The organism is Pseudomonas sp. 21LCFQ02 (assembly GCF_024129895.2).
In the GTDB taxonomy this organism is placed as follows: Bacteria; Pseudomonadota; Gammaproteobacteria; order Pseudomonadales; family Pseudomonadaceae; genus Aquipseudomonas.
Map to the genome: position 1 here is coordinate 456738 of NZ_CM178749.1, position 230686 is coordinate 687423.

Here is a 230686-nt window from a genome sequence, read left to right on the forward strand (position 1 = left end):
CTGCACGCGGCAGGTACAAAAAGCCTGGTGATCGTCGGCCTGAAGACTCAGTACTGCGTGGACAGCACCTGCCGCGCCGCTCGCGACCTGGGCTTCGATGCGGTGCTTATCGAAGACGGCCATAGCTGCTCTGACACGCCAGCTCTCAAGGCCGAACATATTGTTGCCCATCATAATGCGACCCTCGCCGGGCCGTTTTGCCGGGTGGTGCATTCACAGGACTGGCAGTTCGCCTGAGCTGCCATTGTCTCCTTCAGGGTGACAGCAAAACGCTTTTCAGCCGATTTATCCCACCCCAGTAAATCCTTAATCTGTGTCCAAGTTGAACACAACGCCACTTACCCCACAACTTCTCAGATAAAGGATCTACCCCATGGCCAACTTCACCTACAACCGCCTGAACAAAGACGACGCCGCTGTACTGCTGATCGACCACCAGACCGGCCTCATTTCGCTGGTGCAGGACTTCTCGCCCAACGAGTTCAAGAACAACGTGCTGGCGCTGGGTGACCTAGCCAAATTTTTCGAACTGCCAACCATCCTCACCACCAGCTTCGAGCAAGGCCCCAACGGCCCGCTGGTGCCGGAGCTCAAAGAGCAGTTCCCGGATGCGCCGTACATCGCCCGCCCTGGCCAGATCAACGCCTGGGACAACGAAGACTTCGTCAAGGCGATCAAGGCCACCGGCCGCAAGCAACTGATCATCGCCGGTGTCGTCACCGACGTGTGCGTGACCTTCCCGGTGCTGTCGGCCCTTGAAGAAGGTTTTGAAGTGTTCGTGGTGACCGATGCTTCCGGCACCTTCAATGAAACCGTGCAACAGGCCGCGTGGAACCGCATGAGCCAGGCCGGCGCCCAACTGATGAACTGGTTCTCGGTAGCCTGTGAGCTGCATCGCGACTGGCGCAACGATATTGAAGGCTTGGGCAACCTGCTGAGCCAGCGTATTCCCAACTACCGCAACCTGATGAACAGCTATGCAGCGCTGGCTTCGCACTGATTGATGCAATACCCGGTAGGAGCGGCTTCAGCCGCGAACGCTTCAGCAGCGAAGCTTTAACCACGAAAGATTCGCGGCTGAAGCCGCTCCTACCAGGTTCCGTGCTTAGCGCAGAATACGACCGGTTATTCGTTGAGCAGCTTTTTCACGCTCTCGACCATGGCTTCGATTTCGAACGGTTTTTCGAAGACCTTGGTGAACAGCTCAGGCCTGGCCGAGCCCAGGTGTGCCTGGGCGCCGCTCATCAAGACAATGGGAATGGTGGCAAACTGCGGGTTTTCCCGCACGGCAGTGGCGAACTCCATGCCGTTCATGCCCGGCATCATGTAGTCGGTGATGATCAGGCCCGGTCTTTCCCGGTCCAGGATCGTCAGCGCCTTTTGCGCAGTGCCCGCGGTGACAGTCAGAAAGCCCTCATCCTCCAGCGCAAAGCTCAGGATCTCAGCGATCAGGTACTCATCATCGACAATCAGAATCGTGGTCATAGCGCGCCCACCCTGCTCAATGAGTCATGGGCGAGATGACGGTTGTGAATCTGCACCGTTGTCGTCGTTGAATACATGAGAAAAAGCCTTGCGAACGTCTATGCCCTGATTACCTATCACCAGCTCGAGAAGCGCAGGATCATAAGCACTGTCCCTAACTTTAAGGATGGACAGGTGCCGTTTAAGTTCAGCGTCTGATTCTGCGAATCTGACCAGCAGCAGGTTATCGACAATTCCGGACAGATCCGAAGCCGGGGCATCGACCACTTCACCCAGGATACTGCGCACCTCCCAGGAAGCGATCACGGTGACATTGCGGCTGCGCAGCTCTCCCATCAATGCCGTGTACAGATCGAGAATCCGCGATCGGTCTGCTGCCGTTCTGGCCATGCCACCAAGGCTGTCGATGAACACCCGGCGGATGGATTTCTGCTCGACCATGCGCAGCAGTTCGAGAGCCAGCTTGTCGATCTTTTCCGTGGTGACCGAACGCCAGAGCAGTGTCAGTGCACCCTCAGCCTCCAGCGACGCGAAATCACGTCCCAGCGCTTTGGCTTTCAGCCGCAGGCGCTGGGGAGACTCGTAGAAACCGAAGTGCAGCCCCGGCTCTGCTACCGTGGACTCGGCCAGGAAATTGATGCCTATAGAGGTCTTGCCCGAGCCGGAAGGCCCCATGATCAGCGAGACCGAGGAGGACACCAGGCCACCGCCGATGAGCGGGTCAAGCGAAGCCAGGCCACTGGGCACCAGCCCCAGCGTGGCGCTATCACGCATGGCTGAATGGGTCACGGTGCTCTCAAGGCGCGGATAGACCACCAGGCCGTCATCGGTGATCTCGCACTCATGATCGCCGGCCAATGCCGCACTGCCGCGAGTCTTGCGCATCTTGATGCGGCGTACCAGCCGCGAGCCGAGCTGTTCTTCACCCAGTTCGAGCACGCCATCGACCATGGTGTGCTCCGGGCTGCCATCGTCGAGTTGCGAGCTGGTCAGGAAGAATACCGTGCAGCCGGCAAAGGCGGCATGGCCCTGCAATTCGGAAATGAAACGCTTGGTATTGAGTGGCGAGTCGGCCTTGGAGCGGGCGTTGAGCAGGCCGTCGAGAATCATCACCGTCGATTTTTGCCGCGAGATTTCCCGCCGCAGCAGCTTCACGACTTCATCCAGACCTTCGTTTTCCATGGTGTCGAAGGCGCTGATGAACTGAATCTCTTCGCCGATCCGGTCTTTGTCGAAAAAGCTCAGGGTCGAAAGGAACTGGAACAAACGCTCGTGAGGTTCGGCCAGCAGGGTCGCGAACAACACGCGCCCGCCGTCGCGCACGTGGTTGAAGCCAATCTGATTGGCCAGGATCGTCTTGCCCGATCCCGGGCGCCCCTGGATGATGTAGGAGGATCCTGAAACGAAGCCTCCCTTCAGCAGCTCATCAAGCCCTTCAATTCCGCTCTGAAGGCGTTTTAGCTGGTTCAAGATCTCTTTCTCCCGGTATTCGGCAACGCCGGCATGCTCGTTCAGAACACGCTCAAGTGACGCATTCTGGCTCTGTTATAAAAGCTTCTCAACCCTGAGCTCTTGTGATCTTTCAAGTCCGTGGTCGGGAACGACCTTTGATCTGGACAACAAACCGATTGAAACGATCTTGAACGGTTACAGAAAATCCATGTCGGGCCGCAACTCAGGGTGACAGGGCACTTTAACGACCACTGATCGATGGCCGGCGGCCTGAGCCGTCTTCACACGGTGAAATAGCTCAATGCCATCAAGCAATTATTGGAGGCTGTCATGCACGGGCGGTAGGATAAGCCCTGGCAGCCATTAGTCAGCCGGTCATTTTTGACCGCAGGTCTTCAAGGAAAGGGGGCACTGCCATTTTTCAACCGGTTTTCAGGTGTCCCCATGCTAAACCCCACATTGACCCGCTGGGTGGCTACACAGCACAGCCGTCAGTTGATCCTGCGCCTGCTCCCGGCGATTGCGGCGCTGGCGCTGTTAATCGGCCTGGGTGCTTATTTGCTGATCAAAAACGCCCTGAGCCAGGATGCCGATGTCCAGCAGCGCTCGCGGATATTCATTGCCCGCACCCTCGATCAGGTGCGCAATGAAGTGGGCCGCAACATCATCAACTACAGCAAGTGGGGCGAGGCCTATAAGAACCTGCACCTGAAAGTGGACAAGGTCTGGGCCGATGACCAGCGTAATGTCGGCGACATTCCGTTCGACCTGTATGGCTACAACGCGGTGCTGGTGGTCAACCCGCAGGACCAGACCGTCTATTCAGTGATTGATGGCAAGGCGTCCAACGTACAGGCCAGCCAGTGGCTGCAAGGCGACCTGGCCGCGCTGCTGGCCGATGCGCGGGCCGCTGACAAGGAAGAAGGCAGTATCGTGCGGGCCATGCAGGTGGGCGATACCCCGGCGCTGGTGGCGGCAGCCACTATCACGCCGGGCTGGGACCCGGCGATCCAGGCCACTGCCGGGCCGCCGTCAGTGATGATTTTCGCGACCCTGCTTGATCGCGACGAGCTGGCACATCTGAGCGAAACCTATGGTTTGCCCGCCATGACTCTGGCAGCCAGTGCGCAGCCCGGTCAGGAATCGATGCGCCTGCCGGACTCAACGCTGCTGTTGCACTGGACACCACCCCATCCGGGTATGGACCTGCTGCGCCAGACCCTGCCGCTGTTCATCGCGGCGGTGCTGGCCCTGATCGGTGTGCTGACGGTGCTGTTACGCCATGCCCTGGCTTCGGCACGGCAGATTGATGCACAGTTCGAGGCACTGCTGCGCAGTCAGGCCGAAGCCCGGCACCTGTCCCAACATGATTTTCTGACCGGCCTGCCCAATCGTTATCAACTGACCCGCCACCTTGGTGATCTGCTGGAGCAGACGCCTGCTCGCCCGCTGGCCTTGCTGTATCTGGATCTGGACCGTTTCAAGCCGGTCAACGACGCGCTGGGCCATGCTGCTGGCGATCAGGTGCTGCAGGAAGTCGCGCATCGTTTGCAAGCGCAACTGGGCGAGCAAGCCATGGCAGCGCGACTGGGTGGGGACGAGTTCGTGGTTGTGCTGCAGGGCAATCCGGCAGCTGCCAGCCTCGATCAACTGTGCGCACGCCTGATAGGCACACTCAGCCAGCCGATCAGGGTACAGGAGCGCGACGTGCTGATCGGCGCCAGCATCGGCATCGCTTTGGCCCCGCAACAGGCGCATACCGTCAGCGAACTGCTGCGCCTGGGCGACCAGGCGCTGTACCAGGCCAAAACCGCCGGGCGCAACACCTGGCGGGTCTACACCCCATAGCCTATGGCCTGTCGTTCAAAGCCGGAACTTGCCCACCAGGCCATTGAACGACACGGCCAGGCGCGACAGTTCCTGACTTGAAGCGCTGGTCTGATTGGCACCTGCGGCGGTCTGGGTCGACAGGTCCTGGATATTGACCAGGTTACGGTCCACCTCACGAGCCACATGGGCCTGCTGTTCGGATGCCGTCGCAATCAACAGATTGCGATCGTTGATTTGCGCGATGCTCTGCGCGATGCGCTCCAGTGACTGACCGGTGGCCTGGGCCAGGGTCTGGGTCTCGCTGGCCAGGCTGCGACTGTTGCCCATGGCCCGCACGGCCTGGTCAGCGCTGCTCTGCACCGAGCCGATCATGGCTTCGATTTCACCAGTGGACGCCTGGGTACGCGCGGCCAGGGCGCGGACTTCGTCGGCGACCACCGCAAAACCGCGCCCCTGCTCGCCGGCACGGGCCGCTTCAATGGCCGCGTTGAGGGCCAGCAGGTTGGTCTGTTCGGCGATGCCGCGAATCACGTCCAGCACCTTGCCGATCTCGCGCACCTGACCGGCCAGCTCTTCGACCTGGGTGGTGGAGCTGGAAATCTCGGCACTGACCGTATCGATGGCCTTGACCGCGTTGCGGGCCTGGTCGCGGCCACTGGCTGCTTCGTCACTGGTGAGCTTGGAGGCATCGGAGGTCGACATGGCATTGCGGGCCACCTCTTCGACGGCGGCGGTCATTTCGGTCACCGCGGTTGCCGCCAGCTGAATTTCATCGTTCTGGCGGGTCAGGCCGCGGCTGCTTTCTTCTGTGACGGCATTGAGTTCTTCAGCGGCGGAAGCCAGTTGGTCGGCTGCGCTGGCAATCTGCTGGATGGTGCCTTTCAGACCGTTTTGCATATCGCCCAGGGCCGCGAGCAGCTGACCGGCTTCGTCACGCCGGGTGCTGACAATGGGCTGGGTCAGGTCGCCACTGGCGACCCGTTGGGCACTGATCACAGCGCTGGAAATCGGTGCGCTGATGATCCGGCTGATGAATAGACCAAGAGCGAACGCGGCGATAAAGGCGATGGCGATACCGATATACAGGGTCAGCTTGGCCGAAGCCTCTTGCTGGGTGGCATCAGCCGCACCTTCACCGATCTGGCGGTTGTTCGATTCGACCATGATGGTCAATTCGTCGATGACTTTGACATAAGCACGGTGTACATCGGCATCGATGAACGCGCGGGCGGCTGCCAGGTCACCCGAACCGAGCAGGGTCACAGCGCGATCAACCAACGCCTGATAGGCCGGCCAGTCCTGCTCCATCTTGTCCCCGGCTGCGCGCTCGTCGTCGGCCAGCGGCGTGGTGCGATACTGGGCAAAGGCTTTTTCAGCTGCACTACGGCTTTCACGCATCTTGCTGATGATTTCATCGCGAGCGCTTTGCGGCGCATCGGATGCATAGGCGGATACCAGGCGATACAAGTCGCGGCTCTGGGTGACAGCGCTGGTCTTGGTTTCGGCGGTCTTGGCCACCGAGATGAGGTTATTGGTGAACACCAGGCGCAGACTGTCGGACAGTTCGCCGATACCCCGGCTGCCTATCAGGCCCACCACAAGAGTAATCACGGCGCACAGCGCAAAGGACAGCAGCAGCTTGGTCGAGAGTTTCGCATCGTAGAACCAATTCATACGCAGAGCCTTCCAGAGATCATCAGGGTTGAACCAGGCACGGTTTGCCAAACGTGTGTTCATGACGCTATCGGCCACATTCGATCAGCGTTGAGGGATGGACGAAGGTTTTTCTGCCGTACGGTCATCGGCGCAGAGGCTGGCGGTCGAGGAAATTTTCACACTGGCCGGGTTACCATGGCCGCCCATTCTGTAGAGAGCCATAAACCCGGATGTGCGCTGCAATCAATGCAACCTCTGCGTTACCCAGTGTTCTTGCAGGCCCGATCCTGCGTCGTCAGGAGAGCAATCGGCTGGTGTTGTGGCTGGTCGGTTCACGGCCGCTTGCACCAACCCTGCGGCTGATATTCAACGATGCTCAGGGCCAGCGGCAGCAGCACGACTATGCGCTGAACGACAAGCAGTGCCAGGTGATCGCCATTGGTCGCCATGCTTTCGTGCACCTGATTGACCTGCAACTCGACAACCCGCTGCCGTGCGACGTGCAGATCGACTATGACCTGCTGCTCGACGAAGCACAGGCCTCGATAGCGAACTGGGCGCCGCATTTGCTGTATGCCGGTGCCGCGCTGCCGAACTTCGTGATTCGCAGCAGGATCGATCACATGCTGCATGGCTCGTGCCGCAAACCGCATCATCCGGCCGCCGAAGGGCTGCTGTGTGCCGACCGTTTGCTGGCCGCCGGGCCCAGGCCGCAGGAGCGCCCGGCACTGCTGATGATGAGCGGCGATCAGGTCTACGCCGACGACGTCGCAGGTCCCATGCTGCGTGCCATTCATGCCCTGATCCGGCGCCTGGAGTTGTTCGACGAACAGCTTGAGGGCGCGGTGGTTGACGACAGTATCAAGCTCTACGACCACCCGGCCAGCTATTACCGCCGCGCCGAGCTGCTACCGGCCCTCAAGAGCAACGAAACCCTGCGCGAACGCTTTTTTGGCGGGGTCAACAAGCCGGTGTTCACCAGCAGCAATGCCGATAACCATCTGGTGACCCTGGCCGAGATCATGGCCATGTACCTGCTGGTCTGGTCGCCGGTGCCCTGGACACTGATCGACATCAGCGCGCCGCAACTCGATGAGCAGCGCCGCGAGCGTTATCGATATGAACAGGAACTGGTCGAGAGTTTCAGGCAAGGCCTGCAAGGTAGCGCACGGGTCATGGCTCATTTGCAGTGCCTGATGATCTTCGATGACCACGATGTCACTGACGACTGGAACCTGTCGGCCAGTTGGGAGGAAACTGCCTATGGCCACCCGTTTTCACGGCGCATCATCGGCAATGCGCTGGTCGGCTATCTGTTGTGTCAGGGTTGGGGCAATAACCCGGACGTCTTTACCGAGGCCACCGAACAGTTCCATGCCCTGAGCTGCCGCGCCATGAATAACGACGGCATGCTCGATAACCAGACGCTGGACGCGCTGATCGACAGTTTGCTGCGCTTTGAGCAATGGCATTACGTGTTGCCCACCGAGCCGGCGCTGGTGGTGCTCGACACCCGCACCCGGCGCTGGCGCAGCGAGTCGAATCTGGCTCAGCCTTCCGGGCTGCTCGATTGGGAGGCGCTGTGCGAGCTGCAGCAGGAGTTGATCGACCACAAGAGCGCGATCATCGTGTCACCGGCTCCGGTGTTCGGGGTCAAGCTGATCGAGGCCATCCAGCGAATTTTCAGCTGGTGCGGTTACCCGTTGCTGGTCGATGCGGAAAACTGGATGGCCCACCGCGGCGCAGCCCAGGTGATCCTGAATATCTTTCGGCATTCACGCACGCCGGGCAATTACGTGATTCTGTCCGGCGACGTGCACTACTCGTTTGTCTACGAAATCCTGATCCGTCATCGCAAGGGCGCGCCGCATATCTGGCAGATCACCAGCAGCGGGATCAAAAATGAATTCCCGCAGCGTCTGCTGGCTATATTCGACCGGCTCAACCGCTGGCTATACTCACCGCGTTCCCCACTGAACTGGTTCACCAAGCGGCGCTTGATGAAGGTCATTCCGCGCACGCCGGAACACAGCAAGGCCGGCGAACGGTTGTGGAACTCGGCAGGCCTCGGCCAGGTGTTCTTCAATGAGCAAGGGCAACCTACCCTGATCAACCAGCTCAATGCCGACGGCACCCCGCCGACCCGCTTCATGGAGCCGGATCAGGACCAGAAAGGTCTGGACCGTAGTTGGTTCAATGAACCCGGGCAAAGTCAGCGCTGAACCTTATGGCGCTTGGCCCGGTCGATAGCTCACTGGCCAGGGACTCCCTGGCATGGCTTCCTGGAGAACAGCAAGTGATATCCAACCCACGTATCGCCAGGCTCAATGCCTGGGGCGCCCACGGTTTCACTGCCACCGGCGTGGTTCTGGCGTTTCTGGCCACCATTGCACTGTTCGAGAATCAGCCCAAGGCCTGCCTGTTATGGCTGGGCGTGGCGCTGATCGTGGACGGCGTGGACGGCTCGCTGGCGCGCAAGCTCAATACCAGTTCGGTGCTGCCGCATTTCGACGGCTCTACCCTGGATCTGGTGATCGACTACCTGACCTACGTGTTTATCCCGGCGCTGTTCATCTACTGGTATATCCCGCTGCCCGATTACACCAAACTGCTGAGCACCTCGATCATCCTGGTGTCATCGCTGTTCTGCTTTTGCAATGTCGACATGAAAAGCAAGGACAACTACTTCCAGGGCTTTCCAGCCGCCTGGAACGTGGTCGCGCTGTGCCTGTTCATCCTGCCGATATCACCTTGGGCAACCTTCCTGACCATCGTCGCGCTGGCACTGCTGACTGTGACCCGGGTGAAGTTCCTGCACCCGTTCCGGGTGCGTCGCTTCATGCCGGTCAATATTGCCGTGACCACGGTATGGCTGGTGTGCAGCGGCTGGCTGATCATGACCCATCCCCATGAAAGCGCAGTGGTGATGGGGATATGGCTGCTGATGTCGGCTTATTTCCTGGGCGTGTGTATCTGGCGCACCTCGCTGGAATGGCTGGGGCGGCTCAAGGGCTAGCCTGCGGGTCCGGTTGCCTGGCGAAGCGGTAAGTGGCCGTACAACACAGCAACAACCCGACGCCAGCCAGTAGCCCGCCGACGATGCCAACATTGGCCACGCCCAACTGGCTGCTGACCACACTGCCCAGCAGCGCCCCACCACCGATGCCGATATTGAAGATGCCGGAAAACAGCGACATCGCCACATCGGTGGCATCCGGCGCCAGGTTCAGCACCCGAGCCTGCTGGAGCAGGCCGAAACACATCATCGCCACGCCCCACACCACGCCCAGTGCCGTAATCGCCGCGGTACTGCCCGATACCGGCAGCAAGAGCAGCAGGCACAGCGCAAGAACACTGATGGTGCCGATCAGCAGGCCATTGGGAAAGCGGCTGCTGAACAGGCTGAAGATGACCGAACCGATGACTCCGGCCCCACCGAACACCAAGAGCAACAACGTAGTCATTGCACCTGACAGGTGGGCGACGGTCTGGGTAAAAGGTTCGATGTAGGTGTAGGCAGTAAAATGCGCCGTGACCACCATTGCGGTCAGCACATACAGCACGACCAGACGTGGACGCTTGAACAGCATCGGCAAGCTGCGCAACGAGCCGGAGTTCTGGCTGGGCAACAATGGCAAGGCGCGCCAGATCAGCAATAGCGTCAGACCCGACACGCCTGCAATGACCAGAAATGTGGTGCGCCAGCCTAGCGCCTCGCCGAGCATGCGCCCCAACGGAATCCCCAGCACCATGGCCAGCGAAGTACCGGTGGCCAGCAAGCCCAGCGCCTGCACTTGCTTGCCTGGCGGCGCAACGCGGACTGCCAGCGATGCGGTGATCGACCAGAACACCGCATGGGCAAAGGCGATCCCGACCCGGCTGACCAGCAACATGCCAAAGCTGCTGGCAACGGCCGATACCAAGTGACTGAAGACAAATAACCCGAAGAGCGCAATCAATAGCTTGCGCCGCTCGATATTTCGGGTAAGCAGCATCATCGGCAGCGACATCAGCGACACCACCCAGGCGTAGATGGTCACCATCAGGCCGACTTGGGCAGGCGTCATAGCGAAGCTGTCGCCGATATTGCTCAACAGGCCGATGGGCACAAACTCAGTGGTGTTGAAGATAAAAGCTGCCAGCGCCAGCGCGATTACGCCAAGCCAGCTACCGCCATGAGCAGTCGTGATTGTATTCATCAGGGATAGGCAACGCTCGATCAAAACGGCCAGGCACTGCGCCCGACACCATTACGTACAGTCCATACCCCTACAACCAGGCAAGAAAAAACGCCACGCAGCACACCGCGCTCATGGCCTGCGCCAGAACGAAGCATGGAGGGGCGGATTCTTGTGGGTATGGAACAACAGCGGACAGCGCAAAGTCTACGTGCGCACAGGCATCATCACAACCGGCTCATCAATTGCGTTCGCCACAATGCATAGTTGCAGGTGACGGCATTTACCGACCGTGCGCCAGGCGGTCAGACTGCCCGCAGTCGAACGCTGGGAGTCTGCATGTTCACCACCATTCTGGTTGCCCTCGATGGCAGCGCGCAAAGCCTCAAGGTTCTTGAACTGGCCAGTTCGCTGACCGGTCCCGACACCACGCTGCATCTGGTGTGTGTAGTCGACCCGGCCTATGCGCTGGACAATCCTGACGATGCCTTTGAGCAGCAACAGTACCCCGCCGCTGCCGCTGAGCAGCATCACGCGCAAGACTTGATCGAGCAGGCCCGGCAACGGCTGGGCCTGGCCTGTGTGCGCACCACGTTGAGTGGCGAACCGGCCGAGGCCATTTGCGCCGAGGCACGACGCATCGGCAGCGACCTGATTGTCATCGGCCACCGCCACCTGTCATTTCTCGCACGGTTGCTTGACCCGTCGGTGGGCAGCAAGGTGCTCGACGCCGCGCCCTGCCCGGTGCTGGTCGAGGTTCGTTAGGCCTTTTTGACGAACTCGGACTTGAGCTTCATCGCGCCGATACCGTCGATCTTGCAGTCGATGTCGTGGTCACCCTCGACCAGGCGGATATTCTTGACCTTGGTGCCGACCTTGACCACCAGCGACGAGCCCTTGACCTTGAGGTCTTTGATCACCGTAACGGTGTCGCCGTCCTGCAGCACATTGCCGGTGGCGTCCTTGATGACTTTGACATCGTCAGCATCACCCGCATCACCCTCGGCAGACCATTCATGGGCGCACTCCGGGCAGATCAGCAGGCTGCCATCTTCGTAGGTGTATTCGGAGTTGCATTTCGGGCAGGACGGTAAGCTCACAGCAGTTCTCGCATCAAAGGGTGGAAAAACCATGAAGTATAAAGGGTTTTTACCGCCTTCGGGAAAAGCACGGCCTTTTGCCGCACCGGTCTTGCACTGCACCACGGCCTGGCGGCAAGCTAGAGCGCGGATCCGATCGCAGGAGCGCCGTGATGCCTGACCATCTTTTCGAGCCTTTCCAGGACCTGGCCAGCCTGTTACTGCCGCATACCCGTGCAGGCCGCAGCGACGCGGCCCATGATCTCTCACATCTGTTGCGGGTCTGGCGCAACGTCTGCGCGATTCGCAATCATGAAGGCGGCGACCCGCACATTCTGGTGGCAGCCACCTTGCTGCACGATTGTGTCGAGGTGGAGAAAAACTCGCCGTTTCGCAGCAGCGCCTCGCGTCTGGCGGCGGCCAGAGCCAGTGAACTGTTGACCGAAAAAGGCTGGGACGAGCAGCGTGTCGCGGCCGTCGCCCATGTGATCGAAGCCCACAGCTTTTCTGCCGGCATTGCGCCACAGACCCTGGAAGCGCAGATACTGCAAGACGCCGACCGCCTCGATGCGCTGGGCATGGTCGGCGTGGCGCGGATGTTTCACGTCTCAGGCCGGCTGGGCAGCCGCCTCTACGATCCCTTCGACCCGCAGGCCGGGCAGCGGCCCCTGGACGATCAGCAGTTCGCCATTGATCACTTTCAAACCAAGCTGCTGCATTTGGCCAAAGGCTTCCAGACCGCCACCGGGGCCCGAATGGCCAATGTTCGTCATGCCCGGATGCAGCGCTTCCTTGAGGAACTGCTCGAAGAGATCGGCGCACAACCGCCCGTCGCAAAATCAGATTTTTGACGTCAAACAAAGACTTAGTGCTATCGATGTCACAAAGACATCATCAAACAGCCTTATAAACGGACAGCTCTACAAATCCGCTGATAGGGGTCTGCACTGTGAAAAAATTCCTGGCTCGTGTATTTCGTCGCTCCTCGAAGACGACGTTGCTGCGCCGTTTCAGGATTACCCCCAGGCTGGTGCTGTGCCTGGGTTTTTCGTCGGTGCTGACCGTCGCCCTCGGCGCGTTTTGCCTGCTGCAGATGCAGGCCATCCGTAATCAGGGCGAAGCGGTGCAAAGCGGCTCTCTGCCCAGTATTGCCATGGCCGACGCGCTGGCCATTGCACTGGTCAAACTGCGCGCCGAATCGGCACGGCTGGTGGCCAATGCCGACGATCCCGGTGCGGTGATCAACAGCAAGATCAATGTCGAGCAGCTCAGGAACGAGGTCGAAAAGGGCTTCGAAGAGTATCTGGCACATGCCACGGCAGTGGCCGAACGGGACTCGATCAAGGCCCTGCAAGACGCTTACAAGGCGTTCATGCCCGCCCTGCACGACCAGATGGCGCTGATTGAGCAACGTAACCTGCCCCAGGCGCGAATGCTGGCCGACACGACCCTGGCGATCCAGGGCGACCTGATGGACATGCAGGTGCAACTGCTGCGGGAGCTCAACCGCCAGAGCGCGGCGGTGGCGGTGCAGATTGCCGATGAAAGCTACGCCCAGACGCGCATCATCGCCCTAGTGGCGATTGCCGGCGTGCTGCTTTTGACCTTGCTGCTGGCCTGGCGCCTGAGCGTCAGTATCATCCAGCCCATGCGTGATGCGTTGCATATCGCTAATACCATTGCCGAGGGCGACCTGACCGAACACGATATCGCCCCCGGCACCGACGAGCCGGCGCAACTGCTCCATACGCTGGAACGCATGCGCAGTAACCTGCACAGCACCATTGACCAGATTTACGCCGCAGCCGGTCAGTTGTCCGAGGCGGTACAGGAAATGGGCAGCATTGCCGAAGCCAGCGCCAGCAACCTCAAGCTGCAGAACACCGAGATCGAACAGGCTGCGGTGGCAATCAACCAAATGAGCCAGGCGGCGGTCGAGGTGGCCGATAACGCCAGCACTACCGTGAACGAGTCGCAAGCCTCCAGCCAGGCGGCGGCTCAGGGGCAGGAACGGTTGTCGGCGACCATCGTGTCGATCAAGGACCTGACCGACAACGTGCTGGACTCCTCACATCAGGCAGAAGGTCTGGCCGAACAGACCCAGAGCATCAGCAGTATTCTGGATGTGATCCGTGCGATCGCCAACCAGACCAACCTGCTGGCCCTCAACGCCGCCATTGAAGCGGCGCGGGCCGGCGAGGCCGGGCGCGGATTTGCCGTAGTGGCCGATGAAGTGCGCTCACTGGCGCAACGTACCAGCGCATCGACCACCGAGATCGAAGACCTGATCAGCGGTGTACAGAAAAGCACTCAGGACACCGCCAACTCACTGCGCCATACCGCTACCCAGGCCAACCAGACCCTGGAACAGGCGGCCGCCACCGGTGAGGCACTGACAGTAATCATCAGTTCGACCACCACCATCAACGGTCGCAACCTGCAGATTGCCAGCGCAGCCGAACAGCAGGCCCAGGTGGCCAATGAAGTGGACCGCAACCTCAACAGCATCCGCGACCTGTCGACCCAGACCGCTTCAGGGGCCAGACAGACAACCGTGGCCAGCAACGAGTTGTCGATGCTGGCCAATGATCTGAATAGCATGGTGCAGCGGTTCGTGTTGTAACGGTACGGGTCAGGCGCCAGCGATGTGTTGTCTGGCCTGGCCCCCTCACAACCAAGACGGAGCGCTGTTCGGTCGCTCCCACCTCAATCCTGACTTGAAATACGGTGGGAATGAGCTCGCTCGTGAAGGCTTTGGGAGCCGCTTTAGCCGCAAACGGTCAAAGCGGGCGCAGGCGGTACTGTGGCGGCAACTGGTCCATGCCGCTGACCGTCGCATTGAGGCTCTTCCAGCGGCCGTCCTTGATCCCGTAGATGCAGCCATGCACCGACAGGCTCTGGCCGCGGTGCCAGGCATTCTGCACGATGGTCGTGTGGCTGACGTTGGCCACCTGCTGGATCACATTGAGCTCACACAGACGGTCGACGCGCTCTTCTTCGGTCGCCAGCTTGCTCAGCGCTTCGCGGTTCTCGTAGTACAGGTCACGGATCGAGCGCAGCCAGCCGTCGATAAGCCCGTACTGCTGGTCCTGCATCGAGGCGCGTACGCCGCCGCAGCCGTAGTGACCGGTGACCAGAATGTGTTTGACCTTCAGGACATCCACTGCGTACTGGATGACCGACAGGCAGTTCAGGTCGGTGTGCAGGACCACGTTGGCCACGTTGCGGTGCACGAATAGATCGCCCGGCAGCATGCCGACGATCTCGTTGGCCGGCACCCGGGCATCGGAGCAGCCGATCCACAGGTATTCGGGAGTCTGCTGGCGAGCCAGCTTGGCAAAGAAGTCAGGGTCTTCCTGCTTGATTGCCTCGGCCCAGCGTTCGTTGTTGTCGATCAATTCTTGTAGTGCGTAGGTCACGGCTCGATACCTCAGAGATGATGCTCAAGGTTTGACTGGCGCAATCGACGCCGGGTCACGGCACCGGTCGATTGGAAGGAATCTTCTACCCGCGGGCCGGTCCACCCTGCATACCCCGCATCAAGAGGATTGTGCCATGAGCGAGCAACGCCGACCGTTTCACGCCGAACAACCGGAGCCCATCGACGACATTCAGGACCGCATGGGCTCATTGGAAACCCTCGACTTCGATGACGACGACACGGCACGTATTGGCGACGAACTGCCCGGGGCAGAGCGGCAGCAGGCGCTTCCCGAGCGCCGGGTACGTGAAGCGGGCCTGACCGGGGCCTCGACCACTGATCATCACCCGACCGACGATGACCTGGCGCCAGAGGTGTTGATCCGCGAAGATGGCGCCCGGTCGCCAGCGGAGCCCGGTGCAGACCGCCCCGCCGACTTTGAACTGAGCGTAGCTGACCAGGCCGACATCGGCGCCGGCCACGGGCTGGATGAAGAGGAGCTGGCAAATCTGGACCCGCTCGACGGCAAGCGCGAGTGATCAGTCCAGCAAGGTGCAGGCCATGACCACCGCGTCTTCACGCCCGTCAGCAGACGGGTAGTAGTCGCGACGACGACCGACCTCGTTGAACCCGTATTGCTCATAGAGCCGGTAAGCGGGTCGGTTGCTGTCGCGCAACTCCAGAAAGCACTCTCTGCCGTTGAGCTGGTAAGCGCGCTTCATCAGATGATCGAGCAGCCGGTAGCCCAGGCCACGACCCTGGTTTTCCGGCTTGACCGTGATGTTGAGCAGATGCGCTTCATCAATGATGACCTGAATGACGCCATGGCCAACCTGTTGTGCACCGTCGAACATCAGCCAGACTTCATAGGACTTGAGGGCATCGAGGAAGATGCCACGGGTCCAGGGATGACTGAACGCTGCGTATTCGATCTTCAATACCGCATCCAGGTCCGCCTCGGTCATGCGGCGAAAGGTAATTGCATCACTCATTGATCGTATTCCAGCGCGTCATCAGACGCCGCATTGCCTGCCAGACGTCAGCCTTGCGCTGCGGCTCGTCCATCAACAATTCAAGGCTTGGCAGCGCCCAGGCCGAGCCCAGGCCTTCGACCTGAAGCTCACGATAAAACGCCTCGCCATCGGCCTCACCGGCAAAACGCACCGCTGGCAAGCCAATCAGCCACAGACAGGTGCAAGGCTGGTCTTCCAGCCGTGCGGCGACGAACCCCTGAACGAAATCCCGCGCCGCTTCCGGGCCCTGGTCCATTTGCCCCCGTACCAGCAACGGCCAGCGTACCGGCTCGCCAATGATTTGCGGGCTGTCGGGCAAGCCGGCCGCACGCAGCATGTCCTTGAGCAGCAGATAGGATGGGTCGCGGCTCTGGAACGGCTGGCCGGTGGATAACTCGACCAATAGCAGGCAATGCCCGGCGCGCAATAATTGCAGGGCAAAACGCGGTGGTGGAACCACTGGAGCCCTGGGCGCTGGGGCAGACTCGACGTCATCCTTGCTGGCCAGCGGTTTGGGCGAGGCTTTAGGAGCTGACGATGAGGGTCGCGGGACTTCAATCTTCGGCCGCTCGGACGGCTGGCGGGCCTGGGGCGCTGTTACGGGTACAGCGTTGTCCGATACTGCAGCATTTGGCGCCCTTACCGGTGCCGCAGCCGGCTCTGGCTCAGGCTGCCACCCCAGCAGCTGCGGCCGCGAAGGCGCGGCGAAAGGCAGTTCGGTGCGCGGCAGCCAGCTCACCACTTGCATGGCGCTCAGATAGTCGCGACGACGAGACTCGTTCAGCAAAAGATCGGCCACTTGTGGATAAGTCAGGCGCGCAAGTTTAGGGACTCTGGAAGTTTACTGCCAGTGCTGTTCCACCCACCGTTCATCCGCTTGGCCGCAGATTGCCGTGTTCCGGCGCAAGGTTGATCTGCCGGGGTGAAACCTTGCAGTGTTGATGCAGTACAATCGGCGCCTTTCATTTGCCAACGGTCGAGCTTTTCATGATCGAACCCAAGCGAGTCCTGCGCGCCCTGGCCGAACACTGGTCGCTGCTCGAGCCTCTTTGCGAGCATTTCGACCAGGGCACCATGAGCCTGAGCGAGTTGCGCCAGCAACTGGCAGGCCAGCAGCAGGAAAGCACCCCGCAAGATATTACCCACCTGCTGGACGTCTGGATTCGCCTGGACATCCTGGTGCCGGTCGCCAAAAGCCCGAACCGCTTCGAACTCAACGCACAGATTCATGACTTCATGTCTTACCTGCGCCGCGAGCACCGGTTGGGCCTGTGCCTGGAGATCGAAGCCTACTTGCGCCACCTGGAACGCCTGGCCGGACACATCCAGGATGCTTTCGACATCCGCGATGCCAACGACCTGGCTCGCCAGTTGCGGCTGCTCGACATGCGCGTGCGCGACGTGCTGAAAAAGCTCGGTAACGACGAGCAGGCACTGGTGGCCGTGGCCGAGCGGGCCAAGACCAGCGACCGGCAGATTCCGCTGCGTCAGCGCTATGCCGAGGTACTGGCGACCTGGGACGAATACGTCGAGCCGATGATCCAGCTGGTCGCGGCCGATGGCGCGTTCGAACAGGGCGTGCGCAAGGTCGAGAAGGTGCTGTTGCGCCTGCTCACCGAACAGCAACGCCTCGGCCATCTGGTGGACGACGACATGCTGCTGCGCACCCATGCGCGCATTCTGGAGATGCAGACCAACGCGCAACTGACTCTGCGCCATGCCCGCGAACTGCTACTGCCGCTGCGCGAAGAAGCGCGTCGGCACAATGCGGTGACCCGTGGCGCCGCGCTGGCCCTGGCGGCCATCCGGCGTAAAGGTATCGATGCCGTACCGCAGGCGGCCATGCCGATGTTTACCCGGCCGCAGAGCACCTTTCTCGGCAGTGCCAGCCAGGTTGAAGCCTATGTTTATGCCTTGGCACGCTTCGAACCCAAACCTGCGAAGTTTCCCAAGGCCAGCAGCACCCGCAAGGGTGAACCACCTCGGGCACCGCGAACGGTCAAGGAAATGCTGGAGCGCTGTGAAAGCGCCCTGCCGTTGCCGGACCTGATGAACTGGCTGCTGGAACAGGAGCCCGATGGCGCAACCGACGAACTGCTGTACTGGTTCTCCCGCCTGTCGCGCGACAAACGCTTTGCACGCCAGCGCCTGGAGCGCCGCGAGTATTTCACCCAGGAGCATCGCGTCAGCCTGCGCTCCTTCGCCCTGCTGTCTGCCAACGGCGAGCAGCCAGAGAATTCCGAGAGCGTCACTCATGCATCTTGATCTGTCTGAAATGTCCCAACTGGCTCCGATCTTTCGCGAGCTGTTCAAGGGTTACCACATCAGCCGCCGCGACCCGGAGCTGTATGCCCAGTTGTCCAATGCTCAGGACCAGTACCGCACGCTGTTCAAGGCGCTGGGCTTCGAGCTGGTCTGCGACACTCGCGGCTTCTATTACTTCGTGCCTGAACAGGCTGCCGCGCAGGTCAACAAGACCGCCCAGCGTCTGGCGCTGTTCACCTTCATTCTGGTCGAGCATCTGGCCGACCAGGGCCGCGACCCGATGAACGTGCTCGATGGCGGCAGCCTGGGCCGTGATGAACTGCCTTCGTTGCTGGACAAGTACCGCGACCTGTTTCTGCAGGCCGAAGTACAGACCCAGGAAGAACTTGAAGAAAAGATCATGCGGCGCATGACGCAACTGGGTTTTGCCAACGAAGAACTGGGCATCTATCGCTTCCTGCCGCCGATGCACCGCTTCCTCGATGTGTGCCTGTCGGTGCAGCAAGACCGCGACCTGGCCGCCACGCTGCATAGCGACCTGCCGCTGCCGACGCCGATCCTGGTCGACGATGACAGTGACGAGAAGCTGCTGCACACCGACGACCCACTGGACCTTGCTCCGTTTGATGAGCAGGAAACCGAGGAGCAGGCGCTGGCCCGCGCCATTGCCGAAGAACAACAGGAGATCAATGCATGAGCCAGGAACGCTACGGCATCCGCCGCTTTGCCCTGCTCAATACGGCAGGCTACAGCCTGGGGCTGTTCCCGCTGGAACATCCGCTGTCGGTCTATGGCGCCAATAACCTGGGCAAAAGTGCGTCGATCAACGCGTTGCAGTTCCCGATTCTGGCGCGCATGTCAGACATGAGTTTCGGCCGCTACAACCTGGAACAATCGCGGCGCTTCTACTTTGCCTCGGACACCAGTTACATTTTGGTCGAAGTATCACTGCCCCATGGACCGCATGTGATCGGCGTGGTCGGTCGCGGCCCGGGCGGCGGCTTCGGTCACCAGTTCTTCGCCTATGCCGGCAGCCTCGACCTGGCCCATTACCAGAAAAACGACACCTGCCTGCGTCAGAAAGAGCTGTTCAACAACCTTGAAAGCCATGGGCTGAAAGCCTACGAACTCAAGCCTGACGAGCTGCGCCGGCTATTGGTCGGCGGTCATACGTCGATTCCGCTGGACCTGACCCTGATTCCGCTGCGCTCGACCAGCGAACAGAGCCTGAAGACCTTCCGCGCCCTGTTCATCAACCTGCTGCACATGCGCGAGATCACTGCGGCGAAACTCAAGCAGTTGTTCCTCGATGCGTTCGAGCACAGCCTGCGCTCCGGCAACGTGGACTATATCGCCGCCTGTGAAGAAGCCTTCCGCGATGTACGACGCATGGAGCAGGACTATAACTCGCTGGTCCAGGCCGGCCCGCTGGTCGAGGCCCTGGCCAATGGCGTGCGTCAGCGTGATGCACTGCGCGGCAAGCTGCATCGCCTGTCGCCGCTGCTCGACTCGCTGCTCGGCACCTGGTCGGATTATTCCGGGGCACGCAAGGAAGAACTGGTCATCCAGGCAGAGCACTACCGTGCCCAGCAAGACATCATGCAGAACGACCAGCGCAACAGCACTCAGGAACTGATGCGGCTGGAACGTGAGATCAGCAGCATCCAGCGCTGGCTGGGTGAGTTGTCAGTTCTCAAGAACCGCTTCGCACTGGTCGAGGACGCCAAGGTGCTGGAGCAGCAGTTGCTCGCAGCCAAGGATGCCCACGACGAACTGGCCGGCGCCCTGGCGCAGTCGCGACAGTTCAGCGCCGAGGATCTGGAAGAGCGACTGAGGGATCTGGAAAAACGCCTCAAGTCGGTCAGGCAGCAACTTGACCATGCTGACAACAACAGTTATGCGCGTCTGCGTGAAGAGTTCTCGCAACCGGATGTCGAACGCTTGATGCGTCTTTTCAATGGCGCGCTGTTCAGCCTGCCGCTCGGCGAGCAAGGCATCGCCATAGACGACGGTGATGTATGGGTCAAATCGCTGGAAGCCTTGCTTGATGGCTTCAAGGGCGAGCAATTCGAAGTACCGGGCCTGTCGATCAACTTGTCGAGCATCGAGCCACCGGCCTTGCAAGCGCTGGCCGACCGCGCTGCATTGCGTGATCAGAAAGACCGCCTGGAAAAAGAACTCAAGCAACTCAAGACCCAGCAATCCGTGGCAGCCGACCGCACCGCCAGCAAGAGTCAGACCGAAGCCCTATATCAGCAGGTCCTTGATGCACAAAAGGCTCTGGAAGATTTCCGCCGCAGCCAGACCCTGAGCGCTGAAGAACCGGGCAAGCTCGAAGAACTGGCGCAGATGGAAGCCGCTCAGGACGAGCTTAAGCGCTCCAGCGACGCCTTTACCGAACGTGTCCAGCAGTTGTCGGCCAAGCTGCAACTGGTGGCACGCCAGATCGGCGATCTGGAGGCCAAGCAACGCACACTCGATGACGCGCTGCGTCGCCGGCAGTTGCTACCAGCCGACTTGCCGCTGGGCACCCCGTTCATGGAAGCGGTCGACGACTCCATGGACAACCTGTTGCCACTGCTCAACGACTATCAAGACAGCTGGCAGGCACTGCTGCGCTGTGACGGTCAGATCGATGCGCTGTATGCCCAGGTGCGCCTGAAGGGCGTGGCCAAGTTCGACAGTGAAGAAGACGTCGAACGTCGTCTGCAGTTGTTGATCAATGCTTATGCCCACCGTAGCGACGAAGCCCTGACGCTGGGCAAGGCGCGCCGGGCGGCTGTTACCGATATTGCCCGGACCCTGCGCAATATCCGTAGCGACTACGAGAGCCTGGAACACCAGTTGGCACTGTTCAACCGCGAGATCAACCGCCGACAGGTTTCCAACCTGGCAAGCTTCCGGATCGTGCTGGCACCGAACAAGGAGGCGCTCAAGCACATCGACCAGATTATCCACAGCGCCGGCCAGTACGAAGAAGGCGAGACCCTGTCGGTATTCGACCTGAGTCAGAGTGCCGAGCAGGATCACAAGAACGAAGAGGCCAAGGAGTATCTGGCGCGGCTAGTGGCAGCGAACCATAACCAGCTGGGCCTGAAGGACCTGTTTGAACTGGCGTTCGAGATCACCAAGGTCAACGGCCAGCCGGTAATCCACACCGACATCGACGGTGCGGCCTCGAACGGCACGACCATGACCATCAAGGCACTGACCAACATGTACTTGTTGCTGCACTTGATGGACCGCGACCTGGCTGGCCGGGTGCGGCTGCCTTACTACCTGGATGAAGCAGCAGATATCGACGAGAAGAACCAGTCGGCACTGCTGGAAACCAGCCAGCAACTGGGCTTTGTACCGATTCTGGCGAGTGTGAAGCCTCAGGTATCAGCGCATGTGGCCATTGACCTGGAAGGCGGTAGCGGACCGCATGGTATCTACATCGATGAGGCAGACTGGAAGTACATTCAACGCCGTGAAGAGCCTGTGAAGGCTGAAGCGGTGGTGGAAGCAGAAGAAGCGCTCTGAGTTCAGAGTGTTGCCGGGACCGCCCTTCGGGGCGGTCTTTTTTTGCCTGTAGGAGCCGCCGGGCGACGATCCGTTCCAGCCACAAACAGCTTCGCGAGCAAGCTCGCTCTCCCATGCATACGGCATGTTTTCCGCGCGCAAAAGCAAAACCCCCGATCGCAGAGCGATCAGGGGTTCTGTGTTTGAATCTTGACGATGACCTACTCTCACATGGGGAAGCCCCACACTACCATCGGCGATGTATCGTTTCACTACTGAGTTCGGGATGGGATCAGGTGGTTCCAACACTCTATGGTCGTCAAGAAATTCGGTAGCCAGTGCGTTTTCACACGCTGGCAAATTCGGTTATGTGAACATTTTTCGGCGTTTGTTGATCAGCTTTCGGCTGTATCGTCTTCACACACCGCCACTGCTGTGCAGATGGCTTGGGTGTTATATGGTCAAGCCTCACGGGCAATTAGTATGGGTTAGCTCAACGCCTCACAGCGCTTACACACCCCACCTATCAACGTCGTAGTCTTCGACGGCCCTTTAGGGGATTCAAGATCCCAGTGAGATCTCATCTTGAGGCAAGTTTCCCGCTTAGATGCTTTCAGCGGTTATCTTTTCCGAACATAGCTACCCGGCAATGCCACTGGCGTGACAACCGGAACACCAGAGGTTCGTCCACTCCGGTCCTCTCGTACTAGGAGCAGCCCCTCTCAAATCTCAAACGTCCACGGCAGATAGGGACCGAACTGTCTCACGACGTTCTAAACCCAGCTCGCGTACCACTTTAAATGGCGAACAGCCATACCCTTGGGACCGGCTTCAGCCCCAGGATGTGATGAGCCGACATCGAGGTGCCAAACACCGCCGTCGATATGAACTCTTGGGCGGTATCAGCCTGTTATCCCCGGAGTACCTTTTATCCGTTGAGCGATGGCCCTTCCATACAGAACCACCGGATCACTAAGACCTACTTTCGTACCTGCTCGACGTGTGGGTCTCGCAGTCAAGCGCGCTTTTGCCTTTATACTCTACGACCGATTTCCGACCGGTCTGAGCGCACCTTCGTACTCCTCCGTTACTCTTTGGGAGGAGACCGCCCCAGTCAAACTACCCACCATACACTGTCCTCGATCCGGATAACGGACCTGAGTTAGAACCTCAAAGTTGCCAGGGTGGTATTTCAAGGATGGCTCCACGCAGACTGGCGTCCACGCTTCATAGCCTCCCACCTATCCTACACAAGCAAATTCAAAGTCCAGTGCAAAGCTATAGTAAAGGTTCACGGGGTCTTTCCGTCTAGCCGCGGATACACTGCATCTTCACAGCGATTTCAATTTCACTGAGTCTCGGGTGGAGACAGCGCCGCCATCGTTACGCCATTCGTGCAGGTCGGAACTTACCCGACAAGGAATTTCGCTACCTTAGGACCGTTATAGTTACGGCCGCCGTTTACCGGGGCTTCGATCAAGAGCTTCGCTTGCGCTAACCCCATCAATTAACCTTCCGGCACCGGGCAGGCGTCACACCCTATACGTCCACTTTCGTGTTTGCAGAGTGCTGTGTTTTTAATAAACAGTCGCAGCGGCCTGGTATCTTCGACCGGCATGGGCTTACGGAGCAAGTCCTTCACCCTCACCGGCGCACCTTCTCCCGAAGTTACGGTGCCATTTTGCCTAGTTCCTTCACCCGAGTTCTCTCAAGCGCCTTGGTATTCTCTACCTAACCACCTGTGTCGGTTTGGGGTACGGTTCCCGATTATCTGAAGCTTAGGAGCTTTTCCTGGAAGCATGGCATCAACCACTTCATGTTCTAAAAGAACACTCGTCATCAGCTCTCGGCCTTGGGATCCCGGATTTGCCTAAGATCCCAGCCTACCACCTTAAACCTGGACAACCAACGCCAGGCTGGCCTAGCCTTCTCCGTCCCTCCATCGCAATAACCGGAAGTACAGGAATATTAACCTGTTTTCCATCGACTACGCTTTTCAGCCTCGCCTTAGGGACCGACTAACCCTGCGTCGATTAACGTTGCGCAGGAAACCTTGGTCTTTCGGCGTGGGAGTTTTTCACTCCCATTGTCGTTACTCATGTCAGCATTCGCACTTCTGATACCTCCAGCAAGCTTCTCAACTCACCTTCACAGGCTTACAGAACGCTCCTCTACCGCATCACCAAAAGGTGATACCCGTAGCTTCGGTGCATGGTTTGAGCCCCGTTACATCTTCCGCGCAGGCCGACTCGACTAGTGAGCTATTACGCTTTCTTTAAAGGGTGGCTGCTTCTAAGCCAACCTCCTAGCTGTCTAAGCCTTCCCACATCGTTTCCCACTTAACCATGACTTTGGGACCTTAGCTGACGGTCTGGGTTGTTTCCCTTTTCACGACGGACGTTAGCACCCGCCGTGTGTCTCCCATGCTCGGCACTTGTAGGTATTCGGAGTTTGCATCGGTTTGGTAAGTCGGGATGACCCCCTAGCCGAAACAGTGCTCTACCCCCTACAGTGATACATGAGGCGCTACCTAAATAGCTTTCGAGGAGAACCAGCTATCTCCGAGCTTGATTAGCCTTTCACTCCGATCCACAGGTCATCCGCTAACTTTTCAACGGTAGTCGGTTCGGTCCTCCAGTCAGTGTTACCTAACCTTCAACCTGCCCATGGATAGATCGCCCGGTTTCGGGTCTATACCCAGCGACTAAACGCCCTATTAAGACTCGCTTTCGCTACGCCTCCCCTATACGGTTAAGCTTGCCACTGAATATAAGTCGCTGACCCATTATACAAAAGGTACGCAGTCACCTAACAAGTAGGCTCCCACTGCTTGTACGCATACGGTTTCAGGTTCTATTTCACTCCGCTCTCCGCGGTTCTTTTCGCCTTTCCCTCACGGTACTGGTTCACTATCGGTCAGTCAGTAGTATTTAGCCTTGGAGGATGGTCCCCCCATATTCAGACAAGGTTTCTCGTGCCCCGTCCTACTCGATTTCATGACAAGGAGATTTTCGCGTACAGGGCTATCACCCACTATGGCCGCACTTTCCAGAGCGTTCCGCTAATCTCCAAGCCACTTAAGGGCTGGTCCCCGTTCGCTCGCCACTACTAAGGGAATCTCGGTTGATTTCTATTCCTCAGGGTACTTAGATGTTTCAGTTCCCCTGGTTCGCCTCTTGCACCTATGTATTCAGTGCAAGATACTCAGCTTGTGCTGAGTGGGTTCCCCCATTCAGAGATCTCCGGATCAAAGTCTGTTTGCCGACTCCCCGAAGCTTATCGCAGGCTACCACGTCTTTCATCGCCTCTGACTGCCAAGGCATCCACCGTATGCGCTTCTTCACTTGACCATATAACCCCAAGCTATCTGGTTATACTGTGAAGACGACATTCGCCGAAAGCTTGATTCAACAAACTTTCTTTGCCTTAGCCTGCACGCCACCAGTGAAAGTGGTGCACAGTCTAAAATGTTTCACATATCCGAATTTTTAAAGAACGATCTGACAAAGGTCAGAAATCAGCATTCACCATGGCAACCATGGAATGCTCATTTCTAAGCTTTAGCAGCAACAATAACAGCCGGGTAAATGGTGGAGCCAAGCGGGATCGAACCGCTGACCTCCTGCGTGCAAGGCAGGCGCTCTCCCAGCTGAGCTATGGCCCCCAGTCAAACTACGGTCAAACTGGTAGGTCTGGGCAGATTTGAACTGCCGACCTCACCCTTATCAGGGGTGCGCTCTAACCAACTGAGCTACAGACCTATATAACAGGCTGCTATCGTCTTCTTCAATGAATCAAGCAATTCGTGTGGGAACTTACGACGCAGCTGGGTCGTCGATTAAGGAGGTGATCCAGCCGCAGGTTCCCCTACGGCTACCTTGTTACGACTTCACCCCAGTCATGAATCACACCGTGGTAACCGTCCTCCCGAAGGTTAGACTAGCTACTTCTGGTGCAACCCACTCCCATGGTGTGACGGGCGGTGTGTACAAGGCCCGGGAACGTATTCACCGCGACATTCTGATTCGCGATTACTAGCGATTCCGACTTCACGCAGTCGAGTTGCAGACTGCGATCCGGACTACGATCGGTTTTGTGAGATTAGCTCCACCTCGCGGCTTGGCAACCCTCTGTACCGACCATTGTAGCACGTGTGTAGCCCAGGCCGTAAGGGCCATGATGACTTGACGTCATCCCCACCTTCCTCCGGTTTGTCACCGGCAGTCTCCTTAGAGTGCCCACCATAACGTGCTGGTAACTAAGGACAAGGGTTGCGCTCGTTACGGGACTTAACCCAACATCTCACGACACGAGCTGACGACAGCCATGCAGCACCTGTCTCAATGTTCCCGAAGGCACCAATCCATCTCTGGAAAGTTCATTGGATGTCAAGGCCTGGTAAGGTTCTTCGCGTTGCTTCGAATTAAACCACATGCTCCACCGCTTGTGCGGGCCCCCGTCAATTCATTTGAGTTTTAACCTTGCGGCCGTACTCCCCAGGCGGTCAACTTAATGCGTTAGCTGCGCCACTAAAATCTCAAGGATTCCAACGGCTAGTTGACATCGTTTACGGCGTGGACTACCAGGGTATCTAATCCTGTTTGCTCCCCACGCTTTCGCACCTCAGTGTCAGTATGAGCCCAGGCGGTCGCCTTCGCCACTGGTGTTCCTTCCTATATCTACGCATTTCACCGCTACACAGGAAATTCCACCACCCTCTGCCCTACTCTAGCTTGCCAGTTTTGGATGCAGTTCCCAGGTTGAGCCCGGGGATTTCACATCCAACTTAACAAACCACCTACGCGCGCTTTACGCCCAGTAATTCCGATTAACGCTTGCACCCTCTGTATTACCGCGGCTGCTGGCACAGAGTTAGCCGGTGCTTATTCTGTCGGTAACGTCAAAATCGCCACGTATTAGGTAACGACCCTTCCTCCCAACTTAAAGTGCTTTACAATCCGAAGACCTTCTTCACACACGCGGCATGGCTGGATCAGGCTTTCGCCCATTGTCCAATATTCCCCACTGCTGCCTCCCGTAGGAGTCTGGACCGTGTCTCAGTTCCAGTGTGACTGATCATCCTCTCAGACCAGTTACGGATCGTCGCCTTGGTGAGCCTTTACCCCACCAACTAGCTAATCCGACCTAGGCTCATCTGATAGCGTGAGGTCCGAGGAGCCCCCACTTTCTCCCGTAGGACGTATGCGGTATTAGCGTCCGTTTCCGGACGTTATCCCCCACTATCAGGCAGATTCCTAGGCATTACTCACCCGTCCGCCGCTCTCAAGAGAAGCAAGCTTCTCTCTACCGCTCGACTTGCATGTGTTAGGCCTGCCGCCAGCGTTCAATCTGAGCCATGATCAAACTCTTCAGTTCAATACTGCTTGGGTTTTGAGAAAACCCTAAACTTGGCTCAGCAATCTCAAATGACTATGTGATTTCTCGCATGGTCACTTACGTTGCTGATAATCTGTTGACTCTCAGTCTGACAGCGCAAGCACCCACACGAATTGCTTGATTCAATTGTTAAAGAGCGGTTGGTTGAGCCTTTCGCTTCAACCGAGGCGCGCATTCTACGCTAACCTCTTGTTCTGTCAAGCGTTTATTTTCAGAAGTTTCAAACTCATTCAAAACTTCGAAACACTAGAACCGAACAGCGTGCCGAGCATCTTTCGACTAACTCGTCAGCGGGAGGCAAATCTTACAGCATCCTAAGTTGCTGTCAACTGCCTTTTTTTCACCGCCGGAGCCAGGAGGCTCGCACCGCCTCCAACCCTTTCTGAACTGCTAACTCGTTGATTACCAAGGAGTTTCTCGTTCATTCCGCGTTGGAAGTGGTGCGCATTATAAGGACATCTGAAACCCCGTCAACCGTTAATTTCAAATATCTCGAAATTAGCGCCTGACCGGTAATAATCGCGGGATTTTCCGGGCCAATGCCGGGATTCGTATTATAAGCAGCACTGCGCCGACAGCTGCATATATGAGCCACTCCTGCAGGTCCGACCGCACAATCCAGAGCATATGCAACAAGCCAAGCAGCAAGACGGCATAGACAAGCTTATGCAGCGACTTCCAGCGCCGCCCAAGCCGGCGCTGACTATACCGATTGGAAGTCACTGCCAGAGCCAGCAACCCCAGCCAGGCAAGACTGCCAACAATAATGTAGGGCCGCTTCACCAGCTCGACACCCAATTGCCCCCAGTCCAGGCCAAGAATAAACAAGGCATACAAGGTCACGTGCAGAACCGCGTATGCAAAGCACCATAACCCCAGTTGCCGGCGCACAGCCATCCACCCACCCCACCCCGTAAGGCGGGCCAGCGGCGTCATGCATAACGTGATCAACAAAAGAATCAGCGTGCCAAGCCCCAACCTGTCTACCAGCACCTTGCCCGGGTCCGGCCCCAGCGCAAAGATCCATGCCTCATACAACCACCAGACCGGCCACACCAGCACCAGCATAAAGACCATCAACCGCCATACGCCGTAACGCATCAGTAATCCTTGCGCAGATCCATACCGGAATACAGGGACGCCACCTCTTCCCCATAACCATTGAACATCTCGGTCTGCCGCACATTGGGGCTGAACAAGCCGCTGGGCAACCGCCTTTCTCGTGCCTGGGTCCAGCGCGGATGATCGACCGTCGGGTTCACATTGGCGTAGAAGCCATACTCACTGGGCGCCAGGCTTTGCCAGGTGGTGCGTGGCTGATCATTGACCAGGCTTATCCGCACAATCGACTTTACCCCTTTAAAGCCATACTTCCAGGGCACTACCAAACGCAACGGCGCACCATTCTGGTTGGGCAGCTCACGCCCATACATCCCCACCGCCAGAATGGTCAGCGGATGCATCGCCTCATCAAGTCGCAACCCTTCTACATAAGGCCAGTCAATCAGAGCAAACCCCGAACGCTGGCCGGGCATTGACTGCGGATCCTTGAGGGTCTCGAAACGGATGTAGCGCGCCTTCGAAGTCGGCTCAACCTGTTTGAGCAGTTCAGCCAGCGGAAAACCTATCCAGGGAATGACCATCGACCAGGCTTCGACGCAGCGCATCCGGTAGATCCGCTCCTGTAGCTGGAAGGGCTTGATGAAATCCTCAAGCGCATAGCGGCCCGGCTTAGCCACCTCTCCGTCAATGACCACGCTCCAGGGCTCGACCTTGAGAGACCCGGCATTCTGCGCCGGATCACCTTTGTCAGGGCCGAACTCATAGAAGTTGTTGTAGTGAGTGGCATCCTTGTAAGGCGTGACAGCTTCGTCTTTGACGGTCACGGCCTGCCACTGCAACGAACCGAGCTTGTCGTTGAACCAGCCAGGCGCCCTGCCCGGCTCGACATCAGCATAGCGAGAGGGCTCACCGGCATTGGCCCAGTGCGGCAAGCCGGCCATGGCCAACCCCGCCATGGAACTGCCCAGCAGAGTACGGCGGGAGAGATAGATGGATTCGGGCGTGACATCCGACTCGCGAGAGTCGGATGCAGAAGGAAGCTTGATAAGCATGATGACTCCATAGCTTGAGTGGCAGACACCACCTATAGACTACGGAGTATGCAGAAGATCAGATCACTTGCGCCGCTGTAGACGTAACAGATATTGAGCGGGGCCTGACAGCGCATAACCCAGGAAAATCAACAGCAGGATACGCGGCGGGTCACTGAACACCACGGCAAACACCAACACCACCACAAGAATTGCAACAAAAGGCACCCGCCCCTTGAGATCCAGTTCTTTGAAGCTGTTGTACTTGATATTGCTGACCATCAGCATGCCCGCCGCAGCCACCAGCAGCGCGACCAGAAACGACAGCTTCGAGCCCTGAATGCCGTAGTCACTGAACGCCCACACCGTACCGGCGACCACACCTGCTGCTGCCGGACTGGCCAGACCGATGAAGTAACGCTTGTCGGCTTTGCCAACCTGGGTATTGAAGCGCGCCAGGCGCAGCGCGGCGCCTGCTACATAGATGAAGGCGACCATCCAGCCGACCTTGCCCATATCACCCAGCGCCCAGCCGAATGCCAGCAGGGCAGGCGCAACCCCAAACGCCACCATGTCGGACAGCGAGTCGTATTCAGCGCCAAAGGCACTTTGGGTATTGGTCATGCGGGCCACTCGACCATCCAGGCCGTCGAGCACCATGGCGACGAAGATCGCGATGGCTGCAAACGCGAAATACTTGCTGGCACTGGCAGAATCGCCGGCGCTCATGGCACTCATCGAACTGATAATCGAATAGAAGCCGGCAAACAGATTGGCGGTGGTGAACAGATTGGGCAGCAGATAGATACCACGGTGCCGAACCTGACGCCCTTCGGCATCACGCACCTCTTCTACATGCTCATCAATGGGTAGCAGGCTTTCGGCGTCAGAACCCTTGCGGGATTCTTCAGGACGTTCGCTCATGAAGATTACCTTGCAGCGGTTTGAAAATATGACAGGTGTCTGCCCCGAGGGTTCGGACGCAAACGATGCAGCTTTATACCAGAACTGGCGGCGCTTGAAGCCCAAACACATGTATCGAGGCTGAACAGTAGCCATTTCCTACACGCCAAAATGAAAAAACGCGGCCAAGTGGCCGCGTTTTTTCACATCACCGAGAACTTAGTTCTTGGCTTTGTCGACGATTTTGTTCGCCGCGATCCAAGGCATCATCGAGCGCAGCTGCTCGCCAATGACTTCGATACCGTGAGCGGCGTTGTTACGACGCTTGGCGGTCATCGATGGATAGTTGGTAGCGCCTTCGCTGATGAACATCTTCGCGTACTCGCCGTCCTGGATGCGCTTGAGAGCATTGCGCATGGCCTTGCGGGATTCTTCGTTGATGACTTCTGGACCGGTCACGTACTCGCCGTACTCGGCGTTGTTGGAGATCGAGTAGTTCATGTTGGCGATACCGCCTTCGTACATGAGGTCAACGATCAGTTTCAGTTCGTGCAGGCATTCGAAGTAGGCCATTTCTGGCGCGTAGCCAGCTTCAACCAGGGTTTCGAAACCGGCTTTGACCAGCTCAACGGTACCGCCACACAGAACAGCCTGCTCGCCGAACAGGTCGGTTTCAGTCTCGTCCTTGAAGGTGGTTTCGATGATACCGGTACGGCCGCCGCCTACGCCCGAAGCGTAAGACAGTGCAACGTTTTTGGCGTTGCCCGAAGCGTCCTGGTAGATAGCGATCAGGTCAGGAATACCGCCGCCTTTGACGAACTCGGTACGTACGGTGTGACCTGGCGCTTTTGGCGCGATCATGATCACGTCCAGGTCAGCGCGTGGCACGACCTGGTTGTAGTGGATGGCGAAACCGTGGGAGAACGCCAGGGTAGCGCCCTGCTTCAGGTTTGGCTCGATTTCCTGCTTGTACAGCTGGCCCTGGAATTCGTCCGGAGTCAGGATCATGACCAGGTCGGCAGCAGCAACGGCAGAAGCGACGTCAGTCACTTTCAGGCCATGAGCTTCAGCCTTGGCGACAGTAGCCGAACCTTTACGCAGGCCGATAGTGACGTCAACGCCGGAGTCTTTCAGGTTGCACGCTTGAGCGTGGCCCTGGGAGCCGTAGCCGATGATCGCGACTTTCTTGCCCTGGATGATCGAAAGGTCACAGTCTTTGTCGTAGAAAACTTTCATGGAAATCCCCTGTTATCTCGGCCGTTCAGGCCATATTGCAAATTGATTTAGATGCTCAGCACTTTGTCGCCACGGGCAATGCCCGTCACGCCACTGCGAACTGTTTCCAGGATAGCGGCGGTGCCGATGGCCTGAATGAAGCTGTCCAGCTTGTCGCTGGTGCCGCTCAACTGCACGGTATAAACGCTGGCCGTGACGTCGACGATCTGCCCGCGGAAGATATCCGTGGTGCGCTTGATCTCGGCACGCTGCGCGCCAGTGGCCTTGACCTTGACCAGCATGAGTTCACGCTCGATATGCGCGCTCTCGGAGAGGTCGACCAGCTTGACCACTTCAACCAGTTTGTTGAGATTCTTGGTGATCTGCTCGATCACCTCATCGTGCCCCACAGTGGTCAGCGTCAGACGCGACAGGGTCGGGTCTTCAGTCGGTGCCACGGTCAGGCTTTCGATGTTGTAGTTACGCTGGGAGAACAGACCCACGACGCGCGACAGTGCACCCGGTTCGTTTTCCAGCAGTAGGGAAATGATGTGCCGCATGATTATGTCCGCTCCGTCTTGCTCAACCACATATCGCGCATCGAGCCGTCCTTGATCTGCATCGGATAGACGTGCTCGCTCACATCGACCTGGATGTCGACGAAGACCAGGCGATCCTTCATGGCGAAGGCTTCTTCCAGTTTCGGCTTCAGGTCTTTCAGGTCGGTGATGCGGATGCCGACATGGCCATAGGATTCGACCAGCTTGACGAAATCAGGCAGCGACTCGACGTACGAGTGCGAGTGACGTCCGCCATAGCTCATGTCCTGCCACTGACGGACCATGCCAAGCACGCCGTTGTTGAGCAGGATGATCTTCACCGGCAGGTCGTACTGCAGGCAGGTGGACAGTTCCTGGATGTTCATCTGGATACTGCCCTCGCCGGTCACACAGGCGACGTCGGCGTCCGGGAAGTTCAGCTTGATGCCCATGGCTGCCGGGAAACCGAAGCCCATGGTGCCCAGGCCACCGGAGTTGATCCAGCGATTGGGCTTGTCGAAGCGGTAGTACTGAGCAGCAAACATCTGGTGCTGACCCACGTCGGAGGTGACGTAGGCATCGCCTTTGGTCACTTCGTGCAGGGTCTCGATGACCTTTTGCGGCTTGATGATGCTGCCATCGCCACGGTCATACGGGAACAGGTCGCCACCCGCGCGCCATTCGTCAATCTGCTTCCACCAACTGCCAACCGCTTGCTGGTCAGGGGTCTGGCCGATTTCCTTGAAGGTCGCGACCATATCGGTCAGCACGCTCTCGACAGGCCCCACGATCGGCACGTCGGCCTTGATGGTCTTGGAGATCGAAGCCGGGTCGATATCGATGTGGATGATCTTGGCGTTCGGGCAGAACTTGGCGGCACCGTTGATGACGCGGTCGTCAAAACGGGCGCCAACGGCCAGGATCACGTCGGTATTGTGCATGACCATGTTGGCGGTGTAGCTGCCATGCATGCCGAGCATGCCGACGAACTGACGGTCAGTGCCAGGATAGCCGCCCAGACCCATCAGGGTATTGGTGACCGGAGCGTCGAGCAGACGGGCCAGTTCGGTCAGTGGCGAAGCGCCGTTGCCCATCACCACGCCACCACCGGAGTAGATGACCGGGCGCTTGGCGGCCAGCAGCATTTCGACCGCCTTGCGGATCTGCCCGGAGTGACCACGAACGGCCGGGCTGTAGGAGCGCAGCTTGACCTTTTTCGGGTAAACGTATTCGAACTTCTCGGCCGGGTTGGTCATGTCTTTTGGCAGATCGACCACGACCGGGCCTGGACGGCCGGACTGCGCCAGGTAAAAGGCCTTTTTCAGGACATCCGGGATTTCCGACGGGTGCTTGATCATGAAGCTGTGCTTCACGATCGGGCGCGAGATACCGATCATGTCGGTTTCCTGGAAGGCATCGGTGCCCACCAGGGTGCTCGGCACCTGACCGGAGATCACCACCATCGGAATCGAGTCCATATAGGCAGTGGCAATACCGGTAATGGCGTTAGTCGCGCCAGGGCCGGACGTTACCAGCACCACGCCGGCCTTGCCGGTCGCACGGGCATAACCATCAGCCATATGGGTCGCGGCCTGCTCGTGGCGGACCAGGATATGGCTGACTTCAGGTTCCTTGAACAGCGCATCATAGACGTGCAGCAAAGCGCCGCCCGGGTAGCCATAGATGTGCTTAACGCCTTCGTCACGCAGGAAGCGGACGACCATTTCAGCGCCAGATAAAAGCTCCACGTTGTTCACCTCTAAAACGCCAGAATACCGTCCATACGTGGACGGGTCTTAATAGGTTTACTGCCAAGCAGAGCATGAGCGACGGTGGTCGCCGACTACGTCAGCACTGACTGAGCAAGTATTGGGATGTCCCTGAGTGTTGCGGAACGGTCCCACCCAGCGCGAGGTAACGCGTTGCGGGTGTTACAGGTCGACGCGGATGTGCGCCTCATGATCTACCGAGACGGTCTGCTTCTGGCAGTCCCCCTACAGCGAACTTTGGATTGTTGTGATTCGCCCCCTGCAAGTCAAGTGATCCGTAAGCTTTCTTGACGATTGCCGGGTAAATCAGCCGTATTCGGACGGACAGAGGGGCAATATGATAGCTTTCGCCACAACTGACACTTCAAGGATGCATGATGCGCTGGATGACTCTTGCAGCGGTCCTGGCCATGGCCATGACGGCAACCGCTCAGGCCGCTCAGATCTATAAATGGGTCGATGCACAAGGCGTAACGCACTACGACGCCACGCCGCCGGCCGGGCAGCAGGTCGAGTCGGTGGACATCCAGAAGCCGGCCATGTCAGGTTCCGTGGCAACACCTGCCACACCTGTAGACCCGCAGCGCGCGATTGACGCCAGGGTCAGAAAGCAGGCGCAGGCAGCCGAAGCCAAGCGCACCGCCAACTGCGAAATCATTCGCACCAACCTGGCCAAACTCAAGGCTTATGCCCGTATACGCGAACCGACCGAAGACGGCTCCAAACGCCTGACTGAGGAGGAACGTCAGGCGCGTATTGGTGAGACCGAGAAGATGATTGCCGAGTACTGCAACTGACTCAGCCGGCCTGAGCGATCAAGCGATCAAAGCGGCTCAGCGCTTCGAGCAGAGCGCGGGCCTGCTCGGCGCGGTCGACAAATACCATCTCGGCCATTTCACGGATACCCGAGGCATTGGGCAATGCCAGGTTCTGCTCGATGATGACTTTCATGCGCGGCAGGAAGATCCATTGCAGCCACTGCTCGAATGCCAGGGTATCGACCGCAAAGGGCTGCTGGCTGGCCAGCGCCTGGGCATCGGGCGGTGAGGCATCCCACCAGCCCTGCTCGCGCAACGCCTGCTCGATCGACAGCAACTGATCTGCCAGCTCTGACACACGCTTGTCCATCAGAGGTTGACCCGGGCTTTCTGACGAGCCTGAGCAGCCCCGGCAGCATCACCCTGCTTTTCACGCGACTGGGCAATCAGCTCCCAGAGGCTGGCCTGCAGGCTGGGGCGACCGTTGGAATAGGTCAGGGCGCGGCGCGACAGTTGCTCGGCCTGGGCGGCATCACCTTGAGCCAGACGCACCTGGGCCAGCTTGTACAGCACTTGCGGCTCGCGCGGGGCAACCCGCTGGGCACGCTCCAGGCTGGACGAAGCGCCATTGAGGTCGCCGCCGCTCTGTTGTTGCTGGGCAGTGGTCAACAGCGCCAGTACCGGACCGTCCAGTTGCTCATCGGCCGACAGCCCGCCGGCATTGTTCGATGGAATACCGGTCGGCACCGATGGCAAATCATAGCTGCCGGTGCTGGCCGGTGCTGAACTGATCGGTGCCTGGTAAGCCCCCGAGGTATCGATCGGCGCCGAATTGACGCTGATCGGTGCCTGACCGACGGGCGCCGAGTAGGTCTGGATGCCGCTGCCACCGGCCGGGATCATCACCGTCACGCCCGAGTCTTCGGGAATCGCCTGGGCCTGAGGCCGGGCCGCCTGGGCGGTATTGGTGCGGTAGCCGGTATTGTTGCGCGACGCCGTTACGCGCTCGCTGTTGGATACCTTGGAGCCCGAATCCACCACCGGAATCGAGCCTTGCTGAACACTGGCACAGCCGCTGAGTACTGTCAGGGCAGTTACGGCCGGGAGCCACCATTTATTCACGTCAAACCCTCTTTGCTTAGTTCAGCCAGCCCTTGACCCAGTCCATGACGGCCTCGGCCGGGGCCGGACCGCTGCCACAGGCTGCGCCTGGCACCGGTTCGCTGCCGCGAATATACGGCATCTGCACCGCGTTCGGGCAACTGGCGTCGGAACCCTGCCCTGTCGCGGCATCCACCCAGGCCTGCACCACGTTGTCCGGCATTGCCATGTCCAGCGGCAAAGGCTCGGCCTTGCGCATGAAACTGGTCCAGACCTGCAACGCACCGGTCGCACCGGTGAACGGGGTCTTGCCATTGTCGTCACGGCCCATCCACACCACGGCCAGGGTGTCCTGGCTGAAGCCGGCAAACCAGCTGTCGCGCGAATCATTACTGGTGCCGGTCTTGCCAGCCAGATTCAACGACCCCGGCAACACGTTGTAGACCGACTTGCCAGTACCTTCCCGCATGACCCGCTGCATGGCGTTCTGCACCAGATAGATCGCGCCCGGATCGAAGCGCTGCTGGATCTGGAACGGGTAACGCTTGAGCGGCTCGCCCTCGGCGGTCAATACACTGCGAATGCCGCGCATCGGCGTGTTGAAGCCGCCACTGGCGATGGTCTGGTACATGGTTGCCACTTCCATCGGCGTCAGGCCGCCAGCGCCCAGGAGCATTGACGGATAGGCCGGCCATTCACGCGTCACGCCCAGCTTGTTAAGGGTCTTGAACACGTTCGGCACACCCAGCTCCAGACCCAGTTTGGCCGTGGACAGGTTGTAGGAATGCGCCAGCCCCTGATACAGGAAGATGTTGCCGTGGGATTTGCGGTCGTAGTTCTGCGGCTTCCAGACCTGGCCATCGGCGCCTTTGACCTGGAATGGCTCATCGGCCACCCAACTGGTCAGGGTGTATTTACTCGGCTGCTCCAGCGCCGTCAGGTAGATCGCCGGCTTGACCAGCGAGCCGATCGGCCGCACCGCATCAATGGCCCGGTTGAACCCGGCATAACCGGCCTGACGGCTGCCAAGCAAAGCCTGAACCTCACCGGTTTCCGGGTTGGTCACCACCATCGCCGACTCGACCTCATCGGCGCCCTTGCGCCCGGCCAGACGTTTGAAGGTCTCATCCATCGCGGCTTGAGACTTCATTTGCAGGATCGGATCGAAACTGGTGAAGATCCGCAGACCTTCTTCGGTCAAGTCCTCGTCGCGATAGTCTTCGCGCAATTGACGCTTGACCAGGTCAAGGAAAGCCGGGAACGAACTGTCCGCCAGGCTGCCAGTGCGGGTTACACCCAGTGGCATTTTCTTCGCAGCCGCCACCGCTTCCGGTGTGGCGACCCCCTGTTGCTCCAGCAGGTCGAGCACCAGGTTACGTCGCTCCAGAGCACGCTCAGGGTTGCGCCGCGGGTTGTAATACGACGGCCCCTTGACCAGACCCACCAGCAACGCCACCTGATGCAGTTTGAGTTCCGAGAGCGGCTGGCTGAAGAAATACTGACTGGCCAGACCAAAGCCATGCACGGCGCGCGGGCCGTCTTGGCCGACGAACACCTCGTTGAGATAAGCCTCGAGAATTTCCTGCTTGCTGTAGTGCACCTCAAGCAGCACCGACATCATCGCTTCATTGAGTTTGCGTGACAGGCTGCGCTCGTTGGTGAGGTAGAAGTTTTTTACCAACTGCTGGGTCAGGGTACTGCCGCCCTGGCGCATCTGCCCGGCCGAGGTGTTGACCCAGATCGCCCGGGCAATGGATTTGGGCGATACGCCAAAGTGGCTATAGAAGTCGCGGTCTTCGACCGCTACCAACGCGTCGAGCAGGTAGGGCGGCGCCTGATCAAGCTTGATCAGGATCCGGTCTTCGAGATTTTTCGGATACAGGCCGCCGATCAACAGCGGCTCCATACGCGCCACCGCCAGCTTGGCACCATTGGCAGCGCTCAGGTCGGCGACAAAGTCACCGGAGAAACGCACGCGAATCTGCTGCGCAGGGTCGGCACCTTCATAGAATTGAAAACCGCGAGTGTTCAGATCCACGGTATTGCCATTGACCGCTGCGGCCCCGGGACCATTGGCCACGCTTTCACGACGGTAGCCCAGCGCGTCGAGCTCAATGAGAAAATCGTCGCGGCTAAGCTTCTGGCCGACGAATAGCTCCAGCGGCCGGGCATAAACCTTGGCCGGAATCATCCAGCGTTTGCCAGAAAATTTCTCCTGGACCACGGCATCGAGATACACCGCGAAACCGGCCAGGATAACCAGGCCGACAATGCTGAGTTTCAGCCCCCAGCCAAGCCAGGTACGCAGCCTGCTGGTGGGTGGGCGTTTCTTGGAGGTACGGGAAGAACGGGATCGAGTCATGGGCGCGGATTATACGCACTTTAAAAAGGTTCGACAGACGCCTCGGCCAGCGGTTTGCAGTGCTGGGCCAAGCAGCCATAATGGCCGGCTTGAGGCATTAAAATTCCAAACATTTTGAAGGATCACCTGTGAGCCAGTCACTCATTGCAGCCCTGCAGAACCCTGCCCTGTTTCCCCATCCGGTGGAAAACTTCCAGGTCATCGAAACGCACATCTCATGGGTGCTGCTCACAGGCCCTTACGTTTACAAAATCAAGAAACCGATGAACTTTGGCTTCCTGGACTTCACCAGCCTGGAGTCACGCAAGCACTTTTGCCATGAAGAGCTGCGTCTGAACCAACGCCTCACCGAAGGCCTGTACCTTGAAGTGCTGCCACTGACCGGCTCAGCCGAAGCGCCGCAACTGGGCGGCGAAGGCCCGGCCATCGAATACGCCCTCAAGATGCGCCAGTTCCCGCAAAGCGGCCTGCTCAACGTCATGCAGGCCAACGGCGAACTGACTCAGGCACACATCAGCGAACTGGCCAGCCAGATCGCCCGCTTCCACCTGTCAGCGCCGAAGGTCGGCGACGAAACCGAGCTTGGCTCGCCAGACAGCGTCATGGCCCCGGTGACCCAGAATTTCGAACAGATCCGGCCAATGATCAGCGAAAAAGCCGACTTGCAGCAGCTTGAAGCACTGCAGGCCTGGGCCGAGTCGAGCTTTGAGCGGCTCAGGCCCCTGTTGGTTCAACGCAAGGCCGAAGGTTTTATCCGCGAGTGCCATGGGGATATCCACCTGGGCAACGCCGCGCTGATCGACGGTAAGGTCGTGCTGTTCGACTGCATCGAATTCAACGAGCCGTTCCGCAAGACCGACGTCTACGCCGACATCGGCTTCCTGGCCATGGACCTGGAAGACCGCGGCCTCAAACCACTGGCCAACCGCCTGATCAGCGAATACCTGGAACTGACCGGCGACTACCAGGGGCTGGAGCTGCTGAACTTCTACAAGGCCTACCGCGCTTTGGTTCGCGCCAAGGTCGCGCTGTTTGGCCTGGGGCCGGATGCGGACGCCGAACGCCGCGCCGCCGTGCTCGCTCAATACCGCAACTATGCCAACCTCGCAGAAAGCTACAGCGCCATCACTTCGCGCTTTCTGGCCATCACCCACGGTGTCTCGGCAGTCGGCAAAAGCCAGGTGGCGCTGCGCCTGACCCAATCGCTGGGGGCCATTCGCCTGCGTTCGGACGTTGAGCGCCAGCGCCTGTTCAGCAGCGAGAGCGGCGAGCGCTACGGCAGCGATGCCAGTGCAGCCACCTACAGCCGCCTGAACGAACTGGCCAGCCAGGTTCTGCACGCCGGTTTTTCGGTGGTTCTGGACGCCACCTTCCTCAAGCAGGCGCAGCGTCAGACTGCTGCACATGTCGCAGAGGAAAACGGCGTGCCGTTCCTGATCCTCGACTGTGAAGCGCCCCAGGCCGTTATCGAGCAGTGGTTGCAGCAGCGCCAGACCGAAGGCGGCGACCCCTCCGAAGCGACTCTGGAAGTGGTACAGGCCCAACAGGCTGCCCGCGAGCCGCTGAGCGCCGAAGAAGTCCTGCTCAGCCAGCGCATCCAGACCCATGTCGGCAGCGACCTGGACAATCTCGCCGATGAACTGCGCCAGCGCCTGCCAGGCCTGTAAATAGCTGAAGAGCCGTTGAGCAGATGCTGCTTCACGGCCCCCAGATAGTGGCGATATAATGGCGCCATAAATCCAACGAACCCGAGTTAATGCTATGAGCCAGCCCAAACAGATCGACTCACCGCTGTATCTGTTACTGCGCAAGGATGATGTGGACGGCTTCAACAGGGAAAAACCCAGGGACGGCGTGATCGACCTGCGTGGTGGTGATTTCCGTGGCCTGGACCTGCGTGATCTGGACACTACCGGTATCGACTTTACCGATGCCTACTTCCGCTCTGCCGACTTACGCGGCCTGGATTTGCGCAACATCCCGATGGAAGGCGCCAGCATTGCTCACGCGCAGATTTCCGGAGCCTACTTCCCACCGGAACTGACCGCCGATGAGATTCTTATGTCGGTGAATTTCGGTACCCGCCTGCGCTACCGCACCCGCTGAGCGGTTCTGGTTGTAACCCGCCTGCGCAACGCAGGCGGGTCGATGCACGTTTGCCTCCCCCCGTTTCCCGCTTGTTTGTCCCGACGGCTCGACAAGACTGAGTTGACGGCTGGATTCGTCGCGCAGCGCCATTGCAAAAAATTAATAAAACAACTGTTGACTTCGAAATGAGAATCGTTATGATTATCACAACTGGTCGCGAGACTGGTCGGTAACCTGAAAGACCTTGGTTCGGACTCTCAGATTATCTCCTCATCAGGCTAATCACGGTTTTTGACCCGGCACTTTGCCGGGTCTTTTTTTGTCTGCTCAATACCTGCCCGCCTCCAGTACACCCAAACTCACCAACAAGTCATCGAGCAGCACAGAGCCGCCGATCCGGACCCGCTGCGGCGAACACCAGGCGCTGCTGAAGCGGCTGCTGGCCAGACTCATGAGCGGTCTGGCGTCATTGAGGGTACGGACCCCGCCAACGATCTTGCAGCCCACCAGCCCTCCCGTTTCCGCTATCGACTCCAGCATGATCCGCACGATTTGTGGGCTGACCGGTGCCACCAGGCGGTCGGTGCAGCTCTTGATAAAATCCGCGCCGGCGGCTATGGCGTCACGGCAGGCGCTGCGAATCAACTGCGGGTCGCGCAACTCGCCGGCTTCCAAGGTCACAGTAAAACTGGCGCGGCTGCCGCACTCGGCCTTGCACGCAGCAAGCAACTCCGTTACCAGCGGGGCGTTACCGGCAAGCAGGGTGCGAAACGGATACACCACGTCGATTTCATCAGCACCAGAAACCAGCGCCGCACGTGCTTCCCGGACCACCATGTCGACGCTGTCGTTGGCCCATGGGAAATTGACCTGTGCCACCACCCGCACTTGCCGCGCTCGCAAACGGTCCAGAGCAGTCCGGGCCAGGCAAACAAAACGTGGCGCCACACAGACCGCCGCCACCGCGCCGACCGGCGTCAGGGCACGCTTGCAGAGGTTAATGATCCGCTCTTCGCTATCGTCGTGGTTGAGGGCCAGCAGTTCCAGCATCTCCAGGGCCCGGAGCGCCAGTTGCTCGGCATCGTCGCTCATTGCGTGCATCTCCCATCAGGAAAAGGATGGGCAGGACAATAACCGAGGCGCCAAGGTAAGAATCTGGCATACCAGATTCAGGGAAGAGAGCTACATGAATGCAGGAAATGTCTGACTCAGCATCAGCGGGCAATCACCAGTGGATGCCCCAACTCCGGATGCGCCTGCACCAGGACGTCCAGACCAAACACCTGCTTGAGCGCTGCCGGCTGCAAGACTTCAGACGCCGTCCCCGCAAGATGCACGCTGCCCTCATTGATCAGCAGCAAGCGATCGCAGTAACGCGCTGCCAGATTCAGGTCGTGGAGCACGATCAACACCGCCACCGAGCGCTCGGCGAAGCGTCGCACCGCTTGCAGGACGGTGTGCTGATGCAGCGGGTCAAGCATTGAGGTGGGCTCGTCGAGCAGCAACACACAATCACCGTCACCCGGCCAGAGCTGTGCAAGCACCCGTGCCAGATGCACCCGCTGGCGCTCGCCACCCGACAGCGCCATATAGCCACGTTCGGCCAGATGCAGGGCATCGGCGGCCTGCAAGGCCACCTGTACGATCCGCGCATCTTGTTCGGCGCCGGTGGCATGGGGTAGCCGGCCCATGCCCACCACTTCATCGACCCGAAAGGCAAAGCTCAGCGTCGAGCTTTGCGGCAGCACGGCCAGACGCCGGGCGCGCTCCTGCGCAGCCCATTGCTGCAGCGGTTTGTCGGCCAGCCACACCCGGCCCTGAGCCGGCTTGAGGTCACCGCTCAGCGCAGCAAGCAGGCTGCTCTTGCCTGCGCCGTTAGGCCCCAGCACGCCGAGCACCTGACCGGCTTGCAACTGCAAATCGACCCCGCTGAGCACGCTGCGCTCGCCACGCACAATGTGCAGATTCTCGGCCCGCAACATCAACGCGCTCCCCGTACCAGCAGATAAAGAAAAAACGGCCCGCCCAGCAGCGCGGTGACAATCCCGATTGGCAGCTCAGCCGGGGCCAAGACCTGGCGTGCGAACAAGTCAGCGAACAGCAGCAGGCTGGCACCGGCCAATGCCGAGGCGGGTAACAAGACCCGGTGATCCGGACCGCAGAGCAGACGCACCAGGTGCGGGACGATCAGGCCAATAAAGCCGATTAGCCCGGCAGCCGCCACCGCTGCGCCGACCCCCAGCGCCGTGCAGAACACCAGCTCACGCTTGAGCACCTGAACATCAACCCCCAGGTGGCGCGCCTCTGACTCGCCCAACAGCAACGCATTGAGTGCCTTGGCGCGGCGCGGCAGCCAGAGAATGATCAGCAGGCAGACCGGCAACAACGGCCACAACCTCACATAACTGGCGCCATTGAGGCTACCCAGGTTCCAGAAGGTCAAAGTGCGCAGGGTCGCATCGTCGGCCAGATAGGTGAGCAAACCGATCACCGAGGTCGCCAAGGCAGTCAACGCGATGCCGGCCAGTAACATGGTCGCGACGCTGGTCTGGCCGTCGCGGCGGCCCAGGCGATAAACGATCCCGGTCACCAGCAAACCACCGGCGACCGCGCTGAGCGACACCAGATAAGGCTGCAGCACCGTGGGCAGGCTGGCCCACCAGATACCGCCGACGATGGCCAGTGCTGCACCAAGCGCAGCGCCACTGGACACGCCAACCAGCACCGGGTCGGCCAAGGGGTTGCGAAACAGGCCTTGCATGGCCACCCCGGACATCGCCAATACCGCGCCCACCGCCAGCCCCAGCAAGGTGCGTGGCAAGCGGATCTGGCCGATGATCAGCTCAGCCTGGCCGGCCTCCCCCGCCAACGGCCAGCCCGCCAGCCGCACAATGGCCGCCAGGGTGTCGTTGATCGGCAGCCTGACCGGCCCCATGGCCAGCGATAACAGGGTCGCCAGCAGACACAGGCCAATCAGCAGCGTAAACAGCAGCCGCGCCGATAACGCGCGCTTCATGGCTGCGGATAAAAGACTTTGGACACGCCCAACAGCGCCTCGGGCAGGCGCGGCCCCAGCCCGCCCACCAGCAACGTCGGATCCAGATCGATCACTCGCTTGTCATGCACCGCCGGCATGGCTGTCAACAACGGATTCTCTTTGAGCAGCGCCTGGCGGGCCGCCTCTCCGGTCAGGGTGCGGTCAGCGACGATCAGCACCTGGGCGGCAAGTCCAGCCATGGCTTCGCTGGAAACCACTTTGTAGCCGTGGTGGCTCGCAAGATTGCGGCCACCGGCCTGCCTGATCAGCCAGTCGCCCACCGTACCGGTACCGGCCACCATCGGTTTGCCACCGCCGTGGCCGACCAGCAGCAGGACACCGGGAACCGCCTGGCGGCGGCGTGCCTCGGTCAGCCATCGTTGTTGGGTATCAAGCTGGCTGGTAAAGTTCTCGCTCAACTCGGCGGCCCGCTCCGGCACACCGAGCAAATGACCCAGGCGCTGCAGGTTGTCCTTGAGAATGTGGAGTTCAGGCTGCGCCGGTAACACCTCGATTCTCACCCCGGCTGCGCGCAACTGCTCAAGCACCGCCGGCGGCCCCATTTCGTCGGTGCCCGCCATGGCGTCCGGACGCAGACTGAGAATCCCTTCGGCGGACAACTGACGCTGGTAACCGATACGCGGCAAGGGCTTGAGCGACTCGGGGTTCTGACTGGTCGTGTCGACCCCCACCAGGCTGGGCTGAGCGCCCAGTTTGACGATCCATTCGGTCACTGCGCCGCCGGCACTGACCAGCCGCGCAGGTGGCTCGGCTGCCGTGGCCATTGGCACCGTCAGCACGCTGACACACAGGGCGACCAGCAAGGCGCGCAGAGACATGCAAGAATTCCTTTTATTGAATACGGGCGCAGCGACTCATGGAGCCGTTGCGAATCGACGACATTTGATAATTGTTTGCATTTAACGGTCAAGCACAATGAAGTTACTTTGCCTTTCCAGCCAACTCGCCGAAGGCAGCAGCCAGGCATTGAGCCTGGACGATCTACAGTTGCTGGCGGTGCGCAGGCATGGGCAGGTGTACCTGTATCGCAATCGCTGTCCGCACCGGAACATACCGCTGCATTGGCAAACAGATCATTGCCTGGATGACTCCGCCAGCCTGATCCGGTGCGCCAGCCACGGCGCACTGTTTCTGATTGAGAGTGGTGAATGCGTGGTCGGCCCCTGCGAAGGCCAGTTTCTCAGTGCCGTACCCTGCCGGGAAGACAGCCAGGGCATCTGGATACTGCCCGACTGATCAGCCGCTCAGAGCGACCGTACCTGCAGGCGCCGGACCAGACGGACCTCCTCGGCGCTGATGTCCACACCGTAGGCCAGCACCTCGACTCCGGCGGCCACGGCCTCACGCAAGGCCGCAGCGTAGACGGGGTCGATCTCCGCAGCCGGGCGCACCGCTTCGATGCCGGCCAGATTCACGCAGTACAGCAAGGCGGCGCGAACGCCCTCGCGCGCCAACGCCGCCAGTTCACGCAAGTGCCGGGCACCACGCTGGGTTACCGCATCGGGAAATGCCGCTACCGGCGAATCATCAAACCCCAGGGTGACGCTCTTGACCTCCAGGTACAGGTCGCCCTGTGGGTATTGCAGGCGAAAATCCACCCGGCTTTTTTCCTGGCCATAAGGCACTTCGCGCTTTAGGGCGGTAAAGCCATTGAGTTCGCTGATGACACCGGCGCGCAGGGCTTCTTCGACCAGCGTATTGGCCCGTCCGGTATTGATACACGCCAGCCGCCCCTGCGGCGTTTCACTGATCTCCCAGGTGCCTGGCAGCTTGCGCTTGGGATCATTGGAGCGACTGAACCACACCCGGCCACCGGGCTGCATGCAGTTAAGCATCGAGCCGGTGTTGGGGCAGTGAATGGTCAGGCGTTCGCCGCTGTCGGTTTCGATATCAGCCAGAAAACGCTTGTAGCGCTGCACCAGGCGGCCTTGTTCAAGTGCAGGATCAAAGCGCATCAGGCGCTCCAGCTGCGCAGGCCACGGGCAATGCGCTCGACCGCCTGCTCCAGGCGTTCGAGGCTTTGGGTGTAGGCAAAGCGCACGTGATGGCCGGCTTTATGGCGACCGAAATCCAGCCCCGGAGTAAAAGCCACATGTTCGGTCTCCAGGAAATGCTGACAAAACGCGAAGGCATCGCCGCCGAACGCGCTGATATCGGCATACAGATAGAACGCACCTTCAGGTTCCACGGCAATCCCGAAGCCCAGCTCGCGCAGCGCCGGTAGCAAGTAATCGCGGCGCCGGCCGAACTCGGCACGGCGCTGTTCAAGAATCTCCAGAGTCGGCGTTTCGAAACAGGCCAGCGCAGCATACTGCGCCACACTCGGCGCGCTGATATAGAGGTTTTGCGCCAGCTTTTCCAGTTCACCGACTGCCGCTGGCGGCGCCACCAGCCAGCCCAGCCGCCAGCCGGTCATGCCAAAGTATTTGGAAAAACTGTTAAGCACGAAGGCATCATCGTCCACTTCCAGGACACTGCTGGCCTCGGTGCCGTAAGTCAGGCCGTGGTAGATCTCGTCGACCACCATATGGCCGCGATGCGCCTTGAGGGTCGTAGACAATGCCTTGAGTTCATCGCGCTGCAGCAAGGTGCCGGTCGGGTTAGCCGGTGATGCCAGCAATGCCCCCACACTGTCCTGATTCCAGAAACGCTCGACCAGCCCCGGCGTCAACTGATAACGCTCATCGGGGCCGACCGGGACCAGTTGCGCGCCGCCTTCAACCAGGCGCAGAAAATGCCGGTTGCACGGGTAGCCCGGATCAGCCAACAGCCAGTGCTTACCCGGATCGACCAGCAGGCTGCTGGCCAGCAGCAGCGCACCCGAGCCACCCGGAGTGATCAGAATACGCTGCGGATCAATATTCAGGCTGTAGCGCCGGGCATAGAACCCGGCGATCGCCTCGCGCAGCTCCGGTAGACCGCGGGCTGCGGTGTAGCGGGTCTTGCCCTCGGCCAGGGCAGCCTGGCCCGCCGCAACGATCGGCTGGGCGGTGGTAAAGTCGGGCTCGCCGATTTCCAGGTGGATCACATCGTGCCCGGCCGCCTGCAGTTCATTGGCGCGCGACAACAAGGCCATGACATGAAAGGGTTCGATGGCGCGGCTGCGCGCACTGTAGTGCTGGACCATGGGCGTTCCTTTGAAATTGGACATTCGGGCACCTCTGAAAACTGCCTGCTGGCTGGGCGCCTGCGGAGTTACACGCAGCTTGCGCTGGCTGCCTCGCCGATGTTTTCAGAGGTGCCCGTTGATTTGCCTTGTGCAACGGGCAGGCAGACACGATTCTACCCATGAGCTGGCCGCCGCAGGGTGATCAAAGTGCCGCAAAAAGGTGCATTAACAAAAATAAAAAAGAAACTCTGGTGCGCTTTAATGTTCTAGGTTTGATTGTCGGCAACCAGACTTTAACGGCTCGTTCACAACCCGGTGCCATGCACGACAACCGGGAGTAGCGGACGGCGAATTGATCTGGTAAGTTCGCCGGCTTGCACCTGCAGGGCCGACGGGTGTCGGTGATGGAACATCCTGCGCAACAGATTAGAAGAGTGAGAGGCGGTCCCTACATGCCCACGCAAGAAAAGCAACAGAATCTAATCAGCGGTTTCGAGCCTTATGTAGAAACCAAGGGCGAAGAGTACATGGGCGAGCCTATGCGCGCGCACTTCACCAAAATCCTCAACAAGTGGAAAAGTGACTTGATGCAGGAGGTCGACCGCACGGTAGACCATATGAAGGATGATGCGGCAAACTTCCCCGACCCGGCCGACCGCGCCAGTCAGGAAGAAGAGTTCAGCCTTGAACTGCGTGCCCGTGACCGCGAGCGCAAACTGATCAAGAAGATCGACAAGACCCTGCAACTGATCCTCGACGAAGAGTACGGCTGGTGCGAGTCCTGCGGCGTTGAAATTGGCATTCGCCGTCTCGAAGCCCGCCCGACTGCCGACCTGTGCATCGACTGCAAGACCCTGGCAGAAATCAAGGAAAAGCAGGTCGGCAAGTAAGCCCGCCGCCCCTGCAATAAAAAGACGCTTCGGCGTCTTTTTTGTTGAGCCGTTATTATCACCGCATGAACAGATCTTCTTACGTCGGGCGCTTCGCACCCACCCCCAGCGGTTATCTGCATTTCGGCTCACTGGTCGCTGCCCTGGCATCTTATCTGGACGCACGCGCAGCCAACGGCGTGTGGCTGATGCGCATGGAAGATCTGGACCCGCCACGGGAAGTGGCCGGCGCCCAGACAGCCATTTTGCAAACCCTGGAAGCCTACGGTTTTGAATGGGACGGTGACTGCGTGCGCCAGAGCGAACGCCATGACGCCTATGCCCAGGTTCTTGAGCGCTGGTTCAGCCAAGGGCTGGCCTACACCTGCACCTGCTCGCGTAAACAGCTGCAAGCCTATGACGGTGTGTATCCCGGCTTGTGCCGCAACCTCGGCCACGCCCCGAGTGACGGTGCTATCCGGCTGCGCGTACCGGAGCTGGAATACCGCTTTACCGACCGGGTGCAGGGCGAGTATCGCCAGCATCTGGGCCGCGAGGCCGGTGATTTTGTGATTCGCCGCCGCGACGGGTTTTACGCCTATCAACTGGCGGTGGTCATCGACGACGCCTGGCAAGGTATCAACAATATTGTGCGCGGCGCCGACCTGCTCGACTCCACGCCTCGGCAACTGTACCTGCAAGAGCTGCTCGGCATTGCCCAACCGCGCTACCTGCATGTGCCACTGATTACCCAGCCCGACGGCCACAAACTCGGCAAGTCCTACCGCTCGCCCCCGCTGCCCGCCGACCAGGCCACCCCGTTGCTGCTGCGAGCCTTGCGCGCACTTGGGCAACCCACTGACGAACAACTGCTCTATGGTACGCCGCAGGAAGTACTCAGGTGGGCGGTGCAGCACTGGGATGCCGGGCAAATCCCCAGGCTTTCAGTCATTGCGGAGTCTGGAATAGACTGATCCAGAGCGGTTGCCGAATTCTGCTGAAATCGGCGCTTGCAGGTTGTACCGCATTGGTTAACATGCCGCTCCTCACCCACCCAAGACACCTGGTTCAAGGAGGCGCCATGTACATCTACCGACTGGTCCTGCTGCTGGTGGTGGGCATCTATCTGTTTTCGCCAGCCATCATGGACTGGTGGATCGACGCAACAGGCGCCTGGTACCGGCCATACATGCTCTGGCTGATTCTCATCGTGGTGACGTTCATTCTGCAAAGCCAGCGAGACGCCGATGAGCTTTAGCCTGACCCAAATGCTGCTGGTCAGCACGGCCTACCTGCTGGTGCTGTTCGGCGTTGCCTGGATCAGCGAGCGCGGCCTGATCCCACGCTGGATCATTCGCCACCCGCTGACCTACACCCTGTCGCTTGGGGTTTACGCCAGCTCCTGGGCGTTCTACGGCACGGTGGGCCTGGCCTATCAGTATGGCTATGGTTTTCTGGCGACCTATCTGGGTGTTTCCGGGGCGTTTCTGCTGGCACCGGTGCTGCTTTACCCGATTCTGAAAATCACCCGCACCTATCAGCTTTCGTCGCTGGCCGACTTATTCGCGTTTCGCTTTCGCAGTACCTGGGCAGGCGCCCTGACCACGATATTCATGCTGATCGGCGTCTTGCCGCTGCTGGCCCTGCAGATCCAGGCGGTGGCCGACTCGATCGGCATTCTGACCGGTGAGCCGGTGCGCAATCGGGTCGCCGTAGCCTTCTGCGCCCTGATCAGCCTGTTCACGATCTTCTTTGGCTCACGGCATATCGCAACCCGGGAAAAGCACCAGGGCCTGGTGTTCGCGATTGCCTTTGAATCGATCATCAAACTGGTCGCGCTGGGCGCTCTGGGTATCTACGCCCTGTACACGGTGTTCGGCGGCCCGCAACAACTGGAACTCTGGCTGTTGCAGAACCAGACCGCCTTGGCCTCGCTGCACACCCCATTGCAGGAAGGCCCGTGGCGCACCCTGCTGCTGGTGTTCTTTGCCTCGGCCATCGTCATGCCGCACATGTATCACATGACCTTTACCGAAAACCTCAACCCGCGCGCGCTGGTCAGCGCCAGTTGGGGGCTGCCGTTCTACCTGCTGCTGATCAGCCTCGCCGTGCCGCTGATTCTCTGGGCCGGTCTGAAACTCGGCGCACCGACCAGCCCGGAATACTTCACCCTGGGCCTGGGCATGGCCGCGCACAGCAAATCACTGGCGTTGCTGGCTTATGTAGGCGGCCTGTCGGCAGCCAGCGGGCTGATTATCGTCACCACCCTGGCGTTGTCGGGCATGGCGCTCAACCATCTGGTGCTGCCGTTGTACCAGCCGCCGGCCGAGGGCAATATCTATCGCTGGCTGAAATGGACCCGCCGCGCGCTGATCATCGCCATCATCGCTGCCGGCTACTGCTTCTACCTGATGCTCGGCGCCCAGCAAGACCTGGCCAATATGGGCATCGTCGCCTTCGTCGCCACCTTGCAGTTCCTGCCCGGCGTCCTGTCGGTGCTGTACTGGCCGACCGCCAACCGACGCGGCTTTATCGCCGGAATCCTGGCCGGCATCACGGTCTGGGTGTTCAGCATGCTGTTGCCGCTGCTGGGCAATCTCGAAGGCTTCTACATTCCGATGCTGAACATGATCTATGTGCTGGATGACACCAGCTGGCACATGGCGGCGATCGCCTCACTGGCGGCCAACGTGGTGATGTTCACCCTGGTGTCGCTGTTCACCAACGCCAGCGCCGAAGAGGCCAGTGCCGCCGAAGCCTGCGCTGTGGATAACGTGCGCCGCCCACAACGCCGTGAGTTGTTCGTCGCCTCGCCTCAGGAATTCGCCACCCAACTGGCCAAGCCGCTGGGCGGCAAGGCCGCACAAAAAGAGGTTGAGCAGGCACTGCGTGACCTGTACCTGCCCTTCGACGAACGCCGCCCGTATGCCTTGCGCCGCTTGCGCGACCGGATCGAAGCCAACCTGTCCGGCCTGATGGGCCCAAGCGTCGCCCAGGACATGGTCGAAACGTTCCTGCCGTATAAGTCCGGCGGCGAGAAGTACGTGACCGAAGACATCCACTTCATCGAAAGCCGGCTCGAGGACTACCACTCGCGCCTCACCGGCCTGGCCGCGGAACTCGACGCCTTGCGCCGCTACCACCGCCAGACCCTGCAAGAACTGCCCATGGGGGTCTGCTCGCTGGCCAAGGATCAGGAAATCCTGATGTGGAACCGGGCCATGGAAGAACTGACCGGCGTTCCTGCCCAGCATGTGGTGGGCTCACGGCTGGAGACCATTGCCGAGCCCTGGAAAGGCCTGCTGAGCAGCTTCATCAGCGTGCCTGACGAACACTTGCACAAACAGCGGCTGTCGCTGGAGGGCCAGATTCGCTGGCTGAACCTGCACAAGGCGGCCATTGACGAACCGCTGGCGCCCGGCAACAGTGGCCTGGTGCTGCTGGTCGAAGACCTTACCGAAACCCAGATGCTCGAAGACAAGCTGGTGCATTCCGAGCGCCTGGCCAGCATTGGCCGACTGGCCGCCGGGGTGGCCCACGAAATCGGCAACCCGATCACCGGTATCGCCTGCCTGGCGCAGAACCTGCGCGAAGAACGCGAAGACGAACCGGAATTGGCGGAAATCAGTAGCCAGATCATCGAACAGACCAAGCGCGTATCACGCATCGTCCAGTCGCTGATGAGCTTCGCCCACGCCGGCGCACACCAGAACAGCGACGAACCGGTGTGCCTGGCCGAGGTCGCGCAGGATGCCATTGGTCTGCTGGCACTCAACCGGCGCAACTTTGAAATACAGTTCTACAACCTCTGTGACCCCGACCACTGGGCCGATGGCGACCCGCAGCGGCTGGCTCAGGTGCTGATCAACCTGCTGTCCAACGCACGCGACGCATCCCCGGCCGGCAGTGCCGTGCGGGTCATGAGCGAAGCCTCTGAACATACCGTGGACCTGATCGTCGAAGATGAAGGCAGTGGTATTGCGAAAGCAATCATGGACCGATTGTTCGAACCGTTCTTCACCACCAAAGATCCTGGCGAAGGCACTGGGCTGGGGCTTGCTCTGGTCTATTCCATCGTTGAAGAGCATTATGGACAAATCACCATCGACAGTCCGGCCGATCCTGTACGGCAACGAGGCACCCGTATCCGGGTGACGCTACCGCGACATGTCGAAGCGACGTCCACCGTGAACTGAGACCGTCGAGAGAACCGAATCAATGCCGCATATTCTGATCGTCGAAGACGAAACCATCATCCGCTCGGCGCTGCGTCGCTTACTGGAGCGCAATCAGTATCAGGTCAGCGAAGCCGGCTCGGTGCAGGAAGCTCAGGAACGCTTCAGCATTCCATCGTTTGACCTGATCATCAGTGACCTGCGCCTGCCTGGCGCTCCGGGCACCGAACTGATCAAGCTTGGCGAAGGCAAGCCGGTGCTGATCATGACCAGCTATGCCAGCCTGCGCTCGGCCGTCGACTCGATGAAAATGGGCGCGGTCGATTACATCGCCAAGCCTTTTGACCACGACGAGATGCTTCAGGCGGTGGCGCGAATCCTGCGCGATCGCCAATCGGCGCAACCCCAGTCACAACCCCAGGCCGCCGAGCGCAGTAACGGCAAGGCTGCCAGCGCAGCGGATAAACCGACCGCCGCCAACGCCAATGGCGAAATCGGCATTATCGGTTCCTGCCCGCCGATGCAGGACCTGTACGGCAAGATTCGCAAGGTTGCGCCCACTGACTCCAACGTGCTGGTCCAGGGCGAGTCCGGCACCGGTAAAGAGCTGGTCGCGCGCGCCCTGCATAACCTTTCGCGCCGCGCCAAGGCGCCGATGATCTCGGTCAACTGCGCGGCGATTCCCGAATCGCTGATTGAATCGGAACTGTTCGGCCATGAAAAAGGCGCCTTTACCGGGGCCAGTGCCGGCCGTGCAGGCCTGGTCGAGGCGGCCGATGGCGGTACGCTGTTTCTCGACGAAATTGGCGAGCTGCCGCTGGAGGCCCAGGCACGGCTGCTGCGCGTCTTGCAGGAAGGCGAAATTCGCCGGGTCGGCTCGGTGCAATCGCAAAAGGTCGATGTGCGCCTGATTGCTGCGACCCACCGCGACCTCAAGACCCTGGCCAAAAACGGCGAATTTCGCGAAGACCTTTATTACCGCCTGCATGTGATTGCCTTGAAGCTGCCGGCGCTGCGCGAGCGTGGTAACGACGTGCTGGAGATCGCCCGCGCGTTTCTGGCCCGGCAGAGCGCCAAGGCCGGACGCCCTGAACTACGCTTCGGTGCCGATGCCGAGCAGGCCATCCATCACTACAGCTGGCCCGGTAACGTGCGCGAGCTGGAAAACGCCGTCGAACGCTCGGTGATTCTCAGTGAGTCGGCGGAAATATCTGCCGACCTGCTAGGCATCGACATTGAGCTGAGTGATCTGGACGAGGTGGATTTCGTCGGCCTGGCGCCGCTGCCCAATGGCGCAAGCGGGGCCAATCAGGATCCCAGTGAAGACCTGTCGCTGGAAGACTACTTCCAGCATTTTGTCCTTGAACACCAGGATCACATGACCGAAACCGAACTGGCGCGCAAACTGGGCGTGAGCCGCAAGTGCCTCTGGGAGCGCCGCCAGCGCCTGGGCATACCACGGCGCAAGGGTGTCACCAACGAAACCTGATCGCGTGACCAGGTAACAGTTCCCGCCCAGCGAGCAAAACTGTTACCGATCCTTATCCAGACGTAACAAAAGCCGGGGTTTACGGTAACGAAATCCCGGCTTTTTTTCGCCCCCTTGCAATCACGGCACGGCCAAACCCTTGATTTACAAGGACTTCAAAAAGTTGGCACGTGTTCTGCTATATGCTTAGTACAAGAAAAATAAAAACCTGTACCACCCACATAATAAAAACAAGACGAATCGACTCACGCATAACAAGAACAACACGGCGGAGGCGCAGCTAACTGATTCTTTTGGAGAGGTGTTGTATTTGGGGCTTGCCCCACGACCAGGCTGAGAACAACAAAAACCACCCCAAGGTAGCACCTGAACTGGTTGGATCGATTGATCATTGCAAGACAGCGACCAAAGCAATCCGTTTGCTCTTTACTCTCGGTTTGAGAGGTTTCACAGGCACAAAGCCTTGTGAATGGGCACTCAACAAAAACAAGAAGCCCGACTCAATAATAAAAATAAAGAGCACGCACTTTGGGGGAGCTTCGGCTCCCCCAGTAGCTTCCGGACTTCTGTCACCCTGCCTACAAGGCCCGCAGCACGCGGCCTACCTCCCGCTTAGACGGCTTCCTACACCATTGCTCGATCAAATGCTAGAATCCCCGCCCATCATGCGGTCATTCTCCATTTTTGGCCGAATATTCCTTCAAACAGTGCATCCCATGCTGAAGAAGCTGTTCCAGTCATTTCGTTCTCCACTGCGCACGCCGCAGCAACACACGCGTTCAACGCCGATCGTGCTCAATAGTAATCAGCATTCGCTGCAACGCGCTCAGTTCAGCCGCCATGCGGTGAACATCGTCGAGCGCCTGCAAAGCGCGGGCTACCAGGCTTATCTGGTCGGCGGCTGCGTTCGCGACCTGCTGCTGCAGATCAACCCCAAGGACTTCGACGTTGCCACCAGTGCCACGCCCGAGCAGATCCGCGCCGAGTTTCGTAATGCGCGCATCATTGGCCGACGCTTCAAGCTGGTGCATATCCACTTCGGCCGGGAAATCATCGAGGTTGCGACCTTTCGCGCCAATCATCCCGACGAAGATGAAGAAGAAAACACCCACCAGTCATCGCGCAACTCCAGTGGCCGGATCCTGCGTGACAACGTCTACGGCACCCTGGAAGACGATGCACAGCGCCGCGACTTCACTATTAACGCGCTGTACTACGACCCGGTGACCGAGCGCATCCTCGATTACGCCAACGGTGTACACGATATTCGCAATCGGCTGATTCGCCTGATCGGCGACCCGGAGCAACGCTACAAGGAAGACCCGGTGCGCATGCTGCGTGCGGTGCGCTTTGCGGCCAAGCTGAACTTCGGCATCGAAAAACACAGCATGCTGCCGATCCGGCCGCTGGCACCGATGCTGCGCGATATCCCGGCGGCACGGCTGTTCGAGGAGTCGCTCAAGCTGTTCCTGTCCGGGCATGGCGAGATCACTTTCGAAATGCTCGTCGACCTTGAGCTGTTCGACCCGCTGTTCCCGGCCACCGCCAAGGCGCTGGAATACAACCCGACCTACACCCATACGCTGATCAGCAAGGCGCTGGCCAACACCGACCTGCGGGTGCGTCAGGAAAAGCCAGTCACCCCGGCCTTCATGTTCGCAGCGCTGCTCTGGCCAGCCTTGCCGGCCCGGGTGCTGCGCCTGCAAGAGCGCGGCACGCCGCCGATCACCGCGATGCAGGACGCCGCTCACGAACTGATCGTCGAACAGTGCCGCAGCATTGCCATCCCCAAGCGTTTCACCCTGCCGATTCGCGAGATCTGGGACATGCAGGAACGCTTGCCGCGCCGTTATGGCAAACGCGCCGACCAGTTGCTCGACCATCCGCGCTTTCGCGCCGGTTACGACTTCCTGTTGCTACGTGAAACCGCTGGCGAACAGACCGATGGTCTGGGCCAATGGTGGACCGATTATCAGGACGCCAACGACAGCGAACGGCGGCACATGATCAGCGACCTGAGCAGCAAGTCCGACGAAACCGGCAACGGCCCGCGCAAGCGCCGCCGCAGCGGTTCGAAACGCAAGCGCGGCAGCGACGATGCAGACCTGTTCAATGACTGAACGCGCCTATATCGGCATGGGCAGCAACCTGGCCGATCCGGCGGCGCAGTTGCGCAACGCCCTTGAAGCCATGGCCCGGCTGCCCGGCACTCGGTTGGCTGGGGTATCGTCGTTCTACGTCAGCGACTCATTGCTGCCCGGCCAACCGCGCTACACCAATGCGGTGGCGGCACTGGATACTGATCTGGCGCCCTTGCAATTGCTCGACGCCCTGCAGGCCATAGAACTCGATCAAGGCCGCGAGCGCCTGGAGCGCTGGGGGCCACGTACGCTGGACCTGGATATCCTGTTGTTCGGCGAGCAGATGATCGATGTGCCGCGCCTGCAGGTGCCGCATTACCACATGCAGGCCCGGGCATTCGTGCTCTATCCGCTGGCCGAGCTGGACGCCGACCTGCAACTGCCAGACGGCCGCCGCCTCGACCAGATGCTGGCCGCCTGCCCCTTCGAAGGCCTTGAGCGCCTGCCAGCCTTGCAGTAGCAATCCTTTAATGCCCAGAGGGCGCTTATAAAAGAAGTTTTTAGAAGCGTCCTCGTAACGGGTAACACCTCCAATTGACTTCACACTCCCGCCTCACGAAGATAGGCCTCCCGCGCCGGCTTGCTGGCGAATGGGCACAAGACAGGCCTTTGCAAAACACCGCGACACGACGGTGTGCCTGCTTTCCAGGATAAATCCCGAGGATTTACAACGCCTGGTGATGGAGGAACTTTACATGCCGGTTACAACCGTTACGTCGTTGCAGTCGCTCAAGCAAAAGGGTGAAAAGATCACCATGCTGACGTGCTATGACGCGACTTTCGCCCATGTCGCCAGTGGTGCGGGCGTCGAAGTCCTGCTGGTCGGTGACTCGCTGGGTATGGTCCTGCAGGGCCATGACAGCACCCTGCCTGTTACTGTGGCCGACATGGCGTATCACGTCGCCAGTGTCAGCCGTGGCAATCAAGGCGCGCTGGTGCTCGCTGACCTGCCCTTCATGGCCAACGCCAGCATTGAGCAAACCCTGCTCAACAGCGCCACGCTGATGCGGGCCGGCGCGCACATGGTCAAGGTCGAAGGTGCTGCATGGCTGGCCGACTCGGTACGCCAGCTCACCGACCGCGGTATTCCGGTGTGCGTACATTTGGGCCTGACCCCGCAAACCGTCAATGTGATGGGCGGCTATAAAGTTCAGGGCCGGCTCGAAGCCCAGGCCCGACAGATGCGGGCCGACGCCATTGCCCTTGAACAGGCCGGCGCAGCGATGATTCTGCTCGAATGCGTGCCCACCGAGCTGGCCCAGGAAATTACCCAGGCCGTCCAGGTGCCGGTCATCGGGATCGGTGCCGGCAGCGGCACCGACGGCCAGGTGCTGGTGCTGCACGACATGCTCGGCCTGTCGATCAGCGGCCGGGTCGCCCGCTTCGTGCGCAACTTCATGGTCGGCCAGCCGGATATCCCGTCGGCCATCAGCGCCTATGTAGCCGCAGTCAAAGACCTCAGCTTCCCTGCCCTTGAACACGGATTCCAGGCATGAACACAGTCAACAGCGTTCAGGCACTGCGTGCAGCCATTGCCCAGGCACGTAAAGACGGCAAACGCATTGCGCTGGTGCCGACCATGGGCAATCTGCACAGCGGCCATACCACTCTGGTGGCCCGCGCCGCTGAACACGCTGACTTCGTGGTGGCGAGCATCTTCGTCAACCCGCTGCAGTTCGGCGCCAATGAAGACCTGGCCAGTTACCCGCGCACCCTCACCGCCGACCAGCAAAAGCTCCAGCAGTCTGGCTGCCACCTGTTGTTCAGCCCCGGTGTGGACGAGATGTACCCCAACGGCATGGGCGAGCAGACCCGGGTCAGCGTACCGCTGGTTTCCGAAGGTCTGTGCGGTGCCAGCCGGCCCGGGCATTTTGAAGGCGTGGCCACGGTGGTCAGCAAGCTGTTCAACATGGTTCAGCCGGATGTCGCGGTATTTGGCGAGAAGGACTTCCAGCAGCTGGCGGTGATCCGCGCGATGGTCCGCGACCTGAACATGCCAATCCAGATCATTGGCGAACCCACCGTGCGCGCCGCTGACGGCCTGGCGCTGTCGTCGCGCAATGGTTACCTGAGTGATGAGCAGCGCGCCCAGGCGCCGGCTCTGTACCGGGTACTGCGCTCGATAGCCGATGCCCTGCAAGCCGGTGACACCCGGTTCACAGCCTTGCTCGACAGTGGCCGCGACGAGCTTGCGGCAGCTGGCTTTCGCGTCGATTATCTGGAGATTCGCGAGGCCACCAGCCTGCGCCCGGCCACCGAGGCTGATCGCGATGTGGTGGTGATTGGCGCAGCGTTGCTGGGCAAAACCCGACTGATCGACAACCTGCACCTGAGCCGCTGAGGCGTCATTGGCTACTGCAACGGCGCCCTGCGATGAACTAAGCTGGGACAGCAGTGCCATAGCCCTACAGATTGGCGTGGTAATCGATGGCACCCTGGCGTGAAATGCCCGTACATTGAGCGGCGCCCCCAATGTCGAGCCTGCGCTACACAACGGCCGCCGCAGCTGCGGCCCTGACATGTCCACTGGCAGTTCAAGTTAAAGGAAACCCCAAGCGATGGCGTACTACCGCAATCCTTCCGATGTGACCGCTCTGCCCGCCTGGCAGGCATTGAGCCAACACCGCCAGGCAATGCAAGACTTCAGCATGCGCGATGCATTCGCCGCTGACCCGCAGCGTTTCAGCCAGTTCACCCTGAGCAGCAATGGCCTGTTTCTCGACTACTCGAAAAACCTGATCACCACCGAAACCCGCGAGTTGCTGGTCAATCTGGCCAAGGAAGCGGGCCTCAAGGAAGCCATCAAGGCGCAGTACGACGGCGAGCTGGTCAACGCCTCCGAAGGCCGCCCGGCGCTGCACACCGCGCTGCGACGCCCGGTGGGTGACAAGCTGCTGGTCAACGGCACCAACATCATGCCCGAAGTGCACCGGGTGCTGAGCCAGATGACCGAACTGGTCGGCCGGATCCATGACGGCCTGTGGCGCGGCTACACCGAAAAGCCGATCACCGACGTGGTCAACATCGGCATCGGTGGCTCCTACCTGGGTCCGGAGCTGGTCTCCGAATCGCTGCTGGCCTACACCCACAAGGGCGTACGTTGCCATTACCTGGCCAATATCGACGGCAGTGAATTCCACGAGCTGTCGATGAACATCCGTGCCGAAACCACACTGTTCATCGTCTCGTCGAAATCCTTCAGCACCCTGGAAACCCTCAAGAACGCCCAGGCGGCAAGGGCCTGGTATCTGGCTCAGGGCGGCTCGGAAGCCGAACTGCATCGTCACTTCATTGCCGTGTCGAGCAACAACGCGGCGGCGGTGGCATTCGGTATTCGTGAAGAAAACATCTTCCCGATGTGGGACTGGGTCGGTGGCCGCTATTCGCTGTGGTCGGCCATCGGTCTGCCGATTGCGCTGGCCATCGGCATGTCCAACTTCAAGGAGCTGTTGTCGGGCGCCTACACCATGGACCAGCACTTCCAGAGCGCGCCGTTCGAGCAGAACATGCCGGTGCTGCTGGGCCTGCTCGGGGTGTGGTATGGCAATTTCTGGGGCGCACAGAGCCACGCGATCCTGCCGTACGACCATTACCTGCGCAACATCACCAAGCACCTGCAACAGCTGGACATGGAGTCCAACGGCAAGAGCGTGCGTCAGGACGGCAGCCCGGTATCGACCGACACTGGCCCGGTGATCTGGGGCGGTGTGGGCTGTAACGGCCAGCACGCCTACCATCAGTTGCTGCACCAGGGCACCCAGCTGATTCCGGCCGACTTCATCGTGCCGATCGTCAGCTTCAACCCGGTTGCCGACCATCATCAGTGGCTGTACGCCAACTGCCTGTCGCAGAGCCAGGCGCTGATGCTGGGCAAGACCCGCACCGAGGCCGAAGCCGAACTGCGTGAAAAAGGCGTGCCCGAAGAGCAGATTCAGAAGCTGGCGCCGCACAAGGTGATCCCCGGCAACCGGCCGAGCAACACCTTGGTGGTCGAGCGCATCAGCCCGCGCCGGCTGGGTGCACTGGTCGCCATGTACGAGCACAAAGTGTTCGTGCAAAGCGTGATCTGGGGCATCAACGCCTTCGACCAATGGGGTGTGGAGCTGGGCAAAGAGCTGGGCAAAGGCGTCTACCAGCGCCTGACCGGCGGTATCGAAGAGCCTGCCGAAGATGCCTCTACCCAGGGTCTGATCAACTACTTCCGCGGCCGTCATCGCGGTTGATCCCCTTGTAGGGACGACCCATGCGGGAACGACCTTGGTCGTGAAAGCGGCGTGATATTCACAGCAGATAGTGTGAATGTAACGCCCCCTTCACGAGCGAGCTCGTTCCCACTGAGGTAGCAACTCAGATCTGTGAGAACACCCTCTGTGGGAACGAGCTCAGATCGGTAACACCCGCGCTATGCCTACCGGGATTGAACCCTCCTCCCCCTTGCCGCTCCTATTCTTGTAGACACCCAAGAACAAGGAGCATGGCATGTTGCAGCCCAGCGATTTCCCTCAAGCCGATGCCGTACGCCGCGCAGCGCGCCTGAGCCCGGATGACTATCAGCGCCTGTATCGGCAGTCTATCGAGCAGCCGGAACAGTTCTGGGCCGAACAGGCCAAAGCGTTTCTCGACTGGGATGCACCCTGGACCCAGGTCTGCCAGGCCGACCTGCACACCGGCCAGGCGCAGTGGTTCAAGGGCGGCAAACTGAACGTCAGCTACAACTGCATCGACCGCCACCTGGCCAGCCGCGGCGATCAGCCGGCCATAATCTGGGAAGGCGACAACCCCGGCGAGTCCGCCGAAATCACCTACAAGAAGCTCCATCACCATGTGGCACGGCTGGCCAACGTGCTCAAGCAACGTGGCGTGAAAAAAGGCGACCGGGTGTGCATCTACATGCCAATGATCCCCGAAGCCGCCTACGCCATGCTCGCCTGCACGCGCATCGGCGCGGTGCATTCAGTGGTGTTTGGCGGCTTCTCTCCAGAAGCGCTGCGCGACCGGATACTCGATGCCGACTGCCATACCGTGATCACTGCCGATGAGGGCGTGCGCGGCGGCAAGTACATCCCGCTCAAGGCCAACGTCGACAAAGCGCTGCAAAGCTGCCCGGCGGTCACTACCGTACTGGTGGTAGAGCGTACCCAAGGCGAGATCGACTGGGTCGAAGGCCGGGATATCTGGTATCACCTGGCGCTCAAAGGGGTCGATGACCATTGCCCGCCCGAGGCGATGGACGCCGAGGACCCGCTGTTTATCCTCTACACCTCCGGCAGCACCGGTAAACCCAAGGGCGTGTTGCACACCACCGGCGGCTACCTGTTGCACGCGGCGCTGACTCACAAGCTGGTGTTCGACTACCAGGATGGCGAAGTCTACTGGTGCACGGCGGATGTCGGCTGGGTCACCGGCCACAGCTACATCGTCTACGGCCCATTGGCCAACGGCGCGACCACCCTGATCTTTGAAGGCGTGCCTAACTACCCGGACAGTTCGCGCTTCTGGCAGGTGATCGACAAGCATCAGGTGAATATCTTCTATACCGCACCAACCGCACTGCGCGCCCTGATGCGCGAGGGTTCCGGTCCCTTGCAGAGCACTTCGCGCAGCAGCCTGCGGGTGCTGGGCAGTGTCGGCGAGCCGATCAACCCCGAAGCCTGGGACTGGTACTTCCGCCAGGTCGGCCAGGCGCGCTGCCCCATCGTCGATACCTGGTGGCAGACCGAGACCGGCGGCATCATGCTCAGCCCACTGGTGGGTGAGGCGCGGATCAAACCCGGTTGTGCCAGCCGGCCGTTGTTTGGCGTGCAGCCGGTGTTACTCGATGACAAAGGCCAGCCAATCGAAGGCGCGGGCAGTGGCTTGCTGGCGATCAAGGCCAGTTGGCCAGGGCAGATCCGCAGTGTGTACGGTGACCCGCAGCGGATGCTCGACACCTATTTCAAGCCTTACCCCGGCTATTACTTCACGGGTGATGGTGCGCGCCGCGACGAGGACGGTGATTACTGGATTACCGGGCGGGTCGATGATGTGATCAATGTGTCCGGGCACCGGATCGGCACGGCGGAGGTCGAGAGCGCGATTGTGCTGCATGACAGCATTGCCGAGGCGGCCGTGGTCGGTTATCCGCATGAGGTCAAAGGCATGGCGATCTATGCCTTTGTGACCCCGGTCAAGGGCGTGGAACCCTCTGATACGCTGAAGCAGGAGTTGCTGACGCGGGTCAGTGGCGAGATCGGCAGCTTTGCCAAGCCTGAGCTGATCCAGTGGACGCCAGCGTTGCCCAAGACCCGTTCGGGCAAGATCATGCGGCGGATCCTGCGCAAGATTGCCTGTAACGAGCTCGACAGCCTGGGGGACACCTCGACCCTGGCCGATCCGGCGGTGGTGGATGAGCTGATCGACAAGCGGATGAACCGTTGAGAGGGTTTATCCGTTAAATGCGACCCGGCGCTTGAGCATCAAGGCGCTTAGCCTTCATTATTCGCGAGCAAGTTCGCTCGGGGTTATGCTCCGGCCCGTGGATCAGCCTTAGGCGTTATATGGAATTCATTCGCCGTCGTATCGAAACGCAGGTTCTGAGCCTGACCGGCCTGGCGCTCGGTCAGCTGGACCTGGAAAATCCCAAGGGTGACCCTGGTCTGTTCGGCCCGCAGGCGGTGTGCTGGCGGGTCAATGGGGACTTCACCAGTATGCTGATCGGCGGTATCAGTGCGCTGATGCTGCAGACCCTGCATCCGCTGGCATTGTCCGGGGTCTGGGATCATTCGAGCTTTCGTCAGGACATGCTCGGTCGCCTGCGCCGCACCGGGCAGTTCATCTCAGGGACCACCTATGGCTCGACGCAGGATGCCCAGTGGCTGATCGACAAGGTACGGCGTATTCACCTGCAGATCACCGGCACTGCACCGGATGGCCGGATTTATGCGGCCAGCGATCCGGCCTTGCTGACCTGGGTGCATGTCGCGGAGGTCAGTTGCTTCATGGCCGCGCACCTGCGTTACCTCAACCCGCAGCTGTCGCCAGCCGAGCAGGACGCCTATTTTGCCGAAACCGCCCTGGTCGCGGAGCAACTGGGTGCCCGCAACGTCCCGCGCTCACGCCAGGCGATTGCCGAGTATCTGGACAATATCCGCAGCGAACTGGTCTGCGACCAGCGCAGTCATGAAGTGATCCGCCTGCTGCTGGCGGAGCCGGCGCCCAATCGGCTGGTCAAACCGTTCGGCGCGCTGATGATGCAGGCCGGTATCGAGCTGTTGCCCAACTGGGCCAGCACCATGCTCAGCCGCCAGCAGAGCGCGCCCAAGCGCGCCCTGATCCGCACCGCCGTGCGCAGCGTAGCGCCGGTGTTGCGCTGGGCAGTGCGCAACGGCTCGGTGCACCGGGCGAGGCGGCGCATGGGGGTGCAATAACCTGATCGCGCTGCACAAATCTTCTAGATAGCCAGCGGCCCGGGAGGACGATAATGGCGGCGCGAATGAACCTGCGGGCACCCTTGACCGATCATGCCGACCACTAGCTGGATCACCCTCAAACTGGATGCCGAAACCGGGATCGAGACCATTCGTGCGCACTTTACCGGCCATGCCTACGACCCGCACTGGCACGACTGTTACCTGGTGGGCATTACCGAGCAGGGCGTGCAGCAATTCAACTGCCGGCGCCAGTTGCACAGCAGTACGCCGGGCCAGGCATTTTTGCTGGAGCCCGGTGAAGTTCATGACGGCAATGCGCCGCTGAGCGGTGGCTTCACCTACTCGACCCTGTACCTGCAACCGCGTTGGCTTGAAACCCAGATGCAGGCATTGTTCGGCGACGCCCCGGCCAACAGCCTGCCCGGCTTTCGTCAGACCCTGGCCCACGAGCCGACGCTGGTGCAGCGCATCGCCCAGGCCTTTGTCGCGCTGCATCACCAGGATCTGCGGATTGTCCGCCACGCGGCGCTGGATGCTTTGCTGGAAACCCTGAGCGCCACCCTGCACTGGCGTCAGGCCGAACCGGGCAGCGCGCGGCTACCACAGATGGCTATCCGCGCACGCGAATACCTGCACGCCCACGTCGAGCAGGATATCGGCCTGGATGAGCTGGCGCGGGCCAGCGGCGTCGACCGCTTTCGCCTGTCACGAGCGTTCAAGGCGGCTTATGGGCTGGCGCCACATGCCTATCTGGTGCAACTGCGCCTGAGCCTGGCACGCAGGCTGCTGCATCAGGGTTCGACGCCTGCCGATGTCGCCGCCGCGCTGGGCTTTGCCGACCAGAGCCATCTGGGCCGCTGGTTCCGCCGTGCCTACGGGCTGAGCCCGGCCGCCTACCGCAAGCACTGCACAAACCTTCCAGACCGCTGAGCGACAGGTACGGACAATCGGCAGCTCCAAGGAGCTACCCATGACCCACTATCTGCCCTTCATCTTGTTCGCTTTTGTCGCCTCGATCACACCCGGCCCGACCAATATTCTGGTGCTGAGCAACAGCGCCCTGCACGGCCTGGGCGTCGCGCTGCGCATTGCGTTGGGCGCCAGTGCCGGTGCGGCGCTGATTGTGTTGCTCACCGGGCTGGGCCTGGGCGAGTTTCTCCAGCGCCTGCCCTGGCTGCAACAGCTGATGGGCTGGCTGGGCGTGGCCTGGATCAGCCTGCTGGCCTGGCAACTGTGGCGTGCGCCCGCCAGCGTGCTGACAGCCGACAGCCGGAGCAAAGCCATGGGCGCCTGGGCCGGCGCCGGCCTGCAACTGATCAACCCCAAAACCTGGCTGATGGCCCTGGCGGTGGTCAGCGTGTTTACCGGCGCACAGGCAAGCGCAGTCGATTACGGGCTGTATGCCGCGATCTTCTTTGTGATCGCCACTCCCTGCCTGCTGGTCTGGGCGTTGCTGGGGCGCGGGGCGGCTGGTCTGCTGGCAACGGCGCAAGCCATGCAGCGCTTCAATCGCGGCATGGCTTTGCTGTTGTTGGGGTCAGCCTGGGGCGGGATGCTGCTTTAAGCTTTTTCCTGAGCCTCAACACCCTGCCCGGCAGCGTCGTGCTTACCGGCAACGAAGATGCCGATCAGCGAGATGGCCAATGCCAGGCAGATGGTCGAGGTGATTTCCGCGCGGTGATCCGGGGTGATCATCATCACCACCAGCGCGGCCGAGATAAACAGGATCACCGCATAGGTCAGCCACGGGAACAGCCACATCGGCAAGGCAATCTCGACTTTCTGCCGGGTCAGCTTGCGGCGCATGCGCAGTTGCGAGATAGCGATCACCAGGTACACCAGCAACGCGATGGCGCCGGAGCTGGCCAGCAGGAATTCAAACAGCCCGGACGGCGCGAAGTAACTGACGACGGTGATAATGGCACCGAGCACGACACTGGCGTACACCGCCATGCGCGGCACACCGACCTTTGATGTCTTGCGTACTGCAGCCGGTGCTTCGCCGCGCTTGCCCAACGAGTAGAGCATGCGCGAGGAGATATAGATCGACGAGTTCATGCAGCTACCCACCGCGACCAGCACCACCACATCGACCATGAACTTGGCGAACGGGATGTCCATGATCTCCAGCGCCCGCTGGTAAGAGCCCACCACGGTCAGTTGCGGGTCGTTCCATGGCACCACGGAAATGATCACGAACACCGACAGGATGTAGAACACCCCAATGCGCCAGATCACCGAGCGGGTGGCCCTGGCGATGTTGCGTGCGGGGCTGGCGGACTCAGCAGCAGCGATGGTCACCGCTTCAGTACCGATAAAGCTGAACATCACCGTGATGAAGGCCCCGACCACTGCCGACCAGCCGTTGGGGGCAAAGCCGCCATGATTGGCCATCAGGGTGGTCAGGCCGCTGGCCTCGCGGCCCGGCACCCAACCGAACAACACCGCAAAACCGAGGCTGATGAAACCGATGATTGCGGCAACCTTGAACAGCGCGAACCAGAACTCGAACTCGCCGTACTTGGCCACGCTGAACAGGTTGGTCGCGGCCAGCAGCACGATCGACAGCAAGGCGAACAACCAGGCATCGACCTGCGGGAACCACTGATGCAGCACATGGCCGGCGGCCAGCGCTTCGATGGGGATGACCAGCACCCAGAACCACCAGTACAGCCAGCCGATGGTGAAACCGGCCCATTGCCCGATGGCCTGGTCGGCGTAGGTGGAAAACGAACCGGTGTCCGGGTTGGCCACAGCCATTTCGCCGAGCATGCGCATCACCAGCACGACCAGCAAACCGGAACACAGGTAGGAGAGGATGGTGGCCGGGCCGGCGGCGGCGATGGCGTGACCGGAGCCAACGAACAGGCCGGCGCCGATAATGCCGGCAATCGATAACATCGTGACATGACGCGGCTTGAAACCTTGCGCCAGTTGACCACTGGAGTCGGGGCTGATCATGGTGCTTGTTCTTCTCTTTTTTGTGTCGACGGGTACAGGCTGGCTACCCTGGAAACGGCGCACCTTACACGCTGAGGCACATCTGGAGTAACTACAACGCACGCCAATGAAAATGCCCCGCCACCTTACCCTTGGGCTGCATGGGGTCTATTACCCGATTGCGCCCCGACCAAAGCCAATCACGACATGGGTGTCGCAACCACGACAGCGCTGCGCCGGGCGGTCGCAGGCACGCCGTCAGGGGCGTTTTTTGATCAAACGGCAGGCGAAAAAAATGGCCGCGGCACAGGCTGCGACCATCAAAAGAGGAGGTTAAAGCGATAAAGCAGAATCAGGCGAACACGAAATACTTGCGCACGGTTTCAACCACTTCCCAGGTGCCCTTCATGCCAACTTCAACGATGAACTTGTCACCGGCTTTCAGATGAATCGGCTCCTGGCCATCGGGGGTGATGATGCAATAGCCTTCCTGGAAGTCGCAGTATTCCCACTTCACATACTCCACGCGCCACTTGCCCGGCGTGCAGATCCAGGTGCCCATGATCTTCGAGCCGTCCTCGGAGGTGTAGGCATTGAGGTTGACGGTGTGCGGTTCGCCTTCGATGCGCTCCCATTTGCAGGCATCGACAACGGGCAAGGGAGTGGTGTCGCGCAGGACGGTGATCGGTTTCTGGCTCATCGGAGGACGCCTGGGTGGTTGAGAAAGACACCGCAGGGTACGGGCCGTATGAATCAAGAAAATGTCTGGACTCGACATTTGCTTGCTCGTTAGCGCCTAGTAGGACAACTACATTCTCTATAACTAAATCTCTACCAGTAGAAAAACCACGCTTTGTACTCAGCCAGACGCGCTCAGGCAAAGAGCCGAATCGAAAGATGAAGAGCCATAAAGAAAATTTTTTTCGACCTCGAGTTTCAGAAAATTTATTTACCTAATGAGTAAATATCCAATAGTTAGTCCGATGCAGAAACGCACCGGACTAATTGAAATACCTTCAACTACAAACAGATTTTTATTGCGTTGCTGGCGCAGTGAAGGTGCAGGTGCTAGATGCAGCAGCTGCGATAGAAACTCGACAGGTCCAAGTAATAGCACCCGTTGCAGCAAGGTTAGGTGTCAAGGTTGCGGTGGTAGCAGAAGAACCACTACCAACCGATGGACTTACCAACACGCCCGTAGTGGCGTTGCAAGTACCATTTGTAGGCATAGTAACGTTGGTGCAAAGTGCTGTACTTAGGCCTTCTTGCGCATTCAGCGCGACCTGAGTTTTTGCAGCATCAAGCGTCGCAACAGCGCTAGCGCCGTTTGCGCGTGCGACGTAGTTCTGATATTGAGGGATTGCTACCGCAGCCAAAATGCCGACAATCGCCACAACAATCATCAGCTCGATCAGGGTAAAACCTTTTTGTGCATTCATCTGCGCATCTCCAGGCGTCAAGGAAAAGGTGCCTGACTGGGTCAAAGCACAGGGCATGCCAAAGTGACAGCGATCACAATTTCGGCGCAAAAACGCCAGCTGAGCGCAGCAAAGCCTCCAACAATCCGCACAAACTGACATTTTTTGTCACTCGGCACATCCTCATTTGGCAGCATCGTCTGACTGCGATATAACCGTCACACTGTCCGTGTCTGGTGGTGTTATGTCTGATGTTGTCCTCAGCGGTCTGGCCAAGCAACTGGTCGCTTCCGAGCTGTTAACCGAAAAAGCCGCCCAGCAGGCCGCCCAGCAGGCGCGCCGCGACAAGGTTTCGCTGATTACCTATCTGGTCCAGCACAAGCTGGTGAAAAGCCTGACACTGGCCGAGATGGCTTCCGAGCAATTCGGTGTGCCATTCATGGACCTGCACAGCCTCGACAAGGACGGCCAGCCCAAAGGGCTGGTCAGTGAAAAACTGGTGCGCCAGCACCATGCCCTGCCGCTCTGGCGGCGCGGCAACAAGCTGTTCATTGGCGTGTCGGACCCGACCAACCATCAAGCTGTTACCGATATCCAGTTCAGCACCGGCCTGAACACCGAAGCCATTCTGGTTGAAGACGATAAGCTCAGCGATGCCATCGAGCGCCTGTTCGATACCGGTGGGGGCCTTGCAGAAATTGGCGACATTGATCTAAACGTCGATCTGGAGCCTACCGATAATCTCAAAGAAACATCGCTCAGCGCCCAAAGCGATGCCGACGACGCGCCGGTGGTGCGCTTCGTCAACAAGATGCTGCTCGATGCCATTCGCCTGGGCTCTTCGGACCTGCACTTCGAGCCCTATGAAAAGAGCTACCGGGTACGCTTTCGCACCGATGGCATCCTGCATGAAGCCGCCAAACCGCCGATTCAGTTGGCCGGGCGGATTGCCGCACGCCTGAAGGTGATGGCCAGCCTGGATATTTCCGAGCGGCGCAAGCCGCAGGACGGGCGGGTCAAGTTGCGCATTTCCAATAACAAGGCCATCGATTTCCGGATGAACACCCTGCCCACCCTGTGGGGCGAGAAGATCGTGATGCGGATTCTCGACTCTGCCAGTGCGAAGATGGGTATCGACGCCCTGGGCTACGAACCGGATCAGAAAGCCCTGTACCTGGAAGCCCTCAAGCAACCGCAAGGCATGATTCTGGTCACCGGCCCGACCGGCTCGGGCAAAACCGTGTCGCTGTACACCGGCCTGAATATCCTCAACACCGTGGGCATCAATATTTCCACCGCCGAAGACCCGGTGGAGATCAACCTCGAAGGCATCAACCAGGTCAACGTCAACCCGCGCCAGGGCATGGACTTCGCCCAGGCGTTGCGGGCGTTTTTGCGTCAGGACCCGGACGTGATCATGGTCGGCGAGATCCGCGACCTGGAAACCGCCGAGATTGCCATCAAGGCCTCGCAGACCGGCCATATGGTGCTCTCGACCCTGCACACCAACAGCGCGGCAGAAACCCTTACGCGCCTGCACCACATGGGCGTGGCTTCGTTCAACATTGCCACCGCGATCAACCTGATCATTGCCCAGCGGCTGGCCCGCAAGCTGTGCAAGCATTGCCGCAAAGAGATCGAAGTGCCGCACGACACCCTGCTTAAAGAAGGCTTCAGCGAGGCGCAGATCGGCACCTTTACCCTGTACGCGCCGGTCGGTTGCGAGCAGTGCAATGGCGGCTATAAGGGCCGGGTGGGGATCTACGAGGTGGTGAAGAAGACCCCGGAACTGGAACGGATCATCATGGAAGAAGGCAATGCCCTGCAAATCGCTGCGCAGATGCGCAAGGACGGCTTCAATGACCTGCGCACCTCTGGTCTGGTGAAAGTGATGCAGGGCGTTACCAGCCTGGAAGAAGTCAACCGGGTGACCAAGGACTAAGCATGGCCAAGAAGGCAGTCAAACTCAGTACCTTCAATTGGGAAGGCCTGGACCGCAAAGGCGCCAAGGTGCGTGGCGAGATGGACGGTCACAACCCGGCACTGATCAAGGCCCAGCTGCGCAAGCAGGGCATCAACCCGACCAAGGTGCGCAAAAAATCCACCTCGATCTTTGGCAGCCGGGGCAAAAAGATCAAACCGCTGGATATCGCCTTCTTCTCACGGCAGATGGCGACCATGATGAAAGCCGGCGTGCCGCTGCTGCAGTCGTTCGACATCATTGCCGAAGGCTCGGAAAAACCGGCCATGCGCGTGCTGGTCGAGTCGCTGAAGCAGGACGTGGCAGCCGGTAACAGCTTTGCCACCGCACTGCGCCAGAAGCCGCAGTATTTCGACGAGCTGTATTGCAACCTGGTGGACGCCGGCGAACAGGCCGGTGCCCTTGAAGCGTTGCTGGACCGGGTCGCCACCTACAAGGAAAAAACCGAAGCGCTCAAGGCCAAGATCAAGAAAGCCATGACCTATCCGGCAGCGGTGATGATAGTGGCGGCCATCGTCTCGTCGATTCTGTTGATCAAGGTCGTGCCGCAATTCAAGTCGGTGTTCGAAGGCTTCGGTGCCGAGCTACCGGCCTTTACCCTGATGGTGATTGGCCTTTCCGAAGTATTTGAACAATGGTGGTACATCATCCTCGGCGGGCTGATCGGCGGGATTTTTCTGTTCCTGCGCAGCTACAACAACTCGCAGAAATTCCGCGATACGGTTGACCGTTTTCTGCTCAAGCTACCGCTGGTAGGCCCGCTGATCTACAAGTCCTCCGTGGCGCGCTATGCCCGTACTCTGGCCACGACCTTTGCCGCCGGCGTGCCGCTGGTCGAAGCGCTGGACTCGGTGGCCGGTGCGACCGGCAACGTGGTGTTCAAGAATGCGGTATACAAGGTCAAGCAGGACGTGGCGACCGGTATGCAACTGAACTTCTCGATGCGCTCGACCAATGTATTTCCCAGCCTGGCGATCCAGATGACCGCCATCGGCGAAGAATCCGGCGCACTGGACAGCATGCTCGACAAGGTCGCGACCTACTACGAAGACGAAGTGGACAATATGGTCAATAACCTGACCACCCTGATGGAGCCGATGATCATGGCGGTACTGGGGGTGATTGTCGGCGGCCTGGTGATCGCCATGTACCTGCCGATCTTCAAACTGGGGGCGGCGGTCTGACATGTCACTGGCCGAATTTCTGGCCGCCTCCCCGGCGGCCTTTATCGTCTGCACCCTGATTCTTGGCCTGCTGGTCGGCAGCTTCCTGAATGTGGTGATCCACCGCCTGCCGAAGATGATGCTGCGCGACTGGCAGACTCAGGCCCGTGAAGTGCTGGAGCTGCCCGCAGAACCGGCCCCGGCGCGCTACAACCTGATCCTGCCGCATTCCGCTTGCCCGCATTGTGAACACCGTATCCGCCCCTGGGAAAACGTGCCGGTCATCAGTTGGTTGCTGCTCAAGGGCCGCTGTTCCAGTTGCCGGGCGCCGATCAGTAAACGCTACCCGTTGGTCGAGCTGGCGTGCGGGGCATTATCGGCCGGCGTCGCCTGGCACTTCGGCTTCGGCTGGCAATGCGCAGCAATGCTGGTGCTGGGCTGGGGTCTGTTGGCCATGAGCCTGATCGACGCCGATCACCAGTTGCTCCCCGACAGCCTGGTGCTGCCGCTGTTGTGGCTGGGCCTGATCGTCAACAGCTTCGGCCTGTTCACGACCCTCGGCGATGCGCTGTGGGGGGCGGTGGCCGGTTACCTGTCGTTGTGGACGGTGTTCTGGCTATTCAAGCTGCTGACCGGCAAGGAAGGCATGGGTTATGGCGACTTCAAGCTATTGGCCATGCTCGGCGCCTGGGGCGGCTGGCAGATCCTGCCGCTGACCATTTTGCTGTCGTCACTGGTCGGCGCGCTGCTGGGCATGATTTTGCTGCGTCTGCGCCGCCATCAGGCGGGCACGCCAATGCCTTTTGGTCCTTATCTGGCCATCGCGGGGTGGATCGCTTTGCTATGGGGTGGTCAAATAACCGACTCCTATCTGCAATTTGCCGGTTTTAAATGACCCAACCCGTTAACACTCCCTGGATTCTTGGCCTGACCGGCGGTATCGGCAGCGGCAAGAGCGCTGCGGCGCAGTGCTTTATCGACCTGGGTATCCATACCGTCGACGCTGACCACGCCGCCCGCTGGGTGGTCGAACCCGGCCGCCCGGCGCTGGCAAAAATCGTCGAACACTTCGGCCCGCAGGTGCTGCAAGCCAGTGGCGAGCTGGACCGGACTGCATTGCGCCGTTTGATATTCAGCGACCCCGAACAACGCCGTTGGCTCGAAGCATTGCTGCACCCGTTGGTGCGCGAAGAGATCGCCAGCTACCTGAGCCGCGCCGAATCGCCCTACGCCATTCTGGTGTCGCCGCTGCTGATCGAGTCCGGGCAATACCAGACCACCCAGCGCGTGCTGGTGATCGATGCGCCCGTCGAGCTGCAGATCGCCCGCACCATGCAGCGTGATGCCAGCAGCGCCGAACAGGTGCAGGCCATTGTCAAGGTTCAGGCCCAGCGCGAGGAGCGCTTGCGCCACGCTGACGATGTACTGGTCAACGACCGCGACCCGGCCTGGCTGAAAAGCGAGGTCGAGCGCCTGCATCACTTTTATCTGACCCTGACAGGAGGCCACTGATGAGCCAACCCATGACCGTACAGTGCCCCACCTGCGGCGCCCCCGTTGAATGGAGCGCCGCCAGCCCGACCCGGCCATTTTGTTCGGAGCGCTGCAAGCTGATCGATCTGGGCGCCTGGGCGGCTGAAGAGCACGCCATCCCGGTGGCACCGGATGCCGAAGACGAACTGTTCTCTGCCGACCTGGAAAGGCCGTTTCGCGAACATTGATGGTCAGGAGCCTGTAGGCTCTGGCACAACACTATCGCGCTGCACACCCCGTAGGAGCGGCTTCAGCCGCGAAGCTTTAGCGGCGAAGCCTTCGCCGCTAAAGCGGCTCCTACAGGCATCAATGTATGGGCTGTTCCAGTGCCTTGCGCAGCGCCTGGGCATCACTGAACTGCTGCTGGCTGAGCAGCTTGCCGTCACGCAATTGCAGCCACAGGACTTTATCCTCGTCACCGGCATAGCGCGGCGCGATCTGTGATTCACGGTCCAGCATCACCCGGTACGAATAGTCGCGCATCTTCGGAATGGCGAACATTTTGGCGATGATGGCCGGCATTTTATGAATGTCAGCGACAAACACCGTGTTACGCGCCTCCAGATAGCCCTTGGGCTTGCCCTCCAGCGCCGCATTGACCAGTTTGGCGGCGTCCATGCTGCGCGCTACCAGCAGGGTCTGGGCCTGGTCGGTCAAGGTGTAGGGCTGATCGTACTGGTCAAGCAGTGTCCAGGGTTGCAGACGCTCGCCAACTTCGACGGCCTGAGCGGCCATAGGCAGCAGGGCCAGCAGCAGGATGGGCAGAATTTTCAAGGCGTTGTCCTCAAGGCAATGGATGACGGCGATTGTGCGCCTGTCTGGCGCATGGCAGGCTACAGGCATATTCACTTTCAGTCACCGCGACGCGACGGCTATGGATGATTCAGATTACCTGCGCCTGCTGACCAGCCAGGCCGAACAAGCCAATGCGTTTCTGTCCAACGCACGCAAATGGGAGCGTGAGCGCTGGGTCTGCCAGCGCCTGCTGCAAGGCCTGAATATCCCCTATCGCCACGAAGACTTTCTGCCGGCCGAACAGGAGCCGCCGGATGTGCTGTTCTTCGATGCGCGCTTTGAGGTGTTTTTCGTGCTCGACGAAGGCCGGCGTCTGAACGATGAATGGCGCGAAGAACTGCAACGTCGCCGCAGTGCTTTCTCGCTCAGCCAGCTGGTGCGCCGCGAGACCAAGCCCAAACGGGTGCCGGCCCCTGCCCTGCTGCGCCGGCTGGCCCCGACCCTGCTCAAAAAGGCCAGCAACTACCAGGAACGCGGTCTGGACCTGGGCGCGCTGGACATCATTGCCTTTGCCAGCCTCAAGCGCGAAGCGCTGGACCTCAATAGCCACTTTCCGCCGCCCACCGAATACCTGCGCCAGGGCTGGCGTTCGCTGTCGCTGGTCGGCCCCAATTTTGCCAGGGTGCTGTTCGCGCACCCTGGCGCACCGGACTTTCTGCGTACCAACCTGGGCCGCACGGTGGTTTTCGACGTAGGAATCAGCCTGTGATCAGCCCATTGCAGCAATTATTGGCCGAGGTGCCGCAAACCGGCCAGGTCCGCTGGATCGGGGTACGCCCGCAGGCCCGTGGTGCCATGCTGGAACTGGACGCTGTCGAAGCACGTCGTGAGGCTGGCCTGACCGGCGATCACGCGCGCCCCGGCCCGCGCAATGCCCGCCAGGTGACGCTGATTCAGTGGGAACATCTGGCCGTCATCAGCGCCCTGCTGGGACGCCCTGCGGACCGACCGATCCTGCCCCAGGACCTGCGCCGCAACCTGGTGATCAGCGGCATCAACCTGTTCAGCCTCAAAGGCCGTCGCTTTCGGGTGGGCCAGGCGATTCTGGAAACCACCGGCTGGTGCCAGCCATGCGCACGGCTGGAGCAGAATCTGGGCGTTGGCACCTTTCAGGCAGTGCGCGGGCATGGCGGAATCACTGCGCGAGTGATACAAAGCGGAATCATTCGCTTATGCGACGATCTGCAGGTTGAGCCATTGAGCTGATCCGCCCTGTGGCCTATCGAGCCGAGGCGTCGTCCATGAACCACTTGTTATCCGAGCAGTCTCAATTGTCCAGTGTGTCAGCACAGCCTCCGTATCCGGTTGAGCGCCAGCCTCGCAAGGCTTCGGCAGCTCTCGTGCGGCCATCTGTGGCTTGCCGCCTGACTGCTCTGGATATTCGATCCGCCGCTCTGAGCCGCGCTGCGCTCGCGAAGATCGTTATCACCGATTTCCTTAACCTTCCGAGTAATCCCTATGACTCATCGTATTGTTATCGTCGGCGGCGGCGCCGGCGGTCTCGAACTGGCTACCCGCCTGGGTAAAACCCTGGGCAAAAAAGGCACCGCCAGCGTGACCCTGGTAGACGCCAACCTGACCCACATCTGGAAACCGCTGCTGCATGAAGTGGCGGCCGGCTCGTTGAACTCCTACGAAGACGAGCTGAACTACGTGGCTCAGGCCAAGTGGAGCCACTTTCAGTTCCAGCTCGGGCGCATGAGCGGCCTGGACCGCGCCAACCGCAAAATCCACCTGGCGGCCACGCAGGATGAGCACGGTGAGGTGCTGGTGCCCGCACGCAGCCTGGACTACGACACTCTGGTGTTGGCGGTGGGCAGCACCACCAATGATTTCGGCACCCTGGGGGCAGCCGAGCATTGCCTGTTCCTCGACACCCGCAAGCAGGCCGAGCGCTTTCACCAGCAATTGCTCAACCTCTATTTGCGCGCCCACGCCGGCCAGGCAGACAGCGCCCAGGAGATTAGCGTGGCCATCGTCGGCGCTGGCGCCACGGGGGTAGAGCTGGCTGCCGAGCTGCATAACGCCGCCCATGAACTGGCTGCCTACGGCCTGGGCCAGATCAAACCGGAAAACCTGCGCATTACTGTGATCGAGGCAGGCCCACGCGTACTGCCGGCCCTGCCCGAACGTATCGGCGGCCCGGTACACCAGACCCTGGAAAAACTCGGGGTTACCGTGCTGACCAACTCGGCGGTCAGTGAAGTGACTGCCGATAGCCTGGTGACCAGTAGCGGCCAGGTGATTCCGGCAACGCTCAAGGTCTGGGCGGCGGGCATTCGCGCACCGGGCTTTTTGCAGGACATCGACGGCCTGGAAACCAACCGCATCAATCAACTGCAAGTGCTGGCGACCCTGCAGACCACCCGCGACGAAAATATCTTCGCCTTCGGCGACTGCGCAGCCTGCCCGCAAAAAGGCACTGACCGCAACGTCCCGCCACGCGCCCAGGCCGCCCATCAGCAAGCCTCACTGCTGGTCAAATCGCTGCGCCTGCGCATTGAGGGTAAGGCGTTGCCGGAGTACAGCTACAAGGACTACGGCTCGCTGATCTCGCTGTCGCGCTTCTCGGCAGTAGGCAACCTGATGGGCAACCTGACCGGCAGCGTCATGCTTGAAGGCTGGCTGGCGCGGATGTTCTACATCTCGCTGTACCGCATGCACCAGATGGCCCTGTATGGCACCTTCCGCACCTTGATGCTGATGCTCGGCAGCCGGATCGGCAAAGGCACCGAGCCACGAATGAAACTGCATTGATGCCTTCGCAACCCTAGCCACCGGGAACAACTGTAGGACCAGCCGGGCGGCGACCGGCTTTAGCCGGGAAGCCTTAGCAGCGCCGCCCGGCCGCTGCTACCGGCTGGGCAACAGCCCAGCCGCAATTTTCTTGAATCAACGCCTTGAGCCATCTGTCACATCTGTTGAAGCCCGGATAACCGGTATGTTCATCAAGTGAGGTGTTGCATGGATTTGGCTATCAAGGGGCGGGTCGCACTGATCAGCGGCGCCAGCGGTGGGATCGGGCTGGCCACGGCCCGGTTGTTGAGCGAGGAAGGCGTTCATCTGGTGCTCACCGACAAAGACACGGACGAGTTGCACAAAGCCTGTGCCGGCCTGCCAGGTGAACCGTTGCTGTGGGCCGCCGATATGACCAACCAGAAGCAGGTCGATCAGCTGGTGCAACACGCCGTCGACCGGTTTGGCCAGGTGGATATCGTGGTCCATACCGCAGGAGTTACCGGCGCTAAAGGCGATCCGCTGGAGCTGTCTGATGACGATTACCTGGAAGCCTGGGAAACCGATTTTTTCTCGGCGGTGCGGGTCGCCCGCGCCACCATCCCGGCCATGCGCAGCCGCAACTGGGGGCGTTTTGTCTGCATCACGTCCGAGAACGCCGTGCAGCCCTATTGGGAAGAGGCGGTCTATAACACGGCCAAGGCGGCACTGGCAGCGTTCATGAAGAATCTGTCGTACCAGGAAGCCAAGGATGGGGTGCTGTGCAACACCGTAGCGCCGGCCTTTATCGAAACCGGCATGACCGACGGCATGATGGAAAAACGCGCTGAAGAACTCGGCGTGTCGTTTGAAGAAGCAGTCGAGAGCTTTCTGGAAGAGGAACGGCCAGGCATCGTACAGAAACGCCGGGGCCAGCCTCAGGAAGTGGCTGCAGCCATCGCCTGGCTGGTGTCGGACCGGGCCAGCTTTGTGAACGGCAGCAATCTGCGGGTCGATGGCGGATCAGTACAAGCGGTGCAGAATTGACCGAAGATTTTTAACCTGAAATAAAAAAGGCGTCCTTTGCAGGACGCCTTTTTCAAATATGGTCGGGGTGAGGGGATTCGAACTCCTGACATCCTGCTCCCAAAGCAGGCGCGCTACCGGGCTGCGCTACACCCCGAGGTGACACAGAAAAACGCCCGTTAGGACGTTTTTCGAGGATGATGCAACTGGCATCATCTCCCTAAGATTTGACCCAGTGTAGCAAGGTCAAAAATGGTGGGTCGTGTAGGATTCGAACCTACGACCAATTGGTTAAAAGCCAACTGCTCTACCAACTGAGCTAACGACCCAAATATGGTCGGGGTAAGGGGATTCGAACTCCTGACATCCTGCTCCCAAAGCAGGCGCGCTACCGGACTGCGCTATACCCCGACATGTACAACTTGTATTTGAATCTGGCTCCACGACCTGGACTCGAACCAGGGACCCAGTGATTAACAGTCACTTGCTCTACCAACTGAGCTATCGCGGATCGTATTCAGATTCATCTACGGCGTTGATTCTAAACAAGTTTTTGTTTCGAATCAACCTCTTTGATTTGATTGTTTCGCGTTTTGCGCTACGTTCGCGTCTCTGAGGCGCGCCATTCTACAAGAATAAAAGACCCTGTCAACACCCTAAATTGCTTTTACTACAATGATTTGCAGTTTTTTTGCGAAGTTGTTGTTCGGGCTCGAAAAAACACTGGTTTGCCGCCAAAAAAGCAGGGCTCCGTTAATGGAGCCCTGCTTTACAACCCCATAGCGACATCAGGCAAAAACGATTTCGTCGCCTTCCAGCGTGGCATTGATCACCTCGCCCGGCACGAAACGCCCGGACAGAATCAATTGCGCCAACGGGTTTTCGATCCAGCGCTGAATCGCCCGCTTGAGCGGCCGTGCGCCGTACACCGGGTCGTACCCTACCGCAATCAGCTTGTCCAATGCCTCGGGGCTGAGGGTCAGGCTCAGCTCGCGTTCAGCCAGGCGGCTGAGCAGGCGGCTCAATTGAATCTGGGTAATGCCTGCGATCTGCTCACGACCCAGCGGCTCGAAGATCACCACTTCGTCGATCCGGTTGATGAACTCGGGCCGGAAATGGGCGCCCACCGCATCCATCACTGCTGCACGCTGCGCCTCGCGATCACCGGACAACTCCTGGATCTGCGCCGAGCCCAGGTTGGAGGTCATGACGATCACCGTATTACGGAAATCCACGGTACGCCCGTGGCTATCGGTCAGGCGGCCATCTTCCAGCACCTGCAACAGAATGTTGAATACATCGGTGTGGGCCTTCTCTACCTCATCAAGCAGGATCACCGAGTACGGTTTGCGCCGCACGGCCTCGGTCAGGTAGCCGCCCTCTTCGTAACCGACGTAGCCTGGCGGCGCGCCGATCAGGCGAGCCACGGAGTGTTTCTCCATGAACTCGGACATATCGATCCGCACCATGGCCTCATCGGTGTCGAACAGGAACTCGGCCAGCGCCTTGCACAGCTCGGTTTTGCCGACCCCGGTCGGGCCGAGGAACATGAACGAGCCGCTGGGGCGGTTCGGGTCGGACAAGCCGGCCCGCGAGCGCCGCACCGCGTTGGCGACCGCCACCACGGCTTCGTTCTGGCCAATCACCCGCTCGTGCAGCAGGCTTTCCATCTTCAGCAGTTTTTCACGTTCGCCTTCGAGCATCTTGGCCACCGGAATACCGGTCCACTTGGACACCACTTCGGCAATTTCTTCTTCGGTCACCCGGCTGCGCAGCAACTGGTTCTCGGGTTTGCCATGCTGGTCGACCATCTGCAGGCTGCGCTCCAGGTCCGGGATGATCCCATACTGCAATTCAGCCATGCGATTGAGGTCACCACGGCGCCGCGCCGCTTCCAGCTCCTGGCGCGACTGTTCGATCTTTTGCTGGATTTGCGCAGAGCCTGTGACTTCAGCTTTTTCCGACGTCCAGACTTCTTCCAGGTCGGAATACTCCCGCTCCAGCCGCTCAATCTCGATCTGCAGTTTTTCCAGACGCTTGAGGGTCGCTTCGTCGTTCTCTTTCTTCAACGCCTGCGCTTCAACCTTGAGCTGAATCAGGCGACGTTCCAGCCGGTCGAGCACTTCGGGCTTGGAGTCGATTTCCATGCGAATCCGGCTGGCCGCTTCGTCGATCAGGTCGATGGCTTTGTCGGGCAACTGCCGGTCAGTGATGTAACGATGGCTCAACTTGGCGGCAGCGATGATCGCACCGTCGGTGATTGCCACCTTATGGTGAACCTCATAGCGCTCTTTCAAGCCACGCAGGATGGCGATGGTGTCTTCTTCACTCGGCTCGTCCACCAGCACTTTCTGGAAGCGCCGCTCAAGCGCCGCGTCCTTCTCTATATATTGCCGGTACTCATTGAGCGTCGTGGCACCCACGCAATGCAGCTCGCCGCGCGCCAGGGCCGGCTTGAGCATATTGCCAGCGTCCATTGCGCCCTCGCCTTTGCCGGCGCCGACCATGGTGTGCAGCTCATCGATAAACAGGATGATCTGGCCTTCCTGCTTGGCCAGCTCGTTGAGCAACGACTTGAGGCGTTCCTCGAACTCGCCACGGAACTTGGCACCGGCAATCAACGCGCCCATGTCCAGCGACAACAGCCGCTTGCTCTTCAGGCCATCGGGCACTTCACCGTTGATGATGCGCTGGGCCAGGCCCTCGGCAATCGCGGTCTTGCCCACTCCGGGCTCGCCGATCAGCACCGGGTTGTTCTTGGTCCGGCGTTGCAGCACCTGGATGGTCCGGCGAATCTCGTCGTCACGGCCAATCACCGGGTCGAGCTTGCCCTCTTCGGCACGCTTGGTCAGGTCGATGGTGTACTTGTCCAGTGCCTGACGCGACTCCTCGACGTTAGGGTCATTGATCGCGTTGCCGCCGCGCAGGTTGTTCACTGCGTTTTCCAGGGCTTTCTTGCTGACGCCCTGGCCAAGCAGCAGCTTGCCGATCTTGGTGTTTTCATCCAGCGCCGCAAGCAGCACCAGCTCGCTGGAAATGAACTGATCACCCTTCTGCTGGGCCAGCCGGTCGGCCTGATTGAGCAGGCGCGCCAGATCCTGAGACAGGTTCACGTCGCCGGTGGGATTCTGGATTTTCGGCAAGGTGTCGAGCTCTTTGCCCAATTCCTTGCGCAGGCTGTTGATATCAAAACCGACCTGCATCAGCAGTGGTTTGATCGAGCCGCCTTGCTGTTCCAGCAGAGCATGCAGCAGATGCACAGGCTCGATGGCCGGATGATCGAAACCGACCGCCAACGACTGGGCATCGGATAACGCTAACTGAAGCTTGCTGGTCAATCTGTCGATACGCATTAGTCACCTTCCTTCTGAGCAGGCCGGAGTAATGGACACACCTGTAAAGAAAACCTGCCGGATTACCCGTTAGATGCGGACGATTCTGCAGGTTTCAAGGTAGTACAGATTGATGCGGGTCAGTCTTGGGACAGCCAGACCAGAGAGGCAAAACGACCGGTGCGGGCGCCACGGCGGTAGGAGAAGAAACGCTCATCGGTAAAGGTGTCGAGCCCACCGCCATACACCTGGGTGATTCCCTGAGCCGCCAGACGCAAACGCGCCAGGGCATAGATATCGGCCATGAAGCGGCCATCGTTGACGCTGGGTATGAAGGCAGCAGCGGTTTGCCGATGGCTGGCGACAAATGCCTCACGCACCTCGCCGCCCACCTCAAACGACGGCTGACCGATGGCCGGGCCCAGCCAGACCAGAATCTCGTCAGGTGCCGTCTGCAAGCTGTCGGCAGTGGCTTCCAGGACACCGGCCGCCAGCCCGCGCCAGCCGGCATGGGCTGCCGCTACGCGGGTGCCGGCACGGTTGCAGAACAACGCGGGCAGGCAATCGGCAGTCATGATGGTACAGGCCACACCGGGTGTGGCCGTCCAGCTGGCGTCTGCCTCATCGACCCGCAACGGGTCAGCATGGGCGACGGCAACGCCGTGAACCTGTTGCAGCCAGGCGGGCTCGACGCCCAACGCTGTGGTCAGGCGCAGACGATTGGTGGCCACTGCCTGTGGCTCGTCTTGCACATGATCACCGAGGTTGAAGCTGTCGAATGGCGCCTGACTGACGCCGCCGGCCCGTGTGGTCACACAGGCTCGCACATTGGCGGGCGCGGGCCAGTCAGGCAGCAGCCAGTCGTTGCTCACCCGATGAACGCCTCGCGGTCCTGCTTGAGCAGCGACAGCATCCACACCAGGTCTTCGGGCAACGGCGACTCCCAACGCATGCGTACGCCGGTGGTCGGGTGATCCAGCTCCAGGAACCGCGCATGCAGCGCCTGGCGCGGGAAAGTCTTGAGCGACTCGACCAGGGTTACGCTGGCCGCTGGCGGAATACGGAAACGACCGCCGTAGACCGGGTCACCGATCAGCGGGAAGCCGACGTGAGCCATGTGCACGCGGATCTGGTGGGTACGGCCGGTTTCCAGCTTGACCCGCACATGGGTGTGCGAGCGGAAGCGCTCCAGCACCCGGTAATGGCTGACCGCAGGCTTGCCGTTGTCCATCACCGCCATCCGCTGGCGCTGCTGGCCGTGACGACCGATGGCGGCGTCGATCTTGCCGCCTGCGGTCACCACACCCAGCACGATGCATTCATAGATACGGCTGACCGTGCGGCTCTGCAACTGGTTGACCAGTTGGGTCTGGGCCTGCAGGGTCTTGGCCACCACCATCAGACCGGTGGTGTCCTTGTCGAGGCGATGGACAATACCGGCGCGCGGCACGTTGACGATGTCCGGCACATGGTGCAACAGGGCGTTGAGCAAGGTGCCGTCGGCGTGCCCGGCGGCCGGATGAACCACCAGCCCGGCAGGCTTGTTGATGACCAGGATCTGGTCGTCTTCGTAGACGATATCCAGTTCGATATCCTGGGCCACCCACTCGCCCTGGGCTTCCTGCTCGGCAGTAAGGTGCAAAACGGAGCCGCCGTGGACGATGTCGCGCGGACGCAAGACGGCACCATCCACCGTCAGGCGGCCGTCCTTGATCCAGGTGACAAGGCGTGAACGCGAGTATTCGGCGAACAATTGGGCGGCGACCTGATCGAGGCGTTGACCGCCGGATTCTGACGGTACCTCTGCGCTGAGTTCTATATTTTCGGACATGGCCAGACTGGAAGGCGGCTAGCCTTTGGTTTCGGCTGCGCGCTTGTGGTTAAATACGGCGTCTTTTGTCCCGCATGTTAGCGGGGCGCTCATCATAACAGGACGGCCCCGCCCAAGACAGCAGGCCGTTATAGGGACGCAAGCCGCCATGCAAGTGAAACACCTGCTGCTGATCGCCATCCTCGCAACGACCGCGGCCTGCTCGTCGAAAGAAGTCATCGACGAGAACCTGAGCGAAGTCGAGCTGTACCAGCAGGCGCAGAACGACCTGAGCAATAACAGCTACAACAGTGCCACCGAAAAACTCAAGGCACTGGAGTCGCGTTACCCGTTCGGCCGTTATGCCGACCAGGCCCAGCTCGAACTGATCTACGCGAACTACAAAAATGGTGAGCCGGAAGCGGCAAAATCGGCTGCCGAGCGGTTCATTCGCCTGCATCCGCAGCACCCTAATGTCGACTATGCGTACTATATGCGCGGCCTGACCTCGTTCGACCAGGACGTCGGCCTGCTGGCGCGCTTCCTGCCGCTGGACCAGACCAAGCGTGACCCTGGCGCTGCGCGCGACTCGTTCAACGAATTCGCCCAGCTGACCAGCCGCTACCCCAACAGCCGCTACGCCCCCGACGCCAAGCAGCGCATGATCTACCTGCGCAACCTGCTGGCCTCCTATGAAATCCACGTGGCCGACTACTACCTGACCCGTCAGGCGTATGTAGCCGCCGCCAACCGTGGCCGCTATGTCGTGGAAAACTTCCAGGAAACCCCGGCAGTCGGCGACGGCCTGGCGGTCATGGTCGAGTCGTACCAGCGCCTGCACCTGGACGACCTGGCAGCCACCAGCCTGGAAGTACTCAAAGCCAACTACCCGGACCACCCGCAACTGGCCGGTGGCGAGTTCACCCCGCGTCAGGCCGAGGCTGATAACCGTCCATGGCTGTCCAAGGCCACGCTTGGCCTGATCGGTAATAGCGCGCCGCTGCCACCGGGCGAGACCCGTGCCAACCAGGACATCCAGCGCCAATATCAGGAAGCCAAAGACGGCATTCCGAAAGAACTGTTGCCGGAGAATCAGGCCGAGCTCGACAAGCAGGCGGCCGAAGAGGCAGCAGCCAAGGGCGAGAAAAAACGCTCCTGGTTCAGCTACGCAACTTTCGGTCTGTTCGATTAAGACCGGTAGTTGAGCAAAGAGGCCTGCGGGCCTCTTTTTTATTGCCTGCGCCATGGGCCGCACCTAAAAACTACCTGCGTAGCCACCGCCGCTTGGCTACACTGCGCCATTAACACACCTTCAATCGGTCCATCATGATTCGCATTCTTTTGTGGGCAGCGCTGATCTTCGCCGCTGTCTGGTTCATCAAGCGCTTGCTCAACCCGCCGGCCCGCAAGCCTGCCCAGGACAAAAAGGCAGAAGATGCTGCCGCGCCGATGGTGCGTTGCGCTCACTGCGGCGTCCATCTGCCGCAAGATCGCGCCCTCAACCAGCAACAACAATGGTACTGCAGCGAGGATCACAGGCTGCTGGGCCCCGCCTCACGTGATCGCTGAGCCGCTGGCCCTCGGCAGCGCCCTGGCGCAGCGGATCCTGCGCCTGTACCACCTCTATCGGCTGATCATCGGTGTCATGCTGGTGCTGCTGGTCTCCAGCGACCTGGATGCCGAATTGCTGGAAATGGCCAACCCGAGCCTGTTCCGCGCTGGCTGCTGGATCTATCTGGTTTTCAACATCCTGATCGTCGTGCTGCTGGAGCGGCCGCGCTACAAAGCGCTGATGTTCAGCCTGGCACTGAGCGACACGCTGTTGTTGTCGAGCCTGTTCTATGCCGGCGGCGGCCCGGCCAGCGGCATCGGCAACCTGCTGATTGCCTCGGTGGCCATCAGCAACATCCTGCTGCGTGGACGCATCGGCTTGCTGATCGCTGCGGTGTCGGCCATCGGCATCATTTACCTGACCTTCTACCTGAGCATCGCCAACCCGAAGACCTCCAGCGACTATGTCCAGGCTGGCGGCCTTGGCGCCTTGTGCTTTGCCGTGGCCTTGCTGATGCAGGCGCTGACCGCCCGTTTGCGCTTCAGCGAGGTGCTGGCCGAGCAACGCGCCGTGGACGTCGATAACCTTGAAGAGCTCAACGGTCTGATCCTGCAGCGCATGCACACCGGCATACTGGTGCTCGATGCCGGCCGACGGGTGTTGCTGATCAACCAGAGCGCGCTGAACCTGTTGGGCCATGAAGCCTTGCTGGGGCGGGTTATCGATGATTACTGCCCGCACCTGGTCGAACGCCTGCGCCATTGGCGCATGAACCCGATAAGAACCGCCGACAGCTTCAAGAACTCGCCCGCAGGCCCGGCCCTGCAAGCCAGCTTCGCCACCCTCAACCGTCACGAGCAACGTCAGACCCTGGTATTTATCGAGGATCTGTCGCAAGTCGCCCTGCAAGCCCAGCAACTCAAGCTGGCCGCACTCGGGCGCCTGACCGCCGGCATCGCACACGAAGTCCGCAACCCGCTGGGCGCGATCAGCCACGCCGTACAGTTGCTTGAAGAGTCCGAAGAGCTGCCCCCCCCTGACCGGCGGCTGGCGCAGATCATTCACGAGCAGTCCCGCCGCATCAATGTGGTCATCGAGAACGTTCTGCAACTTTCACGACGTCGTGAGGCCGAGCCGGAGCTGCTGAACCTTGCCGTGTGGCTTGAAGAGTTCGTCAGCCAGTGGCGCTACAGCGCAGCGCCCCGGCATCAGTTGCATTGCGAGACCGGCAGCGGAGTGCTCAGTACCCGGTTCGATCCGGACCAGTTGACCCAGGTCCTTGCCAATCTGGTGCAGAACGGCCTTCGCCACAGCGGCCAGGCGCACGACCAGGCGCAGGTCTGGCTACGGTTGTATCACCATCCCCAGAGCAACCTGCCGACCCTCGACGTGCTGGACGACGGCGCCGGAGTGTCCGAGCAACATCTGGGCAAGATGTTCGAGCCCTTTTTCACCACGCAAACCAAAGGCACGGGACTCGGGCTTTACCTGTCCCGTGAGCTGTGTGCAAGCAACCAGGCCCACCTGGAATATTCCAGGCGGCCTGAAGGTGGCAGTTGCCTGCGCATTACCTTCGCCCACCCGTTCAAATTGAGTTGAGCATGACTTCAAGGCAGAAGATCCTGATCGTTGACGATGAGCCGGATATCCGTGAACTCCTGGAAATCACCCTGGGACGGATGAAACTCGACACCCGCGCCGCGCGCAATGTTGCCGAGGCCTATGACTGGCTCAGGCGCGAAGCCTTCGATCTGTGCCTGACTGACATGCGTCTGCCCGACGGTAACGGCATGGAGCTGGTGCAGCACATTCAGCAGCAGTACCCGCAGACACCGGTGGCGATGATTACTGCCCACGGCAACCTCGATCTGGCGATCGGCGCCCTCAAGGCCGGAGCTTTTGACTTTTTGACCAAGCCGGTGGACCTGCCGCGCCTGCGCGAGCTGGTCGGCAGCGCCCTGCGCCTGCGCAACGGCAGCGAGCAGGACCAGAGCATCGACAGCCGCCTGCTGGGCGATGCGCCGCCGATGCGCACCTTGCGCAAACAGATCAGCAAGCTGGCCCGCAGCCAGGCGCCGATCTACATCAGTGGCGAATCGGGCAGCGGTAAAGAACTGGTTGCCCGGCTGATCCACGAACAAGGTCCACGGGCCGATAAAGCCTTCGTGCCGGTCAACTGCGGCGCGATCGCCTCTGAGCTGATGGAGAGTGAGTTCTTCGGTCATCGCAAAGGCAGTTTTACCGGCGCCCACGAAGACAAACCGGGGCTGTTCCAGGTCGCCGATGGCGGCACCCTGTTTCTTGATGAAGTCGCCGACCTGCCGCTGGCCATGCAGGTGAAACTGCTGCGCGCTATTCAGGAGAAGGCTGTGCGCTGCATTGGCGGGCAACAGGAACAGGTCGTGGACGTGCGCATCCTGTGCGCAACCCACAAGGATCTGGCCCAAGAAGTCAGTGCCGGGCGGTTCCGCCAGGACCTGTATTACCGGCTCAATGTCATTGAGTTGCGCGTACCGCCATTGCGCGAGCGTCGCGAAGATATCGAGCTGCTGGCCGAAAGCATGTTGCAGCGCCTGGCGGTCAGTTACGCCCAACCGCTGGCCCGGCTCCATCCGCAGGCGCTGGAAATCCTCAAGAACTACCGTTTTCCCGGCAACGTCCGGGAGCTTGAGAATATGCTGGAGCGCGCCTACACCCTGTGCGAGAACGATCAGGTACTCGCCTCGGACCTGCGCCTGAACGACAGCGCGCCCACTCAGGACAGTAATGCCCCGAGCCTGGCCAATATCGAAAACCTTGAGGATTATCTGGAGAGCATCGAGCGCCAGCTGATTCTTCAGGCGCTGGAAGAGACCCGCTGGAACCGCACAGCGGCAGCGCAGCGCCTGAACCTGTCGTTCCGCTCGATGCGCTACCGGCTGAAAAAGCTGGGGCTCGATTAAGCCAGGCGGCCTGCCGGCGCATAAGGCGCAGGATCGATCACCGGTTGCTGGTCCAATAACAGGTCGGCCAGCAACTGGCAGGAAGCCGGGGCCAGCACCAGCCCGTTGCGAAAGTGCCCGCAGTTAAGCCACAACCCGGCAAAGCCAGGCAGTTCACCGATAAACGGAATGCCTTGCGGCGAGCCGGGCCGCAAACCGGCCCAGTGGCCGACCACCTCGGCATCGGCCAAAGCAGGCAGCAACTCGATGGCCGACGCCTTGAGACTGTCCAGCGCCGAGCCGGTCGGGGTTTTGTCGAACCCTTCATATTCCAGGGTACTGCCGACCAGAATATGCCCGTCACGTCGGGGTATCGCATAACGCCCCTTGGCCAGCACCATGCTCGGCAAAAAATCCGCCGCGCACTTGAACAGAATCATCTGGCCCTTGACCGGCTCCACTGGCAGCTCGACACCCAGCGGCTTGAGCAACTCGCCGCTCCAGGCACCGGCGGTCAGCACGACACGATCACTGTGGATAACGCCGTCGGCAGTCGCGACGCCGCTGATTCGGCCCTGCTCATGCAGCAACCCGCTCACTTGGCAGTGCTCGCGAATTTGCACCTGAGGCATCGCCTGCAAGGCCGCCCTGAGGGATTTGACCAGCCGGGGATTGCGCACGTTGGCCACGCCACTCATATATATGGCGCGGCGATAACCCGGCCCGAGCACCGGCACGGCATCGTAGACCGCCGACCTGTCGGCGCGGCTCAGCGGCCGTTGCTCACGTTGCGCCCAGTCCAGCGCCTGCTGCTCATCGTCCAGGTCCAGCCAGTACAGGCCGGTCTCGTGAACCTCAGGGTCCAGGCCGGTCTGTTCGAACAAACGGGCGGCCAGTTGTGGATAAAAGTCCTGCGACCAGTGCGCCAGCGCGGTGACCGCCTGGCTATAGCGCCAGGGATAGAGCGGCGAAACAATACCGCCCCCGGCCCAGGAGGACTCGCGGCCCACCTCGGCACGCTCAAGCAGCAGTACCGACTGTCCGGCCTGCGCCAGATTGAAGGCCGTCAACAGGCCTATGACACCACCACCGACCACCACCACTTGCTGGGACATGTTGTTCTCTGATTATTGTGAACGGAGCCGTCAGCGGCTCCAGCATTCCTTGGGTGTTGCCCCGCCGGTTGCGCCGGGATTGGTCCGCGCCCCGGTGTTGGTCAAGGTAAAGACCCCGCACTTGTCGTTGGCCATCATGCCTTTGCCAGTGGCAGCCAGGGTGAAATCCTGAGCGTTGAGAGCGGCGGCAATGGTGTAGTAATCATTGCCCGCCGACACGCTGGGCGGTGAACCGGCCACTGTGTAGGCACCGTTTCTCGAGTAATACCGTTCAAGCGCCTGGGCCTGCTCCGACAACAGCGTGGCAATCGCCGAGCGCTGGGTACGCTTCACGTACTCGGTGTAACTGGGGTAAGCAATGGCCGCCAGAATACCGACAATCGCCACGACAATCATGAGTTCAATCAAGGTAAAGCCGTTATCTCTTGAGCGCATGAGTCACCTTCTCTACTGAATCTGTCGCCACATGATGCGTTGGAATACGTTGGCCGGGCCACCGCCAAGCGCGTCATTGCGGACCATGCCGCTGCTGTCAGTGGTTACCATAGCGTCGTTACCACCTGCTGTGCTCGATAGCAACGCATTGACAATCGGGATCCCGCTGCCGACCGCCAGACCACCCACCATGGCATCGGCGCTGGTAATCATCCCGTCACCTGTGGTGTCGAGCACCGGATAGTTGAACATGCCGCCGCTGGCGGCATCGAGCACGAACACCCGGCCGGTACCGGTACTTTCACAAGGATCGGTTGAGTTCACGGCTGCCGTGCTGAAGATGATCCTGCTGCGGCTGCTCTGCGCAGGAAAGATGACCCGTTCCCCCAGATAAGGGGCAGCCGTGGCCAGCGGCAGATACCAGCCTTTGCGGGTCGACCAGTCGACGTTATTTCTGCTGACACTGAAATAGGTCGCGTTGCTGCCAGTCACCGTGCCGGTGATGTTCTGCACCTGCAGGTTGGCCTGGACAAAATTGCCGGTGCCACCGCTGGCATCCCAGATGGCATAGAACGCCTGTTGCGCGGTGGTTTGCTTGTCAGTGGTCTCGCTGAATTTGCCGGTGCCGAAATAGATCAGCTTGCCGTTCTGCGGATGATCAAGAATCAGCGGCTGCACGGTAATAGGCTGGGCAGCCCCTAACGGCGCAGTGAACAGCGGCTGACCGCCAAAAGCCAGGCTCCAGCTGGAGGGGTTGGCAGCGCTCAGGTCGAACTTCCACATACGGCCTTTGAGGTCGCCAGCATAAGCAGCCTGCACCACATTCTGGGCGTTGACCACCAGCTTGACCGACGACAGGCCGTTATCGGTCTCGTTATTCAACTGCGGGGTCTGGATTTCAGCGATGAACGCACCGGTATTGGCGTTGATCACATACAGCGAGGCGCGCTCGGTGAAGCTGCCGTAGCCATTGCCGACCACCATGATGCCCGTGCCATCGGCCATCCGTGCCACCTCAGGCCGGGAATAGGCGTAGCCCAGGTTGTTGAAGCGGTTGCTGGGTGTGGAGGTGTCAGGGGCCTTGACCTCCCAGAGTGCGCTGATGGCGTTGCTGATGCCCTCGAACAGCTTGACTGCAAAATAACCTTTGCCACCGGCCCCGGTACCACCGTAGGCCACGGTGCGCCAGGAACCACCGGCCTGGGTATCGAATACCGCCACCTGACCGTCAACCGTGAACTTGTGCACGCCCGAACCATAGGACGTCGAGGCGATGGTCGACAGTGAAGGCAGCACCGTCGAAGGCATGAACGCATAACGGCGCTGGCCCGAACCGGCATCGAGCACGTTGAAAAAACCGTCGTTGGCATTGACCAGCACGCTGCTGCTCATGTTGGCTGACTTGAGTTGCAGGTAGGCCGTATACGAGGTATCGCCGAGCAGGTCACTGGCGGTCTTGTCACCGGGCAACGCCACCGCCAGCGTGGAGTTGACGATATCGCCCAACAGCAGGCTGCGACTGCGCAACGACGCATTGGCCGTACCCTTGGCCCAGTTGATCAGGTTGGCGCCCGTCACGCCGCTGGGCAGGTTGGCGTTGAGCACCGCCTGTTGCGCCGGCGAGAAGTTGGCGTAATCCAGGCTGATCCGCGCCGGCGTTGTACCGGTACTCCATGACTCAAAGGTCGTCGCGGCGGTGCTGCCGGTCATGGTGGTGTCGGTGGTCCAGATCTGCGAGCCCCGCGCACCGGTGGTGGCATTGAGGTTGTAGGCACGCACGGTGCCGTGCCAGTCGGTCGGGTCATAGAATGTCTGGTAGAAGCGGGTGCCGGCCTGCAGTACCGCTGAGTTGGCCGAGGCGCCGCCGCCCGAGCCGACCTTGGCATAGATATCGCCCAGCGCCAGACTCAGGGCGCTGTTCAGGCCAGCGCTGTCATTGGCCTGGAAGTATTTGCCGCGCCCGTGGTTCTCGTCAGCGGCATCGATCAGCATCTGGTTATCCAGGGTAAAGCCAATCGTATAGGTGCTCATGTTCTGCACCGGGAAGCCGCCGGTGTCCCAGCTCTTGCCGGTCAGGTCGCCACCGGGGGTGCGCGAGTCGCGGCGCATGTCGATGTCATAGGCAAACTTGGCGATGTCATCGAGGTACAGGGTATCGCCCTCGTCATCCCCGGTCAGGTTCGGCCCGTCGTTGCTGATCCGGTCCCAGTTGGGCAGCCAGCCGCTGGGGTCATCAGGATCGTTGCCCGGAAAGGTCCGGTCGTAGGTGGGCAAGCCATCAGTGATGACCACGCCATAGTTTTTCTGGCAGCGGTACTGGATGGGGCTGGTGAAGGTCGTTGGCGCCCCACTGTAAGACGGCGAAGGCGACAGGCCGCGCATGTAGCGGGTGACCTGATAATAGGTTTCGGCCAATGGGGTGTTGGCCTCGGCGCGCAGGGCGCCGATCGCATTGCGCAGGTTGTTGTAGTTGGTGTCGGCAGTCTGTTGGCTCACCGCGCTCTGGTAGGCCGTGGCCGGCACCGCTGACAAGTCGGCCACCGATTGCTTGATACTGCCGCCAGGGCCGGGGTCGCCGCTGATGGGCGGGTTGTAACCGGCCAGGCCGATGCGCAGGGCACGGTTGTTCTGCACCAGCCCCTGGGCCACGGAAATCGCGCTATTGAGGCGGCTCTGGGTCGGGATGCCGGAAACGCTGCGGCCGGCGTTGAGTTCCGACACCAGATACGACAAGTAGGTGATCGGATAACGGGTATTGCCCGACCCTGCCGGGTCAGCCAGGGTGATGCAATGGATGGAGTTGGCATTACGGTAGAACGCGTAGGCCCCACCGCTGCAACCGGTTCTGCTCAGGTTGCCGACAAACACGTAATCGGCAGTGCCGTTACTGATCGGGTTGCCCTGGCTGTAGCCGCAGAAAATCAGAAAGCAGCTGTACACCGGTGTGTAGACCGGCCCCCATGTTGCCGAGGGGTTGTAGCCGGACGCCGTGATGATGGTGTCCATACTGCCCGAATTGTCGACCTGAAGCATGACGTTCGGGGTGACCGCTGGCGCACTGAGCAGCGGTACCTGAGCCGGGTTGAATGCATAGGCCGGGGCAGCAACGTATAACCCCAACAGCAGGCCCGCCAGGTACTTACCGGCGCGCGACACCGCCTCAACAATTGGCATAGATACTCTCCAGCACGGTTCGCGAAGCGCCCTGAATGACCACCGCAGTGACCCGGTACATGGTTACCGAACTGCCAGCCTGGCAGGTCGGCGGGCGACTGATCGGTGTGGTGGTAGTACCCAGGTTCTGAATACCGTAGAAGCCACCACCGGCCGCCACCCACAGCACCCCCGATGCGCCCGTGCCGGCAGTGGTGAGGCTGGTTGACTCGGCTGGCGGCAGACAATTGGCGGGCGAGTTGCACTTGGCCATGCTGAAGTTGCTGGCCATGATCGCCGTCTCCCCCAAGCGCAGCACTGCCTCGGCGGTCTGGAACGAAGTATTGCGCAGGGTGACACTGCCAGCCATCTTCTCCTGCAGGGTGGCGCTTTGCATGGAGGCAATGCCCAGCATCGTCAGCAATAGCAAAAAGATCAGACTGACCAGCAAGGCCATGCCGTGCTGACGCTGGATAAACCGGGGCATGCGCTGCAAGCGGTTGGTGTTCATCGCATCCCCTCTCAGAACCGGTTACGCAAGTAGGCGACAGCGCTGTAAGTCTGGTCTTCGACCCGCGCCTCAGAATCTCTAAGGGTCAGTTTCAAGCGCACGCTGCGAATGTTGGCGGAACTGCCCGCGCTGATGGTGTTGGTGTAGGTCATGGGGCTGCCGGTCATGCCGAACGATACCTCGAAAGCCACAATATTCTGCAGCAAGGGCTGGGCAGGCTGGGTAGAGGCAGTACCGGCCTTGATGCTCAGGGTGCCGTTATTGGCACTGTAGCTGTAGACCAGTTGCCGCAGCGGGAATGCTGTCTGGCCGGCAGCCGGCGCCCTGGAACCGGCGTAAAGCTGAGACGAGGTTTGGCAATCGGAAAGGATGGTCCAGTTCGGCGCGACCCCGGCCGTACCGATGTCGGCGGTGACAATGGTCAGGGTGTTGGTGGTGTTGTCCCAGAGGATCGGGGTGTTAAGCGCCGTCGGCCACTCAATCGCTGGCGGTACCGGGATGTAACTGCCAAAGCTCAGGCAGCCGTACATGCCGGTCATGCGCAGTTCCTGGATCATCTTGCTCAGCACGAAGCGTGCGTCTTCCTGCAGGCGCGCTGCCGAGTTCTGACTGGAAAAGGTCGTGCGCGCGGCAATGAAAATCTGCACCACCCCGAAACTGACCACCAGCCCGAGCGCCAGCGCCACCATGATTTCGATGAGACCGAACCCTTGTGAACGGCGCTTCATGGCGTCACCCCGACCCCGATGCGTGAGGTAAGTACGAAGCTGCGTGCAGCCGCCGCAGCAGGCGTCGCTCCGCTGGCCAGGTCTTCAGGCTGCTGGGCACGGCGGTCATTCCAGTAAATGGTGATGGTGACCTCCTGGCCGTTAATGACAATCTTGCTTTGCGCGCCATCGGTGCCGGCAAAGTCGGTGATATTGTTCTTGAAGTCAGCGAGGTCCACAGAGCGCACATCGTTTCCGGGCGCTGGCGCCGCCGACAGGCTCGACAACCCATAGCTGGCGAGCACATTGGCGGAGCCATTGGAGGTGGCGTTGCCGATCACGTTGGCCCGGATGCGATCCATCATGTCATAGGCAATGAAGCTGGCCTGGCTGGTCATCGCGGCACTGTCGGTGTACTTGAGCGCATTGAGCTGAATAGCAGCGGCGCCCAGCAGGCCGATGGCCAGAATCAGCACCGAGATCAGCACCTCGATCAGGGTCATGCCCGCCTGGGCAGCGCGACAGGTCTTGGTCATCCGCAGCTTCCATTCAAAACGATTCTTCCGGTCAGGCAGACATACAACGCCTTGCTGATCGTGCCGCGAGTGTAGGTCATGGTCACCTGGCTGGCCGGTGTCGCCACCCCGCCGAGGTTGTTGAATTCGATGGCTGCCACATTGCCGGTGGCCAGCGCCGCACCGGCACTCATGCCGCTCAGGGTCCTGAGGGTGGTCGGGTTGGTTTTTGTGTCAGTGATTCGCAGGTCGGCGGTCCAGTCGGCGCCGCTGACCGGCGCGATGCGGATCGTCATGCCACGGTTGATCGCCTCCAGCCGCGCATAATTGAGCGCCCGCTGCAGGTCGCTGACTTCAGTCTCGGCGCGGTTGTTCTGGATCATGCTGCTGAACCCCGGGATGGCAACGGCCGCCAGAATTCCCACCAGAGACACAGTGACTAACAATTCGATCAGGCTGAATCCCTTGGCGGAACGAGGCATTAAGTGTCTCCTTGACGATACGACTATAAAGCGGCTGCAACACCGAACAACCGTTACAAGGATATACGGTCATTTACGACTGACGAGTGTCAGCTTTTCTTCCAAGGAGGGAAGATCGATGAAACAGAGCGGTTTCACGCTATTGGAGCTACTGATTGCCCTGATTGTTCTGAGCATTCTGAGCGGGCTGGCAGCGCCGGGCCTGAGCGACCTGTGGCAAGCGCAACAACGGCTGGTGGCGGCCCGCGAGCTGGCCGGCGGTATACGCGCCGCAAGGGTCGCGGCAATCACCCGCCATCAGCAGGTCAGTATTCAGGCAGTTGGCGAGGACTGGAGCCAGGGCTGGCAGATCATCGCCGAGCACAATCAACAACGGCCGGATGGGCCGGTGCTGCTGGAGCGGGTGCTCAATGGCAAGCTGCGGATCGTGGGCAATAGCAAGGTCGCACAGAAGCTCACATTCAGCGAGCTGGGCGGTTTGCGCGGCGGCGGCAACGGCACCATCCACGTGTGCCTCAGAGACCAGCCGGTCAGCCACTACCGGGTGGTGGTGGCGATTACCGGGAATGTGAGGGTGGTGGAGCGGCAAACCGATCAGCCGCTATGCGGCTGAGCTGTACTTTGAGGGCAGACCTTGAGGGCGTATCAGGTCACCGACTTGACCCGCAGCTCTTTAGGCATCGAGAAGGTGATGTTTTCCGGGCGGCCATCGAGTTCCTGAGCGCTGCTGGCGCCCCACTCCTGCAACTGCTGGATCACACCGCGCACCAGCACTTCCGGCGCCGACGCGCCAGCAGTAATACCGATGTTGTGCACCCCGTCGAACCAGCTGCGCTGCATGTCTTCGGCGCCATCGATCAGGTAGGCCGGGGTCGCCATGCGTTCGGCCAGCTCGCGCAGACGGTTGGAGTTGGAACTGTTGGGGCTGCCTACAACCAGCACCACATCGCATTCGTCAGCCAGTTGCTTGACCGCATCCTGGCGGTTCTGGGTGGCGTAGCAGATGTCATCCTTGCGCGGCCCGCCGATAGCCGGGAAGCGCGCCCGCAGGGCGTCGATCACCCGGCTGGTGTCATCCATCGACAGCGTGGTCTGGGTCACAAATGCCAGGCGCTCGGGATTGCTGACCTCAAGCCTGGCGACATCCTGCTCATCTTCCACCAGGTAGATGGCCCCGCCATTGCTGGCATCGTACTGGCCCATGGTGCCTTCGACTTCCGGATGGCCGGCGTGGCCGATCAGGATGCACTCACGGCCATCGCGGCTGTACTTGGCCACCTCGATGTGCACCTTGGTGACCAGCGGGCAGGTGGCATCAAAGACCTTCAGGCCGCGGTTGGCCGCCTCGCTACGCACAGCCTGGGATACACCGTGGGCACTGAAGATGACGATGACGTTATCCGGAACCTGGTCCAGTTCCTCGACGAAAATGGCCCCACGCGAGCGCAGATCCTCGACGACGAACTTGTTGTGGACCACTTCGTGGCGCACATAGATCGGCGGCCCGAACACTTCCAGGGCCCGGTTGACGATTTCGATCGCACGGTCCACACCGGCACAAAAGCCGCGGGGGTTGGCGAGTCTGATTTGCATGTTGGCCTCGGCAGCCTTTGGCTGTATAGGGTGCGCAGCTTTTGCCGCTCCCGCAGGAGCGGCTTCAGCCGCGAAAAACGTTACGAATCCAGCGCCACGACTTCGAAGATCTGCACTTCGAAATCAAGGGTCTTGCCGGCCAGCGGATGGTTGAAATCGATGGTCACCTGCTGCTCATCGAAGTCCTTCACCACACCCGGCAACTCGGTATTGGCGGCATCGTTGAAAATCACCAGCAGCCCTTCGGACAGCTCCATGCCCTCGAACTGCGAGCGTGGCATGATTTGCACGTTTTGCGGGTTGTGCTGACCAAAGGCACCTTCGGGCGGGATGCGCACGCTTTTGTGATCACCGGCCTTGAAGCCGAAGATCGCCGCTTCAAAGCCTGGCAGCAAGTTGCCGTCGCCGACCTTGAAGGTCGCTGGCGACTTGTCGAAGGTGCTGTCCACGGTGTCGCCGTTTTCCAGGCGCAAGGCAAAGTGCAGCGTCACCTGGGTGTTCTGGCCGATACGGATATCGCCCGCTGATGATTGTTCAGTCATGAACAGCCTCTTCACTTTTCTTGCTCTTGAACATATCCAGCGCCAGCATCACCGCGCCGACGCTGATCGCGCTGTCGGCCACGTTGAACGCCGGGAAGTACCAGCGGTTCTGCCAGTGCACCAGAATGAAGTCGATCACATGGCCCAGCACGACGCGGTCGTAGAGATTGCCGATGGCGCCGCCCAGCACCAGTGCCAGGGCGACCGCCAGCCAGGTCTCATCGCGCCCCAGGCGCTTGAGCCAGACCACCAGCACCGCACTGACCACCAGCGCAATCACGGCGAACAACCAGCGCTGCCAGCCGGCGCCGTCCGCCAGGAAGCTGAACGCTGCGCCGGTGTTATATGCCAGGGTCCAGCTGAAGTAATCCGGAATCACGATGATCTGTTGGTACAGGTTCAACGAGTTCTCGAAGTAGTACTTGCTGACCTGGTCAACGATCAGGACCAGCAGGCTCAGCCATAACCAGGACAGCCGGCCGAACCGGCCGGTGCCCTTATCCAGCCCCGAGTCAGGCATAGTGACGCACCTCGCCGGCACCGCTGATGTTGTCTACGCAGCGGTTGCAGATTTCCGGATGCTCGGCGTGGCTGCCCACGTCTTCGCGGTGATGCCAGCAGCGGGCGCATTTGGCGTGCCCGGACTTGACCACTTTGAGCTTGAGCCCTTCGACTTCGGTCACTACTGCATCGGCCGGCGCCGAAACGAACGGCGCGACGGTGGCAGTAGAGGTGATCAGGACGAACCGCAGCTCGTTGCCGAGTTTGGCCAGATCGGCACTCAGCGCCTCTTCGGCGTACAGGGTCACTTCGGCCTGCAGGTTGCCGCCGATGGCTTTGGCAGCGCGCAGGTTTTCCATTTCCTTGTTGACCGCAACCTTCACCGCCATGACCCGCTCCCAGTAGGCGCGGTCCAGCTCGAAGCCGGCAGGCAGTTCGCTCAGGCCCTGATACCAGGTGTTGAGCATCACCGACTCGTTGCGCTCGCCCGGCAGGAACTGCCACAGCTCGTCGGCCGTGAACGACAGGATCGGCGCGATCCAGCGCACCAGCGCTTCAGAGATGTGGAACAGAGCGGTCTGGCAGGAACGCCGCGCGACGCTGTTGGCGCCCGTGGTGTACTGACGGTCCTTGATGATGTCGAGGTAGAAACCGCCCAGCTCCTGCACGCAGAAGTTGTGGATCTTCGAGTAGACGTTCCAGAAGCGGTATTCGCCGTAGTGCTCTTCGAGCTCGCGCTGCAGCAGCAGGGTGCGATCCACCGCCCAACGGTCCAGCGCCAGCATGTCTTCAGCCGGCAGCAGGTCGGTGGCCGGGTTGAAGCCGGACAGGTTCGACAGCAGGAAGCGCGCGGTATTGCGGATCCGCCGGTAGGCGTCGGCACTGCGCTGCAGGATCTGCTCGGAAACGGCCATTTCGCCGGAGTAGTCGGTGGCCGAAACCCACAGGCGCAGGATATCGGCGCCCAGCGTGTCGGTGACCTTCTGCGGCTCGATGGTATTGCCCAGCGACTTGGACATCTTGCGGCCGTTCTCGTCGACCGTGAAGCCGTGGGTCAGCAGCTCGCGGTACGGCGCATGACCGTCGATGGCGCAACCGGTCAGCAACGAGGAGTGGAACCAGCCGCGGTGCTGGTCGGAGCCTTCCAGGTACAGGTCGGCGCGCGGGCCGCTGTCGTGGCCGATATTGTGCGAGCCACGCAGTACATGCCAGTGCGTGGTGCCGGAGTCGAACCACACGTCGAGGGTGTCGTTGATCTTGTCGTAGCTGGCCGCCTCGTCACCGAGCAGCTCGGCAGCGTCAAGCTTGAACCAGGCCTCGATGCCTTGCTGCTCGACGCGCTGGGCGACCTGCTCCATCAGCTCGACAGTGCGCGGATGCAGTTCGCCGGTTTGCTTGTGCAGGAAGAACGGAATCGGCACGCCCCAGTTGCGCTGGCGCGAGATGCACCAGTCAGGCCGGTTGGCGATCATCGAATGCAGACGCGCCTGGCCCCAGGCCGGGACGAATTTGGTCTGGTCGATGGCCTTGAGCGAACGCTCGCGCAGGCTGGCACCGGCAGCCGGCTGCTTGTCCATGCCGACGAACCACTGTGCCGTAGCACGGTAGATCAGCGGGGTCTTGTGCCGCCAGCAATGCATGTAGCTATGGCTGATGGTCTCGGTGTGCATCAGGTTGCCGACTTCAGCCAGCTTGTCGACGATGTTCTGGTTGGCCTTGAAGATGAACTGGCCACCGAAGAACTCCAGCGACTCGACATACACGCCGTTGCTCTGCACGGGGCTGAGGATGTCATCGTTGCTCATGCCGTAGTGCTTGCACGAATTGAAGTCGTCTACGCCGTAGGCCGGGGCACTGTGTACCACACCGGTGCCGGCACCCAGCTCGACGTACTCGGCCAGGTACAGCGGCGACAGACGGTCGTAGAACGGATGGCGGAAATTGATCAGCTCAAGCGCTTTACCGGTGGCGGTGGCGATCACCGAACCTTCGAGCTTGTAGCGCGCCAGGCACGCCTCGACCAGCTCTTCAGCCAGCACCAGCAGGCGCTCACCGGTATCGACCAACGCATAGTTGAATTCAGGGTGAACGTTCAGCGCCTGGTTGGCCGGGATGGTCCACGGGGTGGTGGTCCAGATCACGATGGCCGCAGGCTTGGGCAGCGCCGAAAGACCGAAAGCGGCAGCCAGTTTCGCGTCGTCGGCAATCGGGAAGGCGACGTCGATGGTCGGCGACTTCTTGTCCTGATACTCGACTTCCGCTTCAGCCAGGGCCGAGCCGCAGTCGAAACACCAGTTGACCGGCTTGAGGCCCTTGAATACGAAGCCGCCCTTGACCATTTCGGCCAGTGCACGGATTTCTCCGGCTTCGTTGGCGAAGTTCATGGTCAGGTAGGGATTGTCCCACTCGCCCAGCACACCCAGGCGGATGAACTCGGCCTTCTGGCCCTCGACCTGCTCGGCCGCATAGGCACGGCACAGCTCACGGGTCTTGTCGGCCGACAGGTTCTTGCCGTGGGTGACCTCGACCTTGTGCTCGATCGGCAGGCCGTGGCAGTCCCAGCCGGGCACGTAAGGCGCGTCAAAACCGGCCAGGGTCTTGGAACGCACGATCATGTCCTTGAGGATCTTGTTCAGTGCATGACCGATGTGAATCTTGCCGTTGGCATAGGGCGGACCGTCGTGCAGGACGAACTTGGGACGGTCCTTGCCAATTTCGCGCAGCTTCTGGTACAGGCCAATGCTGTCCCAGCGCTGCAGGGTTTGCGGTTCGCGCTGGGGCAGGCCGGCCTTCATCGGGAAGGCGGTGTCCGGAAGATTTAGCGTGGCTTTGTAGTCGGTCATTTCAGGCTCTTGGTTAGCGGTTGGCCATGCCAATGGGCACGGGCGGCGGCGACATCCGCATTGATCGCCGTCTTGAGCGCCTCCAGTGAGGCAAAGCGCTGCTCATCACGCAGCTTTTGGTGGAAAACCACCGTCAAACGCCGGCCATAGAGATCACCGGCAAAATCCAGAAGATGCACCTCGAGGTGGGCACTGCCATCGCCGGCCACGGTCGGACGCACGCCGATATTGGCAACCCCCGGCCAGACCTGACCGTCAATCAGGGTGCTGGTCAGATAGACCCCGCTCAGCGGCACGCGGCGGCGCTTGAGCTGCACATTGGCGGTCGGCGTACCGAGCTGGCGGGCCAGCTTCTGGCCATGCAGGACGCGCCCGGAAATCGCGAACGGGCGGCCCAGCAGTTGTTCGGCAAGGTCGAAGTCGGCGCTGGCCAGCGCCTTGCGTACCTTGGTGCTACTGACCCGCAGGCCGTCGATCTCGACGGTTTGCGCCGCTTCGACACTGAACCCATGGGCGGTGCCGGCACGTTGCAGAAAATCGAAATCACCTGAACGGTCATGGCCAAAACGAAAATCGTCGCCCACTTCAAGGTGCTTCACACCGAGGCCATCGACAAGAATGGTCTCGACGAACTCGGTAGCGCTGAGCTTGCTCAAGCGCTGATTGAATGACAGGCACAGCACCTGATCAACGCCTTCGCAGCGCAACAGCTCGACTTTGTCACGCAACCGCGCCAGACGCGGCGGCGCGGTGTCGGGGGCAAAAAACTCGCGCGGCTGTGGCTCGAAGATCACCACGCAGCTGGGCAGGTCCAGTTCGGCGGCGCGCTCACGCAGGCGCGCCAGGATAGCCTGGTGGCCGCGGTGTACACCGTCGAAGTTGCCAATCGTGGCGACGCAACCCCGGTGCTGGGGGCGCAGGTTGTGAAGGCCTCTAACCAGCTGCATAACGCACATCTTGCTCATAAAGTGGCCGATTATACCTACAGAGGGACAAGGACGACAGGCACGTTACGTGTTGATCGCCTTGCGGGCAAAATCCTTCAGGCGAAAGCCCAGCAACAGCAGCATGGCAAAGTAGGCCACGACCCCGGCCGCAACCAGAATCCCCAGACGAACGAAGCGCTCGAGCATACCGCCCTCTGCCCAGGCCGGCATCAACTGCATCACCCCCAGCAGCACGCCGGCCATGACAGCGACCGCCACGCACAGTTTGAGCAGGAACAGCGGCCAGCCCGGTTGCGGCTGGAACAACTGCTGACGACGCAGTTGCCAGAACAGTAACAAGGCATTGATCGTCGCGCCGACACTGATCGCCAGCGCCAGGCCGGCATGCTGCAAGGGCCCGATAAACGCGAGGTTGAGCAATTGAGTGACGATCAACGTGAAAATCGCGATTTTCACCGGCGTGCGGATATTCTGTTGCGCGTAGAACCCCGGCGCCAGCACCTTGATCAGGATGATCCCCAGCAAGCCAACCGAATAGGCAATCAGCGCATGCTGGGTCATCAGCGCGTCGTGATCATCGAACTTGCCGTACTGGAACAACGCAACCGTCAGCGGCTCGGAAATCAGCCCCAGCGCCAGGGTGCAGGGCAATACCAGCACAAAGCACAGGCGCAGCCCCCAGTCGAGAATCCGCGAATACTCATGACGGTCACGGTCGGCGTAGGTCTTGGCCAGGATCGGCAACAGGATGGTGCCCAGCGCCACACCCAACACGCCGGACGGCAGCTCCATCAGGCGGTCGGCGTAATACATCCATGACACCGAGCCTGCCACCAGAAAAGAGGCGAATATGGTGTTGATGATCAGCGAAATCTGACTGACCGACACGCCGAGAATCGCCGGCAGCATCTGCTTCATCACCCGCCAGACACCCGCATCACGCAGGTTCAGGCGCGGCAGCACCAACATCCCGATGCGTTTGAGGTGCGGCAACTGATAAAGCAGCTGCAGCAGGCCACCGACCAGGACCGCCCAACCGAGCGCCATGATCGGCGGATCGAAGTACGGCACCAGCAACAGTGCAAACACGATCATGCTGACATTGAGCAGGGTCGGCACAAAGGCCGGCACGGCAAAGCGATTCCAGGTATTGAGAATCGCCCCCGCCAGCGAAGACAGCGAAATCAGCAATATATAAGGAAAGGTCACCCGCAGCAGGTCGGAGGTCAGGGCGAACTTTTCCGGCGTGTCGGCAAAGCCCGGCGCTGTCGCCCAGATGATCCAGGGCGCAAACAGCACACCGAGCAGGGTCACCACCGCCAGGGCCAGGGTCAGTAGCCCCGAGACATAAGCGATGAAGGTGCGGGTCGCCTCCTCGCCCTGCTGGTTCTTGTACTCGGCCAGGATCGGCACGAATGCTTGCGAAAACGCCCCCTCGGCAAAGATTCGCCGCAGCAGGTTGGGCAGCTTGAAAGCGATGAAAAACGCATCGGTGGCCATCCCGGCACCGAACGCCCGGGCGATGATGGTATCGCGCACGAACCCCAGAACCCGGGACAACATGGTGATGGAGCTGACCGCAGCCAGTGACTTGAGCAGATTCATTAGCGCAACAATTCGCCTCGAGCAAAGGACGCTGTTTGCTGTCGTCCATTTATGCGATACTCCGCGGCCCAAAAAAGCCCGAAGCCAAAGTCCGCGAGTGTACAGCCCCGGCGCCGGAAATGAATCACCGGCAAGGCGCAAGACCACTCGGCGTAAACTTGTATCCGCCCTTGACATTCATTGGGCACATCGGCATGATTCGCGGCCTTATTTGTTAGCTATTTCATAACAGTCTTTCGAGGAGCTTGACGGTGGCCAACTCACCTTCCGCCAAAAAACGTGCAAAACAGGCTGAGAAGCGTCGCAGCCACAACGCCAGCCTGCGTTCCATGGTTCGTACCTACATCAAGAATGTAGTTAAAGCCATTGACGCAAAAGACGCAGAAAAAGCACAAGTTGCTTACACTCTGGCTGTGCCTGTCATCGACCGTATGGCCGACAAAGGCATCATCCACAAGAACAAGGCTGCTCGTCATAAGAGCCGCCTGAACGGTCACATCAAGGCCCTGAAAGAAGCCGCCTGATTGACCTGTTCTTGAAAAAACCGACCTGAGGGTCGGTTTTTTTATGCCCGCGTTTTCTATCTGCCCTCCATCAACTGTTGCAGCGGCGCGTACTCGGCATGACTGACCGGCGCCAGCCCAGACGCCCCCTGCGACTTCAGAAAGTCGCCCAGCACCGCCCTGTCGCCCAGCATTACCGAGCCAATAGCGCGCTTCAACTCATCACACAGGCTGCCGCTAAAAACGTAGGGGTCGTAGTAAATCGGCTCTGAACGCCACAGCACGCGCAAGCTGTCTTGCTGCATGCGCCCCTCGCGCAGATAGGCATCGGCGCGCACGCTGGCCACGAACACCGCGTCAATGCGCTTGCCCAGCAACGCATCCAGGGATTTGTCATGCGAGCCTGAGTAGCTCACCGAACCGAAAAACTGCGCAAGCGGCAGACCGGTCAGCCGGGCAAACTCGGCGTTCGGGATCAGGCTGCCCGAGGTACTGACCGGATCACTCAAGGCGACCGTCTTGCCACGCAGCGCCTCAAGGCTGTCGAACTCGCTGGCACGCACCAACAACAGCGCCTGATAATGATGCCCCGGCGGCGTGAAATACCCGCCATCAATGGTCAGGCTGGCAAACGGCTCGATACGCGGATCACGACCATGCGCCAGGATATAAGAGGCCGGCCCCAGCCAGGCGATATCCACCCCGCCCGAGACGATCGCATCGACAACGCTCTCATAAGAAGAAGACGCAACGATCTCCACCGGCATGCTCAACTTCAGGCTCAACTGATCCAGCAGCGGCCGGTACTCATGCAGCAGCACATCCATACCTTTCTTGGGTATGACCGCCATTCGCAAGCTCTTTTGCTGACACTGGGCATAAGCCTGCACAGTGAACAGCCAGAGCAGCAGCAACGTCGACACGACTCTTATTCCACGCATACCTGCTCCAACTGATCGACTAACGGCACGTACTCACTCAACTGCTGCAACGACAGCGGTCGGCTGAAGTAATAACCCTGGGCGAAATCGCAGCCCACCCGCTTCAGGTAAAGCATCTGCTCGCGGGTCTCCACTCCCTCCGCAACCACCTCAAGCCCCAGACGCTTGGCCAGGATGAGGGTCGACGACACAATCGGGCTGTCATCCATGACGCCCGACAAGGACGCAATCAGCGCACGATCAAGCTTCAACTTGGTCAATGGCAACGCTTGCAGGTGGGCAAACCCCGCATAACCTTTGCCAAAGTCATCAAGACTGATGTTCAAGCCTGCATCACGCAGACGACGAAGATGCTCGACCGCCAGGTTTTCGTCTTCCAGCACGGCCGTTTCGGTAATTTCCAGGTCAAGCCACTCAGGCTTCAGGGCATGCCTGTCGAGCTCATCAAGGACCCTCTGGCTAAAATCGGCCTGACGCAACTGAATGGCCGACACATTGACCGCCAGACGAATCGGCTGCCCTCGCGCATACCACTGCGCCATCATTTCACAGGCAAGACGCAGCACTTCCCAGCCCAGCTCGACGATAAAACCACTGCGCTCGGCCAATGCGATAAACCGATCCGGATAAAGCAACCCGAGCACCGGATGCTGCCAGCGCACCAGCGCCTCGCAGCTGCTGAGCGACATATCATCCAGGCGCATCTGGGGCTGGTAATGAAGAATGAACTGCCGCCCCTGCAGCGCCTCGACGAAAGCCTGCTCCAACGCAAAACTTTCGCCCTCCTCGACATTCAGCGAGGCATCGAAGAACCGGTACTGGCCGCGCCCGGCCCGCTTGGCCAGATACATGGCTGCATCAGCAGCACGAATAAGCTCATCGACCGCCTGCCCATCACGCGGATACAGGCTTACTCCGACGCTAGGGCTGGTACTGAGCATATGCTCAGCCAGGCTGTAGGGTGCCGACAACTTCTGCACCAACGCACGCACCCAGGCATCTATCTGCCGCTCATTACGCTCACCGGCCAGCAGCACGACAAACTCATCACCACCAAAACGCGAGGCTTCGTCTCCAGGCCCAAGCATCCAACTGATCCGCCCGGCGACCGCCTGCAATAGCAAGTCGCCAATCTCGTGACCCAGCGAATCATTGATCGACTTGAAACGGTCCATGTCGATAAACAGCACCGCCATCAACTGCCCCTTGCCCAGCGCCCGCATGGCGACCTTGAGCAACTGGCGGCGGTTATGCAAACCACTGAGATGATCAGTGGCGGCCGCATGGCTGCTACGCCGGTGCTCCTCTTCAAGCCGGGCAATCAACGCCTGATTGGCTTGCTGGGCCTGCTCCAAAGCAACAAAGGCGTCCTGGCGCTTGCGCAGCAGGCGCAGCGTCCACAACAGGCAGCCCAGAAGCAGCAGCGTCATGCTCAGGTTCAGCCATAGCCGACCACGAAACGACTCACGCGAGGCGTGCAGGATTTCGTCGACACCCTGGCTGACCACCACGGTAAAGCCGCGCTCCGGCAGGCGCACATACAGACTCTGGTAGTGGCTTGGGCCAGCCTGCTGCAGCAACTGCCCGGAAAGCTCCTGCACAGCGGCAAAGCCCGGCTCAAGCGCGCCGCCACCCACCACCACCCCACTGCTGTTGATGCGCAGCAACTCCTGACCCGCACCATCGAGCAAGCGCATCATGCCGCTGCTCCCCAGATCAATACGCTCGAACAGTGCTGCCAGATAACCGATATCCAGCTGCACGACCAGAATGCGATTGAGCGTACCGCTTGCAGAGTCAACCAACGGCAACATGAACGGTAAGCGCCAACTGGGCAGCGAAGGCGCATCCTGCGCGCGGGCAACGAGCGGCAACAACGGTTTGAACCCGTATTGCGTAGAGTGCTCGGCCAATTGCTCAAGCCACAGCGCCGGCAAGCGGCTCGGTTCATCCATATGACTGGCAGACAGCAGCCGCCCATCCAGACCATACAGGCTCATGCGCTTGAACACCGGATCTTCGGCAAGCATGCGCACCAGCCCCTGCCGACTATTGGCCGTGTCACCGAAATCGTCACGCACGACCTCACCAATGACCTGGGCCCGATCGACCAGCTGGCGCAGATTCTGCCCGGCTATTGCAGCCAGATTCAGATGCTCTGCCGCCTTGGCAGCCAGCGCTTCATCAGCAGAGGAGGCTTGATGCTGAAAGTGCCGCACCCAGAGAAATGCCAGGGTCACAGCACAAAATGCCAGCAACAACAGCTGCAGAGAGCTGAGCGAGGAAAATGACCTCCGGATCACTGCAAAACATCCATGCCCTGTAATACCGGCAATTTACTACTACGGCATTGCCAAATAATGACGGTTTTGCAGGGTCCGGAGATTGCCGCTCAGGTCAGGTACAGCCTGCTAAGGCTTTTCAGCCTCACGCCACGGCAGGATCGGAATCGCAGTCACCGCATTTTGCGGGCTGCCTTCGATAAGGCGGTCGCTGTAGACCAGATACACCAGCGTATTGCGCTTCTCGTCCAAAAAGCGCACCACCTGCATGGTCTTGAACACCAGCGAGGTACGCTCCTTGAACACCTCTTCACCATCCTTGAGCGGCAACTCGAAGCGGATCGGCCCGACCTGACGACAGGCAATCGACGCCTCAGCGCGGTCCTCTGCCAGCCCCAGACTGCCTTTGACCCCACCGGTCTTGGCCCGCGACAGGTAGCAGGTCACGCCCTCGACCTTGGGATCGTCGAATGCCTCGACCACAATCCGGTCGTTGGCGCCGAGCAGTTTAAAAACCGTCGACACCTGACCAATCTCTTCAGCAGCAGCCTGCAAGGACCAGCCCAGCAGCGGCCAGGCCAGCAACAATCCGATTCCCAGCCTGAACACGCGCATGAACCACCTCACACCAGAATCAGATTGTCGCGATGTACCAACTCAGGCTCAGCCATGTAGCCCAACACCCGAACGATGGCATCAGACGATTGACCGATGATCTTCTGCGCCTCGACGGCGCTGTAGTTGCTCAGCCCACGCGCCACTTCACGACCATCCGGCGCCACACAGACAACCATCTCGCCGCGCCGGAAACTGCCCTGGACCAGCTTGACGCCGACCGGCAGCAAGCTCTTGTTATCCGAGGCCAGCGCGCTGACCGCGCCATCATCGAGCACCAGCGTGCCACGGGTCTGCAGATGCCCGGCCAGCCACTGCTTGCGCGCCGCAAGCATTTCGCGCTCCGGCGACAACAGGGTGCCGAGTTGCTCGCCGGCCTTGAGCCGCGCCAACACCTGCTCAATGCGCCCACCGACGATCACGGTGTGCGCACCGGAACGCGCCGCCAGACGCGCAGCGCGCAGTTTGGTCTGCATACCGCCACGCCCCAGCGCACCGCCTGCGCCACCGGCAACGGCGTCCAGCGCCGGATCATCGGCACGCGCCTCAAGAATCAATTGGGCATCAGGGTTGTTACGCGGGTCGGCATCGAACATGCCGTCACGATCCGTCAGGATGACCAGCAGATCGGCCTCGACCAGGTTTGCCACCAACGCCGCCAGGGTGTCGTTGTCACCGAAGCGGATCTCATCGGTGACCACCGTGTCGTTCTCGTTGATGACCGGCACCACCCCCAGCTCGACCAGCGCACGCAAGGTGCTGCGGGCGTTGAGATAACGCTTGCGGTCCGACAGGTCGTCGTGGGTCAGAAGAATCTGCGCAGTGTGCCGGTCATGCTCGGCAAAGCTCGACTCCCAGGCCTGCACCAGCCCCATCTGGCCGATAGCCGCTGCCGCCTGCAGCTCATGCATGGCACTCGGTCGGGTCGTCCAGCCCAGACGGCTCATCCCGGCCGCCACCGCCCCGGAGGACACCAGCACCAGTTCGACGCCCGCCTCATGCAGCGCCACCATCTGTTCAACCCAGACACTCATTGCCGAGCGATCCAGGCCCTTGCCATCAGCAGTCAGCAACGCACTGCCAATCTTCACGACCCAGCGCCGGGCACCCGTCACTTTGCTGCGCATCATCATCCAACCTTAGCCAGAGAGTTTTTCAATTCGGCTTTCAGGGCACGAAAACGCCGCTCGAAAGCGGCGTTAGTTTACTGCAAGTTACGACCCGCCATCAGTCACGGACATAAATGATTTCCGGGCCGTCTTCGTCATCCAGATCATCGCCCCAATCGTCGTCATCACTGACATCATCGACGCTTTTCACGCCACTGCGGCGCAGGGCACGCTTGTCGTCCAGCGCCTGCAACTGGGCACGCGCCTCGTCTTCGATGCGCTGATCCAGCTCGGCCAGCTCTTCGGCATAAGCCGGGTCATGGGCCAGGCGATCAGCACGGTCTTCGAGGTAACGCATGATGTCGCGCGACAGACGCTCGGTGCCTTCGCGGGCGATGGCCGAGATCACATAAACCGGGCCGGTCCAGCCCAGCCGCTCGACGATCTCGCGCTTGCGCTGCTCCTGCTCATCTTCGAGCAACTGGTCGCACTTGTTCAGCACCAGCCAGCGGTCGCGATCAGCCAGCGCCGGACTGAAGCGGATCAGCTCATTGATGATCACCTCGGCCGAGTCGGCCGGGCTGGTTTCATCCATCGGCGCCATGTCCACCAGGTGCAGCAACAGACGGGTACGCGCCAAGTGCTTGAGGAAACGAATCCCCAGGCCCGCGCCGTCCGAAGCACCTTCGATCAGCCCCGGAATGTCGGCGATGACGAAGCTCTTCCAGCGGTCGACACTGACCACCCCAAGGTTCGGCACCAGCGTGGTGAACGGATAATCCGCCACCTTTGGCTTGGCGGCCGATACCGAGCGAATGAAGGTGCTCTTGCCAGCATTCGGCAGGCCCAGCAGGCCGACGTCAGCCAGCACCTTGAGCTCCAGCTTCAGGTCACGCTGGTCGCCCGGTTTGCCCGGAGTGGTCTGGCGTGGCGCACGGTTGGTGCTGGACTTGAAACGGGTGTTGCCCAGGCCGTGCCAGCCGCCCTGAGCGACCATCAGCTTCTGACCGGCCTTGGTCAGGTCGCCGATAACCTCCTGGGTACCGGCGTCGATCACCGTGGTGCCGACCGGCACGCGCAGGAACAGGTCTTCACCCTTGGCACCGGTGCAGTCCGTGCTGCCACCGTTGGAACCGCGCTGGGCATCGAAATGCCGCGTGTAGCGGTAATCCACCAGGGTATTGAGGTTTTCGTCAGCGACCATGTACACCGAGCCACCGTCACCACCGTCACCGCCGTTGGGACCGCCGTTCTCGATGAACTTTTCACGCCGGAAGCTCATGCAACCGTTGCCGCCGTCACCGGCCTTTACCCGAATCGATACTTCATCAACAAATTTCATAACGCCTGCTCCCGCCACAAGGACGAGCCGAACCACATGAATTCATAAGCCTCTTGCAAAAATAGCACTGCGACACCGATCAGAAAACGGCGAGCCGAAAGGCCCGTATCACAAGCGCCTGCAAAAACCGTTTTGCAAGAGACTCACCACCACCAAAACGAAAAAGCCCCGTCGCAGGACGGGGCTTTTCATGCAACTGCGTGATTACGCTACCGAGGCTTCAGCCTTCGGAACGATGCTCACGTAACGACGACCGAAGGCGCCTTTGACTTCGAACTTCACAGTGCCTTCCACTTTCGCGAACAGGGTGTGGTCCTTGCCAATGCCAACGCCGTAGCCAGCGTGGAACTCGGTGCCGCGCTGACGAACGATGATGTTGCCCGGAATGATTGCCTGGCCGCCGTAGATTTTAACGCCAAGACGTTTACTTTCTGAGTCGCGACCGTTGCGGGTACTACCGCCGGCTTTTTTGTGTGCCATGAGTCAATTCTCCAAATGAGGATTAGGCTGGATTACGCCTGAATACCGGTGATTTTGATCTCGGTGTACCACTGACGGTGGCCCTGGCGCTTCATGTGGTGCTTACGACGACGGAACTTGATGATACGAACCTTGTCGTGACGACCTTGCGAAACCACTTCGGCTACAACGGTAGCGCCAGCAACAACTGGAGCACCGATGGTGACGTCGTCACCGTTGCCGACCAGCAGAACGCGGTCGAAAGTAACGGATTCGCCAGTGGCGATTTCCAGTTTTTCAACTTTCAGGTATTCACCTGGGGCGACTTTGTACTGCTTGCCGCCGGTAACAATAACTGCGTAAGACATGGTGTCTCTCCGAAAATCCTGCTCACCCAGCTCTTTATAGGAATAGTGTCGGCTGGCATGGCTGCATCAGGCTGGAGACCTCGATGCAATTGCGTAAGGCAGGTAATGCCCAAGAAAGTAAGGGTGCGCGATTGTACGCAAGCGGTGATTACCTTGCAAGGGCCGGGCTTGCATACCTTGACACACCTGTACCCGCAACCTAGCATGCGGCGCAACCTATGTGGAGCACCTGTCGCTGATGCAACCCCAAGCCTTCTACCGCGCGGTGGCGGACGACTTTACTGCCGTTGACCTGATCATCAAGAAGCAACTGACGTCGCGTGTACCGCTGGTCTCGAAGATCGGCGACTATATTACCTCCGCCGGAGGCAAACGGCTGCGTCCGTTGCTGGTGTTGCTGGGCGGCAAAGCCCTGGGCCATCAAGGCGACGACCTGCGCCTGCTGGCCGCCACCATCGAATTTCTGCACACCGCCACCCTGCTGCATGACGATGTGGTCGACATGTCCGGCATGCGCCGTGGCCGCTCGACAGCCAATGCCCTGTGGGGCAACGCGCCGAGCGTGCTGGTCGGTGACTTCCTGTATTCGCGCTCGTTCGAAATGATGGTCGAACTGGGTTCGATGCCGGTCATGCAGATTCTCTCCAGAGCCACTCGGGTGATTGCCGAAGGTGAAGTGCTGCAGCTGTCGAAAGTACGCGACGCCAGCACCACTGAAGAAATCTACATGGAAGTGATCCGCGGCAAGACCGCCATGCTGTTCGAAGCATCGACCCACAGTGCAGCAGCCCTGTGCGGCGCCAGTGCCGACCAGAGTGAAGCGCTGCGGACCTTCGGCGACCATCTGGGCGTGGCATTCCAACTGGTGGACGATCTGCTCGACTACCGTGGCGACGCCGAAACCCTGGGCAAGAACGTTGGCGACGACCTCGCTGAAGGCAAGCCGACCCTGCCGCTGATCTACACCATGCGTGAAGGCACCGCCGAACAGGCAGCCCTGGTTCGCCAGGCCATTCAGAAAGGCGGCCTGGAAGACCTCGAAAGCATCCGTAATGCCGTAGAAAGCGCAGGCGCCCTGGACTACACCGCGCAACTGGCGCGCGACTATGCAGCCCGCGCCATCGCCTGCCTGGAAGCCTTGCCGCCCAGCGAGTACCGCGATGCGCTGGTTGAACTCAGCGAGTTCGCTGTCGCGCGTACCCACTGACCGTCAGCACGTACCACCAAGAGCCCGTCCTTGTGACGGGCTTTTTATTGCCCGGCGTCAACCGCTCGACAGAAAATGCGAATTAATCTCAATAGAGGCTTGCTATTATCGTAATAGGAATTATTCTCACCTCATCGGAACAGGAGATGGAATATGACTTATTTGATCGATGCATGGCTGGATCGCCCGCACCCTTACCTGCGGATTCTTCATCGCGAGACAGGTGAAGTCTGCGCCGTACTGGAACAGGACGCTCTGGAAGAGTTACGTGAACAAGGTGATCTGGACGTCAATGTCCTCAACTCCAGCGAGCCGGTGGTGCTCAAGGAGCTGGTGCGAAACCTGTTTCTGTTTTGCTATGCGCGAGCGTTGCGCCCGATGGGTGAGTTTGGAACGGCGTGATGAAGCTTGACACGCCTGGCTGCTGAACGAGCCGCAACGGCGCGTTCAGCAGACTCGGCAACGGCTTACAGAACAGCCAGCAGCTCGACGTCGAACACCAGCACGCTGTGCGGCGGGATGCTGCCCACGCCTTGCGCGCCGTAGGCCAGTTCGCTCGGCACGTACAGGCGCCATTTGCTGCCGGTACCCATCAGTTGCAGGGCCTCGGTCCAGCCAGCGATCACGCCGCCCACCGGGAATTCGGCCGGCTCACCACGATCGTAGGAGCTGTCGAATACAGTGCCGTCGATCAGGGTGCCGTGGTAGTGCGTACGCACCTGGTCTTCACGGGTCGGCTTGGCGCCATCACCCGCTGTCAGCACTTCGAATTGCAGGCCCGACGCCAGAGTGGTCACGCCTTCACGCTTGGCGTTCTCGGCCAGGTAGGCGACGCCAGCGGCGGCGGCTTTTTCGGCCTTGGCAGCCGCTTCAGCCTGCATGACTTCACGAATCGCCTTGAACGCCGAGGACAGCTCTTCCTGACCCACACGGCTTGGCTGGTTGTTGAAGGCGTCGGTCAGGCCGGTGATGATGGCTTGCAGATCCACACCTGGCGGCGGGTTGTCGCGCAGTTGATCGCCCAACTGGCGGCCAATGCCGTAGCTGACGCGGGTTTCGTCGGTAGACAGATTGACTTCGGACATGATGCTGCTCCGCATGTGGAACGTCCGACTGACCGGCAGGCCACTCGAACACCCCGGATAAAAGGGCGAGCAGCCTAGCATAATTGCGCCGCCAGCCCCTATCGCTGCCAGCGCAACCCTGTCATTAATGCTTGGTGAGCTTGTCCAGATAGCCCATGGCAAATGCCGAAATCACGAAGGTCATGTGAATGATCACGTACCATTTCAGGTGTTCGGTCTCGATATTGCTGGCATCCATGAACACCCGCAGCAGGTGAATGGACGAAATGGCCACGATGGACGCCGCGACTTTCATCTTCAGCGAAGAGGAGTCCATGGTGCCGAGCCAGTTGAGCTTCTCCTTGTGCTCATCGATATCCAGTTGCGAAACGAAGTTTTCGTAGCCGGAAATCATCACCATGACCAGCAGGCCACCCACCAGTGCCATATCGATCAGCGACAGCAGGACCAGAATCAGATCGGCTTCAGCCAGGGAGAAGACATTGGGCAGAACGTGGAAGATCTCCTGGAAGAACTTCAGGCCCAACGCCAGCAAGCCAAGCGACAGGCCGAAATAGATCGGTGCCAGCAGCCAGCGCGACGCATACATGGCATTTTCAAAAAAACGTTCCATTGAAACTCGCAAGGTGTGGGAGAAGACGCGCGAGTATATCAGCGAGAAGTGATGGCTCTTGGCTCGCGACAAAATGTCGCAGCAAACACCACTGCCCGGCGGCTGCACCGGCCCATCAAGGGCGGCGCCACACTAGAACAACGAGGAATGCTGGCAGTGCGACGGATCGGTATTGAGCCGGCGCAGTTCGCCCTGCAGATGCAGGCTCCAGATCGGGATATCGTCAGAACACTGATAGCCGTTCAACGCCAGACTGTCGGCAATCGCCTGCAGCACGGACTCGGCAGCACGCGCGCCCTGGAAAGGCCCTTGAGCCTTGATGGCCGAAGGTTGTTCACCGGACATGCCCGCCGCGAACAGCAGGGTCCACAGGCCGTTATCGCCCAGTGGCCGGATCACGCATTCGATCCGGGTCACCAGGCCCAGACACTGGCGGGTCAGGCAGAGACGTCGCACCATGGCGAGTTCCTCCTCTTCAAGCTGATTGCCAGCTGCAACGGTGCAGCGGCCTGCCAATCCATTTGGCGACTGTATTGATCCAACAGCATAGAAGAAAAACCCCACGGTAAGCGAGGGATGGATGAACGGATGCCGGAGAATGCGAACTTCGTCCGGCATCACAGCCCATAGGGTCAAGCCTTGAGTTCAGGTTGCAGTTGCGCAGGCTCCTTTTCGAGTTCTTCACTTAGCTCTTCAGCGCTGAGCATCTCGGCGATATCACGCAGCCGCTGAACCACACGGGCGTTGACACTGCCCTCCGGGAACTGGCCATTGTCGTCTGGCGCACCGGCCGGCTCACCGACCAGCAGGCTCAGAGCCTCATCGGCCTGGCTGACGGCGTAGATGTGGAACTGCCCGGCCTTCACAGCCTGCAAGACCCGCTCATCAAGCATCAGGGTCGCGACGTTGGAACGCGGAATGATCGCGCCCTGTTCGCCGGTCAGGCCGCGTGCCTCGCACAGCCGGAAGAAGCCTTCGATCTTCTCATTGACCCCGCCGACCGCCTGCACTTCGCCAAACTGGTTGATCGAACCGGTAATCGCGAAGCACTGCTTGAGCGGGGTGCGCGACAACGCCGAGATCAGGGTGCAGACCTCGCCCAATGAGGCGCTGTCCCCATCGACATAACCGTAAGACTGCTCCAGGGCGATGCTGGCCGAAATCGCCAGCGGGAATTCCTGGGCGTAGCGGCTGCCCAGGTAACCGGTAAGGATCATCACCCCCTTGGAGTGGATCGGCTGGCCAAGGTTGACCTCCCGCTCGATATCCACGATACCGCTGCCACCGGGATACACTGTGGCCGAGATCCGGGCCGGCACCCCGAACGCCGAGTCGCCCACTTCCAGCACGGTCAGGCCGTTGCATTTGCCTACCGCAGCACCATCGGTGTCGATCAGGATGACCCCGGCCAGCATGTCGTCGAGAATCCGCGCCGAGACCCGCCCGGTGCGGGTGGCCTTGGCCTTGAGGGCCCGTTCGATATGCCCAGCATCGGTGAACTCTTCATTGGCCAGGTGGCGAATGAAGTCGGCTTCGCTGACCAACTGGAACAGGTCGCCGATCTTCGCCGACAAGCGCCCCTGATGCTCGGCCAGCCGTGCGCTGTAGGTGGCCAGACGGGCAACCGCATCAGCGGTCAACGGCGCCATGCCCTCCTCTGTGGTGCGGGTCTTGAGCAACTGGGCGAACTGCTCCAGGGTCTCGTCAACCATCGGGATCTCTTCGTCGAAGTCCACCAGCACCCGGAACATCTCCTGAAAATCCGGATCCAGGTCCTGCAAGGTGTAGTACAGCGAGCGCGAACCGATGATGACGATCTTGACGCTCCAGGGAATGACCTGAGGGGTAAGGGTAACGGTCGCCACACGGCCCAATTCGCCCAGTGGCGACTCCATCTTCAGCTTGCGCGTCTGCAAGGTACGTTTAAGCGCATCCCAGACGAACGGCTCGCCCAGCAGCTTTTCCGCCTCCAGAATCAGGAAACCGCCGTTGGCGCGGTGCAAGGCGCCGGGGCGCAACTGCCGGTAGCTGGTGTAAAGCGCCCCTTGATCAGTGCTGTACTCGATGCGGCCGAACAGGTTGTCATAGGTCGGGTGCGACTCGAACACCACCGGTGCACCACCATCATGGGTATGACCCACCACCAGACTGGGGCTGTACTGCTCTTCGAGCATCTTGCGCGCCTGGGCGTCGGTCTTGGCATCGTCAACCAGGTCCTCGACCAGGGTTTTGATCAGGTTGACCTGCAGCGCTTGCAGATAGGCGCACACCGCCGCTGTCTCGGCATACTTCTGCGACAACGGCGCCAGCAATGGCTGCAGGGCCAGAATGATGGTTTCGTCGTTGAGCTGGCGCAGCTGATTGTTGGACTCGCGCTTCCATTGCGGCAGGCTCGACAACTCTTCGTTCAGGCGCTCTTCCAGGTCGGCGATGTCCTCATGGAAACGCTCGCGCTCAGCCTCCGGCAGTTGGGAGAACTCGGCTTCATCCAGTGCCTTGCCGTCGGTCATGGGCGTGAAGGCGATGTTGGAGCTGTCGCGGTACAGGGCAATGCTCTTTTCCAGCGCCAGACGCTCGATCACATCCAGAGCGCGGTCATAGCGCTGGTTGAAGGCGCGGTCGATGGCGCTTTTTTTCTGCTGGTAGGTCGGGTGCTCGAACACCGCCGGAAAGGTTGCCAGCAGGTTATCGATCAACCCGGCGATGTCGGCGATGAACGCCTGCGCACTGCCGGCCGCCAGTTCCACGGCACGCGGCTCGCGGGGTTCGTCGAAGTTATTGACATAGACCCAGTCGGAGGGGGTCTGCAAACGCTTGGCTTCGGCCTTGAGGTAGCGTTTGACGAACGAAAACCGGCCGGTGCCGGGCTCGCCCATGACATACACGTTGTAACCGGGTCGCGGCATCGCCACGCCAAACTGCAGGGCCTCTACGGCACGTTCCTGGCCGAGTACGCCGCGAAAGGGTTCCAGATCATTGGTGGTCTTGAAAGCGAACTGTTCAGCAGAGAATGGACGGGTCAGCGCTTGTGGCGCCAGACGCAGGCTGGCAGCAACGGAATCGGGCATCAGTGTTCCTTACATCAGGCGGGGCAGATGCGGGCATTCTGGCGCTCGCCGGACACCACTTGCAAGACAGTTGCACGCTACCCGCTGCCCATTGCCACCCTCAATAGGCTGACGGATGTCAAAACCTCCCAATAAACCGTAATAAATCACGGAACCCCGCTACGCCGCCTAGACTCCAACCTGCGCATACTGGCCAGTATGGCCTTTTTGCACTAATGCAATGACGCATGCACCCGACCACTCAGGTTGACCAGAAAGAGAATAAAGCTATGAAACGGATTCTTCTTGGAACGCTCTTCGCCGCTGCATCTTTCAACGCCATGGCCCAAGCGCCAGGCGGCCCGGACTGCGGCTGGGGCAACATGCTGTTTGAAGGCCAGCGCGGCACTCCTGCTCACTTCCTGGCGTCCACCACCAACGGCACCTCCGGTAACGCCACCTTCGGCATGACCAGCGGTACCAACGGCTGTTCCACCAATGGCGCGCTGACCTACGGCGGCAAATCCTGGATTGCCATGAACGGCATGATGGACGAGCTGAGCAAGGACATGGCCATGGGTCAGGGTGAAGCACTGACCACCTACGCGGTGGTTCTGGGTGTTGCGCCACAAGACCGTGCGCGTTTCGCGGCTGTCACTCACGACAACTTCTCGAAGATCTTCAACAAAGCTGACGTCACTGCCGAGGACGTTCACGCCAACACCCTCGATGTGCTGAAAAACGACGCGACCCTGGCCAAGTACGCGACTCAGGCCTGATGCTCGTACCGCTCCCCGGCACACGGGGAGCGGTTTCCCACTTTTCGAACAGTTGCCCGCCCATGCTCAAACGTCTCGCCTGCCTGACGCTGTTTGTCTGCGCCCCGCTGTGCGCAGCCCCGCAAGTGGCCCCACAAGTCAATAACGAACGTTTGCAGCAACTGGCCAGCGACCCGTTCTGGCTGTCTCTGGGCCACTATGAAAAAACCCGTCTGAGTGGCTGGCGCAGCCACGTCGACGACCCGAAATTCTTTCTTGCCGCCAATGGTGCGCATGACCCATATGCCGAACTGAGTGCAACCCTGGCGGCGATCCGGGCTCCCGCGCTCGATCAGCAACCCCATGCGCAATGCACCTACCCGGCCCGCACCCGCTGGCTGCGCAATCAGTTGCAGTTGCGCGACCTGCCAGTGGTGGACTGCAAGGAATTCAACGAGTGGTTCAAGGATGTCTCGCCCGACAGCACCACGCTGGTGTTCCCGGCGGCCTACCTGAACAGCCCGTCATCGATGTTCGGCCATACCCTGCTGCGTATCGACCCGGCCAGTGCACGATCCAACAACACCACCCTGCTCAGCTATGCAATCAACTTCGGTGCTTACATCGAGGGCTCAGACAACAGCATCCTGTACGCCTGGAAAGGCCTGGCAGGCGGCTATCCGGGCCTGTTCGCGCTGGTGCCCTATCAGGAAAAGCTCGCCGAATACCGCAGCCTGGAAAACCGCGACCTGTGGGAATACCGGCTGAACCTGAGCAAGGAAGAAACCGAGCGCATGGTCGAGCATGTCTGGGAGTTGAAGCAAATTCGCTTCAGCTACTACTTTTTTGACGAAAACTGCTCCTATCGCTTGCTGGAATTGCTGCAAATCGCCCGGCCCGGCCTGCAACTGACCGATCAGTTCGAACTGACGGCGATCCCCACCGACACCGTCAAGGCGGTCAAGGCCGCCGGGCTGGTGGACAAGATCGACTACCGCCCGTCGCGTGAGCGCGAATTGCTCAGCCGCGCCGAGCCACTGGACCACACTGAGCAGCAGTGGGTGCTGGCCGTCAGCGCCGACCCGGCGCAACTGCAAAGTGCCGATTACCTGGCCCTGCCAGCCGAGCGGCGAGCCTTGATCCAGGACGCTGCTTACCGTCTGGAGCGCTACCGTGCCAACGGTCAGGAACGTGACCGTAACAGCGCCCAACGCAGCTTCGAGCTGCTGCGCGCGATCAACCAGAATCCTCCGCCGATGCTGCAGATCGACCAGCCGGGCCTGCCCGAAGAAGGTCATCAGTCACGCACCTGGCAAGTGGGCGTGGGCAGCCATGCTGACAAGGCGTTCGCCGAGTACGGGCTGCGCATGGCCTATCACGACCTCAACGATAACGCCTACGGCTTCCCGCTGGGTGCGCAAATCGAAATCCTGCAGCTCAAACTGCGCCAGTACGAGGGCAACGACTGGAAACTGCAGCGCCTGGACCTGGCGACCATTCGCTCGCTGACGCCGCGCAATGAGTTGCTCAAACCCTGGTCATGGCAGGTCTCCGGCGGTCTGGAGCGCGTGCCGGGCAAGCATGGCGAGCAGACACTGGTCAGCCACGTCAACGGCGGCGGCGGCGCGACCTGGCAACTGAGCGACAACCTGCTGGGCTTCGCCCTGGGTACCGCACGGCTGGAGCATAACAATGACTTCAGCGCCTTTGTCGCGCCCGCCGCCGGCTTCAATACCGGAGTGCTGTGGCGAAACCCGCTGGGCAACCTGAGTGTGGAGGCCAAGGGCGACTATTTCACCAATGGCGAAGTGCGGCGCAGCATCAGCCTGAACCAACAGTGGGAGGTTTCGCGCAATCTGGGCCTGCGCCTGACCGCCCAGCGCGACTTCACCCATTTGGGCGATGCGCAGAACGAGGTGATGCTGCAACTGCGCTGGTATCACTATTGAACACTTTTTCGACGAACCGTTGACCGGCTCTGTACCTGGCATTGACTAGACTTTCCTCAGTAACCGAGGAATTCGATCATGAACATGCGTATAGCGTTGTTGGGCCTGATCGTAGTGCTTGCAGGATGCCAGTCGACCCACGAGCAATTGTTGGCCGAAGGCTATCCACCGGCATTCGCCGATGGCTTTCAGGATGGTTGCGGCAGTGGACGACAGGCGGCAGGCTCGATTGGCGGGCAATACCGTAAAAACGTGCCTCGCTACCTCAAAGAAAAGCTGTATGCCCAAGGCTGGGACGATGGTTTGCGTCAGTGCCAAGCGATGCAGGAAAGCCGTGACCGGGAAAGTAACGGCTGGAGCAGTGACCGGGACCGTGCCTGGGAACAGCAGAAGACCCGCGACAAGGCCAGGGCTTATCGTCCCGACTGAGACGAGAAGCACCGCCTGGGGGTCGCAAACGGACATCCACAACACTCACTCGCAGCGCATGCTGAGTCTTGTCCGGGATTGCCGAGCGCTGCGCCCGCCGTCATGCAAACCTGTTTCGCCCGGTCATGCCGAGGGGCTGTTGATGTTTCAGCGCACCCCGCAGGGCCGTGGCTTTTTTGGCGCACGCATTGCGACAGAGTGAAGCCTGTGCAGGCCGACAAAACAGACCTCGGCGCGGTTGTGATGAAACGTCAACAGCCCCTAACCTTGCATCTACGGGAGGAAAATCATGAGTCGTGCGTTCGTCAACGAAGACAGCAATGCCGAACAGACCAGCCAGCCGGTAGAGCGGCTGGTCAGCGAGAGCCCCAATTACGTCACCGCCCATGGGCTGGTGCAGTTGCAAAACCAGGTTCGTGCGCTGCAGGAGCAGCACCGCGAGCAGACCGAACTGGGCGAGAAGGCTGACAAACAGCGACTGGTGGATATCGAGCGCGACCTGCGCTACTACACCCAGCGCCAGCAGAGCGCCCTGGTGGTAACCCCGGCGTTATCCACTGAAAAGGTGCAGATCGGCAGTTGGGTGACCTATGCCGATGAACACGACCATCGCCAGCGCGTGCAACTGGTCGGCGAGGACCAGGCCGATGCCGCTCATGGCCTGATCAACTGGGGCTCACCACTGGGCCGTGCCCTGCTCGGTGCGCAACCCGGTGATGAAGTGCTGTGCAAGCGCCCGGCCGGGGATCAACTGATCGAAATACTGGAAATCGAGGCTGACGCAGGCCCGTGACAGAGGCGCAGGTCAGGCAAGGACAACTCGGTCACTGTGGGAGGAGCCAGAGCCACTTAACTGATCGGCATTAGCCCCATACTGTCCACTTAGGTACTGCATGCCCCCTACCGGGGTACATAAAGCACTTAACCGAACAGTATTGGCATCAGTCCATGAAAGGCTGAATCAGACCACGCCTTGCGCCAGCATGGCATCGGCGACCTTGACGAAGCCTGCGATGTTGGCACCTTTGACGTAGTTCACGCTGCCGTCAGCTTGCTGGCCATAATGCACACAGGCATTGTGGATCGACTGCATGATGCCATGCAGCTTGCTGTCCACTTCACCGGCGCTCCACAGCAGGCGCATGGCGTTCTGCGACATTTCCAGACCACTGACCGCGACACCGCCGGCGTTGGAGGCTTTGCCCGGGGCGAACAGCGTCCCGGCTTCGATGAACAGGTCCACGGCATCAAGGGTGGTTGGCATGTTCGCGCCTTCAGCCACGCAAATGCAGCCGTTGCGCAGCAGGGTCCGGGCGTCTTCGCCGTTCAGTTCATTCTGGGTGGCGCACGGCAGGGCGATATCGCAGGCCAGGCTCCATGGGGTCTGGCCCTTGCGGAACTCCAGGCCAAAGCGTTCGGCCAGTTCACTGATGCGCCCACGCTTGACGTTTTTCAGCTCCATCAGCGCATCCCACTGCTGATCGTTCAGACCCGCCTCGATGTACAGGGTGCCTTCGGAGTCAGACAGCGAGATGACCTTGCCGCCCAGGTCCATGACCTTGCGCGCAGCGTATTGAGCCACGTTGCCGGAACCGGAAATCGCCACACGACGGCCATCAATGGCCTTGCCGTCACGCTTGAGCATTTCTTCGGCGAAATACACGCAGCCGTAGCCGGTGGCCTCTGGACGAATCAGGCTGCCGCCGTAGGTCATGCCCTTACCGGTCAGCACCGATGTGAACTGGTTGGCCAGACGCTTGTACTGACCGAACATGAAGCCGATCTCGCGCGCGCCCACGCCAATGTCGCCGGCCGGCACGTCGAGGTCAGCACCGATGTGGCGGTACAGCTCACTCATGAATGCCTGGCAGAAGCGCATGACTTCGGCGTCGCTCTTGCCCTTTGGATCGAAGTCCGAGCCGCCTTTGCCGCCGCCCATGGGGAGCGAGGTCAGGGAGTTCTTCAATACCTGTTCGAAGGCCAGGAATTTGAGCACGCTCAGATCCACCGAGGGGTGGAAACGCAGGCCGCCTTTATAAGGGCCGATGGCACTGCTCATCTGGATGCGATAGCCGCGGTTGACCTGAACCTTGCCCTGATCGTCGACCCACGACACACGAAACAGCACCGCACGCTCCGGCTCGACCATACGTTCGACGATGCCGGCCTCAAGGTAATGCGGGTTGGCTTCCAGAAACGGCCAGAGGGTCCGCAGCACCTCTTCCACTGCCTGATGAAACTCGGGCTGGGCAGGATCGCGTTGCTTCAGACGAGCAAGGAAAACATCGACGGATTCGGTCATTGGAACGTCTCGACAGAGTGGCTATTTGTAGGAATTTTCCCGGACTCTACCAATTCAAAACGCACTTAAAAAGTGCGAAATGTCGTTTTTATGAATTTTTCTGGTGCAAATATATAAATAGCCACCTGCCAAAGCTGAAAAACGAGCACAAAAATGGGGCCATAAAGGCCCCATTCCTGTGCGAAGACAACCGGCTTATTGAGCCAGCTTCTTGTGCCGGACCCGATGCGGCTGGGTGGCCGCATCGCCCAGGCGCTTCTTGCGATCGGCTTCGTACTCGGTGTAGTTGCCTTCGAAGAACACAATGTTCGAATCGTCTTCGTAAGCCAGGATGTGAGTTGCCACGCGGTCCAGGAACCACCGATCGTGGGAAATCACAATCGCTGCGCCCGGGAAGTCCAGCAGAGCCTCTTCCAGGGAACGCAGGGTTTCGACGTCGAGGTCGTTGGACGGTTCGTCGAGCAGCAGGACGTTACCGCCCTCCTTCAGGGTCAGGGCCAGGTGCAGACGGCCACGCTCACCACCGGACAGATCCTTGACGAACTTCTGCTGATCGCCACCCTTGAAGTTAAAGCGCCCCACATAAGTACGCGACGGAATCTCGTAGTTGCCGATACGGATCTGGTCGGAACCGTCGGAGATCTGCTGGAACACGGTCTTGCCGCCGTCGAGGTCGTCACGCGCCTGGTCGACACACGCCAGTTGCACGGTTTCGCCGATCGCGATGCTGCCCGAGTCTGGCTGCTCCTTGCCCATGATCATGCGGAACAGGGTCGATTTACCTGCACCGTTACCACCGATAACGCCGACGATCGCGCCTTTTGGCATGGTGAACGACAGGTTATCGATCAGGACCCGATCACCGTAGCTCTTGGTGACATTCTTGAACTCGATCACGTTGTCGCCCAGCCGCGGACCGGCCGGAATGTAGATCTCGTTGGTCTCGCTGCGCTTCTGGAATTCCTGCGATTGCATTTCTTCGAAGCGTGCCAGACGGGCCTTGGATTTGGACTGGCGGGCTTTGGCGCCTTTGCGCACCCACTCCAGCTCTTCCTTCATGGCTTTTTCGTGTGCACTCTGTTGCTTGGACTCCTGCTCCAGACGCGCCGACTTGGTCTCCAGCCAGCCCGAGTAGTTACCTTCGTACGGGATGCCTGCGCCGCGGTCGAGTTCAAGGATCCAGCCAGCGACGTTATCCAGGAAGTAACGGTCGTGGGTAATGGCTACCACGGTGCCCGGGAAGTCGTGCAGGAAGCGCTCCAGCCAGGCCACCGAGTCGGCGTCCAGGTGGTTGGTCGGCTCGTCAAGCAGCAGCATGTCCGGGGCGGACAGCAGCAAGCGGCACAGGGCAACACGGCGTTTTTCACCACCGGACAGCACCGCCACCTTGGCGTCCCAGGCCGGCAGGCGCAGCGCATCGGCGGCGACTTCCAGCTGACGCTCCAGGTTGTGACCATCGGCAGCCTGCAAAATGGCTTCGAGCTTGGCCTGTTCGGCGGCCAGCTTGTCAAAGTCAGCGTCCGGCTCGGCATAGGCGGCATAGACTTCGTCGAGGCGCGCCTGGGCGTCCTTGATCACGCTGACGGCTTCTTCAACCACTTCACGGACGGTCTTTTCCGGGTCCAGCTGCGGCTCCTGTGGCAGATAGCCGACATTCAGCTCAGGCATCGGACGGGCTTCACCGTCAAACTCGGTGTCAACGCCAGCCATGATTTTCAGCAGGGTGGATTTACCCGAGCCGTTGAGGCCCAGCACGCCGATCTTGGCGCCCGGGAAGAACGACAGGGAGATGTTTTTGAGAATTTCCCGCTTCGGCGGCACTACTTTGCTCAGCCGATGCATGGTGTAGACGTATTGAGCCAAAACCTGGACCTCGCTCGAAAACGTGATTGAAAGCCTTGCCTGGCAAGCAAAGCCATAAAGAAGCAATTATTCAGATTCAGAGCAGCAAAATTGCGCGGGCCGCGCGACGCGGTCGGAACACCGGGCAGGCTGCATTGCGTACGACAAACAAGCGCCACTCAACTGCGCTCAGGGTCGGCAAGCTTAACCCAAGTCGGCGGACGCTGGCAGGGGGGCTGCCCGGCGACAGCCCGAAATCCGCCGTTACGCCGCAGGCAGATACCGCCCTGGCGATATGACTAAAAAAGGTGCAGAAAACCCCTTGAACAATGCCAGATCCGGCTTAATTCTTTGCCGGTCCTTGCCGAGTAACAGTTACGCGCCTTGAATTGATCAAATGCGAAGTGAAATACGGCAAATACAACCAACCGAACGGGCCGACAAACAGGCGTGACCACCAATAAACGCTGGCACTTAGCCACAACTAAAGGCATGCTAGCCGCCATTTGGGCGCCCGGCTTATAGTGCAGGCTGCATTCGCTGCTTCAGTCCAGTAGTCAGGAACATCGACTTGCCCACACCAACGGCTTCTACATCATCGCGTAGCGTCAAGAATTCCAGTCAACTGCCTGTGCGCGGTTCACTGAAAGGCGCGTTGGCCGCTCTGGTGTTGGTGATGCTCGCCCTGTTGCTGTGGCAATCCTTCGAGCAGTTTCAACAGACTCAAGAGCGTCAGCGCCAGCGCAGCCTGGACTACAGCATGCAGCTGGCAGACCGCCTGAGCCTGAACCTGACACTCAGCGCCCAGGTCAGCGTGAGCCTGCTGGATGAGGCGGTCAGCGTCGGTCAGTCGCTGGAGCAGCCCTCGACCCTGGACAACCTGCGCCAGGCGCTGCCGGCCCTGCAAAGCGTGGCCTGGCTCAGCCCAGCCGGCGATATCATCAAAGACAGTGCAATGGGCACCGGTGACGCAGCCTTTCTCAAAGAGCAACTGCGCAAAGCCCAAGGCAAGCCGTACTACTACACCAACGCCAGCGACGGCCGGCTGGTTTACCTGTTGGTCCGTCAGGCGGGTGGCATTACCGGTGACTACTGGGCATTGCGTCTGGGCCGGGAGGCACTCAAGCCGCTGACCCAGCAACCGTCCCACGACTTCATGCACCTGTGGCGCCTGGAAAATCGTGACCAGTCGCAGATTATCGCCCGTGACGGGCATCGCAGTAATGGCAACCTGCAAACGGTGCTGCTGCAACCGATCAGCAACAGCGACTGGCAACTGCATGGTTTGTTCGATGCCCGGCAAGAGCGCGAGGCGCTAGTGTTGCCACTGATTTTCAAGTGCGTGCTGGCCATGATGTTTGCCATCCTGCCCTTGATTACCCTGTTTGGCTTGCGTCGCCGCCAGACCCAACTGGTTGAAAGCCGTCGCCGTTATCAGGGCATTTTCGAGGGCGCAGGCGTTGCCATCTGCGTGCTCGACATGTCCGCGCTGTTTACCTTGCTCGACAGCTTGCAAGTGCGCAATGCCGAGGATCTGGACAGGCTGATCAAACACCAGCCCAGCCAGTTCAAACGGCTGCTCCAGCAATTGCACATCACAGAAGTCAATCAGTTCGCGCTGGACCTGCTGGGTATCGAGAACAGTCAGCAGGCCTGGGACTCGCTGATCGACGCAAACCCGAGAAACCCCGCAGGCCCGGGAACACGGATCATCCGCGCGGTCCTGGCCAACGAGCCGAGCCTGGAGCTGGAAATTCGCCTGACCCGTGACGCAGGTGAAGACCAGCATCTCTGGCTGGTCATGCGCCTGCCCGAAGAGCAGAGCGACTACGACTCGGTGATTCTCAGCATTGGCGACATCACTAGCCGCAAGCAGATGGAACTGTCGTTGCTGGACCGCGAAAGCTTCTGGTCCGACGTGGTTCGGACCGTGCCCGATCACCTGTACGTGCAAGACGTGCCCAGCCAGCGGATGATCTACAGCAACCACCATCTGGGGCAGACGCTGGGTTACAGCAAGACTGAACTGCAAAGCATGGGTGAGTTTTTCTGGGAGTTGCTGCTGCACCCCGACGATGCCAGCAACTACCGGGACATGCGCCTGCGCCAACGCCATCATGGGCACAACGAACTGCTGCAATGCGTACTGCGCTTTCGTGACTGCCAACAGAGCTGGCGCCATTTCGATATCCGCGAACAGGCGATGGCCTGGGACAAGGATGACCAGGTCACGCGGATCATCGGTATTGCCAAAGACATCACCCACCAGGTGACCGCCAGCCAGTCGCTGCGCGACAGCGAACAGCGCTACCGGATGCTTGCCGAAAGCATCAGCGACGTTATCTTCTCCACTGATCGGGGTCTGGAACTCAACTACGTCAGCCCGTCAGTCGAAACGGTACTGGGCTACAGCGCCGACTGGATTGTCCGCAATGGCTGGAGCGCGGCGCTGGCTAACCCGCAGCAACTGACCGGCATCTACAGCCTGATCGTTCGTATCCGCAAAATGTTGAACAAGCCGCACGACCTGGAGCGGCTGCGCAACGAAGTGCCGACCCGTCAGTTCGTCTTCGATTGCCTGCGCGCCGATGGCCGCAAGATTCCTATTGAACTGCGCCTGGTACTGGTCTGGGACGAGCATGGCAGTTTCGAGGGCATCCTGGGCGTCGCCCGCGACGTCAGCCAGCAACGCCGGGCTGAAAAAGACCTGCGCATGGCGGCTACGGTTTTCGAGCACTCGACTTCCGCGATCCTGATCACCGACCCGGCCGGTTACATCGTGCAGGCCAATGATGCTTTCACCCGGGTCAGTGGCTACGAGGTCCACCAGATCCTGGACCAGTTGCCGACCCTGCTGACCGTAGAGCACGAAGAGGCGCACCTGCACCAGGTGCTCCGGCACCTTAACCAGCGCGGCAACTGGGAAGGCGAGGTTCAGCTCAAGCGCCGCAACGGCGAGCAATACCCGGCCTGGGTCGGGATCACCGCAGTCCTTGATGATGAAGGCGACCTGGCCAGCTATGTGTGCTTCTTCAGCGACATCAGCGAGCGCAAGGCCAGCGAGCAGCGCATTCATCGCCTGGCCTACTACGACGCCCTGACCCACCTGCCCAACCGCACCCTGTTCCAGGACCGCCTCCATTCGGCATTGCAGCAGGCCGAGCGCCAGAGCGCCTGGGTGGTGCTGATGTTCCTCGACCTCGACCGTTTCAAACCGATCAACGACTCGCTCGGCCATGCCGCCGGCGACCGCATGCTCAAGGAAATGGCCAGTCGGCTGCTGGCCTGCGTGACTGATGACGATACCGTGGCACGCATGGGCGGCGACGAATTCACCCTGCTGCTGCACTCCGGCGCTACCCGTGAGGTTGCCCTGAACCGCGCCATTCATGTGGCCGAACAGATTCTCAATAGCCTGGTCACGCCGTTTGTTCTGGAGGGCCGCGAGTTCTTCGTCACTGCCAGTATCGGCATTGCCCTGAGTCCCCAGGATGGCCATGAACTGAGCCAGTTGATGAAGAACGCCGACACGGCGATGTATCACGCCAAAGAGCGCGGCAAGAACAACTTCCAGTTTTACCAGGCCGACATGAACGCAACCGCGCTGGAACGCCTGGAGCTGGAAAGCGATCTGCGCCACGCGCTGGAACAGGAAGAGTTCGTGCTTTACTACCAACCGCAGTTCAGCGGCGACGGCAAGCGCCTGACCGGCGCCGAGGCACTGCTGCGCTGGCGCCATCCACGACGCGGGCTGGTGCCACCGAACGACTTCATTCCAGTGCTCGAAGAGCTTGGCCTGGTCATGGAAGTTGGCGACTGGGTACTGGCCGAGGCCTGCCGCCAGCTCAAGACCTGGCACCAGGAACGGGTTCGGGTGCCGAAGGTGTCGGTCAATATTTCTGCCCGTCAGTTTGGCGACGGGCAACTGGGCGAACGCATCGCTGCCACCCTCAGGGACACCGGGCTGCCCCCGGCCTGCCTGGAGCTGGAACTGACCGAAAGTATCCTGATGCGTGAAGTCGGCGAAGCCATGCAGACCCTGGCCGGCCTCAAGAATCTCGGTTTGAGCATCGCGGTTGACGACTTTGGCACCGGCTACTCATCGCTCAACTACCTCAAGCAGTTCCCGATCGATGTGCTCAAGATCGATCGCTCCTTCGTCGATGGTTTGCCCTCGGGCGAGCAGGATGCACAGATTGCCCGGGCGATCATCGCCATGGCGCACAGCCTGAACCTGTCGGTGATCGCCGAAGGCGTGGAAACCCACGAGCAACTGGACTTCTTGCGCGAGCATGGCTGCGACGAGGTACAAGGCTACCTGTTCGGCCGCCCGATGCCGGCCGGGCAGTTCGAGGCCCAGTTCAGCAATGACGCACTGTTCATGCTGGATTGAAGCGGCGGCAGGCGGCTTCAGCCGCGATGGGGTCAGGCCAGGCACAGCAGAGGTGTCGCCTGGTCAATGTTCGCGGATGAATCCGCTCCTACGAGCTTGCAGCTGCTTCACCCGACGGATGAGGCCCTTTCATATGCCAGAGATTCTCCGATGGGGTAGAATGCCCCCCTTTTCCGCTCCAAGCCCTCGAGGACAGCCATGTTCAGCCGTGATTTGACTATCGCCAAGTTCGACCCCGATCTTTTTGCCGCCATGGAACAAGAAGCCGTGCGCCAGGAAGAGCACATCGAGCTGATCGCTTCGGAAAACTACACAAGCCCCGCAGTGATGGAAGCTCAGGGCTCGGCGCTGACCAACAAGTATGCCGAAGGTTACCCGGGCAAGCGTTACTACGGTGGTTGCGAGTATGTCGACATCGTTGAACAACTGGCCATCGACCGCGCCAAAGAGCTGTTCGGTGCCGACTACGCCAACGTCCAGCCGCACGCTGGCTCCCAGGCCAACGCCGCTGTCTATCTGGCGCTGCTGCAGGCCGGCGACACCATCCTGGGCATGAGCCTGGCTCACGGTGGTCACCTGACCCACGGCGCCAGCGTCAGCTCGTCGGGCAAACTGTACAACGCCATTCAATACGGCATCGATGCCAACGGCCTGATCGACTACAACGAAGTCGAGCGCCTGGCTGTCGAGCACAAACCCAAGATGATCGTCGCCGGTTTCTCTGCCTATTCGCAGGTTCTGGACTTCGCTCGTTTCCGCGAAATCGCTGACAAGGTCGGCGCACTGCTGTTCGTCGATATGGCTCACGTCGCCGGTCTGGTCGCCGCTGGCGTCTACCCGAACCCGGTTCCGTTCGCTGACGTGGTCACCACCACGACTCACAAGACCCTGCGTGGTCCACGTGGCGGCCTGATCCTGGCCCGTGCCAACGCCGAGATCGAGAAGAAGCTCAACAGCGCAGTATTCCCGGGCGCCCAGGGCGGCCCACTGGAGCACGTGATCGCAGCCAAGGCGGTGTGCTTCAAGGAAGCCCTGCAACCTGAGTTCAAGGCGTACCAGCAGCAAGTGGTGAAGAACGCCCAGGCCATGGCCAGCGTGTTCATCGAGCGTGGCTTCGACGTCGTTTCCGGCGGCACCCAGAACCACCTGTTCCTGCTGTCTCTGATCAAGCAGGACATTTCCGGTAAAGATGCAGACGCCGCTCTGGGCCGTGCCTACATCACCGTCAACAAGAACTCGGTACCTAACGACCCGCGTTCGCCATTCGTCACTTCGGGCCTGCGTTTCGGCACCCCGGCAGTGACCACTCGTGGCTTCAAGGAAACCGAGTGCAAGGAACTGGCTGGCTGGATCTGCGACATCCTGGCTGACCTGAACAACGAAGCCGTGATTGATGCGGTACGCGAGAAGGTCAAGGCGATCTGTGCACGTCTGCCGGTTTACGGCGCGTAATCGCGTAGCCTGCTGCATGAAAAGCCCGGCCTTGGCGCCGGGCTTTTTTGTGGCCGCGAGTTACTTTGGACGCCGCATACTCGGTGGTGGCTTGCCGACGAAGACGCCAGCACATTCGCAGCAGATGCTGTGACTTTACCGGCCTCTTCGCGAGCAAACTCGCTCCCACAGGGGACATCAAGCACTTAATTGAACAGTATTGGCTTTAGCCGCGAATGGGTCTTTAGGCCGCTGGAAAATCCTTCATCGCGCTGCCTGAACTGCAGGTTTCGCCCTGCTGGGCGAGTGACTTTGGGGCGCCAAAGTCACCAAAGCGCTTGCTCCGGTCTTGGCCCCCTACGGGGGTCCCCTCACTCCGGTGCCGATTTGGCGGTCGGCGCGATGGGCGTCCTGCCCAGCGCACCTAAAACCGGCTTCCGTGCCGGTTTTCCCACCAAATCGACACCTCCAATCGGCCAGCGCCAATCGTCGCGTTCGGCGGTGTCTGTACCCTCTCGGCTCGAAGATCAAAATCAACGGCTCACACCTTACCGCTTGTAGCTTGTAGCTTAAGCTCCAACCAGCGCGGCAAACCCTGCGCGGATCTTCTCCTCGGGCAATTCATCGGCAATGAACACGATCACGCTCTCACGCGCTTCGTCTTCGGCCCATTCGGTGTCCCAGTCAAAACCGTACAGTTTCAGCACGCCCTGAAACACCAGCCGGCGTGGTTCGCCGGCGATGTTGAGCACGCCCTTGTAGCGCAGCAATTGCTTGCCGTGATCTTCCAGCAGGGTGTTCATGAACTCGCTGAGCCGATCGATATCCAGCGGCTGGTCAGTGCGCAGTACCAGGCTGGAGATGCGGTCGCCGTTATTGCCGGCCGGTGCCACGGGACGCAAGGTGATGCCACCGCCCAGGTCGGCATTGAGGTTGAAGCCACGCACGTCCAGTAACTCGGCCAGATCGATACGCCCGTGATCGACCGTACGGATCGGCGCACGACGGTTGATCCGCGCCAGACGGGCACTGAGCGCCTCGAATGTTTCGTCATCGACCAGATCACGCTTGCTGACCAGCAGCCGGTCGGCGAAGCCGATCTGGGCCTGGGCGATGGTCTGGGTCAGGTGCACATCGGCATGCGCCGCGTCGACCAGGGTGATGATGCCGTCGAGGATGTAGCGCTCACGCAGTTCCTCGTCGATGAAAAAAGTCTGCGCCACCGGCGCCGGGTCGGCCAGACCGGTGCATTCGATCACCAGCCGGTCGAAAGCGATTTCGCCGCTGTCCAGGCGCTCCAGCAGCAGGTACAGCGCTTTGGTCAGGTCGGTGTGGATGGTGCAGCACACGCAGCCATTGGACAGAGTCATGACCTGGACCGGCTCGTCGCCGAGCAACTGGCTGTCGATGCCGGCGTCGCTGAATTCGTTTTCGATCACCGCAATCTTCAGGCCGTGCTCGGCCTTGAGCAGGTGGCGCAGCAAGGTGGTCTTGCCCGCGCCCAGAAAGCCGGTCAGCACGGTAACGGGGATGGGTTGCAACTCGCTCATGGGGGCTCCTTGGCAGAGGCTTGCACTAAAAACAAAACGCGCCACAGGCAAGAACCTGTGGCGCGTCGGGTCAAACAGTCATGTCAGAGGTTCAACAACACTTCGGACCACTCTTGCCACCGTAACGGGCTTCCTGGCGTTCCCGGAAGAACTCCTCGTAGCTCATTACCGGTTTGTCCGGGTGCTTGTTCTGCATATGTTCCACATAGTTGTCGTAGTCGGGCATTCCCACCATCAGGCGTGCAGCCTGACCGAGGTATTTGCCCAGACGACCCAGGTCATTGAACATTGGCAGATCCTCGCATGACGCTCATCACACCTGTGCCCCTGGTGGCATTTCCTGGTACGGCGACTCTTTGTCGCTGCGCTCAGGCTTGCTCCAGGCCTGGCTACCCACTTTCAGGGAGTAGAACAGGATACTGCCGACCACGAACAGGAACAGCACACTGAGGCCTGCGTTGGTGTAGGCGTTCATGATCACGTGCTGCATCTGGTCCATGTTCTTGGCCGGAGCCAGCAGTTGGCCGGCTTCGGCTGCGGTGCTGTACTTCTTGGCCAGGGCCAGGAAGCCTACCGCAGGGTTGGAGTCGAACAGCTTGATCATGCTGGCTGTCACGGTGCAGATCAGCAGCCAGGCGGCCGGTACTGCGGTGACCCAGACGTAGCGCTGACGCTTCATCTTGATCAGTACGACGCTGGCGAGCATCAGGGCGATACCGGCGAGCATCTGGTTGGAGATGCCGAACAGCGGCCACAGGGTATTGATGCCACCCAACGGATCGATCACGCCCTGATACAGCAGGTAACCCCACAGCGCCACGCAACCACCGGTGCCGATGATGTTGGCCGTCCACGACTCGGTGCGTTTGAGGGCTGGAACGAAGCTGCCCAGCAGGTCCTGGAGCATGAAGCGGCCGGCACGGGTACCGGCGTCCACCGCGGTCAGGATGAACAGCGCCTCGAACAGAATCGCGAAGTGGTACCAGAAGGCCATGGTGTTTTCACCCGGCAGTACCTGGTGAAGGATCTGCGCGATACCCACCGCCAGGGTCGGCGCACCACCGGCACGGGCCAGAATGGTGTGCTCGCCGATGTCGGCTGCGGTGGCGGTCAGTTGTTCAGGGGTAATCAGGAAGCCCCACTCACTGACCTTGGCAGCCACCGACACGACGTCGCTGCCGACAATCGCCGCCGGGCTGTTCATGGCGAAGTAGACGCCTGGCTCGATGACCGATGCAGCGACCATGGCCATGATTGCCACAAACGACTCCATCAGCATGCCGCCGTAGCCGATGTAACGGGCGTTGACTTCGTTATCCAGCAACTTGGGGGTGGTGCCCGAAGAGATCAGCGCATGGAAGCCCGATACCGCACCACAGGCAATGGTGATGAACAGGAACGGGAACAGGCTGCCTTTCCAGACCGGACCGGTGCCGTCGGTGAACTGGGTCAGGGCCGGCATTTTCAGCTCAGGTGCCAGAATCAGGATACCGATGGCCAGGCCGACGATGGTGCCGATCTTGAGGAAGGTCGACAGGTAGTCACGTGGCGCCAGCAGCAGCCAGACCGGCAGCATGGCCGCGACGAAACCGTAGCCGACCAGCATCCAGGTGATCTGCACGCCGGTGAAGGTAAAGCGCGGGCCCCAGACCGGATCGGCGGCAACCAGGCCGCCGAACCAGATCGATGCCAGCAGCAGCACGACCCCGATGATCGAGATTTCACCGATGCGGCCCGGGCGGATGTAACGCATGTACACGCCCATGAATATCGCAATCGGTATCGTCGCGATCACCGTGAACATGCCCCACGGGCTTTCGGCCAGGGCCTTGACCACGATCAGCGCCAGCACCGCAAGGATGATGATCATGATCAGGAAGCAGCCGAACAAGGCGATGGTGCCGGGAATACGGCCCATTTCCTCGCGGACCATGTCGCCCAGCGAACGGCCGTTACGGCGCGTCGACAGGAACAGGATCATGAAGTCCTGCACGGCACCGGCCAGCACCACACCGGCGATCAGCCAGAGCGTACCGGGCAGATAGCCCATTTGCGCCGCCAGCACAGGGCCGACCAGCGGGCCGGCACCGGCGATGGCCGCGAAGTGGTGGCCGAACAGGATGTGTTTGTTGGTTGGAACGTAATCCAGACCATCGTTATTGACGACAGCCGGCGTCGCGCGACGCGGGTCCAGCTGCATGACGTGGTTGGCGATGAACAGACTGTAGTAACGGAAAGCGACCAGGTAGATGGCAACCGCTGCCACTACGATCCACAAGGCGTTGATTGCTTCGCCGCGGCGTAGCGCGACGACCCCCAGGGCACAGGCCCCAATGATCGCCAGTAGCACCCAAGGCACATGGCGCATCAAGCTGTTGTTATTTTTCATATTGTTATTCCAGCAAAAGTGACTAGAAACCAGCAGTGCGAGTGTAGCGCTGTCGCAGCGAAAGGCCACCCCCAACCAAGGTATAGACACAAATTAATCAAAACGTAAAAAACCGCGGCCTAGAGCGTCCGGATCACGACTGGCGGGCCTGTCGGCCAGCGCCTGCGGTGCAGGTAGAACTGGTCGGCGCTGCACTTCGGGTTTATCTTGATTGCACACGCGGTCTGTTACCCAGACCTGCCCGCTGACCCGCTCAGCCCGAGGAGTGCACGTGATGACCGATTCCCCCGCAGATCGCCGGCGCTTCAAACGTATTGCCTTCGATGCCAGGACCAGCCTGAGCCAGGATGAGCGGACCTGGGCAGTGCAGTTGCTCGACCTGTCACTCAAGGGGTTACTGATCGAGCGCCCCGAAGCCTGGGACGGCGACACCCGCCGTAACTTTCTGGTCGACATCCACCTGAGCGCCGATGCGACGGTGCGCATGGAAGTTCAGCAAACCCACGACGACAGCCAGCACCTGGGCTTTGTCTGCCAACATATCGGGCTGGAGTCGATCAGCCACCTCAGACGCCTGGTAGAGCTGAATCTGGCGGACCATGACGAGCTCGACCGCGAGCTGGCGGCGCTGATCGAAATCTGAACGGTTTATTCGAACAAGGCATCCAGGGCCTGTTCAAGGCGGGTGACGGCGACGACCTGCAAGCCGGCAAATCCCTCTTTGGGCGCATTGCCCTTGGGTACGATGGCACGCTTGAAGCCGTGCTTGGCTGCCTCCTTCAGACGCTCCTGGCCACTGGGCACCGGGCGCACCTCCCCTGACAACCCAACCTCGCCGAACACCAGCAGGTCATGGGGCAACGGCCGGTTGCGCAGGCTGGACATCACCGCCGCCATCAGCGCCAGGTCGGACGCGGTTTCCAGCACCTTGACCCCACCCACCACGTTGAGGAACACATCCTGATCGTGGGTCGGGATGCCGCCATGGCGATGCAGCACCGCCAGCAGCATGGCCAGGCGATTCTGATCCAGCCCCAGAGTAACCCGGCGCGGGTTGGCCATATGGCTGTCATCGACCAGTGCCTGCACCTCGACCAGCATCGGCCGGGTCCCCTCCCAAGTGGCCATCACTACACTGCCAGACACCTCTTCCTGGGCGCGGCTGAGGAAAATCGCCGACGGGTTGGAGACCTCCTTGAGGCCCCGGTCAGTCATGCCGAACACCCCCAGTTCGTTGACCGCGCCGAACCGGTTCTTCACCGCCCGCAGCAGGCGCAGGCGGCCATCGGCTTCACCCTCGAAGTACAACACGGTATCGACCATATGCTCCAACACGCGCGGGCCGGCCAGCGCGCCCTCTTTGGTGACATGGCCGACCAGAAAGATCGCCGTACCGCTTTGCTTGGCATAGCGCACCAGCAGCGCGGTGCTTTCGCGAACCTGAGCCACACCACCGGGCGCCGATTGCAGCTGTTCGGTAAAGATGGTCTGGATCGAGTCGATGACCATGACCTTGGGTTGCTCGACCCTGGCAGTGGCAATGATCGACTCGATGCTGGTCTCGGTCATCACCCGCAGCTTGTCTTGCGGCAGCCCCAGACGCCGGGCGCGCATGGCCACCTGTTGTTGCGATTCCTCACCGGTGACATACAGGGCCGGCATGCTCTCGGCCAGATGACACAAGGTTTGCAGCAGAATGGTGGATTTGCCGATGCCGGGATCGCCGCCGATCAGGATCACCGAGCCATCGACCATCCCGCCGCCCAGCACCCGGTCCAGCTCGGTGGAGCGGGTAGAAAAACGCGGAATTTCTTCAACACTGACTTCGGCCAGGGTCTTGATCTGGGTCTGCGCCCCGGTCCAGCCACTACGCCCGCTGGGCGCCGCGGCTGCGCCGCTCTCCAGCACGGTTTCGACCAGGGTGTTCCACGCACCGCAGTCGGCACATTGCCCGGCCCATTTGGGAAAAGTCGCACCGCATTCAGTGCAACCGTACAAGCGCTTGGCTTTGGCCATGCAGCAAACCCCGCTGGCAAAAGCCGACATCATAACGCAGCCGGCCAGCAATACAGTTGGCCCGCCCGCCGGTGTTTTTGCACAGTTGGATAAAACTTGTCCGCTCGTGCCCGGTCGATTGCAGGTGCGGGGGGCAAACTGTCCCATGCTCTATTACACTGGAGCCGATCTTCTCATCTGTAACAAGGAATGACCCATGAGCATCGTTAACGAATTCAAAGCCTTCGCCGTCAAAGGCAATGTGGTCGATATGGCCGTGGGTATCATCATCGGTGCCGCGTTCGGCAAGATCGTCTCGTCGTTCGTCGGCGACGTGATCATGCCGCCGTTGGGCCTGCTGATTGGTGGTGTGGACTTCAGCGATCTGGGCGTTACCCTGCGTGCGGCGCAAGGCGATGCACCCGCCGTGGTCCTGGCCTACGGTAAATTCATCCAGACCGTGATCGACTTCCTGATTGTCGCCTTTGCGATCTTCATGGGCGTCAAGGCGATCAATCGCCTTAAACGCGAAGAAGCCAAGGCGCCGACAGTCAACAAGCAGGAGGTGCTGCTGAGCGAGATCCGTGATCTGCTCAAGGAGCAGAACAAACCTGCCGCCCCGGTGACCGTCGATCCGAACAAGCCGTTTTGACATCCTCCCCGCCCTAAAAGGCGGGGATTCCCACAATTGGACGCTCATGCCCGAGCGCGAGAATGTTCTTGGCGGCGTTGACGTCGCGGTCGTGGGTGGCACCACACCCACAACAAGTCCATTCCCTTATTCCAAGCCCTGCGATACCTCTGGGCCTCGAGTCCGGCAATTGCTTGCAGCTCGAACAGGTTTGGGTGGTGTTTCTCTCGCTGACAACCTTGAAAACCGTGCCTGCGTGATCGCATTTGTATTCCAGCATGGTTTTCAATTGGCCCCAGCCGGCGTCCAGCACCGACTTGGCCATCCTGGTTTTCGCGAGTTTCAGTGAGTTCACATCGCCCACCACAATGACACCACAACGCGCTACCAGCGCGTTGCTGAACTTATGCAGGGTATCCTTGCGACGGTTCGCAACCTTGGCGTGAATCGCCCGCACACGGGCTTTCTTGCCGGCGCGCTGGGCCGTGCCCAGGGCGCTCTCCAGATCCCGGTAGAACCTGCCGCTTTCAAGGCGATCACCGTCGCTGCAGGTGGCCGTGGTTTTCAGTCCGAGGTCGATACCCACCGCGTCCTGGCCCGGCGACAGCTGGCGGTCGACCTCGACCACGACGTTGAAATACCAGCGTCCACGGCTGTCCTCGTTGAAGCTACCGGATCTGAATTTAAAGCCCGCCAGGCCGTAGCTGTCCCAGACCTTGAAGTGCTGCTTGTTGAAGACGACCTGGCCGTTTTTCCAGACAGCAGCGCCGGCCTTGAGGGGCACCCAGCCCAGGCTGCGCCGAGCGCCGCCCGAGCAGCGCCAGCGGAGCTGGCGCTTTTTGAACTGCTTGCGCCGTGTGACATATTCGTCGGCAACAGCCTGCACCGATTGGCTGTGCAGGCTCAGGTCTTTGCCGGCCCCGTTGGTGTACTTGTGAATGTCGAACGCCGACAGAAAACGACCACGCTCACGAATCGTGCGACTGCTCAACTCGTTTACGTAGTTCCACACAAAATTCACAGCACGAGACGCTTCACGCAGCTGCGCTGCGTGCTTGTCTCGCACTCGAACCTTGAGGGTTTTGGTCGCTTTCATTTCAGTCATGAAATACAGAATAGGGGCGGTTTTTGGGATGTTAACCCCTATGACCGCTTTGCGGTGGCGCTTTCATCCCCCACCTGAAGGAAGGGGCTTTTCGCGCCAGCTTGGTAACCCTGCCGGTCGTGGTTACCAGTAGGTTTCCACGGCCACCTGCCCCGGTCGGCGGCTCAGGCTTAGTTGCAGCCCGCGCTGCTTGAGCAACGCGCGGGTTTCGTCGACCATTTCCGGGTTGCCGCACAGCATCACCCGCGAATGCTCAGGCGTCAGCTCAAGCCCTGCGGCAGTTTCCAGGTCGCCGTTTTCGATCAGCGTAGTAATGCGCTCGTTCAGTGCCCCTGGGTGCTGTTCACGGGTCACTACCGGTAGGTACAAGAACTTGTGGGCATATTCAGCCAGGTACTCGCGCTGGGTCAGTTCGTCGATCAACGGTTGATAAGCCAGCTCTTTGGCTTCACGCACGCTGTAGACCAGAATGATGCGTTCGAATTTTTCCCAGACTTCGAAATCCTGAAGGATCGACAGGAACGGCGCCACGCCGGTCCCGGTGGCCAGCAGCCACAGATCGCGACCGTCGACGAAGCGATCCAGGGTCAGGTAACCGTATGACTGTTTTTCGACCAGCAGTTGATCGCCTTCGCGCAGACGGCTCAGCTCACTGGTGAACTCACCGTCCGGCACCACGATGGAAAAGTATTCGAGAAACTCGTCATAGGGCGAGGACACCATCGAGTAGGCACGCCACACTGTACTGCCATCAGCCTTGGTGACACCCAGACGGGCAAACTGCCCGGCGCGAAAGCGAAAGCCTGCGTCGCGGCTGGCGCGCAGGGTGAAAAGATTGGCGGTCAACGGGGTAACGCGCTGCAGCGTTTGCCGGGTGAACTTGTCTTCGCTGACGGTCATGGTGTGCTTGCGACTCCTGAACATGAATGGCGGGTCCCAAGTGTCCCGCAAATGCATGCCGATAAACACCACCTGTTTGTAGGGTCTGTCGCAGCCAGACAACCTTAGACTGTTTGGTTCTTGCCGGCCCATCACGACGAGCAGGCCCGATTTCATCCAACTCGATGCAAGCTGAGCAGGCCGCGGCTTCCGCCAGGACACCCTCCTTTGAATACTTAAATAGCCATTACTCCATCCGTCTGGATGGATTTCAGCCCCATGGTTCCCGGGCGCTTTTTCCCTAAACTCAGAGAACCCCCTCACCCGGGATTCGCCAACACAAGCAGGGAGGCGACTATGGAGCCCGCCGCAACCGTATCACCACAACGTTCACCTGCCGTTGTCCTGACGCAGAGAGAAATCGAAATCCTCAAGTGGTCCGCCCAGGGCAAGACAGCCGCCGATATCGCAATCATCCTGCGTTTGAAGGAGCGAACCATCAATTTTCATATTGCCAGTGCCATTCATAAAATGGGGGTCTGCAACAAGACGGCCGCCGCTGTACAGGCCGCCTTGAGCGGAATGTTCTGACCCTACAACTTTGCACCGCAATGGCAGGTGCCAAGGGTAAAAAGCACGTAGAATCACGCCCCTCAAGCCAGCCTGGGTCAAACCGGTCTAGCGTGACACTTGTCGTTTGCCCAGAGTTTCCTGCCATGCCCGTGCTCACCAGCCCTTTTGCCGAACTTGATCTGATCCGTCAGCCCGAACAACCCAACGAACCGCTGCAGGCGTTCGATGCGGCAGATGAGTACCTGCTCAATCATGTAGCCGAACATGGCCTGACCCTGCAGACCCGGGTTCTGGTGCTCAATGACAGCTTTGGCGCGCTGGCGACGAGCCTGGCGCCGCATGCCACGGTATCGAGCAGCACCGACTCGGTTCTCGGTGCACAGGCGCTGGAAATCAACCTGCTGCGCAATGGCCTGAGCGCAGACGCGGTGACCTTGATTCCGGCCAGCGCGCCACTGCAAGGCCCCTTCGACTGGGTGCTGATCCATATCCCCAAGACCCTGGCCCTGCTTGAAGAGCAACTGATCCGCCTGCAAGGCCAGCTAGCGCCCGGTGCCAGGGTCGTGGCAGCGGCGATGGTCAAGCACCTGCCGCGCTCGGCTGGTGAGTTGCTGGAAGAGTATGTCGGCCCGGTCCAGGCTTCACTGGCGGTAAAAAAAGCCCGGTTGCTGTTTGTCACGCCTGAAGACAAAGAGCCCCAGCCTTCGCCCTACCCGACCCGCTACACGCTTGATGAACCGGCGCTGGAGCTGGTTAATCACGCCAATGTGTTCTGCCGCGACGGCCTGGATATCGGCACCCGGGCGTTTCTGCCCTGGCTGCCGAAGAATCTGGGCAAGGCACGGGTGGCCGACCTGGGGTGCGGCAACGGCGTGCTGGCCGTTGTCAGTGCACTGAGCAACCCTGAGGCTCAGTACACGCTGGTGGATGAGTCGTACATGGCTGTGCAGTCGGCAGCAGAAAACTGGCAAGCAGCGTGCGGTGACAGGCCGGTGACGCTGCGCGCTGCCGACGGTCTGGCGACTCAGGCGCATGATTCGCTGGACGTGGTGCTGTGCAACCCGCCGTTCCACCAGCAGCAGGTGGTGGGAGATTTCCTGGCCTGGCGGATGTTTTTGCAGGCACGTGCGGCGCTGGTGCCGGGCGGGGCGCTGTATATCGTTGGCAACCGTCACTTGGGTTATCACGCCAAGCTGGCGCGGCTGTTCCGCGATGTCGAGCAGGTGGCGGCGACGCCCAAGTTTGTGATTCTCAAGGCACGCAAGTAGGACCGGCTATTAGCCGGGAAGGCTTTTTGTTTTGTGCAAAGGTCTTTGCCGCAGTTGTCTGTGCCTCGGGTTCCGCCCCGACGGGCGGGTCACTTTGAAGCGCCAAAGTGACCAAATCGCTAGCTCCTGGCTTGGGTCCGCCCTGCGGGCGAACTTCCCTCCGTCCGGCATCGATTCGGGGGCCGGCGCGATGGGCATCCCTGCCCAGCGCACCTGAAACCGACATCCATGTCGGTTTCTCCCCCGAATCGACGCCTACCCTCGGCCAGCGCCCAAGTCGCGATTCGCGTCGTCTGTGCCATCTCGGTTCGAAGATCAAGATCAAGATCAACGGCAACAGCAACAGCAACAGCAACAGCAACGGCTATATGCAGGCAAAAAAAACCCTCCATCACAGCCTGATCAGGAGGGTAAAAAGCCGTGTCCACGAAACACGGGATGGGATAGAGCAATCAGGCAGCAATCAAGGGGTGGTCAGACCCGCTGCGCTCATGAACATGCGCATCAGGCTGGCGACGATGAACAGCGCCAGTACACTGCCGGCCCAGATCCCGGCCAGCCAGGCCAGACGTTGCCAGAGCGGTTTGTTGATGGCCGGGTCGGGATCATGCTGGGGATGTTTATCGGACATGACGGCGCTCCTTTAGTGATAACCGTCTTCTGCGGTCACTTTGCCGCGGAACACGTAGTAGCTCCAGAAGGTGTAGCCCAGGATGAACGGCAGGATGAATAGCGTGCCGACCAGCATAAAGCCCTGGCTTTGCGGCGGCGCGGCGGCTTCCCAGATGCTGATTGATGGCGGCACGATATTCGGCCACAGGCTGATGCCCAGCCCGCTGTAGCCAAGAAAGATCAGCAGCAGGGTAAGCAGGAACGGCGTGTAGTGGGCATTACGCGCCACCGCCCGGAACAGGCCAACCAGAGTGACCACCACCAGAATCGGTACGGGCATAAACCAGAACAGGTTCGGCAGGCTGAACCAGCGCTCGGCAATCTGCGGATGGGCCAGCGGGGTCCACAGGCTGACGATGCCGATCATCGCCAGCACGGCCAGCGCCAGCGGCCGGGCCAGATCATGCATGGCCTGCTGCAGCGGGCCTTCGGTCTTCATGATCAGCCAGGTACAGCCCAATAGCGCATAAGCCACGATCAGCGCCAGGCCACAGAAAATCGGGAACGGTGCCAGCCAGTCCAGCGAGCCGCCAGCGAACTGCCGGTCGACGACGGGCAAGCCCTCAATGAACGCACCCAGTGCCACGCCTTGAAAGAAGGTCGCCGCCAGTGATCCGCAGATGAACGCTTTGTCCCACAGGTGCCGCTTGGCCTCTGAAGCCTTGAAGCGGAACTCGAACGCCACGCCGCGAAAGATCAGCCCGATCAGCATCAGGATCAATGGCAGGTACAACGCCGACAGCACCACCGAGTAAGCCAGCGGAAAAGCGCCGAACAGACCGGCCCCGCCCAGCACCAGCCAGGTTTCGTTGCCGTCCCACACCGGGGCGACGGTGTTCATCATCACGTCGCGGTCGCTGCTGTCCTTCATGAACGGGAAGAGAATGCCAATTCCCAGGTCAAAGCCGTCCATCACCACGTACATCATGATGCCGAAGATGATGATGACCGCCCAAAGCAACGCAAGATCGAAGCCCATGACTCAGTTGCTCCTGTTCAGGTTGGCGGATGCAGCATCTGGCTGACCGTTTTCATCGGCAGCCGACAGCGGACGTGCCGGGGTACGAGGCTGACCGGGGCCGCCGCTGGGGGCGTGCTCGACATGCGGCTGCGGCCCTTTGCGCACCAGCCGCAGCATGTAGCCCAGACCGGCACCGAACAGCAGGAAGTAAACGACCACGAACAACACCAGGGTGATGCTCATCTGCACCACGCTGTGGTTCGACACCCCGTCGGCGGTACGCATCAGGCCGTAGACCACCCATGGCTGACGGCCGATTTCGGTGGTGAACCAGCCGGCCAGGATGGCGATCAGGCCCGACGGCCCCATCCACAGGGCCAGGTGCAGAAACGGCCGCGACTGGTACAACGTACCGCGCTTGCGCAGCCACAGACTCCACAGCCCGGTAGCGATCATCAGCATGCCCAGACCGACCATGATCCGGAACGACCAGAACACCACGGTGGAGTTGGGCCGGTCCTCAGGTTTGAACTCCTTGAGCGCCGGCACCTGCTTGTCCAGGCTGTGGGTCAGGATCAGGCTGCCCAGATAGGGAATCTCCACAGCAAAGCGGGTTCGCTCCTGCTGCATGTCCGGCCAGCCGAACAGAATCAGCGGGGTCGGCTCGTCACCGACGTTTTCCCAGTGGCCTTCAATCGCCGCGATCTTGGCCGGCTGATACTTGAGGGTGTTCAGGCCATGAAAGTCGCCGACCACCGCCTGGATCGGCGCCACCAGCAGGGCCATCCACATGGCCATCGACAACATCTTGCGCACCGCCGGGTTATCACGGCCGCGCAGCAGGTGCCAGGCCGCCGAAGCACCGACGAAGAAAGCCGTGGCCACGAATGCAGCAATGGCCATATGCGCCAGCCGGTACGGGAATGACGGGTTGAACACCACGGCAAACCAGTCGGTGGGAATCACCCGGCCATCGACGATTTCGAACCCCTGAGGGGTCTGCATCCAGCTGTTGGAGGACAGGATCCAGAACGTCGAGATCAGGGTGCCGACCGCAACCATTATTGTGGAGAAGAAATGCAGGCCACGGCCGACCCGGTTCCAGCCAAACAACATGACGCCTAGGAACCCGGCCTCCAGGAAGAACGCGGTGAGCACTTCATAGGCCAGCAACGGGCCGGTCACTGCACCGGCAAAATCGGAAAAGCGGCTCCAGTTGGTGCCGAACTGATAGGCCATGACCAACCCGGAAACCACACCCATGCCGAAGTTGACGGCGAAGATCTTCAGCCAGTAGTGGTACAGGTCACGGTAGACGTCGTTGCGCGTCTTCAGCCACAAGCCTTCGAGCACGGCCAGATAGCTGGCCAGACCAATGGTGATGGCAGGAAACAGAATATGGAACGAGATCGTGAACGCGAACTGGATCCGGGCCAGGTCGAGTGACTCCAAACCGAACATAAGACTACCTCTCAGATGCTACGGCTGTTGGCCTGGGCCAGCAGCGAGAACCCCACGGTCAGGGCGGTTGCTGCGTGCCGGACGGCTTTTGGGGAAGGCTCTCGGCACAAAGGGTCTGACGGGCGACGCACAACTTCGGTTCGATCGTTGTGACGTGCGTCAATCTGTGAGAGAAGATTAGCCCCTTTACGGGCTTTGACCGGCGTGGTGCGTTGTCGCGTGACCGGTTGTCCCATCCCCTTGGCGTTCGGCTTGAAGAGGTGTACGACGAACGGTCAGCCGTTTCGACGCTTGACATGGATGTTTGCGACGGCCCGTCCAAACACCCCTTTCCACCATGGTGGCCCTATGCTATTGAGTAACTTGCCAAAGCCACTCCATCCCCTGAAGTGTCACAGGACGTGCATGCCCATCACTCATAGCCTCTCCGAACTCTTCGTGCAGTCCATCGAGCAGGCTGGCAACAGCGTGGTAGTCAGCGATGCCGACAACTGCGTGGTGCTGTTCAACCAGGCGGCGGAGTTGTTGTGGGGCCTCAAACGCCACGAAGTCATTGGCCAGGATGCCAGGTGTCTATTGCCGCAGCCGGTGCACGGCTATTACCAGCAACAGGAAAACGGTGATGGTGAACTGCTGATCCTGCGCATCCCGCACCGCGATGGCGGCCAGCACTGGGGCTCGTTGTCGATCTCGCGGGTCGCCAGCCATGCACAGACCTACTTCGTCACCTCGATCAAGGACATTACCCGCCAGCACGAGGAGTGCGAGCGGCTGCGGCTGTTGTCGCTGGTAACCGATCACTCTGACAACGCCATTATCATCACCGACGAAAACTGGCGCATCAGCTACGTCAACGCCGGCTTCGAGCGAATGTCCGGTTATCGCTTCGATCAGGTCTGCGGCCAACACCCCGCCGCGATGCTTGCCCCCTATCTGAGCCATGAAGTGATACTTGCCGCTCGCCAGACGTTGAGCAGCGGACAATCGATCAAGACCGATCAATTGACCTGCATACAAAATGGCGAACGGCTGTGGTGCAGCGTGGTGGTCAACCCGATTCTGGATAATCAGGGCCGGCTTCTCAATGCCGTCGGCATCCTGACCGACATCACCAGCACCAAGATGCACGAGATCCTGCAGCACAGCATGCTCAACGCCATGGTCCGGGAAGAGCCGCTCGAAGACCTGATGCTGCTGGCCTGCCGGGAGATCGAACGTATCGCCCCGGAAGTCACCACCTCGATGCTGCTGGTTGATGAAGAAGGGCTGCTGCATCCACTGGCCACCCACAGCCTGCGTGCCAGCTACTGCCAGAGCATGGAAGGCATCAGGATCGGCGAAGGCGTCGGCACCTGCGGCACCGCCGCGTTCCGCGGCCAGCCGGTGATCACCAAGGATATCGCCAGCGACCCGCTATGGGATGGCTACCGACACATCGAACTGCCCGAGGGGCTCAAGAGCTGCTGGTCGACGCCGATCATGGGCGCCAATCAGCGAGCCATTGCCACGCTGGCGTTCTATTTCAAGGAAGTCCGCGGGCCGTCGGAATTCCATCAGCGTCTGGTGGACGTCATCGTGCCGCTCTGTGCGCTGGCCATCGAGCGTGAAAAATCCCGGGCTCACATCAGCCAGCTGGCGTTTTACGACAGCCTGACCGAACTGCCCAACCGCAGCCTGCTGCTGGCCAATACCGAGCAGGCGCTGCACGCTGCGCAACGCAACAAGACCTCCCTGGCCGTGTTGTTCATCGACGTTGATCGCTTCAAGCAGGTCAACGACTCGTTCGGCCATCCGGCGGGCGATGAACTGCTGCAGGTCATTGCTCGCCGCCTGCAGGAAAATCGCAGCCAGAAGGACATCGTCGGGCGCCTGTCCGGTGACGAGTTCGTCGTGGTACTGCCTGACTGCGATAACCAGCGGGTCACCGAACTGGTCGAGCAGATGAAGCTGACCATCGCCCAGCCTTGCCAGGTCGGCAACAGCCGGGTCTCGCCGTCAGTCAGTATCGGTGTGAGCATGTTCCCGGAAGACGGCCATGACATGGGCACGCTGATCCACCGGGCGGACATGGCCATGTATCAGGCCAAGAATGCCGGGCGCGGGCGGTTCAGCTTCTTCTGCCATGAACTGAACCAGCTGGCCCAGGAACGCCAGGCCATGGAAAACGCCCTGCAACAGGCCTTGCAGGATGGCGCTCTGGAGCTGCACTACCAGCCGCAGATCAATATCGCCGATGGCCGTCTGTATGGTGTCGAAGCGCTGGCGCGCTGGCACCACCCGCATTGGGGCCAGGTGTCTCCGGCGCGCTTTATTCCCTTGGCAGAAGAATGCGGGCTGATCGTGGAACTGGGCCTGTGGGGGATTCGCGAAGCCTGTCGGCAACTGGCTGACTGGCGAGGCAAAGGGGCACAGCTGCCGGCCATTTCGGTGAATCTGTCACCCACCAACTTCCATGATCTGGCGCTACCGGCCATGCTTACGCAATTGCTGGATGAACATCAGCTCAGCCCCGGCGACCTGACCCTGGAGCTGACCGAAAACATCCTGATGGACACCAACCCCAGCACGCTCAAAGTCCTCAACGACGTGCATGCGCTAGGCATTCGCCTGGCCATGGATGACTTTGGTACCGGCTATTCGAGCCTGAGTTATCTGCGGCAGTTGCCGATCCAGGAACTCAAGCTCGACCGCAGCTTTGTGATGGACCTGGAAAACGACGCCACGGCCCGCACCCTCAGTGATGCGGTGATCCATATCGGCAACAGCCTTAACCTGACCGTGGTCGCCGAGGGCATCGAGACCGAAGGTCAGCATGAAATCCTCAGGCAGCAGGGTTATCACGTCGCCCAGGGGTATCTGTTCTCCCGACCATTGAGTGCACCGGACCTGGAACGCTGGTTGTTGGCGCGCTAAGGCATGATCGTGCTGTTTAGCGGACAATGATCGGCCATCGTTCATCGCTGTGCAGCCAGTTGCGCGACTGGCTGGTATGATGCGCGGCTTTTTCCGAACCATAGAAAACCACAGGCGCTCAGAGGGTGTTTACAAAATAGGCGAACGAAGGCAAGACAAGGCGAAATCGGGCGAAAAAGCGCAGTGTACATTCAGTACATGAGCATTTTTAGGTCGATTTCAACGCAGTATTGCCGAGTGCAGCCATTTTGTAGACACCCCCTCAGCCCGGACTGTGTTTGGCTATTGGTATCGAATCATTCACGGCACAGGCCAGGTCCTCGGAGCCCGATATGCTGGAAAGGCTGTTTCAACTAAAAGCACACAACACCAACGTGCGCACCGAGATTCTCGCGGGCGTCACGACCTTCCTGGCCATGGCCTATATCCTGTTCGTCAACCCGAGCATTCTCGGCGAGACCGGCATGGACAAGGGCGCACTGTTCGTTGCCACTTGCCTGGCCGCAGCGATTGGCTCGGCAGTGATGGGCCTGGTTGCCAATTACCCGATCGCCCTGGCGCCGGGCATGGGCCTGAACGCGTTTTTCACCTACACCGTGGTCCTGCACATGGGCCATACCTGGCAGGTCGCGCTGGGCGCGGTGTTCATCTCGGCGGTGATGTTCTTCATCCTGTCGATTTTTCGCATTCGCGAGTGGATCATCAACAGTATTCCGCTGGCTCTGCGCTCGGCCATTGCCGCGGGCATCGGCCTGTTCCTGGCGCTGATCGCCCTGCAGAACGCCAAGATCATCACCTCGCACCCGGTCACCATGCTCAGCCTGGGCGATCTGAAAAGTCCGGCGCCGATTCTTGCCACCCTGGGCTTTTTCCTGATCGTCGCCCTGGAGCGGATGCAAGTGCGCGGCGCAGTTCTGATCGGCATCCTGGCGGTCACTCTGGCGTCCATCGTGCTGGGTTTCTCGCCGTTCGGCGGGCTGGTGTCGATGCCGCCATCGCTGGCGCCGACCTTCCTGCAACTGGACATCATGGGCGCGCTGGACGTCGGTCTGGTGAGCATCATCTTTGCCTTTCTGTTCGTCGATATCTTCGATAACTCCGGCACTCTGATCGGCGTCGCCAAACGCGCCGGCCTGATGGGCAAGGACGGCCACCTGCCGAAAATGGGCCGGGCGCTGATCGCCGACAGTACCGCGGCCATGGCCGGTTCGCTGCTGGGCACTTCGACCACCACCAGTTATGTCGAGTCGGCAGCCGGTGTCAGCGCCGGTGGACGGACCGGCCTGACCGCGATCGTGGTCAGCGTGCTGTTTCTGCTGGCGCTGTTTTTCGCGCCACTGGCCGGCAGCGTGCCCGCGTATGCCACCGCACCGGCGCTGCTGTTCGTGGCCGTGCTGATGGCCTCGGGCCTGGCGGAAATCGACTGGGAGGACATCAGCGTAGCGGCGCCGGTGGTGATTACCGCGCTGGCCATGCCGTTTACCTATTCCATTGCCAACGGCATCGCCTTTGGCTTCATTTCCTGGACGGCAATCAGGCTGTTGTCGGGACGCGCACGCGAGCTCAATGCTGCGCTGCTGATCCTGTCGGTTCTGTTCGTCATCAAGCTGGGCTGGTTCAACGCATGAGTGTTTCCTTCGACCCCGCGAGCTACGAGCTGCAGCTCGCTGAAAAAGCCGCCCGCCTGCAAACGTTGCTGGCGCCTTTCGACGCACCCGCAGCCCAAGTGTTCGACTCGCCCCGCGAGCATTACCGGCTGCGCGCCGAGTTTCGCCTGTGGCTCGAAGGCCAGCAGCGCCACTACGCGATGTTCGCCCCCGGCGACAAGCACACGCCGATTCTGCTCGACGGCCTGCCCATCGCCAGCCAGCGCATCAATGAACTGATGCCGCTGCTGCGTGACGCCTGGCAGACCAGTCAGGCGTTGAGCTACAAGCTGTTTCAGGTGGACTTTCTGACCACGCTGTCTGGCGACTCGATGATCACCCTGTGCTACCACCGTCCGCTGGACGACACCTGGCAAGCGGCCGCCGAACAGCTGGCGGCGCAACTGAAGGTCAAGCTGATTGGCCGTTCTCGTGGTCAGCGGCTGGTGATTGGCCAGGACTACGTGACCGAGCAACTGCAAGTGGCCGGGCGTACCTGGCGCTACCGTCAGCCTGAAGGCGCGTTCACCCAGCCCAACGGCACGGTGAACCAGAAGATGCTCAGTTGGGCACTTGAAGCCATGGGCCAGCGCGACGACGACCTGCTGGAGCTGTACTGCGGCAATGGCAACTTCACCCTGCCGCTGGCGACCCGGGCGCGCAAGGTGCTGGCGACCGAAATCAGCAAAACCTCGGTGAATGCCGCACTGGCCAACCTGGCCGACAACGGGGTGGACAACGTGACTCTGGTCCGGCTGTCTGCCGAAGAACTGACCCAGGCGCTCAACGAGGTGCGGCCGTTCCGCCGCCTGCACGGCGTAGACCTGAAAAGCTATGAATTCGGCACCGTGTTCGTCGACCCGCCACGGGCCGGCATGGACCCGGACACCTGCGAGCTGACCCGACGCTTCGAGCGCATCCTGTACATTTCCTGCAACCCGCAGACCCTGGCGGCCAACATCGCGCAATTGCACGACACCCACCGGGTCGAGCGCTGTGCGCTGTTTGACCAGTTCCCGTACACCCACCATATGGAATCCGGGGTTTTGCTGGTACGTCGCTGAGTTTTTTGGAGGGCTTCTGAAGGCGGCCTGAGCCGTATCGATTCTGTAGGAGCAGCTTCAGCTGCGAATCTAAAGCTGCAAATCTTTCGTTCGTAGCAAGGATCTTTGCCGCAGTTGTCTGAGCCTCAGGTTCCGCCCCGACGGGCGGGTTCCTTTGATGCGCCAAAGGAACCAAAGCGCTTGCGACGGCTAGTCCCGCTTCAAGCGGGATTCCCTCGCTCCGGCGCCGATTTGGCGTTCGGCGTCGTCTGTGCCATCTCGGCTCGAAGATCAAAAGCAGAAGCGACAACATCGGCATCGCTAGTGAACTTAACGCTACATCCGCGACCAAGGTCGCGCTTGCTTCAATAGGCAGCTACCTATCATTTGCGGTATAACGCGTACTCGCTTATCTGCCGCGTGTGTGGGTACCTGCCTTGAGTTGCGAATCACCTGCTTCGACTTCCACTTCATCGGGTCTGGCTCGTCAACCCGGATTTCTTGCGTTTCTGTTCGCCCGGTTGCTGGCCATGTTCGCCATGCAGATCCAGGCCGTGGTGGTCGCCTGGCAGGTCTACGACCTGACCCGCGATCCGATGGCGCTGGCCTATGCGGGCCTGGCGCAATTCATTCCCATGCTGCTGTTGTTGATGCCGGCCGGCGACCTGATCGACCGCTATGATCGCAAGCTGATCCTGATTCTGAGCTGGATCGTGCAGGCGCTGTGCGGGGTCATCCTGCTGCTGTTTTCATTCTTTGACCTGCATGACGTGCGCCTGGTCTACGCCGCGCTGGTGCTCTACGGCGCTGCACGGGCCTTTACCGGCCCGACCCTGCAGAGCCTGCTGCCACAGATCGTGCCCCGCGACCGGCTGGCTTCGGCCATCGCGACCAACAGCGTGATCATGCGCTGCTCCACCGTAGCGGGTCCGCTGATCGGCGGCGCTCTGTATGCCTTGGGCGGCGCGGAGCTGACCTACTCGGCCTGCGTCGCCGCGTTCATCGCCGGCATCCTGCTGCTGCCACTGGTGGCCACCCCTTACGCCGAAGCCCGCGCCCCGCTGGAAGGCAGCGGCTGGCAGCGCTTCACTGCCGGGATCGCCTTTATCCGCTCGCGACCGATTATTCTCGGCACCATTTCCCTTGACCTGTTCGCAGTGCTGCTCGGTGGCGTGATTGCGCTGTTGCCGATCTACGCCCATGAGGTGCTGCACCTTGGCCCACAGGGGCTGGGAGCGTTGCGCAGCGCCATGAGCCTGGGTGAGCTGGTCACCGGTGTGTACCTGAGCGTTCGGCCGCTGGACCGTCATGTGGGCCTGACCATGTTCATCGCCGTGGGCATCTTCGGCCTGGCCAATCTGCTGTTCGCACTGTCAACGCTGTTCTGGCTGTCGTTCGTGGCACTGCTGATCGCCGGGGCAGCCGATATGGTCAGTGTCTACATTCGCTCATCGCTGGTGCAGTTCTCAACGCCCGATGCCATGCGCGGGCGGGTCAATGCGGTGAACATGCTGTTCATTGGTTCTTCCAACGAGCTGGGTGAATTTCGCGCCGGCACCAGCGCCTCACTGATCGGTGCGATCCCGGCGGCGATCACCGGTAGCCTCTGCACGCTCGGCGTCGTAGGCGCCTGGATGGCCGGTTTCAAGAGCCTGCGCCGGGTCGACCGGTTTGCCGATGCCGCGCCACAGCAAACCGCCAGTACCCTGAAGTGACCGACGGGCTGGCGTAGCCCGATTACACCAGCAACACTTGTTTGTCAGGCCGTTCAAAAACGTCAGCAAGGCCGGTTGTTTGTCGAGGGCAGTTGTATGTTGTGGAAAAAAGGCCGACGGAGCGACAACGTGGTCGATGCTCGCAGTGACCGTAGCGGCATGCGGGTCGGCGGCAAGGGGCTTACCCTGGGCGGGGTGGCCCTGATCGTAGTGTTTGGCCTGATCACCGGCCAGGACCCGCTGCAGATTCTTGGCCAGATCACCGGGCAACTGGGGCAACAGAGCGCACCGCTCAGCCCCCAGAGTCAATCCACTCTCCCCACTAACGACCCGCAGACCGAATTCGTGCGCGCCGTGCTCGGTGATACCGAAGACAACTGGCAAGCCGTGTTCAGCCAGGCAGGCCGGCAGTATCAGGAGCCCAAGCTGGTGCTGTTCAACGGCCAGGTCAATTCGGCCTGCGGCTATGCCACCTCGGCCACCGGGCCATTCTACTGCCCGGCCGACCGCAAAATTTATCTCGACCTGGATTTCTTCCGGGAAATGTCCCAGCGCTTTTCAGCGGCCGGCGATTTTGCTCAGGCTTATGTGATTGCCCATGAAGTGGGTCATCACGTACAGACCCTACTGGGCATTTCCGCCAAGCTCCAGGCCGCGCGCCAGAGCGGCCGACGCCTTGAAGGCAGCAGTGGCCTGCTGGTGCGCCAGGAGTTGCAGGCCGACTGCCTGGCCGGGGTCTGGGCACACAACGCGCAAAAGCGTTTGAACTGGCTGGAACCGGGTGATATTGAAGAAGCCTTGAATGCGGCCAACGCCATTGGCGATGATCGCCTGCAACGCCAGAGCCGCGGCCATGTGGTGCCCGACTCGTTTACCCACGGAACATCCGAACAACGGGTGCGCTGGTTCAAGACCGGCTTCGCCCAGGGCAACATCAACCAATGCGATACCTTCGCCGCCAAGAGCCTGTGAATAAATGATCAAACCGTTGTTGGCCCTGTTGTTGAGCAGCACTGTTCTGAGCCTGAGCGCCCATGCCGAAACCCCTCCCGCAAAATCCCTGAGCCCGGACCGGCTGGCGATCAACGGCGCGCAGGCCACCCTGGGGTTAAGCCAGGAGTGGGTCCACCCCAAACCACAGATCCAACGGGTGGTGATTGTCATCCATGGCCGCCAGCGTAACGCCCCGACCTACCTGCGCAGCGTCGAGCGCGCCGCCAACCAGTCCAAAGAGCGCAGCCGCACGCTGTTGATCGCCCCGCAGTTTCTGGATGAAAAAGACATCGCAGCCCACCACCTGGCAGACAATATTCTACGCTGGCATGAAGACGACTGGATTTCCGGCAGCCGCTCGGTGGGCAGCAAGGCGGTCAGCTCCTTTAGCGTGCTGGATCACATTCTCAAGCGTCTGAGCGACGACAAGCTGTTCCCCAACCTCAAGGAAATCGTGATCGCCGGGCATTCGGGCGGCGCGCAGATGGCCCAGCGTTATGCATTGCTCGGCGGTCGTGAGGAGGCGCGGCTGAAACAGGCGCACATTCGTCTGCGCTACGTGATCGCCACGCCCTCGACCTATGCCTGGTTTGACGCAGAGCGGCCGGTGGCCAACCCGGCAAGCAACTGCCCGGGCTTTAACGACTGGAAATACGGCCTGGAAAAACTGCCGCCCTACGCCGCCAAGGTCGAACGCGCCAGCCTTGAGAAAGCCTATGTGCAGCGTGACGTAACCTACTTGCTGGCGCTACAGGACAACGACCCGAACCATGTCTCGCTGGACAAGAGCTGCGCTGCCCAGGCCCAGGGCGCTGATCGGCTGACGCGCGGGCATAACTACTTCGATTACCTGACCAAACGCCACCCTACGGGCCTGAACCAGCGCATCGTGCTGGTGCCGAACGTGGCGCACAACGGCGATGCGATCTTTACCTCGCCAGAAGGTCAGGCGGTGCTGTTCAAACCGCTATAAGCCCGGAACCCGTAGGGGCCCGTAGGAGCCACTTCAGTGGCGAAAACCTTGATCCCTTCGCCACTGAAGTGGCTCCTACGACGCTCATGAATCCAGCATCGCCTGTAACGCTGTGCAATCGGCGGCATGCCAGTCGGTCAGTTCCGGCCAGGGATTGTCCGGTACATGGTCGGGCAGGTTGACCAGCACGGTGTGGGCGCCCGCCGCGCGGCCACAATTGAGGTCGTGAACGTAGTCGCCGACCATCACCATGTTCTGCGGCGCGACATCCCAGGCGCTGGCCAGTTTGAGCAGCCCGGCCGGGTCGGGCTTGGGGGTGGCCTCGTCGCGGCCGAGGACGTCCTGCACGGCGAAACAGTCGGCAATGCCAATCGCCGCCAAAGTGATATGCGCCAGCTCGCGGGCATTGCGGGTCAGGATGCCCAGCCGGTAACCGCGCCCGGCCAGCTCGCGCACCAGCGCCACCGCACCGGGCGCGGCTTTGGAACCTACCGCCAACTCGCGCTCGTGCTCCAGCAGCCAGGCGTGTTTGGCCGCGGCTTCGTCTGCCGGCAGGCTGGCCAGATGGCCGAGAATGTCGGCCTCGGGCGGAATGTCCAGGGCGCGCTTGATGGCCAGGAAATCATGCACTGCCAGTGTCAGGGTGCCGTCCATGTCGAACACCCAATGGCGAATCTCGCTCAGTTTCATGCCCAGTCCTTGCGATGACGAATCAGGCCTTCCTGGCTGACCGAGGCCACCAGTTGTCCGGCGCGGTTGTACACGCTGCCACGAGAGAAACCACGGGAGTTGCCGGCCCACGGGCTGTCCATGGCATACAGCAGCCAGTCGTCAGCGCGCAGGTCACTGTGGAACCACAGCGAGTGATCCAGGCTGGCGACCTGCATATCGCGTTGCCACACCGTCTTGCCGTGGGGCAGCAGCGAGGTGGTCAGCAGGTTGAAGTCCGAGGCATAGGCCAACAGGTATTTGTGCAGCGCCGGGACATCCTTGAGGGTGCCATCGGCGCGGAACCAGATGTACTTGACCGGCTCACCCGGCTTGGGATCGTAGGGATCTTCAGCCGTTACCGGACGAAACTCGATGGGCTTGGGGCAGAGGAATTTTTCGCGCATCGCTTCGGGGATCAGATGCGCGCGGCGAGTCAGCAGTTCAAGCTCGCAAGGCAGGTTTTCCGGACCGGCAATCTGTGGCATCGCCGCCTGATGTTCGAAGCCTTGCTCGTCGTACTGGAACGAAGCGCTGCAGGTGAAGATCGGCTTGCCCTTCTGGATGGCGGTGACGCGCCGGGTACTGAAGCTGCCGCCATCGCGTACCCGATCAACGTGATAGACCACCGGCAACTGGGCATCACCTGGGCGCAGGAAGTAACCGTGCAGCGAATGCACATGGCGGTCATCTTCTACGGTCTGGCTGGCCGCCGACAACGACTGGCCCAGCACCTGGCCGCCGAACAGCTGGCGAAAGCCCAAGTCCTGGCTACGGCCGCGAAACAGGTTTTCTTCGATGGATTCCAGCGTCAGCAGATCGACCAGATCTTCCAGCACTCGGCTCATTCATGACTCCTTGCACACAGAGGTTGCGCGTTCAAACGCGGCTATAGAGCCCAATGATACAAAATCCTTCAGCCTTGCAGGGTCGAAAGCCACTGCTCACGGTTGATGCGGTACAGCACATGGGGTTTGAGCGGATGATTATCGGCCAGCGCCGGATGGTCAAAATCACCCTGCAGGTCGGCGTGCATGCCGATGGCCTGCATGACTTTCTGAGAGGGCAGGTTGCTGCGCGCGGTAAACGACACTACCTGATCCAGCCCCAGCCGCTCAAAGCCACAGCCCAGTGCCGTCCAGGCCGCCTCGCTGGCAAAGCCCAGCCCCCAATGCTCACGCGCCAGCCGCCAGCCAATTTCCACGGCCGGGGTAAACGGCGCCTCGAAGTCCACCACCAGCAAACCGGTAAAACCGATGAACGCACCGGTGTCCTTGCGCTCCAGCGCCCACAGGCCGAACCCCAGCTCGGCAAAGTGCCCGCGCAGGCGGCCAATCATCGCGGCGCACTGCAAGCGGCTCATGGGCTCAGGGAAGTAGCGCATCACCTGCGGGTCGGCACACATGGCGGCAAAGGCCGGCAGGTCGTCGTCGCGCCATTGGCGCATCGTCAATCGCGGGCTATCGAGCGTGAGTATCGGTTCCATCCGTCATGTCTCCGGGCCATCTTCAATCATCGCGGCAGTGTAGTTGCAACTGTGCGATCAGTTAGGTTACTGGCACTATCGCGGTTTGACCCTGATGCTAAAGAAAAATGCCACTGCCGCTGATCTACCACGACGATTACAGCCCGCCCTTCCCGGCCGACCACCGTTTCCCGATGGACAAATTCCGCCTGCTGCGCGATCACCTGGTCGACAGCGGCGTAACCACTGACGCGCAACTGCTACGCCCTGAGCGATGCCCGGCGGATATTCTGGCCCTTGCCCATGAGCCGGCCTATATCCAGCGCTTCATGAGCGGCGAGTTGTCCAGAGAGGATCAACGCCGTCTCGGGCTGCCGTGGAGCGAAGCGCTGGCGCGCCGCACAGTACGCGCGGTGGGCGGCTCGCTGCTGACCGCCGAACATGCCTTGCAACACGGCATGGCCTGTCACCTGGCCGGCGGCACGCATCATGCCCACTACGATTACCCGGCAGGTTTCTGCATCTTCAATGACCTGGCGATCATCAGCCATTACCTGCTCGGCAGCGGTCGGGTGGGCAAAGTGCTGATCTTCGATTGCGACGTGCATCAGGGTGACGGTACGGCCCGGCTGCTGGCCGATACCGATGATGCGATTACCGTGTCGCTGCACTGCGAGAAGAACTTCCCGGCGCGCAAGGCACAGAGCGACTGGGATATTCCACTGCCCATGGGCATGGGCGATATGGACTATCTGAAGGTGGTGGACGACACACTCAATTACCTGCTGCCATTCTACCAGCCTGACCTGGTGCTTTATGACGCCGGGGTCGATGTTCATGAGGAGGACGCGCTGGGGTATCTGAAGCTCACCGATCAGGGGCTGGCGGCCCGTGACGAGGCCGTGCTGCACCATTGTCTGGGCCGCGATATCCCGGTAATGGGGGTGATCGGCGGCGGCTACAGCAAGGATCGCCATGCCCTGGCAAAGCGGCACGGCATCCTGCATCACAGCGCCCGCAAGGTATGGGACGAGCGCGGCCTGGGTTAATCAACTACGGCAGGGTCAGTGGCGGCTCAGATAACTCTCGATGATCGCGGAAAAATCCCGCCCGCCTTCGCCCCGCTGGCTCATGGCCTGAAACAACTGCTGGGCCAGCGCCCCGAGCAATACCGGCTGATGGGCAAGCCGCGCCGCTTCGGTGGCCAGGCCCAGATCCTTGAGCATCAGGTCGGCGGCAAAGCCACCGGTATAGCCTCGTGAAGCCGGTGCGGTCTCGACGATACCCGGCCAGGGGTTGTAGCTCTGCGAACTCCAGCAACTGCCGGTGGAGCTGTTGATGACCCCGGCCAGCACCTGAGTATCGATACCCAGTGCGTGACCCAGGGCCATGGCTTCGCTGACGCCGATCATCGAAATACCCAACAGCAGGTTATTGCACAGCTTGGCGATTTGCCCGGTACCCACCTCACCGCAATGCACGATATTACGGCCCATCTGCGCCAGAACAGGCTTGACCCGCTCGTAGTGCTGAACCGAGCCGCCGACCATGAACGTCAGCGTCGCGGCATTGGCCCCTGCCGTACCGCCGGATACCGGAGCATCACCCACTACCACGCCCTGGCTGGCGGCAATCGTGGCGATGTCGCGGATGCTCTGCGGGTCAATGGTGCTGCAGTCGAGCGCCGGGGTCCCGGTAGCGATACCGGCCAAGATACCGTTCTCGCCCAGAAACGCGCTGCCTACATGCGCCGCCGCCGGCAGCATGGTGATCACCAGGTCACTGCCTTGCGCCGCGTGCCTGGCAGAGTCTTTGATGTGCCCGCCCTGGGCTGCCAGCTCAGCCAGGGCGTTAGTGTCGAGATCGAACAGATGCAAATGATGCCCGGCCTTGAGCAGGTTACGGGCCATGGGCGCGCCCATGTTACCCAGGCCGATGAATGCGATTTTCATTGTTGTTCTCCATTGGCGTGCACAGCAGCAAGGCTTGCTCATCGAGCTACTGCGGGCAGCAATTGTGCCTTCCCTTCGAATACTAGCTCACCGCCTTGATGCGCAAGGCTTGCCGCCAGCCTGTGGATAACCCTGTGGATGATTTGCTGGAAAGCTGTATACGCAGGAGCGGAGAGGGACGCAAAGAACTGCGCAGTGCGGTGCTTAAGGATGCGCGATTTTTGCTTGAAAATACGCCAGAAAGCTTCCAATAAAAAGTTAAGACATTGATTTATAAGCAATTTAAACGAAAGGCACGCTTCTTGACTTGTGCATCAGGTGGCCTCGCCGAATGACTCGGCGGGCACTTGAGCCTGCAAGGAGAACCTCCATGGCTACACCGGCCTATATGTCCATCACCGGCAGTAAACAAGGGCACATCACCAAAGGCGCTTCCACCGCTGACTCGGTGGGTAACAACTATCAGGAAGAACATGAAGACCAAGTGCTGGTCCAGGCCTTCAGCCACAAGATCAGCCTGCCCACCGACCCTCAGTCCGGACAGCCCGCCGGGCAGCGGGTCCATGATGCGGTGTGCATCACCAAGGTGTTCGACAGGGCTTCACCCTTATTGCTGGAAGCCCTGACCAAGGGCGAGCTGCTGCCCGAGGTTGAAATCGAGTGGTACCGCACCTCCAAGTCCGGAACCCAGGAGCATTACTACACCACCCATCTGGTGGACGCGATCATCGTCGAGATCCGCGACTACATGCACAACTGCCAGGACCCTGGCAGTGCCCACTTCACTCACCTGCAAGATGTCTACATGACTTACCGCAAGATCAGCTGGACCCACAAAGTCAGCGGCACCTCCGGCTCGGATGACTGGCGCAAACAGAAGACCGACTGATCGGCAGGCTCATCGGCCCGTCGTGCGGGCCGATGCACCTCAGGCAGGCAATCGGGCGCGCAGCGCCTGGGCCTGCTCACCCAGATCCCAGAACAACCCGGCCGCCGCCTTGAGCCCTTGCTCAACGATGCTTTCCAGCAAATGCTCGTCCGGCGCGTGCTGCTTGCAGGAGGGATAAGAGTGCGGCAGCCATACCGTCGGCAAGCCCAGTACATCAGCGAAGCAATGGTTGGGGATGGTCCCGCCCAGATTCGGCAGAATACTCACCGGCTCGCCCAGGCTGGTGCTGACTGAGCGGCTGACGAAGCCGACCCAAGGGTGCGCCGGGTCGAGCCGGGTCGCCGCATAGCCGCCATCGATCTGCACCTGCACCTCGGTAAAACCTTGCTCATCAAGATGGCGACGCAGGTTATCCGCCAGCCCCTGCCAGTCGGTGCCCTGGACAAAACGTAACTGGCAGACCATTTCCGCCCGGCCAGGAATCGCGCCAATCACCTTGACGGTACTGCCCGCAGACATCCCCACCACTTCCAGGGTATTGCAGCCGAACAACTTCTCGCCCACGCTCAAACCGGGTTCACCCCACTGCAGATTGAGCTGCGGGTCGAAGCTTTCACCACCGACCGGCAGATCACGCACCAGCGCCGAGACCTGCTCACTGATCGGTGCCGGGCGCAGAAAATCGACCAGCAGTTGGCCACTGGCCGATACCAGACTCGCCAGCACATGGCCCATGACAATCGCCGGGTTGGTGATGATCCCGCCCCAGTTGCCCGAATGACGACTGCCATTGCCGGTGTCCAGGCTCAGACGGAACTGGCACACCCCACGCGAGCCGAGAAACAGCGTCGGCAGGTCATGACGCACCCGCGGTCCGTCAGAGGCCAGGAACAGATCCGCAGACAACGCCTCGGCATGCTCACGGCACGCTTGCTCCAGCCCTGGCGAGCCCACTTCTTCGCTCATTTCGAAGATGACTTTCAGGTTGAACCCCAACTGTCCCTGGCGGACCTGCAGCACCGCATCCAGCGCGGCCAGGTTGATGCTGTGCTGGCCCTTGTTGTCGGCGGTGCCGCGCCCATAAATGCGTCCATCCTTGATGCTCGTGCGCCATGGCGCAGTGCCTTGCTGCCACAACTCATCCTGGCCACCGGTGACGTCACCATGACCGTAGCTGAGCAAGGTCAGCAGCGCCGGGTCTTCGATACGCTCAGCCAGCAATAGCGGCGGTTTGCCGGCCTGCGGGTTGTCGATGATCCGGCAACTGAAGCCCATGCCCAACAGCACCGGCTGCAATTCGTCGTGCAGATAGGCGTGCAGTGCTGCGCTGCAATCAGGGTTCTGGCTTTCGGTACGCTGGGCGACACGGCGGTCAAGGATTTGCAGGAACGCACCACTGCTGTAGTGCCGTGCGGCCAGTTCCAGAGCATGTTCACGTGAGCAGGCAGAAGAGATCGACATATCAGGTTCCTTGCTATCAGGCATTGGTCGTCGGGCGCGACCAGCAAGCCCTCGACCGAACAGTGCCGCAGAGGTTAACGTGGCAGCCTGACTTGCAACAATTATCAAGTTCTCAATTCAACCTTGTCTTTTTGGCAAGCCAGCCTTGCACTTGCCTGAAGCATCAACGGAGCCGCGCCATGCATGACCTGCCCTTGCGTTACTTCCACAGCGTGGCCAGGACCGGCTCGCTCTCGGCCGCTGCCGAGGAGCTGCACGTGGCCGTTTCGGCGGTCAGCCGACAGATCAGCAACCTGGAAGAAAACCTCGGGCTGCAATTGTTCGAGCGCAAACCGCGAGGCATGCAACTGACCGAGCCAGGCGAAGTGCTGCTGGCCTACGCCAACCGCAATCAGTTGGAAGTGCGCAACGTGATTGCCGAGATGCGCGGCCTCAACACTCTGCAACAGCACACCATCACCCTCGCCTGCCCGGAAGGCATGGCCTGGGAATTTCTGCCACGGGTGTGCGCGCAGTTCCGGGCCTTTCATCCCGGTGCGAGTTTCGATTTACAGGTGGTGGACGCCGCAAGGGCCTCGCAACTGGTCAAGGACGGCGTAGCCGACATCGCGCTGACCTTCAGCCTGACGCCGACCCTGGGGGTGGAGATTTCGCTCAGTTGCGACTCGCCGATCAGCGCGCTGATGCCTGTCAGTCACCCGCTGGCGAGCAGCGAGTCATTGACCGTGCAGGAACTGGCGCAGTATCCACTGGCCCTGCCGCACACCGGGTCGACCATCCGCTATCTGTTCGACATCGCCTGCAACCTGCACAGCATGAACATTGTGCCGGCCTACGCCAGCCACTCTCTGGGCGCGATCTATAACGCGGTTCGTCACTCCACGGACGTGATTGCCTTGTGCGGCGCCGCCACCGTCAGCGGCACCGCCGCGCGTGACAACCTGCTGCTGGTGCCGATGAGCGACCCGCAATTGCGCCAGCGTAGCCTGCAGGTGCAGATCATGGCCGGGCGCAAGCTGCCGGTGCTGATCCGTTATTTCCTGAGTTTTCTGGAGGAACAATTGGTCAGCGTCAGCCAGCCCCCCGAGCCGGACACGCCTACCAGAAGTTCACGGAGTAAGTCAGGGCCAAGCGGTTTTCTTCGTAACGCGAGGATTCGCGCACGTTGACCCCGATGTTCATCCAGTTGGCCCCGACCCCCTTGAGCGGCCCGCTCTGCACCACGTAACTGAGCACTGAGGTGCGTTCGGTCTCGTGGCTCTGCTGGCCCAGATCAATGTCGTTGCCCTCCATCCAGCGCGCCATCCACTTCAAGCCCGGCACGCCCACGGCGGCAAAGTCATAGTCATAGCGCAGTTGCCAGGAACGTTCGCCAGGCTTGACGAAGCCCAGCGCCGACCAGTTGATCAGAAACGGCGCCGGCGCGTAGTTGTTAAAGGTCGGGAACGTGTCCAGGCCCAGCATGCGCTGGTAACCGGCACCCAAGGTGTGGCCGTTTTTGCTCAGGCTGAACATCAGCCCATAGGTGCGATTATCCACCCGGCCAGACAACGCTTGGCCCTGCTCGCGGGTGTTGTAGTAGCGCACATCGGTCTTGAGCGTGAAACCGCCGCCCAACGCAGCCTTGTGCACCAGCCCCAGGTAATGCTGGCGGTAGATGTCCTTCAGTTGTGCGTAGAAATACGAGCCGGACAACTGCGGGGTGAACGCATAGGTGGCGCCAGCGAAATCCAGACCGTCGCTGGCTTGCGCCGGGGTATCGCCCCACAGGTACAGGTCTTCGCGTTCGGAAGACTCACGGCCGGTGATGCTCCAGAGCCGCCCGGCCGTCAGGGTCAGGTCTTTGACCTCCCGCGACTCAAGCACCGCGCCCTCGTAGCGGGTCACCAGTTGCCGGGTCGGGTCGTAGGACACCACTGGCAAGTTCGGCCGCTGGTCACCGATGCGCAGTTCGCTCTTTGAATAGCGCAACTTCACCGCCAGGTTGGCCCGCCCGTAATCCTTGACCGGGCTGCCATCGGTGCTGACCGGCAGCACACCATCGGGCGAGCGGCCTTTGCCGCCATCGAGCCGATAGGCAAAGTCGGCGCCCAGGTCCAGACCGAACTGGATCGGTGTGTCGGTGTAACCGGACTTGAACTGCAAGTCAAAGCCCTGCGACCAACTGCCGGTGCGTGACTTGGGCGCATTGGCCTGTTTGAAATCGCGGTCGACGTAGAAATTGCGCAGCCCCAGGGTCAGGTGGCTGTCATCGAGCAGGTCGGCCCGGGCAGGGCCTGCGACGCACAGGCCGACGCTGGTGAGCAGTGCACAGGTAAGGCGCAAATCAGACATGGTCCACTCCAGAATCTTCAGGTGATTGGCGGCAATCAGCGAATCGTTGGCGTGCGAGTCCTCGCCCGTCACGACCATGGCGGGGCAAGAACAGGCAGGAGGTGGGGTGGCCCGGCCAAACGCCGGGCCAGGTGGCGATCAGTTGCGTTTGAGCTGCCGGGTAATGGCCAGCAAGGTGATCAGGCTGAGCAGACCGGTGACCAGCAGGTAGAAGCTCGGTGCAAGCTTGTTGCCGCTGGCGCCAATCAGCCAGGCAACAAAGAACGGTGTGAAGCTGCCGAAGATTGTGGTGCCGATGTTGTAACTCAGCGCCATACCGGTGGCCCGCACGCGGGTCGGGAACAGCTCAGCCATCAGCGCGGGCAGACCGCCGAAATACACAGCCTTCAGGACGCTCATCCAGAACAGCACCGCCAGCAACGCCATCAGGGTCGGCTGCGCTGCCAGCCAGGAGAACGCCGGGTAGATACTGGCGATGAACACCAGCGCGGCCCAGAACATGATGCGGGTGCGGCCAAACACATCGGAAAGGTGACCGATGAAGGGCGTCAGCACGGTCAGCACCAGGCCACTGAGCAGCGTACCGGCAAAACCGATCGAGGCGGTCAGGCCCAGTTGCTTTACCGCATAAGTGGGCATGTAGATGATCACGTAGCTGACCGAGGTCGACAGCACCAACGCGCCAATGGCGAGCAGCATGCGGTACTTGTGCTGCCTGAACAGCGTACCGGCCGGTGCGTGCTCGGCTTCGCTCTGCTTGAACTCGCCGGCTTCTTCAATATGCCGCCGGATGTACAGCCCCACCGGGCCGATCAGCAGGCCGAACAGAAACGGAATACGCCAGCCCCAGGACTCCAGTTGGTCGACGGTCAAGGTCGAGCTGAGCAGCAGACCGAAGCCCGATGCCAGCAGGCCGCTGATGCCCTGGCTGGCAAACATGAAGCTGGAGATCAGCCCTTTGCGCTCTGGCGCATGCTCGACCAGCAGCGCCGTGGCACTGCCGAATTCGCCACCGGCAGAAAACCCCTGGATCAACCGCGCGGTAAAAATACCGATGGGGGCCAGGATACCGATGGTGGCATAAGTGGGCATGATCGCGATCAGCAAGGTGCCGAGCATCATCAGCCAGATGGACACCAGCATCGCAGCTTTGCGTCCGACCCGGTCGGCGTAGGAGCCCAGCACGATCGCGCCCAGTGGGCGAATCAGGTAAGACACGGCAAAGGTGCCCAAGGCCAGCAGCAATGACACGGTTTCATCGGCGGCAGGGAAGAACAGCTTGGAAATGGTCATGGCAAAGAAGCCATAAACGATCAGGTCAAACCACTCCAGGGCGTTGCCGATGGAGGAGGCGATGACCAACTTGTACAGCTTGCTACGGGGCATGCGGCCGGCCAGCGGTTGGGTCGTCATCTGCGCAGTTGTCATTATTCGAAGCTCCAGCAGGTAGTCGGTGACGTGGCGGGAGGAAGGGGGCGTCATCCTTGAAAATCGATGGTAGGGACCTGCCAGGTTTCCCACAATTATGCATTTCAGAAGCAAACGTTGCGTTCAAGGCAAAACGCATCTGCTACATTTTGGCCGCTTGAGCGATATTAGTGCCCGCAGGCCAGCGAGCGGCCGCAAAGGCCCGAACTGAACGCCCCGGTAATCAGCAGGCCGGCAAGAAGAGGCCAGGGCGCACAGCGCATGCACCCTGGTTTGGCGGGGTTACAGCTCCAGCATCAAGCCGCTCAAACGCTTGACCTTGCGTTGCAGGGCCTGCTCAAAAACACCCTGGCGTGGCTCGATCAGGCTGAACCATTTACGCGCACGGGTGATGCCGGTGTAGATCAGTTCTTTGGTCAGCACCGGGTTCAAGGCATCGGGCAGGATCAGTGCAGTGTGGGCGAATTCCGAGCCCTGGGACTTGTGCACGGTCATGGCATACACCGTCTCGACATCGTTGAGCCGGCTAGGCAACACAAACCGCACACCGCCGCTGCCGTCGTTGCGCGGGAAAGCCACCCGCAATACCTGACGCGTCTCACCTTCGCGCTCCGGTACCCGCAAGGTGATGCCGATATCGCCGTTCATCAAGCCCAGGCCATAATCGTTGCGGGTCATCAGCACCGGGCGGCCTTCATACCACAGCTCGTCGTCGATCAGGCCGGCACTGAACAAGGCTTGGGTAATACGCTGATTGAGCCCTTCGACACCCCACGGGCCTTTGCGTACCGCGCAAAGCAACTGGAATTCATCGAACGCCTGCAACACCGAGCGTGCCCATACTGTCCAGCACTCATCGAGCAGATCGGCGCCCTCTGTCGGTCTCTCGATTGCCAGCACGTTCAGGTAATGCCGGTAACCTTGCGGGCTGTCAGCGCCTTCGCCGAGCCCTTCCAGTGCCAGGCGCTCAAAACTGCGATCCTGCTCGTTCTTCAACAAGCGCACATGCAGGTCGGAATGGCTGTTGGCTGCCAGCAGCTCGCGCGCCCTGGCATGTTCCTGCCGATTGACCAGCCGAGCCAGTTGGCCAATGCCGCTGCCCTGGCCGAAGCGTCGTGAGTGCCGCAGCATCACCACCTGCTGGGCTAACGGATGCTGCTGCCCATCGCCTTCCTGCAGGCCACTGCTGGCCAGGCTTTCACCGCTTACCGACTCCAGCCAGGCGCGGGTATGCGGACTGTACAGGCCAATTTCGGCGTCGCGACACAAATCGCCCAATACCGCACCCGCTTCTACCGAAGCCAATTGGTCCTTGTCACCGAGCAGCACCATTCGTGCGTGTGGCGGCAAGGCATCGAGCAGGTTGGCCATCATTTCCAGGTCGATCATCGACGCTTCGTCCACCACCAGTACATCCAGCGGTAGCGGATTACCGGCATGGTGACGAAAATGCCGGGTGCCGGGGCGGCTGCCCAGCAGGCGGTGGACGGTGGTGACCTCACTGGGGATCTTCTCACGCACTGCCTCATCGACCTTGAGCTGTTGCACTTGCTGGCTGATCGACTCGGTGAGCCGCGCCGCGGCCTTGCCGGTCGGCGCGGCGAGCCGGATGCGCAGCGGCTGACCACTGGCCACTGCCGGCGCCTGAAGCAGCGCCAGCAGGCGTACCACCGTGGTGGTCTTGCCGGTGCCTGGGCCGCCGGTGATGATGCTGAACGCCTTGCGGGTTGCCAACGCGCAGGCCAGTTTCTGCCAGTCGATCTGCTCGCCGGCCTGACCAAACAGCGCATCCAGGCGCGTGCGCAGGTCGGCCGGCGTCGCCTCCTGCTCAGCCAGCCGCTGGTGCAACACCGCATCGATACGCCGTTCGTAGTTCCAATAGCGGCGCAGGTACAGACGCCGCCCGGCCAGCACCAGCGGCCGCTGCCGGTCTTCACCTGGTGCCAGAGCGACCAGTGCGCTGTGTTCCAGAACCTGACACCAGGCGGCGCCGTCCAGGCCGGCCAGCAGTTGTGACGGCAGCAGCATCGGGCCGCTCTGCACGTCACCTTCCGGCGGCAGCGACAGGGCGAAGTCAGGCGCCTTGAGGGTCTCGAACAGGTCCAGGCACACATGACCATGACCTAACTGGTGACTGGTCAAGGCTGCCGCCAGCAGTACCCGCGGGTCGGCGTGCGGATCAAGGCTGGCCAGAAACGCCACGAATGCCCGGTCCAGCGAGCGCAGCCAGCCACGCTCGCTCCAGCGGTCAAGCAGCATCAGCAGATGATCGACCCGCGCCAGCGGCGCCAGGCCAGTCAGGCTGTCAGCCTGCAGCGGGGTAGGCAGTAACTGGGCAAGGGTACGGCTCATGCGGGCTCTCCTGACTCAGCCTGGATGGGTAACAGGCCCTGAAACAGCAAGTCGAGGCTTTCGATCAACTCGCGGGGTGGGCGGGTGAAATACACGCCCTGCCCCGGCGCCCGGTTACCGCGCAAGAACAGATACAGAGCACCGCCCATGTGCAGGTCATAGTCGTAGTCGGCCAGGCGCGCCTTGAGCTGACGATGCAGCGCCAGCAGGTACAGCACGTATTGCAAGTCGTAACGGTGTTCAAGCATCGCCGTCTCCATGGCCGCCGGTGTGTAGGCGTCGTCATCGGCACCCAGCCAGTTGGATTTGTAGTCGGCCACGTAGTAGCGCCCTTCATGCTCAAAGGTCAGGTCGATAAAGCCTTTGAACATGCCATTGAGCGCGGCAGGCTGCAGCGGCGCACGAGGCAGGTTGCGGTGGGTATGGCGGCGTACCAGCTCATCCAGCCGCAGCACATCGACCTGACGACTGGCGAACCAGAACTCCATCTCGATCCGGTACTGATTGGGTTGCTCAAGGCCGCTCAACGAGGCATTGCCCGGCAACGGCAATGGCATCTGTAACAGGTCCAGCAGCCAGTCGCTGAGCGGTTTGATCCAGCTGTCCCAGCCGCGCCGGCTACAACGCCGCGCCACGGTGTCGCGTACGCCTTCGGGATCACTGGCCGTCAGTGCAAAGCCCTCTTTACCGGCCCATTCCAGCAGGCCATGGAGAAAGGTGCCTGGATTCGGCCCGCGCGGGAAGCGATGAATGTCGGTAGCACCCGGTACTGCTTCACGGGCCGCTTGCGGGTCAGGACGGTCGTCGTCGAACAGCTTCTGGGCCAGCGCCGTGTCCGGCGCGCTGTCGCTGCCAGTGAGCATGCCATCACCAATGCGCAGCGCACTGTAGGAAGCAATCCACCAGTTTTCAGCCGCCTTGCGCCGAGGCGTCAGCGGCTTGAGCAGCGCGGCCTGATTACGTGGCGCGCTAAAGCGCTCTGCGCAAGGCTCAGGGAGTGGCTCCAGCAACATGGCCGGGCTGTCCTTGACCAGCGCATTGAGCCATTCCCCCAGTTGCGCGCTGTCGCTCAGTGCAGCACCACCACCGAGCAGGTAGCCCAGCGCCGAGCGATGCAGTTGCGAGTTTTTCCCGGCGCCGCGCTTGAGGTCGGCGACGCCCAGCCAGCACGCGTGCTCAGAGCGGGTCAGCGCCACATAAAGCAAGCGCAGGTCTTCAGCCAGGCGTTCGTCGTCGGCGCGCTCGATCAGCTCTGCGGTCGGTTGCAGGCTGATCCGCGCCAAGCCGTCATCATCGTGAAACTGTAGCGGCAGGCGACTGCCATCCACCGGTTTGCTGGAGCAGATGAACGGCAGAAATACCAACGGGTACTGCAAGCCCTTGGATTTGTGGATGGTCACCACCTTGACCAGTTGCTCGTCGCTTTCCAAACGCAGGATCTGCTCTTCACCGGCCTGGCCGCTGAGCATCAACTGCTCGCCCAGATGGCGAATCAGCGCCTGCTCGCCATCCAGTTCAGCGGCGGCCTGTTGCAGCAACTCGGACAAATGCAACAGGTTGGTCAGCACCCGCTCGCCATCACTGCGGGCGATCAGGGTCTGCGGCAACTGGAAGTCATGCAGCAGGCGACGCAGCATCGGCAGTACGCCCTGATAGCGCCAGACGTTGCGATAGCCACGAAACTGCATCACCCGCCGCTCCCAGGCCAGTTCGTCCTGATTCAGCCGTTCCAGTTCGGTCAGTGGCAGGCCGAGGGTGATGCTCGCCAGCGCGCCACGCAGGGTCCGTTCGGCATCCGGTTCGGCACAGGCCTTGAGCCAGGCAAGCACATCATGGGCCTCTTGGGCGGCGAACACCGAGTCTTTATCCGACAGGTACACGCTGCGCACCCCACGGGCGGCCAGCTCGCCGCGCACCGCCTGGGCCTCTTTGCCATCGCGTACCAGGATCGCAATGTCTGCTGGCAACAGCGCGCGCAGCGCCTCGCCGGGGCGGACAAAACCGGCTTCCCCGCGCTGACCGGCATTGAGCAAGCGGACGATCTCACTGGCACAGGTCGCCGCCAGTTGCTGTCGATAGGTTGCACCGGAGACGGGCTGATCGTCACAGAGTTGCCAGATGGTCAGTGCCGTGAGCGGCTGGCCGGCAAGCTCCAGACGCTCTTTGCGCCCCTGAGCCAGCGCCGGGGCAAAGGGCACCGGGTTGTCATTGCCGTGGCGAAACAGGAACGCACCGCGCCCGCTGTCTCGCTGCTCGGCGCGCATGAACACCTGGTTGGCCGCCTCGACCATGGCGACACTGGAGCGAAAATTGGTGTCCAGTGTATGCCAACGGCCCGCAGTGGCTTTACGGGCGCGCAGGTAGGTGTAGATATCAGCACCGCGAAAGGCGTAGATCGCCTGCTTGGGGTCGCCGATCAGGAACAGACCGGTGCTTTCGTCGTTTTGCTCCAGACGATAGATACTGTCAAAGATCCGGTACTGCACCGGGTCGGTGTCCTGGAATTCATCGATCAGGGCCACTGGGAACTGCTCACGGATCAGGGTCGCCAGGCGGTCGCCGCCACCGGCACTCAACGCAGCATCGAGGCGCAATAACATGTCGTCGAAGCCCATTTCGGCACGGCGGCGTTTTTCGCTTTCAAAACGCAGGCTGACCCAGCGAGCGGCATGCTGCAATAACTGCGCATCGGGGGTCGGCAGGTCGTCCAACTGACGCTTGAGAGTCAGCATGGCATCAAGTGCCGGGTGCGTCGGCGGGTTACTCTTCCAGGATTCAGCAACGCCGTCAGGCGTCAGACGGGTAAAGCCGGTACCCAGATCAAGGTCGACCTGATCCTCGTCCTGCGCCCAAGTAGTGAGTTTGTCGAACCAGGGCTTGAAGTAACGCTCTTGAATCTGTCGGCCATTGACCTGCTTGGCCGCCACCGCCTGGGTGAAGATCGTATCCAGTTCCTGTGCCCAGGCTGCCCAGGGTGCCTTGAGTGCCCGCAGCGCGGCACGGCGCCGCTCCAGTGCCTCAGCGATCAACTGCGCAGGCTCTTGTTCCACCACCGGGTAATCACGACCGAACAGGCCGCGCACCCGTGATAACAGCGCATTCGGCCCGCCCCAGTGGTCCCGCACCCAGTCCAGTGCAACGCCATCCATGGGGTAACAAAAACGTCGCCAATAATCGCGCAGCACTTCGCCGAGCAATTCACTGTGGTCGGTTTCCAGACTCTGGGTAAACAGGCTGCCGCTGTCGAAGGCGTGCTCACGCAGCATGCGCTGGCACCAGCTGTGAATGGTCGAAACAGCCGCTTCGTCCATCCATTGCGCGGCGATATCCAGCCGGCTCGCGCAGCCGGGCCATTGCTCAGGCTCGAAGTCGCTGCGCAGTTCGGCGATCAAGGCATCGGGGGCCGGGATCTCGTCGCGGAAAAAACGTGCCGCTTCAGCCAAACGGGTACGAATCCGGTCACGCAGTTCCTTGGTCGCGGCGTCGGTGAAGGTCACCACCAGAATCTGCGGCGGCAACAACTCACGGCCAAAGCCGGTCAACTCGTCACCATGGCCCAGTACCAGGCGCAGGTAGAGCGCCGAAATGGTGAACGTCTTGCCGGTGCCGGCGCTGGCTTCGATCAGTTGGCTGCCACGCAGCGGAAAGCGCAGCGCCAGGGGGCGCGAGGTCAGGGAGCTATTCATTGACCGGCCTCCTCGCCCTGCCAGGGCGCATCGAACAAGGGTTTGTACAGCGACTCACACCAGCCGGAAAAGAGCTCGCTGTCTTGCAGAGCGGCAAAATCCGGGTATTGGCGCAACAGTGCCGTGCTTTCGGCGCGTTCGCCGTTAGTGTTCTGACCATCGCCTTCATAAGCTTTACGCGCCGCAGCTTCAGCCTTGAGATCGTCGCCGGCCTGAGCCAGCCAGGCAAACGCCGTCTTGGCGGCGACCGGTAACGGATGCTGCATACCGTTGAGCCAGCCGCTCAACAGATAACCCAGGCACTCACGGGCGGCGTCTACCTCCAGAGGCGGCAACAGCAGGGTTTCATCGCTGGCCACCAAGGCGGTGGTGAGGCTCAGGTCACAAGCCGAAGCCGCCAGATGATTGACCCATGGACGGATCAGACGATGCCATTTGCGGGTCTTTTGCGAGCCGATGGCATTGGGCACCACGGTGACCGCCAGCAACTGACCTTGAGCATTGCGATGCAAGCCGCCCAGCCAGCCTTCAAGACGCACCTGGCGGTACTCGAAGCTGACCGGCAAAGCGCTATGGACCGGCTCAGGCCAGCGGCTAAGCAATGATTGATAACGTTGCAGTACATCCGGTAACGGCGCGATCAGTTCGGCCTGCATTGAGGTGCCGAACCCGGCCATCGGCAACAGACCGCTGCCCTGCAAGCGTTGCGCCTGGGACTGCATGGCCTGGTCGCTGTTATCCAGGTCGAGCAGCGCCGCAGCCAGCAGGCTTTCACTGAGCCCATAGCGTTGCAGCGCATCAAGCACGAACGGCTCTTCATCAGCCAGTGGTGCCTGGGCCTGATCGAAGAAAATTTTCAACCGCTGGGTATAGAAATGCTTGACCGGATTACGCAAGAAATCCTGCAACAGCGCCAGCGTCAGCGGCTCTTGTGGATCATGGGCAGACAATTGGGTCTGCTCCAGAGGCGCTGCGTCGCCGCTGTGCAGCGCCTGCCACTCACGGGCAAAACTGAAGTAGCCATAACCTTCATGAAAATACCGGGCACTGAACGGCTGTAGCGGATGGGCCAGGGTCAGCGCGTTGAGCAGAGCTTCACCGCTCGTCAGGTCAGACTCGTCCTGCGCGAGTCGCCAACCACTGGCCAGGTGATCACGCAGTTGGCCGATCAGCACCGAAGAGGGCCGCTCGCTGTTGTCCCGGATGCTGTGGCCGACCCAACTGATATACAGCTGGTCACGGGCCGACAACACGGCTTCAAGCAACAGATAACGATCATCCTCGCGACGTGAGCGGTCACCGGGGCGGTAATCACTGCCCATCAGGTCGAAGTCCAGCGGCGGCTGCGCGCGCGGATAGTCACCGTCGTTCATGCCCAGCAGGCAGACCACCTTGAACGGAATGGCACGCATCGGCATCAGTGTGCAGAAGTTGACCGAGCCGGCGAGGAAACGCTGCGACAGACGCCCTTGATCGAGACCGGCCAGCCAGGCTTCGCGTACCACCGTCAGCGGCAATGGATCGAGCAAACCGACTGACTCACAGGTCTGTAGCCAGTCCTCACGGAGGTTCTCCAACTGCACCAGCAGGTAGTCATCGTGTTCGCTCTGCGCCTGGAAAAACACCTGAATGAGGTTCTGCAGACGCACACCCCAGTCCTGCGCAGTGGCCTGCGTGGAAAGCTCGGCATGCGCCACATCCAGCGCATCAATCAAGGCCACCAGCGGGCCGATCAGCGCGGCGTCCAGGCCGCCGATTTCATCGTAAGGTTCGATGTCCTGAAACGCGGCGCCGGAGCCTACTGCATACCCCAAGAGCATGCGCTGTAAGCCAAATTGCCAGCTATTCTGCTCCAGCGCCTCGGGCAATCCGAGACCTTCGCGCTGACTGGCATCCAGCCCCCAGCGCACACCGGCGCCTTCGATCCAGCGATGCAGGGTCGGCAGGTCACGCTCCTTGATCCCAAAGCGGGCACGCAGCGCCGGGACATCCAGCAGGTCAAGGATTTCACTGACCGGAAAACGGCTGTCGGGCAGCTTGAGCAAATGCTCCACCGCGATCAGCAGCGGCTCGCGACCACGCTGACCCTGGTCTGCCAGGGTGAAGGGGATGAAGCGTTTGTCGTCGCGCTCAAGCTGGCCGAACACTGCGCGGATGTGTGGCGCATAGCTGTCGATGTCCGGGACCATGACGATCACATCGCGGGGGCGTAACTGCGGATCTTTGCTGAACCGGGCGAGCAACTGATCATGGAGAATCTCCACCTCACGCTGGGCACTGTGGGCCACATGAAAGCGGATCGAGCGGTCTTGCAGGGTATCGACTGCGGGCCATAGCTCACGGGTTTCGTCCAGCGGGCGCAGTTCCAGAATATCGTCCTGCAACTGGCTGAGCATGTGGTGTGGCTCGCCCTCGCTGAACAGATCGATGCGCTCGTCCTTGAAGCAGAAACGATAGTTGTGCGGGTTGTCGTGGCTGTCCAGCAGGTTGATGTAGTCACGGCCTTGCTTGCCCCAGGCCGCGAGCAACGGGTGCGCGTGCTGATGCAAAGTCTGTGGATCAAGCACCTGAGGCGTACCGGGTTTACGTGCCTGGCGCTTGTATTGGTGACGCAGCAGGTCTTTGTCAGCGACGATATCGGCCCAGTGGTGCCGACACGGGTTATGCACACACAGCAGCACCTGACTGAACCTGGCCAGACCGGCCAGAGCCTCCAGCGCCTGGGCCGGCAACGATGAAATACCGAAAACGATGACCCGTGGCGGTAACCCCGGCACCGCATCGGTCATGGTCTGAACCCGCTCGATGAAACGCTGATGCACTCCGGCACGGCTCTGGGCCATACCGGCAACACCGACATCGTGCAGCAGGGCGCGCCACAGTTCGGCCTGCCAGATATTGGCCGGGTTCAATGGCTTGATTTCGCCGCGCACCGAACGTAACTGATGGCGACCGGCAGCCCAGTCTTCCAGCCAGTCGGCGCGATACACCTGATACTGGTCAAAGAGGTCAGCGAGACGCTCGGACAATTGATAACGCTTGCGCAGGTCTGTGTCTGCGGTCAAGAACCGTTGCAGCGGCTCGAAGTGTGGCTGGTTGATCAACTCCGGTAGCAACCGCATCAGCCGCCAGGTCAGGGGCGCCTTGTCCAACAGAGAGGTCTGCGGGATCTCATCACGGCCCAGTACGGCGCGGTAAAGCTGCCACATGAAACTGCCCGGCAGTTGCACATCGATAGCGGCGGCAATGCCGCAACCGCCGAGGTCGTCATCCTCGGTATCTTCGGCCAGGGCAAGCTTGAGCCATTGCGCGATCCCGTTGCTCTGTACCAAGGCAATTTCATTCTCCAGCGGCGCCAGAGGGTAACGCCGCATCCAGGACACCACCAGGCTGCGCAACTCGTCCAGTCGATTGCCATGAACCACCATGAAACCGGCGTTCAGTGAGGTAGTGTGTGGCATGCGTGCATCCCTGACCTGTTGGAAAAATAGCCAAGCGCACCATAAGGGCTAAGCAGGGCAGCGTCCAGTTGCAACAGCTTCGCGAGCAAGCTCGCTCCCACAGAGTTTTATTACGCGCAAAGCAAAACCCCCGATCGCAGAGCGATCAGGGGTTCTGTGTTTGAATCTTGACGATGACCTACTCTCACATGGGGAAGCCCCACACTACCATCGGCGATGTATCGTTTCACTACTGAGTTCGGGATGGGATCAGGTGGTTCCAACACTCTATGGTCGTCAAGAAATTCGGTAGCCAGTGCGTTTTCACACGCTGGCAAATTCGGTTATGTGAACATTTTTCGGCGTTTGCTGGTCAGCTTTCGGCTGTATCGTCTTCACACACCGCCATTGCTGTGCAGATGGCTTGGGTGTTATATGGTCAAGCCTCACGGGCAATTAGTATGGGTTAGCTCAACGCCTCACAGCGCTTACACACCCCACCTATCAACGTCGTAGTCTTCGACGGCCCTTTAGGGGATTCAAGATCCCAGTGAGATCTCATCTTGAGGCAAGTTTCCCGCTTAGATGCTTTCAGCGGTTATCTTTTCCGAACATAGCTACCCGGCAATGCCACTGGCGTGACAACCGGAACACCAGAGGTTCGTCCACTCCGGTCCTCTCGTACTAGGAGCAGCCCCTCTCAAATCTCAAACGTCCACGGCAGATAGGGACCGAACTGTCTCACGACGTTCTAAACCCAGCTCGCGTACCACTTTAAATGGCGAACAGCCATACCCTTGGGACCGGCTTCAGCCCCAGGATGTGATGAGCCGACATCGAGGTGCCAAACACCGCCGTCGATATGAACTCTTGGGCGGTATCAGCCTGTTATCCCCGGAGTACCTTTTATCCGTTGAGCGATGGCCCTTCCATACAGAACCACCGGATCACTAAGACCTACTTTCGTACCTGCTCGACGTGTGGGTCTCGCAGTCAAGCGCGCTTTTGCCTTTATACTCTACGACCGATTTCCGACCGGTCTGAGCGCACCTTCGTACTCCTCCGTTACTCTTTGGGAGGAGACCGCCCCAGTCAAACTACCCACCATACACTGTCCTCGATCCGGATAACGGACCTGAGTTAGAACCTCAAAGTTGCCAGGGTGGTATTTCAAGGATGGCTCCACGCAGACTGGCGTCCACGCTTCATAGCCTCCCACCTATCCTACACAAGCAAATTCAAAGTCCAGTGCAAAGCTATAGTAAAGGTTCACGGGGTCTTTCCGTCTAGCCGCGGATACACTGCATCTTCACAGCGATTTCAATTTCACTGAGTCTCGGGTGGAGACAGCGCCGCCATCGTTACGCCATTCGTGCAGGTCGGAACTTACCCGACAAGGAATTTCGCTACCTTAGGACCGTTATAGTTACGGCCGCCGTTTACCGGGGCTTCGATCAAGAGCTTCGCTTGCGCTAACCCCATCAATTAACCTTCCGGCACCGGGCAGGCGTCACACCCTATACGTCCACTTTCGTGTTTGCAGAGTGCTGTGTTTTTAATAAACAGTCGCAGCGGCCTGGTATCTTCGACCGGCATGGGCTTACGGAGCAAGTCCTTCACCCTCACCGGCGCACCTTCTCCCGAAGTTACGGTGCCATTTTGCCTAGTTCCTTCACCCGAGTTCTCTCAAGCGCCTTGGTATTCTCTACCTAACCACCTGTGTCGGTTTGGGGTACGGTTCCCGATTATCTGAAGCTTAGGAGCTTTTCCTGGAAGCATGGCATCAACCACTTCATGTTCTAAAGAACACTCGTCATCAGCTCTCGGCCTTGGGATCCCGGATTTGCCTAAGATCCCAGCCTACCACCTTAAACCTGGACAACCAACGCCAGGCTGGCCTAGCCTTCTCCGTCCCTCCATCGCAATAACCGGAAGTACAGGAATATTAACCTGTTTTCCATCGACTACGCTTTTCAGCCTCGCCTTAGGGACCGACTAACCCTGCGTCGATTAACGTTGCGCAGGAAACCTTGGTCTTTCGGCGTGGGAGTTTTTCACTCCCATTGTCGTTACTCATGTCAGCATTCGCACTTCTGATACCTCCAGCAAGCTTCTCAACTCACCTTCACAGGCTTACAGAACGCTCCTCTACCGCATCACCAAAAGGTGATACCCGTAGCTTCGGTGCATGGTTTGAGCCCCGTTACATCTTCCGCGCAGGCCGACTCGACTAGTGAGCTATTACGCTTTCTTTAAAGGGTGGCTGCTTCTAAGCCAACCTCCTAGCTGTCTAAGCCTTCCCACATCGTTTCCCACTTAACCATGACTTTGGGACCTTAGCTGACGGTCTGGGTTGTTTCCCTTTTCACGACGGACGTTAGCACCCGCCGTGTGTCTCCCATGCTCGGCACTTGTAGGTATTCGGAGTTTGCATCGGTTTGGTAAGTCGGGATGACCCCCTAGCCGAAACAGTGCTCTACCCCCTACAGTGATACATGAGGCGCTACCTAAATAGCTTTCGAGGAGAACCAGCTATCTCCGAGCTTGATTAGCCTTTCACTCCGATCCACAGGTCATCCGCTAACTTTTCAACGGTAGTCGGTTCGGTCCTCCAGTCAGTGTTACCTAACCTTCAACCTGCCCATGGATAGATCGCCCGGTTTCGGGTCTATACCCAGCGACTAAACGCCCTATTAAGACTCGCTTTCGCTACGCCTCCCCTATACGGTTAAGCTTGCCACTGAATATAAGTCGCTGACCCATTATACAAAAGGTACGCAGTCACCTAACAAGTAGGCTCCCACTGCTTGTACGCATACGGTTTCAGGTTCTATTTCACTCCGCTCTCCGCGGTTCTTTTCGCCTTTCCCTCACGGTACTGGTTCACTATCGGTCAGTCAGTAGTATTTAGCCTTGGAGGATGGTCCCCCCATATTCAGACAAGGTTTCTCGTGCCCCGTCCTACTCGATTTCATGACAAGGAGATTTTCGCGTACAGGGCTATCACCCACTATGGCCGCACTTTCCAGAGCGTTCCGCTAATCTCCAAGCCACTTAAGGGCTGGTCCCCGTTCGCTCGCCACTACTAAGGGAATCTCGGTTGATTTCTATTCCTCAGGGTACTTAGATGTTTCAGTTCCCCTGGTTCGCCTCTTGCACCTATGTATTCAGTGCAAGATACTCAGCTTGTGCTGAGTGGGTTCCCCCATTCAGAGATCTCCGGATCAAAGTCTGTTTGCCGACTCCCCGAAGCTTATCGCAGGCTACCACGTCTTTCATCGCCTCTGACTGCCAAGGCATCCACCGTATGCGCTTCTTCACTTGACCATATAACCCCAAGCTATCTGGTTATACTGTGAAGACGACATTCGCCGAAAGCTTGATTCAACAAACTTTCTTTGCCTTAGCCTGCACCCCACCAGTGAAAGTGGTGCACAGTCTAAAATGTTTCACATATCCGAATTTTTAAAGAACGATCTGACAAAGGTCAGAAATCAGCATTCACCATGGCAGCCATGGAATGCTCATTTCTAAACTTTGATGCAGAGGCATCTTCTTCAATGAATCAAGCAATTCGTGTGGGAACTTACGACGCAGCTGGGTCGTCGATTAAGGAGGTGATCCAGCCGCAGGTTCCCCTACGGCTACCTTGTTACGACTTCACCCCAGTCATGAATCACACCGTGGTAACCGTCCTCCCGAAGGTTAGACTAGCTACTTCTGGTGCAACCCACTCCCATGGTGTGACGGGCGGTGTGTACAAGGCCCGGGAACGTATTCACCGCGACATTCTGATTCGCGATTACTAGCGATTCCGACTTCACGCAGTCGAGTTGCAGACTGCGATCCGGACTACGATCGGTTTTGTGAGATTAGCTCCACCTCGCGGCTTGGCAACCCTCTGTACCGACCATTGTAGCACGTGTGTAGCCCAGGCCGTAAGGGCCATGATGACTTGACGTCATCCCCACCTTCCTCCGGTTTGTCACCGGCAGTCTCCTTAGAGTGCCCACCATAACGTGCTGGTAACTAAGGACAAGGGTTGCGCTCGTTACGGGACTTAACCCAACATCTCACGACACGAGCTGACGACAGCCATGCAGCACCTGTCTCAATGTTCCCGAAGGCACCAATCCATCTCTGGAAAGTTCATTGGATGTCAAGGCCTGGTAAGGTTCTTCGCGTTGCTTCGAATTAAACCACATGCTCCACCGCTTGTGCGGGCCCCCGTCAATTCATTTGAGTTTTAACCTTGCGGCCGTACTCCCCAGGCGGTCAACTTAATGCGTTAGCTGCGCCACTAAAATCTCAAGGATTCCAACGGCTAGTTGACATCGTTTACGGCGTGGACTACCAGGGTATCTAATCCTGTTTGCTCCCCACGCTTTCGCACCTCAGTGTCAGTATGAGCCCAGGTGGTCGCCTTCGCCACTGGTGTTCCTTCCTATATCTACGCATTTCACCGCTACACAGGAAATTCCACCACCCTCTGCCCTACTCTAGCTTGCCAGTTTTGGATGCAGTTCCCAGGTTGAGCCCGGGGATTTCACATCCAACTTAACAAACCACCTACGCGCGCTTTACGCCCAGTAATTCCGATTAACGCTTGCACCCTCTGTATTACCGCGGCTGCTGGCACAGAGTTAGCCGGTGCTTATTCTGTCGGTAACGTCAAAATCGTCACGTATTAGGTAACGACCCTTCCTCCCAACTTAAAGTGCTTTACAATCCGAAGACCTTCTTCACACACGCGGCATGGCTGGATCAGGCTTTCGCCCATTGTCCAATATTCCCCACTGCTGCCTCCCGTAGGAGTCTGGACCGTGTCTCAGTTCCAGTGTGACTGATCATCCTCTCAGACCAGTTACGGATCGTCGCCTTGGTGAGCCTTTACCCCACCAACTAGCTAATCCGACCTAGGCTCATCTGATAGCGTGAGGTCCGAAGAGCCCCCACTTTCTCCCGTAGGACGTATGCGGTATTAGCGTCCGTTTCCGGACGTTATCCCCCACTATCAGGCAGATTCCTAGGCATTACTCACCCGTCCGCCGCTCTCAAGAGAAGCAAGCTTCTCTCTACCGCTCGACTTGCATGTGTTAGGCCTGCCGCCAGCGTTCAATCTGAGCCATGATCAAACTCTTCAGTTCAATACTGCTTGGGTTTTGAGAAAACCCTAAACTTGGCTCAGCAATCTCAAATGACTATGTGATTTCTCGCATGGCCACTTACGTTGCTGATAATCTGTTGACTCTCAGTCTGACAGCGCAAGCACCCACACGAATTGCTTGATTCAATTGTTAAAGAGCGGTTGGTTGAGCCTTTCGCTTCAACCGAGGCGCGCATTCTACGCTAACCTCTTGTTCTGTCAAGCATTTATTTTCAGAAGTTTCAAACTCATTCAAAACTTCGAAACGCTAGAACCGAACAGCGTGCCGAGCATCTTTCGACTAACTCGTCAGCGGGACGCGAATCTTACAGCATCCTAAGTTGCTGTCAACTGCCTTTTTTCACCGCCGGAGCCAGGAGGCTCGCACAACCCTCAACCCTTTCTGAACAGCTAACTCGTTGATTACCAAGGAGTTTCTCGTTCATTCCGCGTTGGAAGTGGTGCGCATTATAAGGACATCTGAAACCCCGTCAACCGTTAATTTCAAATATCTCGAAATTAACCAGCCAAGCCCGTAAAACGGCTGCCGATAGCCTCCCGTCATCCGCACCTTATATATAGAGAGAGAGATAAGGAGTCTATGCCACGGGGCACGAGAAGACGACACCACACCGTAAGATTGTCAGACAAAATTACCAATTAAGCTTGTAGGAACCTTACAGGTACGTTATCTCTGCACCCTTGAACGACAGCCCTGCGGAATTGCCACATGCCTCTTGAAGTCCCTGCGCACAGCTCATCGCCAAGCAAGCCTGCCAGTCGTATCCGGCAGCGAAACCAGCAGCTCATCCTCAGAGCGGCCGAAGACGAATTTGCCCGGCATGGTTTCAAGGGCACCAGTATGAACACCATCGCGCTGAATGCTGGTTTGCCCAAGGCGAATCTGCATTACTACTTCAGCAACAAGCTGGGCCTGTACATCGCGGTCCTGAGCAACATCATCGGGCAATGGGACGAAACCTTCAGTCACCTGAGCGCCGAGGATGACCCCGCCGAGGCACTCGCTTCTTATATACGGACCAAAATGGAGTTCTCCAGGCGCTATCCACAGGCGTCGCGCATCTTCGCCATGGAGATCATCAGTGGCGGCGAATGCCTGAGTGAGCATTTCAATAAGGACTACTGCCTCTGGTTCCAGGGACGGGTTGCCGTGTTCCAGGCCTGGATCGATGCCGGCAAGATGGACCCCGTCGACCCGGTTAACCTGATTTTCCTGCTGTGGGGCAGCACCCAGCATTACGCTGACTTCGCCAGCCAGATCTGTCGTGTTACCGGGCGCAGCCGGCTGAGCCGCCAGGACATGGACCTGGCCACCGAGAATCTGATCCGCATCATCCTCAAAGGTTGTGGGTTAGTGCCGCCGGCCTTGTAAAATGCGCATCCCGCAATCAGACGGATGCAGCGCATGCCCTCTACCCTTGCCGGCTTTTGCGAGTTCCGCGAAGAAATCCGTAAAAGCCGCTTCATCACCTTCGCCGGCCCCGTCTCAAGCCCCGCCCAAGCGCAGGCCTTCATTGAGCAGCACAGCGACCTGAACGCCACCCACAACTGCTGGGCCTGGAAACTGGGTAGCCAGTACCGCAGCAATGATGACGGCGAACCGGGTGGCACGGCAGGCCGACCCATTCTCGCCGCCATTGAAGCGCAAGACTTTGATCAAGTGGTCGTTCTGGTGATTCGCTGGTACGGCGGTATCCAGTTGGGCACCGGCGGCCTCGCCCGCGCTTATGGCGGCGGCGCGAATAAATGCCTGCAGCAGGCTGAACGAGTGCTGCTGATCAACCGCGAAGCGTTCAGCCTGGCGTGCAGTTTCAGTGAGCTGGCCCTGGTCAAGTTACGCCTCAGCGAGGCCGATGCCCTTATAGAAGAAGAAAGCTTTACCGCCAACGGGGTACAGCTGGACATTGCCGTCAGCCCGGAGCAACTGGAAACCCTGCGCCGACAACTGGCCGATCTGAGCCGCGGGCGGATTTTACTGCACTCATCGAACGCAGACTGAGCGACATACTTGCCCACATCTGCTGTGGGCCTGATTGTGGATAAGCTGAGCACATTACCCCAAGAGCCTTACCGGACAAGACCTGCAGAGTATTGGTCGTTTTTTGTTCAAACCCCTGGTATTTACTAAAAATGGCAGACAAACAAGCACTTAAGCGTTTTTCAAAGCTATCAGCCCAAGCAGTTATCCCCACCTCAGCAGGTTTCGCACATTAACTGTGGAGCAGCCTGTGGATAACAGGTGCACGCCTGACGCTATGGCATGTCGCGCCGGGGCCGCGAACAATCGCTCGTTTTTTGACCAGAATTTGAATGCACTCTCGGCCAATCAGAGGATCTGAAACAAGGTATCCACAGGCCAGAGCCTGGAGTAGGCTGCGAGACCTGATGCCATCGCTATCCACAACAAGGAGTTTTCCATGCCCGCTGAAAAAACGGCGCTGATCATTGGCGCATCTCGCGGCCTGGGCCTGGGTCTTGTACAGCGCCTGACAGAACAGAACTGGAAAGTCACCGCCACCGTACGCGATCCGTTCAAGGCCGACGCACTCAGAGCCAACCCCGATGTCCGCATCGAGACACTGGACATTGATGAAAACGCTTCGGTAGAGGTCTTGCTGCAAAAGCTCAAGGGCGAAGTGTTCGATGTGCTGTTCGTCAATGCCGGCGTGCTCGGCGCCGCGCACCAGAGCGCTGCGCAGTCCACTGCCGCAGAGCTGGGCCAACTGTTCATGACCAATGCGGTGGCGCCGATCCGCCTGGCCGAATACCTGATCGAACAGATTCGCCCCGATACCGGCGTAGTGGCCTTCATGAGTTCAGTGCTGGGCAGCGTTGCCTGCCCGGACGGCGACACGCTGGGCCTGTACAAAGCCAGCAAGGCCGCGCTCAACTCCATGACCAATACCTTCGTTGGCAAACTGCCAGAGCCTCGCCCGACTGTGCTGTCACTGCATCCGGGCTGGGTCAAGACCGACATGGGTGGCGAAAACGCCGAGATCGACGTGCTGACCAGCACCACTGGCCTGGTCAAGCAACTGACCGACTATGCCGGCAAGGGCGGTCACCACTTTATCAACTACAAGGGCGAAACCATCGCCTGGTGACCCGCCGAGCAAGTGCCTGTGTTATCCACAGGCATTCTCCTCACAATCCAAGGCATGAAAGCATGATGAACGTGGCAAACAGCACGAAGTGCGTCATGCCCTCGATGGCGTTGGTCTGCCCGTCATTGAGATTGATCGCACAGACCAGCAAAGTGATGAATACCATGACTGTCTGCACCGGTGTCATGGCCATCTGAAACGGCTGGTCGTTGTACAGCGCCATCGCTTCCATGACCGGTACGGTGAGAATCACTGTGGATAACGACGCGCCCAGCGCAATGTTGACCACCGCCTGCATCCGGTTGGCCAGCGCCGCACGCAAAGCGGTGAGAATTTCCGGAGAGGCCGAGATTGCCGCGACCAGGATTGCGGTCATCACCGGCGGTGCGCCGCTGCCCTCCAGCCCCAGATCCAGGGTCTGGGCCATGACCTCGGCCAATGCGCCAATCACAACAACGCCCAGCACCAGAATGGCGATAGACATGCTCAGCTTACTGGCGCCGCCTGCGTGCTGGGCGGCGTCCTGGCGGTGCTTCTTTTCCGGGTAGTTGTAGCTGAAAAAGTAACTGTGCGGGCCGACCTGCATGCGCAGAAACAACGCGTAGAGCACCACCATCGCGCCGATGGTGAACATTGAATAAAGCTTCCAGTCACCCTGCGGGATGAACTCCGGCACGACCATCGACACGCCCATGGCCGTCAGAATCATCACACTGTAGGTACGCGCCGAACTGTCGTTGTAGGCCTGCTCGCCGTGCTTGAGCCCGCCCATCAGGGCCGCAAGACCGAGAATGCCGTTGATATCGAGCATCACCGCCGCGTAAATCGTGTCGCGCACCAGAGTTGGCGAGGGTTCATTGCTCATCATGATCGCCAAGATAACTACCTCCACCAGCACCGCTGACAAGGTCAGAATCATGGTGCCGTAAGGATCACCGACCTTCTCGGCCAGGACTTCGGCATGATGCGCCACCCGCAGCGACGCGCAGACGATAAACCCCACCAGCGCCAGACCGGCCACCAGCGCCACGGTCTTGCCATTACCCAACAGCCAGTGCTCAAGCGAGTAAGCGCCAAGCGTCGCGATGATCGCCAGCAGCAGAAACTTTTCCTGCTTGAGTACAGAGCCCATGTGCGTGTCCCTTCGAGTAATACCAGTTGATTGCCGTCTCAGAGCCGTGGATGTGTCAAAAGGTTTCAAGATATCGACATAACCGTCCTCAAAGCCAGCTTTCTGCCCCGCCGCCGTCTTACCGGTTGTAAAATGCCGGGCCATTGCACCTGATGAGAACACACCATGTACGACTGGCTGAACGCCCTGCCCAAAGCAGAATTGCACCTGCACCTGGAGGGCTCTCTGGAGCCAGAACTGCTCTTCGCCCTGGCCGAACGCAACCGCATCGTCCTGCCGTGGAATGATGTAGACACCCTGCGCAAGGCTTATGCCTTCAACAACCTGCAAGAGTTTCTCGACCTCTATTATCAAGGTGCGGATGTGCTGCGCACCGAGCAGGATTTCTACGACCTGACCTGGGCCTACCTGCAACGCTGCAAGGCGCAGAATGTTATCCACACCGAGCCGTTCTTCGACCCGCAGACCCACACTGATCGGGGCATTGCGTTTGAAGTGGTGCTCAACGGCATTACCCAGGCGCTCCAGGATGGCCGCCAGCAATTGGGCGTCGACAGTGGCCTGATCCTCAGCTTCCTGCGCCATCTTAGCGAAGACGAAGCACAGAAAACCCTCGACCAGGCCCTGCCGTACCGCGATGCCTTCGTCGCGGTGGGCCTGGACAGTTCGGAAATGGGTCACCCACCGAGCAAATTCCAGCGGGTCTTCGATCGCGCCCGGGGTGAAGGCTTCCTGACCGTCGCCCACGCCGGCGAGGAAGGTCCGCCCGAGTACATCTGGGAAGCCCTCGACCTGCTGAAGATCCAGCGCATCGACCACGGCGTCCGGGCCATTGAAGACGAGCGGCTGATGCAGCGCATTATCGACGAGCAGATCCCGCTGACCGTCTGCCCGCTGTCCAACACCAAGCTGTGTGTGTTCGACGACATGAGCCAGCACAATATCCTCGACATGCTCGAGCGCGGCGTGAAAGTTACGGTCAACTCGGACGACCCGGCCTACTTCGGTGGTTACGTGACGGAAAACTTCCACGCCCTGTACACCCATCTGGGCATGACTGAGGACCAGGCCCGGCGCCTGGCCCAGAACAGCCTCGACGCCCGACTGGTCAAAGCCTGACGCTGGTCAGGCGGCAGAGGCGATCCTGCTGATTTCGCGCTGACCGTTGGACGACACCTGCAAGGTGTTGGACTCTTCGGTGGCGCGTAACCAGCCCATCTGGATAAACAACTGCAGCAGCCCAGCGCCCAGCGCGCCGCCCAGATGCGGGCTGTGCTCGTGGCGGTCGGGGCAGGCACAGACGGTTTCGCGTTCACGCTGAGCCAGGGCCGGAATGTAGATGCCGCGTTCGGCAAACTTGGCCATGCCTTTGCTGGTGACCTCGACACGCTGCTCTTGCTGCTCGATCCAGCCATCACCCAACAACCGCTGGTACAACTCGGCCGCCAGCTCACCGCCCAGATGATCGCAACACAGCCGTGCCCGACGCACTGGCGGCACCGGCACAGGTAGCGCCTGGCTGCGGCTGACCTGTTCGGCGCTAATCAGTGAAGCACTGGCCAGGGCCTGCACGGCCACACCGATCTGCGGCGCTGCCAGCCGAAAAAAACGCTTACGCCCGCGGGTTTCCTGCTTGAGCATCCCGCCCGCCGCCAGCCTGGCCAGGTGTGCACCCGCCGATGCGGTGGACAGCCCGGCCTGCAAGGCCAGCTCATCGGCTGGCCGGGCGGCGCCGTCGAGCAGCGCCCAGAGCATGGCACTGCGTTTGGGATCGGCCAGCAAGGCCGCCATCTGACTGATGCTAGGTACGTGTTCCATGTGTGTTAACTCCCTGTCGATACATTTTCCATCGCGCTGCCACACGACCCTCCATGGCATGAAGTACAACGCGATCCCTCCCCGGCCGGGATTATAGGCATGGCCTGCGAAGCCCCGACACGGGAAAACGGCCATCATCGACGAGGTGCCTGCCAGCCCTCAGGAGCACTCGCCCCATATTGGCACTCCACGGCAGATAGCATTATTAACGCCTGTCACTTTCCGAATTATCTGTAGGTTTTTTCTCCAAGCTCGGCACAGCGCTGACGCAGCATCTCCAGTAACAGATGCACGGGCCGGTTGAGTTGTGCCCGGTGGGTGCAGAGCAAATTCAGCGGCGTCGGCTCACCGAGCAGTTCCGGCATCAGCACCTTGAGGCGACCGGCCTGCACATCGCCGGCCACGTCCAGCCAGGACTTGTACGCCACGCCGGCGCCGGCAACGGCCCAACGGCGCACCACATCGGCGTCATCGCTGAAGCGGTCGCCACGCACCGTCAGGCTGATCTGGCGTTTACCATCATGAAAACGCCAATGGTCATGAACCCGCTCACCGAGCATGTACAACAGGCAGTTATGCTGCGCCAGTTGCTCGACCTGCTGCGGTTCACCATGGCGCACCAGATAAGCCGGCGAGGCACAGAGCACCCGGCGGTTATCGACCGCCACCGGCAGCGCCACCAGGCTTGAATCCTCAGGTTCGCCATAACGCAGGGCCACATCCACCGGCTGACGAAACAGGTCGGCAATACGGTCCCCCAGCAACAGGCGCACGCTCAGGTTCGGGTGCTGGCGCTGGAAATCATCCAGCCAAGGCAGCAGCAGGTTGCGGCCGAAATCCGACGGCGCTGACAACTGCAGTACTCCGCTGCACTGATCTTCACGCCCGCTCAGCAGGCGCTGCCCCTCCTCCAGGCTGGCCAGTGCCGCGCGGGCATATTGCAGAAAACCTTCACCTTCAGCCGTCAGCCGCAGGCTGCGCGTCGAACGGGCCAGCAGGCGTGCTCCCAATTGCTGCTCAATGCGTTTGAGTGCCGCACTGGCAACCGCCGCTGACATGTCCATGACCCGCGCCGCCGCCGACAGGCTGCCCAGCTCTGCGGCACGAACGAACAATTGCAGATCATCAAAGCGCAGCATAGCGAGCCTTATTTTCAAAAAAATATTGAAAGAGCCTACCGTTTTAGCCGGTTTTATCTGGCCTGCAAATAGTCAATCATCTGCCCATCCCGTTCACCACTCAGGAAGTGCCCATGAAAGCCATTGCCTACTACCAATCCCTGCCCATCAGTGACACCCAGGCGTTGCAAGACATCGAACTGCCAGCGCCGGTCGCTGGCCCGCGTGACCTGCTGGTGGAAGTCAAAGCCATTTCGGTCAACCCGGTGGATACCAAGATCCGCCGCAACGTACAGCCCCAGGATGGCGCCGCCAAAGTGCTGGGCTGGGACGTAGCAGGCGTGGTCAAGGCGGTGGGCAGCGACGTGACCCTGTTCCAGCCGGGCGACAAGGTGTTCTATGCCGGCGACCTGACCCGCTCCGGCGGCAATGCCGAACTGCATGTCGTGGATGAGCGAATCGTCGGCCACGCGCCCTCATCGCTGAGCTTTGCCCACGCTGCCGCATTGCCGCTGACCGCAATCACTGCCTGGGAGTTGCTGTTCGAGCGCCTGCAGATTGCCGAAGGCCAGGGCAAGGGCCAGAGCCTGTTGATTGTCGGCGCCGCCGGTGGTGTCGGTTCGATTCTGGTCCAGCTGGCCCGCCAGTTGACCTCGCTCAAGGTCATTGGCACCGCCTCACGCCCGGAAACTGCGGCCTGGGTACGCGAGCTCGGTGCCCACGAAGTGATCGATCACAGCCAGCCGCTGAGCGAAGAACTGCGCCGTATCGGCATCGAGCACGTCACCTATGTCGCCAGCCTGACCAACACTGAGCAACATCTGGATCAACTGGTCGAGGCCCTCAAGCCGCAAGGCAAGCTGGCGCTGATCGACGACCCGGATAGCCTGGATATCAAGAAGCTCAAGCGCAAGAGCCTGTCGCTGCACTGGGAGTTCATGTACACCCGCTCGATGTTCCAGACCGACGACATGCTTGAGCAGCACAAACTGCTGGAGCGCGTTGCGCAACTGATCGACCTCGGCACCCTGAAGACCACCTTCGGCGAACACTTCGGCGCCATCAACGCCGAAAACCTGCGGCGCGCCCACGCCCTGCTGGAAAGCGGCAAGGCCAAGGGCAAGATCGTGCTGGAAGGCTTTTAACCGCGCTGGGCCACCCAGCGCCGGGTCAGCACCGACACGCTCACCGCCAGTGCCCCGCACAGGCTGATCACCAGCGCCATCGGCGTGGCAGTGCCATCGTGCAGCACGCCCACCAGGCTGGCGGCACCTGCCGCCACGGTGAACTGCATACAGCCGAGCAAGGCCGAAGCGCTACCTGCGCGACGGCCTTGGCCGTCCATGGCACAGGCTGATGCATTGGGAATGATGCAGCCCAGGCTGGCCAGGCAGACAAACAGCGGCACCAGCAACGGCCAGAGTTGCTCGGTGCGCAGCAGGCTGATGCCCAGCACCGTCAGTGCTGCTGCCAGATAGACCCAGATCATCCGCGCCAGCATCCAGGCCGGGCCGAACCGGCGCAGCACCCGCGCGTTGACCTGCGCGACCAGAATGAACCCCGCCGCATTCGTGCCGAACAGCCAGCCGTAGTGCTCGGCGGGCACACCGTAGAGCTTGATGAAGACGAACGGCGAGCCGGCGATATAGGAGAACATCCCGGCCATGGCAATCCCGCCACTCAGCGCGTAACCGATGAACACCCGGTCCTTGAGCAGATTGAAATACTGCCCCAGCGCCCCCGACAGCGGCGCACGCGGCTGATCGGCGCGCATGCTCTCCGGCAACCCCACCGCCACGGCCACCAGACAGGCAGCACTGAACAGGGTCAGGGCCAGGAAGATCGATTGCCAGCCGTAGGCGTTGACCATCACCCCACCGAGCATCGGCGCCAGGATCGGTGCCAGGCCCATGACCAGCATCAGTTGCGAGAACACCTTGGCAGCGCCTATCGCGTCACAACGGTCACTGACAATCGCCCGCGCCACAACCATCCCGGCGCAGCCGCCCAGCGCCTGAACAAAGCGCGCCGCGATCAGCCATTCAAGGGTCGGCGCCAAGGCACAGACCAGCGACGCCAGGCTGAACAGCACCACACCGACCAACAGTGGCTTGCGTCGGCCAAAGCGGTCAGCCGCCGGACCGTAGACCAATTGGCCGATAGACAAGCCAAAGAAGTACGCGGCCAGGGTCAACTGCACATGTTGTTCGTCAGTGCCGAATGCCAGGGCCATCGCCGGGAAGCCCGGCAGGTAGAAATCGATCGCCAGTGGGCCAAACGCCGACAACGCGCCGAGGATCAGGATGATTCGCAGGTTCATGGAAATCCGTAAGCAAGCTAAGTATTCGCTAGTCTACCCGGCTTGTCGGACATTGGCCTCTCGACGCAGAGAAATATTACCGGGCCTGGGCCTGATAACCTTCCTCGGCGATCAGTTCAACAATGCGTTGAGCACTCAGTGCACTGTCGACGCGGGCCTGGCCGGCAGGCAGATCGACCTCGACCCGGGCTGCCGGATCTTCGCCCTGAATGGCGTTGATCACCGCCTTTACGCAGTGACCACAGGTCATACCTTGAACATTGAAGACTTGCATGCCATTAACCTCCTTAAGTGGAATGGGCCAATCGTCAACCTTGCCATCATGGCAAGGTCAAGTTTCTCGTGCATCTGCCGGGCTGGTATTCGTCCCGGCTCTGGGCCAAGCTTGTTCATCGTCGTCTATCACAGGAGTATCAGCGATGCGCTGGTCAGCACTGAGCCTCTGCGCCATCCTCGGTCTTTTCGCAGCAGCCCCCGCCGTTCAGGCCGAGGACTACGGCATCCTGATCATTTCCCGCGAGCGCCTGGAAGTTGGCAGCTCCTGTGAAATCGGCGTGTATATCCAGGACCAACTGGCCGGCCGGGTGTTCCAGGAACAGTCGGTGTCGTTCAACCTGCCGCCTGGCCCGGTGGATATCCGCCTGACCCGCCTGCCCGGCAATGTGGTCGGCTGCGCGCCCGGCATGGAAGCTCAGCAGGTCACGCGGGTGAATGTGCGCAGCGGCGACATCCTCAAGTACCGCATTGCGGCCAATATCAGCGGTCTGTATCTCAAGCAGGCCGACCTGAATTATTGATTGCCTTGACCTTGTCCATGGGTCAAGGTTGATCCTTGCAGGCATTGAGCCTTCAAGGAGTGAACACAATGCAAGAGCCCATCGCTTTCGACCTGCCGATCAGCGGCATGACCTGCGCCAACTGCGCCGGTCGGGTCGAGCGTGCACTGGCCAAAGTGCCGGGTGTCGACCAAGTCACCGTCAACCTGGCCAACGAACACGCGTATGTCCAGGCACAGCACGATACTGATCCGCAATCCCTCATCGAGGCCGTCAGCCGTGCCGGTTACAGCGCAAGCCTGAGCCCGCCGTCCAGCCAGGAGCGTGCGCAACACGGGCATCGCGAGCGCTGGTGGGTGCTCGCCGCGCTGCTGCTGGCGCTGCCGCTGGTACTGCCCATGCTGCTGACGCCGTTGGGTATTCACGCAATGCTGCCAGCCTGGGCGCAGTTCGCGCTGGCCACCCCGGTGCAGTTCATTTTCGGCGCACGCTTTTATGTCGCGGCCTGGAAGGCGTTGCGCGCCGGCAGCGGCAATATGGACCTGCTGGTTGCACTGGGCACCAGTGCCGGCTACGGCCTGAGCGTCTACGTCTGGGTCATGGCCGCCCCGGATCACGCACCGCATCTGTACTTCGAAGCCTCGGCCATGGTCATTGCCCTGGTGCTGCTCGGCAAACATCTGGAAAGCCGCGCCAAGCGCCAGACTGCCAGCGCCTTGCGCGCGCTGGAAGCGCTGCGTCCGGAACGTGCCTGGCAGGTCATCGACGGCCAGGAACGGGAAGTTGCCATCAGCGCCCTGCGCGTCGACGACAGGGTGCTGGTGCGCCCTGGTGAACGCTTCCCGGTGGATGGCCAAGTCATCGAGGGCCAGAGCCATGCCGACGAAGCGCTGATCAGCGGTGAAAGCCTGCCGGTGCCCAAGCACCCCGGCGATCAAGTGGTCGGCGGCGCCATCAATGGTGAAGGCCGCCTGCTGGTACGGGCCACGGCGTTGGGCGCCGAGTCGGTGCTGGCGCGGATCATTCGTCTGGTCGAAGACGCCCAGGCTGGCAAGGCACCGATTCAGCGTCTGGTGGATAAGGTCAGCCAGGTGTTCGTCCCGGTGGTACTGCTGATCGCCCTGATCACCTTGGGTGCCTGGCTGCTCTACGGTGCGCCGCTGGAAGTCGCGTTACTCAACGCTGTGGCAGTTCTGGTCATTGCCTGCCCTTGCGCACTGGGCCTGGCCACTCCGACAGCGATCATGGCCGGCACCGGCGTGGCAGCCCGGCATGGCATTTTGATCAAGGACGCCGAAGCGCTGGAGCGTGCCCATGAAGTCGATGTGGTGGTGTTCGACAAGACCGGCACCCTGACCCTTGGTAGCCCGCGCATCACCAACATGAGCGCCGCGAGGGTCAACGAAGAGCAACTCCTGCAATGGGCCGGCACCCTGCAACGCGGCAGCGAACACCCGTTGGCCAAGGCGGTGCTGGAAGTCTGCGAACAGTGGCAACTGCAACTGGAACTCCCGGAGCACAGCCACGCCCTGGCCGGGCGCGGTATTGCCGCCACCGTGAACGGCCGCCAGTTGGCGCTGGGCAATCGTCGCCTGCTGGACGAGAACGAGCTGCTGCCGGGCGAGCTGGCCGAGTCAGCACAAGCCTGGGAAGCCGAAGGACGGACCATCTCCTGGCTGATCGAGCTGGCTCCGCAGCCCGGCGTGATTGGCCTGTTTGCCTTTGGCGATACCCTCAAGCCCGGTGCCCGGCAAGCCGTGCAGCAACTGAACCAACGCGGCATCGCCAGCCACCTGCTGACCGGCGACAACCAGGGCAGTGCGCAGATGGTCGCGCGCGAGCTGGGCATCTTCGATGTGCACGCACAGATTCTGCCGGCCGACAAAGCCGCTATCGTCGACAACCTCAAGCGCAACAAGGTCGTCGCCATGGTCGGCGACGGCCTCAACGACGCCCCGGCGCTGGCGGCCGCGGATGTCGGCATTGCCATGGGCGGCGGCACCGATGTGGCCATGCAGGCCGCCGGTATTACCCTGATGCGCGGCGATCCACGGCTAGTGCCGGCAGCGCTGGAGATCAGCCGCAAGACCTACGCCAAGATCCGCCAAAACCTGTTCTGGGCCTTCGTCTACAACCTGATCGGCATCCCCTTGGCCGCGCTGGGCTACCTCAATCCGGTGCTGGCCGGCGCGGCCATGGCGCTGTCGAGTGTCAGCGTGGTGAGCAACGCCTTGCTACTGAAAACCTGGAAACCCAAAGACCCGGTGGAGCAACCATGAACATCGGTCAGGCAGCCAGCCGCAGCGGGCTGAGCGCCAAGATGATCCGCTATTACGAAGCCACCGGCCTGCTGCAGCCGGCACCGCGCAGTGACAGCGGTTATCGGCATTATCAGGACAAGGACCTGCATACCCTGGCGTTCATCAAACGCTCAAGGGACCTGGGTTTCTCGCTGGAGGAAGTCGGCAAGCTGCTGACCCTCTGGCAGGATCGCCAGCGCGCCAGCGCCGACGTCAAGGCCCTGGCCCAGCGGCACGTGGATGATCTGCAACGCAAGATCGAGGAAATGGCCAGCCTGCGCGACACCCTGAGCGAGCTGATCGAACACTGCCAGGGCGACCAACGCCCTGACTGCCCGATCCTCAAAAGCCTGGAATCGGGTGCCTGTTGTACCCGACGCTCATAGACCGGTTTATTGCATCCACGGCGGTGTCGGCTCTTCGTCCTGCCGCCCGTTTGGCGCATCGGCAGCCGCCAGGGCTGCCTGACGACGGGCCTCGTCGCGTTTGGCCGCTTCGATCTCGCGCATCACCCCACGCACATCGGCTTCGCGGGTCGAGTCCTGGAATTGGCCGGTCAGCGGCGTATCCGGGCTCAGGGTGCCGGCTTGATAATGGGCCCACATTTCCTTGGCGTAGCGGGTCTCTCTGAGCTCTGGGGCAAAACGTCCGAAGTAGGCGGCCATGTTGCCGACATCGCGCTCAAGCATGCTGAATGCATGATTGTTGCCCGCCGCATCCACCGCCTGGGGCAGATCAATGATCACCGGGCCGTCCGGGTCGAGCAGCACGTTGAACTCCGACAAATCGCCATGCACCAGCCCGGCACACAGCATCAGCACGATCTGGCGGATCAGGTAGGCGTGATACTCACGGGCCTGCTCCGGCTCCAGCTCGACATCGTTCAGGCGTGGCGCCGCATCGCCGTCACCATCGCTGATCATTTCCATCAACAGCACGCCATCGAGAAAGTCATAGGGCTTGGGTACCCGCACCCCGGCACTGGCCAGGCGGAACAGTGCTGCGACCTCGGCGTTCTGCCAGGCATCCTCGGCTTCCTTGCGACCGAACTTCGAGCCCTTGGCCATGGCTCGCGCCTGGCGGCTGTTACGAACCTTACGCCCTTCCTGGTATTCCGCCGCCTGACGAAAACTGCGCTTGTTCGCCTCCTTGTAAACCTTCGCACAGCGCAATTGCTTGCCACAGCGCACCACATACACAGCTGCCTCTTTCCCGCTCATCAGCGGACGCAGCACCTCGTCGACCAGACCGTCTTCGATCAGGGGTTCAATGCGTTTAGGAGTTTTCATCGGCTTTGAGTGGGGGTCCTTTGCCAGATACGCGTAAGTCGTCGTTATACGGCAATCCGCTACCAGCGAGTAGAGGGGCCGCTTGCTGATCTACACAGCAGGTGCATACAAATGTTTACCAATCGGGGTTGGAGTCACAGTTTTCACAGCCGTTCATCACTGCTTGAACAACTCTCCCGGTGTAAAACCAAACAGATTCCTGAAGGCTGCGATAAACGCGGAAGTCGAGTCATAACCGCACTGCAACGCGGTTTCCGTCACCCGGCTACCGTCTTGCAGTGCGTTCAGCGAGGCCAGCAAGCGCGCTCGCTGGCGCCAGCCACGAAAGCTCAGGCCGGTTTCACGCTGAAACAAACGCATCAGGGTTTTCTCGGATGTGCCCAGCCGTGCGGCCCACTCGTGCAGAGTCACAGGCAGACCGGGGTCGCGGATCAACTCGTTGCACAACGCCAACAGCCGCGCATGACGCGGCAGTGGCAGGCTGAAGCCGACCTCAGGCAAGACCGCCAGTTGATCGAGCAGCACGTGCACCAGACGCGCCTCGGCGCTGTCGTGTTCCGGGTAGGTGGATGGCAACTGACAAAAATGCTTGATCAGCTCGCGGGTCAAGGCCGTGACCTCCAGTACCCGGCAGCGCGGCGGTGCCCATTGGCAATCACGGCTGCGCACATACAGGCTGCGCATTTCAGCTTCAGTGGAGGTCACCACTTGATGCTCAAGCCCGGCCGGAATCCACACCGCCCACTGTGGCGGCGCGAAAAAGCTGCCCTCAGGGGTATGCACACCCAGCACCCCGCTGATGGCATAGGAAAACTGCACCCAGTCATGGCTGTGCGGCGGCGTCCAGGACCCGGCCCAAAGACTTTCGGCTCTGGCATAGAGCGGACGCGGCAAATCCACCAGGTCAGGAATACTGCGCTGGCCGGCAGCAGATGGCGCGCTGGCCTGTCCGTTGTTCAGCATTCTCGGCTCTTATAGCTAAAGTCGGTAATGGCTTCACAGAGTAGCCTGTCAGCCCGACACTGTACAAAAGGGCTTACATCAATCCTTCATCATCCAGCGTAATCCGGGCATAGAACACAATCGCCACGGTGGGAATCAGCGCTGAATAGCCTGGTCGCAGCGCCGTACCAAAGCGCGTCATCAGGCGTTGCAGCGGCGCGTTCCTGATTGCCCCCAGCACGCCTCTGACAGACCCGGCCACGCCGCTGACCGGCGGGGCGGTGGACGGGGAAACGGTTTTGAATGAAGCGGCCAGTGTCAGTCGCTCGGCCAGTTCATCGATGTGCCGGGCATAGGCATCCCAGGGCATGCTTCTAATACTGCTCAACGGCGCCTGGGCCAGCGGATGATCATCGACGAATGCGTGGGCGAAGAACGTCCTGAGCAGCAACGCCTCGACCTCGACGACGGTGGCGCAGTGATGCAAGGCATTTCCCAGGTCATACTGGCGGGCCAGCATGCTCAGTACCCGGGTGTAGGAAACCCCGTGACGGCGTGCGGCATTGAGCAGAAAGTGCCCGCCCACCAACTGGAACTCACGGGCGAAGGCGTAAGCCCGGTCCGGCTCATGCGCCTGCAGGCGCGTCCAGCGGCTGCTGCGCAGATGCTTGATGGCCTCATCCAGCAGGTAGGCTGGCGAGCGTCGCACCACGTCAAGCAAGTAGGCGTCCTGCAACACCGGATCGAGGTCGGCAACCGGCAACAACGCTGTATCCACCAGTGGCCCGTCGAAACCACTGAACTGCGTGGCCGCCAACACGTCGCCAAGACGCTTCCAGTAATGGTTGTGTCGATAACCGGTCATGCGCACATTGTCAAAGTGCTCCACCGGCATTCGGCCCAGGCTGCGCTCGCCGAGGTTGAGCAGCAGCACCGGGTCTTCACTGGACCAGGCATTGATCAGCCGCCCGGCGATGCGCGGGCGCAACTGCGCAGCTTCCTCTGCTTCGACCCGCACCGCCGCGCCCATCAACAGCACATCACCGATGGTCAAGTCAGGTTCGTTAGCAGCGTCCAGGTGCCTGAGCATGCTGATCAACAGCCGACCGCCCAGCGAATGGCCGATCAGGTTAATGCGTTTGACCTGCGGGTGATGCTGCGCCAGATAACTGCCCAGTTGCCGCAGCAGGACCTTGCCCATGTTCTCGGCACGGCTGCGAATGCGCGCAAAATGCATGGCCCGATCACCTGCCAACGCGGCAGCACCGGCCAACGGGTGCAAACGCGCGGCCGCCATCAGCAAACCACGGGAGCGGTTATCCATCTGCATGAAATGACTGGACGGCCAGAACGCCAGAACGTTGATGCTCTGGCGCAACTCGGCGGGGATGCTGGCCGCCAGCATGCGCCGGTCATCCAGGTCGTGACCGGCCGAATAGCCATGGACAAAGATATTCGCAACATCGCCGGTGGCGTTGGGCAGGGTCAGAAACTTGAAGTGAGTGTCCACCGGATGAAGTCTCGGCTCGCGTTCAATCGCGGAAGATAAACCGCTTGGCAATACGCTTGATAAGCCGCAAACAAAGCATGACCCCGGCCAGGGCAATCACCGCCTTGGCCACCAGCATGAACCAGGCTTCGATGTCGGCCGACAGCAAGCCCATCAGCCAGCCCATACCGGCGATCAGCAAGCCAATCAGCAACAGGCCGATATGCGGCTGCAGCCAACGCGTCCTGGCCCCCTTGTCGAACAGGTATAAGGCAACCCCTACCAGGGTCAGAAATACCAGTACCGCGATGATCAGTCCCATGCTCTACCTGAAGGGTTAGCCGAAAACAAACGCAGGCTGCGCGGGCCGATTATGCCCACGCTTGAACAGCTTTACCACGCGCCGGCCGTCCCGTCCGGAATCAGCGCTCCAGAATCGCGGTTACCCCTTGGCCACCTGCCGCACAAATCGAGATCAACCCGCGGCCCTGGCCGGCCACGTCCAGCAACTTGGCCAGATTGGCGACGATCCGCGCACCGGTGGCGGCAAACGGATGACCGGCCGCCAGCGAACTGCCTTTGACGTTCAGCCGACTCAGGTCAATGCTGCCCAAAGGCGCCGCCAGCCCCAGCCGGGTGCGGCAGTATTCAGGGTCTTGCCAGGCCTTGAGGGTACACAACACCTGTGCGGCAAACGCCTCGTGGATTTCATAGTAATCAAAGTCCTGCAGGCTCAGGCCATTGCGCGCCAACAGCCGCGGCACGGCGTACACCGGGGCCATCAGCAGCCCCTCGGCACCACGCACGAAATCCACCGCAGCCGCCTCGCCATCACGTAAATACGCCAGCACCGGCAAGCCGCGCTCTGCGGCCCACGCTTCACTGGCCAACAGCACCAGCGACGCACCATCGGTCAGCGGTGTGGAATTACCCGCTGTCAGGGTGCCATTGGCACTGCGCTCAAAGGCCGGCTTGAGGCTGGCGAGTTTGTCCAGGGTCAGGTCATCGCGCAGGTTATTGTCGCGGTTAAGGCCGCGGTACGGCGTCAGCAAGTCGTCGTGCCAGCCCTCGGCATAGGCCGCTGCCATTTTCATGTGGCTATCGAACGCCAGTTGATCCTGGCTTTGCCGATCAATACCCCAGGTCTGCGCCATCAGCTCGCAGTGTTGACCCATCGACAACCCGGTGCGCGGCTCGCCGTTGCGTGGCAGCTCCGGCTTGAGGTGCTGCGGGCGCAGTTGCAGCAAAGTCTTGAGTTTGTCGGCCGTGGACTTGGCCCGGTTGGCTTTGAGCAGAATATTGCGCAGCCCTTCGCTGACGCCGATCGGTGCATCCGAGGTGGTGTCGACGCCGCCGGCAATGCCACACTCGATCTGCCCCAAGGCAATCTTGTTGGCCACCAGCAGTGCGGCCTCCAGGCCAGTGCCGCAAGCCTGCTGGATGTCGTAGGCCGGAGTCTGCGCCGACAGCCGCGAGCCGAGTACGCATTCACGGGTCAGGTTGAAATCCCGCGAGTGCTTGAGCACCGCCCCGGCAACCACTTCGCCCAACCGCAAGCCATGCAGATTGAAGCGTTCGACCAGGCCTTCCAGCGCGGCGGTGAGCATTTCCTGATTACTGGCCGTCGCATAGGCGCCGCTGGAGCGGGCGAAGGGGATACGGTTGCCGCCGACGATGGCGACACGACGTGGCTGATTCATGGAAAAACTCCGTTTTTTCAGGATTCAGAAGAGCCTGCAGGGTGCCTCTAAAAACGTAGGCGAGGCAGCCAACGCAAGGCGAAAACAGGCGAAGAAGCGCAGTTTACGGGTTGTAAATGAGCATTCTGAGCCTGGTTTCAACGCGGCGATGGCAACGCAGGTAGTTTTTAGCGGTGTCCTACGGGCAAGTTGTTACACAAGATGAGCAGCACAGCGCATAGAAGAACAAATGTCGCATGGCTGTGGTCCACTGCTTTGAACCCAGACTCAAGGAGAGTATTCCATGCCGTCCGATCGCTACATCGATTTCGCCAATTCCGACATGGGTCGTCGCCTGGTGAAAGCCGTGGGCCTGCCCACACCGACACGCCTGGAACGCTGGCAGGCAGGCCGCCTGCGCCCTATCGAAGGCAACCTGCTGATCAGCGCAGGCCCGCTGGCCGATCAGGTTCGCCAGTTTGCCCCGCGGCTGACCGACGCTCAGTACAGTCTGGGCAATGACCTCCCCGATGCACCTCAGTGGGTCGCAGGGCAAAGCCCGCGCCTGAAGGCGGTAGTGTTCGATGCCAGCGGGCTGCATCGTGCCGAGCAACTGGTGCAACTGCGCGACTTCTTCAAGCCGGTGCTGCGCGAACTGGAGCGTTGCGCGCGGATCGTGATTCTCGGCCATGCGCCAGCCAGCCTCGACGATCCGCTGGCGGCCAGCACTCAGCAGGCCGTCGAAGGCTTCAGCCGCTCGTTGGGCAAGGAAATGCGTGACGGCAGTACCGTGCAGTTGCTGCAGGTTGCAACCGGCGCCGAAGCTCAGCTCGAAGGCGCGCTGCGGTTTTTCCTGTCCCCCAAGAGCGCATTCATTAGCGGCCAAGTGCTGCAACTGGAACTTAATGGCAATCAGGTCCAGGACTGGAGCCGTCCGCTGGCCGGACGCCGCGCACTGGTGACCGGCAGCGCCCGCGGTATCGGCGCGTCGATCGCCGAAACCTTGGCCCGCGATGGTGCGCAGGTGCTACTGCTCGATGTGCCGCAAGCCCGTGCCGAGCTTGAAGCGCTGGCGGCCCGGCTTGGCGGCCAGGCGCTGGCACTGGATATCAGTGCTCAGGATGCGGCCGAGCAACTGCGCGAGCGGCTGCCCGAAGGGCTGGATATTCTCGTGCATAACGCCGGTATTACCCGCGATAAAACCCTGGCCAACATGACCCCCGACCTGTGGGATGCGGTGCTCGATATCAACCTGCAGGCGCCGCAGCGGCTGACCCAGGCCTTGCTCGATAACGGCACCCTGCGCAGCAACGCGCGCATCGTGCTGATGGCCTCGATCAGCGGCCTGGCCGGCAATCGCGGCCAAACCAACTACACCGCCAGCAAGGCCGGCCTGATCGGCTACGCCAGAGCCATGGCGCCGATACTGAAGGATCGCGGCATCAGCATCAATGCCGTGGCACCGGGATTCATCGAAACGCACATGACCGAGAAAATGCCCTTCGCTCTGCGCGAAGCCGGCCGGCGCATGAACTCGCTGGGTCAGGGTGGCCTGCCACAAGACGTGGCCGAGGCGGTGGCCTGGCTGAGCCAATCAGGCAGCGGCGCAGTCAGCGGCCAGGTCTTGCGCGTGTGCGGGCAGAGCGTGATCGGCGCTTGAAATCCGTCAGGTAGCAACATGGCTGCCGATACAAGGAGAAACAAGATGACTGCACACTGGCGTTACCTGGATAACCTGCCACCCCTGCCAAGCCTGTTTTTCCAGGCGGCCTTGCGCCGCAAGGTCAGCGGCACCCGGTTGCCGGACCTGGGCCTGCGCAGTTGGGTAAGCGTCGATGCCGAGAAGCTTGCGGCCTATCGCAAAGTCTGCGGATTCGCCGACAGCCGCCTGTTACCGCCTACCTACCTGCATGTGCTGGCGTTCCCTTTGCAAATGCAATTGATGACCAGCGAGGACTTTCCCTTCCCGTTGATGGGGTTGGTGCATCTGGGCAACCGGATCAGTGTTCACCGGCCACTTGGCGGGGTCGGCAAGGTGTACGTGAGCATTCATGCCGGCAACCTGCAGCCGCATGCCAAGGGCGCGACTTTCAGTCTGTTTACCCAGATCGATGACGGGTTGGGGCTGCTGTGGGCAGAAGAAAGCACTTTTCTGTGCAAAGACGCCAAGGTCGATGGCGTGCTTAACGACGACGTCGAGGTTTCGCATGAACCGCTGAGCGAGGTAGCCCGCTGGGAAACCCCGTCATCCATAGGGCGCCAGTACGCCAGGGTGTCCGGGGACTACAACCCGATTCACCTGAGCGCGCCCAGTGCCAGGCTGTTCGGTTTCCCCAAGGCGATTGCGCACGGGATGTGGCTCAAGGCCCGGGCACTGGCTTCCCTGGATGATCATTTGCCTGACGCGAATATTGAAATTGCGGTGCAGTTTCACAAACCGCTGCGCTTGCCGGGGGCGGTGATCCTGTCAGCCAGCGCGGCCGGGTCGCATGGCCAATTGCAGGTGGATGGGCTCGAAGGCGGGATCAAGCATATGACCGGCAGTTGGCAACCGCTGTAGGACCGGCTTTAGCCGCAATGCTGTTCGGTTAAGCACTCTATGCCCCCGGTGGGAAGAGCCGGCCGGCGCTCCGGTTGCTCGCGAAGAGGCCAGTAAAAACACTACATCTGCTGTGCCTTTACCGGCCCTTTCGCGAGCAAGCTCGCTCCTACTGCACTTCAAATCAGCATTGAGGCGGGATTGGGCGGGCGGTTTGTGACGCTTGTCCGGGCTTGCTGTATCGTGGCGCCCCGATAAGCTCGATTGCCCGGAGGGATGAAATTGGATCTGTTTGACGATGACAAGCGGCTGGCCCTGAAGCCGGTCGTGGCCTTCAATGCGTTCTTGCTTGAGGCGTTCGCACAGGGTGCGTGTTCTTGCATTCGCTGCCAGAAGAGCAATGGCAATCAGGAAGGCTATACCGAACTGCATACGTTTGAAGCCGATGGCCGCAAGGTTGCCCGACAGTTCACCAAAACCCTGCCCGCCGATGTCGAAAGCGTGCTGAAGAAAGCCTACAAAGCGTTCTACAAGGCCGAGCTGCCCGCACTGAACGAGGCATTGCTGGGCGAGTTGCAGGCCATGGCCAATCACGACCTGGTGGGTCGGGTCAGGCTGCTGCTGGAAGTGTCTGGTCTGTTGGCCAGCGGCGCCGGCAGCGAGCCGCAAGCCGGTCAGGAACCAGAGCCAGAATTTGTGCTGGTGTAACCAGGCAGGCTGAGGAAACCACCATGAACCTTGAAGAACTCACCCAACGCCTGCACCGCATCCGCGATAACAACGACTGGAAGCAGTTTCACGCGCCGAAGAACCTGGCCATGGCCGCCAGTGTGGAGATGGCCGAGCTGGTGGAAATCTTCCAGTGGCTCAGCGAAGATCAGTCGCGCCAGTTGCCGCCGGAAAAACTCGCCCACGCAGGCCAGGAAGTCGGCGATATCGTGTTGTATCTGCTGTTGCTGTGCAGCGAGCTGGGGCTGGACATGGATCAGGTGGTGCGCAGCAAACTGGCCGACAGTGAGCGGAGGTTTGCCAAGTGAGCCAACAGCTCAATTCCAGCGACCGGCATTTCGACCAGTTGGCAACCCGCTTCGCGGAAAAAATCTACGGTGGCGCCAAAGGCGCGATTCGCCTGGCCGTGCTGCAAGCCGATTTGACCGAAGCACTGCCCGAGCGCCCGCTCAGGGTGCTGGACATTGGTGCAGGCCTTGGGCATATGTCGTTATGGCTGGCCGGTCGCGGCCATCAGGTTACGGTCAGCGAACCCGCCGCGCCAATGCTTGAGGGCGCGCGCCAACGCTTCGCCGAAGCCGGGCTGGCCGCCACCTTCATTCAGGCGCCCTGGCAAGAGCTGCCCGCCCTGCTGGATGAGCCCTATGACCTGGTGGTCTGCCACGCGGTGCTGGAGTGGCTGGCCGAGCCGTTCACCATCTTGCCGGTATTGCGGCAGTTGACCCGCGAAGACGGCTGGCTGTCGCTGGCTTTTTATAATCGCGACGCACTGGTGTACCGCAACCTGCTCAAAGGCCATTTCCGCAAGCTGCGCAGCAACGAGCTGGCCGGCGAAAAGCAGAGCCTGACCCCACAGGAGCCGCTCGACCCACGGCAACTGGCGACGCAACTTGCCGCGCTGTGGCGGGTCGAAACCCAAAGTGGCATACGGGTATTTCACGATTACATGCCCGTCGACTTCCAGAAGCGGGCTGATCTTGAGCAACTGCTGGAAATGGAACTGTCCCACCGCCGTCACCCTGCTTTTGCCGGGCTGGGCCGTTACCTGCACTGGATCTGCCGCCCCATGTAACACACCGGAGACTGCCATGTACGCTCGTCTTGCCTTGGTCACCATCACCTTGGGAATCAGTGCCTGTCAGAGCGACAACCCTTACCGCGCGCAGTCTGCACCGTTACCCACCGCGCCGGCCACGTCGGCACAAACGCTTGACCTGAGTGCCTATCCGGCAGCGCCCAGAGACTACACGCGCTATCGCAGTTGGGGCTGGCAAGACAACCGGCTGCCGGCCGGTTCAGCCTGGCTGGACGCCGCACAGGTCGCCGAGGCGGTGAGCAACGGCCTTGACCAGCGCGGCCTGCGCCCGGCCCGCAACGCCCCTGCCGATGTGCTGGTCAGTGCTGATAGCCGCCTGGAAACCCGGCTGCGTCAGGTGCGTGAAGACTACCCGGCCCCTTACTACAGCGGCGGGCTGGGCTACGGCGGTTATCGGCACGGCTACGGCGGCTATGCGCGGGTGCCGATGGTGCGCACTTATGAAGAACAGGTGCTGGTGGTGAGCATCCGTCTGTTCGACGCCCACAGTGGTCAGCCGGTCTGGAGTGCCAGTGCCGAAACCCGCAGCGGCAAGGATCAATCTTCACGCAATCAGGCCTTGCGCCAGGCTGTGCAAAAGGCCCTTACGGCGTATCCTCCCGGGTAACCTTTCGGAGCCACTGCCATGTACCTTCGTCTCGCCCTGCTGTCGTTTACCCTGCTGCTCAGCGCCTGCCAAAGCAGCCAGATCAACCGCGACTTCGACGCCCGCCGTGATTTCGCCGGCTATCGCAGTTGGAGCTGGCAGGAGCCTGCGGTGCAATATCAGCCAGCGGACCCGCGACTCAAGAGTGACCTGACCGAACAGCGCATTCGTGATGCGATCAACCAGCAACTCGACCAGCGCGGCCTGCGCCCGGCCAGCGCCGGAGCACCGGCTGACCTCAAGGTTCAAGCCTGGCTGATCGTCGAAGACCGCCAGCAACTGGTCAGCACCAATTACGGCGGCGGCTGGGGCCCATGGGGCGGCTACGGCTACTGGGGCGGACCGCTGGCCAGTGAAACCCGCAGCGTCGACTACAAGGTCACCACCTTGCAGATCGACCTGTTCGACGGCAAGGACGGCAAGCTGGTCTGGCGCGGCAGCACCGAGCGCATCCTGGAGCAGAACCAGGCCAACCCGGCGGCACGGGACACAGCGGTGCGCAACACCGTAGCCAAGATCCTGGAGCAGTATCCGCCACGATAAATAACCGGTTCGCGACTGAAGTCGCTCCTACAGTGTAATGCCGATCAGTTAAGCGACTTCGGACCTGGCTCAGTCCCAGTGGGAAGGAGTTCTACTCGCGACGAGGCCCGTAGAGCCGGCACATTTGCTGCGAATGTACCGCAGCAGTCGCCAACCGGCCGGCTCCTCCCACCGGGCCGAGTGGGCCTTGACTGATCGGCACTCGCCAGCTGAACACTCGCCAGATAAGCCGCATCGCCCAATACCTCGACTGTTCCACGCCAGCCTTGATCGCCGCACCAAGCAGCAGCCGAAACCGGTTTATAGCGGTTGGCAAAAAAATAGTAAACCACCCATCTGCCTGGCTGGCCTGATGCCAGCGCTGTTGCCGGGGCTTTACTACACTGCCATCCACACAGGTGAGTGAACCAAGGAAAGGAGTGCCGGATGTCTCCCCTGAATCATTGCTTTGCAATGCCTCACAGGCAGCGGGGTGCCATCGGCCTGGTCGCGGCGCTGACCCTCGGCCTGGCCTTGCTGTTCACCGTGACGGTGCTCGACAGCGGCCGGCTGTATCTGGAAAAACGTTCCTTGCAGCGCATTGCCGATATGGCAGCGCTGGAAGCGGCGAGCCGCAAGGGCAATTGCAGCAGTGCCGCGACCGCCTCGCTGTATGCCACCCAGAGCGCGACACGCAACGGTTTCATCCCTGACACCGATGGCCGTACCCTCAACACCCTGTGCGGAACCCTGAGCGTGAATGCCGCAGACGGCCGCCGCGCGTTCGTGGCCAACGCCGCCAGCACCGACGCCATTCGCGTGGTCGCCAGCCACGGTGTCCCCCGCAGCATCGCCGCCGGAGTTGCCGCCCTGTTCAGCAGCGGGCCGCAATCGGCCAATGTGCAGTTGAGTGCGACAGCGGTGGCGGCAGCAACCCCGCCACTGGCGCAGCTTTCAATCCGCAACGTTCTGGCAACCGCCAGCCTGCCAATTCTCAATAGCATCGCTAAAACCAATATCGATCTGCTCGGCTGGCAGGGGCTGGCAAATATCAATCTCAACCTGCTCAGCTATCTGGACCGTTTGAAAACCGATCTGAACCTGACGGCGGTCGGCTACACCCAGGTGCTGTCCGCCAACGCCACGGTCAGCCAGTTGATACAGACCGCCATTAACGTTCTGCAAACGAACGGTACGCTCAGCACCTCGGCAACCATCCTCAATCTGCAGGCGTTGAAAGCCGCAGCGGGCAGCACTACCGTGGTGCTTGGTGACCTGATCAAGGTTCAGGGCGGAACGGACCTTGCCGGCCTGAACTCGACAGTCAATGTGTTCGACCTGATCTCCAGCCTCACTCAGATGGCCAACAAAAAAAATGGCATCACGGCTAACAGCCAGATCAATGTGCTGGGCATCGGGCAAATCACCACACAATTGAAAGTCATCGAGCCGCCACAGCTCTCCGCGATCGGTGATCCGCGCAAGGTCAACCCGGCCCTTGCCGTCGCCGATGATCCGAACCGTATCTACGTGCGTACCGCACAAACCCGCATGCTGGTGTCGGTGAACCTGCCCTTGCTGGATATTCTCAACAAGCCACCGGTCAATGCTGTCACCAAACTGGTCGGTAACCTGACCTCGGTACTCAACAACGCCCTGACCCTGAATATTGCCGGGGTGGTGGGGGATGTGACTTGCCTGCTGGGCGCCAAGTGCCTGGTCACTGACCCCTGGATTCTACCCTCCAGCAGTTCAAGTCTACTCGGCCCCAGGATAGACCTGAGCCTCAGCCTGGCTGGCGGTGAAGCCTACGTCACCGGTTACACCTGCAACAGCAATACCGACAAGTCGCTGAGCGTACGCACCAACGCTTCGCTGCTCAATGCCCGCCTGGGCCTGATCGACAGCGCTGCGGCCTTTCCGGCCAGTACCGATCCTGCCGCAGTCATTGCCCAGCCTTTGCCCATCGTTGATATCGGCACACAAACCTGCACCCAACTCCTGAATCTGCTGGGCAGTTGCACAGCCAGGGTACCTTTTGCCGGGGGCGGCATCGGCATGAGTTTCAATACGCTGAACAATGCGCTGCTGACCAGCCCTGCCAGCGTCAATACCACCATCAACATGCCTGCAGAAATCGGCCAGCCGCCTACCCGCCTGCCCGCTGCGGCTTATGTCAAATCCAGCACGCTGCTCGATGGCGTGGTTTCAGGTGTGAATATCAATGTCTACAAGCCCCTTAACGGCAACGCTCTGGGCAGTCTCATCAGCGGCACCGGGACATTGCTCAACACCCTGCTTGGGCTGGTCGATCAGCAGGTGGAGTTGCTGCTCAAACCACTGCTGACGTCAGTTCTCGATCCATTGCTCGACACCCTCGGGCTGACACTCAATCCCACCGACGTCGGTGCCAACCTGAGCTGCAACTTCGGTCAGGCCACGCTGGTGATCTAATCCCCGTTGAACACCGGCAAGGTGATCTTGAACCTTGCCCCATCATTGGCATTGCTGACACTCAAGCGCCCCTTCATCTGTTCGATGATGCCGTAGCTCACCGACAATCCCAGCCCGGTGCCGACGCCCACCGGCTTGGTGGTGAAGAACGGCTCGAAGATCTTTTCCAGCAGCCGCGGGTCGATGCCGCCGCCGTTGTCCTGAACCGTGACGATGACCTTGTCGTCAACCTGCTGCATGTCGAGGCTGATCGCCGGTTGCAGGTCAGGGTTCTGCTCCTTGCGCGAGAGCATGGCGTCACGGGCGTTGACCATCAGGTTGATCAGCACCTGCTCCAGCTGGTCGGCATGCCCGCGCACCTGCACCGGCGCGCCGCGCTCGCCGGCTTCGATGTGCACGCCCTTGCCTTTCATGCTTTCACTGAGCATCGCCAGCGTGCCTTCCAGGGCGTCGTAGGGGTCGAACAGTTGCTCTTCAACCTCGGAACGGCGGCCGAACACGCGCATATGGTCGACCACCCGCGCGGCGCGTTGCACCTGGCTGTCGATGCGGTTGAGCTTGTCAGTGATGTAGTCGACATCCACATTGCCGCGCTCCAGGCGCTTGAGCACGTTGACCACCGCCATGCGCATGACGTTGAGCGGCTGGTTGATCTCGTGAGCGAGACCGGTGGCCATCTCGCCCAACGTAGCCATTTTGGCGCTCTGGTTGAGCTGCATGCGCGAACGCCGCACGTCAGTGTTGTCACGGCCCACGGCCTGGATTTCCACCAGCGTGCCGGACTCGTCGAACACACCGCGATCGGCCCATACCCACCAGGCATGTTCACGACCGGGCAGTTCCAGACAGATTTCGGCCGTGCTCATCGGCGCTTCGGGGGTCAGCAGCGCGATGCGCCGCACAAAGGCTTCACGCTGGTCCTCCGAAAACCAGTCACCGAGATTGATCCCCGGCAGTTCTGCCGGGTCGCACTCCAGATAAGTTGCCAGCGGCCGGTTACCGAAACTCAGGACCAGCTGCGGGCTGTAGCGACAGATCATCGCCGGCGAGTCCTCGACCAGAATCCGGTAACGCTCTTCGCTTTCACGCACCCGCTCGGCGGCCAGCGTGGCTTCGGTGACATCCAGCCAAAGACCGACCGCCTCCACCGGCATGCCGAGGTCGTCGCGTAGCAAACGTGCCTCATCCAGCAACCAGTGATAGTCACCATTCTTGCCGCGCAGGCGATAGCGACGGCTGACGAAACCTTCGCGCAGCAACTGGCGGTTACGCTCGAACCAGATGTCGTGGTCCTCAGGATGGATATAGCCTGCCAGTTGCCCGTCGACACACTCGGCCAGGGTCCAGCCCAGCAGCGGGGTCAGGCTGTCACTGAAGAAACTCGGTTCCAGATTGCCCTGGTCATAGCGCTGCACATAGATCACCGCCGGCGAACTGGCAATCAGGTTGTCGAGCCGCGCATGGGCCGCCGCCGCTTCGGTCTCCTGGTTCTTGATATCGCTGACATCAAGCATGAAGCCCAGCACGCGCTGCACCTGACCGCTGATCAAGGCCTGGCCCTGAATGCGCAGCCAGACAGTTTCCTGCCCAGGGTCGGCATGGGCCAGGCGCACACACAACAACATCGGCGTGCCCTTGTCGCGCAGTTGCAGCAGGCGGCTGGACAACTCTTGCCGGTCAGCAGGGTGAATCAGCGCCAGCCAGTCCTGACGCGCCAGACGCTCGACCCGGTCGCTCAGGCGCAGGCTGCGTGCCAGTTGCGGCGCCAGCAGAATCTCATCACTGCCAGGCAACAGTTCCCACCAGCCGGTGCCGAGCAAATCCTGAAGCACTGCCAAGCGTTCGACGTGATGGCGGTTATGTTGCTCGGAAAGGCGGAACAGGACCGGGCCGGCCAGTGCTGAACACAAGTTCAACCATTCTCGCTCGCCCAGATCCGGTGCCTGCCGACGCGGCTCATAAAAGCCGAACATCAACCAGGCCTTGGCCACGCCGTCGCGGCTATGGGGCAGTAGAAAACCATCAGCATTGCCGAACATGCTCTGCAATGGCGACAGCTCGGTATGCCCGCCAAAATGCAGCTCGTGGGCGATGTTGGCATCCAGCAGGTCAAATTCGTTACCCAGCCGTTGGCCGACTTGCCATAGTTCAGGCGCGGTATGGGCGCTGTACTGGCTGTAGACCCGCCAGCCAATACCACTGGCTTCGGGCAAGGCCAGAGCGACGCAGGGAATGCGCCACATCTGCGCCAATTCTTCGAGCTGTTCGGCAACCACGCTCGGCAGCCGCTCGACAATACAGCCGCGAATCTTCTCGGCCATCTGCCCGGCCAGGCGCAAACATTGCTGGCGGGTACGCGCAGCGCTGGCCTCTTCCATCAGATCGCTGATATCGGTCAGTTGCAGCAGCCAGCCCTTGCCATGGTGCTGCACCCAGCCGCGCGCGTGCAGGGTGTGACCATCGTTGCTGCGAAAATCCAGGTCCAGCATGTGCCCGACCCAGTCCCCCGGCACGCCTTCGACCACCAGCGCGCTGTTGGGCAACAGCAGAATCATCAACCGCTGGTTGAGCACGGTATGCGCGCTCAGGCCCAGACGACTGAGCAGGTGCGCACTGATGCTGTGAATCTGCCCCTCGTCATTGAGCAGCAGGTACAGATCCGCGCCGATCGCGTCAGGCTCGACGACCAGCGGAGTTGAAGGCTCGCGGGCGGGCGCCTCGGAGCGCCCCAGCCAACGGCTCAAACGACTTTTTTCATGGGACAAGTTGAATGCTCGCTTGGGCAGACAGTTGGGCGGGCAAGCGCGGCACCTCGCCAATGATCGGCAGGGTCAGCGACGGCAGGACGCGCGCCAGTTTGGTTTTCGGATAGTTGATGCTGACCGTCAGCGCCGTACCGTTGAAGGTCACGCTGTAGTCGGAGGGGCCAAAATTCAGCGCGCTGGGCATCCAGGCCAGCTGGCTCTGCAACACGCTCTCGGCCTGGCTGCGCACCAGGGTGCTGTAGTTGGCAACTCCAGGGCTCAGCGCCACGCTGCGACGCACCGCCTCGCTGGCAGCAGCATTGAACGACTGGACCATCAGCAACGGCAGGCTATAACTCACCACACCATAGAAAATGGCGAAAAAAATCACGAACACCGCCGCGAACTCGATCGCGGCAGCGCCCTTCTGGCGATGCAGGCCTGATGGACCGCTGGCTGGCATGACGGCGTCTACCCTGACAGTACTACTCCACAGAGCATAGGATCTTTCCGAAATACAGGATGTTTTTTACTCAATGAAATTACTTTTCCTACTCATATGGTTCGCCCTATGTGCCGAACAGGATGCCCGGCGCAGACAAATCACCAATACCCTGACACTGGGTGCTGGTGCCGCTGCACTGGGGTGGTTGCTGTACAGCGGTCAGACCTGGCTGGGCGCCGAACCCGCCGAGGGAGGCCGGGCCCTGCTACTGGCGCTGGCCATGACCCTGCCCGGCTACGCGCTGGGACGCCTGGGTGGCGGCGACGTAAAGCTGCTGGCGGCTCTGGCGCTGGCCAGTGACAGCCTGTATCTGCTGGGCACATTCATCGGCGCAGCGGTGGCGGTGGTCGTGTGGCTAGGCGTCCGACGAGCGGTATTCAGAGCTCTCGGTGATGGCCTGGCTGCACGCTATAGCCCGATGAATCCTGACTCCGGGGAAAAGTTTCCGTTCTCACCGTTCCTGTTTATGGGACTGTTGCTGGTGGCCTTTTGCATCCGCTAGTCAGAATCAGGTTTTAGTCCTATGTACATAGTCAGGAAGTGCGTCTAGGTTAAACATACACCCGGACTCAAACCCTGCACCCGTGGCAGGATCAATGTGCAAGGAATTCGGGAATCGCCAGGCAGGGAGTAGCGCGTGAACAAGTATTCGGCAATGAAGATTCTGGTGGTCGACGATCAGCCGCTGATCGTTGAAGAGTTGGCCGAGTTTCTCGATGGTTGTGGCTATGTCTGTGTGCAGTGCAGCAGCGCCCTGGAGGCCGTTGAGCGGTTCCGCGATGACCCAAGTATCGGCATTGTCCTTTGCGATCTGGAAATGCCCGGTATGAACGGCATTGAACTGGTCGAGACGATGAAGCAGATCGGCGGCAAGAAGCACCTGTTCGAAGCCATCATGCTGACCGGGCGCGCCGAAAAAAGGGACGTTATCAACGCCCTGCGCGCCGGGATTTCCGATTACTACCAGAAACCGGTAGACCTCGACGAGTTGCTCGAAGGCGTACAACGCCAGGAATTCGCCCTGCAGGAACGGCAAAACAGCCTGCAGAAGCTTGGCCTGCTCAATGAAAAGCTGCAATTTCTGGCCGCCTCTATCGACGATCTTTACCACGACCTGGACAACGCTCGCCCGCCGCTGGTGCCGCAACTGTCGGCTAACGATCAGAGCAACAATAATGTTGTCGATGTGCCTGACCTGTTCTCTGCCCTCTCACCTCGCCAGCTGGATGTGGCGCGGTTGGTTGGCAAGGGGCAGACCAACTACCAGATTGCCTGTGAGCTGGGGATTACCGAGAACACCGTCAAGCTCTATGTCTCTCAGGTACTGCGCCTGACCCATATGCACAATCGCACCCAACTGGCGCTGGCCCTGTCGCCGGGCGCTGGTATGGCTCGCAGCCGGGTCACCGAGCACTGAGCTGTGGCTTGACACATCTGCCCCATCAGCTCGTGGCAGCTTTGGCTGCGAACTTTTCGTGGCTAAAGCCAACACTGTTCTGTCAGTTACCCAGATCTCGGTGGGGGACTCTATGGCCTTGGGCAAGTTTCAGGTTTTGTCTATGGCGGTTGCACAACAGCAGATTGATCCTGCCGGCCTCTTCGCCAGCAAGCTGGCTCCCACCGAGTCGGCGTTGTGCCTATCACTTGAGCCTGACGTGAACCTGGTGGGAGCTAGCTTGCTAGCGAAGACTGCGGCACATTCGCAGCAGATGCCGTGACTTTACCGGCCTCTTCGCGAGCAACCGGAACGCCGGCCGACTGCTCCCACCGGGGGCATACAGTACCTGATTGAACAGTAGTGCGGCTGAAGCCACTACTGTTTCAATTGAATCGGTGGCGTCCAACAATCGCCATCAACGACTGCCCCCTGCCACCTTGCCGCCCTGCTCCTGGTCGAAAAACTCCGGAATCTTGTGGTTGTTGCTGTCCAGCCAGCGCTGCAGGCTTTGTTCGCGCTCGGTGGGGGTGGCGGTTTGCGGGATTTTCGAGGCGGCATTGCCCTTGACCTGCAGCTGCAACCAGGTTTCGGTCTGTTGCTGGGCCTGCGATGCCGGCCCAGGCTCGATGGCCCAGGCCATGCTGTGCAGACCGAATAACACAGCGATACCGATCAGCGCTTTCATGGTTGGCTCCTGACATTGGCAGTGTGGGTTGTGTCCATACCGGCGGTCATGGCTGGCGCCGGGGCCGGTGCAAGCGCCTGCGGCCGTTGGGCGGGCGCCGCAAGCTGGGTCGCGCGCTGTTGCGCGGCGCTGACCTGACGCGGCGTCAGCCCGGCGCGGGTGGTCAACTCGGCGGCCTGCTGCCACTGGTCCTGGTAAATCAGCAGGGTCACCAGGTTCTGCGCCGGCAGGTTGTCCGAGGGTTTGAGTTCCAGCGCAGTCATGAACTGAAAGCGCGCCTGTTCCAGTTTGAGCTGGTTCAGGTAGGCGATCCCCAGGTCGTTGCGGACTTTCTCGTCGGTGGGCGCCAGTTTCGCGGCGCGTTGCAGGTGCTGCTGGGCCTGTACGTAGTCACCCCGGGTGGCGGCGATCTGGCCCAGGCCATGCTCGCCTTCGGCGGCGCGGCAGGTGCCCAGCAGGCTGCGGTACAGCGGCTCGGCTTCAGCGCTGCCCAACTGGCGTAACACCCGCGCCTTGCGCAGGCGCACCTCGCCCAGCTCAGCGGGCAGGTCTTCGAGGTTGGCCAGGCTGGCATGCAGACGCCCTTCATCGGCCATGCCTTGCGCCAGATTGATGGCCAACTCCTGATCGGAACTCAATTTGCCGCACTGGCCCTGGCTGCTGCCATTCAAGCCCTGAACCCAGGGCGCATGACCCTCACTGGCACAACCGCTCAACATCAAAAGCCCACATACCGCGATCACTGCTTTCATCGCCCGCTTTCCTTGTACGACGCATTCATTTGCTGCCCAGTGCCTGGCTGATGGCAGTAAACCCTGGACCGGCCAGCACGATCAGCAAAGCCGGGAACAAAAACACCATCATCACCACCGACATCTTCGCCGACAGTTTGGAGATGTACTCCTGCAAGCGCGTCAGGCGCCGATCGTCGATCAGTTGCTTGAGTGCCAACAGCGAGCGCAAGGCACCACCGCCCTGATGGATCAACTGGTTGAGGATCACACAGGTGTCACTGAATTCGTCCACCGCCAGCAGGCTGGAGGTCTTGCGCAGTTCGTCACCCAGCTCCAGCCCGGAATCGACGCGCACCAGAATCACGCGGATTTCCTCGGACAACACCGGCAGCAGTTCCTTGCCTTCGTTGCTCAGCACGCGCAGCGCCTGCTCCACCGCCATGCCTGACTCAAACAGGATGCGCAGCAGCGGAATGAAGGTCGACACCTCGATCACGATTTGCTTTTGCCGATGCTGAGCGACCGCCGCCAATACCCGCTTGGGTAATAGATAACCAATGCCCAGTGCAAACAACGGCGCGATCAGCGGATTGGCCGCGTCCGCGAAAAACAGCACCTGCACGAACAACGTGAGGCTGACCAGGCCCATAGGCACGCCAATCTGACACGCGGCATACAACGAGCGCTTACTCGCGCGTCGCCAGCCGATACGGTTGAGCAGAACCTGAGTCTCGCTGTCCATGCTCACCGCTTTGCGTCCCAGCGGGGTGTCGCCCAGCAGCCGCAGCCAACTGCCGATGCGGCTCTCGCGAATCGTCTGGCCTTGCAGGCGCATGGCTACCTGGCGCTCATTGCGGCGCACCAATGCCATGTGCGACACCAGCAGCCCAAAGGCGGCGAGGAACATCAAGACACTGAGCAGCAGCAAGCCCATCTCAAATGCTCCTCAACATGCGCCACAGCAACAGGCAGCCAGTCACTTGCATGGCGAACGCGACCAACAGCATCTTCTGCCCGCTGTTGTCGTTCCACATATGCAGCAAGTACTCCGGGCTGGAGAGCATGAAATAGCCGGCCAGCGAAATGGGCAACGACCCCAGCACCACGGCGGTCAGGCGCGTTTCGCCGGTCATTGCCTTGAGCTGGCGGGACATCTGCTCGCGCTCGCGGATCAGCTTGATCAGGTTTTCCATCAGTTCACTGGCATTGCCGCCATAGCGGTGGTTGACCCGCAGGCCGAGGGCGAACAGGTGCAGTTCGTCGCGCTCATAGAGTTCGGCAAAGTCATGGGCGGCATCGGGCAGGCTGACACCCAGTTGGACGTTGCGCTCGATCCTTGCCATGCCATCGCGCAGCGGCTGGTCGGCCGCCTCGATGCCATGCAGCACGGCATCGGCCAAGGTGCGTCCGGACTTGAGGCTGCGCACGGTATGGTCGAGCATCTGCGGCAGTTGCTCGATCATCCGCAGCACCCGTTTGCGATAGCGCCATGACACGTACATGCGCAAGGTGAAGGGCACACCGAGCAGGCCTGCAAGCAGGCCAAGCCAGTCAGCCAACAGGTAACCAAAGACAATGGCCAGCCCCCAGACCGCCAGCACCAGCTTCATGCGCTCGGCCGGCCGGCCCATGCCGGCACGCAGAAACGCCCGCTCCAGACGCTGCATACCGGGCTTTTCCGGTTTTGCCACGACCCGCCCCTGGTTCAGGCGCTGCAAAACCCGCTCATTGGCCCCGCGGTTCAGCGCGGTGTAGAACAGATAACCGGCGGCGGCCAAGAGCACAATCGCCAGCAAGACCAGCACCAGGGTCGCTTTCATGGCCGTGTCTCCTTGCGCCTAGTACATCGGTCGCAGTTTGTCGCCCGCGGCATGCACCGCTTCGCGGTGGAAGCCATAGCCGGTGCGCTTGTCGAGGCGGAACAGGGTGTTGGTGACATAGATGTCGTCACGCATGCCCACCACCTCGACCACCTCACTGACACAGCGCCGGCCATCGGGCAGACGGGTCAATTGAATAATCACATCCAGCGCCGCACAGACCATTTGGCGCAGGGTCTTTTCAGCAATCTGGCGGCCGGTAAGGCCGACCAGGGTTTCCAGGCGCAGCAGAGCATCCTGGGCATTGTTGGCGTGCACAGTGCTCATCGAACCTTCGTGGCCGGTGTTCATCGCGGTGAGTACATCGAGGACTTCGACCCCGCGAATCTCGCCGAGGATGATGCGGTCCGGGCGCATCCGCAGGGCATTGCGGATCAGGTCACTGGCGCGCACTTCACCATGCCCTTCGGCATTCGGCGGGCGGGTTTCCAAGCGCACCACATGAGGGTGGCTCAGCTGCAATTCGGCGACGTCTTCGATGGTCACCAGCCGCTGGTGAGTGTCGATCAGCTGGCTCAGGACGTTGAGCATGGTGGTCTTGCCGGTCCCGGTACCACCGCTGATCAGGATATTGCAGCGTTTGCCCACCGCGTCCTGGAAGAACTCGAAGATCGCCTGGTCGATGGCCTGGGTGGCCACCAGGTCAGCGCTCTTGAGCATGTCTTTGCGAAATTTACGAATCGACAGGCACGGACCGTCCAGGGCAATCGGCGGAATGATCGCATTGACCCGGCTGCCGTCGGGCAGCCGCGCATCGACCATCGGCGATGACTCGTCCAGGCGCCGCCCCAGCGGGGCTAGGATGCGCTGCATGACCCGCTCGACATGGTGCGAGTCGATGAACCGCAGGTCGGTATGGTGCAACACCCCGTCACGCTCGATGAACACCTTGCCCGGGCCGTTGACCAGAATCTCGGTGACCGACACATCGCGCAGCAACACTTCCAGCGGCCCGAAGCCGGTGAGTTCATCCACCAGTTCTTCGGCCAGGCGCTCCATCTCGTACCGGGAAATCGCCAGCCGCAAACGTGCGACATACTCGGCGACCTTGTCGATGACGAACTGCGCCAGCGCCGGGCGCGAGCCTTCCAGCAGGTTGCGGCCGTGCTCTTCGATACCGTCGATGATGTAGCGGTGCAGTACCAGCTTCAGGCCCTGGGCATCATCGCTCGGTTGCTGGCTGCGCGAAGACGCGCCAAACGGTTTGTCAGGCATCAGCGATTCCTCAATAGCCGGCTGAACCAGCCTTCAGTGCGTTTTTCGGCTCGCCCGGAGTGGCTGATCAGGTGCTCGCCCAGTTGCCGCAAACCGGCCGACAACGACTCACGCGGCGCCAGCTCGAACAGGGTCACCCCCTGATTCTTGGCGTTCAGGCGCAACTCCGGACTCAGCGCCAGCACCGAGACCACCGGCAGGCCGAACGTCTTGCCCACCGTCTCGGCATTCGGCGCCACCGCGCGCAGATAGCGATCGACCAGCAACACCGCGTGCTGCAACTTCATGCCCTTGTCGCGCCACAGGTTGAGGATCGCCAGGTTGCGCCGACACTCAATGACACTCTGGTCGGTGTACCAGACCAATTGATCGCAATGGCTGACCAGGGTGCGCAAGGCCTCGCTGTCAGGCTGGCCGACCAGATTGATGATCACGTGCTGGAAGTGCTGGCGCAGCGCGCTGAGCAGCATGTACAGCTCGGCGGCGCTGGAGCGCTCCAGGTCGTCATCGGCATCGGTGTAAGCAAGAATCCGCAGACCACTGTCAGCGGTGGTAAATGCACTGTCGATCAGGGTCGAGTCCAGCCGACGCAGGTGACGCAGCGCATCGCCAAAACTGAACGATGACTCCAGGCCCAGCAATGCCAGGCTGTCACCGCGTGGCAAGCCCAGGTCCAGCAGCAAGGTGCGCTGTTCGGTCTTCTGCACCACCAGCGCCAGGTGGCTGGAAATCAGTGCTCCGTCGCCGTCGCACTGCGCCCCGTAAAGCACAGTCAGGCCGCTCATGTTCGGGTTGGATGCCGCCGCCGGCAGGCGCTTGCCCAGCCGCCGCACCAGGCCCGCCACTTCACTGGAGCGCGAGCCATACGCGACAAAGTCGCGTGCCCCGGCACGCATGGCAGTGAGCACCAGCTGATTATCCATGCCGTCGCCCAAGGCGACGATGGCCAGCATCGGCTTGGCTTCCAGCGCGCCTTCGATCAGCGCGCTCTGGTTCATCAGGTGATCACGATCCAGCCCCACGAACACCACGCTGGCGAAGGTCACATCGACCAGCGCCAGCAGGTCGTCGAGGCTGCCGGAGCCGGCGCTGACCACCTGCCCCAACGAGCCCAGGGCGCCCTGCAGCCATTCCAGGTCGGCCGGGTTACGGGTGATCGCCAGAAAGGTCTGGCTCAGGCTCTGGCTCATTGCGACAACCCGCTGCGGCGCTCGAAGTCGCCGCGCTCAAGAAACATCATGCGGTAGAAGTTCGGGTCGTAATTGCGCAGTCCTTCGCCGGGCAACGAAGGCAGTTGCGCATCACGGGCCAGCGGCTGGACCAGGTGGGGAGTCACCACCATCAGCAACTCACGCTCTTCACGGTTGATCTGCGAATTGCGAAAGAACGCGCCCAGCACCGGGATATCGCCAAGGCCTGGAAACTTGCCTACTTCCGAACTGTTTTTGTTGCTGATCAGGCCGCTGATCACGAAGCTCTCGCCATCGGCCAGGGAGATGCTGGTGTCAGTGCGGCGCACATTAAGCGCCGGCACACTGGTGCCGGAAACCGTGATGCCGGCGGTGAAATCCAGCTCACTGACCTCCGGCGCCACTTTGAGCAAAATGCGCTCGTTGCTGACCACGGTAGGCGTCAGGGTCAGGCGCACACCGAACGCTTTGTACTCAATGGAAATCCCGCTGCCCTCGGCGTTGGGCACCGGCACCGGAAACTCGCCACCGGCCAGAAAGCTCGCGCTCTGCCCGCTCAGCGCTACCAGGCTCGGCCGTGCCAGGGTATAGGCAAAACCGCTGTTCTCCATGGCGTTGAGCATGCCCAGCACCTTGCTGCTGCCACCGCCCCAGACGATGTTGAACATGTTGTTGTTCAGCGGCACCACCGTATTGGAAGGCAGGATCGGCCCCACGGTGCCGGCCGGGGCATCAACAATCGACGGCACAATGCCCGGCGTCACCCCTAGCGAGCCGGGCACCGTTCCCGGTGAGCCGAACAGTGAGTTGTTCGAGCCCTTGCCGAAAATCGAGAAGTTGGCTTCTTTGAGTTTGGTGCGGCTGACCTCGACAAAGCGGATGTCGGTCTGCACCTGAATCGGCAGCGGCTCTTGGCCGGCCTGGCTACGCGCGGTTTCAGCCAGTGCCGCGCTGGCCTTGCCGCGCACGAACACCATGCTCTGCTGCGGCGCGCTGGCGCAGCCGGTCCAGACCATCAGGCTGGTGGCGCCGCTACTGATCCCGGTCACAATCACGCCCTGGGTGCCAGCGGCCTGCACATCGGCGATCTTCGGATCACCCACCGCAACGCGAGTAATCGTCACACCGGGGCGGATATCGCGTTGTGCCCCCTGGTCCACTTCCAGCACCGGCGGCAGGGCCGACAGCGCCGCACAGCCACTGGCTGCCGCGCGGGCAGAGCCTGCCCATACCCCTGCCAGCACACACATCGCAGTAACCGAAAGGAAACGACTGCTCATCAACTGCATCCTTGCTCAAATCAGGGGTTCGGTTGGGTAACCTGGTTGCCGCGAATCACTTCCATCGCCTTGACCGCCCGCGGCGCAGCAGCGTCATCGCGGCGCGGTGCGGGCGCCAGGGTCAGTTGGCTAAACCGCGTCAGGCTGCGCGCGGTCGAGTCCAGGCGCAGGGCGACGTCCTGGCTGCCAGGGTCGGCCGCCCAGTATTGCTGCAGGTGCCTTTCGTCGGCGCTGCGTACCGCCAGCCGCAGCACCCCGGTCTGCGAGGCAAGCATCAAGCGGTCCTGCAACGGCGCCGGCACGGCGAGCACGACGCTGCGCACATTGCCCCGCTGCTGCTCTTGCTGGACCCGGATATCGGCACCGGAGGCCTGTACCGGGCTGCCATCGAGCGCCGGGCCGAGCAACGCCCCGACCCCCAATACCCGCAATGCCGGCACCACCACCTGGCTGGAACGCAGCGGGTTATCCGTGTCCTGCGGCAGGTACAGCAGGACATCGACATAGTCGCCGGGGCTCAGATGCCCGGCCGCGCTGGCGACCTCATCCACGGCCACGGCCAGCGCCCGCTCACCCGGGCGGATCATCCGCGCCAGGCCGCCACCGGCCTCGAAGCTGGCGGCATTCAGCCAACTGCCCGCCGCCAGTGGCCGCCAGCTGTTGCGCCCGAGCACTTCTTCAAAGGTACTGAAGCTGCCCTGCGGCGCGACCTTGAGCCGCTCGATGACCAGGTCTTCGGGCTGGATGGGGACATAGGCTGGCAGGTCGCGGGCCAGCACCACGACGTTCTTGCGCAGCGCTTCTTCGGCTGAAGTTGTCGCTGCTGTGGGCGCTGGCGGCAAGGCTTCGACCGGCGCGGCCGGGGGCTGGGCGGTGTCGACAACAGCGGGTGCGGGGGCGGGCGGCTCACGACTGATCACCACCCCGAGATACCCGGCCAGAATCGCACCCAACAAGGAAAACACCGCCAGGGCCAGGGTAACGCGACTGCTCATGACGACTCTCCGGTTGTCATCACATGACCACTTCGACGCATCGGGTCGTGATTTCCATGCTCCATTTCGTTATAGGAATGTAGATCACCCATGCGAAAACGCCATTAGCTGTGGAAAATAAGCGGCTTATACAGACGCGTTCACGACTATTGGGCGCAAGGCCGCCCGCTATAACTTTAGGTTTAATGCTTTATTACGATTGTGGGCCGCGTCATTGCAGACAATGCTGTAGTTGCAACCCGCAAGATTCAGCGGTGCAGTGAAGGCTCACTGCATTGAATACGTGCAAGGAGAACAACCATGTTCATTACTCAGCTGTATGTACGCGCCTATGCTTGCGTCCTTGCGTTCATGAAAAACCGGGAAGCGGCCTCGGCGATTGAATATGCCATTGTCGCGGCGATGGTCGCGGCCGTGATCGTGACGTTCATGACGCCCATCGGTAACGAGGTCAAAGCTATCTTTACCAAAATACAGAGCGGGCTGACCGGGACCTGAGGTTTATCTCGCTGGCGATCGCCCATGCAAAGGAGCCACTCTGGATAATCTTTTGCCTATACAGGGAATAACCATCTATGGCTGTCCAACCTGCCCGCCAACAATTGTTATTGGTTGACGATGAAGAGGACGCCAATGAAGAACTGGCAGAGCTGCTCGAAGGCGAGGGGTTCTGCTGCTTCACTGCGTCCTCGGTCAAACAGGCGTTGCAAGAGCTGACCCGCCATCCGGATATCGCGTTGGTCATTACCGACCTGCGCATGCCGGAAGAAAGCGGCATCCAGCTCATCAAGCGCCTGCGTGAACACACCTCACGCCAGCACCTGCCGGTGATCGTCACCTCCGGCCACGCCGATATGGAAGATGTCAGCGACCTGCTGCGTTTGCAGGTGCTGGATCTGTTCCGCAAACCGATCTATCACGTGCGTCTGATCGAAACCCTCAACAGCCTGTTCCCCGAACCGAAGCTTTATCAGGTCAGCCCCTGATCACACTGCAAAACCATCCGCCGGTGCAAACGTGTTTGCACCGGCGGATCTTATTGTGGATCAAAGCTGGTAGCTGAAACTCAGGGTGAAGCGTGGGTTGCGGTTGAAGCTGTCCAGGCCGGGGTCGGACAGTGGCTTGGCGGCTTCCAGGGCAATGTTGTAATAACGCGAATCACCAAAGCGCACCCCCAGCGCCGCCGATGACATTTTTGCGTCCTTGACTGGCAAGGCATTGAACGAGGTGCGTGCAGCGTCGAGCACCGCATAAGGCTGGATGACTTTCAGCCAGCGGCCATCATCGCGGTTGAAGCTGTAGTTGAGCTCATAGGCCACCCCCCAGCCCTTGTCGCCGGTGGCCTGGTCGTTGGGGTAACCGCGGCCGAAGTTCTGCCCGCCAAACTGCGCCCGTTCGCTGTCGGGCAAATTGTCGTCACTCCAGTACAGTGCTGCCGACAACACCCCCTGCCAGTGCTGCCCAAAGCGGTCGCTCTGCACCCCGGAGACGCGCAGGCGCAAGAAGTCCAGGTCGAACAGCTCATCGGTGGTTTTCGCCCCCATGCCATCGATGCCCTGATAGACACCGGCACTGAGAATGCGCAACTGCCGATCCGTGGATTTGCGCCAGTCACCCTCGACCGCCAGGGCGCGCAAGTCGGTGCGGGTTTCGATACTCAACGGCAGGCCGACCACCTGGAAACGGGTCTTGTCGTTGACCGCATACAAGCGCGTACCGACGCTCAACCACTCGTTGGCGGCCGCAATCAGCGGGTGGCTGATGCCCAGCGAAAGGCGGTCGTTCTCGCGGTGCTGGCTCAGTTCCAGGCCATTATCGAGCGCCAGCCGGGTGTGCGGGTCGGCCTTGTAGCGCGAGCCCCACAGGCTCAACTGAGTGCCTTCTGCGTTGAGGTACTGGGTGTAGTCCAGCCGCCAGTAGTGCTCCTTGTCATCACCGGGCGGCAACAGCCCGCTGAGGCTCAGTTGTTCGGCCATCGCCGTCTGTGCATTGCTGTTGAGGCCGAGCAGCGCCTGCATGCCCTTGCGGTTGTCATCGGTCAGCCCCAGGCTGCTGGTGAACGGCTTGCGTGACGCTGTGGCGATCAGCGTGGTGGCGCCGTCGGTGGTGCCCGGCGGCGGCACACTGGCCTGCAGGGTCACCCCCGGCACACGGCTCATCAAGGTGGTGTAACGTTCGAAGGTCTTGCGAGTCAGTGGTCGCTCCTGACGAATCTTGTCGACCAGCTGTTGCAGATACGCTGACACCCGGCCCAGCTCCCCTTGCAGCTGGTAATCGCGCACATAGCCTTCGACCAGCACCACCCGCACCAGCCCGTCATTGAAGTCCTGCGGCGGCAAAAAGGCGTAAGACAGCAGGTAACCGTCCTGCTGATAACGCTGGGTGAGTGCACGAGTGACCTCGATCAGTTCACCCAGCGTCGCATCGCGGCCAATCATCGGCTTGAACCCGGCAGCCAGTTCTTCAAGTGGGTAAACGCTGCCGCCTTCGATGCGAATCCGCCGCACCGCGACTTTGGTACTCATCATCAGCGGCGCCGCTTCAGGCGGTGCGGGGGCAGGCAGTTGCAAGGCCGGCGCGGCAGGACGATAAGCATCGGCAGGAAGATTCGGCACCGGCAGGTTGTTCTGCCGGTCATTGCTATTGAGAAAGCTCGGCAGAGTCTCTGCCTGAACCAGCCAGGGGCAAACCGCAGCCCCCAGAACCAGAACCCGGACACATGCACGCATAGGGACACTCCATGACCATACTGCAGCGGCATTTCATATAGAAAAAGGCAGGGGATCATTCCGACTCCCCTGCCTGAAATCAGCTTAGGCGCTATGTGAAAAGCCGCTACCGGCTCGCCGCTCAAAAGCTACTGTCGGCCCAACCCGCCCAGCGCCCCGGTGACATTGCCCAGCACCCCGCCCAGACCGGTCGCAGTGCCGGTGCCTGGAGTTGCACCAGGGGCATTCACTACGGTGCCGATTTGAGCCACGGTAGCGCCGACGCTGCTGACGGTATTGCCCAGCGCACTGCTGACCGCGTTGTTGCCTGTGCCGGCTACCTGACTGCCCAGATTGTTCACGGCACCGCCGACCTGGGTCAGCAGACCATTGACCGGTGCGCCGATACCGGTGGCACCGCCGACTTGCTGAGTGACGCTGACCACGTTGCTGACCACCGGTGCCACCGCAGCGCCCACGCTGCTGGTCAGGCCGGCGACCGGCGCGGCCACTGCGGCATTAGGCGTACCGCTACCGCCCAACACGGTACCGAGCGAGGCGACCGAGCCGCCGATGGCGTTGCCGTTGACGCCCACTGCGTTGAGGACCCCAGCGGTGCTGCTGGCCAGCCCGCTGCCGGCCCCGGACACCACGCCACCGACGGTTTCCACCAGGCCGATACCACCGGCACCGCCAATACCGCCAAGGGCACCGCCGAGACCGCCACTGCCGCCAGGGGCAGGTGTGCCGGTGCCGATGGAGCCGGCATTGACCAGCCCGCCAGCATTGCCAAGAGTGTTGCCCAAGGCTGCAACGGTGTTGCCCAGCCCCGCCGTGACCGGGCTGTCGCCACCGGTGGAGTTGGCCAGACCGGTGCCGAGGTTGTTCAGGGTACCTTTGACCTGTTGCAGCACACCGCTGACCGGCGCGCCCAGGCCTGTGGCGGTGCCCAGTTTGTCAGTGGTGGATTCGACCATGGCGACCACTGGAACCAGACGATCGCCCACTTGTTGGGTGAGGTTGCCCAGAGGACCACTGGTGGTCGCAGCGCTCAGGGTGTTGCCGAGCATAGTGACGCGCTGCCCTACCCCATCAACCACTTGGCCGGTCTTGCTCAGTACACCGCCCACGAGCGGAACCTGTTCGATTTGCGACGATGCACCGAATGCCGCTACGCCGCTGCCCAGCGCCGAGACACCGCCGCCCAGATCAGCAGTGGCCTTGCCGGCACCCGACAAGGTGATGCCCAGTGCGTTGCTGTCAGTGCCCAGAGTACCCAGGCCTTGGGTCACGGAGCCGCCGAGGCTGTTGGTGGCGATGCCGACCGAAGCGATCAGACCGCCGGCGCCACCGGTCAGGTCGGTGCTGTCACCGAGGGAGAGGGTGGCGAATGCCTCGCCGATACCGATTACCGCATCGCCCAGACCACTGAGCGCATTGCCGCCTTCAGAGGCCGTTTGCGCAGTGGCGAGGCTGCTGATCTGTACGCCACCGTCATCATCACCGCCACCACCACCGCCGTTACCGCCCCCATTACCGCCGGTTCCGGCGCTGCCGCCAGAGCCACCGCCGCCAGTACCGCCGCCGGTGCCGCCTGTGCCGCCGCCATCACCGCCATCGGTACCACCAGTCCCGCCACTGCTACCACTACCACCGCCACCGTCAGTAGCGCCGGTTCCGCCCGAACTGCCAGAACCACCGCTGCCAGCGCCACTGCCATCGGTGCCCGCAGTGCCGCCTGCGCTACCCGAGCCATCTACATGGCTTTTCGAGCCGCCACCGCCGCTGCTGCAACCGGTCAATCCAAGGCTCAGGGCCAATATCAGTGCTGTGCCTGCCTTCCAGAAATGTTGAGTGTTCATGAGCGAATCCATCCAGCAAGTGATTGCTTACCCCACCGACTCCGGGGTCCCCTTAACATGTCGTCCCTGGGGGCATCTCACGCTTCTGGCTAAACGCTCTCAACTCTCAAATTGGTATTAACCGGATATATATCCTGATCTTTGGCCTGCTGTTTTCAATGCACGCAAGTCAATAAAAACGGGGCGCCGGGAAGTTTGTGAAGCCCATAATCTGCAGGCTGCACGAACGTTATATATGACTAATTTATGGGGCGTTCCTGTTGTTTTGCAGCCGCTCGCATTTTGGTATTCGGTATATGGTCTACAACCCATACTGTTCACATACCCGCCGCATGCCTTTGTGGGAGCGACCTTGGTCGCGAAGGGGCCGGTAAAGTCACAGCATCTGCTGCGAATGTGCCGCTGCCTTCGTTGTGGTCCGGCACCCCGGCAAGCCAACTCCACCGAGACTTGTGCTCTTAACTGAACAGTATGGGGTCTACAACTGATTCACCCGACTGTTTTCAAACCACTTACTTGAGCGTTTAAAAACAACTCAGTCGATGACGTTGAACTGCACCTGAGCGGTCTGGCCGCTTTCGTCCAGCACGCTGAGTTGGTAATGCCCGGAGCGGTTGAGGCTGGTGTTGAAGTCTTGCTGGTTGTCGGTGTCGGCCGCCGGTGAACCGTCGATGAACCACCAGCGCCGGCCGCTGCCGCCAAGTGCCGAGAGTTTCAGGTGCAGGGCCTGGCGGCTGCCGGCGGGCAGGCGCAGGTTGTCGCCCTCGCGCACGCCGACGATGCTCAGCGGCGTGACCATGCTGATGCCTTGCGGCGGGCAGCCAGGGTCGATGGCAGGCAGGCGCGCTTCGCGGCGTTCGGCGCGCGGTAGCCAGGGTTCCAGTGGCGCCGGCCATAGGGCGATGTCGCGGGCCACGGCGCCAGCGCAGCTGGCATCGACCCGCAAGCCTTCGGCGTTGACCCAGACTTTTTCCAGCAGGCCCAGGCCCAATGGCTGCTCGGCGGCCTGCAAGGTCGGCGGGGTGGTGCCCTCCAGGGTCCAGGCAAAGCGCTGCCGGCGGCAGTTCGGGTCGCTCTTGCTCATCGGCTGGCCCAGCGGCCAACAGATAGCCGCTACGCCGACGTTGAAGGGCACCGGTGCCACCGGGGTATTGATCCCACGCTGGCTGTCGCGGTTGGCCAGCACATCGTGGACCTGCAGCATCAGCGGTGCGGCCGAGGCCAGGCCGAACTGGCCGGGTACTGGCGTGCCATCGGGGCGGCCGATCCATACACCGACCAGAAAGCGCGGCCCGACGCCAATCGACCAGGCATCGCGAAAGCCGTAGCTGGTGCCGGTTTTCCAGGCCAGTTGCGGACGCTGCACCAGTTCAGCGTGCGGGTCGAGGTCCGGCCGTGACTGGCCGCTGAGAATGCGCCGAATGATCCATGCCGCACCCGGCGACATCATGCGTCGCTCGCGCAAGGCGTCTTGTGGTTGCAGGCGAATATCGGCACTGACCCCACCGCGCGCGAATGCACTGTAGCCGGCGACCAGGTTTTGCAGACGCGTGCCGGCACCGCCCAGAATCAGCGCCAGGTTCGGTTCGGCCAGCGGCGGCAAGGTCAGGGGAATCCCGCCGTTGCGCAGTTCGGCGGCAAACCGCTTCGGGCCATAGACCTCCAGCAGTTGCACCGCCGGCAGGTTGAGCGACATCGACAACGCCGAGCTGGCGGCAATCGGCCCGCCGAACCCCGCCGAAAAGTTGCCGGGCCGGTAATCGCCATAACGCCGTGGCACATCCTGCAACAGCGATTCAGAGTGAATCAGCCCGGCATCCATGGCCATGCCATACAGGAACGGCTTGAGGGTCGAGCCCGGTGAGCGCAGGGCGCTGATCATGTCGACATGGCCGAAACGTTTGGTGTCGTTGATGTCCACCGAGCCGACATAGGCACGCACCGCCATGTTCTCGGCCTCAACCACCAGGATGGCTGCCGAGGTGCGCTCCGGCAGCCGTGCGCGCCAGCCCATCAGCAGGTCTTCCATACGCCGCTGCAGGCTGGCGTCGAGGGTGGTGCGAATCAATGGCGGGCTGTCCGGCCGGTTCAGGCGGCGGGCCAACAAGGGGGCCAGGCTCGGCTCCTGACGGGGCGCCAGCAACAGCGGCTCCTGCAGTGCCTCATCGACTCCGGACTGCGGCCAGACACCGAACTCGGCCAGCCGCCGCAACACTTTGTCCCGTGCGTGCTGGGCCCGCTCCGGATGGCGATCCGGACGCAGGCGGCTGGGCGCCTGGGGCAGCACCGCAAGCATCGCTGCTTCTGAGCGGGTCAGGTGTTGCGGTGACTTGCCCAGATACGCCCAACTGGCGGCCGCCACGCCTTGCAGGGTGCCGCCGAACGGCGCGCGATTGAGGTAGATTTCGAGGATTTGCGGCTTGGACAGGTGCCATTCCAGTTGCACGGTGCGCCACAATTGACGCAGTTTGCCCGGTACGGTCCGCGCATGCGGGTCGAGCAGACGCGCCACCTGCATCGACAGGGTGCTGCCGCCCGACACCACACGGGCACCGCTGAGGTTTTGCCAGCTGGCGCGGGCCAGCGACAGCGGGTTAACACCAGGGTGGCTATAGAACCAGCGGTCTTCGTAGGTCAGTAGCGCCTCCAGGTAATAGGGCGAAACCTGGCTGCTGCTTACCGGATAGCGCCACACACCATCAGCATCGGCGAAGCGCCACAGCGGCGTACCGTCTTCGGCCAGCACCACCCTGGCCAGATCATCCTTGGGCAATGGCAACGGCCAGATCCGGTCAGCCAGCCACAACAGCAGCGGCGGCAACAGCACAACCAGCAAGATGAGCGGTAACCAGCGCCGGCTACGCGGCCCCAGGCGCTCAACAAAAAACCATTTCACAGCAAAGACTCTCCCGCCCTCAGGGAACCAGCGATAGTGGCCGACAGCCAAAGCAAACAGGTTCCCCTTTCAATCAGGACATTATCCATGCAAGTAGAAGGCTTCTTCGAGTGGCTGGGCCAGGCGATCGGCGCGGTGATCCGCTTTGTGGTCGATGGTCTGGCGTGGTTTTTCAATCTGTTCGTGCATGCCGGGGGCAACTTCGTCGATGGCTTGTCACGGGCATTGGGCATGGATACATCGCTGGTCAGCATTCTGGCGCTGATCGCCGGCTTGCTGTTTCTTTATTCGGCGATCCGCGCCTTCATGCGCGCCTCGATCATCCTCGGCATCATCTGGCTGGCGCTGGGGCTGTGGTTGTTGAGCTGGATCATTTCGTAACTACAACCCCGTAACCATAATCCCGTAACCGCCCTCGTAGGAGCGGCTTTAGCCGCGAAAGCTTCGCAGCTAAAGCGGCTCCTGCGGGGTCAGGTTTATTTAGCCCTGACCACCATCTGCGCCGGGGCTTCGCCCAGAGCCTGCCAGTTCGGCCGGTACATCGATTCGACCTGCGGCGGCGGCACCTTGTAGATACCCGGGGTTACTGCACGAGCCAGGTACAGCAGGTGCACCGGACGGGTACTGCCTTCGATGTCCAGCGCCGCGACATAACGATCACCACGGTACTCCTGGTGCTTGAGGCTGGCGTTCTCCATCGACTCACGGAACCCCTTGATCGACTCGCTGGCATCTTCCAGGCTGGCCGCGCTTTGCGCCAGGTTCTGGTTTTCCAGTTCCAGGCCCGCCGGCAGCAGGTCGACGATCAGTGCATCCGGTACCCGCTGACGCGCCGACACTTGCAGGTGCACCAGCACCAGTTGGCCGGTCTTCAATGCCTCGACGTTGAGCGGCTGGCCGGACAGGCTCAGGTACTCGCGGCTGATTGTCAGGTTCTCGCCACCGGCCAGCGGTGCCTGGGTCGGGTAACCGGACAGGGTCAACTGCTGGTACAGCGTTTCGCCACTCTGGTTGTGCAGCGCCAGCGGTGCGGCCAGCACTGCACCGGCAAGTTTCTGCCCCGGCTGGCGGTTGCTCAGGTCAAGGTTCTGGCCGGCCGAAGACAACAGCGCGGTCCAGTCTTTCTCCGGTTTGCCCAGCAGGTTGCGGCCGGCCAGGAACAGCGAGTTGCTTTCCTGGGTCGACAGGTAGCGGCTGGCCGCCAGTTGATCGGCCAGGTCGAACAGACGCTGGTTACGCGCCTCGCCACCCAGGTTGTTTTCTTCCAGCAAGGCCAGGATCAGTGCCTGGTCACGCAGCGGGCTGCCGTAGTCGGCCAGCCACTCATTGGGCTTGCGACCGGCCGCAAGACCGGCACGCAGGGCCTGCTCGGCACGGGGTTTGTCGCCCATTTTTTCCAGCGCCACAGCCAGTTGCACCAGCGGCAGGCCGGAGCGTGCATCGCTGCGCCGTTCGAACAGGGTGCGCAGGGCACCCAGCGGCGCCTGTTGACTGCGCGCCAGCACCAGACCGGCGTAGGCCTGCACGGCGAAACGGGTGTGCTCAGCGTTCTGGCTGTAGTTGACCTGCACCTGACCGCGATCCTGCAGGTAGCGCATCAAGCGTTCGTTGGCTTTCTTCAAGGCTTCAGCCGGCACGGCAAAGCCCTGATCGCGGGCGCGCAGCAGGAAGTCGGTGACGTAGGCGGTCAGCCAGTATTCCTCTTCGCCATCGGCGCCCCACAGGCCGAAGCTGCCGTTGTAGCGCTGCATGCCCAACAGCCGCTCGATGCCGATTTCGACCTTGCGCTTGCGCTCGGCATCCGGCTCGCCGGCCAGGCCCAGCCGTTTGAGGGTCGCGGCGTCGGCATACAGCGACGGGTACAGGCCGCTGGCGGTCTGCTCGGCACAGCCATACGGGTAGGCTTTGAGGGCACGGATCTGCTCACCCAGGTTCAGCGGCGGACGGCTCGACAACGACATCAGCGCCTCACGGCCGGCCGGCTCAAAGGCTTGCAGTGCGCCTTCGGGCAGGCTCCACTCCTGGCCTGGCTCCAGCACGGCGCGGAAATGACGCAACATCGCCGGGTAGGCCGGGCGCACGCCCACGGTCCATTCACGCGACAGCGGCGGCAGGTCCTCGCCCGGAATGACCAGCCCATCGACCTTGACCCGCAGCTTGCCCTGACCCAGACCACCTTGTGCCTGGACCGGGAATTTCAGCGTGGTGCGCTGACCTTGTTGCAGTTGCACGGTCTTGCTCTGGTCGCCGCCTGGAATGCTCAGTTGGCCTTCGGCGAACAATTGCACATCAAGTTTCTGGGCTTTGCCGGACAGGTTAGCCAAGTCCAGCGCCACGCTGGTCTGGTCACCGCCAGCGAGGAAGCGCGGCGTCGACAGTTCGGCAATCAGCGGCGCGGCGACCACCGTCTTGGCTTCGGCCATGCCATAGCGATCGTCGGTCCAGGCCTGGGCCATGATCCGCAGTTCGCCGTTGAAGTCAGGAATATCGACACTAACCTCGCCTTCACCCTGCTCGTTCAGGACAACGGGGGCGCTTTGCAGAGCGACGATGGTGACACTGGTGTCCGGGCGCTTGCCGCCCTTGGCCAAGGCATCGCCACCGAACGCCAGGCTGGCCAGCCGGCCTTGCCCTGCTTCGATCAACTGGCCGTACACGTCGAGCTGGTCGGCGCCATATTCCTTGCGACCAAACAGGCTGGCAAACGGATCAGGTGTGGCATAGCGGGTGATGTTCAAAATCCCCACGTCGACCGCCGAGACCAGTACCTGAACCTGCTTGGGCACACTGCCGTCGGCGTTCTTGGCAGCCACTTTCAGCTTCAATGGCTGCTTGGGACGCATCTTCTCCGGTGCCGTAACGGTCAGGCCCAGCTTGCGTTGCGAGCGATCCAGCGGCAGGTGCAGGACACCCACGGCACGCTTGGGCGTAACGTTGGCCTTGCGCTCGCCGGGACGAATCACCAGGGCGCTGACGTACAGGTCATGGCGCGCCCATTTTTTGTCCAGTTGGATATCGAAGGTCTTGCCTTCGGCCGGCACGTCGATCTCTTGCCACCACAGCGGACCTTCGCTGGACTCAACCAGCAGGTAGCCCTTGCCCGCGGCGGGCGGCGTGACGGTGACCCTGGCGGTGGCGTCATCGGCATAAGCCGGTTTGTCCAGCGCCAGCTTGACCTGGTCCGGACGCACCGCGCCGCCTTCGGCGTTGTCCTGCCAGCGGTAGCCGGCCCAGAAGCGCAGGCTGCTGACCAGACCGGTGGCCGGATCTTCAACCTCGACGCGGTACGGACCCCACTCCACCGGGAAGGTGACCTTGGCGGTGGCGTCTTTGTTGATGGTCAGGGTTTCTTCGCTGAGGTTGAGGAATTTCTCGTTGTAGTTGTAGCTCCAGCCATCGCTGTCCGAATAGGTCCAGTAGTAGTCGCGGCGCTCGCGTACCAGACGCACCTTCACATCGTTGGCAGCCAGTTTGTTACCGGCGGCGTCAGCCACCAGAATTTCGAACTCGGCCGGACCGTCGCCGTCCGTCTGGGCCTCGCCCCGTGCAGCGCCGTAGCCATAATCATCTTCGCCGGTGCTGCTGCCAAACAGCGCACGCAGGCCAGGCAGGCGCTCGGCAGGCCAGACCGGCTGAACCACGCGACGGGTGATCGGGCGGCCACCGGACTCTTGCAGGCTGGCCTGCAAAATCACGTTCAGCGGCGAGCGGGCCTTGGCCCATTCGGTCTGTACGTCCAGTACCGCTTCGCCGTTGGCGTCCAGGGTGGTGGCGTCCAGCTCGCGGTCGAACTTGAGGTCTTCTTCGGTAATCGAACCGAACTGATAGCCCGGCAGTTTCTCCACCGCCTCACGCAGCGGGCGAACATACAACTGGCCGGTCAGGCTGTTGCCGGAGGCCGGCGCACCGTACAGGTAGCGGCCAGTGATTTCGAACTGCGGGTTTTGCTCCGGCGAGATTGGCGTCTCGCTGCCCTTCAGGTCCAGCGCCAGACGTTCCGGGAGGAAGTCTTCGACGTTGAATTCATACAGTTGCGGCTTGCCGTCGCCCAGGTCGTAGACCAACTGCCAGCGCCCGGTGGGGGCTTCGTCGGCCAGTTGCAATTGATACTGGTACAAACCGCTGGCGTCCGGTTCCCAGACGAACTTGCGGCTCACCTGCTCATCAGGACGGCGCACTTCGACATTGATGGGCTGGGTCTTGACGGATTTGCCGTCCTGGTCGCGCAGCAGGCCGTTGAGCAGCACGGTCTCGCCGGGGCGATACAGGTCGCGGGGGCCGAAGACAAAAAACTGCAACGGGTGGGCCTGCGGACCGCTGATGTCGAACTCGGCCAGATCCAGCGCCGGGCTGTTCAGGCGCAGCAGGCTGGTCTGTTCGCCCTTGTGCGCGAGAATCAGGGCAGCCTTGTTGGGCAGCGGCAATTGCGCGTGGCCTTTGCCGTCGGTTTTACCCTGAGCAACCACCTTGCCGTCGTTGTCGTAAACATCGACGTTCACATCACTCTGCGCCTTGCCGCCTTCCAGGGCCTGGGTGAATACGTCCAGGCGCTGGCTGTAACGGTGCACCGACAGACCGATGTCACTCAAGGTGAACAGGGTTGCCGGCAGGGTGTAGTTGTAGCTGCCCGAGGCGCGCATCACGGCCAGGTACACGCCCGGCTCTTGCAGGGGCTTGATGCCACCGATGGGCAGCAGCAGGGTTTCACGGGTGTTACGCGCAGGCTTGAGGTCGAAGCGCCCGCCGTAGACCAGATCGGCCATCGGCAGCAGCTGTTCGGAGCGATACGCCGACATGCTCGACGAGCCTTCCCATTCGGTCAGGAAGTTGGGCAACTGATCAGGCTTGACCCGGAAAAACTCCACATCGACCTTGTCGACGTTCAGCGCGATCACCGGCAGGCCTTCGGCCAGGCGGGTCGGCAGCAGGCTGCCGCGGCTGGCAAAGCCGACCGTGGCCTGCAGGTCGCGGGTTTCCAGACGGGCACTGAACTCGCTGGCCAGAGTATTGTTATTCACCCCGCGCACGCCGGCGTCGACGGTCAGCACCAGCTTGCGCTGCGGCTCAAGGTGGCGCAGGCGCAGCTCCATCAGGTTATCCGACAGCTCCCAGGCGCCATCGACCTTGCCGGTCTTGCTGTCGACCAGGTGTAGTTTTTCGGCGAATTTCTGCTCCGGGTCCAGCGGCACGGAGAAGCTCACCGACAAGGTGCTGGCGCCTTCAACCTGAATCTCCGAGACATCCACCACGCTCACTTCACGCCCTGTATAACGCTTGGCCAGCGCTGGCAGATCAACCGCCGGTTTCGGCTTGGTCGTCGCAGCGGCGGCAGGCGTCGATGTCTGCGCGGGCGGCGCGGCAGGTTTGTCAGGCGAGGAGGAATCACAGGCACTAAGCAGCGCAAGCGCGCAAGCCAGGAACAGTCCTTTGTTGAGCATGGGGCACTCGTCGGGAGCAATGGGAAAGGGGTGACTATATAGCAGTCACGGTCAGATACAGCGCAGATCGCGGCAATAGACCGCGGCTTTGTGACTTCGTTCTCAGCACGACATGCCAACGGGCCAGTCGTTACACTAGGGGCTGTTGACGTTTCAGCGCAGGCCTCGTTGCAGCGCCAAATCGTGTCAGGCGAGGCGAAGGACGCAGGAAATGGTCGCTCCCTTTTCAAGTCCTTCAACGAAGCATGGCGCGATTTGGGGCGCAACCCGCAGGGCCGTGGCTGTTTTGTCACACACACTTCAACAGAGTAAAGCCTATGCAGGCCGACAAAACAGACCTCGGCGCGGTTGTGATGAAACGTCAACAGCCCCTAGGCCGCTTGCCAGGAATCCTCATGCCCAGCCTCATCCACGACTGGCGTCACCGCCCTACCCATAAACGGGTCTGGGGTCTGGCGACGCCAATGATCTTGTCGAATATCTCGGTCCCGCTGGTTGCGCTGGTCGATACCGCCGTCATCGGCCACTTGCCCCACGCCCATCAACTGGGCGCCGTGGCGGTAGGCTCGACGCTGTACAGCTTCATGGCCTCGGGCATGGTGTTCCTGCGCATGGGTTCTACCGGTTTTGCCGCCCAGGCCACCGGCCGCGCAGATGGCGCTGCACTGCGGCAAATTCTGCTGCAAGGCCTGTTGCTGGCCCTGATCCTGTCCATCGGGCTGATCACCCTGGCGCTGCCGTTCAGCCAGGCGGCGATGAACCTGATGCAGGCTTCGCCCGACTTGCATCAGTTGACCCTGGAGTTCTTTTACACCCGGCTGTACGGCCTGCCGGCAACCCTGGCCATTTTCGCGCTGGTCGGCTGGTTGCTCGGCACCCAGAACGCCAGGGCACCGCTGGCGATCCTGCTGGTCACCAACCTGGCCAATATCGCTTTTAACCTGTGGTTCGTGATTGGCCTGGACTGGGGCGTGGTCGGCTCGGCCCGCGCCTCGGTACTCGCCGAATGGCTGGGCGTACTGCTGGGGCTGGTGCTGGCCTGGCGCCGCCTGCGTCTGTGGCCGGGGCAGATGCTCTGGCAGGCCCTGGCGCGCTGGCATAACTGGCGGCCACTGCTGGGGGTGAATCGCGATATTTTCTTGCGCACCCTGGCGCTGCAATCGGTGATGTTCATGATCACTGCGCAAGGCGCGCGCCTGGGCGATGCGACGGTGGCGGCCAACGCGCTGCTGCTCAATGGTTTGCTGCTGACCGCCCACGCCCTGGACGGCCTGGCCCACGCCGTCGAAGCGCTGTGCGGCCACGCCATCGGTGCCCGCGACCGCACCACCCTGCGCCGCAGCCTGGTAGTGGCCGGCGGCTGGTCGCTGATTGCCAGCCTGCTGTTCGCCCTGGCCTTTACCCTCGGCGGGCACTGGTTTGTATTCATGCAGACCGACATTGCCCAGATCCGCGAGACGGCCCTCACCTACCTGCCTTACCTGGCACTTACACCGTTGCTCGGGGTCTGGAGTTACCTGCTCGACGGGCTGTTCATCGGCGCCACCCGGGCCCGGGAAATGCGTAATGCGATGCTGGTCAGCGTGGTGTTACTGGCGCCCTTCGCAGTGCTGGCCTCGACGCTGGACAATCATGCGCTATGGCTGACCTTCCTGCTGTTCATGCTGCTGCGTGGCCTGACCCTTGGGATCATTGCCTGGCGCCTGAACCGCAGCGATGGCTGGTTCGCCCACTGATGGGCTAAAGCTCAGGCGCGGGGCGCTCAGGATCAAACCATCATCATCCAGATGCAGACGGCTGGCGCCGACCTGCAAGGTCAATCTGGCACCGGCAGCCAGTTGCAGTTGCTGACCGTTCTGGAGCCACAGGCGATCCTGAGCACCGGTTAGCCAGTCGATCGGAAAGTGGGCCTCGACATGCTCTGGGGCCGTCTCGGGCGCCTGATCGTGCAAACAGGCGATCACCAGCGGTTCGCGGCCAGCTTCGCTGGACGGGCTGACCAGCACCGGCATGCCGCCACACAGTGGCACCTGCACAGCGGCCTGCACGGGCAACCAGCAATCGGCGAAACGTGCCCCCTCCCCCTGCATGACCCAGTCAAACTGGACCCGCACCCGTCCGCGCGCATCGCGCTCGGCCAGTTGCCCGTCAAGCCCGACCACCCAGGCGCGCAGCAAGGCCGGGAAACTGACCGGCGGCACCGCTGGCACATGCACCGGCGCCTCCCACGAACGCACGACAAAGCGGTTGCTGTAGAACGACTCGCCATGATGCTCGACCTGGACCACTCGCCAGAGCTGATTGCACTCGGCACGCGGATGCCCGGTCAATGGCAATAGTTGTCCACAGCCCAGCGCCATCAGCGTGCTGCGCCCCTCGCCATCGCGCCGTCTGCCGGCCTGCGGACCGGTCAGGGTAAAATCGCTGACGCCAGCGCTCTGCCGATCCTCACAGCATGGAGCCGGCGCCATGCGCCGGGCACCGAACAAGCCACTGCCGAAGACCAACTGATGGTTTTGCCGCGCATGAACAAAGTGATAGTGAATGCCCTCTTCGGCACACAACCGCTGTAGCAATTGCAGGTCGTTCTCCAGGTACTGCGCACAGAACGCCCGAGTGGCACAGGGCTCCTGCAAATGAAAGCGGTGGCTATCGGTCCCGATGCCATGCTCACTGAGCACCTGAGTGATGATCTGCGTCGCACTCATGTCTTGAAACACCCGTGGCGTATAGCGTTGCGCCAGACAGGCCAGGCGTGGTCCGAGCGTCAGGCGGTAGCAGACAACGCCCGTCCCCTGGACACAGCGTTGCACGCTCTGGATCTGCCCGTGCAAGCCGGCCCCGGCAGCGCCCAGGGCGAGAAAGGCCGAACGGTACATCAGCTGCTCGGCGGATATATGGAAATACCCCTCACCCAGCGTCAGCTCAAAGACAAAGGGCCGACTGATGGCCTCGGTGCCGAAAAAGGACGCAACGGCGAGCGGCTCGTGCAAGCCGGCAACGTCCAGTCGATAGGTCGAGGAATCGGTCATGGAGGACTCTCTGCATCGCGGGATGAGCGGCGATTCTGGTCGAGAAGCACGATCAGGTAGAGCGCCGGGCAAACAACCAGATGGCGCCTACGCCATGCGGGGATGTTTCCTACAAATGCACTACGCCCTGACGGGGAACAGTGCAGTGCATGTAGTATGAGTGCCCGTCTTCCAGAGCTTCGGAGCCTGCCATGCCTATCGCCAAAGACCCTCGTGCCCATACCGCGCTCAGCCAGGGCGGTCGCAGCGCAGCCAGTGGCGCCGGGCTGTCGGTCAATCCGCCGGTGGTACGCATGAGCACCGTGCTGTTCGACAGCCTGGCCAGCCTGCGCGAAGCCGAAGAGCTGCGGGCGCAAAGCGAACGCTCGCTGACCTACGCGGCCAATGGCAACCCCACCGCCTTTGCGCTGGAGGACCTGATCAATGAACTCGAAGGCGCCCACGGCACCTGCCTGTACCCCACCGGGCTGAACGCGGTTGGGCAGATGTTTCAGGCTTTTCTGCGCCCCGGCCAGCACGTACTGATTACCGAGGCGGTGTATCCGCCCGTACGGCGTCTGGCGCGCACGCTGCTGACCGCCTTCGATATCGAATTCGATTACTACGCCGCTGATGGCAGCGATATCGAAGCCCTGATCAAGCCCAACACACGGATGATCTACGCCGAAGTCCCAGGTTCGCAGACCTTCGCGCTGTGCGACCTGCCGGCCCTGGCCCGGTTGTGTAAAACCCGCGAGCTGTTGCTGGCGGTGGATAACTCCTGGGGCTCGGGGGTGCTGTTCAAGCCACTGGAACTGGGCGCAGATATCTCGCTGATGGCCCTGACCAAATACGTGGCCGGCCATTCGGACGTGATGATGGGCAGCGTCAGCACCACCCAAGCGCACTTCAAGACCCTCAAGACCATGCAGATTGCCATGGGCAGTACCGTCAGCCCGGACGACGCCTATCTGGTGCTGCGCGGTGCCCGCAGCCTGGCCGCACGGCTGGCCATGCATGAGCGCAATGCCTTGCAGGTGGCGCAATGGCTCCAGGCCCAGCCCCAGGTCGCGCAGGTCATGTACCCGGCGTTGCCGGAGCACCCAGGTCATGCCCTGTGGCAACGCGACTTCCACGGCTGCAATGGCCTGCTCAGCTTTGAATTCAACAGCGATGCGGCAGGCACCACCGACCGTTTTGTCAGCGCCCTGAAGTTATTTGGCATCGGTTATTCGTGGGGCGGCTTCGAAAGCCTGGTCAGCGAGGTCTACCTGTTTACTGATGGCCGTAGCCGGCAGGTGCTGCGCTTGCAGATCGGCCTGGAAAATCCCGATG

Annotated in this window: 189 protein-coding genes, 6 tRNA genes, 6 rRNA genes and 3 pseudogenes (2 of these 204 only partly in view); 91 read left to right on the forward strand and 113 right to left on the reverse strand. The window is 60.8% G+C overall.

Translation table 11 applies throughout. From position 1 onward, the window contains the following. Both NJC40_RS02160 and ycaC read left to right on the forward strand, forming a co-directional pair. Positions 1–237 carry the final stretch of a cysteine hydrolase family protein gene (locus NJC40_RS02160; protein WP_253140657.1) on the forward strand. 285 nt of this gene lie to the left of the window's left edge, so 237 of the gene's 522 nt are visible here — the last part of the coding sequence; the start codon falls outside the window, past its left edge; it ends in the stop codon at positions 235–237. Positions 238–373: 136 nt separating this feature from the next. Next, positions 374–1000 (forward strand): isochorismate family cysteine hydrolase YcaC, encoded by a 627-nt coding sequence (ycaC, locus tag NJC40_RS02165; RefSeq protein WP_045483449.1) that lies wholly within the window; start codon positions 374–376, stop codon positions 998–1000. 125 nt (positions 1001–1125) lie between these two features. On the opposite strand, the gene NJC40_RS02170 is transcribed toward ycaC, so the two are convergent. Continuing rightward, positions 1126–1485 carry a response regulator gene (locus NJC40_RS02170; RefSeq protein ID WP_253140658.1) on the reverse strand — a complete coding sequence of 120 codons (360 nt, stop codon included), beginning with the start codon at positions 1483–1485 and terminating at the stop codon, positions 1126–1128. A 24-nt stretch (positions 1486–1509) separates the two neighbouring features. Then, the gene (locus tag NJC40_RS02175) at positions 1510–2955 is read right to left on the reverse strand and encodes an ATPase domain-containing protein (RefSeq protein ID WP_253140659.1); all 1446 of its coding nucleotides are present in this window, start codon (positions 2953–2955) and stop codon (positions 1510–1512) included. A 426-nt stretch (positions 2956–3381) separates the two neighbouring features. Between NJC40_RS02175 and NJC40_RS02180 the strand changes: the two genes are divergently transcribed. Further along, complete coding sequence (locus tag NJC40_RS02180; RefSeq protein WP_253140660.1) at positions 3382–4785, forward strand: sensor domain-containing diguanylate cyclase; 1404 nt, start codon at positions 3382–3384, stop codon at positions 4783–4785. Between the two features lie 15 nt (positions 4786–4800). On the opposite strand, the gene NJC40_RS02185 is transcribed toward NJC40_RS02180, so the two are convergent. Together NJC40_RS02185 and NJC40_RS02190 are read right to left on the reverse strand one after the other, a co-directional pair. Continuing rightward, on the reverse strand, positions 4801–5664 hold the full coding sequence (locus NJC40_RS02185; RefSeq protein WP_492180545.1) for a methyl-accepting chemotaxis protein: 864 nt from the start codon (positions 5662–5664) through the stop codon (positions 4801–4803). Positions 5665–5706: 42 nt separating this feature from the next. Next, a pseudogene (locus NJC40_RS02190) lies at positions 5707–6504 on the reverse strand (MCP four helix bundle domain-containing protein); the annotation flags it as partial. A 149-nt stretch (positions 6505–6653) separates the two neighbouring features. Between NJC40_RS02190 and NJC40_RS02195 the strand changes: the two are divergent. Both NJC40_RS02195 and pcsA read left to right on the forward strand, forming a co-directional pair. Further along, a complete protein-coding gene (locus tag NJC40_RS02195) occupies positions 6654–8645 on the forward strand; it encodes a metallophosphoesterase family protein (RefSeq protein ID WP_253140662.1) in 1992 nt (663 codons plus the stop codon). Between the two features lie 74 nt (positions 8646–8719). After that, a complete protein-coding gene (gene pcsA, locus NJC40_RS02200; RefSeq protein ID WP_045483461.1) occupies positions 8720–9439 on the forward strand; it encodes a phosphatidylcholine synthase in 720 nt (239 codons plus the stop codon). Here pcsA and NJC40_RS02205 read toward each other — a convergent pair. Next, the gene (locus NJC40_RS02205; RefSeq protein ID WP_253140663.1) at positions 9429–10622 is read right to left on the reverse strand and encodes a sugar transporter; all 1194 of its coding nucleotides are present in this window, start codon (positions 10620–10622) and stop codon (positions 9429–9431) included. The genes pcsA and NJC40_RS02205 overlap by 11 nt on opposite strands. 318 nt (positions 10623–10940) lie before the next feature. Between NJC40_RS02205 and NJC40_RS02210 the strand changes: the two genes are divergently transcribed. Then, positions 10941–11366 carry a universal stress protein gene (locus NJC40_RS02210; RefSeq protein ID WP_253140664.1) on the forward strand — a complete coding sequence of 142 codons (426 nt, stop codon included), beginning with the start codon at positions 10941–10943 and terminating at the stop codon, positions 11364–11366. Here the strand turns inward: NJC40_RS02210 and NJC40_RS02215 are convergent. Beyond that, positions 11363–11734 (reverse strand): zinc ribbon domain-containing protein YjdM, encoded by a 372-nt coding sequence (locus NJC40_RS02215; protein WP_253117698.1) that lies wholly within the window; start codon positions 11732–11734, stop codon positions 11363–11365. The two genes, NJC40_RS02210 and NJC40_RS02215, sit on opposite strands and share 4 nt — an antisense overlap. A 119-nt stretch (positions 11735–11853) precedes the next feature. Between NJC40_RS02215 and NJC40_RS02220 the strand changes: the two genes are divergently transcribed. From NJC40_RS02220 to NJC40_RS02230, 3 genes and pseudogenes are all read left to right on the forward strand, one after another. Beyond that, positions 11854–12531: an HD domain-containing protein gene (locus NJC40_RS02220; RefSeq protein WP_253140665.1), complete on the forward strand. Its 678-nt coding sequence runs from the start codon at positions 11854–11856 to the stop codon at positions 12529–12531. A 203-nt stretch (positions 12532–12734) separates the two neighbouring features. Further along, positions 12735–13397 (forward strand): annotated as a pseudogene (locus tag NJC40_RS02225) (MCP four helix bundle domain-containing protein); the annotation flags it as partial. 315 nt (positions 13398–13712) lie between these two features. Beyond that, positions 13713–14303, forward strand: a pseudogene (locus NJC40_RS02230) (methyl-accepting chemotaxis protein); the annotation flags it as partial. A 157-nt stretch (positions 14304–14460) separates the two neighbouring features. Here the strand turns inward: NJC40_RS02230 and can are convergent. After that, positions 14461–15099: a carbonate dehydratase gene (gene can, locus NJC40_RS02235; protein ID WP_253117703.1), complete on the reverse strand. Its 639-nt coding sequence runs from the start codon at positions 15097–15099 to the stop codon at positions 14461–14463. A gap of 136 nt (positions 15100–15235) precedes the next feature. Between can and NJC40_RS02240 the strand changes: the two genes are divergently transcribed. Then, entirely contained in the window at positions 15236–15640 is a 405-nt protein-coding gene (locus NJC40_RS02240) for a serine kinase/phosphatase (protein WP_253140666.1), read from the forward strand. On the opposite strand, the gene rimI is transcribed toward NJC40_RS02240, so the two are convergent. Both rimI and NJC40_RS02250 read right to left on the reverse strand, forming a co-directional pair. Further along, on the reverse strand, positions 15641–16093 hold the full coding sequence (gene rimI, locus NJC40_RS02245; RefSeq protein ID WP_253117706.1) for a ribosomal protein S18-alanine N-acetyltransferase: 453 nt from the start codon (positions 16091–16093) through the stop codon (positions 15641–15643). Beyond that, positions 16086–16901 (reverse strand): energy transducer TonB, encoded by an 816-nt coding sequence (locus NJC40_RS02250; protein WP_253140677.1) that lies wholly within the window; start codon positions 16899–16901, stop codon positions 16086–16088. Before NJC40_RS02250 ends, rimI begins: the two co-directional genes overlap by 8 nt. Positions 16902–17101: 200 nt before the next feature. Between NJC40_RS02250 and mksB the strand changes: the two genes are divergently transcribed. The 3 genes from mksB to mksF are packed head-to-tail and all read left to right on the forward strand — an operon-like array spanning position 17102 to position 21904. Continuing rightward, positions 17102–18379 carry an Mks condensin complex protein MksB gene (gene mksB, locus NJC40_RS02255; protein ID WP_045483483.1) on the forward strand — a complete coding sequence of 426 codons (1278 nt, stop codon included), beginning with the start codon at positions 17102–17104 and terminating at the stop codon, positions 18377–18379. After that, complete coding sequence (mksE, locus tag NJC40_RS02260; RefSeq protein WP_045483486.1) at positions 18369–19076, forward strand: Mks condensin complex protein MksE; 708 nt, start codon at positions 18369–18371, stop codon at positions 19074–19076. The genes mksB and mksE overlap by 11 nt, the downstream gene beginning before the upstream one ends. Further along, complete coding sequence (gene mksF / locus NJC40_RS02265) at positions 19073–21904, forward strand: Mks condensin complex protein MksF (protein WP_253140667.1); 2832 nt, start codon at positions 19073–19075, stop codon at positions 21902–21904. The genes mksE and mksF overlap by 4 nt, the downstream gene beginning before the upstream one ends. A 187-nt stretch (positions 21905–22091) precedes the next feature. Here mksF and rrf (NJC40_RS02270) read toward each other — a convergent pair. The 11 genes from rrf (NJC40_RS02270) to NJC40_RS02320 all read right to left on the reverse strand — a co-directional run bounded on the left by rrf (NJC40_RS02270) (position 22092) and on the right by NJC40_RS02320 (position 33778). Then, positions 22092–22207: ribosomal RNA gene (gene rrf, locus NJC40_RS02270) — 5S ribosomal RNA — on the reverse strand. Positions 22208–22340: 133 nt separating this feature from the next. Next, positions 22341–25233, reverse strand: a 23S ribosomal RNA gene (locus NJC40_RS02275). A 238-nt stretch (positions 25234–25471) separates the two neighbouring features. After that, positions 25472–25547: transfer RNA gene (locus NJC40_RS02280), tRNA-Ala, on the reverse strand. Between the two features lie 20 nt (positions 25548–25567). Next, a tRNA-Ile gene (locus NJC40_RS02285) sits at positions 25568–25644 on the reverse strand. A gap of 78 nt (positions 25645–25722) precedes the next feature. Further along, positions 25723–27259, reverse strand: a 16S ribosomal RNA gene (locus tag NJC40_RS02290). The 16S, 23S and 5S rRNA genes sit together here with 2 tRNA genes alongside, the layout of an rRNA operon. Before the next feature lie 519 nt (positions 27260–27778). Next, complete coding sequence (gene msrQ, locus NJC40_RS02295; RefSeq protein ID WP_045483492.1) at positions 27779–28381, reverse strand: protein-methionine-sulfoxide reductase heme-binding subunit MsrQ; 603 nt, start codon at positions 28379–28381, stop codon at positions 27779–27781. Further along, positions 28381–29394 carry a protein-methionine-sulfoxide reductase catalytic subunit MsrP gene (gene msrP / locus NJC40_RS02300; protein WP_253116279.1) on the reverse strand — a complete coding sequence of 338 codons (1014 nt, stop codon included), beginning with the start codon at positions 29392–29394 and terminating at the stop codon, positions 28381–28383. The genes msrQ and msrP overlap by 1 nt, the downstream gene beginning before the upstream one ends. 63 nt (positions 29395–29457) lie before the next feature. After that, positions 29458–30297: a CDP-diacylglycerol--serine O-phosphatidyltransferase gene (gene pssA, locus NJC40_RS02305; protein ID WP_045483498.1), complete on the reverse strand. Its 840-nt coding sequence runs from the start codon at positions 30295–30297 to the stop codon at positions 29458–29460. Positions 30298–30495: 198 nt separating this feature from the next. Then, the gene (gene ilvC, locus NJC40_RS02310) at positions 30496–31512 is read right to left on the reverse strand and encodes a ketol-acid reductoisomerase (protein WP_045483502.1); all 1017 of its coding nucleotides are present in this window, start codon (positions 31510–31512) and stop codon (positions 30496–30498) included. A 47-nt stretch (positions 31513–31559) separates the two neighbouring features. Then, positions 31560–32051 (reverse strand): acetolactate synthase small subunit, encoded by a 492-nt coding sequence (gene ilvN / locus NJC40_RS02315; protein WP_025258538.1) that lies wholly within the window; start codon positions 32049–32051, stop codon positions 31560–31562. 2 nt (positions 32052–32053) lie between these two features. Next, positions 32054–33778, reverse strand: coding sequence for an acetolactate synthase 3 large subunit (locus tag NJC40_RS02320; protein ID WP_045493847.1), 1725 nt, complete (start codon positions 33776–33778; stop codon positions 32054–32056). Positions 33779–34176: 398 nt separating this feature from the next. Between NJC40_RS02320 and NJC40_RS02325 the strand changes: the two genes are divergently transcribed. Beyond that, positions 34177–34596 (forward strand): DUF4124 domain-containing protein, encoded by a 420-nt coding sequence (locus NJC40_RS02325; protein WP_045483507.1) that lies wholly within the window; start codon positions 34177–34179, stop codon positions 34594–34596. 1 nt (position 34597) lies between these two features. Here NJC40_RS02325 and NJC40_RS02330 read toward each other — a convergent pair whose 3' ends face one another. Genes NJC40_RS02330 through mrcB form a run of 3 tightly spaced genes read right to left on the reverse strand, consistent with a single transcriptional unit; the run spans position 34598 to position 38020 of the window. Next, positions 34598–34927 (reverse strand): YqcC family protein, encoded by a 330-nt coding sequence (locus tag NJC40_RS02330; RefSeq protein ID WP_045483510.1) that lies wholly within the window; start codon positions 34925–34927, stop codon positions 34598–34600. Next, positions 34927–35679: a tetratricopeptide repeat protein gene (locus tag NJC40_RS02335; protein ID WP_045483513.1), complete on the reverse strand. Its 753-nt coding sequence runs from the start codon at positions 35677–35679 to the stop codon at positions 34927–34929. The genes NJC40_RS02330 and NJC40_RS02335 overlap by 1 nt, the downstream gene beginning before the upstream one ends. 16 nt (positions 35680–35695) lie before the next feature. Then, the gene (mrcB, locus tag NJC40_RS02340) at positions 35696–38020 is read right to left on the reverse strand and encodes a penicillin-binding protein 1B (RefSeq protein WP_045483516.1); all 2325 of its coding nucleotides are present in this window, start codon (positions 38018–38020) and stop codon (positions 35696–35698) included. A gap of 128 nt (positions 38021–38148) precedes the next feature. Here mrcB and NJC40_RS02345 point away from each other — a divergent pair, with 128 nt between their 5' ends. Then, positions 38149–39687: a bifunctional aminoglycoside phosphotransferase/ATP-binding protein gene (locus NJC40_RS02345; RefSeq protein ID WP_045483519.1), complete on the forward strand. Its 1539-nt coding sequence runs from the start codon at positions 38149–38151 to the stop codon at positions 39685–39687. A 94-nt stretch (positions 39688–39781) separates the two neighbouring features. After that, a complete protein-coding gene (locus NJC40_RS02350) occupies positions 39782–40126 on the forward strand; it encodes a pentapeptide repeat-containing protein (protein WP_045483522.1) in 345 nt (114 codons plus the stop codon). Between the two features lie 309 nt (positions 40127–40435). On the opposite strand, the gene deoC is transcribed toward NJC40_RS02350, so the two are convergent. The 4 genes from deoC to NJC40_RS02370 form a co-directional block, all read right to left on the reverse strand. Further along, positions 40436–41209 carry a deoxyribose-phosphate aldolase gene (gene deoC, locus NJC40_RS02355; protein WP_253142338.1) on the reverse strand — a complete coding sequence of 258 codons (774 nt, stop codon included), beginning with the start codon at positions 41207–41209 and terminating at the stop codon, positions 40436–40438. Positions 41210–41322: 113 nt separating this feature from the next. Continuing rightward, on the reverse strand, positions 41323–42090 hold the full coding sequence (locus NJC40_RS02360; protein ID WP_253142339.1) for a heme ABC transporter ATP-binding protein: 768 nt from the start codon (positions 42088–42090) through the stop codon (positions 41323–41325). Next, the gene (locus NJC40_RS02365) at positions 42090–43070 is read right to left on the reverse strand and encodes a FecCD family ABC transporter permease (RefSeq protein ID WP_253142371.1); all 981 of its coding nucleotides are present in this window, start codon (positions 43068–43070) and stop codon (positions 42090–42092) included. The genes NJC40_RS02360 and NJC40_RS02365 overlap by 1 nt, the downstream gene beginning before the upstream one ends. Before the next feature lie 50 nt (positions 43071–43120). Beyond that, entirely contained in the window at positions 43121–43984 is an 864-nt protein-coding gene (locus NJC40_RS02370; RefSeq protein WP_253142340.1) for a heme/hemin ABC transporter substrate-binding protein, read from the reverse strand. A gap of 97 nt (positions 43985–44081) precedes the next feature. Between NJC40_RS02370 and NJC40_RS02375 the strand changes: the two genes are divergently transcribed. Next, on the forward strand, positions 44082–44402 hold the full coding sequence (locus NJC40_RS02375; RefSeq protein WP_253116266.1) for a Rieske (2Fe-2S) protein: 321 nt from the start codon (positions 44082–44084) through the stop codon (positions 44400–44402). An 8-nt stretch (positions 44403–44410) separates the two neighbouring features. On the opposite strand, the gene sfsA is transcribed toward NJC40_RS02375, so the two are convergent. Both sfsA and NJC40_RS02385 read right to left on the reverse strand, forming a co-directional pair. Continuing rightward, entirely contained in the window at positions 44411–45121 is a 711-nt protein-coding gene (gene sfsA / locus NJC40_RS02380; protein ID WP_253142341.1) for a DNA/RNA nuclease SfsA, read from the reverse strand. Continuing rightward, positions 45121–46293, reverse strand: coding sequence for a pyridoxal phosphate-dependent aminotransferase (locus NJC40_RS02385; RefSeq protein WP_045483544.1), 1173 nt, complete (start codon positions 46291–46293; stop codon positions 45121–45123). Before NJC40_RS02385 ends, sfsA begins: the two co-directional genes overlap by 1 nt. 161 nt (positions 46294–46454) lie before the next feature. On the opposite strand from NJC40_RS02385, the gene NJC40_RS02390 reads away from it, so the two are divergent. The 15 genes from NJC40_RS02390 (at position 46455) to NJC40_RS02460 (ending at position 63922) form a co-directional block, all read left to right on the forward strand. Further along, positions 46455–46616: a hypothetical protein gene (locus NJC40_RS02390; RefSeq protein ID WP_158497582.1), complete on the forward strand. Its 162-nt coding sequence runs from the start codon at positions 46455–46457 to the stop codon at positions 46614–46616. Positions 46617–46727: 111 nt separating this feature from the next. Continuing rightward, positions 46728–47165 carry an RNA polymerase-binding protein DksA gene (gene dksA / locus NJC40_RS02395; RefSeq protein WP_045483546.1) on the forward strand — a complete coding sequence of 146 codons (438 nt, stop codon included), beginning with the start codon at positions 46728–46730 and terminating at the stop codon, positions 47163–47165. A 65-nt stretch (positions 47166–47230) separates the two neighbouring features. Beyond that, positions 47231–48118 (forward strand): tRNA glutamyl-Q(34) synthetase GluQRS, encoded by an 888-nt coding sequence (gluQRS, locus tag NJC40_RS02400; RefSeq protein WP_253142342.1) that lies wholly within the window; start codon positions 47231–47233, stop codon positions 48116–48118. A 107-nt stretch (positions 48119–48225) separates the two neighbouring features. Next, positions 48226–48402 (forward strand): hypothetical protein, encoded by a 177-nt coding sequence (locus NJC40_RS02405; RefSeq protein ID WP_002552060.1) that lies wholly within the window; start codon positions 48226–48228, stop codon positions 48400–48402. Next, the gene (locus tag NJC40_RS02410; protein WP_045483552.1) at positions 48392–51340 is read left to right on the forward strand and encodes a sensor histidine kinase; all 2949 of its coding nucleotides are present in this window, start codon (positions 48392–48394) and stop codon (positions 51338–51340) included. Before NJC40_RS02405 ends, NJC40_RS02410 begins: the two co-directional genes overlap by 11 nt. 22 nt (positions 51341–51362) lie before the next feature. After that, positions 51363–52808 carry a sigma-54-dependent transcriptional regulator gene (locus tag NJC40_RS02415; RefSeq protein WP_253142343.1) on the forward strand — a complete coding sequence of 482 codons (1446 nt, stop codon included), beginning with the start codon at positions 51363–51365 and terminating at the stop codon, positions 52806–52808. A gap of 716 nt (positions 52809–53524) precedes the next feature. Then, positions 53525–54928 carry a polynucleotide adenylyltransferase PcnB gene (locus tag NJC40_RS02420; RefSeq protein WP_045483558.1) on the forward strand — a complete coding sequence of 468 codons (1404 nt, stop codon included), beginning with the start codon at positions 53525–53527 and terminating at the stop codon, positions 54926–54928. Then, positions 54921–55409 (forward strand): 2-amino-4-hydroxy-6-hydroxymethyldihydropteridine diphosphokinase, encoded by a 489-nt coding sequence (folK, locus tag NJC40_RS02425; RefSeq protein ID WP_253142344.1) that lies wholly within the window; start codon positions 54921–54923, stop codon positions 55407–55409. Before NJC40_RS02420 ends, folK begins: the two co-directional genes overlap by 8 nt. Positions 55410–55644: 235 nt before the next feature. After that, positions 55645–56445, forward strand: a complete 801-nt coding sequence (panB, locus tag NJC40_RS02430; RefSeq protein WP_045493853.1) for a 3-methyl-2-oxobutanoate hydroxymethyltransferase — start codon at positions 55645–55647, stop codon at positions 56443–56445. Then, positions 56442–57290 (forward strand): pantoate--beta-alanine ligase, encoded by an 849-nt coding sequence (panC, locus tag NJC40_RS02435; RefSeq protein WP_045483560.1) that lies wholly within the window; start codon positions 56442–56444, stop codon positions 57288–57290. Before panB ends, panC begins: the two co-directional genes overlap by 4 nt. A 217-nt stretch (positions 57291–57507) precedes the next feature. Beyond that, on the forward strand, positions 57508–59172 hold the full coding sequence (gene pgi, locus NJC40_RS02440) for a glucose-6-phosphate isomerase (RefSeq protein WP_045483564.1): 1665 nt from the start codon (positions 57508–57510) through the stop codon (positions 59170–59172). A gap of 256 nt (positions 59173–59428) precedes the next feature. Beyond that, a complete protein-coding gene (acs, locus tag NJC40_RS02445) occupies positions 59429–61366 on the forward strand; it encodes an acetate--CoA ligase (protein WP_253142345.1) in 1938 nt (645 codons plus the stop codon). A 119-nt stretch (positions 61367–61485) separates the two neighbouring features. Then, positions 61486–62355 (forward strand): oxygenase MpaB family protein, encoded by an 870-nt coding sequence (locus tag NJC40_RS02450; protein ID WP_045483570.1) that lies wholly within the window; start codon positions 61486–61488, stop codon positions 62353–62355. A gap of 93 nt (positions 62356–62448) precedes the next feature. After that, positions 62449–63288, forward strand: a complete 840-nt coding sequence (locus tag NJC40_RS02455) for an AraC family transcriptional regulator (RefSeq protein WP_253142346.1) — start codon at positions 62449–62451, stop codon at positions 63286–63288. Positions 63289–63328: 40 nt separating this feature from the next. Further along, positions 63329–63922, forward strand: a complete 594-nt coding sequence (locus NJC40_RS02460; protein WP_253142347.1) for a LysE family translocator — start codon at positions 63329–63331, stop codon at positions 63920–63922. Here the strand turns inward: NJC40_RS02460 and NJC40_RS02465 are convergent. From NJC40_RS02465 to NJC40_RS02475, 3 genes are all read right to left on the reverse strand, one after another. Beyond that, positions 63919–65319, reverse strand: coding sequence for an amino acid permease (locus tag NJC40_RS02465; RefSeq protein WP_253142348.1), 1401 nt, complete (start codon positions 65317–65319; stop codon positions 63919–63921). The two genes, NJC40_RS02460 and NJC40_RS02465, sit on opposite strands and share 4 nt — an antisense overlap. Positions 65320–65650: 331 nt before the next feature. Continuing rightward, entirely contained in the window at positions 65651–65998 is a 348-nt protein-coding gene (locus NJC40_RS02470) for a cupin domain-containing protein (protein ID WP_045483578.1), read from the reverse strand. 334 nt (positions 65999–66332) lie between these two features. Further along, positions 66333–66737, reverse strand: a complete 405-nt coding sequence (locus NJC40_RS02475) for a pilin (protein WP_253142349.1) — start codon at positions 66735–66737, stop codon at positions 66333–66335. A 223-nt stretch (positions 66738–66960) separates the two neighbouring features. Between NJC40_RS02475 and pilB the strand changes: the two genes are divergently transcribed. Genes pilB through yacG form a run of 5 tightly spaced genes read left to right on the forward strand, consistent with a single transcriptional unit; the run spans position 66961 to position 71581 of the window. Next, on the forward strand, positions 66961–68658 hold the full coding sequence (pilB, locus tag NJC40_RS02480) for a type IV-A pilus assembly ATPase PilB (RefSeq protein WP_253142350.1): 1698 nt from the start codon (positions 66961–66963) through the stop codon (positions 68656–68658). Positions 68659–68660: 2 nt separating this feature from the next. Further along, positions 68661–69881 carry a type II secretion system F family protein gene (locus NJC40_RS02485; RefSeq protein WP_045483602.1) on the forward strand — a complete coding sequence of 407 codons (1221 nt, stop codon included), beginning with the start codon at positions 68661–68663 and terminating at the stop codon, positions 69879–69881. A gap of 1 nt (position 69882) precedes the next feature. After that, entirely contained in the window at positions 69883–70755 is an 873-nt protein-coding gene (locus NJC40_RS02490) for a prepilin peptidase (protein WP_253116239.1), read from the forward strand. After that, positions 70752–71372 carry a dephospho-CoA kinase gene (gene coaE, locus NJC40_RS02495; protein WP_253116237.1) on the forward strand — a complete coding sequence of 207 codons (621 nt, stop codon included), beginning with the start codon at positions 70752–70754 and terminating at the stop codon, positions 71370–71372. The genes NJC40_RS02490 and coaE overlap by 4 nt, the downstream gene beginning before the upstream one ends. Next, positions 71372–71581: a DNA gyrase inhibitor YacG gene (yacG, locus tag NJC40_RS02500; RefSeq protein WP_045483612.1), complete on the forward strand. Its 210-nt coding sequence runs from the start codon at positions 71372–71374 to the stop codon at positions 71579–71581. The genes coaE and yacG overlap by 1 nt, the downstream gene beginning before the upstream one ends. A 118-nt stretch (positions 71582–71699) precedes the next feature. On the opposite strand, the gene NJC40_RS02505 is transcribed toward yacG, so the two are convergent. Continuing rightward, a complete protein-coding gene (locus tag NJC40_RS02505) occupies positions 71700–72167 on the reverse strand; it encodes a hypothetical protein (protein ID WP_253142351.1) in 468 nt (155 codons plus the stop codon). A 100-nt stretch (positions 72168–72267) separates the two neighbouring features. On the opposite strand from NJC40_RS02505, the gene NJC40_RS02510 reads away from it, so the two are divergent. From NJC40_RS02510 to NJC40_RS02525, 4 genes are all read left to right on the forward strand, one after another. Further along, positions 72268–72897, forward strand: a complete 630-nt coding sequence (locus NJC40_RS02510) for a DUF1780 domain-containing protein (RefSeq protein WP_045483618.1) — start codon at positions 72268–72270, stop codon at positions 72895–72897. Next, entirely contained in the window at positions 72897–73394 is a 498-nt protein-coding gene (locus NJC40_RS02515) for an MOSC domain-containing protein (RefSeq protein WP_253116286.1), read from the forward strand. Before NJC40_RS02510 ends, NJC40_RS02515 begins: the two co-directional genes overlap by 1 nt. Positions 73395–73646: 252 nt before the next feature. Then, positions 73647–74945, forward strand: coding sequence for an NAD(P)/FAD-dependent oxidoreductase (locus tag NJC40_RS02520; protein ID WP_045483621.1), 1299 nt, complete (start codon positions 73647–73649; stop codon positions 74943–74945). 207 nt (positions 74946–75152) lie between these two features. Then, a complete protein-coding gene (locus NJC40_RS02525; RefSeq protein ID WP_253142352.1) occupies positions 75153–75950 on the forward strand; it encodes an SDR family NAD(P)-dependent oxidoreductase in 798 nt (265 codons plus the stop codon). Between the two features lie 59 nt (positions 75951–76009). On the opposite strand, the gene NJC40_RS02530 is transcribed toward NJC40_RS02525, so the two are convergent. From NJC40_RS02530 to rluD, 7 genes are all read right to left on the reverse strand, one after another. Next, positions 76010–76086, reverse strand: a tRNA-Pro gene (locus NJC40_RS02530). Positions 76087–76182: 96 nt separating this feature from the next. Continuing rightward, a tRNA-Lys gene (locus NJC40_RS02535) sits at positions 76183–76258 on the reverse strand. A gap of 5 nt (positions 76259–76263) precedes the next feature. Further along, a tRNA-Pro gene (locus tag NJC40_RS02540) sits at positions 76264–76340 on the reverse strand. 24 nt (positions 76341–76364) lie between these two features. Continuing rightward, a tRNA-Asn gene (locus NJC40_RS02545) sits at positions 76365–76440 on the reverse strand. A 277-nt stretch (positions 76441–76717) separates the two neighbouring features. Then, complete coding sequence (gene clpB, locus NJC40_RS02550) at positions 76718–79282, reverse strand: ATP-dependent chaperone ClpB (RefSeq protein WP_045483627.1); 2565 nt, start codon at positions 79280–79282, stop codon at positions 76718–76720. A 119-nt stretch (positions 79283–79401) separates the two neighbouring features. Further along, positions 79402–80133 (reverse strand): peptidoglycan editing factor PgeF, encoded by a 732-nt coding sequence (pgeF, locus tag NJC40_RS02555; protein WP_253142353.1) that lies wholly within the window; start codon positions 80131–80133, stop codon positions 79402–79404. Then, complete coding sequence (gene rluD, locus NJC40_RS02560; protein WP_045483632.1) at positions 80130–81092, reverse strand: 23S rRNA pseudouridine(1911/1915/1917) synthase RluD; 963 nt, start codon at positions 81090–81092, stop codon at positions 80130–80132. Before rluD ends, pgeF begins: the two co-directional genes overlap by 4 nt. 148 nt (positions 81093–81240) lie before the next feature. On the opposite strand from rluD, the gene NJC40_RS02565 reads away from it, so the two are divergent. The 4 genes from NJC40_RS02565 (at position 81241) to NJC40_RS02580 (ending at position 85565) form a co-directional block, all read left to right on the forward strand. Beyond that, positions 81241–82263: an outer membrane protein assembly factor BamD gene (locus tag NJC40_RS02565; RefSeq protein ID WP_045483635.1), complete on the forward strand. Its 1023-nt coding sequence runs from the start codon at positions 81241–81243 to the stop codon at positions 82261–82263. Positions 82264–82397: 134 nt separating this feature from the next. Next, positions 82398–82640: a PP0621 family protein gene (locus NJC40_RS02570; protein ID WP_253116226.1), complete on the forward strand. Its 243-nt coding sequence runs from the start codon at positions 82398–82400 to the stop codon at positions 82638–82640. Further along, positions 82630–84222, forward strand: a complete 1593-nt coding sequence (locus NJC40_RS02575; RefSeq protein ID WP_253142354.1) for a two-component system sensor histidine kinase NtrB — start codon at positions 82630–82632, stop codon at positions 84220–84222. The genes NJC40_RS02570 and NJC40_RS02575 overlap by 11 nt, the downstream gene beginning before the upstream one ends. 2 nt (positions 84223–84224) lie before the next feature. Then, positions 84225–85565 (forward strand): sigma-54-dependent transcriptional regulator, encoded by a 1341-nt coding sequence (locus tag NJC40_RS02580; RefSeq protein WP_045483644.1) that lies wholly within the window; start codon positions 84225–84227, stop codon positions 85563–85565. Here the strand turns inward: NJC40_RS02580 and thiO are convergent. Genes thiO through NJC40_RS02615 form a run of 7 tightly spaced genes read right to left on the reverse strand, consistent with a single transcriptional unit; the run spans position 85562 to position 92462 of the window. Further along, positions 85562–86659, reverse strand: coding sequence for a glycine oxidase ThiO (gene thiO / locus NJC40_RS02585; RefSeq protein ID WP_045483647.1), 1098 nt, complete (start codon positions 86657–86659; stop codon positions 85562–85564). The two genes, NJC40_RS02580 and thiO, sit on opposite strands and share 4 nt — an antisense overlap. 30 nt (positions 86660–86689) lie before the next feature. Continuing rightward, positions 86690–87094: a type IV pilin protein gene (locus tag NJC40_RS02590; protein WP_253142355.1), complete on the reverse strand. Its 405-nt coding sequence runs from the start codon at positions 87092–87094 to the stop codon at positions 86690–86692. Positions 87095–87106: 12 nt separating this feature from the next. Then, positions 87107–90268: a pilus assembly protein gene (locus NJC40_RS02595; RefSeq protein WP_253142356.1), complete on the reverse strand. Its 3162-nt coding sequence runs from the start codon at positions 90266–90268 to the stop codon at positions 87107–87109. Next, on the reverse strand, positions 90255–90758 hold the full coding sequence (locus NJC40_RS02600; protein WP_045483655.1) for a pilus assembly PilX family protein: 504 nt from the start codon (positions 90756–90758) through the stop codon (positions 90255–90257). The genes NJC40_RS02595 and NJC40_RS02600 overlap by 14 nt, the downstream gene beginning before the upstream one ends. An 11-nt stretch (positions 90759–90769) precedes the next feature. Further along, entirely contained in the window at positions 90770–91486 is a 717-nt protein-coding gene (locus tag NJC40_RS02605; RefSeq protein ID WP_253142357.1) for a PilW family protein, read from the reverse strand. Then, positions 91483–92001, reverse strand: a complete 519-nt coding sequence (pilV, locus tag NJC40_RS02610; protein WP_253142358.1) for a type IV pilus modification protein PilV — start codon at positions 91999–92001, stop codon at positions 91483–91485. The genes NJC40_RS02605 and pilV overlap by 4 nt, the downstream gene beginning before the upstream one ends. After that, positions 91998–92462, reverse strand: coding sequence for a GspH/FimT family pseudopilin (locus tag NJC40_RS02615; protein WP_045483664.1), 465 nt, complete (start codon positions 92460–92462; stop codon positions 91998–92000). Before NJC40_RS02615 ends, pilV begins: the two co-directional genes overlap by 4 nt. 118 nt (positions 92463–92580) lie before the next feature. Here NJC40_RS02615 and NJC40_RS02620 point away from each other — a divergent pair, with 118 nt between their 5' ends. Further along, complete coding sequence (locus NJC40_RS02620; RefSeq protein ID WP_253142359.1) at positions 92581–93075, forward strand: GspH/FimT family pseudopilin; 495 nt, start codon at positions 92581–92583, stop codon at positions 93073–93075. Positions 93076–93107: 32 nt separating this feature from the next. Here NJC40_RS02620 and ispH read toward each other — a convergent pair whose 3' ends face one another. From ispH to murJ, 6 genes are all read right to left on the reverse strand, one after another. Continuing rightward, complete coding sequence (gene ispH / locus NJC40_RS02625; protein WP_045483668.1) at positions 93108–94055, reverse strand: 4-hydroxy-3-methylbut-2-enyl diphosphate reductase; 948 nt, start codon at positions 94053–94055, stop codon at positions 93108–93110. 80 nt (positions 94056–94135) lie between these two features. Next, on the reverse strand, positions 94136–94597 hold the full coding sequence (locus tag NJC40_RS02630) for an FKBP-type peptidyl-prolyl cis-trans isomerase (protein ID WP_045483670.1): 462 nt from the start codon (positions 94595–94597) through the stop codon (positions 94136–94138). Next, entirely contained in the window at positions 94590–95117 is a 528-nt protein-coding gene (gene lspA, locus NJC40_RS02635) for a signal peptidase II (RefSeq protein WP_253142360.1), read from the reverse strand. The genes NJC40_RS02630 and lspA overlap by 8 nt, the downstream gene beginning before the upstream one ends. Next, entirely contained in the window at positions 95110–97941 is a 2832-nt protein-coding gene (gene ileS / locus NJC40_RS02640) for an isoleucine--tRNA ligase (protein WP_253142361.1), read from the reverse strand. The genes lspA and ileS overlap by 8 nt, the downstream gene beginning before the upstream one ends. Continuing rightward, entirely contained in the window at positions 97938–98888 is a 951-nt protein-coding gene (gene ribF / locus NJC40_RS02645; protein WP_253142362.1) for a bifunctional riboflavin kinase/FAD synthetase, read from the reverse strand. The genes ileS and ribF overlap by 4 nt, the downstream gene beginning before the upstream one ends. Before the next feature lie 63 nt (positions 98889–98951). Further along, positions 98952–100493, reverse strand: a complete 1542-nt coding sequence (gene murJ / locus NJC40_RS02650; protein WP_253116204.1) for a murein biosynthesis integral membrane protein MurJ — start codon at positions 100491–100493, stop codon at positions 98952–98954. A gap of 251 nt (positions 100494–100744) precedes the next feature. On the opposite strand from murJ, the gene rpsT reads away from it, so the two are divergent. Then, positions 100745–101017: a 30S ribosomal protein S20 gene (gene rpsT, locus NJC40_RS02655; protein ID WP_045483684.1), complete on the forward strand. Its 273-nt coding sequence runs from the start codon at positions 100745–100747 to the stop codon at positions 101015–101017. Between the two features lie 56 nt (positions 101018–101073). Here rpsT and NJC40_RS02660 read toward each other — a convergent pair whose 3' ends face one another. The 7 genes from NJC40_RS02660 to rplU form a co-directional block, all read right to left on the reverse strand. Continuing rightward, entirely contained in the window at positions 101074–101937 is an 864-nt protein-coding gene (locus NJC40_RS02660; protein WP_253142363.1) for a phosphate/phosphite/phosphonate ABC transporter substrate-binding protein, read from the reverse strand. Beyond that, positions 101925–104240 carry a putative bifunctional diguanylate cyclase/phosphodiesterase gene (locus tag NJC40_RS02665; protein ID WP_253142364.1) on the reverse strand — a complete coding sequence of 772 codons (2316 nt, stop codon included), beginning with the start codon at positions 104238–104240 and terminating at the stop codon, positions 101925–101927. Before NJC40_RS02665 ends, NJC40_RS02660 begins: the two co-directional genes overlap by 13 nt. A 108-nt stretch (positions 104241–104348) precedes the next feature. Then, complete coding sequence (locus NJC40_RS02670; protein WP_045483688.1) at positions 104349–104834, reverse strand: CreA family protein; 486 nt, start codon at positions 104832–104834, stop codon at positions 104349–104351. An 8-nt stretch (positions 104835–104842) separates the two neighbouring features. Further along, entirely contained in the window at positions 104843–105961 is a 1119-nt protein-coding gene (gene proB, locus NJC40_RS02675; RefSeq protein ID WP_253142372.1) for a glutamate 5-kinase, read from the reverse strand. Between the two features lie 100 nt (positions 105962–106061). After that, positions 106062–107285 carry an Obg family GTPase CgtA gene (gene cgtA, locus NJC40_RS02680; protein ID WP_045483690.1) on the reverse strand — a complete coding sequence of 408 codons (1224 nt, stop codon included), beginning with the start codon at positions 107283–107285 and terminating at the stop codon, positions 106062–106064. Positions 107286–107489: 204 nt separating this feature from the next. Then, positions 107490–107765 (reverse strand): 50S ribosomal protein L27, encoded by a 276-nt coding sequence (rpmA, locus tag NJC40_RS02685; RefSeq protein ID WP_045483692.1) that lies wholly within the window; start codon positions 107763–107765, stop codon positions 107490–107492. A gap of 32 nt (positions 107766–107797) precedes the next feature. After that, positions 107798–108112: a 50S ribosomal protein L21 gene (gene rplU, locus NJC40_RS02690; RefSeq protein WP_045483694.1), complete on the reverse strand. Its 315-nt coding sequence runs from the start codon at positions 108110–108112 to the stop codon at positions 107798–107800. A 238-nt stretch (positions 108113–108350) separates the two neighbouring features. On the opposite strand from rplU, the gene NJC40_RS02695 reads away from it, so the two are divergent. Both NJC40_RS02695 and NJC40_RS02700 read left to right on the forward strand, forming a co-directional pair. Beyond that, the gene (locus NJC40_RS02695) at positions 108351–109319 is read left to right on the forward strand and encodes a polyprenyl synthetase family protein (RefSeq protein ID WP_253142365.1); all 969 of its coding nucleotides are present in this window, start codon (positions 108351–108353) and stop codon (positions 109317–109319) included. Between the two features lie 153 nt (positions 109320–109472). Continuing rightward, entirely contained in the window at positions 109473–109721 is a 249-nt protein-coding gene (locus NJC40_RS02700; RefSeq protein ID WP_045483697.1) for a PA4570 family protein, read from the forward strand. A 65-nt stretch (positions 109722–109786) separates the two neighbouring features. On the opposite strand, the gene bamJ is transcribed toward NJC40_RS02700, so the two are convergent. From bamJ to NJC40_RS02720, 4 genes are all read right to left on the reverse strand, one after another. Then, positions 109787–110404, reverse strand: coding sequence for a BamJ family beta-barrel-assembly machinery protein (gene bamJ, locus NJC40_RS02705; protein WP_045483700.1), 618 nt, complete (start codon positions 110402–110404; stop codon positions 109787–109789). Positions 110405–110528: 124 nt separating this feature from the next. Next, positions 110529–111017, reverse strand: coding sequence for a TIGR00645 family protein (locus NJC40_RS02710; RefSeq protein WP_045483703.1), 489 nt, complete (start codon positions 111015–111017; stop codon positions 110529–110531). Positions 111018–111149: 132 nt separating this feature from the next. Beyond that, entirely contained in the window at positions 111150–111476 is a 327-nt protein-coding gene (locus NJC40_RS02715; RefSeq protein ID WP_045483706.1) for a PA4575 family protein, read from the reverse strand. Between the two features lie 173 nt (positions 111477–111649). Further along, on the reverse strand, positions 111650–114085 hold the full coding sequence (locus tag NJC40_RS02720) for a Lon protease family protein (protein WP_253142366.1): 2436 nt from the start codon (positions 114083–114085) through the stop codon (positions 111650–111652). A gap of 269 nt (positions 114086–114354) precedes the next feature. Between NJC40_RS02720 and NJC40_RS02725 the strand changes: the two genes are divergently transcribed. The 4 genes from NJC40_RS02725 (at position 114355) to NJC40_RS02740 (ending at position 117993) form a co-directional block, all read left to right on the forward strand. Next, the gene (locus tag NJC40_RS02725) at positions 114355–114843 is read left to right on the forward strand and encodes a DUF3015 domain-containing protein (protein ID WP_045483712.1); all 489 of its coding nucleotides are present in this window, start codon (positions 114355–114357) and stop codon (positions 114841–114843) included. A 62-nt stretch (positions 114844–114905) separates the two neighbouring features. Further along, positions 114906–116771 (forward strand): Lnb N-terminal periplasmic domain-containing protein, encoded by a 1866-nt coding sequence (locus tag NJC40_RS02730; RefSeq protein ID WP_253142367.1) that lies wholly within the window; start codon positions 114906–114908, stop codon positions 116769–116771. Positions 116772–116849: 78 nt separating this feature from the next. Beyond that, positions 116850–117200, forward strand: coding sequence for a hypothetical protein (locus NJC40_RS02735; RefSeq protein WP_253116194.1), 351 nt, complete (start codon positions 116850–116852; stop codon positions 117198–117200). A gap of 289 nt (positions 117201–117489) precedes the next feature. Continuing rightward, positions 117490–117993, forward strand: coding sequence for a GreA/GreB family elongation factor (locus tag NJC40_RS02740; protein ID WP_253142368.1), 504 nt, complete (start codon positions 117490–117492; stop codon positions 117991–117993). Positions 117994–118161: 168 nt separating this feature from the next. Here the strand turns inward: NJC40_RS02740 and gdhA are convergent, their stop codons facing one another. Then, on the reverse strand, positions 118162–119502 hold the full coding sequence (gdhA, locus tag NJC40_RS02745; RefSeq protein WP_253142369.1) for an NADP-specific glutamate dehydrogenase: 1341 nt from the start codon (positions 119500–119502) through the stop codon (positions 118162–118164). Positions 119503–119697: 195 nt separating this feature from the next. Beyond that, entirely contained in the window at positions 119698–121365 is a 1668-nt protein-coding gene (gene ettA, locus NJC40_RS02750; protein ID WP_253116187.1) for an energy-dependent translational throttle protein EttA, read from the reverse strand. A gap of 550 nt (positions 121366–121915) precedes the next feature. Between ettA and NJC40_RS02755 the strand changes: the two genes are divergently transcribed. Beyond that, complete coding sequence (locus tag NJC40_RS02755) at positions 121916–125737, forward strand: sensor domain-containing protein (RefSeq protein WP_373568415.1); 3822 nt, start codon at positions 121916–121918, stop codon at positions 125735–125737. A 198-nt stretch (positions 125738–125935) separates the two neighbouring features. Then, complete coding sequence (gene glyA, locus NJC40_RS02760; protein ID WP_253116184.1) at positions 125936–127189, forward strand: serine hydroxymethyltransferase; 1254 nt, start codon at positions 125936–125938, stop codon at positions 127187–127189. A gap of 548 nt (positions 127190–127737) precedes the next feature. Here glyA and yjiA read toward each other — a convergent pair. The 3 genes from yjiA to NJC40_RS02775 all read right to left on the reverse strand — a co-directional run bounded on the left by yjiA (position 127738) and on the right by NJC40_RS02775 (position 131107). Further along, on the reverse strand, positions 127738–128718 hold the full coding sequence (gene yjiA, locus NJC40_RS02765) for a GTPase (protein WP_045483736.1): 981 nt from the start codon (positions 128716–128718) through the stop codon (positions 127738–127740). A gap of 91 nt (positions 128719–128809) precedes the next feature. Beyond that, positions 128810–129007 carry a YbdD/YjiX family protein gene (locus NJC40_RS02770; RefSeq protein ID WP_045483739.1) on the reverse strand — a complete coding sequence of 66 codons (198 nt, stop codon included), beginning with the start codon at positions 129005–129007 and terminating at the stop codon, positions 128810–128812. A 24-nt stretch (positions 129008–129031) separates the two neighbouring features. Then, a complete protein-coding gene (locus NJC40_RS02775; RefSeq protein WP_253116179.1) occupies positions 129032–131107 on the reverse strand; it encodes a carbon starvation CstA family protein in 2076 nt (691 codons plus the stop codon). 274 nt (positions 131108–131381) lie between these two features. On the opposite strand from NJC40_RS02775, the gene NJC40_RS02780 reads away from it, so the two are divergent. Further along, complete coding sequence (locus NJC40_RS02780; RefSeq protein ID WP_253116177.1) at positions 131382–131750, forward strand: PilZ domain-containing protein; 369 nt, start codon at positions 131382–131384, stop codon at positions 131748–131750. Between the two features lie 5 nt (positions 131751–131755). On the opposite strand, the gene radA is transcribed toward NJC40_RS02780, so the two are convergent. Continuing rightward, the gene (gene radA, locus NJC40_RS02785) at positions 131756–133123 is read right to left on the reverse strand and encodes a DNA repair protein RadA (RefSeq protein ID WP_045493866.1); all 1368 of its coding nucleotides are present in this window, start codon (positions 133121–133123) and stop codon (positions 131756–131758) included. 196 nt (positions 133124–133319) lie between these two features. On the opposite strand from radA, the gene mscL reads away from it, so the two are divergent. Next, positions 133320–133754 (forward strand): large-conductance mechanosensitive channel protein MscL, encoded by a 435-nt coding sequence (mscL, locus tag NJC40_RS02790; RefSeq protein ID WP_045483748.1) that lies wholly within the window; start codon positions 133320–133322, stop codon positions 133752–133754. A 13-nt stretch (positions 133755–133767) separates the two neighbouring features. On the opposite strand, the gene NJC40_RS02795 is transcribed toward mscL, so the two are convergent. Then, positions 133768–134829: an RNA-guided endonuclease InsQ/TnpB family protein gene (locus NJC40_RS02795; RefSeq protein WP_492180499.1), complete on the reverse strand. Its 1062-nt coding sequence runs from the start codon at positions 134827–134829 to the stop codon at positions 133768–133770. A gap of 132 nt (positions 134830–134961) precedes the next feature. Next, positions 134962–135738, reverse strand: coding sequence for a ferredoxin--NADP reductase (locus tag NJC40_RS02800; protein WP_045483751.1), 777 nt, complete (start codon positions 135736–135738; stop codon positions 134962–134964). 336 nt (positions 135739–136074) lie between these two features. Between NJC40_RS02800 and NJC40_RS02805 the strand changes: the two genes are divergently transcribed. Together NJC40_RS02805 and NJC40_RS02810 are read left to right on the forward strand one after the other, a co-directional pair. Next, positions 136075–136308, forward strand: a complete 234-nt coding sequence (locus NJC40_RS02805) for a LuxR C-terminal-related transcriptional regulator (RefSeq protein ID WP_084710201.1) — start codon at positions 136075–136077, stop codon at positions 136306–136308. A 125-nt stretch (positions 136309–136433) separates the two neighbouring features. Beyond that, positions 136434–137558 (forward strand): methyltransferase, encoded by a 1125-nt coding sequence (locus NJC40_RS02810; RefSeq protein ID WP_253142890.1) that lies wholly within the window; start codon positions 136434–136436, stop codon positions 137556–137558. Positions 137559–138021: 463 nt separating this feature from the next. Here the strand turns inward: NJC40_RS02810 and NJC40_RS02815 are convergent, their stop codons facing one another. The 3 genes from NJC40_RS02815 to NJC40_RS02825 are packed head-to-tail and all read right to left on the reverse strand — an operon-like array spanning position 138022 to position 140652. Continuing rightward, positions 138022–138189: a DUF2474 domain-containing protein gene (locus NJC40_RS02815; RefSeq protein ID WP_084709853.1), complete on the reverse strand. Its 168-nt coding sequence runs from the start codon at positions 138187–138189 to the stop codon at positions 138022–138024. Between the two features lie 12 nt (positions 138190–138201). Then, the gene (gene cydB / locus NJC40_RS02820; protein ID WP_045483757.1) at positions 138202–139209 is read right to left on the reverse strand and encodes a cytochrome d ubiquinol oxidase subunit II; all 1008 of its coding nucleotides are present in this window, start codon (positions 139207–139209) and stop codon (positions 138202–138204) included. Positions 139210–139212: 3 nt separating this feature from the next. After that, positions 139213–140652 (reverse strand): cytochrome ubiquinol oxidase subunit I, encoded by a 1440-nt coding sequence (locus NJC40_RS02825; protein WP_045483760.1) that lies wholly within the window; start codon positions 140650–140652, stop codon positions 139213–139215. Positions 140653–141057: 405 nt separating this feature from the next. On the opposite strand from NJC40_RS02825, the gene NJC40_RS02830 reads away from it, so the two are divergent. From NJC40_RS02830 to NJC40_RS02855, 6 genes are all read left to right on the forward strand, one after another. Continuing rightward, complete coding sequence (locus NJC40_RS02830; RefSeq protein WP_253142889.1) at positions 141058–143565, forward strand: EAL domain-containing protein; 2508 nt, start codon at positions 141058–141060, stop codon at positions 143563–143565. A gap of 332 nt (positions 143566–143897) precedes the next feature. Beyond that, the gene (locus NJC40_RS02835; RefSeq protein ID WP_253116164.1) at positions 143898–145193 is read left to right on the forward strand and encodes an NCS2 family permease; all 1296 of its coding nucleotides are present in this window, start codon (positions 143898–143900) and stop codon (positions 145191–145193) included. Then, positions 145190–146275, forward strand: a complete 1086-nt coding sequence (gene trmA / locus NJC40_RS02840) for a tRNA (uridine(54)-C5)-methyltransferase TrmA (RefSeq protein ID WP_045483770.1) — start codon at positions 145190–145192, stop codon at positions 146273–146275. Before NJC40_RS02835 ends, trmA begins: the two co-directional genes overlap by 4 nt. 416 nt (positions 146276–146691) lie before the next feature. After that, complete coding sequence (locus NJC40_RS02845; RefSeq protein ID WP_257105202.1) at positions 146692–147969, forward strand: MFS transporter; 1278 nt, start codon at positions 146692–146694, stop codon at positions 147967–147969. Positions 147970–148065: 96 nt separating this feature from the next. Beyond that, on the forward strand, positions 148066–148941 hold the full coding sequence (gene ypfJ / locus NJC40_RS02850; RefSeq protein WP_253116162.1) for a KPN_02809 family neutral zinc metallopeptidase: 876 nt from the start codon (positions 148066–148068) through the stop codon (positions 148939–148941). Positions 148942–148945: 4 nt separating this feature from the next. Continuing rightward, positions 148946–149935: an alpha/beta hydrolase gene (locus tag NJC40_RS02855; RefSeq protein ID WP_253142888.1), complete on the forward strand. Its 990-nt coding sequence runs from the start codon at positions 148946–148948 to the stop codon at positions 149933–149935. 84 nt (positions 149936–150019) lie between these two features. Here NJC40_RS02855 and NJC40_RS02860 read toward each other — a convergent pair whose 3' ends face one another. The 3 genes from NJC40_RS02860 to NJC40_RS02870 all read right to left on the reverse strand — a co-directional run bounded on the left by NJC40_RS02860 (position 150020) and on the right by NJC40_RS02870 (position 152129). Beyond that, positions 150020–150625 carry an HAD family hydrolase gene (locus tag NJC40_RS02860; RefSeq protein ID WP_045483779.1) on the reverse strand — a complete coding sequence of 202 codons (606 nt, stop codon included), beginning with the start codon at positions 150623–150625 and terminating at the stop codon, positions 150020–150022. Then, a complete protein-coding gene (gene tesB / locus NJC40_RS02865) occupies positions 150622–151491 on the reverse strand; it encodes an acyl-CoA thioesterase II (protein WP_045483782.1) in 870 nt (289 codons plus the stop codon). Before tesB ends, NJC40_RS02860 begins: the two co-directional genes overlap by 4 nt. A 68-nt stretch (positions 151492–151559) precedes the next feature. Next, positions 151560–152129, reverse strand: coding sequence for a GNAT family N-acetyltransferase (locus NJC40_RS02870; protein WP_045483785.1), 570 nt, complete (start codon positions 152127–152129; stop codon positions 151560–151562). Positions 152130–152236: 107 nt separating this feature from the next. On the opposite strand from NJC40_RS02870, the gene NJC40_RS02875 reads away from it, so the two are divergent. Continuing rightward, positions 152237–153157, forward strand: coding sequence for a histone deacetylase family protein (locus NJC40_RS02875; RefSeq protein WP_253142887.1), 921 nt, complete (start codon positions 152237–152239; stop codon positions 153155–153157). Between the two features lie 15 nt (positions 153158–153172). On the opposite strand, the gene mmsB is transcribed toward NJC40_RS02875, so the two are convergent. Continuing rightward, positions 153173–154060 carry a 3-hydroxyisobutyrate dehydrogenase gene (gene mmsB / locus NJC40_RS02880; protein WP_253142886.1) on the reverse strand — a complete coding sequence of 296 codons (888 nt, stop codon included), beginning with the start codon at positions 154058–154060 and terminating at the stop codon, positions 153173–153175. Positions 154061–154430: 370 nt separating this feature from the next. On the opposite strand from mmsB, the gene NJC40_RS02885 reads away from it, so the two are divergent. Further along, on the forward strand, positions 154431–154949 hold the full coding sequence (locus NJC40_RS02885) for an Hcp family type VI secretion system effector (protein ID WP_045483794.1): 519 nt from the start codon (positions 154431–154433) through the stop codon (positions 154947–154949). Between the two features lie 39 nt (positions 154950–154988). Here the strand turns inward: NJC40_RS02885 and NJC40_RS02890 are convergent, their stop codons facing one another. Continuing rightward, positions 154989–156410, reverse strand: coding sequence for a M20 family metallopeptidase (locus NJC40_RS02890; protein ID WP_253142885.1), 1422 nt, complete (start codon positions 156408–156410; stop codon positions 154989–154991). Between the two features lie 179 nt (positions 156411–156589). On the opposite strand from NJC40_RS02890, the gene NJC40_RS02895 reads away from it, so the two are divergent. Continuing rightward, positions 156590–157579 (forward strand): LysR family transcriptional regulator, encoded by a 990-nt coding sequence (locus NJC40_RS02895; RefSeq protein WP_253142884.1) that lies wholly within the window; start codon positions 156590–156592, stop codon positions 157577–157579. Here NJC40_RS02895 and NJC40_RS02900 read toward each other — a convergent pair. From NJC40_RS02900 to NJC40_RS02935, 8 genes are all read right to left on the reverse strand, one after another. Then, the gene (locus NJC40_RS02900; protein ID WP_253142883.1) at positions 157509–158744 is read right to left on the reverse strand and encodes an OprD family porin; all 1236 of its coding nucleotides are present in this window, start codon (positions 158742–158744) and stop codon (positions 157509–157511) included. The two genes, NJC40_RS02895 and NJC40_RS02900, sit on opposite strands and share 71 nt — an antisense overlap. A gap of 138 nt (positions 158745–158882) precedes the next feature. After that, positions 158883–160172 carry an MFS transporter gene (locus NJC40_RS02905; RefSeq protein ID WP_045483800.1) on the reverse strand — a complete coding sequence of 430 codons (1290 nt, stop codon included), beginning with the start codon at positions 160170–160172 and terminating at the stop codon, positions 158883–158885. Between the two features lie 282 nt (positions 160173–160454). Further along, positions 160455–162524, reverse strand: coding sequence for an exodeoxyribonuclease V subunit alpha (recD, locus tag NJC40_RS02910; protein ID WP_045483803.1), 2070 nt, complete (start codon positions 162522–162524; stop codon positions 160455–160457). After that, positions 162521–166210 (reverse strand): exodeoxyribonuclease V subunit beta, encoded by a 3690-nt coding sequence (recB, locus tag NJC40_RS02915; RefSeq protein ID WP_253142882.1) that lies wholly within the window; start codon positions 166208–166210, stop codon positions 162521–162523. Before recB ends, recD begins: the two co-directional genes overlap by 4 nt. Further along, positions 166207–169671, reverse strand: coding sequence for an exodeoxyribonuclease V subunit gamma (gene recC, locus NJC40_RS02920; RefSeq protein WP_253142881.1), 3465 nt, complete (start codon positions 169669–169671; stop codon positions 166207–166209). Before recC ends, recB begins: the two co-directional genes overlap by 4 nt. A gap of 165 nt (positions 169672–169836) precedes the next feature. Then, positions 169837–169952, reverse strand: a 5S ribosomal RNA gene (gene rrf / locus NJC40_RS02925). 133 nt (positions 169953–170085) lie between these two features. After that, a 23S ribosomal RNA gene (locus NJC40_RS02930) occupies positions 170086–172977 on the reverse strand. Positions 172978–173260: 283 nt separating this feature from the next. Beyond that, a 16S ribosomal RNA gene (locus tag NJC40_RS02935) occupies positions 173261–174797 on the reverse strand. A 729-nt stretch (positions 174798–175526) separates the two neighbouring features. Between NJC40_RS02935 and NJC40_RS02940 the strand changes: the two genes are divergently transcribed. The 3 genes from NJC40_RS02940 to NJC40_RS02950 all read left to right on the forward strand — a co-directional run bounded on the left by NJC40_RS02940 (position 175527) and on the right by NJC40_RS02950 (position 177921). Then, positions 175527–176189 carry a TetR/AcrR family transcriptional regulator gene (locus NJC40_RS02940; RefSeq protein WP_045483811.1) on the forward strand — a complete coding sequence of 221 codons (663 nt, stop codon included), beginning with the start codon at positions 175527–175529 and terminating at the stop codon, positions 176187–176189. A gap of 33 nt (positions 176190–176222) precedes the next feature. Further along, positions 176223–176816, forward strand: coding sequence for an IMPACT family protein (locus NJC40_RS02945; protein WP_045483814.1), 594 nt, complete (start codon positions 176223–176225; stop codon positions 176814–176816). 418 nt (positions 176817–177234) lie between these two features. Beyond that, positions 177235–177921: an SDR family oxidoreductase gene (locus NJC40_RS02950; RefSeq protein ID WP_253141653.1), complete on the forward strand. Its 687-nt coding sequence runs from the start codon at positions 177235–177237 to the stop codon at positions 177919–177921. 40 nt (positions 177922–177961) lie between these two features. Here the strand turns inward: NJC40_RS02950 and NJC40_RS02955 are convergent, their stop codons facing one another. Further along, positions 177962–179053, reverse strand: a complete 1092-nt coding sequence (locus tag NJC40_RS02955) for a calcium:cation antiporter (RefSeq protein WP_253141651.1) — start codon at positions 179051–179053, stop codon at positions 177962–177964. 165 nt (positions 179054–179218) lie between these two features. On the opposite strand from NJC40_RS02955, the gene NJC40_RS02960 reads away from it, so the two are divergent. After that, the gene (locus NJC40_RS02960) at positions 179219–180172 is read left to right on the forward strand and encodes an adenosine deaminase (protein ID WP_045483822.1); all 954 of its coding nucleotides are present in this window, start codon (positions 179219–179221) and stop codon (positions 180170–180172) included. A 6-nt stretch (positions 180173–180178) separates the two neighbouring features. Here the strand turns inward: NJC40_RS02960 and NJC40_RS02965 are convergent, their stop codons facing one another. Beyond that, positions 180179–180871, reverse strand: a complete 693-nt coding sequence (locus NJC40_RS02965) for an ArsR/SmtB family transcription factor (protein WP_253141649.1) — start codon at positions 180869–180871, stop codon at positions 180179–180181. A gap of 227 nt (positions 180872–181098) precedes the next feature. Continuing rightward, positions 181099–182010 carry a transcription regulator VimR gene (gene vimR, locus NJC40_RS02970; RefSeq protein ID WP_253141647.1) on the reverse strand — a complete coding sequence of 304 codons (912 nt, stop codon included), beginning with the start codon at positions 182008–182010 and terminating at the stop codon, positions 181099–181101. Positions 182011–182123: 113 nt separating this feature from the next. Between vimR and NJC40_RS02975 the strand changes: the two genes are divergently transcribed. Further along, positions 182124–183134, forward strand: a complete 1011-nt coding sequence (locus tag NJC40_RS02975; protein ID WP_253141644.1) for a zinc-binding alcohol dehydrogenase family protein — start codon at positions 182124–182126, stop codon at positions 183132–183134. On the opposite strand, the gene NJC40_RS02980 is transcribed toward NJC40_RS02975, so the two are convergent. Both NJC40_RS02980 and NJC40_RS02985 read right to left on the reverse strand, forming a co-directional pair. After that, complete coding sequence (locus NJC40_RS02980) at positions 183131–184309, reverse strand: multidrug effflux MFS transporter (protein ID WP_253141642.1); 1179 nt, start codon at positions 184307–184309, stop codon at positions 183131–183133. The genes NJC40_RS02975 and NJC40_RS02980 overlap by 4 nt on opposite strands. A 76-nt stretch (positions 184310–184385) precedes the next feature. Then, the gene (locus tag NJC40_RS02985; protein ID WP_045483838.1) at positions 184386–184583 is read right to left on the reverse strand and encodes a heavy-metal-associated domain-containing protein; all 198 of its coding nucleotides are present in this window, start codon (positions 184581–184583) and stop codon (positions 184386–184388) included. 145 nt (positions 184584–184728) lie between these two features. Here NJC40_RS02985 and NJC40_RS02990 point away from each other — a divergent pair, with 145 nt between their 5' ends. The 3 genes from NJC40_RS02990 to cueR all read left to right on the forward strand — a co-directional run bounded on the left by NJC40_RS02990 (position 184729) and on the right by cueR (position 187771). Further along, positions 184729–185106: a hypothetical protein gene (locus NJC40_RS02990; RefSeq protein ID WP_045483841.1), complete on the forward strand. Its 378-nt coding sequence runs from the start codon at positions 184729–184731 to the stop codon at positions 185104–185106. Positions 185107–185174: 68 nt separating this feature from the next. Further along, on the forward strand, positions 185175–187364 hold the full coding sequence (locus NJC40_RS02995; RefSeq protein ID WP_253141639.1) for a heavy metal translocating P-type ATPase: 2190 nt from the start codon (positions 185175–185177) through the stop codon (positions 187362–187364). Next, entirely contained in the window at positions 187361–187771 is a 411-nt protein-coding gene (cueR, locus tag NJC40_RS03000; protein ID WP_045483848.1) for a Cu(I)-responsive transcriptional regulator, read from the forward strand. Before NJC40_RS02995 ends, cueR begins: the two co-directional genes overlap by 4 nt. A 6-nt stretch (positions 187772–187777) precedes the next feature. Here cueR and NJC40_RS03005 read toward each other — a convergent pair whose 3' ends face one another. The 5 genes from NJC40_RS03005 to NJC40_RS03025 form a co-directional block, all read right to left on the reverse strand. Next, positions 187778–188674 (reverse strand): PA4780 family RIO1-like protein kinase, encoded by an 897-nt coding sequence (locus tag NJC40_RS03005; protein ID WP_045483851.1) that lies wholly within the window; start codon positions 188672–188674, stop codon positions 187778–187780. A 156-nt stretch (positions 188675–188830) separates the two neighbouring features. Beyond that, entirely contained in the window at positions 188831–189637 is an 807-nt protein-coding gene (locus tag NJC40_RS03010; RefSeq protein ID WP_253141636.1) for an AraC family transcriptional regulator, read from the reverse strand. Between the two features lie 73 nt (positions 189638–189710). Then, a complete protein-coding gene (locus tag NJC40_RS03015) occupies positions 189711–191126 on the reverse strand; it encodes a DUF726 domain-containing protein (RefSeq protein ID WP_045483856.1) in 1416 nt (471 codons plus the stop codon). A gap of 22 nt (positions 191127–191148) precedes the next feature. Next, positions 191149–191427: a hypothetical protein gene (locus NJC40_RS03020; protein ID WP_045483859.1), complete on the reverse strand. Its 279-nt coding sequence runs from the start codon at positions 191425–191427 to the stop codon at positions 191149–191151. Between the two features lie 100 nt (positions 191428–191527). Then, the gene (locus NJC40_RS03025) at positions 191528–192805 is read right to left on the reverse strand and encodes an acetyl-CoA C-acetyltransferase (protein WP_253141634.1); all 1278 of its coding nucleotides are present in this window, start codon (positions 192803–192805) and stop codon (positions 191528–191530) included. A gap of 283 nt (positions 192806–193088) precedes the next feature. On the opposite strand from NJC40_RS03025, the gene NJC40_RS03030 reads away from it, so the two are divergent. The 8 genes from NJC40_RS03030 to NJC40_RS03065 all read left to right on the forward strand — a co-directional run bounded on the left by NJC40_RS03030 (position 193089) and on the right by NJC40_RS03065 (position 200770). Further along, a complete protein-coding gene (locus tag NJC40_RS03030) occupies positions 193089–194444 on the forward strand; it encodes a 3-oxoacyl-ACP reductase (protein ID WP_253141632.1) in 1356 nt (451 codons plus the stop codon). Positions 194445–194489: 45 nt separating this feature from the next. Beyond that, positions 194490–195344 (forward strand): MaoC family dehydratase, encoded by an 855-nt coding sequence (locus tag NJC40_RS03035; RefSeq protein WP_253141629.1) that lies wholly within the window; start codon positions 194490–194492, stop codon positions 195342–195344. Between the two features lie 255 nt (positions 195345–195599). Further along, complete coding sequence (locus NJC40_RS03040) at positions 195600–196031, forward strand: hypothetical protein (protein ID WP_253141626.1); 432 nt, start codon at positions 195600–195602, stop codon at positions 196029–196031. A 23-nt stretch (positions 196032–196054) separates the two neighbouring features. After that, entirely contained in the window at positions 196055–196360 is a 306-nt protein-coding gene (locus NJC40_RS03045; RefSeq protein ID WP_045483870.1) for a MazG-like family protein, read from the forward strand. Beyond that, positions 196357–197124 carry a methyltransferase domain-containing protein gene (locus NJC40_RS03050; RefSeq protein ID WP_253117427.1) on the forward strand — a complete coding sequence of 256 codons (768 nt, stop codon included), beginning with the start codon at positions 196357–196359 and terminating at the stop codon, positions 197122–197124. The genes NJC40_RS03045 and NJC40_RS03050 overlap by 4 nt, the downstream gene beginning before the upstream one ends. Before the next feature lie 16 nt (positions 197125–197140). Continuing rightward, entirely contained in the window at positions 197141–197755 is a 615-nt protein-coding gene (locus NJC40_RS03055) for a DUF4136 domain-containing protein (protein ID WP_253141623.1), read from the forward strand. 18 nt (positions 197756–197773) lie between these two features. Then, positions 197774–198337 carry a DUF4136 domain-containing protein gene (locus tag NJC40_RS03060; protein ID WP_253141621.1) on the forward strand — a complete coding sequence of 188 codons (564 nt, stop codon included), beginning with the start codon at positions 197774–197776 and terminating at the stop codon, positions 198335–198337. A 426-nt stretch (positions 198338–198763) separates the two neighbouring features. Continuing rightward, complete coding sequence (locus NJC40_RS03065) at positions 198764–200770, forward strand: pilus assembly protein TadG-related protein (protein ID WP_253141619.1); 2007 nt, start codon at positions 198764–198766, stop codon at positions 200768–200770. Here the strand turns inward: NJC40_RS03065 and NJC40_RS03070 are convergent. Together NJC40_RS03070 and NJC40_RS03075 are read right to left on the reverse strand one after the other, a co-directional pair. Then, positions 200767–203535 (reverse strand): PAS domain-containing sensor histidine kinase, encoded by a 2769-nt coding sequence (locus NJC40_RS03070; RefSeq protein ID WP_253141616.1) that lies wholly within the window; start codon positions 203533–203535, stop codon positions 200767–200769. The genes NJC40_RS03065 and NJC40_RS03070 overlap by 4 nt on opposite strands. Then, complete coding sequence (locus NJC40_RS03075; RefSeq protein WP_045483886.1) at positions 203525–203977, reverse strand: TadE/TadG family type IV pilus assembly protein; 453 nt, start codon at positions 203975–203977, stop codon at positions 203525–203527. The genes NJC40_RS03070 and NJC40_RS03075 overlap by 11 nt, the downstream gene beginning before the upstream one ends. A gap of 73 nt (positions 203978–204050) precedes the next feature. Between NJC40_RS03075 and NJC40_RS03080 the strand changes: the two genes are divergently transcribed. Continuing rightward, positions 204051–204521 carry a prepilin peptidase gene (locus NJC40_RS03080; RefSeq protein WP_253141613.1) on the forward strand — a complete coding sequence of 157 codons (471 nt, stop codon included), beginning with the start codon at positions 204051–204053 and terminating at the stop codon, positions 204519–204521. A 153-nt stretch (positions 204522–204674) separates the two neighbouring features. Further along, on the forward strand, positions 204675–205436 hold the full coding sequence (locus NJC40_RS03085) for a response regulator transcription factor (protein ID WP_253141656.1): 762 nt from the start codon (positions 204675–204677) through the stop codon (positions 205434–205436). A gap of 436 nt (positions 205437–205872) precedes the next feature. Here the strand turns inward: NJC40_RS03085 and NJC40_RS03090 are convergent, their stop codons facing one another. Genes NJC40_RS03090 through cpaB form a run of 8 tightly spaced genes read right to left on the reverse strand, consistent with a single transcriptional unit; the run spans position 205873 to position 213436 of the window. Beyond that, a complete protein-coding gene (locus tag NJC40_RS03090; protein ID WP_253141610.1) occupies positions 205873–206142 on the reverse strand; it encodes a DUF3613 domain-containing protein in 270 nt (89 codons plus the stop codon). Beyond that, positions 206139–206894 (reverse strand): tetratricopeptide repeat protein, encoded by a 756-nt coding sequence (locus tag NJC40_RS03095; RefSeq protein WP_253141608.1) that lies wholly within the window; start codon positions 206892–206894, stop codon positions 206139–206141. The genes NJC40_RS03090 and NJC40_RS03095 overlap by 4 nt, the downstream gene beginning before the upstream one ends. Before the next feature lie 25 nt (positions 206895–206919). Next, positions 206920–207810 (reverse strand): type II secretion system F family protein, encoded by an 891-nt coding sequence (locus NJC40_RS03100; protein WP_253141606.1) that lies wholly within the window; start codon positions 207808–207810, stop codon positions 206920–206922. A gap of 1 nt (position 207811) precedes the next feature. After that, the gene (locus tag NJC40_RS03105; protein WP_253141604.1) at positions 207812–208696 is read right to left on the reverse strand and encodes a type II secretion system F family protein; all 885 of its coding nucleotides are present in this window, start codon (positions 208694–208696) and stop codon (positions 207812–207814) included. 18 nt (positions 208697–208714) lie between these two features. After that, the gene (locus NJC40_RS03110) at positions 208715–209971 is read right to left on the reverse strand and encodes a TadA family conjugal transfer-associated ATPase (RefSeq protein ID WP_253141603.1); all 1257 of its coding nucleotides are present in this window, start codon (positions 209969–209971) and stop codon (positions 208715–208717) included. Continuing rightward, positions 209971–211161, reverse strand: coding sequence for a CpaE/TadZ family protein (locus tag NJC40_RS03115; protein WP_045483918.1), 1191 nt, complete (start codon positions 211159–211161; stop codon positions 209971–209973). The genes NJC40_RS03110 and NJC40_RS03115 overlap by 1 nt, the downstream gene beginning before the upstream one ends. Continuing rightward, the gene (locus NJC40_RS03120; RefSeq protein WP_253141601.1) at positions 211158–212441 is read right to left on the reverse strand and encodes a type II and III secretion system protein family protein; all 1284 of its coding nucleotides are present in this window, start codon (positions 212439–212441) and stop codon (positions 211158–211160) included. Before NJC40_RS03120 ends, NJC40_RS03115 begins: the two co-directional genes overlap by 4 nt. A gap of 20 nt (positions 212442–212461) precedes the next feature. Continuing rightward, complete coding sequence (cpaB, locus tag NJC40_RS03125) at positions 212462–213436, reverse strand: Flp pilus assembly protein CpaB (protein ID WP_253141599.1); 975 nt, start codon at positions 213434–213436, stop codon at positions 212462–212464. A 300-nt stretch (positions 213437–213736) separates the two neighbouring features. On the opposite strand from cpaB, the gene NJC40_RS03130 reads away from it, so the two are divergent. Then, positions 213737–213934: a Flp family type IVb pilin gene (locus NJC40_RS03130; RefSeq protein WP_253141597.1), complete on the forward strand. Its 198-nt coding sequence runs from the start codon at positions 213737–213739 to the stop codon at positions 213932–213934. Between the two features lie 77 nt (positions 213935–214011). Then, positions 214012–214422: a response regulator gene (locus NJC40_RS03135; RefSeq protein WP_045483930.1), complete on the forward strand. Its 411-nt coding sequence runs from the start codon at positions 214012–214014 to the stop codon at positions 214420–214422. 60 nt (positions 214423–214482) lie between these two features. Here the strand turns inward: NJC40_RS03135 and NJC40_RS03140 are convergent, their stop codons facing one another. From NJC40_RS03140 to pbpC, 3 genes are all read right to left on the reverse strand, one after another. Then, a complete protein-coding gene (locus NJC40_RS03140) occupies positions 214483–216165 on the reverse strand; it encodes a ShlB/FhaC/HecB family hemolysin secretion/activation protein (protein WP_253141595.1) in 1683 nt (560 codons plus the stop codon). Between the two features lie 128 nt (positions 216166–216293). Beyond that, positions 216294–218006: a collagen-like triple helix repeat-containing protein gene (locus NJC40_RS03145; protein ID WP_253141593.1), complete on the reverse strand. Its 1713-nt coding sequence runs from the start codon at positions 218004–218006 to the stop codon at positions 216294–216296. Positions 218007–218541: 535 nt separating this feature from the next. Further along, a complete protein-coding gene (pbpC, locus tag NJC40_RS03150; protein ID WP_492180548.1) occupies positions 218542–220833 on the reverse strand; it encodes a peptidoglycan glycosyltransferase PbpC in 2292 nt (763 codons plus the stop codon). 156 nt (positions 220834–220989) lie between these two features. On the opposite strand from pbpC, the gene NJC40_RS03155 reads away from it, so the two are divergent. Then, the gene (locus NJC40_RS03155; protein ID WP_045483941.1) at positions 220990–221283 is read left to right on the forward strand and encodes a hypothetical protein; all 294 of its coding nucleotides are present in this window, start codon (positions 220990–220992) and stop codon (positions 221281–221283) included. Between the two features lie 95 nt (positions 221284–221378). Here the strand turns inward: NJC40_RS03155 and NJC40_RS03160 are convergent, their stop codons facing one another. After that, complete coding sequence (locus NJC40_RS03160) at positions 221379–226340, reverse strand: alpha-2-macroglobulin family protein (protein ID WP_253141587.1); 4962 nt, start codon at positions 226338–226340, stop codon at positions 221379–221381. 395 nt (positions 226341–226735) lie between these two features. Here NJC40_RS03160 and NJC40_RS03165 point away from each other — a divergent pair, with 395 nt between their 5' ends. After that, positions 226736–228076: an MATE family efflux transporter gene (locus NJC40_RS03165; protein WP_253141584.1), complete on the forward strand. Its 1341-nt coding sequence runs from the start codon at positions 226736–226738 to the stop codon at positions 228074–228076. Here the strand turns inward: NJC40_RS03165 and NJC40_RS03170 are convergent. After that, positions 227978–229372, reverse strand: coding sequence for a contractile injection system protein, VgrG/Pvc8 family (locus tag NJC40_RS03170; RefSeq protein ID WP_253141581.1), 1395 nt, complete (start codon positions 229370–229372; stop codon positions 227978–227980). The two genes, NJC40_RS03165 and NJC40_RS03170, sit on opposite strands and share 99 nt — an antisense overlap. 191 nt (positions 229373–229563) lie before the next feature. Here NJC40_RS03170 and metC point away from each other — a divergent pair, with 191 nt between their 5' ends. Next, positions 229564–230686: the 5' portion of a cystathionine beta-lyase gene (metC, locus tag NJC40_RS03175; protein WP_045483956.1), read on the forward strand. It continues 41 nt past the right edge of the window; only the first 1123 of its 1164 coding nucleotides appear in the window; the start codon lies at positions 229564–229566; the stop codon falls past the right edge of the window.

What these genes read in the sequence shown, in the direction of transcription:
- ycaC (WP_045483449.1), top strand. Translation starts at nt 374, where the DNA reads ATGGCCAACTTCACCTACAACCGCCTGAACAAAGACGACGCCGCTGTA.
- NJC40_RS02715 (WP_045483706.1), bottom strand. Translation starts at nt 111,476, where the DNA reads ATGGTGCGACGTCTCTGCCTGACCCGCCAGTGTCTGGGCCTGGTGACC.
- NJC40_RS02700 (WP_045483697.1), top strand. Translation starts at nt 109,473, where the DNA reads ATGACTTATTTGATCGATGCATGGCTGGATCGCCCGCACCCTTACCTG.
- NJC40_RS02470 (WP_045483578.1), bottom strand. Translation starts at nt 65,998, where the DNA reads ATGAGCCAGAAACCGATCACCGTCCTGCGCGACACCACTCCCTTGCCC.
- trmA (WP_045483770.1), top strand. Translation starts at nt 145,190, where the DNA reads ATGAGTGTTTCCTTCGACCCCGCGAGCTACGAGCTGCAGCTCGCTGAA.
- NJC40_RS02620 (WP_253142359.1), top strand. Translation starts at nt 92,581, where the DNA reads ATGAAACAGAGCGGTTTCACGCTATTGGAGCTACTGATTGCCCTGATT.
- msrP (WP_253116279.1), bottom strand. Translation starts at nt 29,394, where the DNA reads ATGCTTATCAAGCTTCCTTCTGCATCCGACTCTCGCGAGTCGGATGTC.
- NJC40_RS02525 (WP_253142352.1), top strand. Translation starts at nt 75,153, where the DNA reads ATGGATTTGGCTATCAAGGGGCGGGTCGCACTGATCAGCGGCGCCAGC.
- NJC40_RS02210 (WP_253140664.1), top strand. Translation starts at nt 10,941, where the DNA reads ATGTTCACCACCATTCTGGTTGCCCTCGATGGCAGCGCGCAAAGCCTC.
- cueR (WP_045483848.1), top strand. Translation starts at nt 187,361, where the DNA reads ATGAACATCGGTCAGGCAGCCAGCCGCAGCGGGCTGAGCGCCAAGATG.
- mrcB (WP_045483516.1), bottom strand. Translation starts at nt 38,020, where the DNA reads ATGACTCGATCCCGTTCTTCCCGTACCTCCAAGAAACGCCCACCCACC.
- yacG (WP_045483612.1), top strand. Translation starts at nt 71,372, where the DNA reads ATGAGCCAACCCATGACCGTACAGTGCCCCACCTGCGGCGCCCCCGTT.
- NJC40_RS02905 (WP_045483800.1), bottom strand. Translation starts at nt 160,172, where the DNA reads ATGACAACTGCGCAGATGACGACCCAACCGCTGGCCGGCCGCATGCCC.
- NJC40_RS02945 (WP_045483814.1), top strand. Translation starts at nt 176,223, where the DNA reads ATGCCCTCTACCCTTGCCGGCTTTTGCGAGTTCCGCGAAGAAATCCGT.
- NJC40_RS03020 (WP_045483859.1), bottom strand. Translation starts at nt 191,427, where the DNA reads ATGGGACTGATCATCGCGGTACTGGTATTTCTGACCCTGGTAGGGGTT.
- NJC40_RS03080 (WP_253141613.1), top strand. Translation starts at nt 204,051, where the DNA reads ATGAAATTACTTTTCCTACTCATATGGTTCGCCCTATGTGCCGAACAG.
- panC (WP_045483560.1), top strand. Translation starts at nt 56,442, where the DNA reads ATGAACACAGTCAACAGCGTTCAGGCACTGCGTGCAGCCATTGCCCAG.
- proB (WP_253142372.1), bottom strand. Translation starts at nt 105,961, where the DNA reads ATGCGCAGCAAAGTGACGGGTGCCCGGCGCTGGGTCGTGAAGATTGGC.
- NJC40_RS02805 (WP_084710201.1), top strand. Translation starts at nt 136,075, where the DNA reads ATGGAGCCCGCCGCAACCGTATCACCACAACGTTCACCTGCCGTTGTC.
- coaE (WP_253116237.1), top strand. Translation starts at nt 70,752, where the DNA reads ATGACCCAACCCGTTAACACTCCCTGGATTCTTGGCCTGACCGGCGGT.
- lspA (WP_253142360.1), bottom strand. Translation starts at nt 95,117, where the DNA reads ATGCCTGACTCGGGGCTGGATAAGGGCACCGGCCGGTTCGGCCGGCTG.
- NJC40_RS03025 (WP_253141634.1), bottom strand. Translation starts at nt 192,805, where the DNA reads ATGAATCAGCCACGTCGTGTCGCCATCGTCGGCGGCAACCGTATCCCC.
- NJC40_RS02825 (WP_045483760.1), bottom strand. Translation starts at nt 140,652, where the DNA reads ATGTTCGGTTTGGAGTCACTCGACCTGGCCCGGATCCAGTTCGCGTTC.
- NJC40_RS02995 (WP_253141639.1), top strand. Translation starts at nt 185,175, where the DNA reads ATGCAAGAGCCCATCGCTTTCGACCTGCCGATCAGCGGCATGACCTGC.
- rluD (WP_045483632.1), bottom strand. Translation starts at nt 81,092, where the DNA reads ATGTCCGAAAATATAGAACTCAGCGCAGAGGTACCGTCAGAATCCGGC.
- NJC40_RS02895 (WP_253142884.1), top strand. Translation starts at nt 156,590, where the DNA reads ATGCATGACCTGCCCTTGCGTTACTTCCACAGCGTGGCCAGGACCGGC.
- NJC40_RS02725 (WP_045483712.1), top strand. Translation starts at nt 114,355, where the DNA reads ATGAAACGGATTCTTCTTGGAACGCTCTTCGCCGCTGCATCTTTCAAC.
- NJC40_RS02185 (WP_492180545.1), bottom strand. Translation starts at nt 5,664, where the DNA reads ATGCAAAACGGTCTGAAAGGCACCATCCAGCAGATTGCCAGCGCAGCC.
- NJC40_RS02520 (WP_045483621.1), top strand. Translation starts at nt 73,647, where the DNA reads ATGACTCATCGTATTGTTATCGTCGGCGGCGGCGCCGGCGGTCTCGAA.
- sfsA (WP_253142341.1), bottom strand. Translation starts at nt 45,121, where the DNA reads ATGCGCTTTGATCCTGCACTTGAACAAGGCCGCCTGGTGCAGCGCTAC.
- NJC40_RS03115 (WP_045483918.1), bottom strand. Translation starts at nt 211,161, where the DNA reads ATGAGCCAGAGCCTGAGCCAGACCTTTCTGGCGATCACCCGTAACCCG.
- rpmA (WP_045483692.1), bottom strand. Translation starts at nt 107,765, where the DNA reads ATGGCACACAAAAAAGCCGGCGGTAGTACCCGCAACGGTCGCGACTCA.
- NJC40_RS02795 (WP_492180499.1), bottom strand. Translation starts at nt 134,829, where the DNA reads ATGAAAGCGACCAAAACCCTCAAGGTTCGAGTGCGAGACAAGCACGCA.
- NJC40_RS02600 (WP_045483655.1), bottom strand. Translation starts at nt 90,758, where the DNA reads ATGAACACCAACCGCTTGCAGCGCATGCCCCGGTTTATCCAGCGTCAG.
- NJC40_RS03155 (WP_045483941.1), top strand. Translation starts at nt 220,990, where the DNA reads ATGCAAGTAGAAGGCTTCTTCGAGTGGCTGGGCCAGGCGATCGGCGCG.
- NJC40_RS03010 (WP_253141636.1), bottom strand. Translation starts at nt 189,637, where the DNA reads ATGCTGAACAACGGACAGGCCAGCGCGCCATCTGCTGCCGGCCAGCGC.
- NJC40_RS02455 (WP_253142346.1), top strand. Translation starts at nt 62,449, where the DNA reads ATGCCGACCACTAGCTGGATCACCCTCAAACTGGATGCCGAAACCGGG.
- gluQRS (WP_253142342.1), top strand. Translation starts at nt 47,231, where the DNA reads ATGAACAGATCTTCTTACGTCGGGCGCTTCGCACCCACCCCCAGCGGT.
- NJC40_RS03085 (WP_253141656.1), top strand. Translation starts at nt 204,675, where the DNA reads ATGAAGATTCTGGTGGTCGACGATCAGCCGCTGATCGTTGAAGAGTTG.
- NJC40_RS03140 (WP_253141595.1), bottom strand. Translation starts at nt 216,165, where the DNA reads ATGCGTGCATGTGTCCGGGTTCTGGTTCTGGGGGCTGCGGTTTGCCCC.
- NJC40_RS02465 (WP_253142348.1), bottom strand. Translation starts at nt 65,319, where the DNA reads ATGATCAGCCCCGACTCCAGTGGTCAACTGGCGCAAGGTTTCAAGCCG.
- NJC40_RS03165 (WP_253141584.1), top strand. Translation starts at nt 226,736, where the DNA reads ATGCCCAGCCTCATCCACGACTGGCGTCACCGCCCTACCCATAAACGG.
- NJC40_RS02405 (WP_002552060.1), top strand. Translation starts at nt 48,226, where the DNA reads ATGTACATCTACCGACTGGTCCTGCTGCTGGTGGTGGGCATCTATCTG.
- cpaB (WP_253141599.1), bottom strand. Translation starts at nt 213,436, where the DNA reads ATGAGCAGTCGCGTTACCCTGGCCCTGGCGGTGTTTTCCTTGTTGGGT.
- acs (WP_253142345.1), top strand. Translation starts at nt 59,429, where the DNA reads ATGTTGCAGCCCAGCGATTTCCCTCAAGCCGATGCCGTACGCCGCGCA.
- NJC40_RS02410 (WP_045483552.1), top strand. Translation starts at nt 48,392, where the DNA reads ATGAGCTTTAGCCTGACCCAAATGCTGCTGGTCAGCACGGCCTACCTG.
- NJC40_RS03170 (WP_253141581.1), bottom strand. Translation starts at nt 229,372, where the DNA reads ATGACCGATTCCTCGACCTATCGACTGGACGTTGCCGGCTTGCACGAG.
- NJC40_RS02605 (WP_253142357.1), bottom strand. Translation starts at nt 91,486, where the DNA reads ATGAAGCGCCGTTCACAAGGGTTCGGTCTCATCGAAATCATGGTGGCG.
- yjiA (WP_045483736.1), bottom strand. Translation starts at nt 128,718, where the DNA reads ATGAGCGAGTTGCAACCCATCCCCGTTACCGTGCTGACCGGCTTTCTG.
- NJC40_RS02450 (WP_045483570.1), top strand. Translation starts at nt 61,486, where the DNA reads ATGGAATTCATTCGCCGTCGTATCGAAACGCAGGTTCTGAGCCTGACC.
- NJC40_RS02350 (WP_045483522.1), top strand. Translation starts at nt 39,782, where the DNA reads ATGAGCCAGCCCAAACAGATCGACTCACCGCTGTATCTGTTACTGCGC.
- NJC40_RS02510 (WP_045483618.1), top strand. Translation starts at nt 72,268, where the DNA reads ATGGATGATTCAGATTACCTGCGCCTGCTGACCAGCCAGGCCGAACAA.
- NJC40_RS02780 (WP_253116177.1), top strand. Translation starts at nt 131,382, where the DNA reads ATGACCGATTCCCCCGCAGATCGCCGGCGCTTCAAACGTATTGCCTTC.
- recC (WP_253142881.1), bottom strand. Translation starts at nt 169,671, where the DNA reads ATGCCACACACTACCTCACTGAACGCCGGTTTCATGGTGGTTCATGGC.
- NJC40_RS02195 (WP_253140662.1), top strand. Translation starts at nt 6,654, where the DNA reads ATGTGCGCTGCAATCAATGCAACCTCTGCGTTACCCAGTGTTCTTGCA.
- NJC40_RS02900 (WP_253142883.1), bottom strand. Translation starts at nt 158,744, where the DNA reads ATGTCTGATTTGCGCCTTACCTGTGCACTGCTCACCAGCGTCGGCCTG.
- NJC40_RS02810 (WP_253142890.1), top strand. Translation starts at nt 136,434, where the DNA reads ATGCCCGTGCTCACCAGCCCTTTTGCCGAACTTGATCTGATCCGTCAG.
- NJC40_RS02950 (WP_253141653.1), top strand. Translation starts at nt 177,235, where the DNA reads ATGCCCGCTGAAAAAACGGCGCTGATCATTGGCGCATCTCGCGGCCTG.
- ispH (WP_045483668.1), bottom strand. Translation starts at nt 94,055, where the DNA reads ATGCAAATCAGACTCGCCAACCCCCGCGGCTTTTGTGCCGGTGTGGAC.
- NJC40_RS02695 (WP_253142365.1), top strand. Translation starts at nt 108,351, where the DNA reads ATGCAACCCCAAGCCTTCTACCGCGCGGTGGCGGACGACTTTACTGCC.
- NJC40_RS02180 (WP_253140660.1), top strand. Translation starts at nt 3,382, where the DNA reads ATGCTAAACCCCACATTGACCCGCTGGGTGGCTACACAGCACAGCCGT.
- NJC40_RS02800 (WP_045483751.1), bottom strand. Translation starts at nt 135,738, where the DNA reads ATGACCGTCAGCGAAGACAAGTTCACCCGGCAAACGCTGCAGCGCGTT.
- NJC40_RS03065 (WP_253141619.1), top strand. Translation starts at nt 198,764, where the DNA reads ATGTCTCCCCTGAATCATTGCTTTGCAATGCCTCACAGGCAGCGGGGT.
- NJC40_RS02830 (WP_253142889.1), top strand. Translation starts at nt 141,058, where the DNA reads ATGCCCATCACTCATAGCCTCTCCGAACTCTTCGTGCAGTCCATCGAG.
- NJC40_RS03135 (WP_045483930.1), top strand. Translation starts at nt 214,012, where the DNA reads ATGGCTGTCCAACCTGCCCGCCAACAATTGTTATTGGTTGACGATGAA.
- folK (WP_253142344.1), top strand. Translation starts at nt 54,921, where the DNA reads ATGACTGAACGCGCCTATATCGGCATGGGCAGCAACCTGGCCGATCCG.
- NJC40_RS02955 (WP_253141651.1), bottom strand. Translation starts at nt 179,053, where the DNA reads ATGGGCTCTGTACTCAAGCAGGAAAAGTTTCTGCTGCTGGCGATCATC.
- NJC40_RS02815 (WP_084709853.1), bottom strand. Translation starts at nt 138,189, where the DNA reads ATGTCCGATAAACATCCCCAGCATGATCCCGACCCGGCCATCAACAAA.
- ilvC (WP_045483502.1), bottom strand. Translation starts at nt 31,512, where the DNA reads ATGAAAGTTTTCTACGACAAAGACTGTGACCTTTCGATCATCCAGGGC.
- NJC40_RS02875 (WP_253142887.1), top strand. Translation starts at nt 152,237, where the DNA reads ATGCCACTGCCGCTGATCTACCACGACGATTACAGCCCGCCCTTCCCG.
- NJC40_RS03035 (WP_253141629.1), top strand. Translation starts at nt 194,490, where the DNA reads ATGACTGCACACTGGCGTTACCTGGATAACCTGCCACCCCTGCCAAGC.
- NJC40_RS02980 (WP_253141642.1), bottom strand. Translation starts at nt 184,309, where the DNA reads ATGAACCTGCGAATCATCCTGATCCTCGGCGCGTTGTCGGCGTTTGGC.
- NJC40_RS02205 (WP_253140663.1), bottom strand. Translation starts at nt 10,622, where the DNA reads ATGAATACAATCACGACTGCTCATGGCGGTAGCTGGCTTGGCGTAATC.
- gdhA (WP_253142369.1), bottom strand. Translation starts at nt 119,502, where the DNA reads ATGACCGAATCCGTCGATGTTTTCCTTGCTCGTCTGAAGCAACGCGAT.
- bamJ (WP_045483700.1), bottom strand. Translation starts at nt 110,404, where the DNA reads ATGTCCGAAGTCAATCTGTCTACCGACGAAACCCGCGTCAGCTACGGC.
- NJC40_RS02330 (WP_045483510.1), bottom strand. Translation starts at nt 34,927, where the DNA reads ATGGACAAGCGTGTGTCAGAGCTGGCAGATCAGTTGCTGTCGATCGAG.
- NJC40_RS02475 (WP_253142349.1), bottom strand. Translation starts at nt 66,737, where the DNA reads ATGAATGCACAAAAAGGTTTTACCCTGATCGAGCTGATGATTGTTGTG.
- NJC40_RS02890 (WP_253142885.1), bottom strand. Translation starts at nt 156,410, where the DNA reads ATGTCGATCTCTTCTGCCTGCTCACGTGAACATGCTCTGGAACTGGCC.
- NJC40_RS02170 (WP_253140658.1), bottom strand. Translation starts at nt 1,485, where the DNA reads ATGACCACGATTCTGATTGTCGATGATGAGTACCTGATCGCTGAGATC.
- rplU (WP_045483694.1), bottom strand. Translation starts at nt 108,112, where the DNA reads ATGTCTTACGCAGTTATTGTTACCGGCGGCAAGCAGTACAAAGTCGCC.
- dksA (WP_045483546.1), top strand. Translation starts at nt 46,728, where the DNA reads ATGCCCACGCAAGAAAAGCAACAGAATCTAATCAGCGGTTTCGAGCCT.
- tesB (WP_045483782.1), bottom strand. Translation starts at nt 151,491, where the DNA reads ATGAGCCGAGTGCTGGAAGATCTGGTCGATCTGCTGACGCTGGAATCC.
- ribF (WP_253142362.1), bottom strand. Translation starts at nt 98,888, where the DNA reads ATGCAGCTGGTTAGAGGCCTTCACAACCTGCGCCCCCAGCACCGGGGT.
- NJC40_RS02835 (WP_253116164.1), top strand. Translation starts at nt 143,898, where the DNA reads ATGCTGGAAAGGCTGTTTCAACTAAAAGCACACAACACCAACGTGCGC.
- NJC40_RS03045 (WP_045483870.1), top strand. Translation starts at nt 196,055, where the DNA reads ATGAACCTTGAAGAACTCACCCAACGCCTGCACCGCATCCGCGATAAC.
- NJC40_RS03100 (WP_253141606.1), bottom strand. Translation starts at nt 207,810, where the DNA reads ATGGGCTTGCTGCTGCTCAGTGTCTTGATGTTCCTCGCCGCCTTTGGG.
- NJC40_RS03040 (WP_253141626.1), top strand. Translation starts at nt 195,600, where the DNA reads ATGAAATTGGATCTGTTTGACGATGACAAGCGGCTGGCCCTGAAGCCG.
- NJC40_RS02940 (WP_045483811.1), top strand. Translation starts at nt 175,527, where the DNA reads ATGCCTCTTGAAGTCCCTGCGCACAGCTCATCGCCAAGCAAGCCTGCC.
- NJC40_RS02735 (WP_253116194.1), top strand. Translation starts at nt 116,850, where the DNA reads ATGAACATGCGTATAGCGTTGTTGGGCCTGATCGTAGTGCTTGCAGGA.
- NJC40_RS03055 (WP_253141623.1), top strand. Translation starts at nt 197,141, where the DNA reads ATGTACGCTCGTCTTGCCTTGGTCACCATCACCTTGGGAATCAGTGCC.
- NJC40_RS02720 (WP_253142366.1), bottom strand. Translation starts at nt 114,085, where the DNA reads ATGCCCGATTCCGTTGCTGCCAGCCTGCGTCTGGCGCCACAAGCGCTG.
- NJC40_RS03060 (WP_253141621.1), top strand. Translation starts at nt 197,774, where the DNA reads ATGTACCTTCGTCTCGCCCTGCTGTCGTTTACCCTGCTGCTCAGCGCC.
- NJC40_RS03145 (WP_253141593.1), bottom strand. Translation starts at nt 218,006, where the DNA reads ATGAACACTCAACATTTCTGGAAGGCAGGCACAGCACTGATATTGGCC.
- vimR (WP_253141647.1), bottom strand. Translation starts at nt 182,010, where the DNA reads ATGCTGCGCTTTGATGATCTGCAATTGTTCGTTCGTGCCGCAGAGCTG.
- NJC40_RS03110 (WP_253141603.1), bottom strand. Translation starts at nt 209,971, where the DNA reads ATGCCTGACAAACCGTTTGGCGCGTCTTCGCGCAGCCAGCAACCGAGC.
- pilV (WP_253142358.1), bottom strand. Translation starts at nt 92,001, where the DNA reads ATGACCAAGACCTGTCGCGCTGCCCAGGCGGGCATGACCCTGATCGAG.
- NJC40_RS02420 (WP_045483558.1), top strand. Translation starts at nt 53,525, where the DNA reads ATGCTGAAGAAGCTGTTCCAGTCATTTCGTTCTCCACTGCGCACGCCG.
- NJC40_RS02990 (WP_045483841.1), top strand. Translation starts at nt 184,729, where the DNA reads ATGCGCTGGTCAGCACTGAGCCTCTGCGCCATCCTCGGTCTTTTCGCA.
- NJC40_RS02770 (WP_045483739.1), bottom strand. Translation starts at nt 129,007, where the DNA reads ATGTTCAATGACCTGGGTCGTCTGGGCAAATACCTCGGTCAGGCTGCA.
- NJC40_RS02390 (WP_158497582.1), top strand. Translation starts at nt 46,455, where the DNA reads ATGAGCTGGCCGCCGCAGGGTGATCAAAGTGCCGCAAAAAGGTGCATT.
- NJC40_RS02595 (WP_253142356.1), bottom strand. Translation starts at nt 90,268, where the DNA reads ATGCCAATTGTTGAGGCGGTGTCGCGCGCCGGTAAGTACCTGGCGGGC.
- mmsB (WP_253142886.1), bottom strand. Translation starts at nt 154,060, where the DNA reads ATGAAAATCGCATTCATCGGCCTGGGTAACATGGGCGCGCCCATGGCC.
- NJC40_RS03130 (WP_253141597.1), top strand. Translation starts at nt 213,737, where the DNA reads ATGTTCATTACTCAGCTGTATGTACGCGCCTATGCTTGCGTCCTTGCG.
- NJC40_RS02215 (WP_253117698.1), bottom strand. Translation starts at nt 11,734, where the DNA reads ATGGTTTTTCCACCCTTTGATGCGAGAACTGCTGTGAGCTTACCGTCC.
- ilvN (WP_025258538.1), bottom strand. Translation starts at nt 32,051, where the DNA reads ATGCGGCACATCATTTCCCTACTGCTGGAAAACGAACCGGGTGCACTG.
- mksE (WP_045483486.1), top strand. Translation starts at nt 18,369, where the DNA reads ATGCATCTTGATCTGTCTGAAATGTCCCAACTGGCTCCGATCTTTCGC.
- NJC40_RS02490 (WP_253116239.1), top strand. Translation starts at nt 69,883, where the DNA reads ATGTCACTGGCCGAATTTCTGGCCGCCTCCCCGGCGGCCTTTATCGTC.
- recD (WP_045483803.1), bottom strand. Translation starts at nt 162,524, where the DNA reads ATGAGCCGTACCCTTGCCCAGTTACTGCCTACCCCGCTGCAGGCTGAC.
- NJC40_RS02565 (WP_045483635.1), top strand. Translation starts at nt 81,241, where the DNA reads ATGCAAGTGAAACACCTGCTGCTGATCGCCATCCTCGCAACGACCGCG.
- NJC40_RS02985 (WP_045483838.1), bottom strand. Translation starts at nt 184,583, where the DNA reads ATGCAAGTCTTCAATGTTCAAGGTATGACCTGTGGTCACTGCGTAAAG.
- radA (WP_045493866.1), bottom strand. Translation starts at nt 133,123, where the DNA reads ATGGCCAAAGCCAAGCGCTTGTACGGTTGCACTGAATGCGGTGCGACT.
- NJC40_RS02740 (WP_253142368.1), top strand. Translation starts at nt 117,490, where the DNA reads ATGAGTCGTGCGTTCGTCAACGAAGACAGCAATGCCGAACAGACCAGC.
- mksB (WP_045483483.1), top strand. Translation starts at nt 17,102, where the DNA reads ATGATCGAACCCAAGCGAGTCCTGCGCGCCCTGGCCGAACACTGGTCG.
- NJC40_RS02325 (WP_045483507.1), top strand. Translation starts at nt 34,177, where the DNA reads ATGCGCTGGATGACTCTTGCAGCGGTCCTGGCCATGGCCATGACGGCA.
- NJC40_RS02370 (WP_253142340.1), bottom strand. Translation starts at nt 43,984, where the DNA reads ATGTCTCTGCGCGCCTTGCTGGTCGCCCTGTGTGTCAGCGTGCTGACG.
- NJC40_RS02960 (WP_045483822.1), top strand. Translation starts at nt 179,219, where the DNA reads ATGTACGACTGGCTGAACGCCCTGCCCAAAGCAGAATTGCACCTGCAC.
- NJC40_RS02485 (WP_045483602.1), top strand. Translation starts at nt 68,661, where the DNA reads ATGGCCAAGAAGGCAGTCAAACTCAGTACCTTCAATTGGGAAGGCCTG.
- NJC40_RS02460 (WP_253142347.1), top strand. Translation starts at nt 63,329, where the DNA reads ATGACCCACTATCTGCCCTTCATCTTGTTCGCTTTTGTCGCCTCGATC.
- murJ (WP_253116204.1), bottom strand. Translation starts at nt 100,493, where the DNA reads ATGAATCTGCTCAAGTCACTGGCTGCGGTCAGCTCCATCACCATGTTG.
- NJC40_RS02240 (WP_253140666.1), top strand. Translation starts at nt 15,236, where the DNA reads ATGAGCGAGCAACGCCGACCGTTTCACGCCGAACAACCGGAGCCCATC.
- pilB (WP_253142350.1), top strand. Translation starts at nt 66,961, where the DNA reads ATGTCTGATGTTGTCCTCAGCGGTCTGGCCAAGCAACTGGTCGCTTCC.
- deoC (WP_253142338.1), bottom strand. Translation starts at nt 41,209, where the DNA reads ATGCACGCAATGAGCGACGATGCCGAGCAACTGGCGCTCCGGGCCCTG.
- NJC40_RS02580 (WP_045483644.1), top strand. Translation starts at nt 84,225, where the DNA reads ATGACTTCAAGGCAGAAGATCCTGATCGTTGACGATGAGCCGGATATC.
- NJC40_RS02885 (WP_045483794.1), top strand. Translation starts at nt 154,431, where the DNA reads ATGGCTACACCGGCCTATATGTCCATCACCGGCAGTAAACAAGGGCAC.
- ypfJ (WP_253116162.1), top strand. Translation starts at nt 148,066, where the DNA reads ATGTTGTGGAAAAAAGGCCGACGGAGCGACAACGTGGTCGATGCTCGC.
- panB (WP_045493853.1), top strand. Translation starts at nt 55,645, where the DNA reads ATGCCGGTTACAACCGTTACGTCGTTGCAGTCGCTCAAGCAAAAGGGT.
- cgtA (WP_045483690.1), bottom strand. Translation starts at nt 107,285, where the DNA reads ATGAAATTTGTTGATGAAGTATCGATTCGGGTAAAGGCCGGTGACGGC.
- NJC40_RS02415 (WP_253142343.1), top strand. Translation starts at nt 51,363, where the DNA reads ATGCCGCATATTCTGATCGTCGAAGACGAAACCATCATCCGCTCGGCG.
- NJC40_RS02860 (WP_045483779.1), bottom strand. Translation starts at nt 150,625, where the DNA reads ATGAAACTGAGCGAGATTCGCCATTGGGTGTTCGACATGGACGGCACC.
- NJC40_RS02630 (WP_045483670.1), bottom strand. Translation starts at nt 94,597, where the DNA reads ATGACTGAACAATCATCAGCGGGCGATATCCGTATCGGCCAGAACACC.
- NJC40_RS03030 (WP_253141632.1), top strand. Translation starts at nt 193,089, where the DNA reads ATGCCGTCCGATCGCTACATCGATTTCGCCAATTCCGACATGGGTCGT.
- NJC40_RS02375 (WP_253116266.1), top strand. Translation starts at nt 44,082, where the DNA reads ATGAAGTTACTTTGCCTTTCCAGCCAACTCGCCGAAGGCAGCAGCCAG.
- recB (WP_253142882.1), bottom strand. Translation starts at nt 166,210, where the DNA reads ATGAATAGCTCCCTGACCTCGCGCCCCCTGGCGCTGCGCTTTCCGCTG.
- mscL (WP_045483748.1), top strand. Translation starts at nt 133,320, where the DNA reads ATGAGCATCGTTAACGAATTCAAAGCCTTCGCCGTCAAAGGCAATGTG.
- NJC40_RS02870 (WP_045483785.1), bottom strand. Translation starts at nt 152,129, where the DNA reads ATGGAACCGATACTCACGCTCGATAGCCCGCGATTGACGATGCGCCAA.
- ileS (WP_253142361.1), bottom strand. Translation starts at nt 97,941, where the DNA reads ATGACCGACTACAAAGCCACGCTAAATCTTCCGGACACCGCCTTCCCG.
- NJC40_RS02385 (WP_045483544.1), bottom strand. Translation starts at nt 46,293, where the DNA reads ATGGTCCAGCACTACAGTGCGCGCAGCCGCGCCATCGAACCCTTTCAT.
- NJC40_RS02590 (WP_253142355.1), bottom strand. Translation starts at nt 87,094, where the DNA reads ATGCGCTCAAGAGATAACGGCTTTACCTTGATTGAACTCATGATTGTC.
- glyA (WP_253116184.1), top strand. Translation starts at nt 125,936, where the DNA reads ATGTTCAGCCGTGATTTGACTATCGCCAAGTTCGACCCCGATCTTTTT.
- NJC40_RS02855 (WP_253142888.1), top strand. Translation starts at nt 148,946, where the DNA reads ATGATCAAACCGTTGTTGGCCCTGTTGTTGAGCAGCACTGTTCTGAGC.
- NJC40_RS02670 (WP_045483688.1), bottom strand. Translation starts at nt 104,834, where the DNA reads ATGCGCGTGTTCAGGCTGGGAATCGGATTGTTGCTGGCCTGGCCGCTG.
- NJC40_RS03105 (WP_253141604.1), bottom strand. Translation starts at nt 208,696, where the DNA reads ATGAAAGCGACCCTGGTGCTGGTCTTGCTGGCGATTGTGCTCTTGGCC.
- NJC40_RS03160 (WP_253141587.1), bottom strand. Translation starts at nt 226,340, where the DNA reads ATGCTCAACAAAGGACTGTTCCTGGCTTGCGCGCTTGCGCTGCTTAGT.
- clpB (WP_045483627.1), bottom strand. Translation starts at nt 79,282, where the DNA reads ATGCGTATCGACAGATTGACCAGCAAGCTTCAGTTAGCGTTATCCGAT.
- NJC40_RS02660 (WP_253142363.1), bottom strand. Translation starts at nt 101,937, where the DNA reads ATGCGTGGAATAAGAGTCGTGTCGACGTTGCTGCTGCTCTGGCTGTTC.
- NJC40_RS02965 (WP_253141649.1), bottom strand. Translation starts at nt 180,871, where the DNA reads ATGGAACACGTACCTAGCATCAGTCAGATGGCGGCCTTGCTGGCCGAT.
- rimI (WP_253117706.1), bottom strand. Translation starts at nt 16,093, where the DNA reads ATGAGTGATGCAATTACCTTTCGCCGCATGACCGAGGCGGACCTGGAT.
- NJC40_RS03095 (WP_253141608.1), bottom strand. Translation starts at nt 206,894, where the DNA reads ATGAAAGCAGTGATCGCGGTATGTGGGCTTTTGATGTTGAGCGGTTGT.
- NJC40_RS03120 (WP_253141601.1), bottom strand. Translation starts at nt 212,441, where the DNA reads ATGAGCAGTCGTTTCCTTTCGGTTACTGCGATGTGTGTGCTGGCAGGG.
- NJC40_RS02730 (WP_253142367.1), top strand. Translation starts at nt 114,906, where the DNA reads ATGCTCAAACGTCTCGCCTGCCTGACGCTGTTTGTCTGCGCCCCGCTG.
- NJC40_RS02775 (WP_253116179.1), bottom strand. Translation starts at nt 131,107, where the DNA reads ATGAAAAATAACAACAGCTTGATGCGCCATGTGCCTTGGGTGCTACTG.
- NJC40_RS02615 (WP_045483664.1), bottom strand. Translation starts at nt 92,462, where the DNA reads ATGCCTCGTTCCGCCAAGGGATTCAGCCTGATCGAATTGTTAGTCACT.
- thiO (WP_045483647.1), bottom strand. Translation starts at nt 86,659, where the DNA reads ATGTCCCAGCAAGTGGTGGTGGTCGGTGGTGGTGTCATAGGCCTGTTG.
- cydB (WP_045483757.1), bottom strand. Translation starts at nt 139,209, where the DNA reads ATGGGCTTCGATCTTGCGTTGCTTTGGGCGGTCATCATCATCTTCGGC.
- NJC40_RS02975 (WP_253141644.1), top strand. Translation starts at nt 182,124, where the DNA reads ATGAAAGCCATTGCCTACTACCAATCCCTGCCCATCAGTGACACCCAG.
- pssA (WP_045483498.1), bottom strand. Translation starts at nt 30,297, where the DNA reads ATGAGCGAACGTCCTGAAGAATCCCGCAAGGGTTCTGACGCCGAAAGC.
- NJC40_RS03090 (WP_253141610.1), bottom strand. Translation starts at nt 206,142, where the DNA reads ATGAAAGCGCTGATCGGTATCGCTGTGTTATTCGGTCTGCACAGCATG.
- msrQ (WP_045483492.1), bottom strand. Translation starts at nt 28,381, where the DNA reads ATGCGTTACGGCGTATGGCGGTTGATGGTCTTTATGCTGGTGCTGGTG.
- NJC40_RS02570 (WP_253116226.1), top strand. Translation starts at nt 82,398, where the DNA reads ATGATTCGCATTCTTTTGTGGGCAGCGCTGATCTTCGCCGCTGTCTGG.
- NJC40_RS02360 (WP_253142339.1), bottom strand. Translation starts at nt 42,090, where the DNA reads ATGTTGCGGGCCGAGAATCTGCACATTGTGCGTGGCGAGCGCAGCGTG.
- NJC40_RS02710 (WP_045483703.1), bottom strand. Translation starts at nt 111,017, where the DNA reads ATGGAACGTTTTTTTGAAAATGCCATGTATGCGTCGCGCTGGCTGCTG.
- NJC40_RS03005 (WP_045483851.1), bottom strand. Translation starts at nt 188,674, where the DNA reads ATGAAAACTCCTAAACGCATTGAACCCCTGATCGAAGACGGTCTGGTC.
- pgi (WP_045483564.1), top strand. Translation starts at nt 57,508, where the DNA reads ATGGCGTACTACCGCAATCCTTCCGATGTGACCGCTCTGCCCGCCTGG.
- NJC40_RS02220 (WP_253140665.1), top strand. Translation starts at nt 11,854, where the DNA reads ATGCCTGACCATCTTTTCGAGCCTTTCCAGGACCTGGCCAGCCTGTTA.
- mksF (WP_253140667.1), top strand. Translation starts at nt 19,073, where the DNA reads ATGAGCCAGGAACGCTACGGCATCCGCCGCTTTGCCCTGCTCAATACG.
- NJC40_RS03075 (WP_045483886.1), bottom strand. Translation starts at nt 203,977, where the DNA reads ATGCCAGCCAGCGGTCCATCAGGCCTGCATCGCCAGAAGGGCGCTGCC.